Raw genomic sequence first — 230,686 nt, 5'->3', positions numbered from 1 at the left:
GGTCCTCGGTGTCGCGGATGTCGGAGGAGAGGGAGCGCGCGCGTGCGGCTCGTGCGTACGAGGCGGACGCACGGGTCCATGGCCGGGCCGGGCCGACCACGGCGGTGCGGTCGGTCAGCTGCCGCAAGAGATGTGGCCGGTCGGCATCGGGGACGAGCAGCACACCGAAGGCGTCCGGCAGATCGTCGAGGACGAGGGTGCTCGGGTCGAGCGCGCGGTAGGCAGGACGGGCCTGGGCGGCGGGCAGCAGGACGGCGGTCAGCGAAACCGGAGGCTGCCAACCGGCCCGTTGCACAGAGGCCAGCAGCACGTCCGGGCTCGCGCCGGCGAGGAGGTCGCGGGCCAGGTGTTCCAGGTGGCGCTCGTGCTCCCGGCCCCGGGCAGCCAGTTCGTCGGCGTGGCCCGCGGCGCTCGCGGCGGAGAGCTCGTCGATGTAGGCAAAGGTCAGCTCGGCGAACTTGGCGACCTCGGCAGCGGGCAGACCTGCCGGTACGGCACCCGCTGCCAGGCATCGCCAGGCCACGCGGGCGCCGACGCGGTAGGCGCTGAGCAGGGCGTCCATCGAACGCCCGTCGCGCACCTCGCCGCGGCCCAGCTCGTAGGCCGCGTCACCGGCGTCGCCGCCCGTGGCGGTCCCGCTCGCGAGGTCCAGATAGTGCCCCAGGGCGGTGCGGACCGCTCGGCGGATGGTGACGCCCATGCGGCCCGAAAGGGCGTTGGCGTAGGGAGGCACCTCGTCGATGATCGCCTGGACGACCTCGTCGGCGGTGGTCTTCAGCCCGGCCCGGATGGCGGTGACCGCCGCCTGATCCAGGGCCAGGTCGGTGACCCTCCGGATGGGGTAGCTCATGGTTTATTCCCTGCGAACAATTCAGCCGACCAGATTTACGTCTTGCGGTCAGGACTTTACGCCTTGCAGCGCATCAAGCTGGTGTCATGACGAGTGCAGCCCTCCGCAGTAGGGCGTGGAAACTGCTGGAGATGGTCACGACGCCGCTGCTGCCGTCCGACTACCTCGACCTGGTCAGCCCGCTGCGTGCGGGCGCCGACCTGCGTGGGCGCATCGAGGCCGTGCACCCCGAGACGGGTGACGCCGCGACCATCGTGATCAGGCCGGGCAGGGGCTGGCGCGGTCACACGGCCGGTCAGTACGTGCGGATCGGGGTCGACGTCGACGGGGTGCGCCTGTGGCGTGCCTACTCCATCACCTCGCCGACAAACCGCCAGGACGGCCGCGTCACGATCACCGTGAAGGCGATCCCGGACGGCAAGGTCAGCAACCACCTGGTCCGCAGGGCGAAAGCCGGCACGCTGATCCAGCTCGACCAGCCGACCGGCGACTTCGTGCTTCCGCAGGCCAAGCCCGCCAAGGTGCTCTACCTGACGGCCGGCAGCGGCATCACGCCCGTGATGGGCATGCTGCGCGACGGCGGGTTCGACGACGTCGTCATGGTCCACTGCGCGCCACAGCCGCAGGACGTGATCTTCCGCAGCGAACTGCACGACCTGGTCGCGGAGGGGAAGCTGCGGCTCACCGAGGTGCACACCGACACGGACGGCATGCTCGACATCGCCCGCCTCGACGAACTGGTGCCCGACTGGGCCGAGCGCGAGACATGGGCGTGCGGGCCCGCGGGCCTGCTCGACGCCGCCGAAGAGCACTGGACCGAGCACGGCGTCCACGAGCGCCTGCACACCGAACGCTTCCGCCCCGGCATCGTCGTCGCCGGCGACGGCGGCGAGGTCACGTTCAGCGCCACCGGCAAGACCGTCGACGCGGACGGCGCCACGCCGCTGCTGGACGTCGGCGAGGAGGCCGGCGTGCTGATGCCGTCCGGGTGCCGCATGGGCATCTGCTTCGGCTGCGTCACGCCGCTCAAGGCGGGCGCCGTCCGCGACCTGCGCACCGGCGAGATCACCGAGGCCGAGCCGGGCGTCCTCATCCAGACCTGCGTGTCCGCCGCGGCGGGCCCCTGCGACATCGAACGGTAGGAGCACCTTGACCGCCATCGACCCCACCGCCCACCTGACCGCGGAGCAGATCGAGGAGCTCGGCCGCGAGCTGGACGCGATCCGCGACGAGGTGATCGCCAGCCGCGGCGAAAAGGACGCCGCCTACATCCGCAAGGTCATCTCGGCGCAGCGCAAGCTCGAGCTGGTCAGCAGGGGCGTGCTGCTGTTCTCGATCTTCCCGCCCGCGTGGCTGCTCGGCACCGCCGGTCTGTCCGTGGCGAAGATCATGGACAACATGGAGATCGGTCACAACGTCCTGCACGGCCAGTGGGACTGGATGCGAGACCCGAAGATCCACTCCACCACCTGGGAGTGGGACCACGTCTCGCCCTCCGAGCAGTGGAAGCATTCGCACAACGAGCTGCACCACACGTACACCAACGTGATGGGCAAGGACAACGATCTCGGCTACGGCATCATGCGCGTCGACGAGGACCAGCGGTGGCACCCGATCCACCTCGGCCAGCCGCTGTGGAACTTCATCAACGCCTGCTTCTTCGAGTACGGCATCGCAGCGTACGACCTGGAGCTCGGCAGGAACCTGCACAAGAGCCGCCGCAAGCACCCGGAGTTCCGCGCGCGGGCCAGGGCCGTCGGCCGCAAGATCCGCAAGCAGGTGCTCAAGGACTACGTGATCCACCCGCTGCTGTCGGGCCCGTCGTTCCTCACCACGCTCGCCGCCACGTTCACCGCGAACCTGGTCCGCAACATCTGGTCCCACTCGGTGATCATGTGCGGGCACTTCCCCGAGGGAGTGCAGGTCTTCGAGCGCCGGTCGATCGAGGGCGAGACGCGCGGCCAGTGGTACCTGCGCCAGATGATGGGCTCGGCGAACATCAGCGGCAGCAAGGCCATGCATTTCATGACCGGCAACCTGTCGCACCAGATCGAGCACCACCTGTTCCCGGACCTGCCGAGCAACCGGTATGCCGAGGTCGCGGTGAAGGTGCGCGCGCTGTTCGAGAAGTACGAGCTGGAGTACGTCACCGGCCCGCTGCCCAAGCAGGTGTTCTCCGCCTGGCACAAGGTCTTCCGGCTCTCGCTGCCGAACAAGAAGCCCAAGGTCGAAACGCCGGACCTCGAGCAGGAGCTCGTCGCGGCCTGATTCCCGGTATCGGTTCAGATCTTCCGGCCCTACCGGCGGCACCGCCGGGTTCGGTGAGACGGCCGTTCTCGCTCCGCACGCCGACCCGCCCACCGGTCGCCGACCGGGGATTCTTCCTACGGTCGGCTTCCGTTGCCGCTTTGACCTCTGTCTCGGCGCACTCCTCGGGCGCGTGAAGCTCAGGGCAGACGTACCCGACCGAGCACCTCGCGAGTCGCCCGGTGCCGAAAGGCAGCCCTACCTCGCCGTGGCAGTCGCGGACGTGCCTGACTGGTCGGCGTCTCGGGCAAGTCGTGAGAGACCGGTCGTCTCTCGCACGGGGCCGGCCTCAGGTGCCCAGCGGAGGCCGGCGCGGTCACCTCGGCGTTGGCCCCGACGGCAAGTCCACGAGGACGGACAGCTACTTCGCAGCCTCAGCCCGAAGAGTGCCGGCGCTGATGGCGCCCCGGAGGACGTGGGCGATCCCCTCGGGCTTGAGGTCGATGCCGTCGAGGCCCTCGACGGTCAACGCGATCTCCTCCAGCGCGTACTCGCCGCGTCCCTCGGCGCTGAACTCGGGGCCGGTGCGGTCCTCGAAGGACCGCGTCGCGATGCGGGCGAGGTAGAAGAGCTGGCGTTCGCCGTCGGACTCCATCGTGTGGAGGTGCCGGACTATGTCGGCCTTCCCCGCGATCTCCTCGTGGATCTCCCGGTGGAGAGCGGCCTCCCGTGACACGTCGCTGGGCTCGACGCCGCCACCGGGCAATACCCAGTACACGGGGATGCCGGGCTTAGTTCGGCGGATGACCAGCATCGTGTCGTCAGCTGTGACGAGGACGCCGCGAACTCGTTCGATCATGCCGGTCTGTCTCCTTGCTTGTTGACGGTCTCAGTGCAGCAGCCGGCCACCGTCCACGTGGACGGATCAGCCAGTGATGAACGAGGGGGAAGCAGCGTGAAGCGAGCAGACGTGCTGAGGGATCTTGCGCAGCCGTGGAACGCGGCCGTTCACTCGACATCGGATCCGGCGGGCAGCTTTGCGAAAGCCGCGACCGCGGACGACAAGGCCAAGCGGGAGAAGGGCCAGGCTCCTCTCCGCCGCAAACCAGAACTCCGGCCCCTACTCATCAAACCACTCGGCATATCGCTCCAGCTCACCCCCTGGGACGTCCTGCACTCCCTGGGACGGGCCAACGTCCTCGCCCGCCAAGGAGCCGGGCGAGGACTCGCCAAGCACTGGGCCAGCCTGAAGTACTGCCAGGCCCTCGCCGGCAACGACGGCCGCTACATGGCGCTGTCCACCGCTCCCTTCGGTGGACTCCCGACCTCCTTGCCGCCAAGGAGCGCCACGTCGCAATGATCGACTGCAAGAGCAGCATGACCAGTCGGGCGACACATCGCCACGCGATCGAGAGCGCCGCCGTCCGCGCACACCTCCAGCTCGTCGCATGGACCGTGCTGCCCTTCTACTACGTGTTCGACAGCCTCGACTTCCCCACCCCGTACGACGCCCTCGCCGCCGGGCAGACCGGCCTCCACTCGATCGCAGGGTCAGGGGCGCCGTACCTGCTCGTGCCTACGACACGCTGTCGCACCTTCGACTCGACGTTCGGCTCGCGGAGGCGGCCGCCCGTCGCGAGGGCCGCGGCCTGAGCCCAACGCCCGTCAGTCCCGCTGCTCGGTACAACACGTTGCACCCCCGCCCTGTGGGCGGTCAGGAGCGGGTGGCGTCGGCAGGATGCTCGAGTCGGCAGTGGACGTCGACGACACCCTCGACAGAGTGGGCGAGGCGTTGGGCCAGGGGAATCAGGTTGCCGTCGCGGACCGCGCCGGCCAGGGTGGCAATTCCTTGGGCCACGGTGACCTTGACGGTTTCGTGGGAGAGGGGGAAGAGGCGTTCGACGACGGTGCGGCGGATCTCGGTGGCGAGTTCTTCGTCGGTCGGCGCGGCTGACGATGCCCTTGAGGGTGCCGTAGGCGTCGACGACCGGGAGGCGCTTGATGTGCCGGTCGGCCATGAGGCGGGCTGCCTGAGGCAGGGTGGCGTCGGGACGGATCGTGACAGCCGGGGTGGTCATCATGTTCTCGGCGCGGGTAGAGCCGGCCTTGGCGGTGTCACCGAGGCGGCGCATCTGTTCGATCAGGCCCGGGCGGTGCTCGTGGAACTCCTCCTTGGGTAGGAGATCGGCCTCGGAGACCACGCCGACGACACGGCCCTCGCCCTCGATGACGGGTAGGGCGGTCACCTTCCACCGTTCCATCGCGGTGGCGATGTCCTTGAAGCCGGTCGAGGGGGTGACGGCGATGACCTTGGTGGTCATGACGTCGGCGACGGTGTACGGGGTGGAAGTCATGGCGGGGTCCTCAGCGTGCGTAGGCGAGCGGGGTGCCGCGGCCGTGAGGGGCGAACAGGTCGAGGAGGCGGGTCCGGACGGAGTCGAGCCGGTCGGCTATGACGGCGGCCACCGCGGTGGAGACGGACCGGCCGACGGCCGAGTCCTCGTTGCACAGCTCCCGTACGGCCGCGGCGTCGAACTCCAGGGCGCGCACCTCGTGGGAGGCGGTGGCGCCGAGGTGCCAGCTGTAGGGCGGGAACATCCAGGACCAGCCGAGGAGCTCGCCGTAGCCGAGGGTGTCGACGACCACGTTCTTGTGGCCGGGGACGTGGGTGTCGAGGTCCACGGTGCCGCACTGAATGATCCAGAACTTCTCGGCCCGTCGACGTTCGTTGAAGATGCGGGTGCCGGCCGGGAATGTCACCTGGTGGGAGTGGGCGAGCAGGGCTTCGCGGGCTTCCGGTGCCATCGCTTCGAGGACGGTGTGCATGGTGCTCATGGAGTGCCTCCAACCCTTCGCATCCACCCTGCTCGGTGAGCCACCGTCTCCGGGAGGGCCGCACGGTGCACACCGCGGGGACCGTCCGGCCCCGGTCAGCGGACCAGGACGGCCTCCCCGGACTTGGGTACGACGGCCGTCCATCCCAGCTCGTCGTCGATGCGGTCCCGAAGGGTTTCGGCGGCGGTCTCCTCGCCGTGGACGAGGTAGGTGGTGTGCGGGGCGGGGGCGGTGCGCAGCCAGTCGATGATCTGGTCGGCGTCGGCGTGCGCGGAGAAGTGCGGGACGTCGGCGACCTCGGCGCGGACGGGGACGTATTCGCCGAACATCTTGAGCGTGCGGGCGCCGTCAACGAGGTCGCGGGAGCGGGTGCCGGCGGCGGCGAAGCCGACGATGACCACGGCGTTGCGCGGATCCGGCAGGAGCCGGTGGAGGTGGTGCAGCACGCGGCCGCCGGTGGCCATCCCGGCGGACGAGACGATGATCGCCGGTCCGGTGGTGTTGTTGATGTCGATCGACTCCTGGACGGTGCGGGCGGCCAGGAAGGGCTCCGGGCTGATCGCCGCCTCGCCGCGGGCGAGGATCTCGGGGCGCAGCTCGGGCGAGTGGGCTCGTACGGCGTCGCGGTAGACGTCCAGTGCCGCCAGGGCCATGGGGCTGTCGACGTAGACGGGTACGTGGAGGGGCAGGGTGCCATCGCTGCGCAGGGTGGCCAGCTCGTGCAGGACGACCTCGGTGCGGTCGATCGCGAAGGCCGGGATGACGACCGTCCCGCCACGGGACAGTGCGCGCGTGATCACCGAGGCGAATTCGCGCTTCGCGCTCTCCTGGTCGTGGTGACGGTTGCCGTACGTCGACTCCATCAGCAGGACGTCGGCGCCGGAGAACGGTTCGGGTGGCAGCAGGAGCGGGTGGCCGGGGCGGCCGAGGTCGCCGCTGAGGGCGAGGGTGTGGCCGTCCTCCAGCGTCAGGTGGGCCCAGGCGGAGCCGAGGATGTGGCCCCCGTGGTGCAGCATCAGCTTTGTGCCAGCCATGATCTCGATCTCGCTGCCCACCGGTACCGGGTCGAAGAACTTCACCGTTTGGTCGACGTCGTCATCGTCGTAGAGCGGTTTGGCAGGCCGATGCTTGGACCAACCGTGCTGGTTGGCGTGCTCGGCGGCCTCCATCTGGAGGCGGGCGCTGTCACGGAGCACGATCTCGGCGAGACGGGCCGTGGTGGCGCTGGTGAGGATCGGGCCGCGGAATCCGTGCCGGACCAGCCGCGGTAGGTAGCCGCAGTGGTCCAGGTGGGCGTGGGTCACGACGACGGCGTGGATGTCGGAGGCGTCGCAGGGCAGCTTGTCCCAGTTGCGGCGTCGTAGGTCCGCGACACCCTGGAAGAGTCCGCAGTCGACGAGGATCCGGGCGTGGTCGCTCTCGACAAGGAACTTGCTGCCGGTGACCGTCCGCACTCCGCCGAGGAACCTCAGTAGGGCCGGGCGGGCGGAAGCAGGAGACGGGGCTGACTGGGACATGGCAACAGCCCTCCTTTCTGTCTCCACCGTCGCACCGGAACGCCCTCTCCGCTGGGGACCTACGGGTCCCGGGTAGGGGCCGACCGGCCCAAGCGGGACAGAGGGGCACAGGCACAGCCTGACGGTGACCCCCTCCCGCACAGCACACAGAGAGAAGGCCGCGCCATGAAGGCACTCGTCTTCCACGGGCCCGGACAGACCTCCTGGCAGGATGTCCCGGACCCCTCCATCAAGGACGCTGCCGACGCGATCGTCCGGGTCGACGCCGTCACCATCTGCGGCACCGACCTGCACATCATCAAGGGCGACGTCCCCGAGGTGACACCCGGACGGATCCTGGGTCACGAGGCCGTGGGGACCGTCGTCGAAACCGGCGGCGATGTCCGCAGCGTCCGCCCCGGTGACCGCGTCCTGATCTCCTGCATCTCCGCGTGCGGCCGCTGCCGCTTCTGCCGTGAAGGACACTACGGCCAGTGCCGCGGAGGAGGCGGCTGGGTCCTGGGCCACACCATCGACGGCACCCAGGCCGAGTACGTCCGCGTTCCCTTCGCCGACCTCTCCGTCCATCCCCTTCCCAGCGCTCTGGCGAGCCACGAAGCGGTACTGCTCGCGGACATCTTCCCGACCTCGTACGAGGTGGGTGTCCTCAACGGCAACGTGCGCCCGGGCGACGCGGTCGTCGTGGTCGGCGCCGGACCCATCGGCCTGGCCGCCATCGCCACGGCACAGCTATACAGCCCGTCCCGGATCGTCGCCGTCGACCTCGCGGCTCCCCGCCTGGCAGCTGCGCGGGACCTCGGGGCCGATGCGACCGTCAGCGCGCAGGAGGAGCCGGAGCAGCTGGTGGGGGACCTCACGGACGGGCTCGGCGCGGATGTCGTCATCGAGGCCGTCGGCGTGCCCGAAGCCTTCGAGATGTGCACCCGCATGGTCCGCCCGGGCGGCCGGGTCGCCAACATCGGCGTGCACGGCAAGCCCGCCGTCCTCCACCTCGAAGACCTGTGGATCAAGGATGTCACCATCACCACCGGCCTCGTCGACACCCACTCGACTCCCATGCTGCTGCGCATGATGGCCGCCGGCCGCCTGCCCGGCGCCGCGATGGTCACGCACCGGTTCGAGCTGGACCAGATGGAAGAGGCGTACGACGTCTTCTCCCGCGCCGGCGAGACCGGCGCCCTCAAGGTCGTACTCGGCGGACCGCAGCACGACACCGTCGCCGTACCGCCCCAGGAGCAGTGAGTGCCGTGAAGAGCACACCGAGCACCCACCCGCAGCAGTCCGACGAGATGGCCGGACGCACCGACCTGGGCCGCCGCCTGGCGGCCCGCCGCGAAGCCCTCGGACTGAGCCGCGACGAACTGGGCCGGCGGTGCGGCGCTGACGGGACGTACATCGCCTACCTGGAGGAGCACGCCGCCAGTCCTGCCATCGGCACCCTCGTACGGGTGGCCGACGCCCTCGGCCTCACCGTCGACGACCTGACCGGCGCCAGCGCCCATCGCGTCGCCGGCCGATCCACCGCCCGGCGCGACAGTACCCTCGTGCCGCTGGACGAGCCCGAATGCCGGCGCCTGCTGAACACGCACGGCGTGGGCCGCATCGCCATCTTCACCCCCGACGGCCCCGCCGTCCTCCCCGTCAACTACCTGATCACAGGACCCGACATCGCCTTCCGCACCTCCGCGGAAGCCGTCACGGCCAGGGCCGCCGGAACCGAGGTCGCCTTCGAGATCGACAACATCGACGACGTGACCGCCACTGGTTGGAGCGTGCTGGCGGTGGGCGAACTGGCAGCCGTCACGGACCAGCACGAAATTCAACACCTCAACACCACGGCCCGCTCCCAGCCCTGGGCCGGCGGCCCGCGCACCCACTGGATGAAGCTCACCCCCGCCCGCATCACCGGCCGTCGCGTGGTGCACGACTCATGAACGACCTACGCGCGGTCGTCTTCGACACCGACGGAGTGCTCCTCGCTACGGCGGACCGCCACGCGGCTGCCTGGAAGGAGACCTTCGACGGCTGCCTCCCCGAGTGGCAGCCATCGCGCGCCGGTGCACGACCGCGCCCGTTCGACGCAGTCCGCGAGTACCGGGACCTGGTCGACGGCCGCTCCCGCCTCGATGGCGTACGCGCATTCCTGACTGCCCGGCACATCGACCTTCCGCCCGGAAGCTCGGAGGATCCGCCCGGGTGCGCCACTGTCCACGCGGTCGCCGCCCGCAAGGAGGAAGCCTTCTCCAGGATGCTGCGGACCGAAGGCGTCCGTGTCTTCGACGACGTGCGGCCCGCGCTCCGGGAACTGCGGGAGAAGGCGATCCTGTGCGCAGCCGTCTCGGCCTCCCGGCACGCCCGCTCGCTCCTGGAATCCGCAGATCTCCTCGCATACTTCGACGCCTTGGCGGACGGCCAGGACGCGGCCGCACTCGCCCTGCCGGGCAAACCCGACCCTGCCCTCTTCCTCGAAGCTGCCGGCCGCCTCGGCGTGACTCCCGCACACACCGCCGTGGTGGAGGATGCACTCGCCGGCGTCGAAGCCGGACACCGAGGCCGTTTCCGCCTCGTGGTGGGACTCAACCGCGAAGACGACCCGCACATGAGGGACGCCCTGCGCGCACATGGTGCTCACCTCGTCCTCCCGGACCTCGGCGGGCTGCCCGCCGCACTCGAAGGCGAACGCGCGTGACCACCGTCTGGCGCTGGGAGTACCCCCGCTACGACCCCAAAACCGAGCGGCTGGTCGAGTCCCTGTGCACCCTGGGCAACGGCCGCTTCGCCACCCGCGGTTCAGCCCCCGAAAGCGTCGCCGACGACGTCCACTACCCGGGCACCTACCTCGCCGGCTGTTACAACCGGCTCGCCTCCACCGTCGGCGGACGAACGGTCTCCAACGAGGACATGGTCCGGCTGCCGGACTGGACCGCCCTGAGATACCGCTGCCTGCCCGAGGGTGCGCCGCCCGGCGACTGGCTCACACCCGACCACCCGACCCTGCGCCACAGTCACGTGTCGCTGGACCTGCACGCCGGCACGCTCACCCGCCGCATGCTCTTCCACGACGCCGAAGGCCGCCGCTTGGGCGTCACCCACACCCGCCTCGTCCACATGGGCGACCCGAACCTGGCCGCGCAGAACACGGTGCTCAGAGCGTACGGCTGGAGCGGCAGGATCGAGATCGAGTCCGTGCTCGACGGAGACGTCACCAACGCGGGAGTCGAGCGCTACCGCGCCCTGGCCGGGCGGCATCTCGTCGAGCACCGGGCCGGAGTGGAGGCGGAGGGCACCGCCTGGTTGTCCTGCACCACAACCACCTCCCGAGTACGGATCGGGCTCGCAGTCCGGACATCAGCACGTCCCGTGGCACCGGTGGGCCGGGCATGCACGGCCACCACCGCCACGCAGACATTCGTCTTGCCGATCAAGCGGGCCGCCCCGGTCGTCGTCGCAAAGACCGCCGCCCTGTGCACGTCGCTCGACCGCCCTTCGGCCGATCCGCTGCTGCGGAGCATCGACTGCGCCACGCACGCCCCGGACTTCCCCTCCCTGCTGGCGTCCCACCGGGCCTCCTGGCAACGCCTGTGGAGCGAAGGAGAGTTGAAGGTACCCGGAGAGACGGGCAAGGTTCTGCGGCTGCACGCCTTCCACGTCCTGCAGACCCTCTCGCCGCACACCGCGGAGCTCGACGCCGGCGTCCCCGCCCGCGGCCTCCACGGCGAGGCGTACCGCGGCCACGTCTTCTGGGACGAGCTGTTCGTCCTGCCCTACCTCGCCCTCCACCTCCCCGAGACCGCGCGCGCCCTGTTGATGTACCGGCACCGCCGGCTCCCTGCGGCTCGGGAGGCTGCCCGCCGTGCTGGGGCGAAAGGGGCGATGTTTCCCTGGCAGAGCGGAAGTTCCGGCGCCGAGGAGACGCAGCGACTGCACCTCAATCCGCGCTCCGGCCGCTGGCTTCCGGACCACTCGCACCTCCAGCACCACGTGGGGTCGGCCATCGCCTGGAACGTGTGGCAGTACGGGCAGGCCACCGGTGACGCCGGTTTCATGCACGGCCCGGGCGCCGAACTCCTCCTGCACACAGCCCGCTTCTGGGCGGACGCGGCGGCGTGGGATACCCGCCTCGGCCGCTACCGGATCCGCGGCGTCGTCGGCCCGGACGAGTATCACGACGCCTACCCGGACGCCGCTGTTCCCGGCATCGACGACAACGCCTACACCAACGTCACCGCCGCGTGGGTACTGGCCCGCGCCCTCGACCTGTACGGGGAACTCCCGGCGGCCCGGAGGGCAGAGCTCCTCACGCATCTCGGCATCGGCCCCGACGACCTCACCGTCTGGGAGGACGTGTCCCGCCGCCTGTACGTGCCCTTCCATCGCGACGTGATCAGCCAGTTCCACGGCTACGGGGACCTCGCCGAGCTCGACTGGGACGGCTACCGCGCCCGCTACCACGACATCCGCCGCCTGGACCGCATCCTGGAAGCCGAAGGCGACACGCCAAACCGCTACCAGGCTTCCAAGCAGGCCGACACCCTCATGCTCGGCTACCTCTTCCGCCCCACAGAACTCGAACAGCTGTTGATTCGGCTCGGATACCGCCTTGACGACGACCTCTGGCGCAGAACGGTGACCTACTACCTGCGGCGCACCTGCCACGGCTCCACGCTCAGCAGCCTCGTCCACGGCTGGGTCCTCGCCCGGGAGCAGGGCCCGGACGCGTGGCGCTACTGCCAGGAAGCCCTGCTCAGTGACATCACCGACGTTCAGGGCGGCACCACTGGTGAGGGGATCCACCTCGGTGCCATGGGTGGCACCCTCGACCTCGTCGAGCGCGGCATCGTCGGACTCGAGCCCCACGACGACGGCCTGCACATCGACCCGGTGCCCTTCTCCGAAGTGCCTGGGTCCTCGTTCTCGATCTCCTACCTGGGGCACCGGGACATCCGTATCCGGTTCCGGCCCGGCCGGCTCGGCATCAGCGTCCCCTGGTCCCTGCTGGGCCCGGTGCCCTTGGTGCTGCCCGGAGACCGGAAGGAATGCATTGCCGCAGGCCAGGAGCGGTGGTTCCGGTTGCCGAAGGGCTGACAGGGCAACCACCGCATGCTCGCGTGGCGGTGCGTTCCCGATGCGCACACTGTGGATGTATCAGCCGTTGGAAGGGTGAACGGGATGGACAGGCAGCATGAGGCTCCGCGGATCGTGGCGGGCGTCGACGGATCGCCCTCGTCCCAGGCCGCGCTGCGCTGGGCAGTCCGATATGCAGGGCTGGTGGGCGGGCGAGTAGAGGCGGTCGCGGCGTGGGACGTGCCCGGTGCCGCGTCGTGGTCCGCCCCGGCGGTCGACGCCACGTTCGACGAGGAGGAGGCCGAACGGCGTCTGGTCGAGGAGGTTCGCACGGTTCTCGGTGAGGACGGCGCCGCCTCCGTGCACCAGCGCCTGGTGCGCGGCAATCCGGTCGACGTCCTGGTGGATGCGGCAGAGGGTGCGGCCATGCTGGTCGTGGGCAGCCGCGGCCGCGGCGGCTTCAGCCGAGCGCTGCTCGGTTCGGTGAGCCAGCAGGCGGCGCTCCACGCGCCGTGCCCGATCACCATCGTCCGGGCGGACACCCCCGCCGAGTGATCCCGCCTGGGTACGCCTGGGTACGCCTGGCGTACGGGTAGTGGGCCACGGCCTTCTGAGCCGCGGCGCAGCGGCCGCCCCGCTACCTCGCCGACGACATCGACGGCCGGGCCCCCTTCGACGCCGCCACCGCCCGCCCCCGAGCCCTCGACGCCGGGCCGCACCGACACCGGCGGGGTCGCCTCCCTCGGCGACATCGTCGCCGTACCCCCCCCCGTCCGCGCCACCCGCGACGCCGGACTCCTGCGCGCGACACCGATGTTGATACCCCTTAGCGGGTCGAACAGAGTCATGCCAGGTCCGGGCCCCTGCTCAGCGCCAGGCCCTGGGCCGATCGGCCCCGTACCGCAGCGGCCCACTCGGCCCCCTGTGAATGGCCCTCTCAGCACTGCGGCTCCGGTGGCCTGCCGCGTGAACGTGGAACCCGGACGCCAATCAGGCGCCGCCTTCCGAAGAGGGTGACCACGATGCAGCGCATTGGGATCCAGACCCGGCCCAAGCAGCCTCACAAGCCCGCCCCGCTGGATCTGCGCACGCCGTCCGGCCGCCCCCTGCCGTACTGATCCCTGCCGACACGCAGCCCCCGGAGGACGTCATGGGACACATGCGACGCGTCGTACCGTTCACCGAGCTCGGCCGGGGCGACGTCGGCCGGGTCGGCGGCAAGAACGCCTCCCTGGGGGAGCTGACCAGAGGGCTGACCGCTGCCGGCCTGCGTGTGCCGCCCGGCTTCGCCACGACCGCCGACGCTTACGAGGAACTGCTCGACGGACACGGCCTGCGCACCCGCATCCAAGAGCAGCTCGACCGCTTCCACGACGGTGCCGCCTTCCGCTGGTGGCGGCTGCCCGCGGACGGGGTGGGCCTGGCCCGCCTGGAATTCATCGTCGCGCACCAGGTCAAGGTCCACCCCATGGCCCTGCTGCATCCGGAGCGCCTGGGTGCCGCCGACCGCTGCGCCGTCGACCAGCTCAGGGCTACCTCGACCGGGGCCGGTACCTCACCGACCGGCTCGCGTACGGGATCGCCCGGATCGCCGCCTCCCGCTGGCCCGACCCCGTCATCGTCCGTACCAGCGACTTCAAGACCAACGAGTACGCCAAGCTCCTCGGGGGCCGCCCCTTCGAACCGGTGGAGGCCAATCCGATGATCGGATGGCGGGGTGCCAGCCGCTACTACAGCGACGGCTACCGGGAAGGCTTCGCCCTCGAATGCCAGGCTCTGCGCCGGGTACGCGAGGAGATGGGCCTGACCAACGTCATCGTCATGATCCCCTTCTGCCGCACCCTGCTGGAAGCCGACAAGGTCCTGGAGGTAATGGCGGCGGAAGGACTGCGGCGCGGCGAGAACGGTCTCAAGGTCTACGTGATGGCCGAGATCCCCTCCAACATCCTTCTCGCCCAGGACTTCGCCGAGCGCTTCGACGGCTTCTCCATCGGCAGCAACGACCTCACCCAGCTCACCCTCGGAGTCGACCGCGACTCCGAAGCCCTCGCCGACGTGTTCGACGAGAACGACCCTGCCGTCACCGACCTCATCCGGATCCTCCTCCCACGGGTCCAGACCCTGGGACGTCCGGTGGACCTGTGCGGCCAGCGGCCCAGCGACGACCCGGCCTACGCCGCCTTCCTCGTCCGGGCCGGGATCGACTCGATCTCCGTGGCCCCGGACAGCTTCGCCGCCGTCAAGCAGCACGTCGCCGTCGCCGAGGAGAGCCGCTACGGGGAGGACCGAATGGTCCCCGCAGGGATCCGTCCGGCCCAAGCGGAGCAGCCGTCGGCCGCGTGACAGTGGCAGCAGCCACGCACCATGGAACCAAGGAGTACCCGCCATGAGCACCAAGCGAGTCCTGGTCGCCTACGGCACCAAGCACGGCGCCACCGCCGGCATTGCCGAACAGATCGGCAAGACCCTCCGCGAGGACGGTCTCGACGCCGTCGTCCTCGGCGGCTCCCTATACGCCGGCCACTGGAGCAGCAAGGCCAAGCACTGCGCAGAACGCAACGCCGAATCCCTCCGGCACCGCCCGGTGTGGATGTTCAGCAGCGGCCCGCTCGACCGCTCCGCCGAAGAAGACGACATCCCCCCGGTCTCCGCCGTCGCCCGGGAGATGCAGCTGATCGGAGCACGCGAGCACATGACCTTCGGCGGCAGCATCACGGCCCACACCCCGGGATTCCTCGCCAAGGCGCTGCTCCACGAAGGCAAGGGCGGAGACTTCCGCAACCCCGAACGGATCCAGAACTGGGCCCACCACATCAGCGCCGAGCTCGTCGCCGCCTGAAGGGACGGCACCGCTCGGCACGCACCAGCACGGAGGCGTGCCATGCACCACCGGACGAAAGGGACGGGCGCCAACCCGCTCAGGCGTGACGCCGACCGCACCCGGACCCACATGCATGCCGCCTTCGCGCTGACCTGCCTCCTGGCCGTCATCGCCGGTTTCGCCCTCGGGCGCGCTGCCTGGACGGACGGCCACCGCACCGCCGAGAAGCTCTCGAGCCACCGGTACACCGTGACGGCCACCACGGTCGGCGAGACCACCTACCGGGCGGGAGACCAGCCGAGCAGCCGGCCGGTCACCGTGGCAGCCGCCACGTGGCACTACCCCTCGCAGCCCCCGCACCGCTGCTCCCTGATCTGACCGGAGGCACACCATGTCGCACACGAGCGAATGGAAGACCCACCTCTACCTCTTCGAGGAAGAGCACACGACCAAGGTCCGCGTCGAACTCGACACCGGCACCACGCGTCTCACGGGCCAAGGCACCGCACGCTGCAACCCGACGGACAAGGACGTGCCCGAGATCGGCGACGAACTCGCGGCCGCCCGAGCACTGGAAAACCTTGCGGAACAGCTCAAGCGCACCGCCTACGGCGACATGGCAGCAGCCGGGGCCGCACCGCAGCACGCCCCCCTCACGGCCTACGACATTGGATGAGCGGGCGGGTCTCCGGCAGCGGGCCCAGACTGGATCCATGAGCGACGGGCCGGCGATCGAGCTGACCGGACTGACCAAGAGGTACGGGCCGGTGACGGGAATCGACCGCCTGAACCTCACCGTGCGACCAGGCGAGGTGTTCGGCTTCCTCGGACCGAACGGTGCGGGGAAGACGACCACTCTGCGATGTCTCACCGGGCTGCTTCGTCCCACCGAAGGACGTGTTCGAGTGCTCGGGCGGGACCCGATCACCGATCACAGCAAGGTGGCCCCGCACCTGGGGTACCTGCCGGGCGAACTGCGCCTGTACCCGGAACTCTCCGGAGCGGAAACGCTCGATCTGCTGTCCGCGCTCCAGGGAGCACCCGTGCCCCGCCGCGGCGAGCTGTGCGACCGGCTGGGGCTGACGCCCGAGATCCTCGCCCGCCCCGTCGGAGGCTACTCGCGGGGCATGAAGCAGAAGCTCGGGCTGGTGCAGGCGATGCAGCACGACCCGCACCTGGTGGTGCTCGACGAACCGACCGAGGGGCTGGACCCCTTGGTGCAGGAGACGTTCTTCGCACTGCTGGGCGAGGCGGCCGCCGCCGGACGCACCGTCCTGCTCTCCAGCCACATCCTGCCGGAGGTGCAACGCACGTGCGGCCGGGTGGCGATCATCCGGGACGGACGACTGGTCACGGTCCAGAGCGTGGCCGGCCTGCGCGAGGCCCGTGCCCGCCGGATCAGGCTGTCCTTCGCGGACGACCGGGGGGCACGGCCCCTGGGCGATGCAGACCGCTGGGCCCCTCGCTGGCAGGGGGACCGGGTGGAGCTGCTCGTACCACCGAGCGAAGTGGTGGGCGCCCTGCGCACACTGCTCGGCCTGCCGGTAGCCGACATCACGGTGGAAGAAGCCGGGCTGGACGAGGCCTTCATGGACCTGTACCGCAACGGCGCCGTGCGGGAGGAGCCGTGAGACGGCAATCGCCGCTGTTGTGGCTCGCCCTGTACCGGCGGCGCCGGACGCTGGCCGCCCTGATCGTCGGGATGGTCGTCTTCGAGGCGCTCATCGTGATGGTCGCCAACGCGATTCCTCCCGGGCAGCTCTTCTCCGCGGGCGGGAAGGGACCGCCCTCCGCCTACCGGGCCTTCAGCGGATCCAGCGGCGACGTGTCGATCGCCAGCTACCCCGGGCTGCTGGGCGCCGGCCTCACCCACCCCTTCTGGATCGCCATGCAGCTCACCGCGATCGGCTCGCTCGCCGCGGCCGCCGTGGCCGCGGACGTGGAATCCGGAACGGTGGAACTCGTCATGGTGCGTCCCGTCAGCCGTACCCGGCTGCTGACCGAGCGGAGCGCCGCACTGGTGCTCGCGGCGCTGGCCCTGAACCTGGCAGCGACCCTCACTGTCGCGGTGGGGGTGGCGCTGTCACCGGACATCCACCGTGAGGTGCCGGTCGGCGGGGTGCTCGCCGCCGGGGTCATGGGTCTGGGCTTCGCCCTGTGCCTGATCGGTCCGGCGATGGCCGTATCGGCGGCGGGACGGCGGCGGGCCCAGGTGATCGGCGCGACCATCGCGATCGGAGCCGTGGGATTCGCCGTCAACTTCATCGCGCTGGCCTGGTCGCCGGCAGCATCGCTGAGGTTCCTCAGCCCGTTCCATTACTACGCCCCGGGCGACGCCCTGGCAGAAGGCGACGTGCTCTGGCCCCAGCTCGGGATCCTTGTCGGAACTGGAGTGGTGGGCGTCCTGCTGGCGCATGTGCTGCTCCAACGCCGAGACCTGGCGCCCTGAGCGGGTTCGCCATTCGAGCGTCTACGCGTCTTCCACCGCTTTCAACTCCCGGACTTCCAGGACCTCGGTCAACGGGCGACGGGGCGTGTCGGGGCCTGCGGGGCCGTAGCCGAGGCGGAAGACCATCTGCACGTGCCCCATGGCCGCGACCGGGTCTCGCACCGTCCACCGCAGCTCCGGCCATTCCAGGGGATGGGACGTCATCGACGTGGCAAGTCCGTCAGCGGTGGCCTGCAGAAGGACGCGCTCCATTGCCTGGCCGGCCCGCATCCAGTCAGCTTTCGTGTCCCCCTCGGTGCTCAGCAGAGCCAGCTGCGGCCGCTTCTCGAACACGGCCCAGCCGCGATCCGGTATCGGGTTGGCCCAACCGAAGTCGCGTACGGGGGTGGGACCGCCGGAGCCCTTGGGTCCGAATGCGGAGGCGGGAATGCCGTCCCGACGTGTGTCTGCAGCACTCTGGGTGTGGGAGGTCCAGGCCGCGGTTTCCGCCTGCGCGAGCGGATCGATCTCCTCGCGGTGTTCGGCGTCCCGGACCAGCCCGAGCACGGTGTCGACGTGCCACGTATCAGGGACGGTCAGCCGGCAGCCCTCCAAGTGGGCCGCAGCCCACAGCCCGTCCAGCAGTGCCGTCGGCACCGGCTCCTCGCTGAAGGGGTACCGGCTGGTGTGCCGACGCCGGATGGCGTCGTGCAGGGAGGCCAGCTCGCGGTCCACGCCCGTCGTTCCGTCGATGGTCACCATGGCGAGCAGCCATGGTTCGGCGTCGTCGGGCAAGAGCTGCACGCGAACCGGCAGACCGATCCAGGCCGCGGACACGCGCAGGTTGAACAGTGCTGCGGCGCAACCCAGGTGGAGGCCACGGTGGTTCGAGTCGGTTCGGGTCATGGCGCGTTCCGGGTCGCCGTAGAGAGCGAGGGCGCCGCTGCCGACATGGAACACGAACTTCCACGGCTGGGCGTTGTGCATGGACGGGGCAGTGACGGCGTCGCCGACGAGCCGGATGACGGTGTCGGGGTCGAGGTGTGTTGCGGTCATGGGACTGGTCCTGTCTATGTGGCCTCAGTCGTGCGCCACGACGGCGACCGGTGGGGCCCGATAGTCGGCTGCTTTCAGGCTCTGCCTCCTGCGAGGCCCTTGGAAAGGACCGAGCGGCCCAACCTGGGACCGACCGGCCCTCCTTGCCCGGTCAGCCCTGTTCGGCCTCCGTGCAGGTGAGTCTGTTGTCGACGTCGACGACCCCGTCGACGCTCTGGCAGAGGCGGATCACCACGGGCAGCAGTCCGGGCCGCGGCACGGTGCCGCTGAGGGTCACCAGGCCGTCGTCGACTTCGACGGTGATGGCCGAGGGAGGGAGGTGGAGTGTCCGGGTCAGGACGTCTTCGAGGATCTCTTCCTGTATCGCGTGGTCGCGGCGGAGGAAGAGCTGGATCAGATCGCTGCGGCTGAGTACGCCGACCACCCGGCCTTCCGCGTCGACGACCGGCAGCCGTTTGACCCGGTGCCGCTGCATGACGCGGGCCGCGCGGACCACGCTCCACTCGGGTCGGGCCGTGACGGCCGGGCTGGTCATCAACTCCTCGGCTGTTGCGGCGCCACCGGCGGGCCGCCGACGGAGAAGGTCGGCTTCGGAGACGACGCCGACCGGGTGCCCGGATTCGTCGATCACGGGCATGGCGGTGATGTCGAACTCCTTCAGGAGCCGGGCGATCTCCTTGAACGCGGTCGTACGCCGGACGGTGACGGCGGTGTGCGTCATCAGGTCCGAGACGCTGCGGTGTCGCATGACGATCGTGCCCTCATGCGGATACGGGGACGGTGAAATCCGCCTTGACGTCGACGACGCCCGGTACGGTGCCGGCGGCACGTACGACGACGTCTTCCATCGCGGGGTCCGCCAGCGACCCGTTGAGGTAGGCGATGCCGTTGGCGACGTGGACGTGAACCTCGGCGGAAGCGTGCGGGATCAGCTGGTAGGTGATCATCTCGCGGATCTCGGCGCCGATGTCCTCGTCGGGGCGCAGGAAGACCTTGAGCAGGTCGCCGCGGCTGACGACGCCGACGAGGCGGCCGTCGCCGTCGACCACGGGAAGGCGCTTGAGGTGCCCGCGGGCCATCAAACGCGCCGCGGTGGGGATGGTGGCGTCCTTCGTGACGGTCACGGCCGGGCGGGTCATCAGCTGCTCGGCGGTGGAGTCGTGGGGCGTGTCGGCGCCTTGGGCCTTGAGCAGCAGATCGGCTTCGGAGACGACGCCGACCACCTGTCCGTCCTGGGTCAGAACTGGGAGCGCGCTTACGTTCCACATCCGCAGCGCTTCCACGATGTCCTTGAACGCGGTTCCTCGGTCGATGGAGATCACGGCGTGTGTCATGACGTCATCGATGGTGCGCAGGTGCTTCATGGTCTTCCTCCTCGACGGGACGGCCGGTACCGGTAGCGCTCCTTCCGTCGTGGGCGATGACGGCCACGGGGGCTGCTGCGTGGTGAAGGACCGCGTGGGCGACCGAGCCCAGGTGCGCACCGAGGGCGGAGCGGCGCACATGGCGTCCTACGACGACGAGTTGCGCGCCCTGCGCGGCCCGGACGAGATGATCACCCGCGGATCCCATGAACACGCTGTGGCTGACGTTCACGTGGGGGAACTTGTGCCGCCAAGGCAACAGCATGTCGTCCACCATGTGTGTGACGCTCCTGCCGATGTCCCGTTCGTTGTCCGGGTCGAAGAAGGGGACGTAACTGTAGGCGGGCGGCATCTTCCAGCCGTGTACGGCCCGCAGTGGGCAGTCGCGCCGAGCCGCCTCTTCGAAGGCGAAGGTGAGTACCCGGTCGCACGCTTCGTGGATGTCAACGCCGACGACGACCTCGCCGCTGGAGCCGGTGCCCGGGCCGGCCGGGTCGTCGGCGACGCGAAGGAGGACAACCGGGGTGTCGGTCGCGACCACGGTGGACAACGCCACCGAGCCGACGATGAAACCGACCAGACCGCCCAGGCCGCGCGATCCCAGGACCAGCAGCCCGGCGTCGGCGGCCTCGGCCGCGAGGGCGGCGGCGGGCCGTGCTGTCAGGCAGCGGGTCGTGATCTCCAAGTTCGGGTGGCGCCCGTGCAGCTCTTGCGCGGCTTCGGTCAGGGCCTGGTCGGCCCAGCGGTCCACGTCCTGGCGGCCCAGTCCGGGGAACACCGGGTCCAGGGGCCAGTCGACGGCGTGCACGAGGCGCAGCGGCACCTGCCGCAGGACGGCCTCCTGTGCGGCCCAGCGTGCTGCTGCCCGGCTTTCCGGGGAGCCGTCGACTCCGACGGTCACGTGCTTCTGCATGGCTGCGATTCCCTTCGTGCGGTCCGGCGCTCATCACCACGGCATGGCGTGCCGGGCGTGGTCCGCGTGGGTTGCCGTGTCGTCGGTGCGGGCGGTGACGCGTGATGCCACGGCGACGACCCCGTCGAGCTGTTCGACGAGGCTGAGAAGTGCGGGGAGCTGACTGCGGCGCTCGACATGGCCGTCCAGGGTGACGATGCCGTCCACCACGTGGACGTCGATGTCACCGGGTGGCACACCGAGTACCTCGGTGAGGACCTCGTCGGTGACGCGTCGGCGTATCTCGGAGTCCGGGCGCAGGAACATGCGGAGCAGGTCCCGGCGGGTGACGATGCCGACGAGCCGGTCCTCCACGTCCACGACGGGGAGGCGTTCGATACCGCGTCTGGTCATCAGCCGGGCGGCGTCAGCCACTGTCTCTTCGGCATGGACGGCGACCGCGGGCGTGGACATGACGTCGCCCGCGGACGGCGGCCCAGCCACTGTGCTGCTCTGCTCGGCGGGATGGGAGCCGGACACTGTGTGGGCCAGCAGGTCGGTCTGCGAGACGACGCCCACCACGCGGTCCTCGTCGTCCAAGACGGGGACTCCGGAGATGTCGTACTGGGCGAGGAGCTTCGCGACGTCCTTGAAGGCGGTGCCCGGGACAACGGAGACGACCTCGTCAGTCATGAGGTCCGCCACCTTGAGGTGCTTCATGAGGCCCTCCTGTTCCGCCGTATCACGTGAGGCTGATGTTCGGAGTGGGTGTCCCTCCAACCATCCGCCGGTGACCGCTGGTGAGCGAGGGCCGAACGGTCCCGTCCAGGGGCCGTGGGGATCCGGGGTGCCGGGCCGTGACGGTGGGGACCTTTGGTCCCGCCTGGGGTCCCGGGCGGCCCTCTTCGCAGGGCGTCGACGGTGCCAGCGTGAGTGGTGTCCCTCATCGGCTTCTCGGTTGGGAGGAATCGTGGAAAGCATCTTCCACACCCCGGACACCAGCTCGGTCACGGTCGGCGTGGACGGCTCGGAGTCGGCACGCGTCGCCGCCCTATGGGCGGGCAAGGAGGCCGTGCGCCGTGACCGTCCCCTGCACATCGTTTACGGCGCCGACACCGACGGCAGGGCCTTGTACCTGTCGGCGGAGACCATCGAACGGGTCCGCGTCAACGGCCGGGCGCTCCTGGACCACACGGCGAAGGCTGTGTCGGCCGAGTACCCCGGGCTGACCGTGACCACTGAATTCAGCCGCGCCGGCGCCGTCGACACCCTGCACCGGGCCGGCGGGCTCCACGGCACGGTCGTGGTGGGCAATCGCGGCCTGGGCGGGTTCAACTCCCTCATGCTCGGCTCGGTCGGGCTGGGGACCGCGGCCATCGCCATGACGCCCGTCATCGTCGTCCGAGGCATCGACGGGGCCGAGGAGAGCGGCACGGTCCTCGCAGCGATCCGCGATGAGCACGACCTCCTGATCGCCCGGTACGCCGCCCGGGAAGCCGAGCTGCACAAGGCTTCCCTGCGGCTACTGCACGTGTGGAACGTGCTCCAGTCGGTCGGTGAAGTGGTCAGCATGCTCGACGGCGTGGACGAGATCGCCGGCGGGCACGCGGACACCCTTCGGGCCGTCACGGACGTGATCCGCGGCGAGTTCCCCGACCTGGAGGTGCAGGCCGATGCGGAGAAGAGCATCTCCGTGGCCGGCGTCCTGGTCGAGGCGTCCCGACACGCCGACCTCCTCGTCATGGGCGGCCGCCGGGTGCCCGGGCCCCTCGGACTCGCCCCCAGCCTGGGCAAGGCCACGCACAGCCTGCTGCACCACGCCCACTGCCCCGTCCTCCTCATCCCCCGGACCGGCAGCGACTTCGGGAGTCAGTCATGACCAGCCACCCGTCAGCAAGCCGCGACATCGTCGTGGGCATCGACCCGGACAGGGACTGGCACCTCGCCCTGGCCTGGGCCGCCGACGAGGCGCAACGGCGCCGGCTCCCGCTGCGCCTGGTGCTCGCCGTACCGCCCCAGCACGACACCCAACACGTCGACGACACGCCCCGCCAGACGGCCCTGAGGCAGGCCGGATCCGACCGGCTCGAACAAGCGTGCAACTGGGTACGTGACCGCCACCCCGAGGTGGCTGTCAACGGTGACCTGCTGAGCGGCTTCCCCGCCCCCGTACTGGGCGGCACGGCGCGAGAAGCCCGCATGATCGTCCTCGGCTCCCGGCACCTGAGCCGAACCGCCGAGTTCTTCAGCGCCGGCTCCCTCGTGGTCCCCGTCACCGCCCACGCCCGTTGCCCGGTCGTCGTCGTGGGCGACGCCGAGCACATCAGCCAGCAGCCGCCCTATGTCGTCGCCGGGATCGACGGCAGCGCGTCCGCCACGGCCGCGCTGACCTTCGCCTTCGACGAGGCCGACCTTCGAGGGGCGGCGCTGCGGGTCGTCTGCGTGTGGCAGCTGCCGCTCATCATGCTGGACGACGAGGAGGTGGCGCTGCACGCCCAGCGCACCCTGCTCTCCGAGGCCACCGCCGGCCTGGCCGAGAAGTACCCGGACGTGCACGTCACCCACGAGGTCCTCACCGGCCACCCCGTCGAGGAACTGGCCCGGGCCGCCGAGCACGCCCTGGCCGTCGTCGTGGGCCGCCGCGGCCGCGGCGGATACAGCGGCATGCGGATCGGATCCGTCGTCCACGGGCTCCTGCACCGCGCGCACTGCCCGGTGATCACCATCCCCACCGGATGAACCCGCCATGACCAGCCGCGCGATCGAAATGCCGTCCGCCGGCTCCTCCACTCCGGCGGGGCTGACGCAGGCCGAAGCCGAACGCCGACTGGCCCGGTACGGCCGCAACGAGGTGGCACCCCCGCGGCCTACGCCCCTCCACCGCCGGGTACTGGCCCAGCTGCGCGATCCGCTGATCATGGTGCTGCTCGGTGCCGCACTCCTGACCATCGCGATCGGCGACCACCCGGACGCCGTCGTCATCGGACTGGTGGTCGTCTTCAACACGACGGTGGGAGTAGCCCAGGAGGTCCGGGCGGACCGCGCGGTCGCCGCGCTCTCCGCTCTCTCGGTCCCCCACGCCCGGGTACGGCGTGACGGCGCGGCCTACGAGGTGTCGGCAGCGCTCGTGGTGCCGGGTGACAGCCTGCTGCTCGGGGAGGGAGACATCGTCGCCGCAGATGCCGATCTCGCCGAGGCGTCCGCCCTCCTGATGGACGAGTCCATGCTCACCGGCGAATCGGAACCCGTCGCCAAGGCCACGGGTGACACGGTCAGCGCCGGCACCGTCGTGGTGCGGGGGCGGGGTGTCGCGACCGCCACCGCCACAGGATCCGCCAGCGCCCTCGGCCGGATCGCAGTCCTCCTCGACGGGGGCCACGAGCCGACACCGCTCCAGCGCCGCCTCGCCTCCCTCGGCCGCGTTCTGGCCGCCGTCACCCTCGCCTTGTGCGTGCTGTTCTTCGCCCTGGGCCTCGTCCGCGGCCTCGGCGTGAGCACGATGGCGGTCACCGCCATCAGCCTGGCCGTCGCCGCGGTGCCCGAGTCCCTGCCCGCCGTGGTCACCCTCGCCCTCGCCCTCGGAGCCCGCCGCATGGCGGCCCGGGGCGCCCTGGTCCGACGCCTGCCGGCGGTAGAGACGCTCGGATCGGTGAGCGTGCTCGCCACCGACAAAACCGGAACCCTCACCGAGGGCCGCATGGTCGTCCAGCACGTGTGGACGCCGTCGGGAACCGCGGACGTATCCGGCAGCGGATACGAACCCCACGGAAACCTGACCCGCGCCGAACGCTCCCTGACACCCGAGCGGCTCCGCCCGCTCCAGGAATTGCTCACCACGGCAGCCCTGTGCAACGACGCGAGCCTGAAACCGCCCCAGAGCGGTTCCGGCGCGTGGACTGCCGTGGGCGATCCCATGGAGGCCGCACTGCTTGCAGCGGCTGCCAAGGCCGACTGCCCCGACCCCGCCGATCTGCACCAGGCCTGCCCTCGGATCGGAGAAGCCCCCTTCGACAGCCTGCGCAAACGGATGACCACCCTGCACCACCTGCCCGACGGCAACGTCCTGGTCTGCCTCAAGGGAGCGCCGGAGACCGTCCTGGCGCCCGCGGTGCTCGCCGAGCCGCCCGAGGTCTTGGACCAGGCCCGCCGACAGGCCGCCGAGCTGGCCGCGCACGGATTCAGGGTCCTGGCGGTGGCAGGCGCCGAACGGCTCCAGTGGAGCCTGCCCGCCGCCGAGGCGGAACACGGCCTGAGCCTTCTCGGCCTGATCGCCATCAGCGATCCGCCGAAAGAGGCAGCCGCGGCCACCTTGGCAGCCTGCCGCGCCGCCGGCATCACCCCGGTCATGATCACCGGCGACCACCCCGCGACGGCCCACGCCATAGCCGTACGCATCGGCCTCGTCGAGGACGGTCCAGCCGATGCGGTCGTCACCGGACCCGAGCTGGCCGCAGCACCGGACACCGACCTCACCGAGGTACGCGTCTTCGCCCGGACCGATCCACAGCAGAAGCTGGACATCGTCCACGCCTGGCGCGCCCGCGGCGCCGTGACCGCCATGACCGGGGACGGCGTCAACGACGGTCCCGCCCTCCGCCAGGCCGACATCGGCGTCGCCATGGGCGCGCGCGGTACCGAGGTGGCCCGCCAGGCCGCCGACCTCGTCCTCACGGACGACGAGCTCTCCACCGTGGTCACGGCCGTCGAGGAAGGCCGCCGCGTCTACGACAACATCCGGCGCTTCCTCGTCTACGCCATGGCCGGCGGAACCGCCGAGATCCTCGTGATGCTGGCCGGTCCCCTGCTCGGCCTCGCCCTCCCTCTTCGGGCGGGGCAGATCCTGTGGATCAACCTCCTCACCCACGGCCTGACCGGCGTGGCCATGGGCGCCGAACCGGCCGCGCCGGAGGTCATGCGGCGCCCGCCCAGGCCGCCCGGACAGCACATCCTGGCCGCAGGCGTGTGGCAACGCCTTCTCGTCCTCGCCATCGCCGTGACAGCGTTCAGCCTGATCGCCGGTATCGGCGCGCGCGCCATGGGCCTGCCCTGGCAGAGCGTGCTCTTCCTGTCTCTGCTCGGGGCTCAGCTGGGCGTGGCCCTGGGTCTGAGGGCCAGGCTGCTCACCACCCAGAACCTCTTCCTCCCCGCCTCCGTGGCGGCCTCCGCCCTCCTTGCGATGGCTGCCCTGCACGTTCCCGCTCTGCAGTCGCTGCTGGACACCCAGCCGGTGGGCTGGGCCGGCACCGGGCTCGCCGCCGCGGCAGCCCTCGCGGCATTCGTCGCTGCCCGGCTCCTGAGAGGCGCATTCCACAGAAAGGCATGAACATGAACGCGAATCCGCTGTCCCACGGACACGGGATCCACGCCGAGGTGGGCGACCAGATCGTCGTGGGCGGCCCCACCGTCGGAACGCCGGGCCGGGACGGAGAAGTCATCGCCCTGCACCACGAGGACGGCACCCCGCCGTACGACGTGCGCTGGTCGGACACAGGTCGTACCAGCGTGTTCTTCCCCGGCCCGGACGCCCACGTCCGGCATCTGCACGACGAAACCGGTACGCCCGGGCACGAGGAGAGCCCGAATGGTGCAATGACCTCCCCCTGAGTGGGAAGGCCGAGCCATCCGGCCGGAGATACCGTGGAAGCGATGGCCGTCTCGCCATCACTTCCGGCCGGAGGTGGGCATGAGCGCAGGGGAACAGCCCACCCGGAGCGGTGTTCCTCGACTGCGGCTCGACGAACTGCTGGATGAGCTGCAGGTACGGATCGACGAGGTCAGAGGCACGCGAGATCGGCTGAACGGTCTGCTTGAGGCCGTCATGTCCGTGGGCCGGGAGCTTGACCTGCCGCAGGTGCTGCGCGGGATCGTCGAGGCTGCCGTGGTGCTCGTGGACGCCGAATATGGGGCTCTCGGCGTCATCGGGAACGACAAAAAGCTGGCCGAGTTCCTTCCCGTCGGCATCAGCGACGACCTCCGCGCACAGATCGGAGACTTGCCCTCCGGCCACGGCATCCTCGGCGAGCTGATCCGCCATCCCGAGCCGCTGCGGCTGTCGGAGCTGTCCAAGCACCCGGCTTCGTACGGGTTCCCGGACCACCACCCGCCGATGCACTCCTTCCTCGGTGTCCCGATCCGGGTCCGCGAGGAGGTCTTCGGCAACCTCTATCTGACCGAGAAGCGCGGCGGAGCAGAGTTCGACGCCGAGGACGAGGCGGTCCTGTCCACCCTTGCCGTCGCGGCCGGCATCGCCATCGAGAACGCCCGGCTCTTCGAGGAGGTCCGGTTGCGTGAGCGCTGGCTGGAGGCGAGTTCCGACGTCACCAGCGCCCTGCTCTCCGGAGCGCCCGAGGAGGAGGTCCTCGAAGGCATGCTGGAGCGGGCCAAGGACATCGCCAGCGCCGATATGGGCGTCTTCTACCTGCTCGGGTCCTCCGGTGAACTGCGAGGCTCCCTCGCCTTCGGGGAGGGAGCAGAGGCACACTGCGGGATCGTCCTGCCCAGTACCCAGGGCACTCTCGCGGAGGCCGCCCTGGCCCGCGACGGCCTCATCACGGTCCCCGACGTGGCGACCGACGAGCGCGTCACCGTGCAACCGGAGAGGTGGACGGGCTTCGGCCCGGCGGCCGCCGTCACCGTCGGCACCAAGGAAAAACTGAGCGGCGTCCTGATTTTGGCTCGCAAGCACGGCCGCCCCGTGTTCGCCACCGCCGAAGTCGCCGCGCTTCCGGGGTTCGCAGGCCAGGCCGCCCTCGCGTTGGAGCTCGCCGACCGGCGCCACGACGCCGAGCAGATGAACCTGCTGGAGGACCACGACCGCATCGCCCGCGACCTGCACGACCTGGCCATCCAGCGCCTTTTCGCCACCGGCATGACCCTCCAGAGCGCGCAGCGCTTCGTCGACCACCCCCAGGCGTCCGAACGCCTCGCGCGGGCCGTTGACGACCTGGACGTCACCATCAAGATCATCCGATCGACCATCTTCGGCCTGCGCGAGCACGAGGCCCCGGGTGAGGCGAACAAGATGCGCTCCCGTCTGGTCAAGGCCCTGGATGAGGCCTCGGCGGCCCTTGGCTTCGCCCCGGCTCTGCGGGTGGAGGGGCTGATCGACACGGACGTACCGTCGACCGTCGCGGACGAGGCCCTCGCTGTGGTGGGGGAAGCTCTCAGCAACGTCGCCCGCCATGCCGAGGCGACGCGGGCGGAGGTCTCGATCGTTGCGGCCGACGGGAACCTGACGGTCACCGTGACCGATAACGGCGTCGGCCTGCCCGCAGGCGGTCGCCGCAGCGGACTTCGGAACCTGGCCGAGCGTGCCGAACGGCTCAGCGGCCAGATGGAGGCCGCGGCGCGGCGCGATGGGGAGCGGGGCACTCGCCTGGAGTGGCAGGTACCTCTGGTCCCGCCACCGCGCTGACCGTCGCCGGGTTCCTGCCTACTTCGCCGTCCCGGCATCGTGCTCGCGCACTTGGGCGGCGATCACGGCCGCCTGGACCCGCCGCTCCACTCCGAGCTTGCCCAGGAGCCGTGAGATGTGGTTCTTGACCGTCTTCTCGGACAGGTAGAGCTGCTTGGCGATCTGCCGATTCGTGAGGCCCTCGCCGATGAGCTCCAGGACGGCACGCTCCCGTTCGGACAGAGCGGCCAGGCGGGCGTCCTCCGGTGCCTTCGCCGTTAGCGGGTCGCGCAGGGAGTGCATCAGGCGGGCGGTGGTTGCAGGGTCCAGCATGGACTGTCCGGTGGCGACCGTGCGTACGGCCGAGACCAGATCGGAGCCCTTGATCTGCTTCAGGACGTAGCCGGAAGCCCCTGCCATGATCGCGTCCAAGAGGGCGTCCTCGTCGTCGAACGAGGTCAGCATCAAACAGGCCAGGCCCGGCATGCGTGAGCGCAGCTCGCGGCAGACGGTGATGCCGTCACTGTCGGGTAGCCGCACGTCGAGTACGGCGACGTCCGGACGGAGCGCCGGCCCGCGGGCGAGCGCCTGCTCGGCCGTTCCGGCTTCGCCTACGACCGTGATGTCCGGCTCTGCGTCCAGGAGGTCCCGCAGCCCGCGACGGACCACCTCGTGGTCATCGAGGAGGAACACCTTGATAGGCGCCCCCGCGGACGTGTTCGGATCCTCGGACATGATCGCCCCTGGCTCGGTCCGTGCTGTGCGTTTCCCTCCGAATTATCTCAGGAAGACGCACAATGCACCCGTGACCGACGAGCAGGCTCGCTAGGCAGTGATGGTGCTTTCCAGCTCCATCCGGACGTCCACGACGCCCTCGACCGCGCGGATCGCCCGTGCGAGCAGGGGGACCAAGGCCCGATCCCGCAGCGGGCCGCGAAGAGTGACGACGCCGTCTTGTACGACGAATTCCAAGGTCACACCGGGTGCCAGTTCGGTGAGCACGGTCTGGCGGATCTCCTCCTCGAGCTCCTCGTCGGGCCGCAGGAACACCTTCAAGAGGTCGCTGCGGCTGACCACACCCTCCAGCATCCCGAGCGCGTTCACCACGGGCAGGCGCTTGACGTGCTTGCGCGCCATGATCCTTGCAGCTTCGGCGACGGGCGCGTCGGGGTGCACGGTGATCGCCGGGCTCGACATGAGCTCCTCGGCCAGAACCGCTCCGGCCTTCGACGCTTCCTCCAGCTGCTCGGGCAGCGCGGGGTCCGTACGCCGGAACTCCTCCTTCGGCAGCAGGTCGGCCTCGGAGACGACTCCGACGACGCGGCCCTCGCCTTCCAGGACGGGAACCGCGCTGACCTTCCACTGGTTCATCAGCTCGACGATCTCCTTGTAGGACGCCTCGCGGCCGATGGCGACGGCCGTGTGCGTCATGACGTCACTGACGGTGTAGCGGGATGCGGGCATGGCCGGCTCCTTTGCGGTACGGACGATCAAAGGAAGCTGCCGCTGCCGTAGGGCGCGTACAGGTCGAGAAGGCGCACGCGGGCGGCCTGCAGCCGGTTGGCGAGGACCTGCCCGACCCAGTGGCCCAGGGCAGAGCCGAAGGCGGCGTCGGCGTCCATCAGCGTCCGTACGCGCTCCGCGTCGAACTCGTACGCACGGACGGGCGTCATCGCCTCGGCGCCCAGGCGCCAGGAGTAGGGCTTGAAGAGCCACGAGCAGCCGACCAGCTGGCCGGCGCCGAGGCTCTCGATGACGGCGGCGCGCCGCCCGGGCACGTGGACGTCCAAGGTCACGGTGCCGGACCTGACGATCCAGAACCGATCGGCGTGGCCACCCTCGCGAAAGAGTCGGGTCCCCTCGTCGAAGTTGACCTCCCGGGCCAGTTCCATCAGACGGGAACGGCAGTCGGCGGGCAAGGCCTCGGAGATACGGGTGGGTGAAGGGGTACTCATGAACGGCCTCCTGTTCGAGTCCGTCTTCAGTCTTGGTGTTCCCGCCGGCTCGGGCATGGGCCCTCCGGTCCCGTCTATGGGCCGACCGGCCCATGCCGGGGACGGCGCAGCCAGAGATCCTTGCATCAGATGGCCGGCTCGCGGCCGTCGACCCGTCCACCTGGCAGGTGCGCGATGTACTGGAACGGCCATGGCATGGGGGCTTGGGGCTGGTTCGCCATGTCCCTCACCACGCTGATCGTCTGGACTCTGATCGTCGCAGCAACCGTCCTCGTGGTCCGCGCTCTCAGGCGAGATGGTGCGGACGGGCGCACAACAGCCGCGCCGTACGCAGCCTCCGACAGGGGGGCCGAGAGGCTTCTCGCGGAACGATTCGCCAGAGGCGAGATCGACGACGAGGAGTACAGCCGGCGGCTTGCGGTGCTGCGAAGCCACGCCCCTGGGCCCGCGCCCCTTTGAGAAGCCGACAGCGGGCAAGGGCACCGGCGTCCCGCCCGCTTGACCGAGGATGCCCACGATGAAGAGCGACCCGGCCGGTACGATCACCAGCTCGCCTTCCGTCAGCATGCCGAGACGGCAGATGGAAGAGCTCAGCGCTGACGAGGCGCTGCGGCTGCTGGGCACGGTCGAATTGGGCCGGATCGTGTTCACCCGTCACGCGCTGCCCGCGGTGCGCCCCGTCAACCACCTTCTCGACGCAGGCGACATCATCGTCCGGGTCCAGGACGGCTCGACGCTGGGGGCCTTGCTCGCAGCTCAGGCAGATGCGGGTGTAGTCGTCGCGTACGAAGCCGACGTCTTCGATCAAGGCGCGCACTTGGGGTGGAGCGTGGTAGCCACCGGCTACGCCACCGCCGTCACCGCCTCCAGCGAGATCGAGCGCTACGCGCACCTCCTGCAGCCTTGGGTCGAGGGCACCGCATCGGGCGCCATCCGTATCAGGCCCGACCTGATCACCGGCTTCCGGCTGCGTGAGGGCAGCCCGTAGAGGTCGGCCCACTCGCGCGCTTCACCTCCTTGCAGCCCCCCGCCCGGCACCATGGTGAGGCACAGGCCCGCATGGAGTTCCGGAGGTGCCATGCCGAAGCACGAACGGATCGCTGCGATCCCGCCCGCCTTCCGTGGCTACCGGAGTAACTGGATACGCGGCGACGTCCTGGCCGGGATCACGGTCGCCGCCTACCTGGTCCCCCAGGTCATGGCCTACGCGGGCGTGGCAGGTCTTCCCCCGGTCGTCGGCCTGTGGGCCGTCCTGCCGGCCATGGTCCTGTATGCCGTGAGCGGCACCTCGCGCCTGCTGTCCGTCGGACCGGAGTCGACCACCGCCCTCATGACCGCCGTGGCCGTCGGGCCGCTCGCAGCCGGCGACCCCACGCGCTACGCGGCGCTCGCCGCAGCCCTGGCCCTCGCCGTCGGCCTGCTCTGTCTGGTCGCGTGGGCCGTCCGGCTCGGCTTCCTGGCCGACCTTCTCTCCAGGCCCGTGCTAGTCGGCTACCTGGCTGGAGTCGCCTTCATCATGATCGTGGATCAGCTGCCCCGCCTCACCGGGACCAGCGGCGGCGGATCGGGGTTCTTCCCCCAGCTCTTCTCGTTCCTCCGGCACATCGGCGACCTGCACTGGCCCACGACCGTCATGGCCGCGGGCTGCCTGCTCCTTCTGTTCACCCTGCCTCTGCTGTGGCGTGCTCTGCCGGGACCACTCGTTGTCCTCGTTCTCGCCACAGCGGTGGTGACGGTCTTCGCACTGGACGAGGACCAGGGGATCGACGTCATCGACGCGATCCCGACCGGCTTGCCGGGGTTCGCCCTGCCCCGGCTGGCTGACCTCACCGACCTGGTGCTCCCGGCTCTCGGCGTTCTGCTCGTCGGCTACACCGACGTGGTCCTGACCGCACGCGCCTTCGCCCGGCACGACGACCCACACCCCCTGGACGCCAACCGCGAGCTGCTGGCCCTCGGCACGGCGAACCTCGGCGCCGGAGTCCTGCACGGCTTCCCGGTCAGCAGCAGCGCCAGCCGCACCGCCCTCGCGGACTCCTCGGGAGCCCGTACCCAGGTGTACTCCCTCGTCGGCGCCGCCTGCGTGGCCGGCGTCCTCCTCTTCCTCGGCCCGGTGCTCGCCCACACCCCCTCCGCCGCCCTCGGCGCCATCGTCGTCTATGCCGCCCTGCGCCTCGTCGAGGTGAGCGAATTCCGCAGGCTGGCAGCCTTCCGACGCCGGGAGTTCCTGCTCGCCCTCGGCTGCGGACTCGGCGTCCTCGCCCTCGGCATCCTGTACGGCGTGCTCCTCGCCGTGGCGCTGTCCGTCGCCGAACTCCTCACGCGGGTCGCCCGACCCCACGACGCCGTCGAGGGAATCGTCCCGGGCCTGGCCGGCATGCACGACGTCGACGACTATCCGAGCGCGCGCACCATCCCCGGCCTCCTCATCTACCGCTACGACTCACCGTTGTTCTTCGCGAACGCCGAGGACTTCCGCCGCCGGGCGCTGGCCTCGGTGGCGGTCCAGGACGAACCTGTGCACTGGTTCGTCCTGAACACCGAGGCCAACGTCGAGGTCGACATCACCGCCCTCGACGCCGTCGAGGCCCTGCGCTCCGAACTCACCCACCGGGACATCGTCTTCGCCCTCGCCCGCGTCAAGCAGGACCTGCGCCGCCCCCTCGACGCCTACGGCATGACAGCGAAGATCGGCCCGGAGCGCATCTTCCCCACGCTCCCCACAGCCGTTGCCGCCTACCGGAGCTGGCAACGCGCCGCGGGCAGCAGCCATCCAGCCGAACCAGGAACCTGAGCGCAACTGTCGCGCCACGACCACCGTCAACCCACTGCGGTGCCGACACGTGGACGATGCTTCTGACGCTCGCCGGTCAGTGGTAGCTCCACACCGTTCCCTCCAAGCAGCCCGAGAAGCAGTACGGGCATGGACCAAGATCCGGGCCGTTCACGGGCTGGCGCGGTCTCCGGACCGCCCCAGCTACCAGCAGACCCTGGCCGTTGCGCCACCCCGACGGCACCTTGCCCGGACTCGCCCGTTGCCGCCCCGCCGTGCGGGCCGGGGCAGGGCTCATCGGCAAGCTCCCCCGCGTCCAGCGGCATCCTCCAGAAGTTGCGGCGATGCGCCGCCGCCTGCGAGCGCACGTCCAATTCTGGTGCGGCTGCGCATCGAGGAACATGCCCGCTGCTGCACAAGCCGCCTGCCGTTGAAGATCCGACATGCGGAACGCCGGGTCGCGATCCTGCGCGATGAAGGCGCGCCAGACAGCACGGAAGGTCGCGACGACGACAGGGCCATCGGCTCCCAATGAACCGGTGCACGCTCCATAAACGGGGCGAGCGGCGCAGCCTCCAGGGGTGAGGATTCGGGGGACGGGCGACGAACCACGAGCCTCTCCGACCCGCGGCTCCCGTTGCCCGGCGGCTCGATCCGGACATCTTTGGCCTTCACCTGTCGGGCGGTCGACATCGACGTTGTCGCCGTTGAGGCTCAAGACCGGCCTGTGGATTCCCCACGAGCCACCGAGCCAATCGTTTAGCTGCTCGCCCACCCACCGAGCACACCCAGCGCCGCTGCCCTCGGGTCAGCGCCGAACAACAGAGACCCTACGATCGACGACACGCCAGAGCGCCGACCAGGTGTCACGAGCTGGGGGATCACACTCTTGACGCTCAATCAGAAAAGTCAGCAAAGGGTCAGCATTCAAAGACAAACGGCCTCCCGCGGGCGCCCACAGACGGGACGGGCGCCCGCACCCCTCAAGGCCCGGCGGGAGTCGCGATCGACGCTCAGGCGACACCAACAAACGGAACGCTTAACCGCGATCACGACACCTCTGCACGGTTCAATATTTCCGCAGCTCAGCGTGCCCGACCACGCGGTTTCAGGTGTGTCGGAGGCAGCTCGGGGGCCGGAATCGGAGCGCCGTCGTAGCCCTTCACCTCACCGAACCTCGTCCCGTTCATCCAGTCTTCGCGGGCCTGCGCGATATCCTCGTGTGACCGCCCGATCCAGTTCCAGAACGTAACACGAGATATCCGTCTTCGTGCAGGTCAGGAACGTGGTGGACCCTCCGGCGTCAGCAAAAGGTCAGCATTGGCGCCCGAGGAGTCCCGCACCGCATGGCAACGAAGTCGCTCCCCCTCGGCATGGGCACCTTCTACAAGGACTGCTAGCACCCGCGGCCCCGCTGGTCGAAGTGCCCGCACGAGTACAAGATCCGCTACCGCAGCTCGGCCGGTAAGCAGACGGAGGAAGCCGGCTTCCCCACCCAGGACAAGGCGATCGCCCGCCTCACCAAGATCTACCAGGAGAAGCGGGCCGCAAAAGACGCCGAACGACAACAGGCAGCTCAGGTGGTCGAGCCCGTCCACGACCGGACCTGGTCGAGCGCATGCTCCAGGAAGCCGGGCACGTTCCTCCCTCCGAGGAGGAGCTGCCGGTCCAGCAGACGGTTTCCCGTCTCGCAGGACGTCTCGCTGACAAGGGCGCACCCGTGACAGGCCGACAGGTTGAGCTGCGAAGAGCCCTGCCGATCGCTCTCGATGCAGACCGGATCGTTGGAGCAGACGTCGCCGTCACTCAACGCGGCCAGCATCAGCGGCAGGACCTTGTCCGGCGCACCCAACCGGACGAGACCGCCGAGGGTCCCCTGCGCATCCCCCGCCGCCGTGTAGATGAGGATGCCGGCCGTACGGTCCGGCCTCCCCGAATTGGCGTAGATACGCTCCTGGAGAGCTGCCGACGAGTACCCGCTCGCGAAGGCGAGCCTGCGGATCAGCAGGTGGGAGAGCGTGTGGAGCGCGACGAAACGCGGCTCCGGGACGTCCAGGCGCTGCGCCCACGGAGTGGCGTCACGACGCCCTGCCAGGATCGCGGCTCGCTTGCGGACCTCGGGCAGGACTTCCCACTCGGAGATGCGTTCCTCGTCGAACCGGAAGAAGATCCCCTCGCCGTACAGCTCGACGGCCGGATAGACGGGTTTGCGCTTCTTGTCACGGCCGAGGTCGGCCCTCACTAGGTCCGCGTCGGCGTCGTGACGCCGGAAACCGAGAAGTGCCCTAACCTCGCGGACACGACGCACCTGCCCCACGGAAACGAGGCGGCTCGTGAGGGCCGAAGGCCGACCCTGTGCCTCGGACACCCGCCAGCCGTCGACGACGAAGTCACCGACACCAGGGTCCCTGCCACTGTCGAGTTTCGTGAGGAACGCTGCCCATTCCCCGTCCTTGAGGTCGAGGAACACAGCCTCCTCGTCAGGCTTGTCGCCACGGGCCGCAAGAGCCAGGACGTCGTCCGCCGAGACCCCTTCGATCTCGTCCGCGATCCATCCGGCGACCATCTCCGCCTGCGGACCACCGTTGTCGGCCACGACCTTCTCGAAATAGACATGGCCGCGGATCAGGTCCGTCGTCCGATCGGCCCTTGGGCGCTCCTCCGGAATGTCGAGGGCCGACTTGTGATCGGCCATGTAGTTGCCGGTCGCGCCTCGCTGCACGGCGACCAGGCGGTGCTCGCAGATCTGCCCTGGCTTCGGCTCCTCCCATGGCTGCGTGCCGTCGCACCGGATGCCATCCCGGTGCAGCGAGTCCTTCCCGACCAGCTCGGAGAGCGGGCGGGAGCGGTTGCATCCGGTGCAGTGGACGCTGAGCGCCCCCAGTCCCTCTCCGCGACGGGACGAGCGCTCGAAGTGCAGTTCCTTGTAGGCGCGGCAGAACCGCACGGCCTCGGTGACGCCCGCGTCGTTGCCGCGGTGGGCCCATTTGAACCAGGGGACGTCCTGGATGTGGCTGCCCTTCTGGCACACGGCAACGTAGCGCATGGGTACGAGGGCCCCGCCGCACCCACAGCTGTTCTTCCAACGCCCCTTGTCTCTGCCGGTCAGCTGCGAGAGCTTCGTGCACCGCTCGCAGAACCGCCAGGCGGGGAAGCGCCAGTACAGCAGGTGCGGGGTCTCCTTGGCGGCGTGCCCCGAATGAGCCGGCGCCTGTCGCAGGACGCCTGGGCCGAGCCGCGACAAGAGTCGCTCACAACTGATCTCGCGGGAGTACTTGTGGTCCCACCACGAGGTGTCGGGTGCGATCAGAGACTCCCCGAGCACGTCGACGATCGCCCCAACACCGAAGGGTGACAGGGTCTCCGACAGCCGCAGATCATGCAGAATCCGCTCCACGGTTGCCTCCTTCCATCGGCTCACGCACCTGTACGGCGACATTCGGCTCGACGGATCGCATCGAGTCGCCGACGAGCCATCCCTCCCCGGGCTGACCGAACCGCTTCAGCAGCGCCGCGTCGTCCGACTTCCTGCGGTCGTAGGACAGGACGGCCCCGGCCTCGCGTGCGAGACGGGCACGGCGGTCCCAGTCGTGCAGGAGCCGCCACACCTCCGTCTCGGTCTCCTCGGCCTCCACTTCCTCGGAGCGGGCCACCCGGCCGACGAAGCCGACGACCAGGCCGTCGAGTGCCCCGCGCAGCAAATCGTCGGACAGGTCCAGACGCGACGCGCTGTCGTTGTCCGCGAGGGAGGAGAAGGAGTGCCTTACCAGCGCCACCAGGGCGCCAGCCAACGATCGCTCCCGGGAAGCCACCGACCAGGGGGTGACGCTCGTCGGTTCGACGTTGCGGTAGAGCGTCTGGTGGTAGCCGCGGAAGGTCTCGAAGTGCGACCGGTCGCGGGCCCGGTTCGAACGGAACAGGGTCGTGACGATGCCGTTGTTCTTCCCGCGGCCGACGCGGCTTGTGGCCTGGATGTACTCGGAGGTCGTCTTCGGTTGCCCGACCATGAGCATCACCGCCAGTCGCGGCACGTCGATGCCGACGGACAGCATGTTGGAGGACAGGACGACATCGACGGCACGATCTCCGTCGTCCACGCTGCGGCCCAGCTCCCGCAGGTCGTTGGGGAGTTCCTCGGGGCCCCGGCGACTGGTCAGCTCCAGCACGCGGTCGGCCCTCACCCGACGCAGCGGAAGGCCCAAGCGCTCCGACCGGGGCTCCAGGCGCCCGTTCACGTCGTCGACCACGAGGGTTCCTGAGCGACCGAGCTCCCGCAGGCTGTTGTGGTACATCACGACCGTCCAGTACGGGTCGCGCTTCGCCTCCGTCCCGGGCTCGGGCTCGGCTTCGGCGACAAGCACCTCGGGGACCTCGACGAGGGGGGCGACCGCGGCAATCACCGCGGAGACCTGCGAGACGGACTGCGGCATCAGGCCGACGTACAGGCGGCCCTCGCCGCTATCCACGGCACGGGAGAAGAACGTACGGTCCCCTTCGAGCCCGGTCGGCGGGTACAGGGCGACGTCGCGCCCGTAGAGCCCTCGTACCTGCTCGTCCGACGCACGGATGGTGGCCGTCGAGGCGACGATCTTGGGTTGCGAACCGTGCTTGCCCAGCAGCATCTTGATCACGGCGTCGAACACGGCGACCGTGGTCCCGAGCGGTCCCGACAACAAGTGCAGCTCGTCCTGGATGATCAACGAGGGCTGCCGGAACATGGTGTCGAGGCCGAGCAGGCTTCCCGCCTCGGGCTTGAACTGCAGACGGGCGAACTTGTCCACCGTGGCCAGCAGGATGGTCGGGGGTTCCTCGTAGAGCACCTCGTCGACCACGCCCACGGGGAGTTCGTCGGCGAACGGGCACTCCGTGTTCGTGCAGTGGATGACTACGTCACGGCCGACGAGTCGGAAGCCATACCGGGCCCGGTCGTGGTCCTTGGTCTGGGGCAGGATCGGGGTGTCGCACCAGGGACAGCTCTCGACCTGGAACTCGTTCGCCTCCTTGGGCCGGGAGGCCTTGCACAGGCGGTCGAGTGCGTTCTTGGCGTCTCTCCTGGTCGCCGGGGTGACCTCGTTGCCGACCCACAGGCCGATGGAGAACCTGGCCATCCCCACAGCCCTGGGATCGCTGCGCCGCAGGACCTCCATCGCGCACACGAGCGAGGCGGCGCGTTGGAACTGCTGGGACGTCAGGAGGCGGAGCGTGTACCGGGTGATCACGGCGGTGCCGGCGCCCGCCGTGCCGTGCACGATCCGCCGGTGGAAGATCTCGATCGCCGCCAGCCCCAGATAGGCCTCCGTCTTACCGCCGCCGGTCGGGAACCAGATCAGGTCGACGAGCTCCCGGTCCTCGTGCGCGTCGTCGACGGTCGAGGCGAGTGCCACTAGCAGGAAGCCGAGCTGGAAGGGGCGCCAGCTCGGCTCCGTCACCCCGGCCGGGTCCTGACCGTGCTTCATCCCGGTCCGGCGCATCTGCAGCCGCATCGCGGCCATGGCGAGCGCGAAGGCCTTCCGCAAGGAGTCCTGCTCCGGTTCGCGCAGGAGGGCGACGCCCGCCTCCATGCGCCGCACGGCGGCACGCGCCCGGCCGGTGATCGCCCTGGCGATCGGGGTGTCGTCGCCGTGGCCCTCGGCCTGTGCCTCCTGTTCGGTGACCCAGTCCGCGAAGGCCGCCACGAACACGTCCAACGTGGCCAGGACCTCGTCCGGTTCCCGGTCGATCCGCTCGAGGAGGTCGAGGCGAAGTGCCTTGGCCGCCGCGGACCCGGGTGGGAAGCCGGTGGTCTCGACCGCGGGTACGACGAACGCCGGGACAGGGTCGAGGAAGACACGCGTGCACACGCCGTCCGACACATCCCACTCCGCCGCCATGCCGTGACCGACCGCGTACACCTTCTTGTCGCGGTAGCGCAGGCGCAGCTCGGCGGACTCCGGATCCGCGTCGAACGACCGCGTCACGTCGTACTCGCGGATCGTCCCCCCGGGCGCGGGCCTCACGCCGAGCGCTGTCTGGAAGAGCATCAGGGCGATGTCGGAGCGGTCGTCGCCGGTGGAGGGGGACTGGACGCGTACGTGCACCGTCACGAGGTGGGCGTTGCCGTAGGGCCGCCACCTCGATCCGAGCTCCAACGACACCTCACCCGCGCGGAACTCCCGCGGCGGTCGATCCGCCGACAGCTCGACCCCGGCGCACGCGAAGGGCACTCGTTGCCAACGCGGAGGCCCGTCCTCGGTGACCCGCCGATAGGTGCCGGCCGAGAAGTCGCACAGGACGGTTTCCCGGTCCGTGACGAACGAGATCGCGACCGAGGAGGGCCGCCAGTCCTCCGCGAGCGGCACCCCCGCGCCGGCTTCCTCGACCTCTCCCTCGGCCACGTCCGACGACACCTCCTCGTCACCAGGTGCCTCCCTCGTGGAAGGCAGCAATGACCCGGCGGGAAACAGCATCCCGACGCAGTACTGGCGGTCCGGCAGGTTGGTGACGACCTCGTCCTCGCCTCCCTCCGGCCCGAGGTAGGCCGCACGGAGGTGCTTCAACGCGAGATCCTGCGCCCTGGTCCTGTTCACGCGGTCACCGACCGCTGGGGCAGGAGCTGCTGCAGGCGCCGCCGGTCCTCTCTGGAGGCGACGATGTGCAGGGAGACGCGGGCGCGCGTCACCGCCACGTAGAACGCCGCGGTGCCGACGTTGTCGAAGGAACGGGGAAGGTCGCAGACGACGACGTGTTCCGCCTCCAGTCCCTTGGCATACCTGGGACTCGTCACCACGTACCCGCCCGGCAATTCGCGGGGTGCCTCGTCCGACGCCGTACTGATGATCCATATGTCCTGGCCACGGACTCCGTCGGCCACCAACCGTCGCGCCACCGCGTCAGCTGCGGCGAGGTCGGCGGTCCTGGCCGGCGTGTGCCACTGGACCCGCTCCCCGTGGACGATGCCCGGATCTCCGACGTCCGCTGCGAGGTACTCCTGCACCATGTGCACGATCGCCCGAGTGTTGCGGACGTTGAGGTCCAGGTCGACCGTCAGGGCCTCAGGGGTGATCAGTTCGAGGACGTCCTCGTCGAAGCCCCCGTCGACGTGTGCTTGGTTGTTCGTGTCGAGGAACATCCGCCAGCGGCCTCCGGCCCGCCCACCCGCGACGACCTCGTCGAGGGTGTCCATGGCCTCGGCCGTCATCAGGTCCTGGGCCTCGTCGAGGAACACCACGTCGTAGGCCCGGGTCGGCTCCAGCTTTCCGAAGGGCACCACGTCGATGTTCTCGCGACCGGCCAGGTGAGGGGTGAAGAACCGGACGAGTTCCGGCGAGCCGAAGGTGACCAGGACCGACCTGCCCCGAGCGGCCTCCTGCTTGGCCGCCTCGACCAGGACGAGAGACTTGCCCGTGCCCGCGCCGCCGAACACCATCACCCGCGGGTTGCGTGCCAGCGAGGCAAGGACCCTGGCCTGGCCGGCCGTCGCACGGTTCTGCTCCTCGATGACCGCACCACGCTGGGCGTCGATCACGGGCATCCGGGTGAACTCGCCGAACAGGCGCGCCCGCACGTCCTCCATCCGGGCCAGCCTCTGGCCGTGGGGAGCAGTCCGCGAGGCTGCCGCGATCGCGTCGAGCGCACCGGCCAAACCCTCCACGCTCATCGAGTCCTTGGCCAGCCAGTGAGTCGGCTTCCACTCGACCGAGTGCGGGAGCGGGTCGATGTCGGGCGTGACGACGACAGCCTCGTGGGCGAACCAGCCGATGCCCTCTTCCTTCAGGATGTCCCGCAGGGCGTACATGGCCGTGCGGGCCTGCTCCATGGGCGAGCGGGTCAGCTTGTGCCAGTCGTTGCGACGGTCGACGCTGTACCAGGCTCCGTCGTACTTCCGGACACCGCCGCCCTTCACCTCGACGACGATGACGACCTTATTCCACAGGATGACGAAGTCCGCCTCCGCCTGCTGCTTGTACTCGTGGGAGCGCAGCTTCACCGAGTGGAAGGCGACCGCGTCGGGGTCGCCCTCGATCCCTCGAAGCAGACGGGCGACCCGGCGCTCGGCGTCACTGGTCGCGGACTTCTCGATGTCCGCGAGATCGGGAACCAGGATCACGCGTGCTGTTCCTTCCAGAGGTCTTCGTACTCGCGGTAGCCGAGCAACTCGTTGACATCGCCGAAGTTGTCGGCCATGTCCACGATGAGGCACTCCGCCTTTCCGCCGTTGGCCGGACCGCGCAGCCCACGCCCAGCCATCTGGATGTAGGCGTTGGGGCTGAAGGTCGGTCGGGCGATGTAGAGGGCGCGGACGCCCGGGGCGTCGAACCCTTGGATCAGCAGGTCGCAGTTGGCGAGGACACGGATCTCGTTGTCCTTGAATTTCTTGATGATGTCGCGGCGTTCCTGCCTGCCGCTCTGTCCGCTCACCGATGCCGCCTCGACCCCGCGGTAGCGCAGTGTGGCGGCGAGCACTTGGGCCGAGAGCACGTTCGGGGTGAACACGAGCACGGGCCAGTCCTCGTCCAGCCCCATGATGTGGTCGACGAGCTTCGCCATGCGTGCCTGATCCCTACCGATGCGCTCCAGGACGGTGGGGCTGATCCTGCGCTGCCTGGTGACCTCGGCGATCTCCTGCGGCCCCAACTCGACCTCGATGCCGTCCAGCACCTGGTGCTCGACCCGTGCGAGCACACCGAGCTCCGCAAGCTTCCTGTACGCGTCGACGTCGGCGTCGAAGGCGTCCAGCTTACGGTTTCCGAACCGGTTGACCAGGGCCCTGGTCGCCTCTTCGGAGGTGCCCTTGAAAGGCGTCGCGGACAGCCCGACCAGAGGACGGTCCCACCCACGCCCGGCCACACCGAGCCATTCCAGAATGCGTGTGTACCGCTCGGAACCGCCGGCTCGGTGCCCCTCGTCGACGATGACCGCAGATGCCTCGGCGAGCCACTCGTATTCCGCACTGCCGAGGACGGCGTCGAGCTTGGCGTCCGTGGCGACGACGAGACTGAACTCCGTGTCCGGTTCGTGGACCGTGTTGCCTTCCCAGAGCCGCCCCACGGTCAGCGGGCGCTCGTCCCCGAGCCCCCTCCAGACGGTGGTCCAGGTCTGGACAGCCTGCTCGCACAGCTCGAGGGACTGCGCGATCCACAGGACCGGCCCTCGCAGCTCATCCTCGGTGAAGAGCCGCAGGACGGTCTCCGCAGCGACACGCGTCTTGCCCGCTCCCGTCGGCAGCTCCACCATCGCCTTGAGATGTCGGCCCCTGGCATCCCGCAGCACGAGGACGTCCTTGAGTTGACGACTGACCCGCTGCTGGAACGGGTGCAGGGGGTTGAGCTTCACTGCGCCGGGGACGACGAACTCCTGCTCCTGGTGCTCCCTGCGGCGGCCCGCGTACTGGGATCCGAAGCCCATCTTCCGCAACCAGGAGATAGTGGTGGCGCTGCCTGCCCACTGGGTCGGCACGTCGTTGAAGCCCACCTGCCGGAACTGCTCCGCGAGGGTGCTGATCGCGTCCGAGCCGTACACGGTGAGGAAGAGATCCGCGACGGACGACCGGTTGTCGATCAGTCCCTGCGCCTCCAGCGCCTGCCACAAGCCCTTGGGCAGAGCATCACGCAGGTCGTCCGGCCCGAAGTAGACGTCGAGCCGATCGGCGTCGTTGGCGGCGGCCTTGGCCTCCTGTCGAAGTTCCTGGAGATGGTGGTCGAGACCGGTCTTGAGTACGCCGTCGAGGTCGGCGTTGTTCAGACGCAGCTCAAAGGCCTCGTTGACGAAGCCGAGCAGCCGACGTTCGTCGGCGTCGCTACCCGCCACGACCAGAGCCGTCCCCTCGAGGTGCCACGGCAGCGGCTTGTCCTCGACCCCGTCCTCCGTGGTCGTCCGCTTGACCACCTGGATCGCCCGGGCGAGGGTGGCGTTGGCCAGCCTGCTGGCGGCGTGCGTGTTGCGCAGACCGGTGAAGAGGTCGACGATCCGCTCTCCCTGCTGATCGCCGTCGATCACCATCGAGAACGCGAAGCTGTCCTCGAACCGGCGGCACCCCACCGTCGCGACGAGGTCGGCCGCCTGGGCCTCCGTCACGCGCAGGTACGGCCGCTCCCGCGAGGAGAGGAACTGCTGCTGCTCGTCCGAGGTGGCGAGATACACAGAGACGGGTGCACGCGATTCGACGGCCCGCTTCACCCGGGCCGGGATGCTCGGCGGACGGCCGGCCGGGTAGGCGATCCGGCACGTCACGGTGATGAACTCGACCAACAGGGCGTCGTCGAGGCTCGACGGGAACAGTTCAGCCGCGAGTGCCTCCTCGAGAATCTGGGCCGGCACCGCTTCGATCTCGTCCGGAAGCTCCAGCGCCTCCGCCACCCGACGCGAGCCCTTCAACAGCGGCAGCAACTTCTCGTACCTGACGAGCGAGGGGGCGACCACCTCGGACGGTCGACGGTACCCCCGCGTCGTCTGGAGCAGACCCGCGCGGTCCACCGCCCAGCGGACGGGAGACGGCACCACGTGCGTGCGACCCGTGTCGAGGTCCTCACACGTCCACTCGCTGTCGCCTGCCTCGAGCAGGCCGACGGTCCAGGTCTCGCGCAACTTCTGCGACGCACCCGCTTCCAGCAGGATGGGCAGCACTGAGAACGGGCCCGGCCCCTCACCGGGGTAGAAATCGATGTTCCCTATCGGTCTCTCGCCCGGACCCTGCGCGGCGTTGAGCGTGGTGAGGATCCATTCCCGGTACTCCTCGATCGCCGGCTCGTCCTCCGCGGAATAGCGGCTCATTGGCACTCGTACCACGCCGAGCGCATGTGCCACCTCGGGCATGCAGCGTCCGCGGTCCAGGGTCCTCGGCGCGTGCTCCTCACCCAGCGGTTCGGGGAGGTCGAACACCGTGCGGGGCCAGGCCCACTCACCGTCACCGGTCGGGACCTTGATGGTGGTCGAGTGGGCGGCCAGGGCCTTGGCGGCCTCACCGGTGGACAGCCCTTCGACGGCGTCCCACAGCTTGGTGAGCTCGTCCTCGCCCGCAGTGGCCGAGAGGGCCGCGAGCCGTGCGTTGAGGATGGCCCGCGGGTCCAGATCCCGGAACCCCGCCTTGCGGAGCTCTTGCTCGACACCCGGCTGACTCAGGAAGGCCGGGGAGACGAAGATCGCGCCCTCGATCTCGACGCCTTCCTCCTGGTGCAGGAAGACGATGTTCCTGTCGGCCAGTGCCCGCATGTCGTCGAGAGTGGGGATGACCTTGGCCAGGTCGCTGCCAGGCAGGGACGACTTCTTGCCGACCACGAACCTGAAGGCGTTGGCGGCGGACACCGGATCCGGCCCCTCGGCCCACTCGCGCAGCCAGGAGAGGAGCCCTCGCTTGGGGATCCCTTCGAGGGCGCGCTTCATGTCCCTGTCGGTGGCATCGATGCCGCCGTGCGGACTCGAGGTGATGAACAGCTGCCGCAGGCGGGTGATGCGCTGCGGCGAGGTGTAACACCGCCAGTGCGGTACGTCGGTGGCGGTGTGCGGGGAGATGCCCCACGCCTGGTGGATGTCCGGGGCGACCTCGACGGCGAAGTCCAGGGGGCGCAGATCGGCGGCGCTCACGAGGGTCCCCGTGGTGTCGGGGACCAGCTCGCGACCGCCCGCGATCGCCGGAACGTGGGCGCAGAGCAGCTTGTCGCCGAACGACAGCGGCTCCCGTCCTCGCGCGGGCATGTAGTCGAGGTGTGCGGCCGGGTCGTCCGGCTGGGTCACCCGCGGCAGCAGGCCGACGAACATGCCCGAGAGCGTCTTGAGGATCTCCCGGTTGTAGTCGTTCTCGAGCAGCGTGGTCCGGTCGTCGTTCACGCTCCACGGAGCGTTGAACAGCGCGGACGCGGACGTCTGGTCCTGGAGCGGGAAGTAGGACCAGAACCGTCCGACGCGCTGCTGGGCCCGCCGCCTCGGGACGGCGACGGTGACCTTGACCTCGTTGCGGGAAACGGCCTCCCCGACCTCCTTGCGGGCCACTGCGGACGGCATGTGCATGCGGTCCTCGACGATCCACTCCTCCCCGGACCCGTCCGGGGTCTCGATCTTGAAGACACCCCCGCCGAAGTCACGGGACGTGTGGCTCGTCTCGAACGCGGCCGCCCCGAGCACCCGCAGTCTGACCTGCCGGACGGCGCCGACGAAGAGAAGGAACTCCGACGGGAACGACTCGATCTCCTGGCGCAGACGGCCGAGGTTCGCCGCGTGCGGGAGCTTCACCACGGTGGAGGCCCAGCCGGCGAGCTCGTCGAGGATCGGATCCGAAGCGAACGCAGCGAACGGATCGACGACGGTGGGGGTGCGCAGCACCGGATGCCGCCTCGCGGAGGGCGCGATTCGACCGATCTCCTCTCGAGCCGTACGCGAGTTGAACTCGAACGACACCGAACGGCTGAAGACCTGCGGAGCCGGCGAGACGGCCAGGACGGACTTGAAACCCAGGCCGAAGCGCCCGATCTCGTCGCCCCGCTTGCCGCTGAGATGCGCGTGCGTGATCGTGGTCAGTCCGTCCTTGGAGAACGGACGTCCTGCGTTGGCGCAGTACAGCGTCTCGTTCTCCGTGTCGAGGACGATCTCGACACGGCCACCGAGCTCCCCGGCGTTCTCGCCACTTCCCGACATCGCGTCGGCGGCGTTCTGGACCAGCTCCAGGAGAGTCCGATGTGCATATCCGCCGACCCTGATGGACTCCTCGTGATTGGCGTGCTCGGTGACGAGGTGGGCGTTGGCACGGTACGAGTCGAGGGCTTTGTCGAACTGCTGCCGGACTTGCCGCACGAGATCTGCGTCCGGGGTCCAGGCCTGCATGATGGTCACGCGCGACCGCCCTCGAGGTAGCCGCCCCAGCGACCAACGGACGTCCGCACACTCGTGGCGGCCCGGAGTCCACTCAGGCCGATTACGGCCGGGCGAGGTGTCACCTCACGTGCGACTCGGGCCACCCCACCCTCCGGGCGGACGCACGGACGAGTGTCGATCCGCTCGGCAGCGCCACGGGCCTCGCGCGCCCCGGCCCCATCCCCATGTCGCAACATTGACCCCTACGTTGTGATCGTTCGAAGGTCGGACGTACGCAACCAGCCATATCCCGACTGCACACGAATCTAGACGATGTGATCGACAACAGACCCATGAATCCGGATGCAGAGACAAGTTGCATCCCTGGAAGCGCGTGTGGGGTCCCAACCTTCCCAGTGGCATGTCCACCAACGGGTGGGTACCGGCACCGGAGGCGGCAACGGCGGCTCGGTACCACTCGCTTGGCACCGTCGTGCTGGCTTACGCCTCGAGCACATGGGGTCGGCAGCTCATCAGCCCTGTCGGGCTTGCATTGCCCCGCTGGGACGGATGGTCGCAGCGGGCGACCGGCCAGCACCGTCCGCGTGTGGGCAGAGGTTGGGCAGGTTGACAGACATCCGACAGAACCCCGCCGTTCAGTGCACTCCTCGACCCGGACCAGGGGTCCTTGCAAGGCGTCGACTGCAGTGACCACGGTCCCGAGAGATGCCGACCGGGCGCCCTGGGTGCGCGATCCCGTGGTGGAGGTGCTGCTCAGCCGTTTGGGATGGGGAGCGATGCGTGTCATCGGCCTGCCCAGGCGTGATGGCGAATGCCGTCGGCCGCGAGATGGAATTTGGTCGTCAGCCCGCCGCAGGAGCATCGGAAGGCATGCTCCTGCGGCGGGCCGGTCACAGCCGCTTCGGCGTCCGGCCCGGCAGCAACGGCTCGATCCGCCCCCGCTGAGCACCAGTCGACGAAACACATCGACCGACGATCCGATGCCCCTCGGGAAACGGCCTCGATGCCTGGCCCGGATCCGCACATAAGGGCAGTTCAGCGGACCCTTCCCCTGGGCTTCAGGTGGGTCGGGGGGAGTTCGGGGGCCGGGATCGGGGGGCCGTCGTAGCCCTTGACCTCGCCGAAGCGGGTGCCTGTCATCCAGTCTTCGCGAGCCTGCGCGATATCATCGTGTGACCGGCCGATCCAGTTCCAGAACATGACGATCTCCTCCTCGAAGGGTTCGCCGCCCAGGAGCATCAGGCCTGCGTCGGAGAGGGCGTGCAGGGGGAGTTCGGTGCGGCCGCAGCCGAGGTAGAGCATGGAGCCGGGTGTCACCGGGACGCCGTCGACGCGGGCTTCGCCGGACATGGTGAGGACGGCGTACTCGAAGTCCGGGTCGAGCGGGAGGTTCGCCTCCGCGCCCGCGGCGAGCGTGAGGTCGGCGCCGACCAGTGGGGTGTACGTGGTTCCCGGGGAGGTGGCGCCGTCCAGGGTGCCCATGAGCACGGTCGCGGTCAGGCCCGGCGCCGTGACCTGCGGCAGGTCGGCGTGGTGCTGGAAGTGCGGCTCCACGTTGCGGTGGGCGTCCGGGAGGGCGACCCACAGCTGCGCGCCGTGCAGCATGCGGGCGTGCTGCTTCGGGCTCTCCTCGGAGTGGCTGATGGCCCGGCCGGAGGTCATCAGGCCCAGTTCGCGGGGCCGGATGGTTTCGAGGCTGCCCGTGCTGTCGCGGTGCAGCACCTCGCCCTCGTGCAGCCAGCTGACCGTCTGGAGGCCCATGTGCGGGTGCGGCGGGACCTGCATGCCGGGCTCGTCGGCGATGTCGTCGGGACCGTAGTGGTCGACGAAGCACCAGGCGCCCACCATCCGGCGGCCGAGGTTCGGCAGGAGCCGGCGGACCTCGGTGGACTCGCCCAGTTGGACACGGCGCGGGGTGAGGAGTTCCCGTACGGGTTCGGCGACGACGAAGCCGCGGCCGCCGCACACCGAAAGGGCGGCCTGGCGATCGAGATTGCTCATGGACGACAACCTAGTCCCGCGGGCGGCGCGGCGGACGGTGTGCACGCCAGCGGAGTTTGTGGAATTTTCAACCTACCGGTGTGGTTTACCGACCGAACGGCGCGCGAGAGGCGGGCCGGCCACCGGAAAGGGCGTCATGAGCGACCGTACGACGTACTACGAGCACGGGACGGCAGCCGAGCGCTGGGAGCGGGCCCAGCTCTTCTTCGAAGCGAAGGAGTACGCGACGGCCGCACAGGTGCTCGACGGACTGGCCGCACAGGCCCCGGAGCAGCTGGCGCCCCGCCTGCTGCTGGCCCGCGCCTACTACCACTCGGCGCAGCTGCGGCGGGCGGAGACGGAGCTGCGGGGCATCCTGGAGCGCTGGCCGGTCGAGGACTACGCACAGCTGATGCTGGGGCGGACCCTGGAGCGGCAGGGCCGGGCGGCCGAGGCCGCCCCGCACCTGAGGATCGCCGCGGCGATGGCCGGCGAGTTCCCCGCCGAGTGACGGCGCGGCAGGAGTCCGCCGCACAACAGCACGGCACGAGCGTCCGCCCGGACCGGTCCCCGCCCTCCCGCGGGGGCCGGCCGCGGTGCGGTGGGCGGCGGGGCGCGCGGGCTCGGCTAGCCTGGGCAGCACGATGACTGGCACCACTGAGAACCGTTTCACGACGTCATGGGGCGAATTCGACCTCACCCGATTCCCCGAGGACCCGCGCGAGCAGCTGCGCGCCTGGGACGCCGCCGACGAGTACCTGCTCCGGTACCTCGCCGGCGAGGTGGGTGACGACGGCCCGGTGGCACTGGACGGCCGTCACCTCACCGTCTTCGGCGACCGCTGGGGCACGCTCACCACGGCCCTCGCCGCCCGCGGCGAGGCCGCCACCCTCACCCAGATCTCCGACTCCTACCTCGCCCAGCAGGCCACCCGGGCCAATCTGGAGCGGGCCGGGGTGCCGCCGGAGGCGGTCCGGCTGCTCAGCACCCAGGACGCGCCGCCGGAGCGCGTCGACGTCCTGGTGATCCGGGTACCGAAGAGCCTCGCGCTGCTGGAGGACCTGCTGTACCGGGTCGCGCCGCACGTGCACGCGGACACGGTGGTGGTCGGCACCGGCATGGTCAAGGAGATCCACACCTCGACCCTGAAGCTCTTCGAGAAGATCCTGGGCCACACCCGGACCTCGCTCGCCGTGAAGAAGGCCCGGCTGATCTTCTGCACGCCGAAGCCCGCCGAGAAGCCGCCGGCCGGCCCGTGGCCGATCTCGTACGTCCTCGACGAGGACGAGGGCGCCGCGGCCGGACTGGCCGTCACCAGTCACGCGGGCGTGTTCTGCGCGGACCGCCTCGACATCGGGACCCGGTTCTTCCTGGCCCACCTGCCCCGTGACCGCGGAGCCGACCGGATCGCGGACCTCGGCTGCGGCAACGGCGTGCTCGGCACGGCGGCCGCCCGCGCCAACCCGGCGGCCTCGCTCGTCTTCACGGACGAGTCGTACCAGGCGGTGGCCTCGGCCCGGGCCACCTTCCAGGCGAACCTGCCGGTCGGAGCCGCGGAGTTCCTGGTCGGCGACGGGCTCGCGGGGCTGCCCGAGGGCTCGCTGGACCTGGTGCTGAACAACCCGCCGTTCCACTCCCACCAGGCCACCACCGACACCACCGCCTGGCGGATGTTCACGCAGGCCCGCCGGGCGCTGCGCCCCGGTGGCGAGCTGTGGGTGGTCGGCAACCGGCACCTCGCCTACCACCTCAAGCTCCGGCGCCTGTTCGGGAACTGCGAAACCGTCGCGGGCGACCCGAAGTTCGTGGTCCTGCGGGCGGTCAAGAACCGCTGAGACCGGCCCCCGCCCCGACCGCCAAGGAACCTCCCGCAGCCGCGGGAGGTTTTTTGCGACCCCTTTTTAGGTCGATCAACCTATATTTTTGGGTCAGGCGACCTATAGTGGAGTCATGACCTCCTCCGCCACGCCTTCCCCGCACCACCGCGGCCCGCACGACACCCTGCGCCACGACCCCTCGGGCCCGGTGCTGGTCACCGGCGGCTACGGCACGGTCGGCGCCGAGATCGCCCGGCTCGCCGCCGCCGACGGCCTGCCCGTCCTGCTCACCGGGCGCACCCCCGCGCGCGGCGCCGCACTGGCCGGGGAGCTGGGCGGCGAGGTGCGCCGCTGGGACCTCGGCGACCCCGCCCCCTTCCACGCGGCCGTACGGGCCGTCGTCGGCTCGGTCAACGACCCCGAGGACCGGGTACTGCGCGCGGCCGTCGCCGCCGGCGTCCCGTACGTCGACATCACGCGCTGGACGGCCCGGCTGCAGCGCGCCGCCGCGCTCGCGGCGACGCTGCGCCCGACCGCGCCCGTCCTGCTGTCGTCCGCCTGGATGGGCGGCGTGAGCAGCCTGGTCGCCGCCGCGCTGGCGGCCCGGCTGGGCGGTGCGGACACCGTCGAGACGGCGATCCGCTGGGACACCGCCGACCGCGCGGGCACCGACTCGGTCGAGTTCATGGACCGCCTCGGCATCCCGTTCGAGGTGGTGGACGCCGGTCGGCGGCGCCTCGCGGTCCCGCTGAGCGACACCCGTACGGTGCTCGTCGGCGCCGACCGGACCCGGGTCGCCCGGATCGACACCCCGGAGCAGTTCACCCTGCCGCTCACGCTCGGCACGGCCACGGCCGCCACCCGGATCGGGTTCAGTTCCGCGGCCGCCACCTCCGCGCTGCTGGCGGCCCGGCGTGCAGGCTTCTTCCGCTGGGGCGGCGGGGAACGGTGGGCGCCGGCCCGCCGCTCGCTGCTCCACTCCCCCGGCGAAGGCGGTGTCGCCCGGCTCCGGATCGACGTCGCGCACGCCGGCCGCACGCTGACCGCGACCGTCGCCGACCCGCGGGGGCAGAGCCATCTGACGGCCGTGGGGGCGATGCTGGGGCTGCGGCGGGTGCTCGGCACGGACGGCGCGCCCGCGCAGGACGGCGTCGGCTTCCCCGAACTCACGCCGCTGCCCGAGGCGGTGCCGGGGGCGCTGGCCGCGCTGGGGGTGGACCTGTCCGTGGCGGCGGCCGCCGAGGGCGTGGCCGCGTGACGCCGCCCGCGTCGCCCGCGCCCACCCCCAAGGGACACCGCCGCCGGACCGCGCTGCTCGACGCGGCGGAACGCATCCTGGCGACGGGCGGCGGCGCCGAACTGACCATGCGGGCCGTCGCGGCCGAGGCGGGGGTACGGCTGGGCCACCTCCAGTACTACTTCCCCTCGCGCGCCGACCTGCTGGCCGCCCTGCTCGACGGGGTCCTCGCCACCGCCCTGGAACGGGTCGCCGCCCTGTCCGCGGACGGGCCGGACGCCGGGCCGTGCCCCGACGCCGCGGCGGTGCTGGACACGGTGCTGCTCGCCGACCACGACGACCCGCACCTGGTACGGCTGTTCACCGAGATCTGGGCGCTGGCGGCCCGCGACGAGACGGCCGCGGCCGCCGTACGCGCCTTCTACGCCGGGTACGCGGGCCACGTCGCCGGGTTCGTCGCACGGCGCGATCCGGGGCGGCCGGCGGCGGACTGCCGGGCGCGGGCCGAGACGTTCGTGATGCTGATGGAGGGCGCGGCCCTGTTCCGCACCGGGATCGCCGCACACCGGTCGGCGGCGACGGACGCCGAGCTGCGCCGGGTGGCGCTGGGACTCCTCGGCCCCGACGCGTAGCGCGTGCCCGCGAGGCGTAGCCCGTGCCCCCAGCGCGGGCGCGTCAGCGGCGCGGGCCCCCACCGCCTGGCAGCGCAGCGGCCCCCGGCAGCGGAAATTCCGTTGCCGGGGGCCGTTCGGCGGGAGAGGCTTCCCGCATGTCAGAGACCGTTTCCCCGCAGTCCCGAGGCGTCGCCGACCTGTTCCGGCAGGGTCGCCTCCAGTCGATCCCCCGCCGTCCGGCCCGCCGCGAGCAGTTGCTCGCCCATCTGGCGGACACCCTCTTCGAGCCGGAACGCGTCTACTCCGAGCCTGAGGTGAACGAGGCGCTGCGCACGGTCCACGAGGACTGCTCGGCGCTGCGCCGCTATCTGGTCATCGGCGGTCACCTGGCCCGGACGCGGGACGGCAGCGCGTACCGGCGCGCCGGCCGGGCGGCCGGCTGAACCGGCCGCCCGGCGGAGGGCGTTCCTCTCCCTGTTTCCCCTTGCTCCCGGCGCTCCCGGTGGTCCCGGGCCCGCCGGTCCTACGGAGCGCTGCCCGGTATTACGGGGCGCTCAGACCCAGGGTGTAGGTGCCGGAGCCGCTGTAGGCGTCCACCACGTAGCGGTAGTAGCCGGCGGTGCCGTTGTAGCGGATGTCCTCGTTCTCGCCCGCGCTGCCGGAGACGGCCACGTCCACCCAGCCCGAGCCGTTCCACTTCTGCAGGTAGAGGTCGAAGTCGGTGCCGGCCGGGCCGCGCAGGCAGCCCACGTGGGCGCCGGAGGTCGCCGAGTAGTAGTACGAGCCGTTCGGCTGGACCGCGGCCTGGCCGGAGCTCAGGGTGCCCTGGTAGGTGTTCTCGGGGTTGTCACAGCCGGTCGGCGGGGTGGTCGTGCCCACCGTCAGGTTGTAGGTGACCGAGTGGGTGGCGGTGCCGGTGCCCTTGACGGTGATCGGGTACGTGCCGTTCGCCGTGCCCGCGGCCACCGAGACCGTCATGGTGGAGGAGCCGCCGGAGGTCACCGAGGACGGGCTGAAGCCGACCGTGACGCCACCGGGCTGTCCGGTCGCGGAGAGCTGGACGGTCTGCGCGCTGCCGCCGGTGGTGCTCGTGTTGACGGTGGAGGTCACCGAGCCGCCGGCCTGGACCGAGCCGGCGGCCGGGTTCAGGGCGAGCGAGAAGTCCGGGGTGGTGGTGCCGCCGCAGTCGGTCTCGCCGGACTGGGCGGGGACCCGGATGGCGTCCCAGGCGGTCTTGACCGCGAGGCACTCGGCGCTTCCGTACGTGTTCTTGGCGCTCGCCAGGGTGGCCCTGCGGGCGGCCGCGTGGTTCCAGGACGAGGTCTTGGCGAGCAGGGCGCCCATGAAGATCTTGCCGGCCTTCTGGATGCCGATGCCCGTCACGGACGAGGGACCGCCGCTGCATATGGGGCTGTTCGGCTTGCCGCCGCCCGGGCTGGAGCCCTCGGCCAGCAGGTAGAACCAGTGGTTCTGCGGTCCGGCCGCGGCGTGCACCTCGGTGCCGGAGGTCAACTGGTTGTAACAGTTGGGGTCGTTGTTGGCGAGCGACGGGTTGTACATGTACCGGATGGGCTTGTTGTCGCCGAGGAAGTTCAGCTTCTCGCCGACGGTGTAGTCCGGGGTGTCGTTCGGGTTGTTCGCGTAGTGCTCGGTCAGCGCGCCGAAGATGTCACCGGTGGATTCGTTCATCCCACCGTTCTCGTTGCTCGAACCCGAGCTGCCCGGCGTCTTGTCGAAGATCTCGTGGCCGTACTCGTGTGCCACGACGTCGATGCCGGTGAGCTGGTTGGTCTGGTTCTGGTTGCGGCCGTACGTGGTCTTGGTGCCGTCGTAGTAGGCGTTGACCTCGCTGAGGCCGGCGCGGGCGGGGACCATGCCGCCCTGGCCGTTGATCCCGTTGTACCCGAACCAGTTCTTGAGCATGTCGGACTCGCGCTGGGCCGCGTACATGATGTCGACGCAGGCGGTCACGAGGTCGTTGGCGCCGCCGTTGCCCCAGGGCGAGGATCCGGTGTACGCGCTGCCGTTCTGGCCGCCGCACTTGAAGCCGCCGCGGCTGGTGTCGGTCATCGAGGACGCGGCGGTGTCGATGGTGACGTTGCCGTTGTGGTAGCCGCGGCCGTCCGCGTGCAGGATCTTGTCGGTGGACCGGGTGACGGCGCCGGTGCGGGCGTCCACGAAGGTGTCGAGGACGCTCGGCGCGTTCTTGGCGGTGCGGCCGCTGACCGTGGTGCGCCAGGCGAGTACGGCCTTGCCGCCCTTGATGAGGACCGTCAGCCGGGGCGCGCTCGCGCTCTCGACCTTGGCGAGCTGCTTGCGGGCGGTGGCGAGGGCGGCGGCCTTGGTGACCTTGGCCGTGGTGCCGACGCGGATGGCGGGCGCGGCGGCCGCGGCGATGTCGCGGACCTTGCCCCGGCTGTCGGTGAGGACGACAGCGTCGCCGCCCACCACGGGCAGGCCGCGGTAGGTGCGCTCGTAGGCGGCGTAGTAGAGGCCGTTCGCCCAGGGGGTCACCGCGGTGCGGACGAGGTCCTCGTCGGCGCCGTGCCGCAGGCCGTCGAGGCCGCTCGCGGCGGCCCGGTCGGCGGCGGCGAGCGCCAGGGACTTGCCCTGCTGGGGAGGCACGGGCTGCTGGCGGGGGGCGGCCGAGGCGGTGCCGGCGATCGCGCCGGCGAGGCTCGCGGTCAACGCCAGGGCCGCCACGGTGGCGGTCAGTCTGGTGGACTGCACGTCTGCTCCGTTCGTGGGGGGAGACGGGGTGGGGACGCGCCGAGTATGGGTGTGAACGGCACATGTCAGGGACATCTCATCGGGCATAAGACGCGGGTTATGGTGCCGTCGCCGCGCGGACCGTACGCTGCTGAAATGCAGCTGGAGTTGAGGCATCTGGAAGCGGTCTGCCGGATAGCGGAAGCGGGAAGTCTGGGACGCGCGGCCCACCGCCTCGGGGTGTCGCAGCCTGCCCTGTCCGCCCAGCTCCGCCGCATCGAACGGGTCGCGGGCGGCGAGCTCTTCGTCCGCGGCCGCAACGGCGTCGAGCCCACCCCGCTGGGCGAGTTCGTGCTCTCCAAGGCCCGCCGGGTGCTCGGCGAGATGGACGAACTGGTCGCCGGAGCCCGGGCCGTCGCCACCGACACACCGCTGCGGCTCGGCTGCATCCTGCTGGTACTGCTCGACGAACTGCTGGTCCAGATCGATGACGTGATGGAGGGTCAGGACATCGCGGTGAGCCTGGAGGACTCGGCGACCGCGCTGACCCGGATGCTGGGCGCCGGCCAGTACGACGTCATCGCGTACGGCGAGGTCAACGACCACGAAGTGCCGCTGCCGGCGGGCACGGCGGCCCGTACGCTCATCCAGAAGGAGCCGTTCTGCGTGCGCATGTCGGCGGCGCACCCGCTGGCCGGCCGCGGCCGGGTGGAACTGGCCGACCTGGCGGGCGAGTCGTGGATGACGATGGTCGAGGACGACGACGGCGGCCCCGAGGCGCTCGCCGACGCCTGCGCGAAGGCCGGGTTCACCCCGTCACTGCGCTACCGCATCACCGACCGCAAGATGCACTACGACCTGATCGCCGCGGGCCGCGCGGTCTCCCTCAGCCAGCCGACGGCCGCGCCCGCCGAGGGCACGGTCATGGTGCCGATCGCCGGCGACCCGGTCACCGGGCGCATCCGGCTGGCCTGGAACCGCTCGGCGGTCTCCGCCCGCCAGGCCGACCTGCTCTACCGCGCGGCCGGCCGGGCCTACCTCGCGAACGTCCCCAACAACCCCTTCCACCAGGCCTGGTGGGAGGCCCGCCCGGAGCTGCACCCGGTGCTGGACTGACCGGCCGCACACCTCTCGCCCGCCGCGTCCCAGCGGGCAAGCGGAACCGGAGCGGAGCCGCCCGGCCCGCACAGCGGCCCAACACGCGGCCCGGCACGCGGCTCGGCACTGCTGCCCGGCACTGCTGCCCGGCACGGCGGGCCGGCCCGCGAAGGCCCCGGCCCGCCGGCCGACCGATCCCTAGAAGTTGCCGTAGTTGACCTGCCAGGTGGGCAGGCCCATCCGGCGCCACACCGCGACCACCCGGTCCCGGTCGTCCAGCGACACCCGGACCGCGAACCGGTGCCGGACGTGCCGGTCGAACAGTTCCGCCTTCACGATGTCGTCGCTGCGCCCGTCGCTCTCCGCGCGCATCCACAGCTCGTCGTACGGCACGTCGTACCGCCGCAGCCAGGCCTCCGTCTGCGTCCGGTACTCCTCGCTGCGCCCCGAGAGCAGCACGATCGTGTCGCCGTCGGCCCGCCGGAACGCGGCCAGCGCCCGGCGGACCGGCACGTTCAGCAGGTCGAGTTCGCAGCGCGTGAAGTCGTACGGGCCGCGGTCCCCGCGCAGCGCGAGGGTGCCGTCGATGTCGCACAGCACCGCCGCGGGCAGCGCCGGGTCGGCCACGTACGGCTCGACGCCCGGCCGCTGGTTGAGCCAGTCCGCGGTGAGCCGCCAGCCGCCCCGGGTGGCCTTCGTGTGCTTGTCGGCGAGGATCCTGATGATCTCCTCGCCGACGCCGCGCTCCCGGGCGGCGTCGCGCCGCACGCACTCCTCGACGGGCACGTCCGTGAAGTCGTGCACGACGAAGGTGGCGGCCAGGCCCGTGACGGCGGCCTTCAGGCGCTTGGGGATGTGCGGGGTCAGGTGCGTGTTGTCGACGACCACGTCGAAGCCGTCCTCGACGGCCGCGCGCACCGCGGCGTCCTGCACCGCCAGCACGGTCTGCTCGTGCCCGTGCGAGCGGCCCCGGTCCTCGGCGGGCACGTCGAGCATGGCCCGCAGGTCGTCGAGGTTGACCCGGCGCATCCGGCCCCCGGCCTCCTCCTGGAGCCGGCGGGCGGCCGTCGTCTTCCCCGAGGCGGGCAGCCCCGTCATGACGTGTACGAAGGGCACGGGTCAGTTCTCCTCATCGGTCGTGAACGGGTCGGCGGCCTCCGGCCGTACGGAGCGCCATCCGACCAGGTCGGTGCGGCGCCCGTCGAGGCGCAGGAAGACGGCGGCCCGGATGCCGCGGTCCGGCAGTGCCTTGGCGGCGCGTGCGAAGGCGGCCCGGTCGGCGGCGAACGGCGACAGCGCGTCGAACGCCTCGTCGACGGCCGCCTCGCGGCGCGCGGCCGCGGTCTCCATGCCCTCGATCCGCTCGCGCACCCAGGCGTCGAACTCGTCGGGCACCTGCTCCAGCAGCGCGTCGAGGGGCTTGTCGCCGGAGGCCTCGACGTCCGCGACGGAGCAGCCGAGGGCCTGCGCGACCTGCCCGGCGGGCAGTCCGGCGAACCGCTGGATGCCGTGGCTGCGCCAGATGTCCCGCTCGGTCACCCCGGTCAGCACCTTGTGCAGGCGCACGTACTCGGAGAACTTGGCCTTGGCCCGTACCCCGGAGGCGAAGCGGAGCACGAAGCCCTCGGCGTCGGTCCCGGTGGCCCCGGCGCCGTCGGGCCGCGTGTTCGAGGTCGTCAGCGCGATCAGCTCGGGCAGCGGCATCGCCGGCCAGACCGTGACGACGGAGCCGATGCCCGCCCAGGCGGGTGCGGCGTCGGCCAGCGGGACTTCCGCGCCGGCCGCGTCGAAGGCGGCGAGGAGCACCAGGTCGCGGCGGTCGCCGTAGTCGACGACGATGCGGTTCTGCGGGTAGAGGATCTCGGCGAGGTAGGTCACGCCCGGGGTCAGCGCGGTGGTGTCCGCGGTGTCCAGGCGGCGCTGGGCCCAGGTCGCCTGTTCGCTGGTGAAGGATCCCCGGGAGGCGACCTGCCAGCGGTCCGCGTAGTGGAAGACCACGGCGAGGCTGCCGTCGACCTTGTCGTACACCTCGAACGGCTCGTCGGGCAGGGCGGGCGCGTACGGCCGGCCTGCCTCGTGCTCGCCGACGTTGAAGAACTTCGGCAGCGGCAGTGCCACGACCGTGCCGGTGACGTCGTCGGCGACGAGTCCGCGGCAGCGGGTGGTGGCGGTGTTCCAGACCTGCTCGTACTGGCACGCGCGCGTGTACGTGTAGAGCGACAGCGGCAGTCGGGGGTGCCGCTTGCGGATGACGTGCCCGGCGTCGAGGGCCTGCGCCAGTTCCTGCGGCGGCAGCAGGTCGTGCAGAGTCAGGTGGACCTGGCTCATGGGGTTCCTCCCGTTGGTGATGCGTCATTCTCACGCGTGGGAGGTGCCGGCCGGTAATCATTTAGGTTCCCGGCCGGCCGGGAGCGTCGCAGGTCACCGCGGGTGCGGGCCGCGGGCCGGGCGGCGTCGGCGGCGCCCGGCGGGGCAGCGGCTCAGGCCGGCCCGTCGCGGTAGGCCTCCAGGAGCCGCAGCCAGACCTCGCTGACGGTCGGGAAGGCGGGGACGGCGTGCCACAGCCGGGCGAGTGGGACCTCGCCCGCGACGGCGATCGTGGCGGAGTGCAGGAGTTCGCTCACGCCCGGGCCGACGAAGGTGGCGCCGAGCACGACCTCGCGGTCCAGGTCGACGACCATCCGGGCGCGGCCGCGGTAGCCGTGTGCGTAGAGCCCGGCGCCCGTGACGGCGCCGAGGTCGTGGTCGACGGCGCGGACCCGGTGCCCGGCCCGCTCGGCTTCGGCGAGGCTCAGTCCGACGGCGGCGGCCTCCGGGTCGGTGAAGACCACCTGGGGGAGGGCCGCGGTGTCGGCGGTCGCCGCGTGGGCGCCCCAGGGGGCGGTGTCCAGCGGGGGTGTGCCGGCGGCCCGTGCGGCGATGGCCGCGCCCGCGACGCGGGCCTGGTACTTGCCCTGATGGGTCATCAGGGCGCGGTGGTTGACGTCCCCGACGGCGTACAGCCAGTCGCTGCCGTGCACCCGGCAGCTGTCGTCGACGGAGAGCCAGCCGCCGGCTTCGAGGCCGACGGTGTCGAGCCCGATGTCCTCGGTGCGCGGGGAGCGTCCGGTCGCGAAGAGCACCTCGTCGGCCTCGACGGTCTCGCCGCCGGCCAGGACGACGGTGACGGGTCCGGTGGTGCCGTCGCGGACCAATGCCTCCACCGTGACGCCGGTACGGACGTCCGCGCCGGCCTCGCGCAGGCTCTCGGCGACCAGTTCGCCCGCGAAGGGCTCCATCCGAGGCAGCAGGCCGGCGCCGCGGACCAGCACGGTCACGCGGGAGCCGAGGGCCTGGTACGCGGTGGCCATCTCCACGGCGACGACGGAGCCGCCGACGACGGCGAGGCGGTCCGGCACGTGCTGGGAGCCGGTGGCCTCACGGCTGGTCCAGGGCCGGGCTCCGGCGACGCCGGGCAGATCGGGGACGACGGCGCGGGTGCCGGTGGCGAGGACCACGGCGTGCCGGGCGACCAGGATGTGGTGGTCGCCCTCGGGGCTGGTGACGGCGACCTTCCTCTCCCCGTAGAGCCGGCCGTGGCCGCGGTAGAGGTGCGCGCCGATGGAGCCGAGCCAGTCCACCTGGCCGTCGTCCTTCCAGTGCCCGGTCCACCAGTCGCGGTGGGCGAGCACGGCGGGCGCGTCCAGCGGCCCCCGCACGGCGGCGGCGAGGCCCGGTACCCGGCGCGCGTCGGCGCGGGCGAGAGCCGGGCGCAGCAGGGCCTTGCTGGGCACGCAGGCCCAGTACGAGCATTCGCCGCCGACCAGCTCGGATTCCACCACGGCGGTGGTGAGTCCCGCGGCGCGGGTCCGGTCCACGACGTTCTCGCCGGCCGGTCCCCCGCCGAGGACCACGACGTCGTACTCCACGGCTTCCGTCATGGGGACAGTCTCGGGGAACCGGCGCGGACGCGCACGCGGTTCAGGCGTCCGCCGCGCCGTTTCCCGCCGCTTCCGCGATCTTCGCCCGCACCTCGTCCATGTCGAGGGCGCGGGCCTGGCCGATGACGTCCTCCAGGAGGTTCTCGGGCAGGGCGCCGGGCTGGGCGAACACCGCGACCTGGTCCCGGATGATCATCAGGGTGGGGATGGAGCGGATCTCGAAGGCGGCGGCGAGCTCCTGCTGGGCCTCGGTGTCGACCTTGGCGAAGACGAGGTCGGGGTGGGCCTCGGAGGCCTTCTCGAAGACCGGGGCGAACTGCCGGCACGGACCGCACCAGGACGCCCAGAAGTCGATGAGCACGAATCCGTTCGTGCTGACCGTCTCGTCGAAGTTGTCCTTGGTGAGTTCTACGGTGGCCATTGCGTCGTCCCTCTTTCCTCGTGTGCGGGCGCAGCCGTCGGGGACAACCGCGGCCCGGTCCCGGCTATTCCGGGTGCCTCGGAGCGGGTGCCCGGCGGGGTGTCTCAGAACGGGTGCCCGGCGGGCTCGCGGCGGACCGTGGTCCAGCGCAGTTCGGTGAAGGCGTCGAGGTTGGCCTCGCCGCCGAACCGGGCGCCGGTGCCGGAGGCCCCGACTCCGCCGAAGGGGGCGACGGCCTCGTCGTTGACGGTCTGGTCGTTGATGTGGGCGATGCCGGTGGGGATGCGGTCGGCGAGGTCGAGGCCGCGGGCGGTGTCGCGGGTGACGATGCCCAGGGAGAGCCCGTAGGGGCCGGCCGCGGCGAGCTCGGCGGCCTCCTCCAGGGTGCGGAAGGAACGGACGGGGGCGACCGGGCCGAAGACCTCCTGCGCGTAGGCCGGGGTGTCGTCGTCGGCGCCCGCGAGGACGGTGGGCCGGTAGTAGAGGTCCGTGTGGGTGCCGCCGGCGACGAGCTTGGCGCCCGCGGCGGTGCTGGCCTCGACGAGGGCGTGCACCCGGTCGCGCTGGCCCGCGTCGATGAGCGGGCCGAGGTGCACCTGCGCGCGGTACGGGTCGCCGACGGCGAGGGCCTCGGCGCGGGTCGCGAGCAGCTCCACGTAGGCGTCGTACAGGGAGGCGTGCACGAGGTGGCGGCCCGCGGTCATGCAGATCTGGCCCTGGTGGAAGAAGGAGCCCCAGGTGGCCTGGCCGACGGCGGCCTCGACGTCGGCGTCTTCGAGCACGATCAGCGCCGAGTTGCCGCCGAGCTCCAGGTGGGCGCGCTTGAGGGCGCGTCCGGCGGCTTCGCCGACGGCCCGGCCGGTGGCGGTGGAGCCGGTGAACGACAGGACCCGCACCCGGGGTTCGTCGACGAGGGCGCGGCCGGTGGCGGCCCCGCCGGGCAGCACGTGCAGCAGCCCGTCGGGCAGTCCGGCGGCCTCGAACACCGCGGCCAGGGCCAGCCCGCCGCACACGGCGGTGCGTACGTCCGGCTTGAGCAGGGCCGCGTTGCCGAGCGCGAGGGCGGGGGCCACCGAGCGGATCGACAGGATCAGCGGGGCGTTGAACGGCGCGATGACGCCGACCACGCCGGCCGGCACCCGGCGGGTGTACGAGAGCCTGGGAGCCTCGCTCGGCAGGACCTGGCCGGCGGGGCGGGAGGCCAGGGCGGCGGCCTCGTAGCACTCCTGGGCGGCGACGTGCAGCTCGAAGGCGGCCTTGCCGGGGATCGAGCCGGATTCGCGGACCAGCCAGGTGGTGAGTTCCCCGGCGTGCTCGGTGAACAGGTCGCCGGCCCGGCGCAGGACGGCGGCCCGTTCGGTGTGCGGGGTGCGGGCCCAGTCGCGCTGGGCGCTCTCGGCGCGGGCGGCCGCGGCGGCCACGTCGGCGGGGGCGGCGAGCCGGACGGTGGCGAGGGTGTCGCCGGTGGCCGGTTCGGTGACCGGGGCGGTGCCGCCGGTGCGGTCGTGGCCGTCCTGCCAGGTCGTCGGGTCGAGCAGCGGCATGGTGCGGGCCTCCGGTCGTCGCGGGCCCGGCGGGGGTTCGGGCACGCGCGCCATGGTAGCCAGCGGGCGTTGCCAAAACCGTTCACTTATAAGGCAGTTGGTGACCTGAAATGATCCACGGCGGCCGGCGGCCGCGACCGGGGCGGGCGGGTCGCCCCGGTCGCGGACGGGCGGGGCCGGGCCGCGGTCAGCGCTCCAGGACGAGGGCGATGCCCTGGCCGACGCCGATGCACAGCGCGGCCAGGCCGGTGCCCGATCCGGCGGCGGCGAGCTGGTGGGCCACGGAACCGGCGAGCCGGGCGCCCGAGGCGCCGAGCGGGTGCCCGAGCGCGATGGCGCCGCCGCGCTGGTTGACCACGGCCGGGTCCAGGTCGGGCCACTCGGCGAGGCAGCCCAGCGCCTGGGCCGCGAAGGCCTCGTTCAGTTCGAAGACGGTGAGGTCGGAGAAGCCGCGGCCGGCCTTGGTCAAGGCCCGCTGGACGGCGTCGACCGGGCCGAGGCCGAAGAGCTGCGGCTCGATGCCGGTGACGGCGGAGGTGCGGATCCGGGCGAGCGGCTCCCGGCCGGTGGCGCGCAGCCCCTCCTCGTCGGTGAGCAGCAGGGCCGCGGCGCCGTCGTTGAGCGGGGAGGCGTTCCCCGCGGTGACCGTGCCGTCGGGCCGGAAGGCCGGCTTCAGCCTGGCCAGCGCCTCCGGGGTGGAGGATTCCCGGATGCATTCGTCGCGCAGCAGGTCCACGCCCGGGTAGGGGGCGACCTCGCCGTCGTAGAGCCCGGCGGCCCAGGCGGCGGCCGCCTTGCGGTGGCTGTCGAGGGCGAAGGCGTCCTGCGCCTCGCGGCCGATGCCGTGCTTGTCGGCGACGAGTTCGGCGCCCTCGCCGAGGGAGACGGTCCACTCCTCGGGCATCCGCGGGTTCGTCATGCGCCAGCCCAGCGTGGTGGACCACATCTGCTGGTGTCCGGCGGGGAAGGCGCGTTCGGGCTTCGGCACCACGAAGGGCGCGCGGGTCATGGACTCGACGCCGCCCGCGATGGCGACGGACGCGTCACCGAGGGCGATGGCGCGGGCGGCCTGGATCACGGCCTCCAGGCCGGAGCCGCACAGCCGGTTGACGGTCACGCCGGGGACGCTGACGGGCAGTCCGGCGAGCAGCACGGCCATGCGGGCCACGTCGCGGTTGTCCTCGCCCGCGCCGTTCGCGTCGCCGAAGACGACGTCGTCGATCCGGGACGGGTCGAGCTCGGGCGTGCGGTCCACCAGCGCGCGCACGACGTGCGCGGCCAGGTCGTCGGGCCGGACCCCGGCGTACGCGCCGCCGAACTTGCCGATCGGGGTGCGTACGGCGTCGACGATGTACACGTCGCGGATGCTCATCGGGGTCTCCTGGGCGGATCCGTGCGGGTCGGGCGCGTCCTGGTCGACGCGCCCGCAGTCTCCGTCCGGCCGGCGTGCCGTGTCAACGCCCGACCGGACATTCGGTCGCCTCGCGGCGGGCCCGGCGCCGCGCGGCGCAACCCCCAGCCTCGCCGGCGCCTCGGGTGCGACTTCCCGCCTCGCCGGCGCCCTGCTGCGCAACCCCCGGCCTCGCCGATGCCCTGGGGCGCAACTTCCAGCCTCGCCGGCGTTTGAGGCCCGGGGCCTGGGCAGCGCCCACCCAGCCTCTCCGGCGTTTGAGGCGCGGGCCTGGGCAGCGCCCAATCCAGCCTCGCCGGCGTTTGAGGCGCGGGCCTGGGCAGCGCCCAATCCAGCCTCGCCGGCGTTTGAGGCGCGGGGTTTGGGGCGGAGCCCCAACGGACAACCCGGCTGACGCCGGGCACCGGGCTCCGCCCGGACCCGCTCCTCAAGCGCCGGAGGGGCTGAAGGGTGCGCGGGGTCAGCCGGGCTCCGCCCGGACACGCGCCTCAAACGCCGGCGACGCTGGGATTTGCCCCACGGGTGCCGGCGAAGCCGGAGGGCGCCACGGGCAGCCGGCGAGGCTGGAGGTGCCCCTCAGGGTCTCGGCGAAGCCGGGGGTGCGCCACGGTCGGCCGGCAGGGCCGAGGGTTGCGTCCTCGGGCACGGGCGGCGGCCCCGCGTCAGGTGGACTCGCGGGCCACCGCGTGGGCGGCCATCAGGTCGTGCCGCTCGGTGGCCCCGGCGGATTCCCGCACCAGCCGGTCGACGAGGCCGGCGAGCCGGTCCCCGCCGGGCAGGTCGATCCGTACGGTGCTCAGGCGCGGGCGCAGCAGGCGGCCGAGGAGCAGGTCGTCGGCGCCCATGACGGCCACCTCGTCGGGGATGGCGGTGCCGGCGTCCTGGAGGGCCCGCATCAGCAGCATCGCGTACTCGTCGTTGTACGCGAACACGGCGTCCAGGCCCAGCTCCGCGCGGCGCGCGGCGAGGCGGGCCGCGGACTCCTCGGTGTAGGCCATGGGCAGCGCCGTGACCTCGGCGCCGGCCTCCGCGGCGGCCGCGCGTACGCCTTCGAGGCGGGGGGCGGAGAACATGTCGAAGCCCTCCTCCTCGGGGACGACCACGCCGATGCGGCGGCGGCCGCGCTCCAGGAGGTGGGCGGCGGCGCGGGCGCCGACCTCGCGCTGGTCGATGACGAGCGCGTGCGCCCCGGCCACCCGCTCGGGTCCGAGGGTGATCACGGCCCGGGCGCCGGCCCGCTTGAGGGTGTCGACGTTGCGGGGCGAGAGGGCGATCTCGCCGAGGGAGATCACCGCGACCGGGCGCAGTTCCGCCCAGGCGCGGGCGGCCTGGTCGCCGGTCAGGCCGAGGCTGCCGTACTGGACGACGGTGTAGTCGAGGCGGCGCAGCGCCCACTGGAGTTCGCTGAGGAAGCGGCTGTAGAGCGGGCCGACGGGCACGTGGGCGGTGGGCAGCAGCACGATCCGGGTGTGCCCTGCGCGCAGGCTGCGGGCCGCGGCGTGCGGGACGTAGCCGAGCTCTTCGGCGGCCTCGCGGACCTTGCGGCGAGTGGGCTCGCTGATCCGGACGGCCTCGGCGTTGTTGAGCACGTACGAGACGGTCGCGCGCGAGACGCCGGCCAGCCGGGCCACGTCGGCGCTGGTCGGCGCGGACGCGGCGGACGCGGCGGACGCGGATCCGGCGGGCGCGCTCCCCACGGTCCGGGACGGGGCGGGCGGGGCGGCGGAGGTTGCCGGTGCGGCCGGTGCGGCTGCCTGCGGTTTCGGTTGCTGTGACATTGCCGTCGCATCTTTCCAGACCGGCCGGTGCCGAGGTCTGGCGGATGGCCAGAAACGAATGCTACACAGTGGTTACACGATTCATTGACACGTGTAATCACGTCGGTCACCGCCGTCACCACCATCCCTGCCCTGACGGCTCCGCGAGCGCGGCCACCCCGCACCGCGCGCTTCCCCTCGTATCCGAACCCCCTGCCCTGGAGGGCATCGTGGCCCTTTCCTCCCCCGGCACCGGCACCGCCCCGGCCGCCTCCCCACCCCCGGACGCCAAGCCCGCGCGCGGCCTCCTGCCCCTGCTGCTCCTCGGCAACACCGCGATGTACGCGCTCTACATCGGCGTCGCGGGCGTCCTGCTGGCCCTCCAGGTCGAGGAGATCGACCCGGCGCACAAGGTCGCGAACTTCGGCCTGATCGCGGGGGTCTCCGCTATCTTCGCGACCGTGTTCAACCCGGTGGCGGGCGCCCTCTCCGACCGCACCGGACGGCGCAATCCGTGGATCCTGGGCGCCGGCCTGCTCGCCGTGCCCGCGATGCTGCTGCTCGGCCTCGCCGACACCATCCTGCTGATCACCATCGCCTGGTGCCTCGGCCAGGCCGTCATGAACACCTACCAGGCCGCGATCACCTCCGTGGTCCCCGACCGGGTGCCGGTGGCCGCGCGCGGCAGGGCCTCGGCGGCGGTGGGCCTCGGACTGCCCTTCGGCTCCACGGTCGGCGCGCTGCTCGGCGCGGCGTTCTCGGACCACTACCGCACCGGCTACCTGCTGTTCGGCGCGATCGTGGCGGTCTCCGCGGTGCTGTTCACCACCTGCACCGCGGAGCGGCGGATGCCCGCCCGGGCGCCGCTGCCGGTCCGGGCGCAGCTCGCCGCCTTCACGGACGCGCTGCGCGAGCACGACTTCCGCTGGGCGTTCATCGGACGGGCCCTGCTGGTGCTCGGCTACTTCTCGGTCAGCGCGTACCAGCTGTACGTCCTCCAGGACCACACCCGGCTGCCGCAGGGCATGGAGCCCGAGCGGGCGGTGGCCGTGATGATGCCGCTGACCAGCGTCGCCATGGTGGTCTCGACGGTGCTCGGCGGCTGGCTCTCGGACCGATACGACCGGCGCAAGCTGTTGGTCGGGGCCTCGGCGCTGCTCTCGGCGCTGGGTCTGCTGATCCCCGCGCTCTCCGCCGGCTGGACCGCGATGCTCGCGTTCGCTGTGGTCAACGGTCTGGGCTTCGGTTGCTACATGGCCGTGGACACGGCCCTGGTGACGATGGTCCTGCCGCGGGCCGAGGACGCCGCCCGCGACATGGGAGTGCTCAACATCGCCAATGCCGGGCCGCAGATCGTCGCGCCGTTCATCGCGTCCTTGATCGTCTCCGTGAGCGGCGGCTACACCGCGCTGTTCGTGGTGGCCGCCGTGCTGTCCGTGGCGGGCGCGCTCGCCGTCAAGCCGATCCGCTCGGTGCGCTGAGGGGGCGGGGGCGGGCCGCGCTCCTCAACGACCGCGGATTCGAGGTCCGTTCGGTCTTGGGCGCCGGGCGCACCCTTCACCGGGACGACCGCGAAGGGTTCACGACCTCGTTGGACGGATGGGCCTGACGCCCGGCGCGCTCCCCCGTTACTGTCGGCCCTACCGATCGGTAACGGGGGAGGTCCGATGGCGGATTCGAGTGCCGCGGCTCACGCGGCAGGCCTGCTGGAGACGGTACGGGCGCTGGACCGGGGAGAGGTGTCCGCCACCGAGCTGACCCGGCAGGCGCTGGCGCGGATCGACGCCGCGCAGCCCGTGCTGAACGCGTTCCGGATCGTGCGCCGGGAGGCCGCGCTCGCCGAGGCCGCCGAGCGGGACCGGCAGCGCGCGGCCGGGGAGCGGCTGCCGCTGCTCGGGGTGCCGCTCGCCGTGAAGGACGACATGGACGTGGCCGGGGAGCCGACCGCCTTCGGCTGCCCCGGCGCGTTCCCGCCCAAGGCCGCCGACAGCGAGGCGGTACGGCGGCTGCGCGCGGCCGGGGCCGTGATCGTGGGGAAGACCAACACCCCGGAGCTGGGCCAGTGGCCGGTGACGGAGGGCCCGGCCTTCGGTGACACCCGCAACCCGTGGCATCCAGGGCACACCCCCGGCGGCTCCTCGGGGGGTTCCGCGGCGGCGGTGGCGGCCGGTCTGGTGCCGGCGGCGCTGGGCTCCGACGGCGCGGGCTCGGTACGGATCCCCGCGGCGTGGACGCATCTGGTGGGGATCAAACCGCAGCGCGGGCGGATCTCGACCTGGCCGGAGCCGGAGGCCTTCCAGGGCATCACGGTCAACGGGGTGCTGGCGCGCACGGTCGCGGACGCGGCGCTGCTGCTGGACGCTGCGAGCGGGCAGCACCCCGGCGAGCTGCACCGGCCGCCGCCGGTGGAGGCCCTCGCCGCGGCCCGCCGGGAGCCGCGGCGGCTGCGGATCGCGCTGTCCTTCCGGATGCCGTTCACGGCGACGCCCAAGGCGCTGGATCCGGTGGTGCGCGCGGCGGTGGAGCGGCTGGCCGGGCGGCTGGAGGCGCTGGGGCACGAGGTGGTGCCCGCCGACCCGAGGTACGGGCAGATCGGGCTGACCTTCGTGCCGCGGGCCACGGGCGGGGTGCGGGAGTGGGCGGAGCGGGTGCCGGATCCCGCGCTGCTGGATCCGCGGACCCGGGAGGCCGCCCGTACGGGCCGGCTGCTGGGCGGGGCGCCGCTGCGGCTGGCGCGGCGCTCGGAGGCGCTGCTGCACCGGCGGATCGGGGAGATCTTCGGACGCTTCGACGTGGTCCTCACCCCGACGACGGCCACCGCCGCGCCCCGGATCGGCTCGCTGTCGGGGCTGAGCGCGCTGGAGACGGACCGGGCGATGATCGCGGCCTGCCCGTACGCGTGGACGTGGAACGTGCTGGGCTGGCCCGCGGTGAACGTGCCGGCCGGCTTCTCCCCCGACGGCCTGCCGCTCGGCGCGCAGTTGCTGGGGCCCGCGCACGGTGAGCCGCTGCTGATCTCGCTCGCCGCCCAACTGGAGGCGGACCTGCGATGGTTCGCCCACCGGCCGCCGGACCTCGCGGCGATCGCGGCCGTCGGCGGGGCCGACACGGGCCGCGCGGCCACTCCTGCGGGACGCCTGGAGCCACTAACCTCGCCCGAATGACGGCACTTTCACACCACGGCAACGGTTCCATCGAGCAGCCCGGCCGGGACGGGCCGACCGCGACCGCCGAGGCGGACCCGCGCGCCATCGGCCCGGTGCGGATGTCGTACGCGCCCGTCCGCGACGGCGACCCCGACCCGGGCGAGATCGTGTGGACGTTCGTCCCGTACGAGGAGAACGACGGGCGGGGCAAGGACCGCCCGGTGCTGGTGGTGGCGCGGGAGGCGGCGGGCACGCTGCTGGCGGTGCAGCTGTCCAGCAAGCGCCACGACCGGGACCGGGAGTGGGTCCCGATCGGCACCGGCCCGTGGGACGGCGCGGGCCGGGAGTCGTGGGTGGACCTGGACCGGGTGCTGCGCGTGCACGAGGACGGCATGCGCCGGGAGGCGTGCGCGCTGGACCGGGGGCGGTTCGACCTCGTGGCGGACCGGCTGCGGGAGCGCTACGGCTGGAGCTGACCGCCCCGCACGGCCCCGGGCGCCCCGGCCGTCACCCGTACGGCCCCGTCTGGCCCCGTACGCACCGGGGCCCGCACGGGCGCGCCGCGTGACATCGGCCGGGGTGCGCGCGGACGCCGGTCCGGGTCCGGTATCCGGGCCGGCACCGGCCCGGCCGCCTCCCGTCCGGAGGCGGGTTCGCCCCCGCCGGGCGTATTCAGCGGAAAATGTTTCACGTGGAACGACCGAGTTGTCCCCATATAGTCTATTTCTGTCGTGGCACCCGCCCCGACAGAAGCCTCCGGCACGCCCCCGTGCCGGCACCCGGATCCGGTCGCCCACCTGCAGACTCCCCCACCCCGTCCCGCCCCCTCCTCCCGCTATTCCCGGGTGACCGGCCCCGTATCGACAACTGACGCAGCCCCCGGGCGCGTTGGCGCAAAGGGATCTTGCCGTGGATCCCTTGCACCGGATTGGGTAGGTCGGTCACGGCATCGACAGGAGGATCCGGCCATGCCACAGGAGTTGCCCGGCGGCCGCGACCGAGCGGTCACCGAGCCCGAGGTCGAGGCGCTGGTCCACGGCATCTGTTTCAAAACAGGACCACCCCGATGTACCGGCGCCGAGCTCGAATGGCTCGTGCTCGACAGCGCCCACCCCGACCACCCCGTATCCCCCGAACGCCTGGAAGCCGCACACGCCGCGGTGGGGGCCCTGCCCCTGCAGTCCAGGCTCACCGTCGAACCCGGCGGCCAGCTGGAGCTCAGCTCGCTTCCCGCCGCCTCGCTCATGGAGTGCATCGACGGTCTCGACTCCGACCTCACCGCCGTCCGCGCCGCACTCGGCGCGCTCGGACTGACCCTGCACGGCCTCGGCCACGACACCCGGCAGCCGGTCGGGCCCCGCATCCTGCGGCATCCGCGGTACGAGGCCATGGAGACCTTCTTCGACCGCACCGGCCCCGCCGGCCGGCAGATGATGCGCGCGACCGCCTCCGTCCAGGTCTGCCTGGACGCCGGGTACGAGGAGCCGGGCCCGCTCGGCCACGGTCGGCGCTGGCGCCTGTCCCACCTGCTGGGCGCCGTGTTCGTCTCGGCGTTCGCCAACTCGCCCGCCCCGGCCGGCCCGTACGCCGGCTGGCGGTCCGCCCGGCAGGGGGTCTGGACCGACCTCGACGGCCGCCGGACCCTCGCCCCGCCGCTGGACGGGGACCCCAGGACCGTATGGACCCGGCACGCCCTGGACACGGACGTGATGTGCGTCCGGGCCCGCGACGGGCAGCCCTGGGACGTGCCCGAGGGGCTGACCTTCCGGGAGTGGGTCCGCGCCGGCGGCCCGCGGCCGCCCACCGCGGCGGACCTGGACTACCACCTGACCACGCTGTTCCCGCCGGTGCGCCCGCGCGGCCATCTGGAGTTGCGGATGATCGACGCGCAGCCCGGCGAGGACGGCTGGATGGTGCCGGTGGCGGTGGCCGCGGCGCTCTTCGACGACCTGGAGGCCTCGGAGACCGCGTACCGCGCGGTCAAGGGCCTCGGCGACCGCGCCGGTCCCCGGCCGGCGCCGCGCAACCCGCTGTGGCTGGCGGCGGCGCGGCACGGGCCGGCCGATCCCGACCTGCGGGCCGTCGCCGTGACCTGCTTCCGGGCCGCGGTCCAGGCGCTGCCGCGGATGGGCGCCTCCGGGCGGGTCCGGGACGCGGTCGCCGCCTTCGAGGACCGTTACGTGTCCCGCGGCCGCTGCCCCGCCGACGAGCTGTACGACCGATACCAGCACGGAGAGGGACCGAGAACGTGAACGACGCACCCGAGGCCCTGCGCGAGCGCGCGCTGGCGGCCCTGTCTGCGGCCCGTGCCCGTACCGCCGCCCTGACCGACTGCGTCGGCGAGCGGGACCTGACCGCCCAGCACTCGCCCCTGATGTCCCCGCTGGTCTGGGACCTGGCGCACATCGGGAACATGGAAGAGCTCTGGCTGCTGCGGAACGTCGCCGGCCGCGAGCCCATGCACCCGGAGATCGACCCGCTGTACGACGCCTTCGAGCACCCGCGGGCCGAGCGGCCCAAGCTGCCGCTGCTGTCTCCCGCGGAGGCCCGCCGGTACGCCGCCGAGGTCCGCGGCCGGGTCTTCGACGTACTGGAGACAACCCCGTTCGAGGGCAGTGCGCTCCTCGACGGCGGCTACGCCTTCGGCATGATCGCCCAGCACGAACAGCAGCACGACGAAACCATGCTGATCACCCATCAGCTGCGGCAGGGGGCGCCCGTACTGGCGGCGCCGGACCCGGATCCGCCGCGCGGCCCGGCGGTGACGGCGCACGAAGTCCTGGTGCCCGGCGGTCCGTTCACCATGGGCACCTCCACCGAGCCGTGGTCGCTGGACAACGAACGGCCCGCGCACGTCCGGGAAGTGGCACCGTTCTGGATCGACACGGTGCCGGTGACCAACGCCGACTTCCAGGTGTTCATCGACGAGGACGGCTACCGTGACCGGCGGCTGTGGGACCCGGCCGGCTGGGAGCAGATCCAGCGCCACGGCATCGGGGCGCCCCTGTTCTGGCGGCGGGAGCCGGGCGGCGGCGGCTGGGTGCGCCGGCGGTTCGGCGCCACCGAGGCGGTACCGCCGGACGAGCCCGTCGTGCACGTCAGCTGGTACGAGGCGGACGCCTTCGCCCGCTGGGACGGCCGACGGCTGCCCACCGAGGCGGAATGGGAGAAGGCGGCCCGGTACGACCCGGCGTCCGGCCGCTCCACCCGCTACCCGTGGGGCGACGAGGACCCCACTCCCGCGCACGCCAACCTCGGTCAGCGCCACCTGCGCCCGGCCCGGGCCGGCAGCTACCCGCAGGGGCAGTCGGCGCTGGGCGTGCGGCAGTTGATCGGTGACGTGTGGGAGTGGACGGCGAGCGACTTCGAGCCGTACCCGGGCTTCACCGCCTTCCCGTACAAGGAGTACTCGCAGGTGTTCTTCGGTCCGGAGCACAAGGTGCTGCGCGGCGGCTCGTTCGCCGTGGACGCGGTGGCCTGCCGGGGCACCTTCCGCAACTGGGACCTTCCGGTGCGCCGGCAGATCTTCGCCGGCTTCCGCACCGCGAGGGACGCCTGATGTGCCGTCACCTTGCCTATCTGGGCCCGCCGGTGGCGCTGGCGCGGCTGCTGACCGAGCCGGTGCACGGCCTGATGCGGCAGTCCTGGGCGCCCCGGATGCAGAAGTACGGCACGGTCAACGCCGACGGCTTCGGCGTCGGCTGGTACGCGCCGGGCGATCCGGTGCCCGGCCGCTACCGGCGGGCCGCCCCGGTCTGGGGCGACCTGTCCTTCGGCGACCTGGCCCGGGTGGTGCGCAGCGAGGCGGTGCTGGCCGCCGTCCGGGACGCGACGGTGCCGGGCGCGGACGGGGAGGCCGCGGCCGCCCCGTTCGCGGACGGCACCTGGCTGTTCAGCCACAACGGTTCGGTGCGGGGCTGGCCCGAGTCCGCGGCCCCGCTCGCCGCGGGTCTGCCGGCGGCCGAGCTGCTGCGGCTGGCCGCCCGTACCGACTCCGCCTTCGTGTGGGCCCTGGTCTCACGAAGGCTGCGGGCAGGCGAGGACCCGGGGACCGCGCTCGCCGAGCCGGTGCGGGAGCTGGCCGAGGCGGCACCCGGATCCCGGCTGAACCTGCTGCTCACCGACGGCCACACGATCGCCGCGACCGCCTGGGGCGACTCGCTCTGGTACCTGGCCGACCCGCAGGCCCGCCGCACGGTGGTCGCCTCCGAGCCCTACGACGACGACGCCCGCTGGTCCGAGGTGCCGGACCGGACCCTGCTCACCGCTTCCCGTACCTCCGTCCAGCTGACCCCGCTCAAGGAGCCCACACCGTGAGCCGTTTCCTGATGACCCGGACCCTCGACGAGCACTCCGCCGACGCCGCGCTGCGCGCCGACGTGCTGCACGGCCTGACGACGCACCCGAAGGTGCTGCCGCCGAAATGGTTCTACGACAGCCGCGGCAGCGAGCTCTTCGAGGACATCACCCGGCTGCCCGAGTACTACCCGACCCGCGCCGAGCGGGAGATCCTGCTGGCGCGGGCGTCCGAGATCGCCGCGGTGAGCGGCGCCCGGACCCTGGTCGAGCTGGGGTCGGGGTCCTCGGAGAAGACCCGGCACCTGATCGAGGCGATGCCGGGCCTGGAGCTGTACGTGCCGGTGGACGTCAGCGAGAGCGCGCTGGAGGGCGCCGCGAAGACGCTCCTGGACGAGCACCCGGCGCTGCGGGTGCACGCCCTGATGGCCGACTTCACCCGGCCGCTGACCCTGCCCCCGTCGTCGGGGCCGCGGCTGGTGCTGTTCCTCGGCGGGACCATCGGCAATCTGCTGCCGGCCGAGCGCGCCGCCTTCCTGAGGGCGGTACGGGCGATGCTGTCGCCCGGCGACGCCCTGCTGCTGGGCACCGACCTGGTGAAGGACGAGGCCACGCTGGTGGCCGCGTACGACGACGCGCAGGGGGTGACGGCCGAGTTCAACAAGAACGTGCTCGCCGTCATCGACCGGGAGCTCGGCGCGGACTTCCACGCCGCCGACTTCGAGCACGTGGCGGTGTGGAACCGGGAGCGGGAGTGGATCGAGATGCGGCTGCGGGCCCGCCAGGAGGTCAGCGTGAAGGTGCGCGCGCTGGACCTGGTGGTGCCGTTCGCGGCCGGTGAGGAGATCCGGACCGAGGTGTCCGCGAAGTTCCGTCAGGAGGGCGTACGGGCGGAGCTGGCGGCGGCCGGCATGGAGCTGACGCAGTGGTGGACCGATGCGGCGGGGCGGTTCGCGCTGTCGCTGGCGACGGCCGCCTGAGCGGCCCTGGCGAGGGAGCGCCGGTCGGGGTGACGGCCCGCCGGGATCCGGGGCAGCAGCCGGATCTCGGCGGTCACCCCGCGGGCGCGGGCGATCCGCCACAGCGAGGAAGTGAGCCGGTCGTCCCCGACGAACGCGGGCGCGGTGGCGGTGGACCCGTCGGGCAGCCGGTAGCCCAGGCTCACCGGCTGTACGGGCACCCCGGCGTCCAGGGCGGCCTGGAAGGCGGCGTGCCGGAACGGGCCCCGGCCGCGCCCGCACCAGGTGCTGCCCTCCGGGTAGACCGTCACGCGTGACCCGGCGCGCAGGATGTCGGCGAGGGTGGCGACCGTGCCGGGCAGGGCCCTGATCCGGTCCCGGTCGATGAACAGGGTTCCCGCCGACGCGGCCAGCGGACCGACCACCGGCCAGCGGCCGACCTCGGCCTTGGCCAGCATCCGGCTCGGCAGCGCGGCGGCGACCAGCGGGACGTCGAGCCACGAGATGTGGTTGGCGACGACCAGCCGGCCGCCGGCCGGTCCGGGCCCGCCTGAGATCCGGATCCGGACGCCGAGGGCCCGGACCAGCAGCCGGCACCAGGTGCGGACCGCCCGCTCCCGGTGGCCGGGGGCGAGCAGCCGCACCGGCGGCGCGGCCACCACCCCCAGCAGCAGGAGCAGCGTCGCGGCGGCGAGCCGCAGGACGGCGTGCGGTACGGAAGCGGCGCGCCCCGCGTGGCGGGCGCAGGCGCCCGGGGTGCAGGGCGCGACGGGCAGCCAGACGCTCATGCCGACGGGACGAGCGAGAGGAAGTGCCGCAGGTAGCGGGGGTTGGTGCGGCGCAGCGAGAGCAGGACGTACAGGTCGGCGACGCCGAACTCCCCGTCGTGGGCGGGCTCGCCGCAGACCCAGGCGCCCAGGCGCAGGTAGCCGCGCAGCAGCGGGGGCAGCTCGGCGCGGTCGGGGCGGGGCACGCCGTCGGACCGCCAGGGCCGGCGGGGCGTGACCCGGTGCTCCGCGGGGGCGAGGTTGCGGGACAGGACGGTGTCCCGGGTGGCGGCCGCGAGGCCGCCGCCGTCGGCGAGCGGTATCGAGCAGCAGCCGGCCAGCCAGTTGTGGCCGCTCTGCTCCATGTACCGGGCGAGGCCGGCCCAGATCAGCGCGATGACGGCGCCGTTGCGGTGGTCGGGGTGGACGCAGGAGCGGCCGACCTCGACGAGGTCGGGGCGGATCGGGTCGAGGTTGCGGAGGTCGAACTCTCCGTCGGAGTAGAGCCGGCCGGCGACGGCGGCGCGCTCGGGGGGCAGCAGCCGGTAGGTGCCGACGACCTCGCCGCTGTCCTCCTCGACGACGAGCAGGTGGTCGCAGTACGCGTCGAAGGCGTCGGAGTCGATGCCGGGCTCGGGGCCCTCCAGGCGGGCGCCCAGCTCGCCGGCGAACACCCGGTGGCGCAGCCGCTGGGCGGCGCGCACCTCGCTCTCGTCGCGGGCCAGGCGGACGGCGTAGCGGCCGGCGGGGACCGGCTCGGCGTGGGCCGCGGACGGGCCCGGCACGGTGGGGACGGGAGTGACGAGGGGGGCCGCGGGGGAAACGAGGGGGGCCGCGGGGGTGGGGGTGGCGAGGGGTGCGGGCGTGACGGGCGCGATGCTCATGACGGCTCCAGGTCCGGGCTGAGGGGCCAGGTCCGCTGGTGTGCGGCCTGGCTCCCTCACTTCTTCCGTGACCGGCTGGATTCGACATGACGGCTCAGGGGCCCGTACATGTGCGGATGCTGAATGCCGGGTACGCGCCGTCCGGGGGCGGTGCCGGTGGGGTCAGCGGTCGGAGCTGAGCACCTTGGTGATGACCGCGGAGGCCTGCTTGGCGGCCTGCTTGGGGTCCGCGCCGAGCAGGACGGAGGTCATGTACGGCTTGATCGGGTTCTTGGCCTCGATCTCGGCCCAGCGGGCGGACTTGGGGGTGGCCCGGCCCTGGGTGGCGCCGATCGCCATGGTGGCGGCGCCCTCGTCGCCCTCGACCACGTGCGCGAGGGTGGTCTTGTTGGGTACGTAGCTCATCTCGCGGGCCAGCTCGGTCTGCCACTTCTCGCTGAGCAGGGCGGTGATCACCTCGATGGCGGCGCGCCGGTCGCCGGTGGACTCGGGGATGATCAGGTCCGAGCCGCCGGTGAACACCGCGCCGGGCTTGTCGGCGGTCTTGCCCGGGACGGGGAAGAAGCCGAGCTTGCCGCGCAGTCCGGGGTTGGCCTGCTCGATCTGGGCGACCTGGCCGGGCGTGCCGATGATCTGGGCGACCTTGCCCTGTGCGAAGACCTCGGCCTGCGGGGGCGTCTCCTCGTCGGCGTCCTTGGGGCCGTCGCCGAGGGCCTGGAGCTCCTTGTAGAACGCCATGCCCTTGAGGGCCTGCGGGGTGTCGAGGGTGCCGTTCCACTGGCCGGCGCCCTCGACGGCCAGTTCGCCGCCCTCGTCCCAGATGAAGCCGGCCAGCACGTACCAGTTCTGTCCGGCCAGGTAGATGCCCTGGCGGCCGTCCTCGTCCAGCTTCTCCGTGGTGTCGAGCCATTCCCGGCGGGTCTTGGGGGTGTCCTTGACGCCCGCGGCGCGGAAGAGGTCCTTGTTGTAGATGACCACGCGGTTGGCGGCGTACCAGGGCGCGCCGTACTGGGCGCCGTTGATGCTGCCGGGCTCGGCGAGGCCGGTGAGCCAGTCCTTGCCGCCCCAGTCGCGCAGGCCTTCGAGGGTGAGCTCGCTCAGGCCGTTGGACTCGGCGTACTGCGCCACCTGGGTGTTGCCGACCTCGATGACGTCGGCGGATTCCTTGCCGTCGAGCACGCCGTTCACCTTGTCGACGATGCCGGTCCACTCCTGGATCCTTATGTCCAGGTCGACGTCGTGCTCCTGCTCGAAGCTCTCGGTGAACCGCTCGAGGAAGCCGTCGGAGGCGCTGCCCTTCATCAGCCAGACGGTGACCGTCTTGGTCCCGCCGCCCGATCCGGGGAGCAGGCCGCAGGCCGTCAGGACCGTGGCCGCCACGATGGCTGTGGGCACGGCAAGGTAGCGCATCTTCACGAATGTCACCTTCGGGGTTGATCGCAGATGGCTTGAAATTGGCATGGACCAATGCCTCGGTCAAGGGGGTTCGCGGCACTTTCCTTCACAGAAACCCCACGTGGCACCCACATAAAAGGGAGCAAGGGGGAACGTTCCGCCCGCCGGACGCTCCATGGCCGAAGGTGATTTCTGTCGCGCGACAGGAAGGCGCGCGGCGGCCGGGTGTGCGGGAGCGAGCACTCGCCCGTCCGGCGGACACCGGCGCCGCCACGCGCGGGACGCCGCGCGGAGCCGGGCCCGGTGGGGCACCGTGGAAGGGCAGACGGCAGCCCACCGACCGGGGAGTTCACATGTCCGACCACACGTACCGCGTGACCGAGATCGTCGGCACGTCCCACGAGAGCACCGACCAGGCGATCCGCAACGGGATCGAGCGGGCCGCGCAGACGCTGCGCAACCTGGACTGGTTCGAGGTCACGCAGGTGCGCGGCCACATCGAGAACGGGCAGATCGCGCACTTCCAGGTCGGCCTGAAGGTGGGCTTCCGCCTCGACGACGAGGGCTGACCGCCGCCGCGACGGGGACCGGCCGCAGCCACGGAGCGGCCGGCCTCGGGTCGCGCCCCCGGTAACTCAGGCCCACGGCCGCGGCTCGGTCGCGGCCCGACGTCCCGCGTGCGGCCCGACGTCCCGGGTGCGGCTCGATGCCTGAGGTGCCCGCGTCAGGTCCGGCCCCGGCGTGTGCCCGAGGTGCGCGCCTCAGGTCCGGCCCCGGCGTGTGCCCGAGGTACGCGCCTCAGGTCCGGCCCTGGCGTTCCTGGGCGTCCTTCAGTGCGGCCGAGGCGGCCGCCCAGTCGGCGCGCACCACCCGGAACCCGGCCGCGCGGGCGGCCTCGCAGACCAGTTCGTCGTCGTCCACCAGCATCCGTACCTCGCGCCCGCGCGCGATCCGCCGGAGCACCTCCAGCTTCGTGAGCCGGGCCGGCCGACGGTCCTGGTTGCCGCGCATCCACACCCGGCCCTCCGGCAGGCCCTGCGCCGCCAGCCAGTCCAGGGTGTCCCGGCGGCAGCGCTCGGGCCGCCCCGTCAGGTACACGACCTCGCAGTCCGCGGCGCTCGCCACGGCCAGCTCGACGCCGCGGGCCAGCGGCGGATCGGCCGGCGCGGCGCCGAAGAACCCGTCCCAGTCCCGCGGCCGGCCCTCCAGGAAGTGCTGCCGGTGCGCGGTGTCCGCGAGGGTCCCGTCGAGATCGAACACGGCCAGCGGCCGCCTGCTGTCATCACTCATGGCGGCCAGCGTAGGCGGCGGGTCCGACACCCGGCCCGCGCCCGGGTCGGCGCGTGGCGCGCGGTCGGCGGCTGGCGCCGGGTCAGTGCGTGGCGGGAGTCAGCGCGTGGCGCGGGTCAGGCCCTGGGCGGCCGCGCCGCGGGAGAGCACCGCCTCGGTCACCTGCCGCTCCACGGCCGCGTATTCCTCGCCGCGCCTCGCCGGCGCCGGGGCGCAGGAGACGCACACCACGCGGAACGGCGGCCCCATGTCCGAGTACTGGACGAAGTATTCGGCCTTGGCCACCTGCCAGCGGCCGGGGTGCCCGGCCAGTGGGGCGAAGGTGAAGCGCGGCACCGAGGACATGTTGCCGCGCTTCTTGTCCGCGGGCACGAAGCTGGCCACCTGGTCGCCCATCCCGTAGACCACCCACACCCCGTTGACCTTCTCGTAGGGCTGCGGCACGTGGTTGTGGGTGCCGATGACCAGGTCGATGTCGGGGAGGCCGCCGGTGCGGGAGGCGGTGAGCGCCTGCGCGAGTTCGCGCTGCTGCTCGTCGGGCGCGGTCTGCCACTCGGTGCCCCAGTGGACGCTGACCAGCACCACCTCGGCGCCCGCCCGGCGGGCCGCGCGGGCGTCCGCGGTGATCTTCTTCGGGTCGATCAGGTTCACGGCCCACGGCTTGCCCTCGGGCAGCGGGATGCCGTTCGTGCCGTACGTGTAAGAGAGTTGGGCGACCTTGGCGCCGCCCGCCGTGTACCAGGCCGGGGTGCGGGCCTCCTCGGGGGTGCGGGCGGATCCCACGTGCCGCAGGCCCGCCGCGTCCAGCCCGTCGAGGGTGCGGGTCAGGCCTTCCCAGCCGGCGTCGAGGGTGTGGTTGGAGGCGGTGGAACAGCCTTCGTAGCCGGTGTCCTTGAGGGAGCGGGCCAGCTGGTGCGGCGCCTGGAAGGTCGGGTAGCCGGTGTACGGGCCGCCCGGCCGCCCGTACGGTATCTCGTGGTGGCACAGGGCCAGGTCGGCGGCGGCGACGAGCGGCTTGACGCCCGCGAGGATCCGGCGGAAGTCGTGGCTCTCGCCGCCCCCGCCGGCGTCGTCGGCGGCCCGCGCGATGATCGACGGGTACGGGATGATGTCGCCGGTCGCGACCAGGGTGAACGGCCGCCGGTCCACGGCGGGTGCGGCCGGCTCCTTCGCGGCCGCGCCGCCGCCCGCGCGCATCTGCTGCCTGCCGTCCGCGGCTCCCGTGCCGCTCTCCGACCAGTCGGGCACCAGCCACACCGCGGCGGCCACGGCGACGAGTCCCGCCACCGCGGCCACCCGCAGCCTCTTGGCTCCCCGGCCGGACGCCGCCTGCTGCGGCCCGTCCCCCCTGCTGTCCTGCACCATGCGCGCTTCCTCCCGATTTCCCCCCGCCCACCGCACCCGGCGCGCGACAGCGGCGCCGCGCACAGGAGCACGTCCACGCAGTCAGATGGAATTACTTTCGCATGGGTTGCCTGACGGGGTCCCGCGCCTGCCGACCGGACGGACCGGGCCGGACGGCCGGGCAGAGGGGGGCCGGCCGGGAGCGGGCCGGCCCCCTCGGGTCAGGGCCGGTGGGCCACGTTGAGTTCGGCCACCGACGTCCACGGGTTGCCGCCGACCTCGCTCGTGGCGCGCAGCCGCAGGTAGCGGGCCTGCCGCGGGGTGAACGCGGCCTCCTGCTGGGCGGTCGTGCCGGCGAAGGTGCCGGTGGCCGCGGGCGTCGACCAGGTGACCCCGTCGGTCGAGGTGGACACCTCGTAGCCGGCGATCCGGCCGTTGCTCTGGCTCTGCCGGGGCAGGTAGAGCAGCTTAGAGACGTTGTACGAGGCGCCGAGGTCGAGGGTGATCTGGTGCGGCATCGGCGCGGTGGCCGCGGACCACTGGGTGTGCCAGATGGTGGCGCTGTCCCCGTCGAGCACGTTCACGGCCCGGCCGTCCTCGGCCGCGGTCTCCTGGCTGTCGACCGACGCGACGCTCATCTGCGCCTGCGGGACCAGGCTCTCGCCGGTGCCGCCGTCGCCGAGGTCGTCCACGGCCAGGTCGTCGAGGATCAGGTCGGCCTCGTTGTGCGAGCCCTCGGCGGTCGCCTTGCGGATCCCGATCCAGGCGTCCGCGCCGGCCGTGAACGTCTTGGTGAAGACCGTGGGCGTGCGGGCCTGGCCCAGGTCGGTGACGCTCTCCGCGCTGCCGGAGCCCACCACGAAGCGGTAGTCGTCGCCGAAGGCCGCCTCGTACGTGAACTGCACCCGGTAGGTGCGCCCCTGAGTGAACCTCAGGGTCTGCGGCAGGGTGCGGTAGACGAGGCCCTGGCGCTCCTCGTGGGACTTCAGCGAGTTGTTGCCGCCGATGACGTCGTCGACGAGCTTGCCGTTCCAACCCGCCTGCGTGTACGGGGCGTTGCGTTGCGCGACGTGGGTGCGCGGGTCGGTGGCCGAGCCGCCGGCGCCGCCGAACGCGAAGGGGCCCCACCCGGCGTCGAGGTTCTCGAAGTCCTCGGCGTACCAGTGGCCGCCGGCCGGGGTGCGGGCCGAGCGCGCCACCCGTACGTCGTCGAGGTACACGGTGCCGGCACCGGTCGCGGCGGACAGTTCCAGGGTGGCGGTCGAGGAGCCGGCGGGGACGTCGAAGAGGACCTTCATCCGCTGCATCCTGGTGCCGTTCTTCTCGCTGCCGCCGAGACTGTTCGTCAGCGTCGAGGAGTCGGCGTGCACGGACACCGGGGCGCCGCCGGCCGGGGTGACGGCGAGGGTGGCCTTGCGGCCGGCCGGGGTGGTGACCCACACGGAGGCCGCGTAGGTGCCGGGGGCCAGACCGGTCATGGTCTGGGCGGCCTTCGGTGCGGAGCCCGCGGCGAAGGTGAGTTCGCTCTGGCCCTGTGCGTTGCGGGCGACGGCGGCGCCGCTGCCGGTGACCGTCCAGGCGTCGAGGTTGCCGGCGTAGAAGCCGGGGTCGCGCAGCGGGGTGCCCTCGCCCCAGGCCGGGTCGGGGGTGGCGGGCGCGGCGCCGTCGTAGAGCACGTACGCGGTCTCGGCTGTGGCGTTGACGGTGACCCGGCCGCCGGTGACGGTGAGGTCGGAGACGAACCGGCGGCCGGTGTCGGTCAGCCGGTACAGCTTGGGGGCGGTCCAGCCGGCCGGCAGCGTCCAGGTGGTGGCCCCGCCCGCGGTGTTCCAGTGGTAGAGCTTGCCGGCCCGGGGCAGCAGGAACGCGCCGCCGTCGAGCACGGTACGGCCGCCGCTGGTGATCCGGCGGGAGTTGCCGGACTTGGTGACGGTGGTGCCGTTCGCGAGGGTGACCGTGTCGGCGGTCCACTTCACGATCGGCGATTCCTGGAGGAACTTGGTCGGCAGGTTGGTGGCGAAGGTGGTCTTGAGGAAGGCCGTGAAGTCCTTCTTGCCCTGCCAGCCCTCGTACGCGGTGACCTCGGCGCCGCCGAGCAGCGGGTGGCGGGCTATCCAGTCGTCCTTGGTGTGGTTGCCGATGAACCGGGCGATGGTGGAGTTGATGCCCTTGTAGTCGCTGCCGCCGTAGTCGACGTCGGCCGACCAGTGGTGCCACAGCGACTGGTCGGTGAGGGAGTCCGGGAATTCGGTGGCGACCTGGAGGCCCGTGCCGGTGATCTCGCGGGCCAGCTTCCGCGAGACGTAGCCGTCCCCGTACCAGACGTCCACGTAGAGGAAGTCGAGGTCGGGGGCGGCCGTCTTGAGGTCCTGCAGGCGCCGCAGCCGGTCGCCGGACTGGCCGTCCTTGCGGGTGTCCACGTAGTACGACTGGTCCAGCCAGTCCCAGCCGAGCCCGCCGGTCTGCTTCGACGGGTCGAAGGTGGCCGACACCGGGTACTCCTCGGTGGCGTTGACGTGCACGCCGAAGTCGGCGTTGTAGGCGTGCCCGGCGGAGGTCAGGGTGCGCAGGCCCGCGGCGCCGCCCAGCTTGGCGCCGATGTTCTTGTAGTCCATGTGCGCCGAGTCGTGGCCCTCGGACGCGTAGCCCTTGAGGAGGACGAACTGGCCGAGCCCGTCGGTGGCCAGGCCGACCCGCTTGGTCTCGTCGAGGGTCTGGGCGAAGGGATGGGTGGCCTGCGAGGCGAAGTTGAAGGGGATGCGCTGCACCACCCGGTCGGCGGTCTGCTGCCAGCCGGTGGGCGCGGACCAGATGTCGCGGTGGGCGACGGCGGCGTCCTGCCAGTCCACGACGGCGTCGCCGTTGCGGTCGCCGGTGATCGCGACCCGGGCGTACGGCAGCGGCTCGGTGTCGGTGTCGGCGGCGCCCTCCGCCCGGTAGACCCAGCCGCCGCTCCACAGGCCGGCGCGGCGGTAGGTCCCCTTGTCCACGACCTGCTTGGCGATCCGGCCGTTCTCGCGGACGGTGCCGCCGGAGGGCTTGTCGTAGTACGAGTTGGAGTCGACGGCGGCGGCCAGCCGTCCGGTGTTGAGCAGCCCGTACATGACCGTGCCGGCGGTGGCGTCGACGGGCGTGGATCCGGTGACGGACGTGAAGGTGTCCCCGGTGCCGGTGGTCGCCGTGTGCATCTTCGCGGTGGCGAGGGCCGCGCCGCTCTGGGTGCTGCGCACGCTGACCAGGTTGTGGTCGGGGACGGACAGGGTGCGCACCCGCAGGGCCGCGGTGTCCTCGATGGCGGTCACCCGGAATTCGAGGACGGATCCGGTGACCGCGAGCCGGGCCCGGACGGTGACCCCGGAGAAGGCCAGCGTGTAGTCGACCCGGTCGGCGGCGGCGGCGGAGCTGACCGAAGGGGTGTAGGCGGTGCCGTTCACGACGATCGTGCCGAGCGTGTCCTCGTTGCCTTCGAGTACGTCGCCGGTGGCGCGCCGGGTGTAGCCGATCACCCGGGGGAAGCCGGGGTCCACGCGGACGGACAGCTCGGGCGAGGTGATGGTGACGGGGGCCGCCGCCGGGGACGCGGCGGCGGGCACGGCGGCGAGCAGCGGAGCCGTCAGGCCGGCCGCCGCTGCCGCCGCGACCCACTGGGGGATGCGCATGGGGGGTTCTCCCTCGGTTCGTCTCGGTTCGACTCGGTTCTTCGTCGGTTCTTCGTCGGTTCTTTGGCCGTTCGCCGGCCGTTGGCGCGGCCGGTCGTCGACGGGTCAGCTTGGCGCGCGGCGGGAACGGCAGCCCATGGACAAACCGGCGGGCGGTCATGGACTTCTCTCCTCCGCTCGCGCGGGGTGTCCCTCTGCCGGGGTACCGCGGACGCGGTACGGCGGCCGCCGGCCGTACGCCGCAGGGAGGGGAGGCAACTACCTCTGGAGGCCACCACCCCCACGGCGGGGGCCGTTTAGTGTTCGAGCATGCAGATCAGACTGCCCGGGCGCCGCGGGCGCCTCTTCGCCGGTGCGGCGGCCCTCCTGCTGGCGGCGGGCGCCGGCACCTGGAGCGCCACCGCGTCCGGCGGGCCACCGGACGTGCACCGCACGGACCGGATGCTGCGGATGCCGGGCGCCGCGATCGACACCTCGTACTTCACGGCGGGCGGGGCGGGCCGGCGGCCCGCGGTCCTGCTCGGCCACGGCTTCGGCGGCAGCAAGGACGACGTGCGCGCGCAGGCCGAACGGCTGGCGCGCGACGGGTACGCCGTCCTGACCTGGTCGGCGCGCGGCTTCGGCGGCTCCGGCGGCCGGATCGGGCTCAACGACCCGGACCACGAGGTCAAGGACGTGTCCCGACTGGTCGACTGGCTGGCGGCGCGGCCCGAGGTACGGCTCGACGCGGCCGGGGACCCCCGCGTGGGCGTCGCGGGTGCCTCGTACGGGGGCGCCGTCGCGCTGCTCGCCGCCGGGCACGACCGGCGGGTGGACGCGATCGCCCCGCAGATCACCTACTGGAACCTGGCCGATTCCCTGTTCCCCCAGGGCGTGTTCAAGAAGCTGTGGGCGGGCGTGTTCTTCGGCACCGGCTCGGCGACCCCGGTGTTCGGCCCGGCCCGGGAAGCCCCGGCGCCCGCACAGCCGGACCAGCAGCCGCAGGGACAGGCGCGGGGGCGAGAACAGGAGCAGGCTGGGGGCGCGGCGCGGCCGGGGCCCGGCGAGCCGACCCGGCCGGCCGGCCCGGTGGGTCCGGTGGGCTGCGGACGGTTCCAGCCGGAACTGTGCGCGATGTACGAGCGGGTGGCCGTGGCCGGCCGGCCGGACGCGGCCGCCCGCGCGCTGCTCGAAGCACGCAGCCCGTCCGCGGTCGCCTCCCGGATCCGGGTCCCGGCCCTGATCGTGCAGGGCCAGGCGGACTCCCTCTTCCCACTCGACCAGGCCGACGCGATGGCCCGGGCGATCACCGCGAACGGCGCGCCGGTCGCGGTCGACTGGGCGGCCGGCGGCCACGACGGCGGGCTCCGCGAAGCGGACCGCGTCGAGGCCCGGGTGGCGGCCTGGTTCGACCGCCACCTCAAGGACGACCGGGGCGCGGACACCGGCCCCGCCTTCCGGGTCTCGCGGACCGGCGGCATCGACAGCACCGACGGCGAGGTGCGGCTGCGCGGCGCGAGCGGCGCCCGCTACCCCGGGCTCGGAGGCAGCCGCCGGGACACCGTCGCGGTCACCGGCCGCGAGCAGAGCTTCGCCAACCCGGCGGGCGGCGCGCCGCCCGCCCTGTCCTCGCTGCCCGGCATCGGCGGGCAGCTCGCCGCCTTCGGCACCGGTCTGGCACTCGACTTCCCCGGCCAGCACGCCCGGTTCGACTCGGCGCCGCTCGGCTCCGGGCTGCGGATCACCGGCTCCCCCACCGTCGCCGTGCACGTGCGCTCGACGGCCGCGGACGGCTCGGCGGTGCTGTTCGGGAAGGTCTACGACGTGGCTCCGGACGGGCGCCGGCAGGTGCTGCCCGGCCAGCTCGTCGCCCCGGTCCGGGTGACGGGCGCCGCCGCCGGCCGTACCGTCACCCTGACCCTGCCGCCCGTGGACCACGCCGTGCAGGCCGGGCACCGGCTGCGGCTCGTCCTCGCGGCCACCGACCTCGGCTACGCCACCCCCGCCGCGCCCGCCACGTACACGGTGGCCGTCCGCGGCCCCCTGTCCGTGCCGGTCGCCCCCGAGGTCGCCACGGGCTCCGCGGGGCTGCCGTGGTGGACGTGGGGGCTGCCGCTCGGCGCCGCCGCCCTCGCCGCGCTGCTCCTGGCCGGTGTCCGGCGGCGCGGCACGGTGCCCGCTCCGGACCCGGAGCTCGCCGGGGTGCCGCTGCGGATCACGGGGCTGACCAAGCGGTACGCGAAGGCCGCCGACCGGTACGCGGTCCGTGACCTGTCGTTCGAGGTCGGGCAGGGTCAGGTGCTGGGCCTGCTCGGGCCCAACGGCGCCGGCAAGACGACCACGCTGCGGATGCTGATGGGGCTGATCCGGCCGGACGACGGCGAGATCCGGGTGTTCGGGCACGCGATCCGGCCGGGCGCGCCGGTGCTGTCGCGGGTGGGCGCGTTCGTCGAGGGCGCGGGCTTCCTCCCGCACCTGTCCGGGCGGGCCAACCTGGACCTGTACTGGCGCTCCACCGGGCGGCCCGCCGAGGACGCGCACCTGGCGGAGGCCCTGGAGATCGCCGGGCTCGGCGACGCCCTGGAGCGGGCCGTACGGACGTACTCGCAGGGCATGCGGCAGCGCCTGGCCCTCGCGCAGGCGATGCTGGGGCTGCCGGACCTGCTGATCCTCGACGAGCCGACGAACGGTCTGGACCCGCCGCAGATCCGCGAGATGCGCGAGGTGATGATCCGGTACGCGGCCGCGGGCCGGACGGTCATCGTCTCCAGCCACCTGCTCTCGGAGGTCGAGCAGTCCTGCACGCACCTGGTGGTCATGGACCGCGGCCGGCTGGTGCAGGCGGGCCCGGTCGCCGAGATCACCGGCGGCGGCGACACCCTGCTGGTGACCCTGGAGGACCCGGCGGGCGAGACCGTCGTCGGAAAGGTGGCCGCGCTGGAGGGGGTGGGGTCGGTGACCCGCTCCGAGGACGGGCTGCTCGTCCGCCTGGACGGCGCGACCCCGGCCGAGCTGATCGGCGAACTCGTACGGATGGACCTGCCGGTGACCGGTGTCGGTCCGCACCGGCGCCTGGAGGACGCGTTCCTCACCCTGATCGGAGGACCGTCATGAGCGTGCGGAGCGAGCCTGCGGCACAGAGCGCGCCCGGCTACCGGGCGCGGCACACGCTGCCGCTGCGGGTGGAGGCGCTGCGCCAGTGGCGGCGGCGCCGGACCCTGGTCATGGGCGGGGTGCTGGCGGCGCTGCCGTTCGTGCTGATCGCGGCGTTCGCGGTGGGGGGCGGTCCCTCCGGCGGCGGGGACGGCGGGGAGCGGATCACGCTCATCGACCGGGCCACGGTGTCGGGCGTGAACTTCACCGTGACCTGCCTGTTCGTGTCGGCGGGCTTCCTGCTGGTGGTGCCGGTGGCGCTGTTCTGCGGGGACACGGTGGCGTCCGAGGCGAGCTGGTCCTCGCTGCGCTACCTGCTGGCGGCTCCCGTCCCGCGGGTGCGGCTGCTGTGGAGCAAGATGGTCGTCGCGCTCGGCTTCAGTCTGGCGGCGATGGTGCTGCTGCCGGTGGTGGCGCTGGCCGCGGGTACGGTCGCGTACGGCTGGGGGCCGCTGCAACTGCCCACCGGCGGTGCGTTGCCGGCGGGCCAGGCGGTGCCTCGGCTGGCCCTCGTGGTCGGCTTCGTCTTCGTGTCCCAACTGGTCACGGCGGGACTGGCGTTCTGGCTGTCGACCCGTACCGACGCGCCGCTGGGCGCGGTCGGCGGGGCCGTCGGGCTGACCATCGTTGGCAACGTCCTGGACGCGGTGACCGCGCTCGGGTCGTGGCGTGAATTCCTGCCCGCGCACTGGCAGTTCGCGTGGGCGGACGCGCTCCAGCCGCATCTGGAGTGGGGCGGGATGGTGAAGGGCGCGGCGGTGTCGACGGCGTACGCGCTGGTCCTGTTCGCCCTCGCGTTCCGGGGGTTCGCCCGCAAGGACATCACCTCGTAGGCCGTCCGCCCCCGCCTTGTGCCTGCGCCTTTCACGGTGCGAGGCGGACGGCGGGGGCGGCCGGGGCCTGTTCGAGTTCGAGCACCCGGACGTCGTTGCCGCCGGTACGGAGCACCGGGCCGGGGACGTACAGCTCGTGCTGGGGGCCGGCGGACCAGTAGCGGCCCAGGTTGAAGCCGTTCACCCAGACGAATCCGCGGGTCCAGCCGGGCAGGGTGAGGCGGGCGTCGCCGGGGCCGGCGACCTCGACGGTGCCGCGGTACAGGCCGGGGGCGCCGGCGGGCGGCGGGTCCGCGGGCAGGGCGCGCAGCCGGGCCTCGTCTTCGAAGGCGTCCAGGCGCAGCCCGCGGGCCCGCACCCCGTGCAGGTACTGGCGTTCGTGCCGGATGCCGCCGGTGATGCCCTTGGGTTCGCCGAGCCGGGGGCCGTAGTTGACCCGGCCCAGGGACTCCACCCACAGGTCGATCCGGGCGGGGCCCGGCACGGGTTCGGGCAGGGTGTGGTCCTCCTCGGTGAGGATGCCGGCGCGGACCCCGTCGACGAGGACCACGGCGCGGTCGCGCAGGCCCGGCACGCTCAGCGGGTAGGGCTGCCGGGGGCCGGGCACGGTGGTGCGGTAGCGCACCAGCCCGCGGTCCACGCCGAGTTCCTCGAAGGTGGGCGGCGCGCCGAAGGTCCGCTCGGGTCCGCCGAGGGCGGCGATGACCTCGTCCAGAGAGGTCCAGGCGGTGAGTTCGGCGGTGGCGGGCCCGTCGAGGACCGGCGGGGCGGGCGGCAGGGCCGGCAGCGGGCCGTCGGCGTAGTCCCGCAGTACTTCGCGGAACGCCTCGAACTTCGCGGTGGGCCGGCCGCGTTCGTCCACGGGCGCGTCGTAGTCGTAGGACGTGACGTCCGCCCGGAGCGGCCCGTCGTGGAGTTCACCGGCCCGGTTGGCGCCGGCCCAGCCGCCGAAGCTGGTGCCGCCGTGCGCCATGTACAGGTTGACGGAGGCGCCCTGTTCGAGGATCTCGCGCAGGGTGGCGGCGGCGTCGGCGGCGGCGCGCCCGATGTGCCCGGCGCCCCAGTGGTTGAACCAGCCGCACCAGAACTCCATGCACATCAGGGGGCCCTTGGGCTGGTGGCGGCGCAGGGTGTCGAAGGCGGCGGCGGCCTGGGAGCCGAAGTTGGCGGTGGCGAGGATCCCGGGCAGGGAGCCGCCGGTGAGCATGTGGTCCTCGGGCCCGTCGGACGTGAACAGCGGTACGGTCACCCCGCCGGCCCGCAGCGTGTCGGCGAGGTGGCGCAGGTAGCGGCGGTCCGAGCCGTAGGAGCCGTATTCGTTCTCGACCTGCACCATCAGCACGGGGCCGCCGCCGGGTGCGGTGATCTGGTGCGGCACGATCAGCGGCAGCAGTTCCGCGAACCAGGCGTCCACGCAGGCCAGGTACTCGGCGTCGCGGGTGCGCACGCGCGGCCCGAACGGCCCGGTGACCCAGTGCGGCAGGCCGCCGTTCTCCCATTCCGCGCAGATGTACGGGCCGGGCCGCACGATCGCCCACAGGCCTGCCTCGCGCACCGCGGTCAGGAAGCGGCTGACCGCGGCCACGTCCCGGTACTCGCCGGGGACGGGCTCGTGGAGGTTCCACGGCACGTACGTCTCGACGCAGTTGAGGCCCATCGCGCGCAGCATGGCGAGCCGGTGCCGCCACTGCCCTTCGTGCACCCGGAAGTAGTGCAGCGCGCCGGAGAGCAGCCGCACCGGCCTGCCGTCCAGCTCGAAGTGTTCCTCGCCCACTCGGAAATCGCTCACGGCCCCACCCTCGCCCTCTGGCGGGCGGCCCGTCCATGGACAAAGATCGGCAGTTCATGGACGAAGGAACGGACGCACGGCATCCGGACCGGTGTACGAGGAGCGCCGTCGGCGCGCGGCCGGTCCGGTGGGTGCGGCAGCGGGAGGGGCGGGCCGGTGTATCACACGTGGATGCGGTACTTCACGCCCGGACCGGTGCACCACCGGCTCGGGCTGGTCTGCCTCGGGGTGGGCCTCCAGTACGGGACGCTGCCGCCGGTCGGCCCGCGCACCCTCGACCACCACGTGGCCGTCGTGGTGTCGGCGGGCGGCGGCTGGTTCCGGGCGCCGGACGGCAGCCGGGTCCGGGTCGTCGCACCCGCGCTGATCTGGCTGGTCCCGGGCCGGGAGCACGCGTACGGGGCCGATCCGGTGACCGGCTGGGACGAGTGCTTCGTCGACTTCACGGGCACGGCGACGGCCACGTACACCGAGCTCGGGTACATCGAACCGGACCGGCCCGTGGTGCCGTTGGGGGACGCGGCGGGCGCCCGGGCGGTGGTGGGGCGGATCGCCCGGGCCGCGCACCGGGGCAACCCGCTGCTGGAGGTGGAGTCGTCGGCCGCCGTGCACGAACTCCTGGTGGCGCTGCGGCGGGCCCGCGCGGACACCGCGCCGGACGGCCATCCGGTGCTGCGGGCGCTGGCCCGGGACGCGTTCCTGCCGCTGTCGGTGGCCGAGCACGCGGCCCGGCACGGGATGAGCCCGGCCGAGCTGCGCACGGCGGTCCGCCGGGGCTCGGGGTGCAGCCCGAAGGACTTCCTGCTCGGCATCCGGCTGGGCCGAGCGAAGGAACTGCTGGCCGCGACGGACCTGCCGGTGGCGGCGGTGGCCCGCCGGGTGGGCTACCACGACCCGGGCTACTTCTCCCGGCTGTTCACGCGCCGGGTGGGGGTGGCCCCCGTACGGTTCCGCGAGCAGCAGGGCCGCACGGTGCCGGGCGGCTGGTCCCGGCAGGTCCCGGACCCGGCCCGGCCGCCGACCCTGTACCCGGCCGGCGCCGGCGACCCGGCGGCGTGAGAAGCACCGTGACGGCCGCCGGCGCGCCCGCTGTTGCCGCGTCCCCTGTTCTCGTGGCCGCTGTTGCCGTGTCCCCTGTTGTCGTGCCCGCTGTTGCCGTGACGGCCGTACGGGCGGCCGTGGCCACGGCCGGCGCGTCAGTGCGTGCCGGCAGCCCACGCCAGGATCGCGGGGGCGGCCTCGTGGAGCGTGCCGAAGCTCCGGTGCGCCCCGGGGGCTCGGTCGGGCTCCGCCCTGCCGCCCGAGCCGCCGTCCGGACCGGCCTGCGGCACCGGCGTGTTGACCGACCAGACGGTCATGCCCGCGCGCAGCCCCGCCTCGATGCCGGACGGGGCGTCCTCGACGACCAGGCAGTCCGCGGGGTCGGCGCCCAGCAGCTCGGCCGCCCGCAGGTACGGGACCGGCGACGGCTTGCCCTCGGCGACCGCCGCCGCGTCGACGACCAGACCGGGCGCGGGCAGTCCGGTGCGCGCGAACCGGCCGCGCACCCGGTGCTCGTAGTTCGACGTCACCAGCGCCCAGGTGCCGGCCGGCAGCCCGCCGAGCAGCTCGGCCGCCCCGGGGAACGCCCCGTAGCGGCCCGTACGGACGTCCTCGTCCTCCAGCGCGTGGAACTCGGCGAGGCAGGCGGCCGGGTCGGCGTCCGGAGCGACGAGGGCGAAGGTGTCCGCCGGCCGGGTGCGCTGCGCCACCGCGTGCACCTCGGCGGGGTCGAGGCCGTGCCCCCGGGCCCAGCTGTGCCAGATCCGGCGCTGGTTCGCCACGGCGTCGATCAGGGTCCCGTCGACATCGAACAACACACGTCTCCCGTTCATCCGATGATCATGCCAGGGGGCCTCTGACCTGCCCGCAGCGGAGTCCGGAACCGTCACCCTCACGGTTTCGCGCGGCCGGTGCACCAGAATGGGACCGGGAGGCGTCCACGGCGAAGGCAGAGCAGAGATGGCACGGATGGACTTGCGGCCGCATCAGCGGGAGGCAGTCGACGCCGTGCTGCGCGCGCTGGAGCTGCCCCCGGGCCCCCGCCCGGCCGGCCGCGGCCTGCGCGCCCAGGTGATCATGGCGACCGGTTCCGGCAAGACCCTGGTCGCGGCCCGCGCCTCCGAGGAACTGCGGGCGTCGCGCGTCCTGGTGCTCGTGCCGTCGCTCGACCTCCTCACCCAGTCGGTCGCCGCCTGGCGGCAGGCGGGCCGGCACGGACCCGTGGTCGGGGTGTCCTCGCTGCGCGAGAACGAGGTCGGATTCCGCAACACCACGGATGCCGGGCAACTGGCCGCGTGGTGCCGGGGGCCGGAGCGGGTCACCGTGTTCGCCACGTACGCCTCGCTGGGCCTGGGCATCGTCGAGCGGGCGCACCGGGCCGGGCTGGCGGCCTGGGACCTGGTCGTGGTCGACGAGGCGCACCGCACGTCGGGGCGGATCGGCAAGGCGTGGGCCGTGGTGCACGACAACGCGCGGGTCCCGGCGGCCCGGCGCCTCTACATGACGGCGACCCCGCGGCTGTGGCAGGCGGGCGAGGAGGAGGCCGGGGCGCGGACCGGCGGAGCGGGCGGGCAGGGGCGACAGGGTGAGCTGGTCGCGTCCATGGAGGACGACCCGGACGGCCCGTTCGGGAGCGTCTGCCACCAGCTGACCCTGTCGGAGGCGATCGACCGGGGGATCGTCGCGCCGTACCAGGTGGTGTGCGTGGACGTGACCGACCCCGGTTTCCAGGCGGCCGTGCTGCTCGGCGCGGACGCCCGGTCCGACGCGGTCCGCGGAGCCCGGCTGGCGGCGCTGCAGACGGCCGCGGTGAAGGCCGCCGCGGAGGAGGGCCTCCAGCGGACCCTCGTCTTCCACCAGCTGACCAAGGAGGCGGAGGCGTTCGCCGCGGGCCTGCCGGAGGTCGCCAAGCGGCTGCACCGTGCGGACCGGCTGCGGTTCCCCCGCGAGGTGTGGGCGGACTGGCTGTGCGGCGAGCACCGGCCGGCCCACCGGCGGCAGGTGCTGGAGCAGTTCGCGGCCGCCCGGCACGGCTTCCTGAGTTCGGTGCGCGTCCTGGGCGAGGGCGTGGACACGCGGGCGTGCGACTCGGTCCTGTGGGCGGACGTGCGCGGCTCGATGCCGGATCTGGTCCAGGCGGTGGGCCGGGCGCTGCGGGTCCGGCCCGGCGAGGGCAAGGTGGCCTCGCTGGTGGTGCCCGTGCTCCTCGGCCCCGGCGAGACCCCGGACGCCATGCTGACCTCGCGGGCGTACGGGGACCTGGCCCGGCTGCTGGAGGCGCTGCGGGCCCATGACGCGCGCGTGGTGGAGGCGCTCGCGCAGCCGCAGGCCCCGGGCTCCTACCAGCCGACCGGCCGCGGGCGGGGCGAGGCGGCGGGCCGCGGGCTGAGCGGCCCGGCGCGCGAGCTGCTGAAGTTCTCGGTGCCGCGGGACCCGGCGGTCTTGGCCGCCTTCATCAGCATGCGCATCCTCAGCCCCGAGAGCACGCACTGGAACCGCGGGCTGGCGGCGGCCGCCGCGTACGCGCGCCGGAACGGCGACCTGCGGGTGCCGTTCGGCTTCCGCGCGCCGGAGGCGGGCGTGGCAGCGGAGGCGGCAGGGGAGGTGCCCGCCGGTACGGCCCCGGAGTCGGGCACGGTGGCGGAGGCGGGCGTGGCAGCGGAGGCGGGTGCGGCCCTGGAGGCGGGTACGGAGGAAACGGCGGGTACGCAGGAGGCGACGGCGGGCTGGCCGGCGCCGCTGGCCGGGTTCCCGCTGGGCCAGTGGATCGCCGACGCCCGCCGCGCGCACAAGCAGGGCCGGCTGTCGAAGGAGCGGATCGCCCGGCTCGACGCGCTGGGGATGGTCTGGTCGCACTTCGACGTGGCGTTCGAAGAGGGACTCGCCGCCGCGCGGGGCTGGGCGGCGGAGCACGGGCACCTGCTGGCCCCGCTGGACGCCACCTGGCACGGCTACCCGCTGGGCGTGTGGCTGAAGAACAACCGGGCGGCGGCCCGCCGGGACCCGCAGGCCACGGGCGCCCTGTCCGAGGACCGGCGCCGGGCCCTGGAGGAGATCGACGCGGCCTGGTGCCCGGACTGGCCGATCTCCTGGCAGCGCTGCTTCCGGCTGGTACGGGCGCACGCGCAGGCGGGCGAGCCGGTACCGCACGCCCCCGGCGAGCGCGTGGTGCAGGGCGAGGACCTCGGGGCATGGGTGCAGGCGCAGCGGCTCGGCTGGGACGGGCTGGCGATGGCCCAGCAGTGGATGCTCCGGCACGTGCTGGACATCGGCCCCGCGAGCGCCGAGGAGCGGCCGCGCCGGCGGGTCCCGCACCCGGACAAGTGGGCGGCGAACCTGACCGCCGCGCGCCGCTTCCACGCGCGCGAGGGGCACCTGCGGGTGCCGCGTACGCACGTGGAGACGGTCGACGGGGTCGCGTACGGGCTCGGCGCCTGGATCGCCAACGCCCGCAGCCGGGCCGACCGGCTCACCCCGGAGCGGGTGGCGGAGCTGGACGCGCTCGGCATGCGCTGGGCGGAGCCGGTCCCGGCCCGGGGCCGGCGGCGCGGCACGCAGCGCACCGGCCGGGCGGGCCGGGTGGGACACCCGTCGGCCTGATCTCCGGGCCGGCGGGACCGGGCGCGTGTGGGTGGTCGGCGGCCTTGACGGGGGCGCCGGGGGCGATCAGATCGGCGACCGGGACCCCACCCCTCCCTCTGGGGCCCCACCCTCGATTCCGGGCGGGGTCCTCGGGGCGGGCGGCGGCCGCTCCGTACGGCTCTCGGACTCGACTTAGGACTCGGCTTCGGCTTCGGACTCGGCTTCAGACCCGGCTTCGGACTCGGCTCAGGAGGCGAGCGGTAGCCCCTCGGCGAGGACGAACGCGCCGTCCTCGCGCCGGACGTATCCCTCGTGGCTGAGGGTGCGCAACAGGTGGTAGGTGGTGGGCAGCGGGATCCCGGTGAGCCGGGACAGCCGCTTGGCGGTGGTGGCGCCTTCGGCGTGCAGTGCCTCCACGAGGCGCAGGGCGCGCTGCACGGAACCGATGAGGGTGGGAGCGGGGTCCTTCGCGTTGCGGTCGGTGTCCATCTGTACTCCCCCTGATCTCGAACGAGTCAGATCTGCCGGACCGGGAACGACCCGACGTCACATGCCATCAAAGTCCTTCTCCCGCGGGCAGACCAGCGGACTCGCGTGCACCCGACGTTAAGATCATCTAATGCTCGACGCCCGGAAGCTGAAGTTCCGCGTCCGCATGCTGTGTCGGAGAACCGTCCCGCGGGCCGAGCGACCGCACGTAGCGGGTGCCCGGCAGCCCTCCCAGGTCGACCGGACCGACCGGCCGGAAGCCGGTGCGCCGCAGGACGGCATCGGAGGCGCGGTTGTCGGTGGTGGTGACCGCCGTCAGCTCGGACAGCCCGTACGCGGTGCGGGCGAGGCGGCTGACGGCCTCCACGGCGGCGGTCGCCAGGCCGCGGCCGGTGGCGCGTTCGGCGATGCGGTAACCGAGTTCGGCACTGCCGGCCTCGGCGTCCACGAGGTTCACCCGGCCCAGCACCGCGCCGTCGCGGGCGAGCAGCAGGTGGAAGTGGCAGAGCCCGGCGGCCTGTTCGGCGAGGAGCGCCCGGTGGCGGTCCGTGAACTCCGTGAAGTAGGCGTCGCCGCGGTCCGGTACGGACGCGGCGAAGTAGGTCCGGTTCTCCCGCTCGAAGGCGAGCAGGGCCTCGGCGTGCCCGGCGGTCAGCCGTACCAGCACCGCGCCCGTGCCGCCCACGCGCACCCCGTCCTCCGCGGCCACGCCCCCGGCGTCGCCCGCCGAAGCGTCCGCGCCGCCGCGCCCGTCCTGTACCGCCGCCATGCCCGTACCCCCGTACCGCCGCTCGGCCGGGTCCGTGCGTACGCGAAGGCCGCCGCGGCCCCGGCGCCGCGCCACGGCCCGGGCCAGCCTAGCCGGGCCGGTCGGCGGCAGCGTCCCGGGCCACCCCCCGGGCCGGAACGGACGACCTAACCCTCGGCCGGCTCCGGCGCGCCCGCTCCCGCTCCTGCCGCCGGTGCGGCCGGTACGAGCAGCCGGGCCACCAGCGCGTCGATCACCTCGTCCGACGGGTACGGCTCCAGGATCCCGGGCGCCGTCAGGTCGTCGACGATCAGGCCCAGCATCGCGAGGTAGAGCAGCACCACGCCGGTACGGTCGCCGGGCAGCCCGCTGTCGAGGTGGAAGCGGATGTTCGCCTCCAGCTCCAGGCCGAGGAAGCGGGTGAGTTCCGCGTGGAGTTCGGGCCGGCGGGTGGCCTCCAGACGCAGTTCGAGCATGGCGATGTGCACGCTGCGTTCGCGCCGCATCCGCTGGAGGAGCGCCCGCAGCAGCGTCGCGGCGTCGAGCGGGCCGGCAAGCTCCGCCGGGTCGGGCACCAGGCGCTCACGGGTGCGGTGCAGCACCTGGGCGAGCATCTGGGCGCGGTTGGCGAAGTAGTTCGAGGCCGTGCCGGTGGGTACGCCGGCCTCGGCGTCCACCGCGCGCAGGGTGAGGCCCCGGGAGCCCTCGCGGGCGAGGACCTCGATGGCCGCGTCGAGGAGGGCGGCGCGGCGGGCCGGGTTGTGGCGCATGGGCGGCCTCTCGTGGTGAGGGAGGGAGCAAGCCACTGCAAGTGCAGTGGCAGCATGCACGGTAGCCCATCCCGCCCTTCGGGCGTCCGCGCCGGTCCGTCCGGGCAGGTGGTTGACTGGCCTCATGAGTGAGCTGTTCGTCAAGATCTGCGGTCTGCGGACCGAGCGGGACGTGGACACGGCCGTCGAGGCAGGTGCCGACGCCGTCGGCTTCGTGTTCGCCGCCAGCCCCCGACTGGTCGACGCCGAGACCGCGCGGCGGCTCGCGGAACGGGTGCCGGAGCACGTCCTGACCGTCGGGGTGTTCCGCGGGCAGCCCCTGGACGAGGTCCGCGCCCTCACCGAGGCGAGCGGAGTACGGGGCGTACAGCTGCACGGGGACGAGGGGCCCGAGTACTACACCGCCCTGCGGCAGCCAGGCCGGACCCTGCTGCGGGCCACGGCCACCACCGGACTTCCGCTGCGCTGCGGGGAGTTCGGCGAGGACCTGCTGCTCCTCGACGCGCCGGACCCGGGCTCGGGCAAGCCGTGGAACTGGGCGTCGCCCGATTTCACGGCCCCGGCGGGGCGCTGGCTGCTGGCGGGTGGGCTCCACGCCGGGAACGTCGGGGAGGCGGTGCGGGTGGTCGCGCCGTGGGGTGTCGACGTCTCCAGCGGCGTCGAAAGCGCCCGCGGCGTGAAGGACCCGGCCCTCATCAAGTCCTTCCTCACCGCCGCCCACACCGCCTGACACTGCCGCACCCCAACCCCGCCCGGCCTCGCCGACGCCCTGGGGCGCAATTCCCGGCCCCGCCGGTGCCCTGGGGCGCAACTCCCGGGCTTGTCGGCGCTGCGTGCGGCAAATCCAGCCTCGCCGACGTTTGAGGCGCGGCCCAGGGCAGAGCCCACCCCAGCCTCGCCGGCGTTTGAGGCGCAACCCCCAGCCTCGCCGGCGTTTGAGGCGCGGGGTTTGGGGCGGAGCCCCAAGACAACCCGGCTGACGCCGGGCACCAGGCTCCGCCCGGACCCGCTCCTCAAACGCCGGAGGGGCTGAAAGGTGCGCGGGGTCACCGGGCTCCGCCCGGACCCACGCCTCAAACGCCGGCAAGGCTCAAGGGCTGAGCCCGTTCCGGCGGAGCGCAGCGTTACCGGCGGGCCGAGGGCAGGCGGTAGGGGACGTCGATGACGGCGACGCCCGGCATGAAGAGGAGCCGCGCCTTCAACCGCAACGCGTTCTGGTTGTGCAGCGGCTGCTCCCACCAGTGCCCGACGATGTACTCGGGGATGACCACGGACACCACCCCGTCCGGATCCCGCCCGGCGAGTTCCTGGACGTACCCGAGGACCGGCCCGACCACCTCCCGGTACGGCGAGTGCAGGATCGTCAGCGGTACGTCGATCCCGCGAGCGGCCCAGTCGGCCCGCAACCGCTCCGCATCGTCGTCGGCCGCCACCGTCAGGGCCGTCAGGGTCGCCGGCCGCAGCAGCTGCGCGAAGCCGAGCGCCTTGAGCGTGGGCGCGTGGACGGCCGCGACCAGCACGACGACATGGTGCCGGGCCGGCCTCTTCGGCACGGCGTCCGGCACCAGCGCCACCTGCCGCGCCACCTGGTCGTAGTGCCGGCGCACCCCCTTCATCCCGAGGAAGAGCACCGGCATCGCGATGACGACGAGCCACGCGCCGTGCGTGAACTTGGTGATCAGGACGATGACCAGCACCAGCGCGGTCAGCACGGCGCCGACGGCGTTGATGGCCAGCGACCGGTGGATCCGGTGCCGGGCGGCCTTCGCGGCTCCCGGCCCGACGGTTCCCACGGAACCGGCCGGCCCGACGGCCCGCCCGGAACCGCCCGGCACGGCGCCCGGCCCGCCCCCCGGCGCGGCCAGCTCCTTCCGCCAGTGCCGCACCATCCCGGCCTGGGAGAGCGTGAAGGAGACGAAGACGCCGATGATGTAGAGCTGGATCAGCCGGGTCAGCTCGGCGTCGAAGGCGACGATCAGACCGACGGCGGCCAGTGCCAGCAACACCACGCCGTTGGAGTACACGAGCCGGTCGCCGCGGTTGTAGAGCTGGCGGGGCGCGTACTTGTCGCGGGCCAGGATCGAGGCGAGCATCGGGAACCCGTTGAAGGCGGTGTTCGCGGCGAGGATCAGCACGCCCGCGGTGACGGCCTGGAGCAGGTAGAAGAGGAAGTGCCAGCTGCCGAACGTGGCGCGGCCGATCTGGGCGAGCGCGGTGGAAGTGGCCGCGTCGGGCGCGAGGCCCAGCTCGGTGGGGCTCTCGGCGACGTGCACCTCGTAGACCATGGCGAGGACCGTGATCCCGACGAACATGGTGACCGAGAGCAGCCCCATCACCGCGAGGGTGTTCGCCGCGTTGCGGCTCTTGGGCTTCCGGAAGGCGGGTACGCCGTTGCTGATCGCCTCGACGCCGGTGAGGGCGGTACAGCCGGAGGCGAAGGCCCGCATGGCGAGCAGGACCAGGGCCACGCCGGTGTAATCGCTCACCGCGTGGAGGGGCAGGTCGGCGGACTCGGCGCGGATCGTGTCGCCGGTGGCCATCCGCACGGCCGCCCACGCGAACATCAGGTAGACCACGAGGACGAACCCGTAGGTGGGGATGGCGAAGACCCGCCCGGACTCGCGTACGCCCCGCAGGTTCATGACGGTGAGCAGCACCACGAAACCGACGGACAGGGCGACTTGGTGGTCGTGCAGGGAGGGGACGGCCGAGGTGATGGCCGACACCCCGGACACCACGGAGACGGCGACGGTCAGCACGTAGTCGACGAGGAGGGCGCTGGCCGCGGTGAGCGCGGCGGTGGGCCCTAGGTTCTCGGAGCTGACGACGTACGCGCCGCCGCCGCCCGGGTAGGCGTGGCAGGTCTGCCGGTAGGAGGCGATCACCACGACCAGCAGGAAGACGATCGCGGCCGCGGCGTACCAGGTCAGGTGCAGCAGCGCGACCCCGCCGAGGGCCAGGATGAGCAGGATCTCCTCGGTCGCGTAGGCGACGGAGGAGAGCGGGTCGCTGCAGAAGATCGGCAGCGCGAGCCGTTTGGGGAGCAGGGTCTCGCCCAGGCGTGCGGTGTCGAGCGGCTCACCGACCAGGACGCGTTTCAGATTGATACGCCTCATTCGGGCATGATCCGCGTCTTGCACCGGTTTGTTCCGCCGTGACACTCGAAACGGCCACGGGCAGCGCCCTCGGCTCGGCGGGCGGGCCCCGCTCGGGCCGGGCGCCCGCCTGCGCGGCGGCGTCGGTCTGCGGGCGCAGGCGGCGGCCCGTCCGGGTCAGCGCATCTTCGCGGCCGCGCTGCGGATCGCCTCGCGGATCCGGAAGTAGGTGCCGCAGCGGCAAATGTTGGCGATGGCGTCGAGGTCGGCGTCCGTCGGCTCGCTGGTGCGCTTCAGCAGGGCGACGGCGGCCATGATCTGGCCGGGCTGGCAGAAGCCGCACTGCGCGACGTCCTGTTCGAGCCAGGCCTCCTGCACCGGGTGCAGGGTGTCGCCGTCCGCGAGGCCCTCGATGGTGGTGACCTCACGGCCCGCGGCCTGCGCGACCGGCACCACGCAGGGCCGGATGTCCGCACCGTCGAGGTGGCTGGTGCAGGCCTTGCAGACGTCGACGCCGCAGCCGTACTTGGGGCCGCGGATCCCCAGCAGGTCGCGCAGCACCCACAGCAGGGGCAGGTCGTCGGGAGCGTCCACGGTGACACTGCGCCCGTTGACGGTGAAGGTGTGCGAGGGCACGGCGGAACTCCTGGCTCAGCGGGGATAGGGGGTGAAGTCGACGTCGAAGTCGAGGGGGAAGCTGCGCGGCCGGGTGCCGGTCGCGCGGGCGTAGGCGTTGGCGATGGCCCCGACGGCGGCGGGCACGCCGAGTTCGCCGGCCCCGCCCGGCTCACCCGTCGCCGGCATCACGAAGATCCGCACGTCGGTCGGGGTGTCGCGCTGGCGGGCGTAGTGGAACTGGCTGTAACTGCCTTCCAGTGGCAGCCCCTTGTCGATGTGCAGCCCGGCCCGCAGGGTGGTGGAGATCGCGTCGGTGAGACCGCCGAGCAGCTGGGCCTCCAGGCCCCGCGGGTTGACGGGCCGGCCGACGTCCGCGGCGATGACGGCCTTGGTGACCCGTACGTGGTCCGGGTCGCGGGTGTCGATCTCGACGAGGCAGGCGGTGCGGGACTCGTACTCCTCGTGGAAGCCGACGCCCTGGGCGCAGCCGGCGGGCAGCTCGCGGCCCCAGTCGCCCTCGGCGGCCACCTTGTCGAGGACCGCGCGCTGGGCCGCGGTCTTGAGGAACTCGCGCCGGAAGGCGACCGGGTCCTTGCCCATCCGCTGGGCGAGTTCGTCGACGACGATCTCCTCGGCGCCCCGGGTGTTGGCGGAGTACACCGACCGCCAGGAGCCGGTGGGGATGCCGGTCGGGACCTCGGTGAGGGTCTGGGTGGTGAGGCCGAAGTGGTAGGGCGACTTCACCGTGGTGAGGAACAGGGTCTGGGCGAACGTCGCGTTGCCGATGCCCGCGGGCAGGCTGGCGGCGGTGGCGGTCAGGATCTCGCCGAGGCCGTGCCGGAAGTCGGTCTCCGCGGCGGCCACCCGGTGTTCGAAGGTGAGCACCTGCCCCAGCGCGTAGGTCGCGCGGATGCGGTGGTGGCTGGCGGGGCGCATCCGGCCGTGCCGGGTGTCGTCCACGCGGGTCCACATCAGGCGGACCGGACGGCCGCAGGCCTTGGAGACCAGGGCGGCCTCCAGCGCGGCGTCGAAGAACAGCCGCCGGCCGAACGAGCCGCCCGCCTGCACCACGTGCACGGTGACCTTGTCGACGGGCAGGCCGAGGGCCGCGGCGATGGTCTGCTGGGCGACGATCGGCGACTTGAGCCCGGACCAGATCTCGGCCCGGTCCGCCCGCACGTCGGCCACCGCGGAGTTGGTCTCCATCGGGGCGTGGCTGACGAACGCGAAGTCGAAGTCGGCGTCGATGTACGGGGTCAGCAGCGGCGGGACCAGCGGGGGCGGTGCGGCGGACCGCAGCCTGGTGCGGATGTTCGCGTCGGAGAGCGCGTCGGCGGGGCCGGGTCCCCAGGTCACGTCCAGGGCGGCGCGGGCGTCGATGGCCTGGCCGAACGTCTCGGCGACGACGGCCACCCCGGTGGGGACGGTCACCACGTGCAGGACGCCGGGCATGGCGCGGACGGCGGCCGCGTTGGCGACGGAGCGCACGGTGCCGCCGAGCGTCGGCGGGCGGCGCAGTACGCACGGCTTGGCGCCGGGCACGTCCAGGTCGAGGGTGTACTCCTGGCGCCCGGTGACCATGGCGCGGGCGTCGATGCGGTTCACCGGCCGGCCGACGAGGGTGTGCCGGGAGGCGGGCTTGGGGGCGGCCGGCGCGATGAGGAGCCCCGGGTCCGCGGCGGCTTCGGCGAGGCTGCCGTAGCTCGCGCTGCGCCCGTCGGGGGCGTGGACGGCGCCGTCCCGCGTGGTGAGGGAGCCGGCCGGCAGCGACCAGCGGCGGGCGGCGGCCGCGACCAGCCGGGCCCTGGCCGTGGCGGCGGTCTGGCGGACCGGGCCGTAGAGCGAACGGATGGAGTTGGAGCTGCCGGTGAGCTGGTTGAAGAGGAGCTCGGGCCGGGCGTTCTCCAGCGCGATGTGCACGTCCGCGAGGGGGGCGTCGAGCTCCTCGGCGACGAGCATCGCCACGGCCGTGGTCAGGCCCTGGCCGACTTCGGTGCGGGGCAGCCGGAAGTGGATGCCGCCGTCCGTCTCGACCCGCAGCACCAGCAGGTGGGCGGTGGGCGCGCCGGCCAGGATGAACACGTCGCCCAGGTCGACGAGGTCCGCGATGGCTGGCAGCGACGGTATGACGGCGTGCGCGGTCTGGGGCGCGAGCGCGTCGGCGCCGAACCGGGTGGCGAGGGCCAGCGTGGGCGCGGCGATCAGCCCGGTGAGGAAGCGCCGGCGACCGGTGCCGCGGTCCGCGGGAAGGCCGGTGTCCGGGCCCTGTGCTGCCATGGTCTGTGCCCCACCCCGCCTGACGTACCGGGGCCCTCCCCGGTCGGTTACCGGCACGTAGAGTAGCGAGCGTCGCCGTGTGGCGGAAGTCGTCGGTCCGAGACGGTCCGGAACGCGCCGTCCGGCCGTCGCGCCGGCCCCGGCCGAGCGGGGGCCGCGTATTCGGACAGACGGGGGTCGTTCGACCGGATGACCGGGCGCCACCCCCGGCGCCCGGGGGCGGTTTCCGGCCGCTCGTGCGCGCCCCCGGGCGCACGATGCGCCCCCACGGGCGCATGATGGGGAGAGAGCGAGCACGTGAGGAGGTGTGCGGGCCATGACCACCTACATGGACGTCCACACCGGCATGAAGGGCATCACCGCGGAGCAGCTCGCCGCGGCCCACCGGGCGGACCTCGCCATCGAGAAGGACGAGGGAGTGCACTTCCAACGAGCCTGGGCGGACCCGGCGTCCGGCACGGTGTACTGCCTGTCCGAGGCCCCCTCGGCGGAGGCGGTCCAGCGCATCCACGAGCGGACGGGCCACCCCGCGGCGGAGATCCACCCGGTGCCCCTGAGCGTGTCCTGAGCAGGGCTCTCACGCCGTGATCTGAACATGCCGTTCCGCCCGTGACCGGAAACGTTCGCACAGCGTACGAGGACAGGGAGGCCTTTGGCATATGCCAGAAGCACCACCGTAACGGATGTTGCCAAACACCTTACGGGGCATGGCGCCCTGTGCCACAGTCGTACCCGGCCTTCCATCAGACCTGGCCGTGCCGCGCCTGTATCGGAGTTCCCCATGCCGTCCCCCCTGTTCGCGGACCGCCCCGCGCAGCCGCCCGAGCCCGGGTCGGTGGACGCGCTCATCACGCAGACCCGCCGGCTCCGCGGCGAGGTGGACGCGGTCCGCCGGGACACGGTCGTGGACGACGACGATCCGCACGGCCGCTGGCAGCGCGCCCTGTGCGACCTGGCCGTGCACCATCTCGACGACCTGGGCGAGCACTTGGGGCAGCTGAAGGACGGTCTGCCGTTCGTGCCCGAGCAGCCGGCACCCGCCGAGCCGCCCGCCCCGGAGACCGAGGCCCAGCAGGGCCGGGTCGGCAGCGCCGACTGGAACCTGCTCACCGACGAGGTGACCTGGTCGGACGAGCTGTACCAGATCTTCGGGCGCGCACCGGAGAACGGCCCGCTCACCCTCGACGAGTTCTGGTCCACCCTGTTCGCGGAGGACCAGCCGCAGCTGACCGCCATGGTGACGGACTGCCTGGTCGACGGGAAGCCCATCGACGGCGAATTCCGCATCGTCCGCACCGACGGCTGCGTCCGCACGCTGCACATGCGCGGCGAACCCGCCCTCGACGCCGACGGCTGCACGGCCTCCATGTGGGCCGTGGTGCGCGATGTGAGCGAACTCCGGCGCAGCGAACGGGCGGTGCGCGAAACCCGCGACTCGCTCCAGCGGCAGCGGCAGATCGCACAGACCGAGCACCGGCTCGCGGTCGAACTCCAGGAAGCGGTCCTGCCCTCCTGGCGGGGCACCCTGCGCTTCCCGTACGGCAGCACCGGCGCGCTCGACCTCGCCGCGCACTACATGCCCGCCGCCACCAGCTCACTCATCGGCGGCAACTGGTACGACGCGCTCGAACTCCCGGACGGCACCTCGATGCTGACGGTCGGTGACCTCACCGGCCACGGCGTGACCGCCACCTCCGGCATGGCCATGATGCTCGGCGCGCTGCGCGGCATGGCGATGGCCGGCATCGAGCCCGGCCCGCTGATGGGCTGGCTCAACCAGCTCCTGGAAACCTCCGTACAGCCCGCACTGGGCAGCGCGGTGTGCTGCCGCTTCGACCCGGCCACCCGGACCCTGTCGTGGGCCCAGGCGGGCCACCCCGCACCGCTGCTGTTCCGCGGGGGCGCGGGGCGGGCCCTGGTACCGCCGGAGGGCGTCCTGCTCGGCGCCACCACGGGTGCCGTGTACGGGCAGGCCGAGGAACGCCTCGAAGTCGGCGACGTACTGGTGCTGCACACGGACGGACTGACCGCGAGCGGCGTGGAGTTCGGACGCGCCGACGGAACGGCGCGCCTGCTGGCCCTCGCGCCCCGGTTCGCCGGGGCGCGGTCGGCTCAGGACAGTGTGAGGATCATGGTCGAGGAATTCGGCGGGACCGGGCGCGAGGACGACGCCTGCGTACTGGTCGCCCGGGTCGGCGGCTGAACCGGCAACACCGGCTCCCGCAGCACCGGTTGAACCACCGGCCGGTTGAACCGCCGGCCGCCCCCGGCACCCGCGTTTCCCGTGGCCGTCACGTGTGGCCGCCTACGTGTGGGGCTGTCCACGTGCGGCTGTCACGTGTGCCCGTTCGGTCTGCTGTCTGCTTCTTTCTTGTGCCCGTCAGGTCTCCTCGGCCGCGCCCCGGGCGCGGCCGTCCCCTCCGGTCGGACCTGTGCTGCCGGATCCTCTCCGGCCCGTTCTCCTCCGGTCAGATCTCCGAGTCCCGCGACCTGCGCGACGGCCCCTTCGGCAGCGTCAGCTTGATCTCTTCACGGAGATCGTCGATCTTCGCGTAGCCGGCGTACTGGCCGGTCAGCCGGTACATCTCGCGCAGCCGGTCCCAGGTGCGGTGCGAGGAGGTCTCCCCCATCGACATCAGGGCCAGGCGCGCGTACCGGTCCGCCTGCTCGGGGTCGTCGGCGATGAAGCAGGCCGAGGCCATCGAGATGTAGTCGAAGATCTGCGAGCGCTGGTGCCCGGCGGCCCGCAGCCGCAGCGCCTCGCGGGCGTGCCGCTGCGCGATCGGGGCGGCGGAGGGGTCGTGGTCCGCCAGGGTGCGGAACGCCAGGGCCTGCATGCCGTGCATGTCGGCCTCGTCGAAGTTCTGCATCCAACTGGGCGGCGGAACATCGGACTTGTCGGACACGAACAGGTCCTCGGCCTCCCCGAGGGTGCGCCGCATCGCCTGCCCCTTGCCCATCGCCGCCTGCGCCCAGGCCTCGATGGTGTGCAGCATGGCGCGGGTGCGCGGCAGGGTCTCGTCCCCGGACCCGGACTGGGCGAGCTGCATCAGGTCCAGGGCCTCGTGCGGCTTGCCCAGGTGCACCATCTGGCGGGCCGCCCGGGACAGCGCCTCGCCGGCCCGCGGGCGGTCGCCGCCCTCCCGGGCCGCGTGCGCGGCGATCACGAAGTACTTCTGCGCGGTCGGTTCGAGGCCGACGTCGTGGGACATCCAGCCAGCGAGGACGGCGAGGTTGGCGGCCACGCCCCACAACCGCCGGTGCAGGTGGTCGGGGTGGCGGTAGGCGAGCATGCCGCCCACCTCGTTGAGCTGGCCCACGACCGCCTTGCGCTGGAGTCCGCCGCCCCGGGAGGCGTCCCAGGCGCGGAAGACCTCCACGGACCGTTCCAGTGCCTCGATCTCCTGGGAGCCGATGGGCGCCGCTTCGTAGCGGTCGTAGCTCGCGGGGTCGGCGTGCAGGGGGTTGTCGTAGCGAGAGGTGTCCATCGAGCGAGCCGGATCGGTGTGCAGCCAGTCGTGCATCGCACTGCTGAGCGCCGATCCGGCGGTGAGCGCGGCGCCCGCGCCCATCAGTCCGCGTCGGTTGAGCATGAGGTCCATTCCCGTGAATTCGGTGAGGACCGCTGCCGTGCGTTCAGGCGCCCAGGGCAGGCCGTCGGGGTTCTCCTTCACCCCCGCCGACTGCTTTCTGGTGGCGCGCCGTTGCCGTACGAACCCGAGGTCCTCAATGGTCACGACACGGCCGAGCCGCTCGGTGAACAGGGCGGCCAGTACCGTCGGCACCGGCTCGCGCGGGGTCTCCCCCAGGTCGATCCAGCGCCGCACTCGCGAGGTGTCGGTGGCCAGCTGGTGGTGGCCCATGGCCGCCGCCTGCCGGTTCACCAGCCGCGCGAGTTCGCCCTTCGACCAGCCGGCCAGGCCGAACAGGTCGTTGAGGCGGGTGTTGGGTCCTCTGCTCACGTCAAGCCCCCAGGTTCTCGGCTGTGTTGACAGTAACCCGGCGTCAGATGCCGAGCGACTATTCGCCAGGCTTCGCCAGGGGGTGCCATGTGGTCCGCCACCCGTGCGCGGGTGTCAGGTAGGAATGCGCCTCCCCGACCCGGTGGCCGACCGGCCGGAGTGGTCCGGTTGAACGGCAGCCGCGTGGCACTCCCCAGGGTGTCGGCGGTCCGGGACGGGAAGGCGTACGCAACTCGTCGGCGCACGAAGGGATCCGAACCGTCATGTACGCAGCATCGTCCTCCGTGTCCGCCCCCGTACGGCCCTACCGCACCTTCCAGGCGGGTGGCGGCCCCTACCTGGAGCCCACCCGCGGTCCGGTACCGGCGCAAGGCGCCGCCCGGATCCGGCGGGCCGCGGGGACCGGGACCCAGCCGCTCAGCGGAAGACTCGACCTGTCCGGCCCGCAGGGAGCGCAGCTGCGGACGGCACTCGCCTCGGTGCACCGGATCTGTCCGGAGTTCGCACCCGTCCAGGTACTGCGACGCAGCGGGCGATCGGTTCTACTGGTGGGCACCACCGGGCGGACGACCGCGGTAGCCAAGGTTTTACTGGACGTCTCGCCCGCCTGGGCCGAGCGGTACCGGCACGAAATAGCGGCATACCGGGCGTTCGTCCGGCACCGGCCTCCGGTCCGGGTTCCGCGGCTCATCGCCGCCGACCCCGAGAACTGCACGCTGGTGGTCGAGCGGATGCCCGGACGGGTGGCGGCGCTCCAGCGGCATCCGGTGGAGGCGCCGCCACGGGCGGACGTACGGGCCGCCCTGGGGGCGATCTGCCGGGTGAACGAGTGGCGCCCGCCGGCCGAGCTGTTCGGCCGGCCCCTCGACTACGCCTCCCGCATCTCCCGGTACCACGAGCTCGGCCTGCTCACCGACCGGGACCTGGGCGACCTGCAGAAGCTGCTGCACGGTGTGGCCATGGCGGGAAGCAGGCAGCCGGGCAGTCAATGGCAGTTCAACCACGGCGACGCGCTGCTGTCGAACCTGCTGCTCTCCCCCACCGGACCGGTGCTGCTCGACTGGGAGCACACCGGGTGGTACCTGCCCGGGTACGACCTCGCCACCCTGTGGACGGTGCTCGGTGACGCGCCGGCCGCGCGGCGCCAGATCAGCCAGCTCGCCCAGAGCAAGGGCCCGGTGGCCCGGGACGCGTTCCTGCTCAACCTGATGCTGGTGCTCACCCGGGAGATCCGGACGTACGAGCTGGCGGTGCAGCGCTCGATCAACGCGGCGGCCCCGGTCCTCCCGGGGGCGCCCGGCGCGGGCGGGCCGGTGCACTCGGGCGAGGAGCAGCGGCTGCTGCTGCGCAGGCTGCACGACGACTGCGGAATGGCGCGGCGGGCGGTCCGGGCGGCGGTGGGCACGCGCTGACCCCAGCCCCGGAGCGGACCGCTCCGCCGGACAACTGAAGACGGGCACGGTGACCGGAATCCCGTGGTGCGCGCACACGTTGCCCGCGCCACGGGATTTCGCATGGTCAGGGCAGGGGTCGCGGCCACCGCACGTGCCTTGACATCACATGATCCCCCGAACACCTTGCTGACACCGCATCAGCCGTGTTCGGGTACCGCCGCCGTTTCCTCCCCACCCCGCTGGAGCCTGCCCATGTCCCCTCTCCCCCTGCCCGCTCCCCTCCCCACGCCCGCGCCGCCGTCCGGGCCCGCGCCCGCGCGCCCGCCGCTGCCCTCCCGCCGGACGGTCCTCGCCGGGGCCGGGGCGGGGGCGCTCGCCGCCGGGCTGCCGGCCGTCGCCGCGCGGGCCGCCGAGGGCCCGGTGCTCGGCGAGTACGACGTCGTCGTGGTCGGCTCCGGCGCGGCCGGGATGACGGCCGCGCTGACCGCCGCACGGCGCGGGCTGAGCTGCGTGGTGGTCGAGAAGGCGCCGACGTTCGGCGGCTCCGCCGCCCGGTCGGGCGCCGGCATCTGGCTGCCCAACAACAGCGTGATCCTGGCCGCGGGCGTGCCGGACACCCCGGCGAAGGCCGCGCAGTACCTGGCGGCGGTGGTCGGGCCGGAGGTGCCGGCGGCCCGCCGGGAGGCGTTCCTCGCCCAGGGGCCCCGGATGCTGGACTTCGTGATGGCGAACAGCCCGCTGCGGTTCCGGTTCATGGACGGGTACAGCGACTACTACCCGAACCTGCCGGGCGGGCTGCCCGGCGGCCGTTCCATCGAGCCGGACCAGCTCGACGGCAACGTCCTGGGCGCCGAACTGGCCCGCCTCAACCCGGCGTACATGCCGGTCCCGGCCGGGATGGTGGTGTTCAGCCAGGACTACAAGTGGCTGACCCTGGCGGCCGTGAGCGCCAAGGGGCTGGCGGTGTCGACGGAATGCCTGGCGCGCGGCACGAAGGCGGCGCTGTGCGGGCAGAAGCCCCTGACGATGGGACAGGCCCTGGCCGCGGGGCTGCGGGCCGGGCTGTTGCAGGCGGGGGTGCCGGTCTGGCTGAACACCCCGCTGGTGGACCTGGTGCAGGAGGGCGGGACGGTCACCGGCGTGGTGGTGGAGCAGTCCGGCGTGCGGGGCGTCGTACGGGCCCGCAAGGGTGTCGTGGTCGGCTCGGGCGGCTTCGAGCACAACGCGCAGATGCGGGCCGAGTACCAGCAGCAGCCCGTCGGCACGCAGTGGACGGTCGGCGCGAAGGAGAACACCGGGGACGGCATCCGGGCCGGCCGGCGGGTCGGGGCGGCGCTCGCTCTGATGGAGGACGCCTGGTGGGGCCCGTCGATCCCGCTGCCCGGCGAGCCGTACTTCTGCCTGGCCGAACGCACCCTGCCGGGCGGGCTGGTGGTGAACGCGGCGGGCGCGCGGTTCGTCAACGAGGCCGCCCCGTACAGCGATGTGGTGCACGTGATGTACGAGAAGGACCGGGGCGCGCCGGGCTCGCACATCCCGGCCTGGCTGATCGTGGACCAGAACTACCGCAACAAGTACCTGTTCAAGGACGTGCTGCCGACGATCGTCTTCCCGGACGCCTGGTACCAGTCGGGGGCGGTGCGCAAGGCGTGGACGTGGGACGCGCTGGCGGGGCAGATCGGGGTGCCGGCGGGCGCGCTGCGCGCCACCCTCAACCGGTTCAACGCGCAGGCCTGGAACGGGAGTGACCCGGACTTCCACCGCGGGGACACCGCGTACGACCACTACTACACGGACCCGGGGGTGTCCCCGAACTCGTGTCTGGCACCCGTCTGGGCGCCGCCGTTCTACGCGTTCAAGATCGTGCCGGGCGATCTGGGCACCAAGGGCGGTATCGTCACCGACGCCCGGGCCCGGGCGCTGCGCGAGGACGGCTCGGTGATCCCGGGCCTGTACGCGGCCGGGAACGCGAGCGCGGCCGTGATGGGCCACAGCTATGCGGGCGCGGGGTCCACCATCGGGCCCGCGATGACGTTCGGCTACATCGCGGCGAACGACATCGCGAACGGCTGACCGGCCTGGGCGGCGGCTTGCGTCGGCGGGGTGGCCTGCGCGGGCGGCTCGGGCTGCACCGGGGGCCTGCGCGTGCGGCTCGGCCTGCGCGGGCGGCTCGGCCTGCACCCGGGGCCTGCGCGGGCCGCGGGGTGGCCCGTGCCGGGCCGACCCGGTCAGCCCTGCTGGAAGAGCTCGGCGGGGAGCGGCTTGAGCAGCGCGTACAGGTCGTCGCTGATCGGCCGGTCCCAGCTGGCGATGGTGACGAGCACGTTGTCGCTGCGGTCGAACTGGACGCAGGAGATGCGGGTCTCCGACAGTTTGACCTTGCGGACGATGAGGAGGTTGTCGCCCTGCATGACGGGGCAGTCCTCGACGCCGGTGACCTCGACCTCTTCGTCGTTCTCCAGCGCGGCGAGCAGCTGGGCGACCTCGAAGGGCACCTGCTTGTCGACGAGGTCCCGGGCCGGGGAGCCCTCGGGGAGATTGCCGATGATCATCGCGGGGCCGCGGCCGCCGAAGAGGTCGTAGCGGAGGAAGACGCCCTGGCAGCTGCCGTCGGGGGCGGGGAGCAGGCCGGCCCCGAGATTCCCAGGCCAGTCACCCGGGTCCATGGCCAGGACGTCGAAGTCCGGGCCGGCGGGTGTGGCGGCGCTGCGGCGGCGGAGGAAGGACATGCGGCCATGGTACGTGTCCGCCCCCCAATCCCGACCCCCGGGGCCGTCCGCGCCGTCCCCCTGGGGGCACGCCCCAGCCCCGCCGACTGCCCGAGGAGCAACCCCCACCCTCGCCGGCTGCCCGAGGAGCAACCCCAGCCCTCGCCGGCTGCCTGAGGGGCATTCCCAGCCTCGCCGGCGTTTGAGGCGCGGGTCCGGGCGGAGCCCGGTGCCCGGCGGAGCCGGGTTGCAGTCTTGGGGCTCCGCCCCAAACCCCGCGCCTCAAACGCCGGCGAGGCTGGATGTTGCCGCCCAGGCAGCCCACACCCCGGGAGCGGGGCGGGGGCGCGGCCCCCGGGAAAGAGGCCACGGTGCGGCCCCGGGAGGGAGGCCGGGGTGCGGCCCCGGGAGGGGGCGGGGTGCGGCCCCCGGGTGGGGGGCCGCGGGTCGGGTGTTAGGGCTGGATTTCCGGGAGGGCGTCCTTCAGGCCACCCACGTCGGTGCCGAGCTTGCGGCAAACGGCGGACAGCAGCCGCGCCACCTCCCCCTCGTCGGTGGCGAGCGCGGCAGCCACCTTGACCGCCGGTTCGCCACCCGCGATGAGCCGCGCGGCCTGCTCCTCGCGGGCGGTGAGCACGCCCTCGCCGGTCAGCGGCGGGCGCGGCCGGGCTCCTGCCGCGGTGAGGGCCTCACGGGCCGTGACGGCCAGCGAGTCGGCGCCGCAGGCCACGGCCGTCTCCAGGGCCTCGTGGAGCAGGTCGGTGCGGCGCTGCTCGGTTCCCAGGGCCACCTGGGCGCAGGCGAGCTCGTACCCGGCCGGTGAGGCGGACAGCCACTCGACGGCCTCCTCCAGCCCGGTGCCGGTGACGGGCGCGGCCAGCCGCAGGGCCTGGCCGATGGCGGAGGGCGCGCCGAAGGCCCGGGCCCGGCGGACCGCCTCCTCGGCGAGCGCGCGGGCCTTCTCGGGGTTGTCGGGGGCCTCGGCGCGGGCGAGGTGCAGCTGCCAGGGACACCACGACGGGTTGGTGATGCCGCGCGGGGTGAGTCTGCGGCCGACTTCTTCCAGCTCGGCGATGGCGCCCTTGCGGTCGCCGCGGGCCAGGAGCAGCTCCGCGTACACCGTCTGGGAGTCCGGGAAGACCACGGCCTCGGGGTAGGTCTGGCCGAGGTCGTGCCGGCCGGCCAGGGTCCAGGCCTCCTCGACGCGGCCACGGGCGAGCAGCACCTCGATGAGGATGGTCACGGCGTACCAGTGCACGGGCGTGCGGCGCCCGACGCGTTCGGCCAGGCGGAGTCCGGCGCGGGCGTAGTCCTCGGCCTCGCTCAGCCGGCCGCGCCGGTAGCGGATGTAGCCGAGCAGGCTGTACGCGAACGACAGGTGGGCGCCGCGCCAGCCCTGGCGCTCCAGTTCGGCGGTGCCCTGGGCGAAGAGTTCCTCGGCGCGGCCGGGCCGGTCGGCGTACATGTAGGTGAGGGCGACGACGACCGGGAGTTCGAAGCCGCGGTCCTCGTACGTCCAGCTGAGTTCCTCGCCGAGGGCGCGGCGGGTGTGGTGCAGGACGGTGTCGACGTGTTCGCCGCGCATGGTGGCGTCCCAGGCCCGCATGCCGATGATGTAGCGCTCGGTGAGGTCGCGGCCGGTGAGCCGGTCGGCGAGTTTCGTGAGGCGCCGGGACCGGGCGGGCGAGTCGGGTTCGTCGGCGCGGAAGGCGTCCCACATGAACTGGTCGGCCTGCAGGCGCAGTCGGGTCCGGGCGTCCGGTGCCACCGCGATCTCGGCGGCGAGGACCGCGGAGGCGTCGCCGTGCCGGTTGCTGTGGGCGAGCACCTGCGCGAGGCGGACCACGATGCGCTGGCGCAGTTGCGAGTCCTCGGCCTCGTCGAGGGCGTCGCGCAGGTGGTTGACGGTGTTGGCGGGTTCGGTGAGCAGCGAGGCGCAGCCCAGCTCGTAGAGGACGTCGGCCCGCTCCTCGAAGGCGGGCGGCTCCTGCAGGGCCCGGGCGAGTTGGCGGCGGGCGGCGTCCGGGGCGCCGGAGCGCAGGTGCTGCGCGGCGGACTCGCGGAGCAGTTTCACCACCCAGTCGTCGCCTTCGGGGTGGGTTTCCAGCAGGTGGCGGGCGGCAGCGGAGGCGCCGAAGCCGCCGTCGACGAGGGCCGCCGCGGCCGCTCCGTGCATGCCGCGACGCGCATCGCGTCGGGAATGGCCCGGTAGACGGCGGTGGCGATGAGCGGGTGCTCGAATTCGAGGGTGCCGTCGGGCGTGACGTTGCCGGAGAGGATGCGGGCTTCCCGGAGCCGGTCGGTGGCGTCGACGGCCTCCTCGGCGCCGAGGGCGGCGACCCGGGCGGCCAGTGCCTGCGGCACGGCGATGCCGAGGACCGCGCAGGCCCAGGCGAACCGGACGGTGGAGGGGCCGAGGCGTTCGAGGCGGGAGAGGAAGCCGCTGCCGCGCTGGGCGGCGGCGAGGTCGCGCAGCAGGTGTGCGCCGGACTCGTCGGGGGTGAGGGCGCGGTCGCGCACCTTGGCGGCGAGTTCGACGGCCTGGAAGGGGTTGCCCGCGGTGACGGCCCAGTACTCGCGGCAGAACGCGTCGTCGGCCTGGTCGCCGAGGGCCTCCCGGACCAGGCGTCCGACGGCGTCGGGCGTGAGCGGGTCGAGGGCGATGGGCCGCTGTCCCGCCCGGCCGGGCAGCACCCGGAACGACTCGGCGTACTGAGGGAGTTCGTCGGGCCGGTAGGCCACGACGAGGAGCAGCGGGAGCTGTTCGGTGCGCGGGGCGAAGGAGGCGAGCCAGCTGAGGGACTCGGGGTCGGCCCAGTGGGCGTCGTCGAGGATCAGGACCATCGGGGCGCGCTGCACCGCGAGGTCGGTGAGCAGCCAGTCGAGGCCGTCGCGCAGACCCTGCGGGTCGGGCGGCGGGCCGTCGCCGGCGGCGCACAGGCCGAGGGCGGGGCCGATGATGGAGTACCAGCTGCCGAGGGCGGCGTTGAGTTCGGCCGTGGAGGCACCGGCCAGCTGGGGCTGTATGAGCTGCCGGGCCACGTGGAAGGCGACGCCTTGTTCCTGCTCGCCGCCACGCGCGCTGAGCACGGTGCAGCCGAGGCCGTACGCGCGGCGCCGCACTTCGGCGAGGAGCGTGGTCTTGCCGAGGCCGGCCGGGCCGGCGAAGGCGAGCAGACCGCCGCCGGGACCTGACCCGGCTTCGGTGAGTTCACCCAGGGCTTCGTCCACGGCCGCGAGTTCGGCCTCGCGTTCGAACAGCGTGCGCCGCTTCCGGAGCTGGCGTTCCGTCATGGCTGGTACCCCCCAGGGCGGTTCGGGGGCATCAGCGTACGCCCGCGTACGCGCGGGTGTGGCCGAGTGTCACGGACTGATCGGATCTTTTCGGGTGGCCGAAAGCCCCTGCCTGCACGGCATGCGGCCGGGCGCCGGCCACGGTGTGAGACGTTCGGGTGTGCGGTCCGCGAGAGCCGCGGATTCACCCCTTCGGGTGTACGTGCGTGTCGGAGCGGCGTTCCGGCCCCGGGACGTGCCTGTCCGGACGGCCGGGCACGGCGGGGGTGCGGCGGGGGTGCCACCGGGCAGCGGCTCTGCCCGGTGGCCGGCCGTCGGGACGGCTCCCCCGGCGGGGTCCGCCGTCGGGTACGGCCCGCTCGTCAGGCCGGGTCGAAACGGCCGACGCGGGCGCCCCGGACGAAGGCGCGCCACTCGCGGGGGGCGAGGACCAGCGGCGGGCGGCCCGGCCGCACGCTGGTGCGCAGCGCGATGAACCCTTCCACGAAGGCGATCTGGACCTCGCCCGCGCCCCGGCCGCCGGGCTGCCACTGCGCGGTGCTGAGGTCGAGCTGCCGCTTGCCCCGCCCTGTGGATCTCTGTCCTGTGGAGCTCCGCCCTGTGAAGGTCTGCCGTGTGAAGCCCTGCCCTGTGGGGCTCTGCCCTGCGAAGGTCTGCGCGATCGTGCTCTCGGCCATGTACGTGCTCCTCCCGGGTCCGTCGTCCGGGGGCCAGGGTAGCGACGGACCCGGGTGCCGGACAGGCCGCGTCCGCGCCACCGCCGCGCCCGTGTCCGGCCGGCGCGGCACCCGGCCGGGCCGTCCGCGGGGCGGTGGTGCGTACGGGTCGCGCCGGTGACACGTACGGGGCGGGCCGGTGGCGCGTACGGGTCAGCTCGTCGGCGGGCGGTCTCCGACGAGCCACATGGCGAAGAACTGGGCGCCGCCGCCGTACGCGTGTCCCAGGGCCCGGCGGGCTCCGGGGACCTGGTGCTCGCCGGCCTGGCCGCGTACCTGGAGGGCGGCCTCGGCGAAGCGGATCATGCCGGAGGCGCCGATGGGGTTGGTGGACAGGACCCCGCCGGAGGGGTTGACGGGCAGGTCCCCGTCGAGTTCGGTGACCCCGGCCTCGGTGAGCTTCCAGCCCTCGCCCTCCGCCGCGAAGCCGAGGTTCTCCAGCCACATCGGCTCGTACCAGGAGAACGGCACGTACATCTCCACGGCGTCGATCTCCCGGCGCGGGTCGGTGATCCCGGCCTGCCGGTAGACGTCGGCGGCGCAGTCCTTGCCGGCCTGCGGGGAGACGAAGTCCTTGCCGGCGAAGAGGGTGGGTTCGCTGCGCATCGCGCCGCCGTGCACCCAGGCCGGCGGCCGGGGCGAACGGGCCGCGCCCGCCCGGTCGGTGAGGACCATCGCGCAGGCCCCGTCCGAGGACGGACAGGTCTCCGAGTACCGGATCGGGTCCCAGAGCATCGGCGCGGCCTGGACCTTCTCCAGGGTGATGTCGTGCTCGTGCAGGTGGGCGTACGGGTTCTTGAGCGCGTTGCGGCGGTCCTTGTACGCGACGAGGGAGCCGACGGTGTCGGGGGCGCCGGTGCGGCGCATGTAGGCGCGGACGTGCGGGGCGAAGAAGCCGCCGGCGCCGGCGAGCAGCGGCTGCTGGAAGGGGACCGGCAGGGACAGGCCCCACATGGCGTTGGATTCGGACTGCTTCTCGAAGGCGAGGGTGAGGACGGTCCGGTGGACGCGGGCGGCCACCAGGTTGGCGGCGACCAGCGCGGTGGACCCGCCGACCGAGCCGGCGGTGTGCACCCGCAGCATGGGCTTGCCGACCGCGCCGAGGGCGTCCGCCAGGTACAGCTCCGGCATCATCACGCCCTCGAAGAAGTCGGGGGCCTTGCCGATGACCACGGCGTCGATGTCGGCCCAGTCCAGGCCGGCGTCGTCGAGGGCCCGGCGGGCGGCCTCGCGGACCAGTCCGGCGAGGGAGACGTCGTGGCGGGCGGCGACGTGTTTGGTCTGGCCGATCCCGACGACGGCCACGGGCTCCTTGCCCGGCGTGCCGGTGGTGGTCATGCTCGGTCCCCTTCCAGGACGGCGACCAGGTTCTGCTGGAGGCAGGGGCCGGAGGTGGCGTGGGCGACGGCGCGGTCGGATGCGCCGCGGTGGATGCGGGCGGCGGCCTCGCCGATCCGGATCAGGCCCGCGGCCATCATCGGGTTGGCGGCGAGCGCGCCGCCGGACGGGTTGACGGCGACCTGGTCGCCGAGCCGCAGGGCCTTGCGGAGCACGACCTCCTGGGAGGTGAAGGGGGCGTGGAGTTCGGCCGTGTCCACGGGCCGGTCGAAGAGTCCGGCGCGTTCGGCGGCGAGCCGGGTGGAGGGCGAGTCGGTGAGGTCGCGCAGGCCCAGGCCGTGGGCTTCGATGCGGTGGTCGATGCCGGTGATCCAGGCGGGCCGGGCGCACAGTCTGCGGGCGGTGTCGCCGGCGGCGAGGATGACGGCGGCGGCGCCGTCGCCGACGGGCGGGCAGTCGCCGGTGCGCAGCGGGGCGACCTGGTGGTCGCCGTGCGGGACGGCGCCGCTCAGTTGGGCGTGCGGGTTGGTTTCGGCGGCGGCCCGGCTGCGGCGGGCGATCCCGGCGAGCGCCTCCTCGTCGGTGTCTCCGGCGTCGATGAGCGCCCGGGCCTGGAGGGCGGCGAGCGCCACCGAGTCGGGCCACAGGGGGGCGAGGTAGTACGGGTCGAGCTGGCGGGTGAGGACGTCGCGCACCGAGCCGGGCGAGGACTTGCCGTAGGAGTAGACGAGGGCGGTGTCGGCCTCGCCGGTCTGGATCTTGACCCAGGCTTCGTAGAGCGCCCAGGCGCCGTCCATTTCGACGTGCGATTCGGAGATGGGCGGCCAGGCGCCGACGCCGTCGAGGGTCATGGTGAAGGAGAAGGCGCGGCCGGCCAGGTAGTCGCTGGAGCCGGAGCAGGTGAAGCCGATCTCGCCGGCTTTGAGGCCGGTCCGGGCGAGCACCTCGTGGAGGACCGGCATGACCATCTCGACTTCGCTGAGCTCGTCGGTGCGCCGCAGGTGGTCGCTCTGGGCGAAGGCGACGACCGCGACCTCGCGTGCGGGGCCGCGCCCGGGTGCTGTTCCGGCTCCGGCTCCGGGTGCGGTTCCGGGTGCGGTCATCAGATGAGCTCCTTGTACGCGTCGTAGTCCGCGTCCGGCTCGCCGGTCGGGCGGTAGTGGTCGGGGTAGCGGCCGCCGTCGGTCCACACGGGTTCCACCCGCAGGCCCATCCGGACCTGGTCGTACGGGATGCCGCCGATCCGCCCGTGCAAGGCGAGGTCGGCGCCGTCGAGGGCGATGTGGGCGTAGACGTAGGGGACTTCGATGTCGAGGTTGCGGGCCTTGATGTTGACGATGCAGAAGGTGGTGACGGTGCCGGCGGGGCCGACCTCGACCCGGTCGGTTGTGGCGATCCCGCAGGTGGGGCAGGCGCCGCGGGGCGGCACGTACACCTTGTGGCAGGACGGGCAGCGCTCGCCGACGGTGCGGCGCTCGGCGAGGGCGTCCAGGTAGCCGGTCTGGGCGCGGCCGGGGCTGTAGGTGTAGTCGAGGCGGGCCTCGGCGACGATGCCGGTGACGGGGTGTTCGAAGATCCCGTCGTGCGGGCGGGTCCCGGCGGTGGCGTCCTGCTCCTCGTACGGCTCGAAGCAGGCGATGTCGGTGATGGCGCCGGTGCGCTGCGCGGCCCAGCGGACGCGGACCCGCATGCCGGTGGTGACGGCGTCCGGCCCGGGTGCGTCGAGGGCGTGCAGCAGGGCGGTGTCGGCGCCGTCGAGCCGTACGAGGACCCAGGCGAAAGGGGTGTCGAGCGGCTGGTGGGGGCGGGGGTGCCCGTTCCAGGCCCAGGTGGTGACGGTGCCGGTGGCGGCGACCTCGACCAGGTCGCGGAGCTCCTCGGCGGTCACCGGGTCGTATTCGGCGGGGGGTACCTGCACGGTGCCGGCGGAGGTGCGCACGCCGAGGACGACGCGTTCGCGCAGTCCGGTGAGGAAGGCGCTCTGCACGGGCCCGAGGGAGCGGGTGAAGGGGAATTCGACGACGAGGGGAGCACGGAGGACTTCGGACACTGCGCTCGCTCCTTCTCAGGCTCGGCGGTAGACGGGCGGGCGCTTCTCGGCGAAGGCGCGGGCGCCTTCCTTCGCGTCGGCGGTGTCGAAGACGGGCCAGCCGCGGGTGAGTTCGGCGGCGAGCGCCTCGGTCTCGGTGAGGTCGGCGCCCTCGTAGACGGAGGCCTTGACGGCCTCGACGGCGAGCGGCCCGCAGGCGTTGATCTGCTCGGCGATCTCCAGGGCCTTGTCGAGGGCGGTGCCGTCGGGGACGACGTGGCCGACGAGCCCGATGCCGGCGGCTTCCGCGGCGGAGTAGGGGCGGCCGGTGAGGAGCATCTCCAGGGCGTGGGTGCGCGGGATCTGGCGCGGGAGGCGGACGGTGGAGCCGCCGATGGGGAAGAGGCCGCGCTTGACCTCGAAGAGGCCGAAGACGGCTCCTTCGGCGGCGACGCGGATGTCGGTGCCCTGGAGGATCTCGGTGCCGCCGGCGACACAGTAGCCCTCGACGGCCGCGATGACGGGCTTGCGCGGGCGGTGGTGGCGGAGCATCGCCTTCCAGTGCAGGTCGGGGTCGGCTTTGAGGCGGTCCCGGTAGTGGTCGCCGGCCATCCCCTTGCCGGCGAGGGCCTTCAGGTCCATGCCCGCGCAGAAGTCGCCGCCGGCGCCGGTGAGCACCACCGAGCGGACCGTGTCGTCCGCGTCGGCTTCGAGCCAGCCGTCGTAGAGCCCGACCAGCAGCGGCAGCGAGAGCGCGTTCTTCGCCTCGGGCCTGTTCATGGTGAGCACCAGGGTGGCGCCATGACGCGCCACGGTGAGGTGTTCGGTCCCACCCATTGCCGTCCTCCCGTCTCAAGACCTAGAACAGGTTGCAGGAGGGGCCGTTCCAGTTCAATAGCTTTCTGACAGTCAGTCAGATTTCTTGGGCGGCGCCCTTCCGCATTGGGGTGCCTGGCGCTCTAATGACCGCGAATCGGAACCCGGGGTCAGGAGGAACGGTGGAGTACAACCTTGCCGACCTGTTCGAGTCGGTCGTCGACGTGGTCCCGGACCGCGAGGCCCTCGTCTACGTGGACCACCCGGGCAGCGGCGCCGAGCGGAGGCTGACGTACGCGCAGCTGGACGCGGCGGCGAACCGGCTCGCGCACCACCTGCTGGACAGCGGGCTCACGGCCGGCGAGCACCTGGGACTGCACCTGTACAACGGCACCGAGTACCTGCAGACGGTGCTGGCCTGCCTGAAGGCCCGGCTGGTGCCGGTGAACGTCAACTACCGGTACGTGGAGGAGGAGCTGGTCTACCTCTACCGGGACGCGGACCTCGCGGCGCTGGTCTTCGACGGGGAGTTCACGCCGCGGGTGGCGGCCGCCCTGCCGAAGACCGGGAAGCTCCGGCACCTGGTGCGGGTGGGGGCGGCCCCGGCGGGCGCCCCGGAGCTCCCGGGTGCGGTGGCCTTCGAGGACGCGGAGGCGTCCGGTTCGCCCGAGCGGGGCTTCGCGCCGCGCTCGGCCGACGACCTCTTCATCATCTACACCGGCGGCACCACGGGCATGCCCAAGGGGGTGATGTGGCGGCAGGAGGACCTCTTCTTCGCCGGGCTGTTCGGCGGCGCGCCGTCGGGCGAGCCGGTCAAGCGCCCCGAGGAGCTGGCCGAGCGGGTCGCCGCGGGCGGCTCCGGGCTCACTTTCTTCCCCACTCCCCCGCTGATGCACGGCACCTCGACGCTGACGTCGTTCGTGGCCTTCAACTACGGGCAGCGGATCGTCATCCACCGCAAGTTCGCGCCCGAGGAGGTGCTCCGCACGATCGAGAAGGAGCGGGTCTCCAGCGTGTCGCTGGTCGGCGACGCGATGCTGCGGCCGCTCGTCGACGCGCTGCGCGGTCCGCTGCGGGGCACCGACATGTCCTCGCTGTTCAGCCTCTCCTCGTCGGGCGCGATCATGTCGGACACGGTGCGCGCGCAGTTCCAGGAACTCGCGCCGCACGTGCTGCTCCTCAACAACTTCGGTTCCTCCGAGTCCGGTTCGAACGGCAAGGCCACCGCCGACTCGGGCCCGGAGAAGGGGTTCCGGCTGGAGGTCAACGAGCGGACGCAGGTCATCGACCCCGTCACCCACGAGCCGGTGCCGGTGGGCGTGCCCGGGCGGCTCGCACAGCGCGGCCACGTACCGCTGGGCTACTACAACGACCCGGCGAAGACCGCCGAGACGTTCTTCCAGCGGGGCGAAGAGCGGTGGGTGCTGCTCGGGGACATGGCCACGGTGGACGAGGACGGGATCGTCACCGTCCTGGGACGCGGCTCCCAGTGCATCAACACCGGTGGCGAGAAGGTCTATCCGGAGGAGGTCGAGCAGGCGCTCAAATCCCATCCGGACGTGTACGACGCACTGGTCGCGGGGGTCCCGGACGCGAAGTGGGGCAGCCATGTGGCGGCGGTGGTGCAGGTGCGCGCAGGCGCCGCCGCACCCACCCTCGACGAGATCCAGACCCACTGCCGCACCCGCCTCGCCGGCTACAAGATCCCCCGCCAGCTGGTCATCACCCCGGGCATCCAGCGCTCCCCCAGCGGCAAGGCGGACTACCGCTGGGCGAAGGCGGTGGCCACCGAGGCCGATGCGGGCTGAGCACGCGTCGGGCGGTGCGCCGCGCCGGCGGGGAGCCGGCGCGTGCACACCGCCTGCGCGGTCAGTTCGCCTCCTCCTGGAACCAGCGGTTGTTGGTCGTGTCGACGCAGTCCCACTGGATGATCCGGGCGAGGTTGTCCTGACTCGCTCCCTCGACGTTCAGGCACCTGCCACTATGCCTGGCCTGCAGCATGTAGCTGCCGTCCTCGGCCCTGTTGATGATCTTCCAGCTCTGGTTGGTGCTCTTCTTGCAGTCCCACTGGATCACGGGGGCCCCATTGCCCCACACCGCGCCCTCGACGTCCAGGCACTTGCCGCTGTGCTGCGCGCGGATCTGGTACCAACCGGACGGCAGCTTCTCGAAGCTCCAGTTGTTGTTCGGGGTGTCCCCACAGTCCCACTGGATCACCTGCGCACCGTTGTCCCAGGAGGCCCCCGTGACGTTGAGGCACTTGCCACTGCTGACGGATTCCAGCCTCAAGTAGGTGGCCTTCGCCTCGACAGCCGCCCCGGCAGGGCCCGAGGCCCACAGGAGATTCCCCAGCACCGCACCCGAGATCGCCGCGGCCAGACCCACGCGGCGCATGAACACGCCCGTCATCTTCAACCTCCTTCATGAGAGCCCCACCCGTCCCCGCCCCTCACCTCCTGTGTACGCCGTCCGGGGGATCGCCGCATCCGGAGCCCTGGCGCGCCGCCGGGCCTCCGTCTTCTTGACGCCGCCGCCCCCGCTTTGATTGCCTGTCCGAAAATCGGCCGGCCGACCGACCGGTCGATCGGGTGGAGAGGGGCGACGGTGGCGGATCTCCTGGACGCGGCGGAACGGCTCGATCGGGCCGGACTGCAAGCCTTGCAACTGGAGCGCTTGCGCGCCACGCTCCACTACGTGTACGAGCGGGTTCCCTTCCACCGGGCCGCCTTCGACAAGGCCGGCGTGCGCCCAGAGGACTGCCGCGGCCTCGCCGACCTCGCCCGCTTCCCGTTCACCACCAAGGCCGACCTGCGGGACACGTACCCGTTCGGCATGTTCGCCGTACCCCGGGACCAGGTGCGCCGCATCCACGCCTCCAGCGGCACCACCGGACGGCCCACCGTGGTCGGCTACACCGAGGGCGACCTGGAGATGTGGGCCGAGGTCGTCGCCCGCTCGCTGCGCGCGGCCGGCGCCCGCCCCGGCCACAAGGTCCACGTCGCGTACGGGTACGGGCTGTTCACCGGCGGCCTCGGCGCCCACTACGGGGCCGAACGCCTCGGCTGTACGGTCATCCCCGCGTCCGGCGGCATGACGGAGCGCCAGGTGCGCCTGATCCTGGACTTCGAACCCGAGGTCATCATGGTGACGCCCTCCTACATGCTGACGCTGCTCGACGAGATGGAGCGCCAGGGCGTCGACCCGCGCTCCACCTCGCTGCGCACCGGCGTCTTCGGCGCCGAGCCGTGGACCGAGGAGATGCGGCGGGAGATCGAGCAGCGGCTCGGCATCGACGCCGTCGACATCTACGGCCTGTCGGAGGTGATCGGACCCGGCGTGGCGCAGGAGTTCGTCGAGGTCAAGGACGGGCTCCATATCTGGGAGGACCACTTCCTGCCGGAGGTGGTGGACCCGGTGACCGGTGAGGTGCTGCCCGACGGGGAACACGGCGAACTCGTGTTCACCTCGCTCACCAAGGAGGCGATGCCGGTGGTCCGGTACCGCACCCGGGACCTGACGCGGCTGCTGCCCGGCACCGCGCGCCCCGCGTTCCGCCGGATGGAGAAGGTGACGGGCCGCTCCGACGACATGATCATCCTGCGCGGGGTGAACCTCTTCCCGGCCCAGGTCGAGGAGATCCTGCTGCGCACCCCCGGCGTGGCCCCGCACTTCCAGCTGCGGCTGACCCGGGAAGGCCGGCTCGACGCGCTGACCGTACGGGCGGAGGCCCGGCGGGACGCGTCGCCGGCCGACCGGGAGGCGGCGGCCGCGGCGGTGGCGCGGGCGGTCAAGGAAGGCATCGGGGTGAGCGCGGCCGTGGAGATCGTGGACCCGGAGACGCTGGAGCGCTCGGTGGGCAAGATCCGGCGGATCGTGGACCTCCGCGAGGACCGGGTGCGGGGGTAGAGGGCGGGGCGGCACCGGGGCGGGGACGGTAGCGCAGGAGCGAAACCACCCGTTCGGGCCCATAATGACCGGGTCTGGGGCAGTTCGGGGTAGTCGACCTGTGTGACGCACCCGCAGGATCAGCACCGGCTCCGGCACGTGCACGACCGCATCCAGGCCTCCTCCGCGGGGCTGGCCTGGAGCCGCGGCCGTGAGATGGAGCTGATGCACCGGGCCATGGGCTTCGCGGCGCTCGGGTTCCTGACCCTGGTGCCGCTGCTGATCGTGGTCGCGGCCGCCGCGCCCGCCAGCGGCGAGGGCTTCGGGCGCTGGCTGGGTCAGGCGCTCGGGGTCTCGGCGGGCTCCCGCCGGCAGGTGGAGATCCTGTTCGGCATGCCCGGGGAAGCCCTGGAGCGGACAACCGCCTTCGGCCTCGCCGCCCTCTGCGTCTTCGGCCTGACGTTCGGGTCCGTCGTACAGACCGGGTACGAGAAGGTCTGGGACCTGCCGGCGGCCCGCTGGCACACCATGTGGCGGCACGTGGTGTGGCTGGCCCTGCTGATCTTCTACCTGGGGGTGCTGGTCGCCGTGTCGGCGCCCGGCGACAGCGTCCTGAGCACACTGCTGGGCGGTGCCGCCGACCTGATCAGCACCGGCCTGTTCTTCTGGGTCTCGCAGCGGCTGCTGCTGGGCGGCCGGGTGCGCTGGCGGGCCCTGCTGCCGGGAGCGGTGGCCACCAGCCTCGGCCTGCTCGGACTGCGGCTCTTCTCCCAGCTGGTGTTCTCCCCGCTGATCGCCTCGAACGCCGTGACGTACGGGCCGTTCGGGACGCTGCTGGTCGCCCAGTCGTGGCTGGTCGGAGTGGGCTTCGTGGTCTACGGCGGGGCCCTGGTCGGGCGCCTGGTCCACGAGCACCTGACCCTGCGCCGCCTCCGCACGTCCGGACTGCTGCCCCCCACACCACACGAACCCTGAGCCGCACGGGCCCTGAGTCGTGCGAGCCCTGAGCCGCGCGGGACACCCTCGCGCGTACGGGCCCCCAGCCGCCGCATGGCCGTCGGCCCGTGATCTTGACAGCGGGTCAACCCTTCTGATGGGTTCGGCGTCATCTACCGATGAGTCAATCGGCAGGTTTTTGACGCCACTTGGGGGAAAATTGCACCTCCGTAACCACATCCGGCGGCTCGCGCTGCTCAGTGCCGCCGTGCTCGCCGCGGGCGCCGCGGTCGCGCCGGCGGCCGCAGCGCCACCCGGCTCCGGCGCCGGGGCCGCGGCCGCGGTTTCCGGACGCGGGCTGTCCGCGGTCATCCGCTACACCGAGTACGGCATCCCGCACATCCTCGCGAAGGACTACGCGGACCTGGGCTTCGGCACCGGGTGGGCACAGGCCGCCGACCAGGTCTGTGTGCTGGCCGACGGGTTCGTGACGCTCAGGGGTGAGCGTTCGCGCTGGTTCGGGCCCGACGCGGCGCCCGACAGTTCCCTGTCGTCCGCCCGCCGCAACCTCTCCAGCGACCTGTACTTCCGCGGCGTACGCGACTCGGGCACCATCGAGCGGCTGCTGGCCCAGCCCGCTCCGGCCGGCCCCAGCGGGCAGCTCAAGGAGCTGATGCGGGGCTGGGCCGCCGGCTACAACGCCTGGCTGGCACAGCACCGGGACCGGATAACCGACCCGGCCTGCAAGGACGCCGCCTGGGTGGGCCCGGTGACCACCGCCGACGTGGCGGCGCGCGGGTACGCGGTGGCGGTGCTCGGCGGCCAGGGCCGCGGGATCGACGGCATCACCGCCGCGGAACCGCCCGCCGTGGGCGCGGCGGCGCGGCGTCCTTCGGCCGCGGGTACCGGCAGCCGTGGCCCGACCGCTCCGGCCGTGGACCCCGCGGAGGCCGCCCGTGAACTGTTCGACAACGGGCGGGCCGACATGGGCTCCAATGCGGTCGCGTTCGGCGGCGGAGTGACGGCGAACGGCCGCGGCCTGCTGCTCGGCAATCCGCACTACCCCTGGCAGGGCGGCCGGCGGTTCTGGCAGTCGCAGCAGACCATCCCCGGCGAGCTCGACGTCTCCGGCGCCTCGCTGCTCGGCACTCCCGTCGTCAACATCGGCTTCAACGCCAAGGTGGCGTGGAGCCACACCGTGGCCACCGGCGTGCCGGTCAACCTGCACCAGCTGGCGCTGGACCCCGCCGACCCCACGGCGTACCTCGTGGACGGCCGGGCCGAGCCGATGGTCCGTCGGACGGTGACCGTGCCCGTGCAGGGCGGCGGCGAGGTGACGCGCACCCAGTGGTGGACCCGGTACGGGCCGGTGCTGAACTCCCTCGGCGGATCGCTGCCGCTGCCCTGGACCCGTACGACGGCGTACGCGATGGGCGACCCGAACGCGGTCAACCTGCGCGGCTCCGACACCGCCCTGGCGCTCGGCAAGGCCCGCTCGGTGGCGGGCGCCGAGGCCGCGCTGCGGCGCACGCAGGGGCTGCCGTGGGTGAACACGGTCGCGGCCGACTCGGCCGGCGGCACCCTCTTCACGCAGGCACAGGTACTGCCCCGGATCACCGACGAGCTGGCCGCACGCTGCTCGACCCCGCTCGGGCGGGCCACGTACCCGTCCTCCGGGCTGGCCGTGCTCGACGGCTCCCGCACGGACTGCGCGCCGGGCTCGGACCCGGACTCGGTCCAGCCGGGGATCTTCGGGCCCTCCCGGGCGCCCGTGCTGCGCGGTGCGCCGTACGCGGAGAACTCCAACGACAGCGCCTGGCTCGCCCACGCGGACCGGCCGCTGACCGGGTACGAGCGGATCTGGGGCACCGTCGGCACGCCACGCTCGCTGCGCACCCGCGGGGCACTGGAGGACGTGTCGGCCATGGCGGCGCGGGGCCGGCTGACCGTCGGCGACCTCCAGCGGCAGCAGTACGCGAACCGGGCGCCGGCCGGCGACCTGGCCGCGGCCGACGCGGCGAAGGCGTGCGCGGCGCTGCCGGGCGGCACGGCCACGGCCGGCGACGGCACCGTGGTGGACGTGTCCGCTGCCTGCGGGGTGCTGGAGCGGTGGGACCGGACGACCGACAGCGGGAGCCGGGGAGCGCTGCTCTTCGACCGGTTCTGGCGGCGGCTCACGGCCTCGACGGGCCCGGCGGACCTGTGGGTGGTGCCGTTCTCGGCCGCCGACCCGGTACGGACCCCCCACACGCTGAACCGGTCGGCGCCGGGGCTGCCCCGCGCGCTGGCGGAGACCGTACGGGAGCTGCGGGCGGCGGGCATCGCGCTGGACGCGCCGCTGGGCGAGCGCCAGTTCGTGGTGCGCGGCGGGCAGCGGCTCCCGGTGGGCGGCGGCACGGAGGCGCTGGGCGTCTGGAACAAGATCGAGGCGCCGTGGGACCCGGCCGCCGGGGCCTACCCGGACGTGGTCCACGGGTCCAGCCACATCCAGGCGGTGGGCTGGGACGGCAGCCGCTGCCCGGTGGCCCGGACCCTGCTGACGTACGGCCAGTCCTCCGACCCGGGCTCGCCGTCGTCCGCCGACCAGACCCGACTGTTCTCGTCGGAACGGTGGGTACGGGCCCGGTTCTGCGAACGCGACATCCTCGCGTCGCCGGCCCTACGCGTACTGCGGGTGCGCGAACCCCGCTGAGTACCGGGCGGGTCCCCTCGCCCTGAGCACGGGCGGGTCCCCCTCCCCCTGACTGCGGGAGGGGGACCCGTCCCCGCCTGCGACGGGGCCCACCTGACGGACGACCTCCAACGGCGCCGACGCCCTGGGGCGCTACCCCCAAGCCTCGCCGACACCCTGCGGGCGCGAATTCCAGCCTCGCCGGCGTTTGAGGCGCGGGGTTTGGGGCGGAGCCCCAAGCAACCCGGCTCCGCCGGGCACCGGGCTCCGCCCGGACCCGCGCCTCAAACGCCGGCGAGACTGGGGATCGCCCATCGGCGCGGCAGAAGGTTGCGCCGGGTCCAGCCGCGGGGCCGGCCGGGTAGCGGGTGGTCAGGGGCTGATTGCCAGGAAGAGGTACGCGGCGAGCACGACCAGATGGACCCCGCCCTGCAGGAGCGTCGCCCGCCCCGGCACGACCGTCAGCGCTCCGACGACCACCGTGAGCGCCAGCAGCACCATGTGCGTCGGCCCAAGCCCCAGAAGCAGCGGCCCCGACAGCCATACCGTGGCAAGGGCGATGACCGGGATGGTCAGGCCGATGCTCGCGATGGCCGAGCCGTACGCCAGGTTGAGGCTGGTCTGTACCCGGTCGCGCCGCGCCGCGCGAACCGCTGCGAGCGTCTCGGGCAGCAGCACCAGCAGCGCGATGATCACGCCGACCACCGCGTGCGGCAGACCGGCGTCGGCGACGGCCGACTCGATGGTGGGCGAGACGGCCTTGGCGTTGCCGACGACCGCGACGAGGGCCACCATCAGCAGCCCGAGGCTGATCAGCGCTGCCCGGGCGGTGGGCGGCTCGGCATGGTCCTCACCGGATGCCGGGTCCGCCTCGGCCACGGCGGCGACGGCGGGCGCGGCGGGTACGGAAGGCCCGGCCGGGCGCGGGGCCGACGGATCGCCTCTGCCGGTGCCACCGCCCGTGCCTCCGCCCGAGCGGCCGTCCGTGCCTCCGCCGGCGCCGGTGCCACCGCCCGAGCGGCCGTCCGTTCCGGAGCCCGCGTGGCCGGTCACCGGGAGGAAGTAGTCACGGTGGCGGACCGTCTGTACGGCGACGAACAGCCCGTACAGCGCGAGCGAGGCGACCGCGGCGAAGGCGAGTTGGGCGGTGGAGAACTCGGGGCCCGGTTTGGTCGTGGTGAAGGTCGGCAGCACGAGGCTGAGCGTGGCCAGGGTGGCGACGGTGGCCAGCGCGGCGCCGGAGCCCTCGGCGTTGAAGACGGCGACCCGGTTGCGCAGGGCGCCCACCAGCAGGGAGAGTCCGACGATGCCGTTGCAGGTGATCATCACGGCGGCGAAGACGGTGTCCCGGGCCAGCGAGGAGGTCTTGTCGCCGCCATCGGCCATGAGGGTGACGATCAGGGCCACCTCGATGACGGTGACCGCGACGGCGAGGACCAGCGAACCGAACGGCTCGCCCACCCGGTGGGCGACCACCTCGGCGTGGTGGACGGCCGCGAGGACGGCGCCCGCCAGGCACAGGGCGACCAGGGCCACGGCGTATCCGGGCAGGTCCCGCCCCCAGCTGAAGACGAGTGCGACGAGCGCCACGGTGGGGACCAGGACGGTCCAGTCGGTGAGGGGTGAGGTCCGTGTCGCCGTCATGGCGTCCACGCTGCCAGAAGACCCCCGACCCCGCGCCACGGCCTCCCGCCCCCGCCCTTCCCCCAACCTGTCCCGTGCCCTGGGGCACGACGCCCAGCCTGCCCGGTGCCCTGGGGGCACAACGCCCAGCCTGCCCAGTGCCCTGGGGCGCAACACCAACCTGTCCGGTGTCCTGGGGTGAACCACCAACCTGTCCCGTGCTCAGGGGCGCGACACCCGACCTCGCCGACGCCTTGGAGCGCAACCCCCCAGCTTCGAGGGTGCCCTGCGGCGCAACCTCCAGCCTCGCCGGCGTTTGAGGCGCGGGGTTTGGGGCGGAGCCCCAAGACAACCCGGCTGACGCCGGGCACCGGGCCCTGCCCGGACCCGCTCCTCAAACGCCGGAGGGGCTGGATACCGCGCCCCGGACACCGGCGAAGCTGGAGGTTGCGCGCCGGACACCGGTGGGGTCGGGGGGCGTGGCCGGAGGGCGTCAGGTGTAGTCGGACGTGTTGCGGACCGCGCCGAAGCGCGGAAAGACGCGCTGCACCGCGAACGCGTGCTCGTCCGCCGCGAACCCGGACATCGCGTCTTCGACGAACTCCACCTCGTACCCGTGGTCGGAGGCCACCCGCGCGGTGGACTCGACGCCCATATTGGTGACCAGGCCCGCCATGACCACCGTGTCCACGCCCCGGCTGCGCAGCGCCTCGTCCAGGCCGGTGGCCTGGAAGGCGCCGATGGTCCGCTTGACGATCACGACGTCACCCGGCCGGGCGAGCCCGTCCGCGAGGTCGCTGCCGGGCGGCTGCTCGGCCACGTTCGGCCGTTCGACCCGGACCAGGACGACGGGCAGGCCCTTGGCCCGGAAGGCGTCCGCCAGCCTGCGGCAGCGCTCCTCGACCTCGGTCCCCGAGTGCGGCGCGAGCGGCATGGCGATGATGCGGGGCATCAGGTCGATGAGGATCAGCGCAGGGGTCATGCGGCGATCCTAGGACCGGGCCGCCGGAACTCCCCGCTCCGTCACATCGCGCGTTCACGGCCCTCCCAGTAGGGGTCGCGCAGCCGCCGCTTGTACAGCTTGCCGTTGGGGTCGCGGGGCATCGCGGTGATGAAGTCGACCGTCTTGGGGCGCTTGAATCCGGCGAGTTGGCGCTCGCAGTGGACAAGGATGTCGGCGGCCAGCTCGTCCCCCGCAGTGTGGCCCTCGGCCGGCTCGACGACGGCCTTGACCTCCTCGCCCCAGTCGGCGTTCGGGATGCCGAAGGCGGCCGCGTCGGCGACGGCGGGGTGGGTGAGGAGCGCGGACTCGATCTCGGCCGGGTAGATGTTGACCCCGCCCGAGATGATCATGTCGATCTTGCGGTCGCGGAGGAAGAGGTACCCCTCCTCGTCGAGCAGGCCGAGGTCCCCGACGGTGAAGAAGTCGCCGATGCGGTTCTTGCGGGTTTTGCCCTCGTCCTTGTGGTAGCTGAAGCCGCCGGTGCTCATCTTCATGTAGACGGTGCCGAGTTCGCCGGCCGGGAGCCGGTTGCCGTCGTCGTCGAAGACGGCGAGCTCGCTGATCGGCCAGGCCCTGCCGACGGTGCCGGGCTTCTTCAGCCAGTCCTCGGCGGTGGCGAACGCGCCGCCGCCCTCGCTGGCCGCGTAGTACTCCTCCACGCAGCTGCCCCACCAGTCGATCATGGCGCGCTTGACGTGGTCGGGGCAGGGCGCGGCGCCGTGGATGGCGTGCCGCATCGAGGACACGTCGTACGCGTTCCGGGTCGCTTCGGGCAGCGCGAGGAGGCGGTGGAACTGGGTGGGGACCATGTGGGTGTGCGTGCACCGGTGGGTGTCGATGAGGCGGAGCATGTCCTCGGGCGTCCACTTGTCCATGAGGACCAGCGGGTGCCCGATGTGCAGGGAGGCGCCGGCGAACTGGAGCACGGCCGTGTGGTAGAGCGGCGAGCAGACCAGGTGGACGTTGCCGTCGAAGGGGCGGATCCCGAAGATGCCGAGGAAACCGCCGAGATGGGCCTCCTCCGGGGCCTTGCCCTGGAGCGGGCGGCGGATGCCGCGGGGGCGGCCGGTGGTGCCGGAGGTGTAGTTCATCACCCAGCCGAGGGTGCGGTCGACGGGCGCGGTCGCGGGCTGCCCGTCGAGCAGCTCGGCGTACGGACGGAAACCCGCGAGGGGACCGGCGGTACGGCCGTCCGCTCCCGGGGCGACCGCGCCCCGGGCGACCGCGTCCGGGACGACCGCGTCCGGGACGACCGCGTCCGGGACGACCGTTTCCGTGGCCGTAGCGTCGTCCCCGCCGGTCCCGGCGGCCGCGACGCCGAAGCGGTGGGTTGTCGGGAGGCCCGCCTCGTCGGCGGCGGCCGTCGCGGTGGCGGCGAAGCGCTCGTGGGCGATGAGCACCTTGGCGCCGGAGTCGGCGACGATCCAGGCGATCTCCGGTCCCACCAGGTGGTGGTTGACGGGGACCAGGTAGAAGCCCGCCTGGGAGGCGGCGAGGTAGGCGGTGAAGAACTCGACGCCGTTGGGCAGGACCACCGCGAAGGCGTCACCGCGCTCCAGGCCCGCGGCGCGCAGTCCGTGGACCATGCGGTTGACGTCGGCGAGCAGGCGGCCCGCCGTCCACGGCTCGCCGTCCGGGGCGGTGAGCACGATCCGGTCGGGGTCGGCGGCCGCCTGGGCCCAGAAGCCGTTGGGGGGCTGCGGGTCGGTCACGCTCATGCGGGGCTCCTCGGGCTCTCAGGCTCGGCCGGCGATGCGGCTGATCCGGTCGACGGCCTTCTCGAAGTCCCGGGTCAGGTCGTCGAAGATGGCCTGGACGCTGCGTTCGGAGTTCATGCGGCCGACGATCTGGCCGACGGGGGTGCCCAGCAGCGGCTGGACCTCGTACTTCTGGATCCGGGACACGGCCTCGGCGACGAGCAGCCCCTGGAGGGGCATGGGGAGCGGGCCGGGGCCCGCCGGGTCCTCCCACGCGTCGGTCCACTCGGTACGCAGCTGGCGGGCGGGCTTGCCGGTGAGGGCGCGGGAGCGCACGGTGTCGCCGGAGCCGGCCGCGAGGAGTTTCTCCGTCAGGGCGCGTGAGTGCAGGTCGGCTTCGGTGGCGGTGAGCCACAGCGAGCCGAGCCAGGCGCCCTGTGCGCCGAGGGCGAGGCCTGCGGCGATCTGGGCCCCGCTGCCGATGCCGCCGGCGGCGAGCACGGGCAGCGGGGCCACCGCCTCGACGACCTCGGGGACCAGGACCATGGAGGCGATCTCGCCGGTGTGGCCGCCCGCCTCGTACCCCTGGGCCACGACGATGTCGATGCCGGCCTCGGCGTGGCGGCGGGCGTGCTTGGCGCTGCCGGCGAGCGCGGCGACGAGGACCCCGTGGTCGTGGGCGCGCTCGATCACGTCGGCGGGCGGCGAACCGAGGGCGTTGGCGAGGAGTTTTATGGGGTAGTCGAAGGCGACGTCGAGCTGGTTGCGGGCGACCTGCTCCATCCAGCCGGTGATCCGCCAGCCGGAGGCCTCGCCCTCGGCGAGCTCGGGAACGCCGTGCTTGGCGAGGGTTTCGCGGACGAACTCCCGGTGCCCTTCCGGGATCATCGCCTCGACGTCCGCCTCGGTGACCCCCTCGACCTTCTTGGCGGGCATCACGACGTCGAGGCCGTACGGCTTGCCGTCGGTGTGCTCCTGCATCCAGTCGAGGTCGCGCGCGAGGTCGTCGGGGGCGGTGTAGCGGACCGCTCCGAGCACGCCGAAGCCGCCGGCCCGGGTGATGGCGGCGGCCACCGCCGGGAAGGGCGTGAAGCCGAAGATGGCGTGCTCGACTCCCAGTTTCTTGCTCAGCTCCGTCTCCATGGGCGGCAGGATGCCGCAGCGCGGCGACCGAGGGAAGAGATTTTCTGATGCTGTGTCAGATTCTTTGCGGGCCGGTCGGAGCGGCGAGTGCCGGACGGGCGGGCAGACATTCGTTAGCGTGCGCGGGTCGGAAGAGGAGGGCCGGTCATGGACGAGCTCACGGGAACACCACAGCCGCCGCGAACGGACGGCACACCACCCCCAGGCACCCTGCCGGTCCTACGTGTCCCTCCCGTCTCACCCGCCCCATCCGTCGCACCTGCACCATCTGTCTCTCCTTCACCACCCGTTTCACCTGCCCTGTCCGTCATGACTGCGCTGCCCGTCAGGACTGCCCCACCTGTCCCGCCCGGCGCGCCCGTCCCGCCCTGCGGCCGGTTGAGCCGGCGGCGGCTGGGGGCGCGGCTGCTCGCGCTCGGCGGGGTGCTGGCACTCCAGGCGCTGCCCGGGGCGGCGGGGGCGGCCGGGCAGAACCCGGTGGAGCGCCGCGCCCTGCAAGGGCTCCGGCTGCGGTACGGGTCCGCCCGTCAGGCGGGTCTGCTGGACCGGCACCTCGAGGGGGTGGTGTCGGAGGTCCGGCGGTTCCTCGGGCCGTCCCCCGAATACCCTTACTTCGCCGGTGCGGTGGTGCTCGCCGGACGGGGCAGGACGGTCGCGCTGCACCGGGCCCTCGGGGACGCCGTCCGGTACGCGGACTACGACGGGCGGACCGACCGCGCCGTGGAGCTCCCGGCGGCCGAGCGGATCGCGATGACCGAGGACACGGTCTTCGACCTGGCCTCGCTCACCAAGCTGTTCACGTCACTGCTCGCGGTGCAGCAGATCGAGCGGAACCGGCTCACGCTGGAAGCCCCGGTCGCCCGCTACCTGCCGGAGTTCACCGGCGGCGGCAAGGAGCTCATCACGGTCCGCCAGCTGCTCACCCACACGTCGGGGCTGCGCTCGTGGGCGCCCTTCTACCAGGAGGCGACCCGCGAGGGGCAGTTGCGGCTGCTGTGGTCGGTGCGTCCGCAGGACACTCCCGGCAGCGTGTACCGCTACTCCGACCTCAACCTCATCGCGCTCCAGCTGCTCTTGGAACGGATCACCGGTCACACACTGGATGTCCTGCTCCACGACGAGATCACTGCTCCACTCGGCATGCACCGCACTCGTTTCAATCCCCCGCTCTCGTGGCGCCGGACGATCGCGGCCACCGAGGTGCAGCGCCCGCCCTGGTCCGGCCTGGACCGCGGCCTGGTCTGGGGCGAGGTGCACGACGAGAACGCGTACGCGCTCGGCGGGGTCGCGGGGCACGCCGGGGTCTTCGGCACCGCCTGGGACCTCGCGGTGCTCGCCCGCGCCCTCCTCGACGGCGGGGTCTACGCCGGCAAGCGCATCCTGCGCCCCGCCTCCGTCGAACTCCTCTTCACCGACTTCAACACCGCCTTCCCCGGCGACGACCACGGGCTCGGCTTCGAGCTCTACCAGCACTGGTACATGGGCGCCATGGCCACCCCCGGCGCGGCCGGCCACACCGGCTTCACCGGCACCTCCATGGTCCTGGACCCGGTCGGCGACTCGTACCTCATCCTGCTCGGCAACTCCGTGCACCCGGTGCGGACCTGGCGGGCCGGCAGCGCGCCTCGGGTCGCGGCCGGCAACCGATTCGCCCGCGCCGTGCCCGTCCGCACCCGGCACGGCGGGCCCGCCTGGTTCTCCGGCATGGACACCGGCGGCTCGGGCACCCTCACCCTGCCGCCGCTCACCCCGACCGGGGCCGCGGCCAAGCTGCGCTGCGCGGTGTGGTGGGACACGGTGCCGGGGGCGGGCGCGTTCTACCTGGAGGCCTCGACGGACCCGGACGGCGCCGTGTGGGCGCCGGTCCCCTTCATCACCGTCCGTACCACCGGCGGCAGTCCGGAGCACTGGCCCGCGGGCACGGCGGGCGGCTGGTCGCAGCGGATCTGGCACCGGTTGGAGGCCGGGCTCGGCGACTGGGCCGGACGGGCGGTGCGGCTGCGGTTCCGGTACGAGGCGGGTGGGCGGTACGTGGGCCGTGGCGTGTACGTGGACGTCCTGCGGGTCGCCGAGCCGGGCGGTCTCCTCTTCGCCGAGGACCGCCCCGCCGACGCCGCCCGCATCCACCCCGTCGGCTGGACCCGCTCCCCCGACTGACCCCCGCCAGAACGCCCCCTTCCCGCCTCGCCGGAACCCGCGCGGCACACCACCCCCTGGACGACAACGGGCAACTTCCAGCCTCGCCGGCGTTTGAGGCGCGGGTCCGGGCGGGGCCCGGTGCCCGGCGGAGCCGGGTTGTTCGTTGGGGCTCCGCCCCAAACCCCGCGCCTCAAACGCCGGCGAGGCTGGAATTGCCCGCAGGACACCGGCGAGGCTGAGGTGTTGCGCCCCAGGGCATTGGCGAGGCTGGGAATTGCCCGCCAGGACACCGGCGAGGCTGAGGTGTTGCGCCCCAGGGCACCGCAAGGCAGGGGCTTGTGCCCGGGCACGTCGGCACGCCCGGGGCTACCGGCCAGGCGGGGCGGGGGTGGGCGGGGGTTATTGGTTGAGGGCTGACATGGCCGCGTTGTGGCCGGGGATGCCGCTGACGCCGCCGCCGCGCACCGCACCGGCCCCGCACAGCAGCACGTTCGCGTACCGGGTCCCGACCCCCCAGCGTCCCGCGCCCCCGGCGGCCTCCGCGTACGGGAACGCGAGGTCGCGGTGGAAGATGTGCCCGCCGGGCAGCCGCAACTCGCGTTCCAGGTCCAGCGGGGTCTTCGCCTCGATGCAGGGGCGACCGTCCGCGTCCACGGCGAGGCAGTCGGCGAGCGGCTCCGCGAGGTGCGCGTCGAGCTGCGCCAGCGTCGCGGCGAGCAGCCGCTCCCGCGCCCCGTCGTTGTCCTTCTCGAACAGCCGGGCGGGCGCGTGCAGTCCGAAGAGCGTGAGCGTCTGGTAGCCGCGGGCGGCGAGTTCGGGGCCGAGGATGCTCGGGTCCGTCAGCGAGTGGCAGTAGATCTCCGACGGCGGCGCGGCGGGCAGTTCGCCGGCCGCCGCCTGCGCGTGGGCGCGCGCCAGTTCCCCGTACCCCTCGGCGATGTGGAAGGTGCCGGCGAAGGCTTCGCGCGGGTCCACGGCGGTGTCGCGCAGCCGGGGCAGCCTGGTCAGCAGCATGTTGACCTTGAGCTGGGCGCCCTCCGCCGGGGCCGGCGGTTCGTCGCCGAGGAGCGCGGCCAGCGCCTGCGGGGACGCGTTCACCAGCACCTGCCGGGCGGCGACCCGGCCCTCCCCGTGGGCGGTGCGGAAGGTGACGGCCGCGTCCGCGGCGCCGTCCGTCTCGATGCGCAGCACCTCGTGGCCCGTACGGATCTCCGCGCCGGCCGACCGGGCGGCGCGGGCGAGCGCCGCGGTGAGCGCTCCCATGCCGCCGACCGGCACGTCCCAGTCGCCGGTGCCGCCGCCGATGACGTGGTAGAGGAAGCAGCGGTTCTGCACGAGGGACGGGTCGTGGGCGTCCGCGAAGGTGCCGATCAGGGCGTCCGTCAGCACCACGCCGCGTACCAGGTCGTCGGTGAAGTGCGCCTCCACGGCCCGGCCGATGGGCTCCTCGAAGAGCATCCGCCAGGCCGCCTCGTCGTCGATCCGGCCGCGCAGCTCCGACCGGGTGGGCAGCGGCTCGGTGAGCGTGGGGAAGACCCGTTCGGCGACGCGCGCGGTGGTGGCGTAGAAGGCGCGCCAGCGCTCGTACTCGCGGGCCCCGGGGTCGCCGGTGAGACGGGCGAAGGAGGCACGGGTGCGGTCCTCGCCACCGCCCACCAGCAGGCCGGTGGCCCGTCCGTCGCGGACCGCGGGCGTGTACGAGGACACGGTCCGCTTGCGCACCGCGAACTCCAGCCCCAGATCGGTGACGATCTTCCGGGGCAGCAGCGATACCAGGTACGAGTAGCGGGACAGGCGGGCGTCGACGCCAGCGAAGGGGCGGGTGGAGACGGCTGCGCCGCCGGTGCGGTCGAGCCGCTCCAGGACGAGTACGGTGCGTCCGGCCCGGGCCAGGTAGGCGGCGGCGACCAGGCCGTTGTGGCCGCCGCCGACGATGACGGCGTCGTACGCGTCCGCGGTCGGTGCGCCGGCCTGCGGCCCGTCGGCCGTCACGGGCTCGGGGACGGCCTCGCGTACGGCCTCTCGTACGGCCTGGGTGGCGTCGTTCGGGAACGTTGCTCGGCTCATGGCCCTTCGTAACACGCACCGCCCCACCACGACCAGAGGGCCCCACCCCGGCCCCGTCCCCACCCGCGCGAGGTGTGCGCCGGTGGAACCTCCGGCCTCGCCGACGCCCTGAGCCGGATCCCAGCCGCGCCGACGCCTTGCGGTGCGACGCCCAGCCTTGTCGGTGGGCTGGGCATCACCAGCCTCGCCGGCGTTTGAGGCGCGGGGTTTGGGGCGGAGCCCCAAGAGCAACCGGGCTCCGCCGGGTACCGGGCTCCGCCCGGACCCGCTCCTCAAACGCCGGAGAGGCTGGAGGCGGCGCGGGGTCGGCCGGCCTCCGCCCGGACCCGCGCCTCAAACGCCGGCGAGGCTGGAGGCGGCGCGGGGTCGGCCGGTGTCGCGGGTCAGGCGACGACCGGGGGGAGGGGGCTGCCGAAGGCCGGGCGCTGGCCGCGCAGGGCCGCCACCCTCCGGTGCAGTTCCTCGGCCTCCGCCGCCCGCCCCAACCGCTCCAGGCAGTGCGCCTCGTCGCTCCGCGCAGCCAACGTGTCCGGATGCCCGGCACCCAGCGCCTGCTCACGGCCCTGGGCCACCTCGCCGTACACCGACAGCGCTTCCGCCCAGCGGCCCAGCCAGCCCAGCCCGACGGCCACCTCGCGGCGGCTGACCAGGGTGTCCGGGTGGTGCGCGCCGAGCACCCGCGCGCGGAGTTCGCCGACCTCGCGGGCCTCGGCCAGCGCCTCGTTCCAGCGGGCCAGCCGTCCGAGGTTCACACCGAGTCCGTGCCGGGCCCGCAGCGTCTCCGGGTCGGCCGCCCCGTACGCGCGGGTGCGGTCGCGGACCAGGCTGCGGTACAGGTCGAGCGCCTCGGCGCTGCGCCCGAGCCGGCCGAGGCCGATGCCGATCTCGTACCGGGCGGCCAGGGTGTCGGGGTGGTCGCGGCCCAGCGTCCGGGCGCGGGCGTCCGCGACCTCGCGGTAGACCTCCAGCGCCTCGGCCCAGCGGCCCAGCTGGCCGAGCGCGTACGCGACCTCGTACCGGCTGAGGAGCGTGTCCGCGTGCTCCGCACCCAGGATCCGGGCGCGGGCCTCGGCCACTTCGGCGGCCGTCCGGTGCGAGTCGTCGAGGCGGCCGAGGCGGCTGAGGTTGAAGGCGAGGTTGTGGCGGCAGCGCAGGGTGTCCGGGTGGTCGGGTCCGGCCGTGCGTTCGCGGGCGGCGAGGACCTCCTCGTACACGTCGTGGGCCTCCTGGTGACGGCCGAGCTCCCCCAGCACGTACGCGGTCTCCTGGCGGGTCGCGAGGGTGTCGGTGTGGTCGGGCCCCAGGACGCGAGCGCGCGCGGTCGCCACCCGGCCGTATTCGAGCAGCGCGTCACCGGCCCGGCCGGTGCGGCTGAGCGTGAAGGCGACCTCGTAACGGCTGGCCAGGGTGTCGGGGTGGCCTGCGCCGAGCACCTCGGCGCGGGCCGCGGCGACCTCGCGGTGCAGCCGCCCGGCCTCCTCCCAGCGGCCGAGCCGGCCCAGGCCGAGGGCGGCGCCGTGCCGGGCCGCCAGGTCGTCGGCCGGGCACGGCTCCGGCCCGGGCCGCAGCGGCGGGATCCGCGGGTCGTCCTCACGGCGGCCGCCGCGCGTCCCGTCGACGCGCGTCCCGTGCAGGTGCGTCCCGTCCGCGCGCGTCGCGTGCACGTGCGTCCCGTGCATCCCGTCGGTACGCGTCCCATCGGTACGCGTCCCATCGGCGCGCGTCCCGCCAGTGCCGGTCCCGTCGCCGGGGGCCACGGCGGCGTGCGCCTTGGTCGTGCGCGTCCCTCCAGCGCGCGTCCCATCGGCGTGGGTCCCGCCGACGCCCGTCCCGTCTGCGTGCGCCCCCTCCGCGTGGGTCCCGCCGGCGTGGGTCCCGCCGAGGCCAGTCCCGTCGGGGCCAGTCCCGTCGGGGCGCGTCCCGCCGGCGTGCTCCTCGGACCGGGCGCCGTTCGCGGAATGCCCGGGCCGAGCAGGGTCCACGAGGGCGGCCGGCGCGGCGGTGGCTCGTACGGCGATGGCTGACCCGGCGGGCCCGTCCGGGTGCACGGGGGCACGACGTACGGCCTTGGGGCGCGCGGAAGCCGGATCCACCGACCCGGGGCCCACGTGCGCAGAATCTACGGACTCAGGGCCGACGAACTCGGGATGTACGGGCTCCGGGCGAACGGGCCCGGGGCGAGAGGGCCCGGGATGTACGGACCCCGGATGGAGGGGCCCGGGCCCCGGGGTGGACGTCGTCGGGGCAGAAGTCGGGGCCGACCCCGGGGCGGGTGTAGGCGTCGGGGTGGCGTTCCGTACGGCGGTCCATACACCGGTGAGGGCCTGCGCCCAGGCCCCGCTGTCGGTGGCGCGGGCCACGGCCGGCCGCGGACCGCCCGTGATCCCCCGGGCCCAACCGGGCAGCGGCGCCTGTACCTCGCCGACGACCGCGGACCCGGAGGCGAAGGACCCGGAGCCCGGAGCCACGGGCCCGGTGGGCATGGACCCAGCAGGCATCGGCCCGGTGGCCATGGGCTCGGACACGGCGGGCTCGGACGACGGAACACGCGGTGCTCCCCCCACCCGAGCAGCCCCAGCAGCCCCAGCAGCCCCAGCGGTCCCGGGTACTACGGGTACCCCAGTCCCCCCAGGCACCCCGGGTACTACGGGTAGCACCCCAGGCGCCACAGGTACTACGGGTACTACGGGCGCCCCCGGCACCGGCAGCCCCGGCACGGCCCCGGTGCCGGCCGGGCCCGGTGTCCGGGTGCGGTCGGCGGAGCGGGCGGTGACGAGTCTGCGGTAGAGGGCGGCGGCGTCGGCGGGGCGTTCCTCCGGGCACTTGGCGAGCAGGTCGAGCACCGCCTCCTCGAAGAAGGCGGGCAGTTCGCCGCGGTGGGTGCGCAGCGGTTCCGGGGCGGTGTCGCGGTGGCCGACCAGCACCGACCACGAATCCCCGAGGTCGAACGGCGGGACGCCGGTGGCGATCTCGTAGAGCACACACCCCAGCGAGTAGAGGTCGCTGCGGTGGTCGACCTCGGTGCCCGCGATCTGTTCGGGGGACATGTAGTGCGGGGTGCCCATGGCCATGCCGCCGCCGGTGAGCTTGGCGGTGAACCCGATGTCGTGGGCGAGGCGGGCGATGCCGAAGTCGCAGATCTTCACCGTGCCGTCGGTGAGCCGCATGATGTTGGCGGGCTTGAGGTCGCGGTGGACGATGCCCTGCTCGTGCGTGTACGCGAGCGCCGCGGCGACCTGTTCCGCGATGTCGAGGACCTCGTCGACGGGGAGGGGGCGCTGATCGTTCTCGTCGAGGAGCTGGCTGAGGTTGCGGCCGTGGAGCAGTTCCATGACGAGGAAGAGCATGCCGCCGGCGGCGCTGTCGTCGCCGAAGTCGTGGACCACGGTGACCCCGCGGTGCTGGAGGGAGGCCGCGACGCGGGCCTCGCGGCGGAAGCGCTCGCGCAGTACCTGGGTGAATTGGGGGTCGTGGCCGGGGCCGAGCGGCTTCAGGCATTTGACCGCGACGTGGCGGCCGAGCGACTCGTCGCGGGCACGCCAGACCTCGCCCATACCGCCGCGCCCGATGAGATCGAGCGGCCGGTACCGTCCCTGGATCAGTCTGGTTTCCGCCAACTCCGCCATGTCGTGCTGCCGCCCCCGTTGTCGTGCTGTGCCCTCCCCGGCCCGACCAGTATGGCCGTCCCTCGTCGCACTGTGTACGGCGAGGGACGGCTGCCGGGCCCCATCCGGGCCATTGCTCTCAAGATGTGACCTGGGGGCAGTTGCCAGCGCAGCCTGGCGGGGATCAGGCGCAGGACGAGTCCGGTGAGGCGCAGGCGACGGGTGACGCTGCGCGGGGCGGGCGCGGGACGGCCGTACAGGTGGTGCGCCTCAGCGGGCAGCGAGCCGTAGGCGAGGGCGGCGACCGGCCGCCACATCAGGGCGCGGACAGGCCGCAGCGGCCAGGGGACGGGCGGGCGGCGCAGGAAGGCGTCGACGACGCGCGTGTCGGCCCCGGCGGCCAGTTGCGGGCGAACCGTTTCGAAGTACGCGGCGAGCTCGGCGGTGCTGCCCGGCACGGTGGCCGGATCCAGTCCGACCAGGCGGGCGCTGGTGCGGTTTTCGGCCACGTAACGGTCGGCCTGTTCGTCGGAGAGGGGGACGCCCGAGCGGCGCAGGACGTGGAGGAACGAGTCGATCTGCCCGCAGTGGACCCACAGCAGGAGCTCGGGGTCGTCGATCCGAAACGTTTCGCCGGTGGCGGGGTCGGCGGCGGTGAGGCTCCGGTGGATGCGCCGCACCCGGGCGCCGGCCCGCTCGGCGGCCTCGGCGGTGCCGTAGGTGACGGTGCCGACGAAGTCGGCGGTGCGCAGCAGCCGCCCCCAGGCGTCCTGCCGGAAGTCGCTGTTGGCCATCACGCCGCGGACCGCGCGCGGGTGAAGGGCCTGGAGGTAGAGCGCTCGGACGCCGGCGATCCACATCATCGGGTCGCCGTGGCAGTTCCAGGTGACCGAGTCGGGCCCGTAGAGCCCGGGGTCGGATCCGCTCATCGGCACAGGATAGTGGGGGCGGCCACCGGAGTGAAGGCGAGCGGCGGCTGCCCGGCGGTCTCGAAGACGACCACCTTCTCGGACTCCAGCACGATGTAGCCGGGGGTGTAGCCGTCGCTCCACTCGATGCGGGGACCGGCGACCTCGGCCTCCAGGTCGGTGCGCATCTGCCGCAGCCCCCAGTACTTGCCGGCGAAGGTGAGGGTGCCGATCCCGCAGTGGGTGTACAGGTCGTACGGGTACCAGGTGCCGGGCTTCGGAGCGGCGGGACCGGTGCGCGGGGCGTCGAGGTCCGCCGGGGCGGGGGCGGGCCGGTCGCCCGTGGTGGCGGTGACGGCCGCGGTCGGGGCCTTCGCCGTCGTGGCAGTGGTCGCGTCGGCGGCGGTGTCGGCGGCGCCCGCGGACGTGGCGCATCCGGTGAGGGCGAGGAGGAGTGCGGCGAGCGGGGCGAGGGGGGCGAGCTGACGCGGCCTGTACATGGCGGCACCTTTCCTTCCGGTTTCCGTTCGCCGCTGTGACGTGCGAGCGTCCGGGCCGGTTCCCCCGCCTCCCCCTGCTCCCCCTGATCCCCTTGCGTCTCCCGCCTCCCTGCCTCCCCGCCCCCGCGGCGTCGTGGTTCAGGCGGTGGGCGTTCCCGTGCAGCGGTCGCCCGCCGGTGCCAGGGGTCCGGCGAGGTCGCGCAGGATGTCGGGGGCGTGGTTGCTGACCACGCGCCCGCTCCAGGTGTCGCAGAGTGCGGGGACGGTCAGGGCTCCCCCGTAGTGGTGGCCGGTCGCCTCGTACGCACGGCGAAGCGCCCCGTAGCCCCCGTACCCCCCGAGGCCCTCTGATGCGGCGCGCGGGCCGTCGTCCGCACCGAGCACGGTGACGGGGACGGCCTCGCCGAGGCCGAGCCGGGTGTGCAGGTCGAGGAGGTCGCGGGAGGCGGGGCAGTCGGCCGCGAGGTAGAGGCGGTAGCGGCGCGGGGCGGGCGAGAAGCCGGCTCCGATGCGGCCGCGGACGGCGACGGGAGGGCAGGCGGCGGGCAGCACGATCGTGGACATGGCTCTCCTGGAGACCGGCGGATCTGCGGATCGGCGGATGCGTGGGTGCTGTGACGCGGTGGGGCCGGGTCAGCAGAAGCGGCCGAACGCGCTGCACACGCGCAGGAGATCGATGTGGAGCCGGCGGGTCAGGCACCAGCGGCGGGGGGTCCCCGCCACTTCACGCACCGCCTCGGCTCTGTCCACGGGCCGAGTCTCGCCGCGCCGGCCGGACCCGTCAAGACGGCCCGCGCCACCCCGTTCAGAAGCCTCCCCCTCGCACGGAGCCACCAAGGGGCCACCTCGGCGGCCGAGTTGTGCTTGTGACCCACCCCCTACAGTACGGAGGGTGTACTCCTCTCGCCCCGCTCCGTGGACGGCGCCGGTCCTGTACGGCGCGGTGCTGACCGCCGGCTGGTACGCCGCCGCCTCGGGCCTCGGTGACGGCGAACTGCCGCTGTTCACGGTCGGTTTGGCACTGCTCGTCGGGATCGACGCGGCCGAGTGCCGCCGCTATCCGGCGCGCACCCCTTTGCGTCCCGCCCTCGCCCTGCTGTGCGTGCGCGCCGCGCTGTTCACGCTGGTCGCCGCGACCGACGGCTCGGGACTGTCCCGCGCGCTGTTCGTCCTGCTGCCGTTCACGGCGTACTTCGCGTTCGGCCGGGCGGCGGCCTGTGCGATCGCCGTCGGCTGCCTGGGCCTGGCCGTCCTGACGACGCCCCGCTGGTACGCGGACCCGGAGCGGGTGTCCGACCTGCTGATGTTCGCCGTCGGGCTGGTGTTGACCGTGACCATGGCCGGCGTGGCGGTCGACGAACGGCGCCTGCGGGCACGGCTGGAGGAGTCGCGGGAGGAGGTGGCGCTGCTGTCGGCGGCGGCCGAGCGCAATCGGGTGGCCCGGGACATCCACGACGGTCTCGGCCACCATCTCACCGCCGTCGTCGTGCAGTTGGAGAAGGCCTCCGCCTTCCGGGAGCTGGACCCCGCGGCGGCCGACCGGGCGGTCGGCGATGCCCGGCGGTCGGCGCGGCAGGCGCTGGCCGACGTACGGACTTCCGTGGGAGCGCTGCGCGCCGAGCCGTTCCGCCTGCGGCCGGCCCTGGACGAGCTGATCGCCGGCCACGAGGACGTCACCCTGCGGGTGGCCGGCGAGGAGGGCGGGTACGGCACGTCCGCGCTCACCGCCCTCTACAGGGCGGCCCAGGAGGGCATCACCAACGCCCGCCGGCACGCCGCCGCCACCCGTATCGAGGTGACCGTGGTGCTCGACCGGGCGCAGGCCAGGCTCACCGTGTCCGACGACGGCCGCGGATTCGCCCACCGCGCCGAGGGGTTCGGGCTGCGCGGGATGCGGGAGCGGGTGGAGGCTGCGGGCGGCCGCCTCGACATCGACTCCGGCCGGGGCGACGGCACCCGGCTGACCGTGACGCTCCCCCAGCGGGCCGCGGCATGACGGATACGACGCCCGCGCCCGTGCGGGTCCTCGTCGTCGACGACCAGCAGCTGATCCGGGAGGGCATCGCCTCGCTGCTGGGCATCCAGCCGGGGATCGAAGTGGTCGGCACGGCCTCGGACGGTCACGAGGCGGTGGCCCGGGCCCGGGAACTCGCCCCCGACGTGGTGCTGATGGACGTACGGATGCCCGGCATGGACGGCGTCCAGGCGGTCGCCGCCCTGCGCCACATCGCCCACGCCGGCACCGCCCCCGGTGACACCGCCACCGCCGCCGCCACGACCACGGACGGCCCCACCACGCCCGCCGCCGCCACGACCACGGACGGCCCCACCACGCCCGCCGCCGCCACGACCGCGGACGGCGCCACCACGCCCGCCCCCGCCATCAGCACCCACACCGCCACCACCCCCGGCGCGGCCGCCGCCTGCCGGGTCGTGATGCTCACGACCTTCGACGACGAGGAGTACGTCGTCCAGGCGCTGCGCGCGGGCGCGGACGGCTACCTCCTCAAGGACCTGCCACCGGCCGAACTCGCCGCCGCCGTACGCCTCGTGCACCGCGGCGTCACCCAGCTCGCCCCGGCCGCGGCCGCCCGCCTGGTAGCGGCGATCGGCCCGGGCGCCCCGCGGCCCGCCGACGTACTCACCGCCCGGGAGGCGGACGTGCTGCGGCTGATCGCGGACGGGGCCACCAACCGCGAGATCGCCGCCGGCCTCTTCCTCAGCGAGGGCACCGTGAAGAACCACATCTCACGGATCCTGCACCGCCTGGGCCTGCGCGACCGGACCCAGGCCGCCCTCTACGCCCGCGACCACGGCCTGCTCTGACACGCCGGGCGGGCGGCAACCATGCTTCGAGCGCGCCCCGTTGCCGCATCCTGGCTCCTGCCAGGGAGATCGAACCGGGGGTGCGGAATGTGGGCAACGGTTTCGTCGGACGAGCTGCCGGCCGGGGACCGCTTCGACTGGTTCTCCGACATGGTCGCGCGCGAGGTGGTGCCCACCGCCATCAGCAGTGAGCGGCCCGCCGAATTCCGGGCCGAGGCCGCGGTGCTGGACCTGGGCGAACTCCGCGTGTCCAGGCTCGCCTACGCGCCCCTGCGGTCACGGCGCACCCCCGCGCTGATCCGGCGCGGCGACCCGGAGCAGTACCAGCTGGCGATGGTGAGCAAGGGCTCCATGGTGATGTCCCAGCACGGCAACGAGTGCCACGCGCATGCCGGGGACCTGGTGTTCTGGGACACCTCGCGGCCCTCCGACGCCCGCGCCCCCGCCCCGGACGCCCCCGACCACCAGCTGGTGATCCTGCAACTCCCGCGCAACGCCCTGCCGTTACAGGCGCACCGACTCGACCGGCTCCTGGCCCGCCGCATTCCGGGAGGCAGCGGCACGGCGGCGATGCTGGCCTCGTTCATGAGCAACCTGGTCGACCACGGCGACCAGTGCGCGCCGGCGGAACTGGGCCGTCTCGGCGCTGTCGCCGCCGACCTCGCCGCCACCTGCCTGGCCCAGCACCTCGGTGCCGGGGAACTCCTGCCCGCCGAGGTCCGCGCACGGGCGCAGTTGCGGCGGATCCACGCCTTCATCGAACACCACCTCGGCGACCCGGACCTCAGCCCTTCCGTCATCGCGGCCCGCCACAGCATGTCGGTGCGCAGCCTCCACCAGCTCTTCCGGAACCACGGCCACAGCCAGGACCGGCCGGAGAAGGAGAAGCCGAACGAGAGGGAGACGGAGAAGGAGAGGGAAAGGGAGAGGGAGAGCGTCCACGCCCTGATCCGTCGCCGTCGCCTGGAGCGGTGCCGCGCCGACCTCGCCCGTACCGGCCCGCGGGCGCATCCGGTGGGCGTGATCGCCGCCCGCTGGGGCTTCAGCGGGCCGGCGGTCTTCAGCCGTTCCTTCCGCGAGGCGTACGGGCTGAGTCCCAGCGAGTTCCGTGCGCTGAGCGTCAAGGAAGCCCGCGCCGAGCGCACAACGAGACGAACGCCCCCTTCCTAGGCTCGGTCACCGAACAGCACCGCATCGCGTTCGAGGGGAAAGCTCATGACTCGTCTTCTTGGAAAGACCGCCGCAGTGGCCGGCGGGCTCGCGCTCCTGACCGGCGTGGGCCTCGCCGGCGCTCCGGCCGCGGGCGCGGCCCCGGCACGGGCCTCGGCCACCAACCAGATCCTCAACTGGAACTCCGACCTGTGCCTGGGCATCAACGGTGGCGGCGGCGAGTGGGGCCGTACCGCCATCCAGTGGGACTGCAACGGAAACGCCGACCAGCAGTGGAACTTCTGGGGCTCGGCCGGTTCGTACAGCACGGTGAAGAACGAGAACGGGCTGTGCCTCGGTATCCGGGGAGCCTCGACGGACCTCGGCGCCGAGGCCATCCAGTGGCAGTGCAACGGGAACGACGACCAGAAGTGGAGCATCACTCCGGCTTCCGGCGGCGGCTACCGCTTCGTGAACAAGCACTCCGGGTTCTGCCTCGGCATCTGGGGCGCGAATCCGAACCGGGGCGAGCGCGCCGTCCAGTGGTCGTGCAACGGGAACGACGACCAGAAGTGGTACTTCGGCTAGACACTCCGCCGATGGGCTCCCTGCCGGATTCCGGCAGGGAGCGCGTCGTGGTCGTCGGCCGGGGTACGCGGCCGCTGTACGGGGGTCAGCGGCGGACCCTGGGCATGCCGAGGCCTATCCAGGAGATGATTTCGCGCTGGATCTCGTTGTTGCCGCCGCCGAAGGTGAAGATGACGGCGCTGCGGTAGCCGCGTTCCAGTTCGCCGTGGAGGACCGCGCCCGCGGAGCCGTCCTTGAGGGGGCCGGCGGCGGCGGCGATCTCCATCAGCCAGGCGTAGGCGTCGCGGCGGGCCTCGGAGCCGTAGACCTTGACGGCGGAGGCGTCCTGCGGGGTGAGGGTGCCGGCCTGGACGGCGTTCACCATCTGCCAGTTGAGGAGCTTCATCGCGTCGAGGCGGGCGTGGGTGCGGGCGAGGCGGCCGCGGACCCAGCCGAGGTCGATGACGCGGCGGCCGTCGGCGAGTTTGGTGGCGGCGGCCCAGCGCTGTACGTCGTGCAGGGCGCGGATGGCCATGGTGCCGTGGGCGGCGAGGGTGACGCGCTCGTGGTTGAGCTGGTTGGTGATCAGGCGCCAGCCCTTGTTCTCCTGGCCGACCCGGCGGGAGGCCGGGACGCGGATGTCCTCGTAGTAGCTGGCGGTGGTGTCGTGCGAGGCCAGGGTGTTGATGAGGGTGCAGCTGTAGCCGGGGTCGGTGGTGGGGACCAGGAGCATGGTGATGCCCTTGTGGGCGGGCGCGTCCGGGTCGGTGCGGACCGCGAGCCAGACCCAGTCGGCGGTGTCGCCGTTGGTGGTCCAGATCTTCTGGCCGTTGACGACGTACGTGCCGGTCTCCTCGTCGCCCTCGCGCACGGCCTTGCACTTGAGGGCGGCGAGGTCGGTGCCGGCGTCGGGCTCGCTGTAGCCGATCGCGAAGTCGATCTCGCCGGCGAGGATCTTCGGGAGGAAGTACGCCTTCTGCTCCTCGGTGCCGAACTGCATGATCGTGGGCCCGACGGTGTTGAGCGCCATCAGCGGCAGCGGGACCACGGCCTGTGCGGCCTCGTCGAAGAAGATGAACTGGTCCATGGGCGACATGCCGCGGCCACCGTACTCCGTGGGCCAGCCGACCCCGAGCCAGCCGTCCGCGCCCAGTCGGCGGATGGTCTCGCGGTAGTAGCGCTTCTGCGCGGCCGAGTCCTCGTAGCGGGCGTACACGTCCTCCGGGACCAGCTCCGCGAAGTAGGCGCGCAGCTCCGCGCGCAACTGCTGCTGTTCAGGCGTGTATTCGAGGTGCACGGCCCCTCCAGGAGTCTGGCTGCTGCTCTGTGCTCGGCATCGTCCCTGCTCGACGGCGCACAGAGTAGAACCTGTTCCAGGAATCCGGAAGGGGCGTGACGGCCGTACCCGTACGACCCGTGGCACGGGGGTGCGGGTCGTACGGGTACCCGTACGGCCTGAGACGTACGGGTGGTCAGGCGTACGGGTGCGGACCCTTCCGGGCCCCGCCGCACCCCCGCCGGGTCAGACCCGTACGGATTCCGTCAGGGGCAGTCCCGCGCCGAGGGCCGTGATCAGCTCGGAGGTCGTACGGGCCATGGCCGCGCGGCCCACCGACAGGTAGGTACGGGTGTCGGCGGCGCTGGGGTGGGCGTCGAGGTAGGCGCGGATCGCGTCGGTCATGGCCACGTTGAGCGCCGTGCCGATGTTGACCTTGGTGATGCCGCCGGCGACGGCCGCGGCGAGTTCCCCGTCCGGCAGCCCGGAGGAGCCGTGCAGCACCAGCGGTACGTCCACGGCCGCGGCGAGCCGGGCCAGCAGGCCGTGGTCGAGGACGCCGGTACGGGTGGTCATGGCGTGCGTGGAGCCGATGGCGACGGCGAGCGCGTCGACCCCGGACGCGGCGACGAACTCCCGGGCCTCCTCGGGGTCGGTACGGGCGCCGGGCGCGTGCGCGTCGAGCGGCGCCGCGCCGCCCTTGCCGCCGACCTCGCCGAGTTCGGCCTCGATCCACAGGCCGTTGGCGTGGGCCCATTCCGCGGCGCTGCGGGTGGCCGCCAGGTTCTGCGCGTACGTCAGGTGGGCGGCGTCGAACATGACCGAGGTGAAACCCGCCGAGGCGGCCTGGCGCAGCAGTTCGGCGCTCTTGACGTGGTCGAGGTGGAGGGCGACGGGCACCTCGGCGGCCTCGGCCGCGGCGGCGGCCGCGCGGGCCAGCGGAAGCACCTGGCCCTGCCGGTACTTGACGGCGTTCTCGCTGACCTGGAGGACCACCGGGGCGCGGACGGCCTCGGCGCCGGCGATCACGGCCTCGGCGTGTTCGAGGGTGATGATGTTGAAGGCGGCGACGGCGCGGCGCCCGGCGGCGGCTTCGGCCACGAGGGTGCCGGTGGCGGCGAGGGTCATCGGACCTCCCCGGCCAGGATCACGGAGCGGGTCAGGTGGCGGGGGCTGTCCGGGTCGAGGTCGCGGCGCGCGGCGACGGCCAGCGCGAGGCTCTGCGCCCGGACCAGTTCGGCGAGCGGATCCAGGACGCCCTGGATCCAGCGGCCCTCGGTGGCGGCCACCTGTTGGGGAAGGCCCACGGGGGCCTCGCCGAACATCCAGGTGGCGCTGTCCTCACCGGTGACGCTGATCGGCCCGTGGCGGTACTCCATCGCCGGGTACGCCTCGGCCCAGGACAGGGACGCCTCGCGCATCTTGAGGGCGGCCTCCTCGGCAAGGCCCACCGTCCAGCCGCGGCCGAGGAAGGTGAACTGGCGGCACTCGGCGAGCCCCTCGGGCAGCGGCTGGGCGAGCGCGGTGCGGGCGTCGGCGACGGCCTCGGCCCGGTGCTCCCCGAAGTGGGCGCGCAGCAGGGTGAAGGCGGTGGTGGCGAAGCGGGTCTGGACCACGGACCGCTCGTCGGCGAAGGCGAGCACGGCGAGGTCGTCGGCGAGGGCGGCGACCGGCGTGTCGGGGTCGCCGATGACGGCGGTGGTACGGGTGCGGCCGCGCAGGCCGGCCAGCAGGTCGAGCACCTCCGTGGTGGTGCCGGAGCGGGTGAGGGCGATCACCCGGTCGTAGCGGCGGCCGGTGGGGAACTCCGAGGCGGGGAAGGCGTCGGTCTCGCCGAGCCCGGCGGCTTCGCGCAGCGCGGCCGCGGCCCGGGCCATGAAGTATGAGGTGCCGCAGCCGGTGATGGCGACGCGCTCGCCCGGGGCGGGGAGCATGTCCCGGTGGGCGGGGGCTAGTTCGGCGGCGCGCTGCCAGCAGTCGGGCTGCGTGCTCAGTTCGTCGGCGGCATGACTCATGGCGGGTGACTCCCTCTCGGGCTGCAATGCTTGTTCTTGCAAGTTAGCGCTTGGTTTCGAGCAACTTCAAGCATCTCAGGGAGGAATTGCCTGAGCTAGGGTCGGCAGGTACGACGCGCCGGCGATCACAGACGAGGAACACGGAGGTCCGGATGTCCCGCGACGCCCGCTGGAAGACCCTGATGGACCTGCTCGTGGAGCGCGGGCGCCTCGACGTGGACGCCACCGCCACTGAGCTCGGCGTGTCCGCCGCCACGGTCCGTCGCGACTTCGACCAGCTGGCCGAGCAGCAGCTCCTGGTGCGTACCCGGGGCGGCGCCGTCGTACACGGCGTGTCGTACGAACTCCCGCTGCGCTACCGCAGCTCGCGGCGCGCGGCCGAGAAGCAGCGCATCAGCGCCGCGGTGGCGGAACTGATCGCACCCGGCGAGGTGGTGGGCCTGACCGGCGGCACCACCACCACCGAGGTGGCGCGGGCGCTGGCGGCCCGCCCGGACCTGGCGGGCGGGGCGGCCGGCACCGTCACCCTCACGGTGGTGACCAACGCCCTGAACATCGCCGCCGAGCTGGCCATCCGGCCGCAGTTCAAGGTGGTGGTGACGGGTGGCGTGGCGCGGCCCCAGACGTACGAGCTGACCGGGCCGCTCGCCGACGGGGTGCTGGGGCAGATCACCCTGGACACCGCGGTGCTGGGCGTCGACGCCTTCGACCCGCGGGACGGGGCGTACGCGCACGACCAGGACGAAGCGGCGATCAACCGGCTGCTGTGCGAGCGGGCCCGGCGGGTGGTGGTGGCCACGGACTCCAGCAAGCTGGGGCGCCGCGCCTTCGCCCGGATCTGCCCGGCGGCCCGGGTCGACGTACTGGTCACGGACGCGTCGGTGGCGCCGGCGACGGTGGACGGGTTCCGCGACGCGGGCGTCGAGGTGCAGGTCGTCTGAACCCCCGTTCCCGACGACCCGCCCGGTCCCCCGTACGCCCGCGCCACGCGTCGGGGCGCCGCGGGTGCGAGAGGACAGCACGCGCGGCGGGGGCGGAGCGGCACAAAGCCGTGGGTAACCCATCGGTCAGGACAGCGTCGGCGCTCCGCGTACAGCCTCCCTCAAGCCGCTCACCAGGAACAACGCCGAAAGCTGCAACAATCGATCACTCTGGATTACCGATGCGGCGCCTGATGGGAGTGCGTGATGCTTGAGCGGCACGAACTGGACGGGTTCCTGGTCCTCGCCGAGGAGCTGCACTTCGGACGCGCCGCCGAGCGGCTGACGGTCTCCCGCGCGCACATCAGCCAGACCATCAAGAAGCTGGAGCGCCGGATCGGCGCTCCGCTGTTCATCCGCACGAGCCGCCAGGTGGCGCTGACCCCGCTCGGCGAGCAGCTGCGCGACGACCTCGCCCCGCACCACCACGCCATCGCGGAGGCGTTCCGGCGGGCCGTGGCGACCGCGCACGGCACCACCGGGACGCTGCGGGTCGGATTCGTCGGCGCGCTCTGGGGCCAGCTCTTCGTCCTCGCAGCGGACGCCTTCCGCGCGACGCACCCGGAATGCGAGATCCAGCTGCGCGAGTACGCCTTCGGGGTGGCGCAGCAGCCGGTGCGGGCGGGCGAGCTGGATCTGATGAACGCGAGCTTCCCGGTCCTGGAGGAGGACCTGACGGCGGGCCCGCCGGTGGTGCGCGAGCCCCGGGTGCTGGCGATCTCCTCCGGTCACCCGCTGGCCGCGCGCAGCACGCTGACCCTCGCCGACCTGGCCGGCCTCACCATGATCCAGACCCCGACCATGCCGGAGTACTGGTCCCGGTCGCGGTCGCTGCGGGAGGGCGCCGCGCCGGAGCCACCCCGCAAGGGCCCGCAGGCCAGCTCGCTCCAGGAGGGGCTCGCCCTGATCGCCGCCGGCAAGGGCGCGTACCCGGTGGGCGCCCAGGTGATGCGCTTCTACCTGCGGCCGGACCTCTCGTACATCCCGATCACGGACGCGCCGCCGCTGGACTGGGGGCTGGTCTGGAAGCGCGGCAACGAGACGCCGTTGCTGTGCGCCTTCGCCGAGGCGGTCCACGACGTCGCCCGCACCTCGGGGCATCCGGGCACCTCGCCCGAGGAGGTCGCGGGCCGCGGCCCGCAGGACTGACCGCCGCGCCGACCGGACCGTCGGGCGGCCGTGCCGCAACCGCCGCGCCGCAACCGCCCTGCCACAACCGCCCTGCCGCGACCGCCGTGCCGCCGCACGGCCGGTTCGCGCGTACCGGGGTCGCGTCCGTCCGGTCCGCCGGGGTCAGCCCGTCGACAGGCTCGCGGCCTCGTGCCGCAGCGCGTCGAGGACCGGGCGCAGGAGCGGGTGGCTCTGGGCGCCGCGGCGGACGGCGGCGAAGACCCGCCGGGTGGCCGCCTGCCCGGTGACGGGCCGCACGACGGTCTCCTTGAGTTCCATGCCGCGCAGTGCCGAGCGCGGGACGAGGGCGACGCCGGCGCCCGCGCCCGCCAGGGCCACGACGGCCCGGAAGTCGTCGGAGGAGTGCACCAGCCGGGGCTGGAAGCCGGCCAGTTCGCAGGCGAGTACGACCACGTCGTGGCAGGGGTTGCCGGGGCTCTGGCCGATCCAGTCGCTGTCGGCGAGCTCGGCCAGCGAGACGGCGGGGTGCATGGCCAGGGGGTGCGAGCCGGGCAGGACGACGTCGAAGGGTTCGGCGTACAGGGGGACGAGGGAGAGCCGGCCGTCGTCGGCGCCGGGGCCGCCGCGGTATTCGACGGCGAGCGCGAGGTCGGCCTCGCCGTCGAGCAGCAGGGGCAGGCTCTGGTCGCCCTCGGCGTCGCGGACCCGGACCCGGATGCCGGGGTGCTCGTGCCCGAGCCGGGCGAGTACGGGTGCCAGGACCTCGGCGATGCCGGTGGCGAAGGCCGCCACGGTCACCTCGCCCGCGGCGCCGCCCGCGTACGCGGCGAGCTCGGCCTCGGCCCGTTCCAGTTGGGCCAGCACCTCGTGGGTGTGGCCGAGCAGGATCTCGCCGGCGGCGGTCAGGCGGACCCCGCGGCCGCTGCGGGAGAAGAGGGCGTGCCCGGTCTCCTGCTCCAGCGCGGCGAGCTGCTGGGAGACGGCCGAGGGGGTCAGGTACAGCGCGGCGGCCGCGGCGGTCACCGTACGGTGGTCCGCCACGGCCCGCAGGATGCGCAGCCGGCGGGGGTCGATCACCCTGCCATTGTGTCAGGCCTCCAGGGCGGCCTTCGCGTCGACGAACGCGGCGACGGCCCGCTCGACGTCCTGGGTGGAGTGCGCGGCCGAGAGCTGGACCCGGATGCGGGCCTGGCCCATCGGGACCACCGGGTAGGAGAAGCCGATCACGTAGACGCCGCGCTCCAGGAGCAGCTCGGCCATCCGGGCGGCCACGGCGGCGTCGCCGATCATGACGGGGGCGATGGCGTGGTCGCCGGGCAGGATCTCGAACCCGGCCTCGGTCATCCTGGTGCGGAACAGCTTGGTGTTCTCGGCGAGCCGGTCGCGCAGGTCGCCCGCGGACTCCAGCAGGTCGAGGACCTTGAGGGAGGCGGCGGCGATCACCGGGGCGAGGGAGTTGGAGAACAGGTACGGGCGCGAGCGCTGGCGCAGCAGGGCGACGATCTCGGCGCGGGCGGCGACGTAGCCGCCGGAGGCGCCGCCGAGGGCCTTGCCGAGGGTGCCGGTGATGATGTCGACGCGGTCCATGACGCCGTGCAGCTCGGGGGTGCCGCGGCCGCCGGGGCCGACGAAGCCGACGGCGTGCGAGTCGTCGACCATGACCATGGCGTCGTAGCGGTCCGCGAGGTCGCAGATCTCCCGGAGGGGGGCCACGTAGCCGTCCATGGAGAACACGCCGTCGGTGACGATCAGCTTGCGGCGGGCGCCGCCCTCGGTGGCGTCCTTGAGCTGCTGCTCCAGGTCGGCGAGGTCGCGGTTGGCGTAGCGGAAGCGGCGGGCCTTGCTCAGCCGGATGCCGTCGATGATGCTCGCGTGGTTGAGGGCGTCGGAGATGACCGCGTCCTCGGCGCCGAGCAGGGTCTCGAAGACGCCGCCGTTGGCGTCGAAGCAGGAGGAGTAGAGGATCGTGTCCTCCTGGCCGAGGAAGGCCGACAGGCGTGCCTCGAGCTCCTTGTGGACCTCCTGGGTGCCGCAGATGAAGCGGACGGAGGCCATGCCGTAGCCCCAGCGGTCGAGGGCGTCCTTCGCGGCGGCGACGACCTCGGGGTGGTCGGCGAGGCCGAGGTAGTTGTTGGCGCAGAAGTTGAGGACCTCGCCGGGGGCGCCGCCGGCGGTGACGGCGACGGCGGCGTTCTGCGGGGTGCCGATGACGCGCTCGGGCTTGTGCAGGCCGGCGGCGCGGATCTCGTCGAGGGTGGCGCGGAGGTCGTCGCGTACGGACTCGAACATGTGCTGCTCCTTGTGCGGCGGGGCGACGGAAGAGACGTCAGGAGACGGGGAGGCGAGATGGGGGGCCGGGCCCCGCGGAGGGGGGGAGGGTTGCGGGGCCCGGCCGGGGAAGGGGGCGTGTCGGCCCCGTGGCAGGGTCAGGCGGTCCAGTCGAGGATGATCTTGCCGCTGCGGGCGGTGGCAGCCTCGTCGAACGCGGCCTCGAAGTCCCGGAAGCCGTACTTGCCGGTGATGACGGGGCTGAGGTCGAGCCCGCCCTCCAGCAGCACGGTCATCGCGTACCAGGTCTCGAACATCTCGCGGCCGTAGATCCCCTTGATCGTGATCATGGACGTGACGATCTTCGCCCAGTCCACGGGGAACTCCTGCGCCGGCAGGCCCAGCATGGCGATCTTGCCGCCGTGCGTCATGTTGTCGATCATGTCGCGCATCGCCTCGGCGCGGCCGGACATCTCCAGGCCGACGTCGAAGCCCTCGCGCAGGCCCAGCGTGCGCTGGGCGTCGGCGATGGAGGACTCGGCGACGTTGACGGCGAGCGTCGCGCCGGCCTTGCGGGCCAGCTCCAGGCGCTCCGGGCTGACGTCGGTGATCACGACGTTGCGGGCGCCGGCGTGCCGTGCCACGGCCGCGGCCATGATGCCGATCGGGCCCGCGCCGGTGATCAGGACGTCCTCGCCGACGAGCGGGAAGGACAGCGCGGTGTGCACGGCGTTGCCGAACGGGTCGAAGATCGCGGCGACGTCGAGGTCCACCTGCGTGCGGTGCACCCAGACGTTGGCGGCGGGCAGGACCACGTACTCGGCGAACGCGCCGTCGCGGCCGACGCCGAGGCCGACCGTGCTCCGGCACAGGTGGCGGCGGCCGGCCTGGCAGTTGCGGCACTTGCCGCAGACCAGGTGGCCCTCGCCGCTGACCAGGTCGCCCACGGCGATGTCCAGGACGCCCGCGCCGGTCGCGGCGACCTCGCCGACGAACTCGTGGCCGAGGATCAGCGGGGTCTTCACCGCGCCCTGCGCCCAGCCGTCCCACGACCGGATGTGCAGGTCGGTCCCGCAGATGCCGGTCCGCAGCACCTTGATCAGCACCTCGCCGGGGCCGTACTCGGGCTCCGGCACGTCCATGAGCCAGAGTCCGGGCTCGGCCGTGTGCTTGACGAGTGCCTTCATGGTGCGGCTCCAGGCAGGGGGTAGGCATGCGTGATTCCCGGGAGCCACACAGGCCCCGGGTTCCTCTCGGATGCGCACCAATGTGCCGAGAAGACCGGCCATCAGTCCATCGAGGATTTCTTAAGCGGGTCGACAGCTGAACTTCACGCCTATGCTCCTCACGTGCCGCGAACGAGCACGCTGCGGGACGGGCACCGCAGGGATGGGGGTGTGGGGTGACGGTCGTACCGAGTCTGCGCAGTCGAGCGCTGTCCGCCGCATGGGCCGTGTCGGGCCGCCGGCGGCGCTGGGCCAGCGCCGAGGCCGTACGGGCACGGGTGGCGGAGACCACCCGGCGGCCCTCGTCGCACCTTCCGCCGCGCAGCCTGGGGCGGGTCGCGGAGGTGTCCCGCACCATCGTCGGCGCCTGGCCGGTGTACGAGGTGTCGCCGCGGGACCGCGAGCCGACCGCCCGGGTGCTTTACCTGCACGGCGGCGGCTTCATCAACGAGCTGGTCCGCCCGCACTGGGCGCTGATCCGGACGCTGGTCACCGAGGCGGGGGCGCAGTGCGTGGTGCCGGCGTACACGCTGGCGCCCCGCGGGACCGCGGACCGGACGGTTCCGGTGGCGGCGGACCTGCTCAGCGGGCTGATCGCGAGCGGCGGACCCGGCCCGACGGTGCTGATGGGCGACTCGGCGGGAGCCGGCCTGGCGCTGGCCGCCGCACAGCGGCTGCGCGACCGCAGCGGGGCGCAGCCGTCCCGCATCGTGCTGCTCTCCCCCTGGCTGGACCTGTCGATGAGCCACCCGGAGCAGCCCGCGATCGAGGCGCACGACCCGGTGCTGGCGCGGGCCGGACTGCGCGAGGCCGGACGGCTGTACGCGGGCACCCTGGCGGCCGACGATCCGCGGGTCAGCCCCCTGTTCGGGTCGACGGCGGGGCTCGCGCCGCTGACGGTGTTCAGCGGCACCCGGGACGTGCTGGCGCCCGACAGCCGCGAGCTGCTGACGCGGGCCCGGCTGGCGGGCACCCCGGCGGAGCTGGTCGAGGCGGACGGGCAGCAGCACTGCTATCCGCTGCTGCCGGTGCCGGAGGGGCGGGCCGCCCGGGCGCGGATCGTCGCGCTGGTGTCGGGCGGGTAGTCCGCCGTTCCCGGGCCGGCCGACGGCCCTCGCCCCGGGCCCGCCGGCGGACGGTCGGCCGGGGGCTCGCGGAGGCTCGCGCACGCCCTGTTCAGGAGCCGGGTACCGGCCCATGATGGGCGGTGGCGTGGTGACCCGGGGGACATCGAGGAGGCCCACCGTGGGAAGGCGTGCGGACGAGGGGGCCGGGGCGGGCAGCGGCCAGCGGCGGGTCGGCCGGAACATGGTGCTCTTCACGATCCCGCTGATCCTGCTCACGTTGCTGTCGGCGCTGCTGGTCTGGGAGGTCGTACGGCTCAACCTGTCGGCGTCGGACCGGCGGGACTGGCCGTGGCGGCTGTCGCTGCTGGATCTGCAGTCGGTGTCCAACATGCTGGCGCTGACGGCGGGCGTGGCCTTCGCCCGCGCCCAGTACGCGCGTTCGGCGCGGCCGCAGATCGGCTGGTCGGGGGCCCCGGACGACAACACGTACGGGATGGCGGGCAGCAAGGTGTGGGTGGTGCAGGCGCTCAACGGCGGCACGCACAGCGCCACGGTGGAGAGCGTCGCCTACCGGATCGAGTGGATGACCACCGACTCCACCGGGCGGCGGCTGCAGACCGACTGGATCACCGGCGAGGCGGCGATCTCCGAGCTGATGCGCGGACACCCCTCGGACCCGGCCGGGGAGCAACTGGCCAACGGCCGGGACTTCTACCTCAACACCATCGGGTACGGCGGCCAGTTGGGCACGATCGACGTGGGCCGGTTCTCGATGCGGCTGGTGGACCGGCTGCACGACATCGAGCTGCGGCTGCGGGTGGCCGACGCCGCCGGCGACCGGCACGAGCGGGTGCTGTGCTGCCTCAAGGGCGCGAAGGGCGAGATGCGCAGCGCGCTGGTGGCGGAGGCGGCGGCCGGACGGGGCGCGGGCCTGGAGGCGGTGGGCGGGGGCGCGGCCGGGGGCGCGGCCGGGGGCGGGGGCGCAACCGCGGGGGCGGGCCCGGCGGAAGGGACGGCCGAAGGGGCAGCGGAGGGGGCGGCCTGATGACGGGCGCGACCCCGGCGCCGGGGGCTCCGGCCGGCCGGCCCCCTCGCCCGTTCGGGTGGCCCGGGGCGAGTGCCGCTCCCGCGTGCGGCGGGCGCCCTACGATGGGCGGCGCTCCTCCGCATCACAGGAATGAGACGGGTTTGAACACCCAGCACACCACCGCGCAGAGCGCCTTGCGCAGCGCCGTGCACACCGAGGGCCAACTGGCGGGACAGCTTTCCGCGTTGGGCGTGGAAGCGGGCGGCGTCCTGATGGTGCACGCCTCGATGCGGTCGGTCGGTCCGGCCGGTCCGGAACCCGGCCGCGGCTCGGAATCGGTGCTGCGGGCCCTGCGCACCGCGCTCGGTCCGGCCGGGACGCTGGTCGTCCCCACCTTCACGCCGGAGAACTCCGACACCTCGCCGTACTACCGGGACGCGATCCGGGGGCTCGGGCCGGAGGCGGTGGCCGCGCTCCGCGACCGGATGCCCCCCTTCGACCCGGCGCTCACGCCCGCCCCGACGATGGGGATCCTTGCCGAAACGACACGGCGGGCGCCGGGCGCGCTGCGGAGCGGGCATCCGCAGACCTCGTTCGCCGCGCTCGGCCCGGAGGCGGGCAAGGTCGTCGCCGGTCACCGCCCGGACTGCCACCTCGGCGAGGACTCCCCGCTGGCGCGGCTGTACGACATGCGGGCCCAGGTGCTGCTGCTGGGGGTCGGCTTCGACCGCTGCACCGCCTTCCACCTGGCCGAATACCGGGTCCCCGGGCCGCCGCGCCGCGACTACCGCTGTGTGGTCGCCCACGACGGGGTGCGCCGGTGGTGGCGGTACGAGGACGTGGACCTCGACGACGGCGACTTCGCGGCGCTCGGCGCCGATTTCGCGGACTCCGGGGCGCCCGGCCCGGTCCGTTCGGGCCCGGTCGGGTCGGCCACGGCCCGCCTCTTCCGCTTCCGCGACGCGGTCGACTTCGCACGGAACTGGCTGCCGGCACACCGCTCTTGACCCCGGCCCGGGCGGGGCGGCGCCGGGGCCGAGCCGGTCGCACCTCCCGCACCGGCCGGTCCACCGCCCGGCCCGCGGGTCCCGCCGGGCCGCCCGCGGCAGCGCTGGGCAGGACAGCGCGAGCCGCCGGGCGTTGAATGGGCTGTATGCATGCCATACGGAGCGTGCGGCCCCGCCGGCGCGGGCGCCGACTGCTCGCCGCGAGCGCGATGGCCGTACTGCTGGCCGCGGGCACGCTGCCGGGCGCCGCGGTGGCCGCGGATCCCACGCCGCCGCCGGAACCGGGGCCGCTGCTCAACGAGGAGAAGGTGCAGGAGGCGCTCCGGCGCCTGGACGGTTTCGTCGCCGGCACGATGCGCGACACCGGGGTGCCGGGGGCCGCGGTGGCGGTGGTGTACCGGGACCAGGTGGTGTACCTGAAGGGCTTCGGGGTGCGCCGGGCCGGCGAGAGCGCGCGGGTCGGGCCGGACACCGTGTTCCAGCTGGCCTCGCTGTCCAAGCCGCTCGCCTCGACGGTGGTCGCGTCGGCGGTCGGGGGCGGCGGGGTGCGCTGGGAGGACCCGGTGTCGAAACTGCTGCCGGGCTTCGCGCTCAAGGATCCGTGGGTGAGCGGGCACGCCGACGTCGCGGACCTGTTCGCGCACCGCAGCGGGCTGCCGGACCACGCCGGCGACCTGCTGGAGGACCTCGGCTTCGACCAGTCGTACATCGTGCGGCACCTGAAGTACGAGCCGCTGGCGCCGTTCCGGGCGAGTTACGCCTACACCAACTTCGGCCTGACGGCGGCGGCCGAGGGGGTGGCCCGGGCCAAGGGCGTCAGCTGGCAGAAGCTGAGCAGCGACCTGCTCTTCAACCCGGCCGGGATGACCGCCACCAGCACCCTGTTCGCGGACTACACGAAGGCCGCGAACCGGGCCTCGGGCCACCAGAAGAGCGCGGACGGCGACTGGCTGCCGCAGCACGTCCGGGACGCCGACGCACAGGCCCCGGCGGGCGGCGCCAGCTCCACCGCACGCGACATGGCGCGCTGGCTGCGCCTCCAGCTCTCCGCGGGCACCCTGGACGGCGAGCGGATCGTCGACGCCGACCAGCTCCTGCGCACCCACCAGCCGCAGAGCGTCCTGCACCCCTCCACCACGCCCGCCGGCCGCACCGGCTTCTACGGCCTCGGCTGGAACGTGTCGTACGACGAACTCGGCCGGCTGCGGCTCAGCCACTCCGGCGCGTTCGCGCTGGGCGCCAACACCAGCGTGACCATGCTGCCGGTGGAGAAGCTCGGCATCGTCGTCCTCACCAACGCGGCGCCCACGGGCCTGCCGGACGCGGTGGCACTCGACTTCTTCGACACCGCGCAGTACGGCAAGCCGCGGGCCGACTGGATGGCCCTCAGCGCCGCGGTCTACGCGCAGCAGCTGGATGGCGGCCGCTCCCCCACCGACTACGCCCGCCCACCGGCCGATGCCGCGCCGGCCCGCGAGGACGCCGCGTACACGGGCGCGTACGAGAACCCGTACTACGGCCGGCTGACCGTCACCCGGAGCCCGGACGGGCTGGTGCTGCTGCTGGGGCCGAAGCCGATGCGCTTCCCGCTCACGCACTACGACGGCGACACCTTCAGCTTCGTGACGACGGGCGAGAACGCGGTGGGGCGGACCGGGGTCACGTTCAAGGACGACACCGTACGGGTCGAATACCTCGACGCGAACGAGCTCGGCACCTTCACACGGGTCGCCGGGCCGTCGACGCCCAGGTAACGGGGATGTTGCAACTTCCTCCCATAGGTGCCGTTTTCGACGGAAGGGACGCTTCCTCTATCCCCCGGTGCCAGGTGGCGCATAATTGGTTGAAATGCGGCCGGAATGACGCTTCCGGTCGTGCCGTGACACGCATGCAACGGGGGCATCGTGCCGATCGACGACAGGGGAATTCCGGGAGCGTTGCGCGATGACGCCGCCCGGACCGGCGGACCACCGACCACGACGACGACCACCGCGACGACCACGAGAACGAGAACGAGAACGACGGCACCGGCGGGAGCCACGGCGCTCGCGACGGTGCCGGACAGCGCGGACGAGCTGTCCCGGCTGATGACCGCGGTACGTCGCGGGCGGGTCCTGACCGTGACGGGCAGGCGCCGGGAGCCCGCCGGGCGGCTGGTGCGCGAGCTCGCGCACCGGCTGGCCTCCAACTTCTTCGACGGCACGGCCGTCGTGAGCATGGACCGCAGCTTCGGCCCCGCCGACCTGGCGGCCTCACTCGGCTGCCTGGAGGGCATGCCGTTCCTGCCCTGCGGCACGATGGACGCGACGTCGTGGCTGGCCGAGCGGGACATGCTACTCGTCCTGGAAGGCACCGAGCAGCTCGACGCCGAGGCCCTGGGCTGGCTGCGCAGGCTGCTCGCGTCGGCGCCCGGGGTCCGGATCCTCGCCGCGGGACCGGCGCCGCTCGGCCTGGAACGGGAGCTGGTGTACCGGCTGTAGACCGGCCGCGCGCCCCGTCCCGGCGAGCGGCGCCGGGCAGGCTGCGGCCACCACTCGCGACCGCCGAGGTGTGGTGGCCGCAGCCATGGGCAGGGCGGGCGCGGGTGCCTAACGTTCCCGCCATGACGAGTGAAAGTCTCCCGGCCCTCAGCGGCCGTACCGCCCTGGTCACCGGGGGCGGCAGCGGGATCGGGCTGGCCTGCGCCCGGGCCCTGGCCGAGGCCGGGGCCGCCGTGCACATCGTGGACGTCAACGCCGAGTCGGCGAAGGCGGCCGCGGCGGCCGTCGGCGGCGAGGCGCACGTGGCGGACCTGGCCGACGCCGCGGCCGTCGAGGGCCTGCCGGCCGCCGTGGACATCCTGGTCAACAGCGCCGGGCTGCAGCACGTCGCCCCGGTCGAGGAGTTCCCGCCGGACCGCTTCGAGCTCATCCAGCGGGTCATGGTGACGGCGCCGTTCCTGCTCGTGCGGCGCTGCCTGCCGCACATGTACGCCGGCGGCTGGGGCCGGATCGTGAACATCTCCAGCGTGCACGGGCTGCGGGCCAGCCCCTTCAAGGCGGCGTACGTGGCCGCCAAGCACGGGCTCGAAGGCCTCAGCAAGGTCGTCGCACTGGAAGGCGCCTCGCACGGCGTCACCAGCAACTGCGTCAACCCCGGCTACGTACGGACTCCGCTGGTGGAGGGTCAGATCGCGGCGCAGGCCGCCCTGCACGGCATCCCGCCGGAGCAGGTGGCCGCCGACGTGCTGCTCCATCGGGCCGCCATCAAACGGCTGATCGAGCCGGAGGAGGTCGCCGCGGTCGCCGTCTGGCTCTGCGGCCCGCTCACCGGGTACATCTCGGGCACCTCCGTCCCCGTGGACGGCGGCTGGGGCGCCCACTGAGGGGCGACACGAGGTGTCCCCTTCCCCGCCGTCGCGCCGGTCTGCCTCTTTAATCACTGGTGTCACCGCCATCACTGGTGTCACCCGCGACGTCACGAGGAACGGACCCACATGACGATCCCGACGGCACCCTCCGGGCCCGGCCGCCGCACCGTCCTGGCCGGCGCGCTGTCCCTGGGAACCGCCCTGGGCGCGCTCGGGAGCACCGGACAGGCCCTGGCCGCGGCCCGGACCCCGGGCGGCGCGCCGGTCCCCGGCGTCATCCACGACTGCGAGGAGTGGGGCGCCCGGCCGCCCAGGAGGCCGGTCAGCGTGCTCGACGCCCGGGCGCAGAAGATCATCGTCCACCACACCGCGACGGCCAACGTGACCGACCTCAGCAGCGCCCGCGCGATCACGCTGGCCCGCGCCATGCAGCGGTACCAGATGGACACGGGGGGCTGGATCGACACCGGCCAGCACTTCACCATCAGCCGGGGCGCGTACGTCATGGAGGGCCGGCACGAGAGCCTGGCCGCACTGCGCAGCGGCACGGAGATCGTCGAGGGCGCGCACTGCGCCGGCCAGAACACGGTCGCCATCGGCATCGAGAACGAGGGCACCTACGTCACCGTGGAGCCGCCCGCCGAGCAGTTCGCGGCGCTGACCGACCTGTGTGCCGAGGTGTGCCGGCAGTACGGGATCCAGCCTTACCGGATCTACGGGCACCGTGACTTCAACAACACGCAGTGCCCCGGCGACCGCCTCTACGCCCTCCTGCCGCAGCTGCGCGCGGACGTGGCCACCCGGCTCGGCGAGGACCCGGTCCTGGCCTGGGCGGGGAGCGTCCTGCCGGAGTGACACCGCGGGACACGCCGGCGCGGCGGCCGTCCGGGCGCCCGCCGGCTCAGTGGCCACGGGGTGCGTACATGATCACGGCCATGCCGGCCAGGCAGACCAGGGCGCCGATGACGTCGTAGCGGTCCGGCCGGTAGCCGTCGGCGACCATGCCCCAGGCGATGGACCCGGCGACGAAGACGCCGCCGTACGCCGCGAGGATGCGACCGAAGTCCTCGTCGTGCTGGAAGGTGGCGACGACCCCGTACAAGCCGAGGGCGACGACGCCGGCTCCGATCCAGATCCAGCCCTTGTGCTCGCGGATGCCCTGCCAGACCAGCCAGGCGCCCCCGATCTCGAAGAGGGCGGCCACGGCGAACAGGGCGACGGAACGGGCTACGGTCACGGCTCCGACTGTATGCGCAGGTCACAGCCACCGGCCCCCGCCACCCGTCGCAGCCGCCGATCACATCCGCCGGTCCCGTCCGCGGATCACGTCGGCCGATGAGCAGGTGCGGGCGCGGGCGTCGGCGCGGGTCCGCGTCCGCGTATCGAAGGCGTCAAGACTTCCGGGGCGCCCGTATGGAGCCCGTCAAAGAGTCTTAGCACCCCGCTGACCTTGCGCTTTGCTCGTCTCAGGCCGCTTTGGCCTCATCCACTCCATCTCTTCATCCAGGAGCTCACGATGGCCGATCTGGCCTTCGTCGTCACCACGCTCGCGGTGTTCGCGCTGGTGGCCCTCGTCGCCCGGGGGGTGACCAAGCTGTGAACGCCGAAAGCGTCGTCGGCCTGCTGGTCGCCGTGTCCCTGCTCGGATACCTCGTCCTCGCCCTCGTGTACCCGGAGAGGTTCTGAGCACTGCCATGAGTCCCGCATTCGCTGGTGCGCTCCAGCTGCTCGCGCTGATCGCCGCGCTCGCGCTGGCATACCGACCCCTGGGCGACTACATGGCCCGCGTCTACTCCTCCGAGCGCCACTACGCGCCGGAGAAGTGGATGTACAAGGCCATCGGCGCGAACCCGAACGCCGAGATGCGCTGGCCCGCCTACCTGCGCGCCGTCCTCGCGTTCTCGGCCGCGAGCGTCCTGTTCCTGTACGTGCTCCAGCGCGCCCAGGGGGTCCTGCCCGGCTCGCTCGGCTTCGTGTCGATCGACCCGGACCAGGCCTTCAACACCGCCGCCTCGTTCGTCGCGAACACCAACTGGCAGTCGTACGCGGGCGAGCAGGCCATGGGCCACGTCGTGCAGACGGGCGGTCTGGCCGTCCAGAACTTCGTGTCCGCCGCGGTCGGCATGGCCGTCGCGGTGGCCCTCGTACGCGGCTTCGCCCGCTCGCGGACCGGTGAGCTGGGCAACTTCTGGGCCGACCTGGTGCGCGGCACCGTCCGGATCCTGCTGCCGCTGTCCGTGGTCGGCGCCCTGGTGCTGGTCGCGTGCGGTGTGATCCAGAACTTCGCCGGGATCCACGAGGTCGGGCAGTTCCTGGGCGGCACCCAGCAGTGGAACGGCGGGGCGGTCGCCTCGCAGGAGGTGATCAAGGAGCTGGGCACCAACGGCGGCGGTTACTTCAACGCCAACTCCGCCCACCCCTTCGAGAACCCCACCCCGTTCTCGAACCTGTTCGAGATCTTCCTGATCCTGCTGATCCCGTTCGCGCTGACCCGCACGTTCGGCCGGATGGTCGGCAACCTGCGCCAGGGCTACGCGATCCTCGCGACGATGGCGACGATCTGGATCGGCTTCACCGCTCTGATGATGTGGACCGAGTTCGCCCACCACGGCCCGGCCCTCGACGTCGCCGGCGGTGCGATGGAGGGCAAGGAGACCCGCTTCGGCATCGGCGCGTCCGCTATCTTCTCCGTCGCCACGACGCTGACCTCCACCGGTGCGGTCAACTCGTTCCACTCCTCCTACACCGGCCTCGGCGGAGGGATCCAGCTGCTGGGCATGCAGCTCGGTGAGATCGCGCCCGGCGGTGTCGGCTCCGGCCTCTACGGCATGCTGATCATGGCGGTCATCGCGGTGTTCATCGCCGGTCTGATGGTCGGCCGCACCCCCGAGTACCTGGGCAAGAAGATCGGCACCCGCGAGATCAAGTTCGCGGCCTGCTACATCCTCGTCACCCCCGCCCTGGTCCTGTGCTTCACCGCGGCGGCCATGGCCCTGGACACCCCCGCGCACTCGATGACCAACACGGGCGCGCACGGCTTCTCCGAGATCCTGTACGCCTACACCTCCGGGGCCAACAACAACGGCTCCGCGTTCGCCGGCCTCAACGCCGACACCCAGTGGTTCAACAGCACCATCGGCATCGCCATGCTGCTGGGCCGCTTCCTGCCCATGGTGTTCGTCCTCGCGCTGGCCGGCTCGCTCGCAGAGCAGAAGCCGGTCCCCGAGACCGCGGGCACCCTGCGCACCGACAAGCCGCTCTACTCGGGCCTCCTCGTCGGCACCATCCTCATCGTCACCGGTCTGACCTACTTCCCCGCGCTCGCGCTGGGACCGCTCGCCGAAGGGCTCGCATCATGAGCACCATCACCCCGACCCGTGCTCCCCACGAGGACCTTCCCACCGGCCACGAGCCGGGCGCCGGACGCGTCGGCGGCGGCCTGTTCGACCCGAAGGCACTGCTGAAGTCCTTCCCGGACGCGGTGCGGAAGCTCGACCCGCGCGTGATGGTCACGTCGCCGGTCATGTTCGTGGTGCTGATCGGTTCGGTCGTCACCACCGTGCTGGCGCTGAAGGACCCGTCGGACTGGTTCGGCTGGGCGATCACCGCGTGGCTGTGGCTGACCACGATCTTCGCCAACCTCGCGGAGGCCGTCGCCGAAGGCCGCGGCAAGGCGCAGGCCGACACCCTGCGCAAGGCCAAGACCGACACCGTCGCCCGCCGCCTGCCCACGGACGGCGGCGGCGAGGAGCAGGTCCCCGGCACCGAGCTGAAGGTCGGCGACCTGGTCGTCTGCGAGGCCGGCGACATCATCCCCGGTGACGGCGACGTCGTCGAGGGCGTCGCCTCGGTAGACGAGTCCGCCATCACCGGCGAGTCCGCGCCCGTCATACGCGAGTCCGGCGGCGACCGCTCGGCCGTCACCGGCGGGACCAAGGTGCTCTCCGACCGCATCGTCGTCAAGATCACGACGAAGCCCGGAGAGACCTTCATCGACCGGATGATCGCGCTGGTCGAGGGCGCGTCCCGGCAGAAGACGCCCAACGAGATCGCGCTGAACATCCTGCTCGCCTCGCTGACGATCGTCTTCCTGCTGGCCGTGGTCACGCTCCAGCCCTTCGCGATCTACGCCGGCGCCGAGCAGTCGCTGATCGTGCTGACCGCTCTGCTGGTCTGCCTGATCCCGACCACCATCGGCGCACTGCTGTCCGCGATCGGCATCGCGGGCATGGACCGCCTGGTGCAGCGCAATGTCCTCGCCATGTCCGGCCGTGCGGTCGAGGCCGCCGGCGACGTCTCCACCCTGCTGCTCGACAAGACCGGCACCATCACCCTCGGCAACCGCCAGGCCTGCGAGTTCGTACCCGTCAAGGGAACGACGGAAGCCGAGCTGGCGAACGCCGCCCAGCTGTCGTCCCTCGCGGACGAGACCCCCGAGGGCCGCTCCGTCGTGGTCCTCGCGAAGGAGAGGTACGGTCTGCGCGAGCGCCGGCAGGGCGAGCTCGCGCACGCCGAGTGGATCGCGTTCACCGCCCAGACCCGCATGTCGGGTGTGGACGTGGACGGCATGCAGACCCGCAAGGGTGCGGCCGGCTCGGTCGCCGCCTGGGTCGAGGAGCAGGGCGGCCGGGTCGCCGAGGACGCGCAGGCGCTCACGGACCGGATCTCCCAGGCCGGCGGCACCCCGCTGCTCGTCGCGGTCAACGGCGGCGAGGGCGCCCGCGTGCTCGGTGTCATCCACCTCAAGGACGTGGTCAAGGAGGGCATGCGGGAGCGGTTCGACGAGCTGCGGCGCATGGGCATCAAGACCGTCATGATCACCGGGGACAACCCGCTGACCGCGAAGGCCATCGCCGAGGAGGCGGGTGTCGACGACTTCCTCGCCGAGGCCACCCCCGAGGACAAGATGGCCCTCATCAAGCGGGAGCAGGCCGGCGGCAAGCTCGTCGCGATGACCGGTGACGGTACGAACGACGCCCCGGCGCTGGCGCAGGCCGATGTCGGCGTGGCCATGAACACCGGCACCTCGGCCGCCAAGGAGGCCGGGAACATGGTCGACCTGGACTCCAACCCCACCAAGCTCATCGAGATCGTGGAGATCGGCAAGCAACTCCTGATCACCCGCGGAGCCCTGACGACGTTCTCCATCGCCAACGACGTCGCAAAGTACTTCGCGATCATCCCGGCCATGTTCGCGGTGGTCTACCCCGGCCTCGACAAGCTGAACATCATGGGCCTGGCCTCCCCCGAGTCCGCGATCCTCTCCGCCGTCGTCTTCAACGCGCTGATCATCATCGCGCTCGTGCCGCTCGCCCTCAAGGGCGTCCGGTACCGGCCCACCAGCGCCGACAGGATGCTCCGCCGCAACATCGGGATCTACGGACTCGGCGGCCTCGTCGCCCCGTTCCTCGGCATCAAGCTCATCGACATGCTCATCACCCTCATCCCCGGAATCGGCTGAGACGACCATGAACAACTCTGTAGGCAACACCGCGCGCCTGATCGGTGCGGGCCTCCGAGCCCTCCTCGTCCTGACCGTGATCTGCGGGGTCCTCTACCCGCTCGCCGTCACCGGGATCGCCCAGGCCCTCTTCAACGACAAGGCCGACGGCTCCGAGATCAAGGACCACAGCGGCCGGGTCGTCGGCTCCGCCCTCATCGGCCAGAGCTACAACCTGCCGAAGCACGACCCGAACGACGCGGAGGAGGCGGCCGAGCCGGACCTCAAGTGGTTCCAGCCGCGCCCCTCCAACGGCCTCGGCAGCAACAGCGTCAACACCCGGTACTCGCTGATCCTGTCCGGCGCCACCAACCGGTCCGCCGACAACGGCGCGATCGACGGCACGTGCACGAAGGACGCGGCAGAAGGCACCCTCTGCGCCCAGGTCCTCGCCGCCAAGGAAGCCGTCATCGCGGACAACTCCACGGCCTCGTACCAGGTCAAGGCGGAGGACGTGCCGGCCGACGCCGTCACCTCCTCCGGCTCCGGCCTCGACCCGGACATCTCCCCCGCGTACGCCGAGCTCCAGGTCCACCGGGTCGCCGAGCGCAACAAACTCGACGTCAAGCAGGTCGAAAGGCTCGTCTCCGACCACACCACCGGCCGCACCCTCGGCTTCATGGGCGAGCCCCGCGTCAACGTCCTCGAACTCAACACCGCCCTCAAAGCCCTGACCACGAGCTGACCGCCCCGTACCCAGGGACCGGGAACCGGTGGGACGCGGAGGTCGCGCGCTCACCGGTTCCCCCGACCGCCCGCGACGAAGGAAAGGCTGTACCCCCATGACCCGGGTGCTGGTGGTGGAGGACGATCCGCAGCTGGTGCGCGCCCTGAAGATCAACCTTCAGGCGCGGAAGTTCGAGGTCGACGAGGCCGACGGCGGCGCGGCGGCGCTCCGGCTCGCCGCCGACCGGAAGCCGGACGTCATCCTGCTGGACCTCGGCCTGCCGGACATGGACGGCGTCGACGTGATCAGGGGTGTGCGCGGGTGGAGCAGGGTGCCGATCCTGGTGCTGTCCGCCCGGCACACCTCCGAGGAGAAGATCCGGGCGCTGGACGCCGGCGCCGACGACTACGTGACGAAGCCGTTCAGCATGGACGAGCTGCTGGCCCGCCTGCGCGCGGCCACCCGGCGGCACGGGGAACCGGCCTCCGCCGCCGGGACCTCCCGGGTGACCACCGGCGACTTCACCGTCGACGTGGCCGCCCGGAAGGTGGTGCGGGGCGACCGCGCCGTCCGCCTGACACCCACCGAGTGGCACCTGCTGGAGCTGCTCATCGCCCGCCCCGGCCACCTCGTCTCCCAGCGCAAGCTGCTGCTGGAGGTGTGGGGTCCCACCTCCGCGGAGCACACCAACTACCTCCGGGTGTACATGGCGCAGCTGCGGCGCAAGCTCGAAGCGGACCCTTCGCACCCGCGGTACCTGATCACCGAGCCGGGCATGGGCTACCGCTTCGAACCCTGACCGTCGGGCCACCCCCGGCGGCGGACTGGGCACGGTCCTCACCCTCCCCACCGCCGGCGCGCCCCGCCCGTGCCTCCGGAACTCCCGGCCTCGGCCGTGACCTGAGCCCGCCCGGGCGGCGGGCCGCCGAACGTCCGGCATGACGGAGCCCGCCCACCCGCCCCGGGACGGGGACGGATGGGCGGGCGCGGCGAGCGGCTCGGGATCAGAGCGTGCCGGCGAGGGCGATGCTGCCGAGCGGGGTGGCCGCGATGCCCTGGATCGTGGGCACGGTGACCGGGGTGGTGAAGATGCGTCCGGCGGTGTTCCGGGAGGTCTCCACGACGCGGTTGTCGCTGGTGGTGAAGGCGAAGTGCGGGTCGTGCTCCTTGGTGGACGCGCCCACCGACTTGGTGGTGATGTTGCCGAGGTGCGCGGTCAGCTCCGTGAGCGGGGTCCAGACGCCCGTGTCCTGGCGGGCGACGTGGTACTGGCGGGTGCCGTTGTCGGTGGCGAAGACGACGTGGGCGACGGTGCCCTGGCCGGCCATGGCCACGGACGTGATCGGGCCGGTGGCGCCGATGGCACCGGCGACGTCGCCCCAGACGGTCCAGTGACCGGCGGTGGTGCGCAGCGTGTGGAAGGCCTTGCCGCCGGTGACGGCGATGACCTGGAGCTTGCCGCCGGTGTTGGCGGTGGCGATGGAGGTCACGCCGCTCATGGGGCTGCTCACGGCGGCGACGTCACCGAAGGGGGCCCAGTTGCCGGCCGCCGTGCGGACGGTGTGGAAGACCTTGCCGTTGGCGACCGCGACCAGCTGCATCTCGCTGCCGGTGGAGACGGCCGACAGCTGGGTGACGTTGGTGAGCACGCCGGCCTCGCCGAAGACGTCACCGAAGGCGCCCCAGGTGCCGTCCAGCTTGCGGATGGTGTGGTAGATGCGGCCGTTGGTGCCGAGCGCCACCACGTGGGTGTCGCCGTTGATCCCGGCGACGGTGGCCGTGCGGATGCCGCCGATGTTCCCGGCCTTGGACTGGACGTCGGTGAAGCCGGTCCAGGAATTGTCGGCCAGGCGGATGCCCTGGTAGAGGGAGTTGCCCGCCTGGACGACGGCCTCGGTCTTCCAGCCGAGGGTCGTCGAGCGCACCTCGGCGGCCCACACCCGCAGGTTGTCGGCGCGCGCGGAGATGGCGCCGGTGCGGGTCTCCGTGGCGGGGGCGGCGAAGCAACCACCCTGCCAGGAGCGGCTGTTGATGCCGACGAGCTGACCGGCCGCGTTGAAGAGCGGGCCGCCGGTGTCGCCCTTGCAGATGGCGTCGGCGCCCTTGCCGGTGATGGTGAGGGTGCTGGTGTCGGACGCGTTGAGCGTGAAGGTGCCGGTGTGGAGCTTGCCCGGCACCCACTCGGTCTTCGTACGTCCGAACCCGGCCGCGGTGAGGTCGAGGCCGGTCGCGGGAGCGTCCTGGGCGATCCGGGCCCACGGCAGACCGACGGCCGGGCTGGCCAGGCGGCCCAGGACGAGGTCGCGGTCGGTGCGGGGCACGAGGTCGACGACCTCGACGGCCTTGCCGTCGGCCAGCGTGGCGACGGACTTCAGCGCCGGCTTGCCGGCCGGGACCGAGGTGCCGGGGGTGGCGGCGAAGCAACTGGCGGCCGTGATGATCCAGTTGTCGTCGAGCAGGGCGGCCGTGCAGCCGCGGGAGTTGGTCTCGTCGCCCACGGTCAGCTGCACGACGGCCTTGTTCGTGAACAGGTCCGGGGCTTCGGGGCCGGTGAGGGCGAAGGCGGGGGCGGCGGAGATCAGGCCGGCGGCGACCGCGGTGGCGGAGAGCAGGACGGTCATCCGCGCCGGGCGCAGACGGGGTGCGAGCATGGTTCTTCCTTCGGTGAACGGGTGCGCGGGGAAGTGAACGGGTGCCGTACGGCGGCCGCTTGGGCGCCGTGCGGGTGCTACTTGGAGGTGCGGATCTCCATGAGCATGAACTCGCGGCCCTGCTCGTCGGCGCTCTCGCCGACCGCGGTCCAGGAGTTCTTGTTGACGTCCCACGTCTTCTCTTCCGCGCCGACCTTCATGTCGACCTGGGCGGCGTAGTCGTTGCCCTTGACGGCGAAGACCGAGGGGATCTCCAGGGTCAGGTAGCCGGTGGTGCCGGTGACCTTGAAGCAGATCTTCTCCTTGGCGCGGGACCAGACCTCCAGGAGGTTCGTCGCGCTCGCGCAGTCGGCGAGGAGGATGTGGCCGTCACCGCGCTTGAGGGTGATGTTCTGCTCGGCGAGGATCTTGTCCGCGTTCGGGTAGCCGAAGTCCTCGATCGCGTACCCGGGACCCTCCTCGGCGATGCCCTTCATCGCGGTGACGTCCGCAGCGCCGCCCCCGGTGGCGCCACCCGCCCCGGCGATCGCCAGCCACGCCAGCGCGCCGGCGGCCGTGGCCGCGGCCACCGTACGGACGACATTCTTCCGTGCCTTCATCCCTACCCCAGTCTTCAGTTCCGGTTCACTGACCGGAAAGCTCCATACGGATGCGAAGGCTCAAGCCCAACCAAGCGAGAGACACGTCAAAGGACGGGTGTTCTCTCCTTGGAAGCCCCCAACTTCCTCCGGGATCTTAGACCCACACCCGGAGCGGAAATCAAGTCGGAAAAATGAAAGCGAGAGGCCCTCGGTCAGCTTTTTCGCATTGACGGCAAGCGCCGGAACAGGCCGTCCACCAGGTGTCCCACGGCCCCGATCCACAACGAACGGTTCGGCCGGGCACCAGGGTTGAGTGATCTGACTCACATCACCACTCGGCGCCTGACCAGGGAATATGCGTCACTCAGGGAGCTTGTGCCCGATTTGGGGGGCCGCCCGCCGCCTTCATGAGGCCCCGTCAGCCCGCGTCTCATAAACGACCGTTGATTCGCCATCATCTACCGTCTAGCCAAAGTGGCGTGTTCCGCGTAGGGTCATGCTGCGCGCCTCTCGGACCTCGCAATGCGTTCCATGGTCCGGCGATTGAAACGCGACTCACACCTTGCCGCCCTGGCCTCGCCACATCTATTTGTGGCGCGCCATGCGCCGATAGCGAAGGACCGTTTTGGACACCATTTATTGGAGTAGGCGGCGCATTCTCGGCGCCCTCGCGGCCACCACGGCCGTCGTCACCACCTCCAGCCTCGTTCTCAACCCGACGGCAGCATGGGCGGACACTCCGCCGGTCGGCGACGACGGTGACCCGTTCCGCCTGCCGGACACCGACCGGGCGAAGGTCGTCAGGGAGTGGATCCTGGGCGGCAAGGCCGTTCGTGCCGCCGCCGCGATCGCGCTGACCGGTTCCGACGCCGACGTCCAGAACTTCCTGAACGTCCGGCTCGCCGCCGAAACGGCGGAGGACAACCGCGCCGCGCTCCTGAGCAGCCTCTCGGAGGCCGGCAAGGGAACCCGCCGCGAGGCCACCGCCGCGATCAACGGTGGAGACTCGGCCATCGCCGCGTACCTCGCGGGCGGCTTCAAGCCCGCCATCGTGGAAGACCTCCGCGTGGCCACCGCCACGGTGATCGCCACCGGCGGCAAGTCGGTGATCCGCGCCGGCAACACCGCCCTGACCGACGGCACCCAGCCCGCGCTGGAGAAGTTCCTCCTCGAAGGCCAGCACACCGCCCGGCTCGAGGACATGCGCTTCGAGGCCTCCAAGCTGACGATGCTGGCGGGCCCGGAGGTGCAGAAGTACGCCAACCGAGCCCTGTCCGGCACGGAATCCGACGTCACGTGGTTCCTCGACACGGGCCAGCACATCGCCCGCGCCCGCGATCAGGAGCGCGCGAAGATCGAGGAACTCGTCGCCGTCGTCGAGCGCGAGGGCAAGAAGGCCGACGCGAAGACGAAGCAGGCCGAAGAGGCCTCCGCCCGCGCCGTGGAAGCAGCTTCCAAGGCCAAGGAGGCCGCGGAGAAGGCCGCCGCCGAGGCCCAGCAGGCACAGAACGACGTGGCGAAGGCCGGCAGGGCCGCCCGCAAGGCCGGAGAGGCCGCGAAGGGAGCGGCCGACGCGGCGCGGGTGGCCACCAACGCATCGCATGCCGCCATTCAGGCGTCCCGCCGCGCCGCGTACGCCGCCGCGGGGGCGAGCCAGGCTGCGGCCATGGCCGGCAACGCCGCCGCAGCGGCGTACGGCGCTGCCATCGCGGCTTCCAAGGACGCCAACCAGGCGGAGTTCGCCAAGAACGCCGCCGTGGCCGCCCGTAACGCCGCGTCCAAGGCTCGTACCTCGGCATTGGCCGCCGACGCCGCCGCCGTGGCGTCGGTGAAGGCTGCCGGCGCCGGAAGCGCCGCCGCCTCCGCGGCGCGCAACGCCGCCGCGGCCGCGGGCTACTCGGCAGACGCTGCCGCTGCGTCCGGTGTGGCCCAGGCGGAGGCCGCGGAAGCCAAGCGCCAGGCCCAGATCGCCAGTGCGAACGCACAGATCGCAACCAACGCCGCCGGGACGGCGCAGGCTCTGGCGAACGCGTCCGCGGTGGCCGCACGCACCGCACGGGACGCCGCGAACAGCGCGGCCAACCACGCGGACAAGGCCGCGGCCGCGGCCGAGTGGGCCGTCAAGTACGCGGGACAGGCGGTGGAATACGCCAACAAGTCCACGGAGTTCGCCAACGAGGCCACCGCGGCTGCGAACGCGGCCGTCGAAGCGGTCGTCCAGGCGGTCGCGGTCGAGAAGAGCGCGCGCGAGGCCGAATGGCAGCGCCTGGACCAGGACACGCAGCGTGCGGTGGAAGAGATGCGTCTGATCGCGCAGCTCGAGACCAAGGAACGCGCGGCGACCGAACGCAAGCGCACCCAGGACGATCAGACCTCCCAGGCCACGAAGGACCTGATCTCCCAGGCCGAGTCGGCGCTCCGGGCGGGGGACAGCGCGAAGGCCACCGCCTTCGGGCGCAAGGCGGCGCTCGCCCTGATGGAGTCCAAGGGATCCTGGTCCCAGGAGGCCGCGCGGTACGCCTTGGCCGGCAAGGACTCGGACATCCATGCCTGGATCGACACCGACCGGCAGATCGCGCAGCGTCAGGACGACCGGGAAACCGTCCTGTACATCGCGCGGATCACCTCACCGGACGTCGCCTTCGCAGCGGCCGCGGCGTTGAAGAGCACCGATCCGGACGCCCCCTCGAAGTTCCTCACCACCGGCGCGGTCCAGGCCGCCCAGATGGACAACCGCGTCGCGGTCGCCCGCGTCCTGGCCGAGAACCCCGGCAATGCGGTGAAGAAGGCGGCGAACGACGCACTGAACGTCGGTACCGCCCAGGCGCTGTACGAGTTCCTCACCGTCACGTTCGAGAACGCACTGCGGGAGGACGACGCGGTGGCCACCGCGGCCCTTCTCGCCAGCGGAGGCCCGTACACGAAGGCCCACGCCCAGGCCGCGCTCGAGGGCCCGTCGTGGATGCGCCGCAACTTCGTCGCCTCGGTCCAGCACAAGGCAGCGCAGCTCGACCACGACTCCGCGACCCACATCGCCGCCATGCAGGGTGCGATCGCCGCGGCCACGAAGATCGCGCACAAGGCGCAGGAGGACGCCGCACGCGCCCAGGAAGCGGCGGCCAAGGCCCGCAATGCCGCTGCCGAAGCGCTGGTGTGGGCGGACAAGGCGAACGCGTCGGCCGCCAAGGCCGCCACCTCGGCACAGCAGGCGAACACCCTGGCGAACAACGCCGAGCAGTCTGCCGCGAACGCTCAGGCCTCGGCGGACAAGGCGAAGAAGGCCGCCGAGAACGCTCGCTTCGCCGAGAAGTCGGCGCAGTACTCCGCTTCCCAGGCCATCGCGTCCGCACGCGAAGCGGTTGCCTCCGCCAACGCGGCCCAGGGGTATGCCGCTGACGCCCGCGCCGCCGAGCTCCGGGCGGGCAAGAGCGCGGAAGAGGCGGACATCGCCCAGCGCGACGCTCACCGGATCGCCGAGGCGATGCACACGGCCGAGGTCACGGCCGCGGCCACGAAGGCCGCTCAGGACGCGCAGACCGCCAAGCAGGCCGGACTCAACCCGTGCCTGGTGGCCGACTATCCCGTCGAGGAGCCCCCTGCTCCGGGCAGCGCGAAGTGGCTGGCCGACTACTTCCACACGACCGGCATGATCGCCGGGTTCGCGGGTGCCGGAGTCGGCCTCGTGGGCATCGGCGTCGGCATCTGGTTCCCGCCTGCCGGTGCGGTCATCATGGCCGTGGGCTTCGGGATGGGCGTCGGTGCCGCTGTCCTCGACGTGACCAGCGCGGTCTTCTACGGATTCGGCTACGGATGGACGAGCAAGGAGTTCAAGAAGCAGGCCGGAATCGCGGCCCTGAGCGTGGTGACCCTCGGGCAGTCGAAGGCCATCAGCGCCGCCGGCAAGGAGATCGCGAAGCGGGCGCCGCACGTCATCAAGGAGGTCTCCGAGGTGGTCCACGAGACCATCTCGCCGATCGTGAGCTGGCTGAGCTCGGGGCACTGAGCCGGTAGCCGACTGAAACACCTTCGGGGGCCGGCGGCAGCGATGCCGCCGGCCCTTCAGGGCGTCGGAGCCGTCGGAACCGGGGTGCTCTCGTCGGTGCCGCGTGCGCGTCCGCGCCGGTACGGCCCGCGCCGACGCCCGCCGTCAGGACCGGATGTCGCCGCCAGGGCGCGGGAGATGGTCACCAGCAGGTCCCGGTCCGCCGCCTCCGCCGCGCGCAGGGCGGCCACCGCGAGCTCGCTCTGCCCGGTGTCGGGCGGCGCGTTGCGCGCGCGGGCCTCGGCCGCCGCCTCGAACATGGCGGCGAGGCCGGCGGCCACGGCCTCGCGCTCCGGGGCGCCGCTCGCCCTCGCCCTCCGGTAGGCCGGTTCCCGCACCTCGTCCGTGCAGTAGGGGCACAGTTCGCGCATCCAGTCGTGGATGGCGGTCATCCGGAACAGCAGGACCTGCTCGGCCCCGGCGTACCAGGGCGGCGGAAGGAACACCGCGGTCGTGGGGGTGGGCTCGGTCCGGCCGACCAGCCGCCACAGGGGCCGCAGGGCGGTGATGCCGAGCACCGGGTTCCACACCCGGTCGATCAGACCGGGGCCGTACGCCGGTACCAGGAGCCCGACGCCGATCATCATCCCGCTGAGCGACATGAAGGGCGCCAGGCTGTCGTTCAGCACGTCCCAGTCCCGGCCCGCCCAGCGGGCGGCGATCGCGGTCAGTTTGAACGAGCCGAAGATGGTGTTGACCAGGGCCGCGGTCACCAGGACGAGGAGACCGACCCGCAGGGACCGGTCGACGGCCGTCTTCGGCCCGGGCGCCGTCCTGCGGTCGATGTCGAGCAGCCAGTTCCAGCACACGACGGTCGTCGCCACGCCCGCGGCGACGTACGCGAGCAGGTAGAGCACGAGCATCTCGCAGATGAACGGGGTGGCGGCGTAGTACGTGTCGAAGTCCCGCGGACGCTCCACCGGGACGTCGCCGAGGGCGAAGAGCCCCGCCAGTGCCACGATCACGGCGCAGCAGCCGATCTTCCACACCCGCACGCGCCGGCCCGTACGGGCGTCCTCCCCCGATCCGCCCCTCCAGTAGTCCAGCAGCACCAGTGACGCGCACGAATAGGCGGTCATGATGCAGTGGACGAGGAGGGCCGAGAGGTTGCTGATGCCGGTGAGCCGGTTGACGGCGGTGACGGTCGGCGCCGAGGAGAAGACGAAGGCCACGCAGGGCAGGAACAGCAGCAGGTTCACGGTCCGGACCGTCGGGCTGCGCCAACCCCGTACGAGCCCGGGCAGCTTCGCCAGCAGAGCGGTGCCCAGTACCGCGGCGGGAAGGTAGTAGTCGGCGCCCTCGTGCATCATCAGCCGCCCAGCGATGCCCAGATGCGGCCGGTCAGATCGTCGGGGGGTTCGGTGCCGCGCTCGCCGAGCAGGACGGGACGGAACTTCGCGGCGAGGAGCCGGCCGAACCGCTCGGCGCGCCGTTCCTCGGCCAGCCCGTAGTCGGTGCGCGCCGCGGCGTGGGTGACCGGGTCACCACCCGTCCACCGGTTCCCGAGCCCGTCGAAGGCGTCGGCCGCGCCGTCGGCCCGACCGGTCCGGCGCTCCTGGCGGTGCCACAGTTCGTGACCCAGTATCACCAGCTGGTGCATGGGAAGGGTGTTCTTCTCCACCACGACCACTTCGTAGTCGCCCATGTCCAGCCAGAGCCCGCTGAACGTGCGGGCGGGGAACGTCTCCATCATGAACCGGATCTCGCGGCCGCTGCTCTCCGTCAGATAGGCGCATATCGCCCGGAACAGGTCGTGCGGATCCTGCCCGGCCGGGCGGGGCACCCTCGCGAACAGTTCGTCCCGATGGCGTTTCATTGCGCGCGAAACACCCACCGTGTCCCACATGTCTTCCCCACCCGGACGCGTCCCTTGCCGGACACCGTTCTTGAAGCATGCGAACGCTGCGCGGCACTCGATCAGTTCATACCACGGCGGTGCCGGCGTACCGGGACCCAGGCTCCGGAGCGGCCCGGTCACGGGCACACGCTCCCGCGGACCGAGGCCCGTACGTCCACTCCCGCGTCGGTGACAGTAGCCATTGCGCAGGATGCAGGCAAACCCGTCCCGACCCGTATCACCGCTGGCCAGAGGCACTTTCATCGGACATATGGGTGGGCTGTCGGGCTGTCGGTGCCGCGTCGTCGGGCCGTCGCGGGTCCCGGTCCGGGGCGCTGCGGACGGCGGGCGGCGGGCCCGGCGGGCTAGCCGTCCGCGCTCGTTCGCAGCTCGCGGTCGCGTTCCTCGCGCGCGCGCCTGGCGACCGATTCGATGAGGGCGATGAGGGGCTGCGCGGTGTCGTCCGGCACGTCGGCGAGCGCTCGTGCGGCGTAGTCGACGACGCCGAGCGGGGAGCCGGGGCGGCCGAAGCCGGCGGAATCGGCCTTCTTCAGGCGCTGGATGTCCTGTTCCTGGCGGGCGACGATCCGCTCCAGGAGGTCCTTGCGGATCAGCTGGAGCACCCGGTCCAGCGCCTGGGCCGGCGCGGCGACGAGGAATTCGATGCTCTCCCCGAAGAAGCCGGCGATCCCGGCCGCGTGATCGAGGTTCGGGGCCTTGCCCGTCCTGATCATCCGGTCGAGCCACTGGGTGCTCGTGCCCGCGCCCGCCGCGACTTCCGCCAGCGAGTACGTACGCCGCAGGCCGTCGGGGGACGTGTGCAGCCGGGTCGAGCGCAGGAAGACGATCCGGGCGACCACCCTGCGGTGACGTTCCTCCACCGGATCCACCGGGTCGCCGTCGCCCTGCGGAAGGGGCTCGCCGCTCAGCAGCGCGCGCACGTCTTCCACGGGCAGTCCCGAGGCGTACGAGAGGCCCCCCTCGCCCTCCACGCGGAGCACGTCCGCGCGTTCGAGCCCGGCACGCTCCAGCAGGGAGGCGATGTCCCGGGCCGTCCGGGCGGGATCCGCGCCGTACCCCTCGCTCATGTCCGTTCCCCAGGTTTGTGCCTGCCGGCAGCCGATCACCCAATTGAATTGCGAACAGTAGCGATTTCAACTGGGCAGGAGCAACCGAACGCTACCAGCGCCGGCGCGCGGTGACGGCCGGGCTCGAGCGGGATTCGAGCGGCCCCGCGCGGGCCCGGGGTGCGCGGCACCGCGCACCGCCGCCATGGCGGCGGGTCACACAGAGGGGCGGCTGATTGTGGGTGTCGGGCACATAGGCCGTCGACCCGGCGACTCCTACGTTGTGGCGACACCAACCCGTCCCCGCACCCATCCGGAAGTGGTACCCATGGCCGCCCCCGCAACCGCTCCGCCCGCCGCAGCCAACCTCAAGCGCGTCGTCGCCGCCAGCCTGATCGGCACCACCGTGGAGTGGTACGACTTCTTCCTGTACGGCTCGGCGGCCGCACTCGTCTTCAACAAGCTGTTCTTTCCGGCCAGCGACCCGCTCACCGGCACGCTCCTGAGCTTCCTCACCTACGCCGTCGGGTTCGCCGCCCGCCCCCTGGGCGGGGTGGTGTTCGGGCACTTCGGCGACCGGATCGGCCGCAAGAAGCTGCTGGTCCTCAGCCTGCTGCTGATGGGCGGGGCGACCTTCGCCATGGGGCTGCTGCCCACCCACGCGACCGTCGGGGCGGCCGCTCCCGTGCTGCTGACGGTGCTGCGGCTGGTGCAGGGCTTCGCGCTCGGCGGCGAGTGGGGCGGGGCCGTACTGCTGGTCTCCGAGCACGGCGACGACCGCAGGCGGGGCTTCTGGGCCTCGTGGCCGCAGGCCGGGGCGCCCGGCGGGAACCTCCTCGCGACCGGTGTGCTGGCGATCCTGGCCGCCGTCCAGTCCGACGCGACCTTCCTGGCCTGGGGCTGGCGGATCCCGTTCCTGCTCTCCGGTGTCCTCGTCGTGATCGGCCTGTGGATACGGATCTCCGTCTCCGAATCGCCGGTGTTCCTCGCCGCGCAGGAGAAGGCCGCGGAGCGCGCCGCCACGGGTGCCGAGGCCAAGCCGCCGGTGGTCGAGGTCTTCCGCACCAGCTGGCGCCAGGTGCTGACGGCCATCGGAACCCGGCTCGGCGAGAACATCTCGTACTACATCCTCACGGCGTTCCTCCTCGTGTACGTGACGGCCCACCTGCACCTGCCCAAGAGCGACGCGCTGAACGCGGTGCTCATCGGCTCGGCGGTGCACTTCGTCACCATCCCGATGTGGGGCGCCCTCTCCGACCGCGTCGGCCGCAGACCCGTCACCCTGATCGGCGCGGTGGGCATGGCCGGCTGGGCCTTCGCCTTCTTCGCCCTGCTGGACACCCGCTCCTTCCCGGTGATCGCCCTGGCCGTCACGGTGGGCCTGTTCCTGCACGGCGCGATGTACGGGCCGCAGGCCGCCTTCATCTCGGAGATGTTCGACACCGAGGTCCGCTACTCGGGGGCGTCGATGGGCTCCCAGCTCGCGTCGATCGTCGGCGGCGCGCTCGCCCCGATCGTCGCCGTGGAACTCCTGAAGGAGTACGACTCGTCGCTGCCCGTCTCCGTCTACCTGTGCGCGGCCGCGCTGGTCACCGTCGTCACGGTGGCCGTGGCCAAGGAGACCCGCGGGCGCAGCCTGGCCGCGAAGACCCCGGCCGCCGGCACGGACGGCGGTGCACGCCGGCCGCAGGACCAGATCAGCGCCTGACCACCCCCGGACCGCCCGGCCCGCACCCCGGGCGGCCCGCGACCCACCCGGGGCGGGCCGCAGCGCACTGCGGGCGGGCCGCGGCGCACTGCGGCCGCCGTACGAGTCGGCCCGCGCCGAACTCCGGCCCGCCGTACGGCCGCTCCGGCGCCGTACGCGCGGGCTGCGCCCACCGACCCAGGGAGACGGGAACGTATGCTCCCCACCGTGACAGCCTCCGCCGACACGCAGCCCGATGAGCACGCCGGTACGGACGCCGGTACGCGTGCCGGTGCGGCCGACGGCACGACCGGCCACGCGACGGGCCGTACGGCCGTCCGCACGACGGGGGACGCGACGGGCGCGACCGTGGGCGCGCCGGGTGACGCGACGGGCCGTACGACGGGGGACGCGGTCGGCCGAACGGCGGGGGACCTGGACCTGGTCGGTGACGCGCACGGGGCCGCGGCCGGGCTGCGCCGGCTGCTGGACCTGCTGGCCGAGGGCGCGCCCGCCGAGGACTTCGCGCGCCCGGCCGCCGAGGCGCGGACGGCGGGCCTGCCCGCCGATGCGCTCGCCGCGCTGGCGGACGCCACCGAGGTGGCCCTGCGGATCAGGCGGACCATCGGCCAGCACCGGCGCCGGGAGGCCGAGCTGACCGCGCTGTTCGACACGGCCAGCGACCTGGCCGGGCTGCGGGACCTGGACGCGGTGCTGCGGGCCATCGTGCACCGGGCGAAGCTGCTGCTCGGCACGGACGTCACGTACCTCTCGCTCAACGACGAGGCGGCCGGGGACACGTACATGCGGGTCACCGACGGTTCGGTGGCGGCCGCCTTCCAACAGGTGCGGCTCGGGCTCGGCGAGGGGCTCGGCGGGCTGGTCGCGCAGACCGCGCGGCCGTACGTCACCGGCGACTACCAGGCGGACACCCGCTTCCGGCACACCGACGCCATCGACGGCGCGGTCGCCGAGGAGGGGCTGCGGGCCATCCTCGGCGTGCCGCTGCGGGTGGGCGCGCGGATCATCGGGGTGCTGTACGCGGCGGACCGGGCGCCGCGCGGGTTCACCGCCGACGAGGTGGCGCTGCTGTCCTCGCTCGCGGACCACGCGGCCATCGCGATCGACGGCGCCCGGCTGCTGGAGGAGACCCGGGCGGCCCTGGACGAACTCAACGCTGCCTCAGGGACGATCAGGGCGCACAGCGAGGCGATGAGCCGGGCCGAGCGGGCCCACGACCAGCTCACCGATCTGGTGCTGCGGCGCGGCGACGTCACCGATGTGGCGGTGGCCCTCGCGGGGCTGCTCGACGGCGGGATCGTCGTCCACGACAGCGACGGCACGGAGTTGGCCCGGGCCGGGGTGGGGCCCGCGGCCCCGCCCGCGACCGCCGTGGCCGCGTCCCGGGCGAGCGGGCGGGCGGTGCGGGCCGGCGGCAGCTGGCTGTGCGCCGTGATGGCCGGCCCGGAGCCGCTGGGCAGCATCGCGCTCACCCGGCGGGCCGCGCTCGGCGACGCGGACCGGCTGCTGTTCGAGCGGGCGAGCGTGGTGACCGCGCTGCTGCTGGTGCTCGGGCGGTCGGTCGCGGAGGCCGAGGACCGGATCCGCGGGGAGCTGCTGAACGATCTGCTGTCCGGCACCGCCGACCCGGCCGGGCTGTCCCGGCGGGCCCGCCGGCTGGGCGTCAACCTGGCCCGCGGGCACGCGGTGTTCACGGTGTCGGCGCAGGGGGTGCCCGGGCCGCGGCTGCTGACCGCGGCGGCCCGGATCGCGCAGGCCCGGCGGGGGCTGGCGGGCCTGTACCGCGAGGAGGTGGCGTTCCTGGCGCCGGCCGAGGAGCCGGGCCCGCTGGCGCGGGCGCTCGCGGAGGAGCTGGGCGGGCTGCTGGACGCGGTGGTGACGGTCGGTTCGGCGGGCCCGGCGGCCGGGCCCGCCGAACTGCCGGCCGCGTACGCCGAGGCCCGGCGCTGCCTGTCGGCGCTGCACGCGCTCGGGCGGACCGGGCAGGGCGCGGCCCTGGCCGACCTCGGGTTCGTCGGCCTGCTGATCGGCGAACGGTCGGACCTGTCGGCGTACGTGCGGGGCGAGCTCGGGCCGGTGCTCGACTACGACGCGGAGCGCGGTACGGACCTGGTGCACACGCTGGGCACGTACTTCGCCGAGGGGAGCAGTCTGACGCGGACGAAGGCGGTGCTGCACGTGCACGTGAACACGGTCGTGCAGCGGCTGGAGCGGGTCCGTAGCCTGCTCGGCCCGGACTGGAACACGCCGGCCCGCACCCTGGAACTCCAACTCGCCCTACGCCTCCACCAGTTGACCACCCCCAACACCCCCTGACCCGCCCTCGCCAGCGCCCTGGGGCCCAAACCCCGCGCCTCAAACGCCGGCGAGGCTGGATTTCACGCCCCAGGGCGTTGGCGGGGCTCGGGGTTGCACCCCTAGGCGTCGGCGAGGCTGGAGTTGAGCCGGCCGTCACGATGGGTACGCGCACCCGCTCACTCCGTCAGGTCGTGCCGTACGTGCGCGAGGACCTGGCGGAGCAGTTCGGCGACGTGCTCGTCGCGCAGCGCGTAGACGACGGTGCGTCCGGAGCGGTGGCCGGCGGCGAGGCCGAGGTGGCGCAGCAGCCGCAGGTGGTTGGAGACGGTGGGCTGGCCCAGCCCCAGGTCGTCGGCGAGTTCGCCGACGGAGCAGGGGGTGCGCAGCAGCCGGTCGAGGATGCGGATGCGGGCGGGTGCGGCGAGTCCCTGCATGACTTCGGCGACCGCCGCCGCGGCGGACTCGGAGATGAGCGGGCCGGTGCCGGGTGTCAGTTCCACGGTCGCACTCTACGCCGTGGGATCACCATATACACACCTTCAGATCTTCACATATTTAAATGTGCTGATACATTGATTCCATGAGTACCGACACGCACCGCCACGGCTTCCTCGGCGAGCGGGCGGAACCGGCCGCCGCCCTCCTCGCCCTCGCGACCTGGACCGGCGGCCTCTTCGCACCCACCGCGGCGACGTCCACCGCGCTGTACGCCGCCGCCTACGCCTTCGGCGGCTTCTTCACCCTCCGCGAGGCACTGGGCAGCATCCGCCGGGGCCGGTTCCAGGTCGACTTCCTGATGCTGGTCGCAGCGGCCGGCGCCGCCGCCATCGGGCGCTGGGAGGAGGGCGCGGTCCTGCTCGTGCTGTTCAGCCTGGGCCACGCCCTGGAGGGGTACGCGATGGGCCGGGCCCGGCGCTCCATCGAGGCCCTGGGCGCGCTCGCGCCGCGCACCGCGCTGCGGCTGCGGTCCGGCGCCGCCACCGAGGTCCCCGTGACCGAGCTGGCGGTCGGCGACCGGGTCGCGGTCCGGCCGCACACCCGCATCCCCGCGGACGGGTTCGTCGCCGCCGGCACCGGCAGCGTGGACCAGTCCCCCATCACCGGCGAGAGCGTCCCCGCCGACAAGGAGCCGGTGGCCGACCCGGCCGCCGCGCTCGCACTGCCCGGGGCCGTCGCCGCCGAGAGCCGGGTGTTCGCCGGCACCGTCAACGGCGCGGGCTCGCTGGAGCTGGTCGTCACCCGGCTCGCCGCGGACACCACGCTCAGCCGGGTGGTCCGTATGGTCCAGGAGGCGGAGGAGCGCAAGTCGCCCACCCAGCGCTTCACCGACCGCTTCCAGAAGATCTTCGTACCGTCCGTGCTCGCCCTCGTGGCGGCCCTGCTGCTGTACGGGCAGCTGACCGGCGAGCCGTTCACCGACACCTTCTACCGGGCCATGGCCGTCCTCGTGGCCGCCAGCCCCTGCGTGCTGGCCATCGCGACCCCCGCCGCCGTGCTCAGCGCGGTCGGCCGGGCCGCCCGCGGCGGCGTGCTCGTCAAGGGCGGCGCCCCGCTGGAGGAGTTCGGCCGGCTGCACACCGTCGCCTTCGACAAGACCGGCACCCTCACCGAGGGCCGCCCCAAGCTGACCGACATCCTGCCCGCGGAGGGCGCCTGCCGCGACGAACTGCTGCGCACCGCCGTGGCCGTGCAGCGGCTCAGCGACCACCCGCTGGCCCAGGCCGTGGTCCGCGACGCCCCGCAGCACCTGGACGGCGACGGGCCGCACGGGCCGCTGCCCGAGGCCCGGGACGTACGGGCCCTCGTCGGCCGCGGGGTCGCCGGGCGGATCGGAGGCACGGAGGTGCACATCGGCAGCCTCGCCGGTTTCGACGCGGCGGGCACCCCGGTCCCGCCGGCGATGCGGGCACGCGCCGAGGAGCTCGCCGCGGCCGGGCGCACCACGATGGCCGTCCGGTACGGGGAGCGGCACCTGGGCCTGCTCGGCCTGATGGACACCCCGCGCCCCGGCGCCGCCGCGGCCGTCGCCCGGCTGCGGGCCCTCGGGGTGACCCGTACGGTGATGCTCTCCGGCGACGACCAGCGGGTGGCGGACTCGGTGGCCGCCCAGGTCGGCATCGACGAGGCCCGCGGCGGCCTGCTGCCCGAGGACAAGGCGGGGGCCGTCGCCCGGCTGCGCGCCTCCGGCCGTACGGCGATGATCGGCGACGGGGTCAACGACGCCCCGGCGATGGCCGGCGCCACCGTGGGCGTGGCGATGGGCGCGGCGGGCTCGGCGGTCGCCCTGGAGACGGCGGACATCGCGCTGATGTCGGACGACCTGGACCGGCTGCCCTTCATCACCGGCCTCAGCCGCCGCGCCTCCCGGGTCATCCGGCAGAACCTGTGGCTGAGCCTGGGCATCGTCGCCGTCCTGGTCCCGGCCACCGTGCTGGGCCTGGGCATCGGCCCCGCCGTACTGGTCCACGAGGGCTCCACGCTGCTCGTGGTCGGCAACGCGCTGCGGCTCCTGCGCCACCCCGACCCGCGCTGACCTGAGGCCGGCCCGGGCCCGGGCCGGTCTCCGCGGCCGCCGACCGTGGCCCGGCCGGCCCGCGCCCACCGCGCCCACCGCGGCCGCCGCGGCCGCCGCCGGCCCGGCCGTGGGGCCGATGAGATGCGCCCCGGCACCGCCGGGGCGCATCCTGGCAGTGTGACCTGGTACGGCGTGGCCGGGCATCCGGCAGCGGAGGGGGATGCGCACGGGGAGCGGGCGCCGGCCGGCGGTCCCGATGCGCTGACCCTCGCGCTCGCCCAGGCCACCGTCAGCACGACCGAGGCCGTCGGCGGGTACGCCGGCGGCGTCTACCTGCGGGCCGGCGCCGGCGGCCTGCTCCGGCTCGCGGTCCTCGCGGGCCTGCCCGGGACGCTGTTCAGCCCGTGGTGGCGGATGCACGTGAACCGCCCGTTCCCGGTGGCGCAGGCCCACCGGTCCGGGCAACCGGTGTACCTCGCCGACGCCGAGGAGGCCATGCGGCGCTTCCCCCAGCTGATGGCCGGGCTGCCGTTCCCCTTCGGATCGCTGTACGAGCCGGTGACCGCCGGGGCGGAACGGTACGGGGTGCTGATGGTGCTGCGGCCGGCCACGGCCGGGGCGCCCGTCGGCGAGGCCGACCGGCAGGCCATGCGGGAGGGCGCGGCCCGGCTCGGCGAGGCACTCGACGCCCTCCGGGCCGCCGACGTCACCGTGGCGTGGGAGACGGAGCCGGTGTGCTTGCAGCTGCCCGGGCCCGCCGCGCCGCCGGTGCGCACCGGGCACTTCGAGTGGGACATCGACGCCGGCACCATGGCCGCCGACCCGGAGCTGTGCGCGATGGCCGGGGTGGACCCGGCGGAGTTCCGCGGGACGGTGGCGGAGCTGATCGCGCACTGGGCGCCCGAGGACCGGCACGGAGTGTGGGCCGCCGCCCACGCGCTGACCGGGCCGGACGGTCCCACGACCCGCCGGATGCCGGTGCGGGGCGCGGACGGACGGATCCTGCTGCTGGAGATGACCGCCCTGCCGGGCCGCCGGCTGACCGGCTTCGTCCTCGACCCCGGCGAGGGCACGGTGCCCGACGAGGCCGCCGACCGACTCCCGCAGGCCATCGTGTCGATCGACCGGCTCGGCCGGATCACGTACGCCAACGGCGCCACCGGCACGCTGCTCGGCCTCGAGCAGGGCGAGCTGACCGGCAGGGTGCTGTGGGAGGCGCTGCCGTGGCTCGGCCACCCCGCCCACGCCGACTACTTCCGTTCGGTGCTGCTCTCCGGCGACCGCGTCAGCTTCGCGGCCCGCCGCTCCCCCCGCCGCTGGCTGACCGTGTGCCTGTACCCGGGCCGCAACGCGGTCACCGTCACCTTCGGCTCCACCGAGCACCCGGCGTACGCGCCCGGCTCGGTGGCCCGGCCGGGTGCCGAGCCGGGCTCCCCCGCCGACCGGGCCGCCGCCCTCTACCGGCCGGTAGCGCTCGCCATCGCGCTGACCGAGGCGGTCACCGCCCGCCAGGTGTCCGCGGTGGTCACCGAGGAGCTGCTGCCCGCCTTCGGGGGCCGCCAGCTGGCCATCTACCTGCTCAACGAGCGGCACCTGTACCTCGCCTGGGAGACCGGCTTCCCGCAGGGCTTCCTGGACCGCTTCGACGGGGTCTCCCTGGACGAGGCGCTGCCCGGCGTCGAGACCCTCACCACCGGCCGCCCCATCTTCTTCGAGTCGATGCAGCACCTGGCCGCCGCCTACCCCGGGGTGCCCCTGGACGCGAGCGTCGGCGCCCGCGCCTTCCTGCCGCTGATCGCCTCCGGCCGCCCGGTCGGCTCGTGCATCCTCGGCTTCGACGCGCCGCGCGGCTTCAGCCCCGAGGACCGTACGGTGCTCACCGCGCTCGCCGGGCTGATCGCGCAGGCCCTGGAGCGCGCCCAGCGCTACGACACCGAGGCCGCGCTCGCCCGCGGCCTCCAGGACGCCCTGCTCCCGCACCGGCTGCCGCTCAACGACCACGTGGAGACGGTCGGCCGGTACCTGGCCGGCACCCAGGGCATGGACGTGGGCGGCGACTGGTACGACGTCATCGAGACCGGTGGCGGGCTGCTGGCCCTGGTCATCGGGGACGTCCAGGGGCACGGCGTGGCCGCGGCCGCGACCATGGGCCAACTGCGCAGCGCGGTACGGGCTTTTGCGCTGAGCGGCAACACGCCCCAGGACGTCCTCGGCGGCACCAATCGGCTGCTGATCGACCTGGACCCCGGCCAGTTCGCGAGCTGCTGCTACATCCTGCTCGACCCCGCGCGGGGCGCCGCGCAGGCGGTGCGGGCCGGGCATCCGCAGCCGCTGCTGCGCCGGCCCGGCGGCCGCACCGAGGTGCTCGACCTGCCCGGCGGGGTGGTGCTGGGCGTGGACGCCGACGCCGTGTACCCGGTGGCCGACCTGCGGCTGGACCAGGGCGCGGTGCTCGCCATGTACACGGACGGGCTGGTGGAGATACCGGGCTCGGACATCGACCTCGGTGTGGAGCGGCTGCGCAGCGCGCTGGCCACGGCCGGCCGGGCACCCCTCGGAGTGATGGCCGACCGGCTGATCGACGAGGCCCTCCAAGCCGACCACCGCCCGGACGACATCGCACTGCTGCTGGCCGCGCGCGGGCCGGGCGCCCGCACTAGAAGAGCAGCCGGTACTTCTGCCAGCCGCTCCCCAGCAGCACCCGGGGCGTGAAGGTGGCGGCGCCGCCCCGGCCGGTGGCCGCGTACCGGTACAGCCGGCCGGGGGCGTCGCGGGCCACCAGGTCGGCTTTCCCGTCGCCGTCGAGGTCGCCGGGCGCCACCAGCCGGTCGTACGCGTTCCAGCCCGCGCCGATCAGGACCCGCGGCCGGAAGGGAGCGGTGGCGCTGCCCGTGCCGGCGTACAGGTGGAGGCGGCCGGCGGTGTCGCGCGCGAGCAGGTCGGCGCGGCCGTCGTTGGTGTAATCACCGCCGCCGGCAAGGGCGTTGTAGACCTTCCAGCCCGCGCCGACCTTCACCCGGGCGCCGAGCGAGGATTGGAAGGCGCCGTCGCCTGGGTGCAGCCACAGCGTGCCGCCGGCGTCCCGGGAGAGCAGGTCGCCCCGGCCGTCGCCGGTGAGGTCGCCGGGCCCCACGGTCATGTCGTACGTCCAACCGCTCGCTGCCTGGCGTCCGTTGAGGTACAGCTTGGCGCGGTCCAGCTGGACGAAGGTGGCGTGGTTGCGCGTGTGCATCGCCGCCGCGTAGTCGAACTTCATCGTGGCCGGCACGCCGGGACCGGCGGGGTCGGTGATGTCGTACGGCGCGTCGTACGCGCCGTCGGCCAGCGCGTCGTACTTCCACCACGTGCCGGCGGCGGTGACGCCGACGCTCTGCGCCTTGCCGTACAGGGCGGTGGTGCCGCCGCCGGCCAGCATCCTCGTGTACTCCCAGCCGGCCCCGTGCCGGGTGGCGTCGCCGAACTTCCCGCCGCCGGTGGCGATATGGCGGTAGAGGGTGCCGGAGCGGCTGCGGCCGAGCAGGTCTCCGAGGCCGTCGCCGTCGAGGTCGTCGGCGCCGGTGACCGTGTTGTAGCGGTTCCAGCCGGTGCCGGTCTTCACGCGGGGGCGCAGCGGGGCGGCGGCGCTGCCCGAGCCCCGGTAGAACCAGAGGTCGCCGGTGAGCGAGCGCGCGAAGAGGTCGCCGACGCCGTCGCCGTCGACGTCGTTGGCGCCGATCAGCTGGTCGTAGCCGCCCCACCCGCCGCCGATCCGCACCCGGGCGGTGAACGGGCTGCCGGTGACCCGCCCGGTCCCCCGGTACAGGTACAGGCCGCCGTCCTTGTCGCGGGCCAGCAGGTCGGGCCGCCCGTCGCGGGTCAGGTCCCCGGCGGCCACCACCCGGTCGTAGACCTGCCAGCCGCGGCCCGTCCAGGTCGGCGGCCGGGTGCCGTCGGGAGTGGTCTCGTACAGGGTCAGCCGGCCGTCGGCCGACAGCGTCAACAACTCCGGTCGCGCGTCGCCGTTCAGGTCCCCGACCGGCACGAAGTCCTTGAACACCTCGCCCGGATCCGGCGCGTCCACCGTGAACGGCGTATACGCCTCACCGCCGTTGCCGGTGAGGAAGGTGTACGCACTGGTGTCGTACTCCTGCCCGATCAGATCACTGAGCCCGTCCCCGTCGAGGTCGTGACGGGGCCGTGCGGGGGCCGTCCGGGGGACGGCGGTCCGGGAGGCGGCGGCCCGCGGGGGCGGGGTCACGGTGGGGCGGGGCGGGTCGGCCGTGGTGCGGGTGCCGGTGCCGGTGCCGGTCCCGGCTGGGGTGCGAGGGGCGGTGGCCTCCGCCGCCGTGATGCGGGTGCCGGTGCCGGCCGCGGGGCCCGTTGCGTTGGCGGCCGTGACCGAGGCCGTGGCCGTCGACCGGTGGGCTGCCGGGGCGGGCGTCGCGGCCGCGCCCGGGGCGCCCGCCGGGAGCCCAGCGGCCAGCCCGAGCGCGGCTGCCGCCGCGACGAGACCGAGCCGGTTACGCGGGCGGGTGCGTGTGTGCGTACGTGTGGTGCGCGTGCTGCGCGTCAAGGACACGGTCCCCCCTGAGGACGGCAGTCCGGGGGCGGAACCCTGCGGGCACCCCCGAGTGGCCCGTGCAGCGTACCTGCGCGCCCCGGCGGGGGACGTACGTTCCCGGCCAACCCGCTGCGCGGTGAAGCGGGTTGGACCAACGCCCTCGGGGCTCCGCCCCGAACCCGGCGCCTCAAACGCCGGCGGGGCTGGAATTCCAGCCCCGCCGGCGTTTGAGGGGCGGGGTCTGGGGCGGAGTCCCGGCGGGCGGTGGCGGGTGTCAGACCTGGTAGCGGGTCGGGGCGAAGAGGTGGAGGTTGGCGGCGATCCAGTCGGACGTGCGGCGCAGCCCCTCCGGCAAGGACACCACCGGCTCCCACCCCGCCCACGAACGGGCCCGCGTGTTGTCCGACAGCAGCCGCTCGACCTCACTGCCCGCCGGCCGCAGCCGGCCCGGGTCGACGACCACCCGCGCGTCCCGCCCCGACGCCGCGACGAGCGCCTCGGCGAGGTCTCCGATGGAGATCTCCCGCCCGGTGCCGAGGTTCACCACCTCGCCGAGCGCCCGGTCGCACTCGGCGACCGCGAGGAACCCCTCGGCGGTGTCGGTGACGTACGTGAAGTCCCGCGTCGGGGTGAGCGAGCCGAGCCGTATCTCCGTTGCGCCGGCGTGCAGTTGGGCGAGGATCGTGGGGATCACGGCACGGGCCGACTGCCGCGGACCGTACGTGTTGAAGGGCCGCACCACCGTGACGGGCAGCTCGAAGGCGTGGTGGAAGGAGAGCGCCATCATGTCCGCGCCGATCTTCGAGGCGGAGTACGGGGACTGCGGCTGCAGCGGGTGGCTCTCGGAGATCGGCGCCGTCAGGGCGGTCCCGTACACCTCGCTGGTGGAGGTGTGGACGAGGCGGCGCACCGCGTGCCGGCGGCAGGCCTCGGCGATGTTCTCGGTGCCGGTCACGTTGGTCTGCACGTACGCGCCGGGCGACTCGTAGCTGTACGGGATGCCGATCAGCGCGGCGAGATGGAAGACGGTGTCGCAGCCCTGCACCGCGTCCGAGACCCGACCGGCGTCGCGGATGTCGCCCGCGAGCATCTCGACGGGGCTGTCGGGGCTGTCGGGGCTGTCGGGGCCGAGGTAGCGCGCCAGGTGCCCCTTCTCGGCGTACGGCTTGTAGTGCACGAAGGCACGCACGTTCGCGCCGCGCGCCACCAGCAGGTCCACCAGCGTGGATCCGATGAACCCCTCGGCCCCGGTGACGAGGACGGTCCGCCCCCGCCAGGACCCCCCGGCGGCGGGCCCGGCGTCGGTCACGTTGGCGGGCGTGGCCGCGGTCGCGGTGGCGGGCCCGGCGTCGGTCGCGGTGGCGGGCGTGGTGTGGCGGATCTCGGTCTCGGGGTTCATGCTCGCTCCAGTGCGTCGGGGGTACGGGGGGACGGGGTGCCGGCGGACGGGCCGCTGGCGCCGGACGGTCCGGCGGGGTACGGGTACGGGTACGGGCCGGTGCCGGCGGACGGTCCGGCGGGGTACGGGTACGGGTACGGGCCGGTGCCGGCGGACGGGCGGGTGTCCGCAGTCGCGCCGCCATCCGCGTACGGGCCGGCGGCGGCGGTGGCGGCCGGGTGGGCGGCCAGGCGGAGGACTTCCGCGGCGAGCAGTTCGGCGGCGTGCGCGTGCGGGCCGGGGTCCGCGGCGCCGCTCATGGCGGCGAGCCGGGCCGGGTCGGCCAGCAGCGGTCCGATCAGGGCGGCCAGCCGCTCCGCGGTGGCCTCGCCGTCCGGCAGCAGCAGCCCGGCTCCCGCGTCGACGAGCACCCGGGCGTTGTGGGTCTGGTGGTCGCCCGGGGCGTAGGGGTAGGGGACGAGTACGGCCGGCACGCCGGTGCTGGCGAGTTCGGCGACGGTCGCCGAACCGGCCCGGCACACGATCAGGTCGGCCGCCGCGTACACGAGGTCCATCCGGTCCAGGTACGGGACGGCCCGCGCGACCCGGTCGCCGCCGCTGCCGGCGAGCGCCCGCACGGCACCGTCCAGCGCCGCCGGACCGGTCTTGACCAGCAGGTGCACGTCGTCGCGGTGCTGCCACTCGCGGGCCAGCCCGGTGGCCGCCTCGGTGAGCCGGGCTGCGCCCAGGCTGCCGCCGTTGAACACCACCAGCCGGGCGCCGGGCCGCACGCCCAGCGCCCGCCGGGCCTCGTCGCGCAGCCCGGCGCGGTCCAGCCCGGCCAGGGCCGACGCGATCGGCATCCCGGTGGTCAGCGCCCGCTCGCCGCCGGTGAGGTGGGCACGGCTGCGGTCGAAGGCGACGGCCAGGTGCGGGGTGAGGCGGGCCGCGAACTGGTTGGCCCGGCCCGGCACCGCGTTGGACTCGTGGATCATGGCCGGCAGCCCGGCGAACCGGGCCCCGAGCACCGCCGGCGCGCTCGGGTAGCCGCCCATGCCGACCACCACCTGGGCGCGCTGTCTGCGCAACACGGCGCGCGCCTGCCCGGCCGAGCGCAGCAGGGCCGCGGGCAGCAGGTAGCGCTTCGCGCCGAGCGCGGGATCGAAGGGGATCATGTCGACGGTGTGCAGCCGGTAGCCGGCGGCGGGGATCAGCTCGGTCTCCAGGCCCCGCTCGGTCCCGATGAACGAGATCACGGCTCCGGGCACGGCCCGGCGCAGCGCCTCGGCGAGCGCCAGACCGGGATAGATGTGACCGCCGGTGCCGCCGGCACCGATCACGACGGAGAGTGGTGTGCTCATGCCGGCACACTCCCGGAGCGCTCTAAGAACGTTCTAAGAGGAAGGTTTGGCAGTCTTTGTCCATGCGCAATCGAATCCTGGTGGTCGACGACGAGCCTGAGGTGCGGGCGGCTGTCGAGGACGGGCTCGCGGTGGAAGGGTATGAGGTGCGGGGCGTCGGGGACGGGCTGGCCGCCCTGTCCGAGGTGGCGGTGTGGCAGCCTGACGCGCTGGTGCTGGACGTGATGATGCCGGTGCTCGACGGGCTCGGCGTGTGTCGGCAGCTGCGGGCGATGGGCGACCGGACGCCGGTGCTGGTGCTGACCGCGCTGGACTCCGTGAGCGAGCGGGTGGACGGGCTGGAGGCGGGCGCGGACGACTACCTCGTCAAGCCGTTCGCCCTGGACGAGCTGGTGGCGCGGGTCCGGGCGCTGCTGCGGCGGGCCGCGCCCGGGCCCGCGGACGCGGCCGCCCCGCCGGCCTTCGGCGACCTGGTGCTGGACCCGGATACGCGGACCGGGTGGCGCGGCGGGCGGCACCTGGAGTTCAGCCGGACCGAGGCGGCCCTGCTGGAGCTGCTGCTGCGGCACCCGGGGCAGGTGCTGCCGCGGGAACTGATCCTGGAGCTGGTCTGGGGCCGTGACTTCGGCCCGGACTCGAACTCGCTCGCCGTGTACGTGGGTTATCTGCGGCGCAAACTCGAAGCGGGCGGCGAGCCCCGGCTGGTCCACACCGTCCACGGCGTCGGCTACCGACTGGACAGCGCGTGACCGGCGGGGCGGCCGGACGGGGAGACGGGACGGGGTCCGGGTCCAGCTCTGGGTCCGGGTCCAGCTCCAGCTCCAGCTCTGGGTCGGGCTCCAGCTCCGGGTCAGGCCCCGGGTCCGGCCCCGGGTCCGGCCCCGGGTCCGGCTCTGGGTCGGGGTCGGGGTCCGGCTCCAGCTCCGGGTCAGGCTCCGGGTCCGGCCCCGGGTCCGGGTCCGGCCGGAACGACCGGCCCGGCCGGCGGCGGCTCGGTGGGGTGTGGCGGCGGAGGCGGCCGCTGCGGACCCGGCTGGCGCTGGCCGCCGCCGCCGCGGTGGCCTTCGTCGTGGTGTGCGTGTGCACGGCCGCGTTCTTCATCGTCCGCTACGAGCTGTACCGGCAGCTCGATCTGAACCTCACGCAGTCGGCGCGGCTCGTCGCGCAGCAGAACCGCGACGCGCATCCGGGCGTGATCGCGGGCGAGTGCCGCTTCCTGGCCGCGCCGGCCTGCGCGCAGGTGGTGCCGGCCGACCCGGCCGACGACCCCGCCGGCGCCGGCGACCCTCCTGCCGACCCCGCCGCTCCCGGCGAGCGGTACACGCTCCCGGTGTCCGACGCGGTCCGGCGGGTGGCCGCGGGTGGCAGCGACGGGTTCTCCGCCGACTTCAGGCTCGCCGGCCACCCCGCCCGGATGCTCGCCACCCCGTACGGCAAGGGCCTGGCGCTCCAGGTCGCGCTGCGTGCCGACACCGTGGAGGAGGGCGTCCGGCAGGCCGCCTGGCTGCTGTCCGCGGTGGGGGCGGCGGGGGTGCTGCTGGCGGCCGGGCTCGGCTACGCGGTGGCCCGTACCGGGCTGGCGCCGGTGGCCCGGCTCACGGCCACCGCCGAGTGGATCGCGGCCACCCGGGACCCGCGCCACCGGATCGAACTCCCGCCGCCCGGGCGGGAGGACGAGGTGACCCGGCTCGCGGGCAGCTTCAACACGATGCTGGGCGAGCTGGAGCAGTCCGTCACCGCGCAGCGCCGGCTGGTCGCGGATGCCTCGCACGAGCTGCGCACCCCACTGACGGCGCTCCGTACCAATGCCGAACTCCTGGGCCGCGCCGAGCAGTTGACGCCCCATCAGCGGGAGCGTGCTGCGTCCGCGCTGGGCCGGCAGCTGCGCGAGGTGACCGGGCTGGTCAACGACCTGATCGAGCTCGCCCGGGACGAGGAGCCGCAGCCGCTGGTCGAACAGGTGCGGCTGGCGGGGCTGGTGGAGCACGCCGCGGCGACGGCCCGTACGCACTGGCCGGCCGTCCCCTTCACGGTGCAGGCGGCGGACCCGGAAGGGGCAGTGGTGGCGGGGGTGCCTGCGCGCCTGAGCCGACTGCTGTCCAACCTGCTGGACAACGCGGCCAAGTTCAGCCCGCCGGGGCTGCCGGTGGAGGTGGAGCTGGGCGGGCCGTACGGGGCTCCCGAGCTGACCGTACGCGACCACGGCCCGGGGATCGCGGCCGAGGACCTGCCGTACGTCTTCGACCGCTTCTACCGGGCCGACGCGGCCCGGGCGCTGCCCGGTTCGGGTCTGGGCCTGGCGATGGCCCGGCAGATCGCGCACGCGCACGGGGCGACCCTGACCGCCGAGGCCGCGCCCGGCGGCGGCGCGCTCTTCCGGCTCCGCTTCACGCCGGGACAGCAGCCGCCCTGACCGTACGGCGCCCCTGACCGTACGGTGCCCTGACCTCATCGCGCCCTGACTGCATCACGCCCTGACCGCATCGCGCGCGGCCCGTACGACGAGCAGGCCGTACGACGAGCAGGCCACGACGTACGACGCCCGACCCGTACGACGCCATCGCCGCAGGACGCCCGACCCGTACGACGCCCCGCCCGGAACGCGGCCGCCCCGGCCGGGCGGGTGCCGGGCCGGGGCGGAAGCGGTGCTGCGAAGGTGCTGAGGACGGTCAGGCCAGGGTGGCCAGCGCCCGGTTCAGCGTCGCCGACGGGCGCATGACGGCCGAGGCCTTCGCCACGTCGGGCTGGTAGTAGCCGCCGATGTCGACCGGCGAGCCCTGCACGGCGATCAGCTCGTCGACGATGACCTGCTCCTGGTCGGAGAGGGTCTTCGCGAGGCTGCCGAAGGCCTCGGCGAGCTGCGCGTCGTCGGTCTGCTGCGCCAGCTCCTGGGCCCAGTACAGGGCCAGGTAGAAGTGGCTGCCGCGGTTGTCGATGCCGCCGAGGCGACGGCTCGGCGACTTGTCCTCGTTGAGGAAGGTGCCGGTCGCGCGGTCGAGGGTGTCGGCCAGGACCTGGGCGCGGGCGTTGCCCGTGGTGGTCGCGAGGTGCTCGAAGCTGACCGCGAGGGCCAGGAACTCGCCCAGGCTGTCCCAGCGGAGGTAGTTCTCCTTGACCAGCTGCTGGACGTGCTTCGGGGCGGAGCCGCCGGCGCCGGTCTCGAACAGGCCGCCGCCGTTCATCAGCGGGACGACCGAGAGCATCTTGGCGCTGGTGCCGAGCTCCAGGATCGGGAACAGGTCGGTCAGGTAGTCGCGCAGCACGTTGCCGGTGACGGAGATGGTGTCCTCGCCGCGGCGGATGCGCTCCAGGGAGAACGCGGTCGCCTTGACCGGGGAGAGGATCTCGATCTGCAGGCCCTCGGTGTCGTGGTCGGCGAGGTACTGCTTGACCTTGCCGATGAGCACGGCGTCGTGGGCGCGGTCCTCGTCCAGCCAGAACACGGCCGGGACGCCGGTGGCGCGGGCGCGGGTGACGGCGAGCTTGACCCAGTCCTGGATCGGCAGGTCCTTGGTCTGGCAGGCGCGGAAGATGTCGCCCTCGGCGACCTCCTGCTCCAGGACCACGTTGCCCGCGGCGTCGACGAGGCGGACGGTGCCCGCAGCGGCGATCTCGAAGGTCTTGTCGTGGCTGCCGTACTCCTCGGCCTTCTGCGCCATCAGGCCGACGTTCGGGACGGAGCCCATGGTCGACGGGTCGAAGGCGCCGTGCGCGCGGCAGTCGTCGATGACGACCTGGTACACGCCGGAGTAACTGCTGTCCGGGAGGACGGCGAGGGTGTCGGCCTCCTGGCCGTCCGGGCCCCACATGTGGCCGGAGGTGCGGATCATGGCCGGCATCGAGGCGTCGACGATGACGTCGGACGGCACGTGCAGGTTGGTGATGCCCTTGTCGGAGTCGACCATCGCGAGGGCCGGGCCCTCGGCGATCTCGGCCTCGAAGGACGCCTTGATCTCGTCGCCGTTCGCCAGGCCGCCGAGGCCGTTCAGGATGGTGCCGAGGCCGTCGTTCGGGGACAGGCCGGCGGCGACCAGGGCCTCGCCGTACTTCGCGAAGGTGTTCGGGAAGAAGGCGCGGACCACGTGGCCGAAGACGATCGGGTCGGAGACCTTCATCATCGTGGCCTTGAGGTGCACGGAGAACAGCACGCCCTCGGCCTTGGCGCGGGCGACCTGCTCGGAGAGGAAGGTGCGCAGGGCGGCGGCGCGCATGACGGACGCGTCGACGACCTCGCCGGCCAGTACCGGTACGGACTCGCGCAGCACGGTGGTGGCGCCGTCGGCGGCCACGTGCTCGATGCGCAGCGTGCCGGCCTCGGCGATGACCGCGGACTTCTCGGTGGAACGGAAGTCGTCGGCGCCCATGGTGGCGACGGCGGTCTTGGAGTCGGAGCTCCAGGCGCCCATGCGGTGGGGGTGCGCCTTGGCGTAGTTCTTCACCGAGGCGGGGGCGCGGCGGTCCGAGTTGCCCTCGCGGAGCACCGGGTTGACGGCGCTGCCCTTGATCTTGTCGTAGCGGGCGCGGACGTCCTTGTCCTCGTCGGACTGCGGGTCGTCCGGGTAGTCCGGAAGCGCGTAGCCCTGCGACTGCAGCTCGGCGATCGCGGCCTTCAGCTGCGGGATCGAGGCCGAGATGTTCGGCAGCTTGATGATGTTGGCGCCGGGCGTCTTGGCGAGCTCGCCGAGCTCGGCGAGGGCGTCCGCGATCCGCTGGCTCTCCTGGAGACGCTCCGGGAAGCTGGCGATGATCCGGCCGGCCAGGGAGATGTCACGGGTCTCCACCCGCACCCCGGCCGTCGAGGCGTACGCCTGGACGACGGGCAGGAAGGAATGGGTCGCCAGGGCCGGGGCCTCGTCAGTGTGGGTATAGATGATGGTCGAGTCAGTCACCGGGTGCTCCGCTCCACGTCACGTCTGCAACATTGCTCGACATCAAGATATCTCGTGATCGCGGTGTTCCGGACAGGGGTACGGGTGCGGTCGCGTCCGCGGCGCCCCGGAGCCCCCCGCAACGGCCCGGAACAGGCCGGAACGGGCCCCGGTCGGCCGGATCACGCCGGTCGCCGCGATCTACGCTGGCGATCATGGACGATGAGCAGCAGCACAGGATCACGGTGGTCACCGGCGCGAGTCGCGGCATCGGCGCGGCGGTCTGCCGGCGGCTGGCGGCCGACGGGCACGACCTGGTGATCGGGTACCGGTCGGACGCCGCGGCGGCGGAGTCGGTGGCCTCGCAGGTACGGGAGGCCGGCCGGCGCGCACTGACGGTGGCGGTGGACACGGCGGACGAAGCGCAGGTCGACGCCCTCTTCGACCGTGCGGCCGACGGGCTCGGGCCGGTCACCGGCCTGGTGAACAACGCGGGGGTCAGCGGCCCGAACGGCCGGCTCGCCGATGCCGACCCGGCGGGCATGCGGGCCGCCCTGGAGGTCAACCTGCTGGGCTACCTGCTGTGCGCGCGGCGCGCGGTCCGCGACATGGCGGGCACCGGCGGCGGGGCTGTCGTGAACATCTCCTCGGCCGCCGCCACGCTCGGCAGTCCCGGCCAGTACGTCCACTACGCGGCGGCGAAGGCGGGCATCGACGCCCTGACGGTGGGCCTCGCCAAGGAGGTCGCGGCCGACGGGATCCGGGTGAACTGCGTCGCGCCGGGCGTGATCTGGACCGAGTTCCACGAGGACCCGCAGCGCCCGGCGTGGATCACGCCGAACATCCCGATGGGCCGGTCCGGGCAGCCCGAGGAGATCGCCGGGGCGGTGTCCTGGCTGTTGTCCGGCGACGCCTCGTACGCGACGGGCGCGATCCTGCGCGTGTCCGGCGGAATGTGACGAAGGGGGGCGGTGGCTTGCGTGAAGGCGGGCGGGGCTGGCGTAAAGGCGGGCGGGGGCTCACCCAAGGACGGGCGAGGACTTGCCCGAGAACGGGCGGGGCTTGCGTAAATCCGACGGGCCATCAGGTCAAGCGTCCCGGACTCTTGACTCTGTTACCGGCGGTAGCCATTCTCGTGTGGCCGTTTGTGTCAGACATGACAATCGCGCCACGCCGGGTGCGGGTCATGACGCCGGACGGTCCGGTTTGCCCCGACCCGCGCCATCCCGCCTCCCGAAGACGTGAGTGATGACCATGACCTCATCCCCGCACCCACCCCCGCGCCGGCGCAGCAGGCGCAGGCCCTTCGCGCTGCTCACCCTGCTCCTCGCCCTGGTGGCCATGGCGCTCGGCCCGGTGCCGGGCGCCGCGGCCGACCCGGGCTGGTGGACGCCCACCGCGCGGCCCGCACCCGACTCCGAGGTCAACGTCACCGGCGAGCCGTTCAAGGGGACCGACGCCCAGGGCCGCGTCCGGGGCTTCGTCGACGCCCACGACCACATCATGTCCAACGAGGGCTTCGGCGGGCGCCTGATCTGCGGCAAGGCCTTCTCCGACCAGGGCATCGCCGACGCCCTCAAGGACTGTCCCGAGCACTACCCGGACGGCTCGCTCGCCGTGTTCGACTTCATCACCAAGGGCGGCGACGGCAAGCACGACCCCGACGGCTGGCCGACGTTCAAGGACTGGCCCGCCCACGACTCGCTGACCCACCAGCAGAACTACTACGCCTGGATCGAGCGGGCCTGGCGCGGCGGCCAGCGGGTCCTCGTCAACGACCTCGTCACCAACGGCGTGATCTGCTCGGTGTACTTCTTCAAGGACCGCAGCTGCGACGAGATGACCGCGATCCGGCTGGAGGCGCAGAAGACGTACGACATGCAGGCGTTCGTCGACAAGATGTACGGCGGCCCCGGCAAGGGCTGGTTCCGCATCGTCACCGACTCCGACCAGGCCCGTGAGGTCATCAAGCAGGGCAAGCTGGCCGTGGTGCTGGGGGTCGAGACCTCCGAACCGTTCGGCTGCAAGATGATCCTGGACGTCTCGCAGTGCAGCCGCGCCGACATCGACCGCGGCCTCGACGAGCTGCACCGGCTCGGCGTGCGCAGCATGTTCCTGTGCCACAAGTTCGACAACGCGCTGTGCGGGGTGCGCTTCGACTCCGGCGCGCTCGGCACGGCGATCAACGTGGGCCAGTTCCTGTCGACCGGCACCTTCTGGAAGACCGAGAAGTGCGCGGGCCCGCAGCACGACAACCCGATCGGCCTGGCGGCGGCGCCGTCGGCGGAGAAGGAACTCCCGGAGGGGGTGGACGTCCCCTCGTACGCGGCGGACGCCCAGTGCAACACCCGTGGCCTCACCGAGCTCGGCGAGTACGCGGTGCGCGGCATGATGAAACGCAAGATGATGCTCGAGATCGACCACATGAGCGTCAAGGCGGCCGGCCGGGCCTTCGACATCCTGGAGTCCGAGTCGTACCCGGGCGTGATCTCCTCGCACAGCTGGATGGACCTGGGCTGGACCGAGCGGCTCTACAAGCTCGGCGGCTTCGCCGCCCAGTACATGAGCGGTTCGGAGGCGTTCAGCTCGGAGGCCAAGCGCACGGACGCGCTGCGCGACAAGTACAACGTGGGCTACGGCTACGGCACCGACATGAACGGCGTCGGCGGCTGGCCCGGCCCGCGCGGGGCGAACACCCCGAACCCGGTGACGTACCCGTTCCGCAGTGCCGACGGCGGCTCCGTCATCGACAAGCAGACCACCGGGTTGCGCACCTGGGACCTCAACACCGACGGCGCCTCGCACTACGGTCTGGTGCCCGACTGGATCGAGGACATCCGGCTGGTCGGCGGCCAGGGCGTGGTCGACGACCTGATGCGCGGCGCCGAGTCGTACCTCGGCACGTGGGCGGGGTCCGAGCGGCACAAGTCCGGGGTGAACCTCGCCTCCGGCTCGTCCGCCTCGGCCTCGACGTCGGAGTGGTGGAACCCGTTCGTGAGCTACTCGCCCGGCCGGGCCGTCGACGGCGACACCGGGACCCGCTGGGCGAGCGAGTGGAACGACAACCAGTGGCTCCAGATCGACCTGGGGTCCGCGAGCCTGGTCAAGCGCGTCACCCTCGACTGGGAGGCGGCGTACGCCCGCGGCTACCGCATCGAGGTGTCCGCCAACGGCACGGACTGGCAGACGGCGTGGTCCACGGCCTCCGGTGACGGCGGTCTCGACACGGCCCGCTTCTCCGGCGTCTCGGCGCGCTACGTCCGAATCCAGGGGCTCCAGCGCGGCACCCAGTGGGGCTACTCCCTGCACGAGGTCGGCGTCTACAGCAGCTGACCGCGGCGGGCGTCCAGGGCCGGGGCCGGCCGGATCGCACCACGGATCCGGCCGGTCCCGGCCGCTGCGCCACGGGAACGAAAGGAACGCGCATGGCACGGATGCCCTCGGCGGACCGGCGCCGCCAGCTGACGGAGGCCGCGATCCGGGCGATGACCCGCGACGGCGTCGCCGCGACCACCACCCGGTCCATCGCCGCCGAGGCAGGCCTGTCCCTGAGCGTCTTCCACTACTGCTTCGACTCCAAGGAAGCGCTCCTCGAATCGGTGATCACCACGATCACCGACCACTACGTCGGCGTGGTGAAAGAAGCCATCCGGCCGCGCGCCACCCTGCGCGAGACCGTGCGGGCCGGCTTCCAGGCGTACTGGGACCACGTGGCCGCACACCCCGGCGAGCACATGCTGACGTACGAACTCACGCAGTACGCCCTGCGCCGGCCGGGGCTGGAACACCTCGCGCGACGGCAGTACGAGATGTACACCGACACGTACACCGCGCTCATCGAACAGCTCGGCGACAGCGAGGACTTCGATCTGAGCGTGCCCGTGCCCGTACTGGCCCGCTACCTCGCCGCCATGACGGACGGCCTGACGCTGAACCTCCTCGTCCTCGGGAACGACGCCGCCGCGGCGGCCGTCCTCGACATGATCAACGACCACGTCGCCGGGCTGGTCCGCGACGGGACGCCGCACTCCCCCGCGGCCGCGCACGCCCGCTGAGCGGCTACGGCCGGCTCTTCCTGCCACCGCCCTTCCGGAAACTCCGCCCTCCCGGGCCTCCGCCCGTCCGGACCTCCTGCCGGCCGCGCTACCCGACGGCCGGCCGGTGCGGGGCGTGGTGGTGGGCTTCGACGGTCTCGACGGAGCCTCCGAGCGTGGTGCGCAAGGCGTCCAGGGCGGCCGGCCGCTGGGCGATCACCACCCAGCGGTCCCCCACCAGGTAGCGGCCGCCGTAGGCCTGCGCCTCCGTGAGCCAGGCCCGCTCGCCGGCCGCGGTGGCGAAGGTGAGCAGCCGGTACGCGCCCTGCCCGGTACGGCAGGCCCCCTCGCTCAACTCCGCTGCCCGGGTGACGATTTCGGCCCGGCAGCCGGCCGACCGGGCGAGGGTCTCCAGAGACGGCGGGCCCGGCTCCCGCTCGGCGGCGGGGCGCTGGACGCACGCGGTGAGGAGGACGGCGGCCGTCGCGGCCGCGGCCAGCGCCACCACGGCAGTCGCAGCCGTCGCCGCCCTCGCGGCGGGGGCGCGCACGACGGGCGCCGCGGCCGCCGCCTCCGCCGCCGCTACTTGCCCGCCTTCTTCCCGGTCTCCTTCACCGCCCACCACACACCGCCCTTGCCCTGCCCGTTGACGTCACCGGGCTTGGTGTCGCCGGTGTACGTGTAGAGGATCCAGCAGTCGACGGCGAGCTGTCGCGAACCGTCGGGCCGGGTGAAGGTGTTGACCAGCCGGGGGTCGACGCCTCGGACCCGGGTCCGGTCGACCGGCTTGGCGGGCTTCCACATGTCCAGGCAGGCGCCGGTGCACCGGGTCTTCATGGGCCAGGCGCTGTCCTTGTCGAAGCGGTAGAGCGTACGGCCCGCCCCGTCGACGAGGACCGTACCGAGCGCGGGGTCCTGACGGGCTGCCAACTGATCGTTGGACACGGGAGGTTGGGAACTTCCGGCGGTGGCACTGCCCGCTCCTGCCCCCGGGGTGGCGTCCGGAGCCGGGGCGGGTTTCGCGGCGGCCGCCGCGGGCTTGCCGTCGGGTCCGAGCGCGTGCCAGGTGCCGCCCACGCCCTCACCGTTCGCCTGCCCCGGCCGGACGTCCATGCGGTAGCGGTAGACGGGCCACCCGGCGAGCGTCAGCTGCCTGGTGCCGTCCCCGCGCACCACCTCGCCGAGCAGCTGCGGATCGATGAGCGCACCGGCCGTGGCGTCGTCGGCGGGGACCGGCGGCCAGGTCGTGGCACACGCCCCCTCACAGGTGGCGGCCGACGGAACGGCCGTGTCCTTGTCGAAGCGGTAGAGGGTGAAACCCCGGCTGTCGGTGACCGCCGGGCCGACCCCGGCCACATCGCGAACTCCCAGCTGCTGCGCCGGAGTTCGCCGTGCTGCGGCATCCTGCGAGTCGGCGGAATCCGCGGCGCCCGACCCGTATCCGGAGCCGGAGCCGGACCCGGGCCCGGACCCGTAGCCGTCGGATCCCGGATCGCCGGAGCCGTACTCCCCGCCCGCTTCCCCGTCACCCGCCGCGGCGCTGCCGCCGGCGGGCTGCACCAGGGTCTTGCCCCCGTCGCTGCCCGTGCCGCACCCGGCTGCCGCCAGCAGAGCGACCGATACCGCGGCCGTGCACAGGGCGAGCCGACGTCGGTGTTCCATGACCACCACTCCTTGGTTCCATCAGACTTGGTTCGATCGGGAGTCGGACTTGCCGCTCCTGGGCGTGGACGCTCGGTCGTCGCGGCCGGTGCCGCCGTCAGCCCTGCATGCGCAGGGCGAGTGCGGGGCAGCGCCGCACGGCGCGTACGGCCTGTCCGCGCAGGCGGCGCGGGACCGGCATCGCGGCCTGCGCCGGGTAGCCGTCGGCGCCCAGCTCGACCACCTCGGGGACTATGTCGGCGCACAGCCCGTGCCCCTGGCACAGCGTCCAGTCGACGGTCAGGGCCTCCGTGCGCGGGCCGGGCGGGCCGTCCGGGCCACTGTCCGCCGCGAGCGGCGGGGCCGCCACTGGTCCGCGGCCCGCGGGCACCGGCAGCGCCCCGAGGACCGGGAGCCCGCAGCCGGCGCCGACGGCATGGGCGGCGAACTCGTCGGGGAACGCGGCCGCCGCCGAGGCCGCGAACCGGGCGGTGCCGTCGGGGTGGCTGCACGCGCCCCTGCCGCGTACGGAGCCCAGGGCGGTGTGCAGCGCGTCCAGCGCCGCCGGTCCGGCTCCGCGCTCGACGGCCGCGAGGACGTCCGCGAGTGCGGGCAGCCCCAGGACGCACGGGCCGCACTGGCCCGCCGACTCGGCCGCCAGCCAGCGCACCACCCGGAGGGTCTCGCCGACCGGGCAGGTGTCGTGGGGCAGCGGCAGTACCGCGCCCGCGCCGAGCACCGCGCCGAACCCGGCGAGGGACTCCCGGGAGACGACGGCCCGCGCGGCGTCCCGCGGGCCGAGCCAGCCGCCGTGGTATCCGCCGACCAGGACGCCCCGGCCGGGTTCCAGTCCGCACACCCGCAGCACGTACGGCAGCGGCACGCCGGTCGGCGCCTCCACCACCCAGGTGCCGGCGACGGTCAGCAGGACCGTGCCGGGCTCGGCGGGGTCGCCGGTCTCCCGGTACGGCAGCGCGCCGAGGCGGGCGGCGACGGCGAGCTGGGCGAAGGTCTCGGTGTTCGACAGCAGGGTCGGCAGCCCGCCGAGGCCGCTCTCGCTGGTGCGGACCCGGCGCCCCGACGGCAGTGCGGCGCCGCCGCCCAGGCCGGCCACGAGCGCCGACGACTCGCCCGCGACGAACCGGTCCGGCAGCCGCTCGACACGGACCCGGCGCGCGTCGGGGCCGCGTTCGGCGACGGCGCCGCGCACCGAGCGCTCGACGTCCGCGCGGTGCACCCCGACGGCCACCTCCCCGGCGCCGAGGGCCGCCGCGGCGAGCAGCGCCCCGTCGAGCACCAGGTGCGGTGCGTACAGGAGCAGCGCCGTGTCCTTGAGGCAACCGGGCTCGCCCTCGCTGCCGTTGACGACGACCGCGGTACGGGGCGCCCGGCCGCCGGCGGCCGCCAGCACGGCGCGCAGCTTGCGGGCGAACGGGAAGCCCGCACCGCCCCGGCCGCGCAGTCCGGTGTCCTCCGCCAGCGCCACCAGCTCCTCGGGCCGCAGCCGCGGCAGCGAGCCGTGGACGGCGAGGTGGGCGACCCGGTCCAGGCGGCCGGCCCGGTCGAGCCCCGCGAGGAGCCGGGGCGGCCCGACGGCGGTCAGGGCCGGCAGGGTCGCACTCACCGGCCCCCTCCACGGACCGCCCCGAGCGGTTCGCCGTACAACTCGCCGTGCGGGTGGGGCCGTTCATGCGGCTGCGGGTACGCACGCCCGTGCGGCCGCGGATCTGCGGCCGGGTACGGATCCGGGTCTCCGGCGGGATGCGGATCCGGGTCTCCGGCCGGGTACGGCTCCGGGTCTGCGGCCGGGTACGACTCCGGGTGCGGGTGTGCCGGCTGTGCGTACGGATGCGGGTCGGACCGCGGGTCCGACCCGGCGTGCGCGTGTGTGGGCGGGTCGGGCTGTGGGGCGGGCCGCCCGGGCGCGTGGCGCCGCGGGGCGGGGATCGTGATGCGGGCGGTGGCTGCGGGCGGCGCGGCGCGTCCGGGCAGCAGCCGCAGAGCGAGGGCCACGGCGACGCCCACGAGGGCCAGTGCGTACGCGGCGGTCACCCAACCGGCTGCCGGGCGGCCGGACTTGAGGCCGTGCACGAGGGCCGAGCCCCACGCCGGGTACGCGGCCATGTGCAGGGCCCGCCAGTACCGGGACCGCCAGCGCGAGCGGCGCGAGGTGCCGCCGCCCGAGGCGAACCTGCTGCGGACCGCGCCGGTCACCGCCACCACGAGGAAGAGGTATCCGGCGAGGGTGCCGAGCCCCAGGAGTACCGGCCGGACCGGATCGGTGAACGGGACGGCGGCCGCGGCCGCGGTCGTGCGGCCCTCGGCGACCTGCACCGCGACGTGCAGGACGAGGAAGCCGAGGCCCGCGACCGCGAGACCGCGGTGCACGCCTTGGGCGACGAGCCGGTGGTCGGAGCGGAGCAGCCGCCGGTCGGTCGCGGCGAGGCCCCACAGCACGGTCGCCGTCAGGGAGACCAGGGCCAGCACGCCGGCGCCGTAGTCGAGGAAGGCCCGGATCCGGCCGTACGCGCCGGCGTCGGCCGCCACCAGGAGGAAGAGGAGCAGCGAGGCCGCGAGGGCCTTCAGCCGCAGGTGCCCGGGTCTGCGCGGGCGGGGCCGGGATCGGGCCGCGGTGGTGCGGTGTCCTTGTCCTTCGGTCGGGGCCGGTCCGGCGTGACGCCCCTTGCGGCGTGATCCCCTTAAGCGGGGCACCTGCGGAGGGGTGATGGGCATCGGATGCCTCCAGTTCACGCGAACGCGCGGGTGTCGGGCCGCCGCGTCGAGTCGCGTCAGGTCGCTCTGGACTCAGCAGCCTCGCGGAACTTCACCCGACCCCCCGGTGATTTATCGAAACATGACAAGTTCTCGCGAGGTCGGGTCGAACGGGGTTCGAGCCCCGGCATGATCCCCTGCAAACATCCCGGAGGCAAAGAGACCACAAAGCTCCGGTGGGCGGGGGCAACCTCGACCAGGCTGCGGAGACCGGGGGAAGGTCTCGACCCAGCAAGAACTAGGTGAGATGTACGAACTGGTGAACCGCATCAGGTCACGCCAGCAAGGCGAGGCGGCACGCGTTCCGCGGCACGTCCTCGACTCCCTGGCGGAGACGATCATGGCGGAACTCGAGCGTGACATTCCCGGATTTGCAAACCTTATGGAGGTTTCCGACCGCAATAAGGCTATGCAGTGCATCGAACGGTCACTGAGGGACGCACTCGGTCACACAGAGGCCCGATCCGAGCCGACCAACGGGGCCGAAACCGCCACGAAGTCGACCTGGAAGAACACTTCGAAGAACGCCGCGAAGGCCGCCGCCAAGAACGCCGCCAAAGCCGCTGCGAAGAACTCCGCGGCACCGGCCGGGGCCGAGATCCCTGCGCGCACCCCCGCGCGGACGCCGGCCGACACCTCGACCGACACCCCGGTCGGCACCCCGGTCGGCACCCCGGCCGAGGAGGCCGCCGTCACCCCGGCGGAGGCTGCGGCGGCAGCCGCGGCGGCGACGGCCGGGCGGGCCCGGCGGGAGCTGTTCGACGCGCTGGCCACCGGCGCCGAGGGGTCCGGCACTCCCCTCGCGGAGCTGTCCCGGCTGGCCGGCTGGCCGCTGCCGGAGACCGTGCAGGCCGTGGCGCTGGTGACCCCCGGCGAGGCCCCGGCGCTCGCCGCCCTCGGCGACACGCTGATCGGCGCGGTGGGCGAGGAACTGTGCCTGCTGGTCCCCGACCCCGACCGGCTGGCCCCGGCGGACCGGGAGCCGGACTCCTGCGACGAGACGGAGAGCCGGGCCGTGCTCAGCGCCGCGCTGCGCGGCCGCACCGCGGCCGTCGGCCACGCCGTGCCGCTGCACGACGCCGCCTCGTCCGTGCACTGGGCCCGGCGGCTGCTCTCGATGACCCCCGCCCGCGGCGGCCCCGACAGCCGCCCGGTGTTCGTCGACGACCACCTGTCGGGCCTGCTGCTCATGCAGGACGAGTCGCTGACCCGGGCGTTGGCCGCCCGCCGGCTGCGGCCACTCGCCGACCTCACCCCGCGCCAGAGCGAGCGGCTGGAGATGACACTGCTCGCCTGGCTCGAAGGCGGCGGCGCCCCGGAAGCCGCCAAGGCCCTCAAAGTGCACCCGCAGACCGTGCGTTACCGGTTGCGGCAGATCGAGCGGCTCTTCGGCCCCGGGCTGCGCGATCCGGGCATCCGCTTCGAACTGGAGATGGCGCTGCGCAGCCGTCGGCTGGCGGCGCAGGTGGAGCGGGCCCGGCGGCAGTACTCCAGGATGCTCCGCGGGCCGCGCGGCCTGCGGGCCGGACTGCGCCCGCCGGGCATCGTCCGCGAGGCCCGCGTCAACGGCCTGTGAGCCCGATCCCGTGAGCCCCCGCCCGTGCACCCCGTGGCCGTGGGGTCCACGGGCGGCGGGCGGGTCCGGAGCCGCCCGCGCGGCAGCCGCCGGACGCCTTCCCGCCCGGCGGCTGCCGCGTACGCTCCCCTTCCCGCTCTCCTCGGCGCTCTGCGTCCCGCTCGCCGTCAGCGGCAGGCGCGGCCGCTGTTGATGCAGGTCACGGCCCGGTTCATCAGCCCGTCGCGCATCACGTTGATGAAGTCGCCGTGGTCGGTGACGGGTTTGTGGAGCTGCTCGGGGAAGCTGTCCACGGCGAACAGCGCGGACCGGCCGCCGCCGGGGACGGCGTACACGATCCGCTGGACGAGTTGCGGGATCGCCCGGAAGCCGCGCGGGCAGCGTCCGTCCGCCTGGGCGAAGGCCACGTGCGTACGGTGGTTGGCGCTGTCGGTGTCGCGGCCGTTCCAGCAGCTCTGGAACGAGAAGGTGCGCACCACGTCGCTGCCGCGCGGGCACAGCGGGTACCGGTCCCGCAGCTGCCGGTTCTCGAATCCGGTGCAGCTCCACGAGGCGTTCGCGTTGGCGGTGCCGTTGGTGAAGGCCTTGGCGTCACCGGTGATGATCCGCAGGAAGCGCGGCATCGCCGTCACCTTGCCCACCGGGCTGCCGCCGAAGGTGATGGAGACCTCCTTCGGGGTGAGGATGGTGCCCGCGTTGCCTTCGGTGCCGCCGCCCGGCGCGCCCGCGTCCCGCTCCTGCCGACCGTCCTGGAGCCGCAGCACCGGCCAGTAGTAGGTGGACTGGTCGCCGTTGGTGCAGGTGGTGCCGGCGGCGGCGAGGCTGTCGTTGGTGGCGAAGGCGTCGTTGGCGCGGTTGCCGACGTAGTCGTGCATGTGGTGGGCGCCGTTGGAGACGCCGGGGGCGACGATCACGTTGTCGGAGTTGAACCGGCCCTCGCGGTTCGTGCCGCAGCGCGAACGGAAGCTGCCGTTGGAGGAGTTGCGCTGGCGGGCGGGCTTGTTCACGTTCGGACGCACCCTGGTGATGTCGACGAAGTCCGCGCGGGCGGGGCCGTTCCCGGACGGCCGGCTCCGGCCGTCCGCAGTGACGGGCGACTGCGGCTGCGGGCCCGGGGTGATCCGGCAGCCGCTGAGCGCGTCGAGGCCCTCGGGGCGTTCGGCACCCGTACGGCCGATCGCGTCCGCGACGCCGTCCACGGCCTCGGCGCGCTGTCCCTCCAGCCCGTCGAGCACGACCCGTCCGTCCGCCCGACGCTGCGCCAACTGCTGGTAGGCGTCGGCGACTTGGGCGTCCATCCGGGCGAGTAGCCGGTCGACTTCGGCGCGCGCCGGGGCGGGGACCTCCCGCAGCCGGTCGCCGACGTCCGGGCAGTCGACCGTGCCCGTCCACGCCGCCGCGGCGGCCGAGCCCCGGGCCCCCGACCCGGACTGCTCCGGATCGGAGCGGTCCGATCCGGAGGGTTCGCCTGCGGACCGTTCGGCGCCGGGCGCGAGGGACGCGCCCGAGGCGTTCGCGGCGACGATCGCCGTGCCCGCGCAGCCGAGGACCAGTACGGCGGCCAGGGCGAGGGTCTTGTTCGTGAGGCGGCCGCGTTTGTGGCGCTGTGGCTGTGGCCTCATGGGATCACCTGCCTTCGTTGAGGGCGTCGAAATCGACCAGCCCGGTGTCCTCCAGGACCGTGATGTGGTCGAGCACGACGGAGTTGGTGACGGTGGCCAGCGATCTGACCATCGCGTTGCGGCTGTTCGCCCGGATCTGGGCGACGAGGGCGAACACCTTGCCGTGCGCGGCGCGCAGCAGGTTCGCGAACAGCTGCTCGTACCGCTCGCCCCGGGCCACGCGCAGCTGGTCGAGCCAGCCCTGCTGCTCGGCGCTGGGCCGGTCCGGGAGGGGGATGCCCAGCGCCTCGCCGGTCTTGAGGGCCCGCCGGTCCAGCTCGGTGTGGCCCATCACCAGGTGCTCGCCGGCGGTCCGTACGGATTCCCGCCCGCCGCGCCGCTGGGCGTCGCGCCCGGCGGGCAGCTCCCACAGCCCGGCCAGCCGCACCCGCCGGACGAAGTCCCGGTCCTGCGGGGTGAGCGGGCCGTACGGAGTGCTGACCGTGCCGCGGCCGTCGTCGGTGAAAGGGGAGCCGGAGGCGGCCGCGGCACGGTCCTCCCCGAAGGAGCGGACCGGGATCAGCAGGGCGGCGAGGGTCACGGCAAGGGCGCCGACGACCAGTGCCGTGCCGATCAGGCGGCTCGACGCGAGCGTGCTGCGGACGGATGAGCGCACCGGGTCCTCCTGGCTTCGGGGGTGACACCGGACGCTAGTGCCGGGTTCCCCGGCTGCGGCCCTCCTCATCACCACCCGACAAACACCGGCTCGCCGTCCCCGCCGGCTGCTACTCTGCGCGGTTCGCCGTCAGCGGCCGCGCAGCTGCTGGAGGTCGCGGCGTTCGCGCTTGGTGGGGCGGCCGGCGCCGCGGTCGCGGAGCCCGGCGGCCGCGGCCTCCACCTTGGTGGGCGGCGGCGGGCTGTTGTCGGTCAGGCACTCGGCCGCGACGGGTGCGCCGACCCGCTTGGAGACGGCCTTGCGGACGATCACGATCCGCTCCCGGTTCTCGTGGAAGAGGCGCACCTCGTCGCCCTCCTTCACGCTCTGCGCGGGCTTGGCGCGGTCGCCGTTGACCCGGACGTGTCCCGCGCGGCAAGCCGCGGCGGCGAGCGCCCGGGTCTTGGTGAGCCGGACCGACCAGATCCAGACGTCGACGCGCGCGGAGGTTCCCTCGTCAGCCATACGACGCACTGTAGCGAAGCGGGCGGGAGCGAGGTTCGTCGGATACGACAAGGCGACTGGCAGCTGCCAGGTAGATGACCCTAAGCGGATTGCAAATGCCGCAACAGTGCCCCTACCGTGTCGCATATGCAGTCGACATGCAGGCCACAGCCCGCGTGAAGTCCGCCGGCGTGTCCATCGACCGCGTCCGAGGCGACCCCCGCGTACCCGCGGCCCGTCCGGCGCAGCGCACCGCACCCGGCCCCGCTCGAAGCCACCACCCGTTCGCCGTCCGAGTCCGCTCCGCCCGTCACCGGCGCCGCCCGTCCACCGCGCGGTCCGCACCAGCGGCCCGCCACACCGAGGAGACCTCGCCTCATGTCCTCTGCCCTGAACCACCGCCGCGCCGCTGCCGCCGTCCTCACCGCCGCCCTGCTCGTCCCTCTGTCCGCCTGCGGCAGCAGCGACAGCGACGGCAGGAAGGACGCCACCGCCGGCTCGTCGTCCGCGCCGTCCGCCGACGCGCCCGAGGACGCCAAGCTGACCGTGCTCGCCGCCTCTTCGCTCACCGACGTCTTCAAGACGGCGGGCGCCGCGTACGAGAAGGCCCACCCGGGCACCGAGGTCACGTTCTCCTTCGCCGGCTCCCAGGAGCTGGCCGCCCAGGTCAAGCAGGGCGCCCCGGCCGACGCGCTGGTCACCGCCGACACCAAGACCATGGACGGTCTGACCTCCGAGGTCGCCGGCACGCCCGCCGTCATCGCGAAGAACCGCCTGGTCATCGCCACGACCAAGGGCAACCCGCACAAGATCGGCGCGCTCAAGGACCTCGCGGACACCAAGCTGAAGGTCGTCCTCGCCGCCCCCGAGGTGCCGGTGGGCCGCTACAGCAAGAAGATCCTCGACGCCCAGAAGGTCGTCGTGAAGCCGGTCTCGCTGGAGCCGAACGTCCGTGCGGTGCTCTCCAAGGTCGAACTGGGCGAGGCCGACGCCGGCCTGGTCTACAAGACCGACGCGGCCAAGGCCGCCGACAAGGTCGAGGCCGTCGTCATCCCCGACGCGCAGAACGCCGTCGCCTCCTACCCGGCGGCGGCCCTCAAGACGTCCGAGAACGCCGGGGCCGCTGCCGCGTTCGTGGCGTGGCTGAGCACCCCTGAGGCGCAGCGGATCCTCAGGGACGCGGGCTTCCAGCAGCCGTAGGGCCGCGCACCCTTCAACAACCCCGCGCACCCTTCAGCCCCTCCGGCGCTTGAGGAGCGAGTCCGGGCGGAGCCCGGTGCCCGGCGCCAGCCGGGTTGCACTCCTGGGGCTCCGCCCCAAACCCCGCGCCTCAAACGCCGGCGAGGCTGGGAACTGCCCGCCAGGCGGGATGTGCCGCCAGGGCACCGGCGAGGCTGGGGGTCGCACCCCGCCAGGGCGTCGCGCAAGGGCGCGGGCCCGCGCCGGGCCGGTCCGCAGGGTGCGGGCCCGCGCCGGGTCGGTCCGTATTCTCGGGTTCGGCCGCCGCCCCGCACCCCGTACGCAGAACGCAGGAACCGCATGAGCCGACCCCGCCCCACCCGCACGCCGTTCGCGCTGGCCCTGCCGGCCCTGTTGGGCGTCGCGTTCCTGCTGCTGCCGCTGATCGGCATCCTGGTCCGCACCTCCTGGGAGGACCTCGGCACGCACCTCACCACGCCCGGGGTGATCGAGGCGCTCAAGCTGTCCCTCCTCGTCTCGTTCTGGGCCCTCGGCCTGTCCCTGGTGCTGGGCGTGCCGCTGGCCTGGCTGCTGGCGCGGGTCGAGTTCCCCGGCAAGGCGGTGGTGCGCTCGCTGGTGCTGCTGCCGATGGTGCTGCCGCCCACGGTCGGCGGCGTCGCGCTGCTGCTCGGCTTCGGGCGGCGCGGCCTGCTCGGGCCGTGGCTCGAGGACTCGTTCGGCATCACCCTGCCCTTCCACACCTCGGGCGCCGTGATCGCGGCGACCTTCGTGGCGATGCCGTTCCTCGTCATCAGCCTGGAGGGCGCGCTCGGCGGCCTCAAGACCAGTTACGAGGAGACGGCCGCCTCGCTGGGCGCGGCTCCCGTACGGGTGTTCTTCACCGTCACCCTGCCCATGGTGGCGCCCGGCCTGATCGCCGGGGCCGCGCTCACCTGGGCCCGGGCACTCGGCGAGTTCGGCGCCACCATCACCTTCGCCGGGAACCTGCCCGGCACCACCCAGACCCTGCCCCTCCAGGTGTACCTGCTGCTCCAGGACCAGCCCGAGGCCGCCACCTCGCTCTCCCTGCTGCTGCTCGCCATCGCCATGGCCGTGCTGATCGCGCTGCGCGGCCGCTGGACCGGCACACCCGTCGACCGCCGTACCAAGGGCCCGGCCGCCGGGCCCGCCGAGGAGTCCGCGGCCGGCACCGGTCCGACCGGGGACCGTCCCGCGGACGCGGCCACCGGACCGGGCACCGGACCGGGCACGGGAGCGGGCACGGGAGCGGGCACGGGGCCGGAATCGGGGCCGGGATCGGGACCGGACGCGCGCGCGGTCGCCGGGCCGGGCGGCCGGGGTACGGCTGCCCCGGCCCACACACCCCCCAACGCCAACGCCCACGCCGACGCCCACTCCCACGCCCCCGAGTCCTGGCCCCTGCACGCCGAGGTGACCGGTTTCAACGAGCTCACCCTCGACGCCGCACCCGGCACCACCATCGCCGTCGTCGGCGAGAACGGCGCCGGCAAGACCACCCTGCTGCGCGCCCTGCTCGGCCTGACCCCGCGGGCGCACGCCCGGCTGCGCCTCGGTGACACCGACGCGACCGGCCTGCCCCCGCACAAGCGGCAGGTGGCGTGGGTGCCGCAGGACGGCGCCCTGTTCCCGCACCTCACCGCGCTCGCGAACACCGCGTACGGGCTGCGCGCCCGCGGGGTGCCGCGCGCGCAGGCCCGCCGCGAGGCGCAGGAGTGGCTGGACCGGCTCGGCGTCGGCCCGCTCGGCCGCCGCAAGCCCGGCCAGCTCTCAGGCGGCCAGGCCCAGCGGGTCGCGCTGGCCCGGGCGCTCGCCGCCCGCCCCCGGCTGCTGCTCCTCGACGAGCCGCTGGCCGCACTCGACCAGACCACCCGGGCGCGGGTACGGCACACCCTGCGCGCGCACCTGGCCGGGTTCGGCGGGGTCTGCCTGATCGTCACGCACGACCCGGTGGAGGCCGTGTCGCTGGCCGACCGGGTGCTCGTACTCGAAGGCGGCCGCACCCTGCAGGACGCGCCGCCCGCCGAGGTCACCCGGCATCCGCGGTCGCCGTGGGTGGCGCGGATGCTCGGCCGCAACGCGTGGCCCGGCACGGTCACCGCGGGCGGCCTCGTCACCGCGGGCGGCGGCCGGCTGGTCCTCGCCGACGCGGCCCCCGAGGGCACGTCCGCGCTGGCGATCATCGCGCCGGAGGCGGTCGCGGTGCACCGCGACCGGCCGGGCGGCAGCCCGCGCAACGTCTGGCCGGGCACGGTCCGGGAGATCACCTCGGTCGGCAGCAGGCTGCGCGTCCTCATCACCTCGCCGGAGGCGCCCGACCTGGTCGCGGAGATCACCCCCGAGGCCGCCGCCGAACTGCGGCTGGCCGAGGGTGCCGCGGTGTGGACCAGCGTGAAGGCCACCGAGGTCACCCTCGTCTCCCTCTGACCGGCGCAGGTTCGCCGAGAACCGTCGGGGCCGCCCGCCCACGGGGTGAGCCACCGCCCCGCGGACAGCAGGAGGGCCCCGCGGCCGAAGCCGCGGGGCCCTCCTTTCATGTGCTGCTCGTGTCCGTCGGCGTTACGGCGAGACCGGGAGGTCGGCCGTGGTCACCGTCGGGATGCTCCAGCGCTGGGCCGCGGTGCCGTTGCAGCCGAAGAGCTGGAGCTGGGTGCCCCAGTTGCGGTTGCCCCAGGGAAGGTCCAGGCACATGCCCGACTGGGGGTTGTAGATGCTGCCGTCGGCGCGCGGCAGCCACTGCTGGCCGCCCTCGTTGAGGCAGCCCCAGAAGATGATGGCGGTGCCCGACGTCGTCTGGTTGCCGCTGGCGGCGGTGCACTGGCCGTTGTGGGTCAGCGTGCCGTTGGCGTTGACGTCGAACTGCTGGGCCGGCGTGCCGTTGCACCCGTACATCTGGTGGTGCATGCCGTTGCCGGAGTTGTTGCCCGGCGCGTCCACGCAGGTGTCCGGGGACGGGGCGTAGCGGACCGGGACCTTGGAGGCCGTGACCGACGGGACGTGGTTCTGGTAGACGGACAGGCTCGCGACGCCGCCCTTCATCCAGCCGGTCGGCTTGGCCTCGTTCTTGTACCGGCCCAGGACCAGCGAGCCGTTCGGCACCGGGCTGCTGCCCGCCGCGTGGTGGCCGCTGGCCGACAGGGTGCCGTTGACGTAGAGGCTCATCGCCCCGGTCGTGGCGTTGTAGGTGGCCGTGAGCTGGGTCCACACGCCCGGCTTGAAGAGGTTCGCCGGGTTGACGGTGTTGGTGTAGTCGTACGGCCAGCCGGTGCTGTCGCCGCGCGCGAGCGCGAAGCGCCAGTTGCCGGTCTCGCCGTAGATCAGGAAGGAGCTCGTCTGCGCGCCGTCCTGGCTGACGACGACGCCGCCGGACTTGTCGACCTTCGCCCAGGTGCTGATGGTGAAGGACTGCCGGGTGTCGACCACCTTGGACGGGCCGGTGACGACCGACGTCAGCGCGTCGTCGAAGACGCCGACCTGGCGGGCGTGGCCGCCCACGGTCTCGACGGGGTAGGAGACGGCCGTCGCGGAGCTGGTGTTGTCGGCGCCGGCCGCGTTCTTCGCCGGGATGGCCTTGGCGTTGCCCTCCAGGCGGAGTTCCACCGTGGGGGTGAGGCCGTTGGCCCGGACGTGGTAGCCCTCGTAGCCGACCACCGTGCGGATGCCCGCGACGGGGGCGGACGGCGTGCCGGCCCAGGCGTGCAGCACGCCGCTGGTGTCCTGCGCCCAGAAGTCCGGGACGTCGTCGCCGGTGACGTCACCGTCGGAGCCGACCCGCGGGTAGCCGGCGCCGGTGATGCCGTAGCCGATCCGGGTGGACGGCTGCGCGGTCAGGCCCGTCACCACGACGAACCCGTCGGCGGCACGGACCGTGGTGGTCAGCTCGTACTGGAAGATGTCGCCGTTGGTCCGGTTGCGCACCCACAGGGCGGGGGCGGTGTCGGTGGTGGCGCCGATGTGCAGGGTGTTGCCGGGGACCATCAGGTCCTTGTCGTCCCAGCTGCCGCTGCCGTCCACCAGGGTGGGCTGGGCGAGCATCTGGTTGGTGCGGACCGGGTAGAACCACAGGTTGCCGGACTCGACGGCGAGCAGTCCGGTCGCGTCACTGACGGCGCGGCCGGGCGTACGGGTCGTCTTGGCGGGGCCGGTCGCGGTGATCTGGCTGGAGTACTGCCAGGCGGTGCCGTTGTGGTAGCCGGCGCACGAGGAGCTGTACTCGGTGTCGCAGTCCGGCTTCTCGACGGAGGTCTTCGTGCCGAGGCCGAACCAGCCCGGGTTCGACAGGGTGTTGTCGTACACGAAGAGGTCCGAGCCGCCCTGGCCGCCGATCGCGGTGGGCTCGCGGTGGACGAAGAGGTCGTCCACGTTGCGGCCCGGGTCGAGGGATCCGCGGTGCGAGACCCGGTAGTCCTTCCACGTGCGGGTGGACGTCGGCTCCGGCACCTGGAGGGCGCTGGCGGCCGTGCCGCTGGGGATCATGCTGGCGGCGGTGCCGTCGCTGGCGCGGCCGTGCGCGATCAGGTTGCCCGCGCTGTCCGGGAGCAGGATGTCGGGGCGGGCGTCGCCGCTGGTGTCACCGAAGGCGACGGGGCCCGGCTTCCACGGCACGTAGAAGGAGTACGAGAGGGTCTGCGAGGCGTTGCCGGCCTCGTCGAGGACCCGCGCGTACACGATGTTGGTGCCCCAGTGGGTGGGCTTGACGCTGATGCCGGTGAGGCTGAGCGGGCTGCCGCACTGCTGGGTGGCTCCGACGAGCTGCGGGTCGAAGCCGAACTGGATGCAGGCCAGGCCGGAGTTGCGCAGGTTCGCGCCGGGGCTCGGGTCGGAGGCCGTGACCGGGATGGTGCCGGTGTCACCGAGGCCGAGCTTGGTGATCTGGCCGGCGCCGGACGGCGGGAACTGGGTCGCCGGGTCGGTGACCGCGCCGAACTGCATGACCGGCGGGGTCAGGTCCACCGCGAAGTGGCAGGTGGTGCTGGAGGGTCCGCGCAGCAGGCCGTCGTCGCCGTGGGTGGCCCAGGCGTAGTTGTGTCCGTCGGCGAGCGTGCCGATGGGCAGGTCGTAGCGGGCCTCGGTGCCGGTGCCGACGAAGCCGGACCAGTTCTGGTGCGTGGTGGAGGAGGAGGTCTCGTCCCAGATGTTCACCCACTCGGTGAGCTGGCCCTGGTTGGGGCTGCTGACCGTGGAGGCGAAGCTGGCGTTGCTGTTGGTGAGCCAGCCGTACTGGGCGGCGGCGACGGTGCCGCAGGCCTGGGTGTCACCGGCGACGACCCGGCGCGGGGCCGGGATGGTGTGCGGGTTCGTGGGGACACGCGGCGGGAAGTCGTACTCCGTGCTCAGCGTCGCGTTGTACGAGAACCGCTTGAAGCCCATCTTGTTGCCGGTGCCCTCCTGACCGCGGACGGCGAAGGCGAGGGGCTTGCTGGTGTCGAGGATCGCGTCGCGCATCGCACCGGTGACGTTGAAGTCGATGGGGATGTCGTTGTAGCAGGCGGAGTTGGTGCCGTTGCCGGGCACGTCCTTGCCGTCCAGCCACTCGCGGACCACGTGGTTGCCCCAGTTGATGGAGCCGTCGAACGCGTTGGCGCGGTAGACGTTCACGGGGTACTTCGTGGTGCACGACCAGTCGGAGGAGATGTACTGGCTGATGCGCAGGTTGGCGTAGTTGATGTGCGCGCCGTAGTACCCGTTGGTGTCGAACTCGAACATCGCGCGCTCGATGCCGGTCGCGGTCTCCCAGCCCTGGTAGCCGGAGCCCGGGCGGTCGCGGTCGGCGGAGCCGGTGCGGTCGTAGTTGCCGGTGGTGGTGTGCGCCGACATGACCCAGGCGTGGTGCTGCTTGCCGCGGGCGTCCGGCGACCACGAGGGGTCCACGTAGACGGGGTAGCTGGTGTCCTTGCCGTCGAGCAGGTCCAGGCTCGGCGCGAGCGCGATGGCGCCGGTGGCGCGGGCCGCGGTGCCGTCGACCTTGGCGCGGGTGACCGGGATCTTCGCGACGGTGGCCGAGGAGCCGGGGCCGTCGACGCTGCTCAGGCCGGCGCGGGTGCCGCTGCCCTTGACGGTCTCGACGCCCGTGTCGAGGTCGGCGTACTTGGAGCCGCGGGCGGCGGGCCTGCGGGCTTCCTTCGCGGACCACATGAGCGGGGCGGGAGCCCGGAACACGGTCTCCTTGCCGTTGGCCGCGGTGAGGCCGCCGTCCTTGCCCTGGGCGAGCTTCAGCCCCTTGGTGACGGTGGGGAAGACGAGGTTGCGCACGGCCGGGTTGGCGGCGGCGACCGGGCTGCGCAGCACCACGACGGTGGTGTAGCCGCCCCACTTGGTGGCGGTCACCTGGAGGTCGGTGTCCGGGGCCACGTCCTGGAAGAGCGCGCCGTTGCCGTCGAGCACGGGCTTGGGCAGGGCGCCCGGGAAGGGCGAGGAGACGGCGAGCTGCTTGCCGTCCGCGGTGGTCATGGTGGCCAGCGGGCCGGTGCCGCCGCCGGAGATGACCAGGCCCGAGCTGGACGCCTTGGGCGCGACGGTGCCGTCCGCGCGGGCGGTCAGCGTGTCGTCCAGGGCCACCCACTTGCCCTGCTTGCCCTTGGTCCGCGCGGCCATCAGGGTGCGCTCGGTGCGGAGCTTGCCCTTGGGCGTCACCACGGTGGTGCTGTACTCGGTGGTGAGCTCGGGCACCGGCACGTCCCGGCCGGTCTTCGCGGCTTCCGTGCGCGCCTTCTCGGCGGGAGTACGGGACTCCGGCGCGGCGGGCTTGGCGGCCTCGTGCCCGGCGCCGGGCGCGGCTGCCGGTGCGCTGGGCGGCGCGGTCGCCGCCTGTGCGGCGTACGGCGCGGCCAGCAGCAGCGCCGTGGCGAGCGCGAGTGCCGTGGTGGCCGAAACCCGCCGGTGGGACGTCCCAGGGATCAGGTCCGTGTTGCTCCGGTCCGCCCGGTTACGCGGTCCTGGTCTTGGTGCATTGGTCACGCTTGTGCACTCCCCCATGCCTGTGCGTCTCCGCGCCATCGCGCGCAGAGATCCGGGGCACTCTGACAGGAACACGATCATCGAGCAACGCCCGACCCGCGGCTTGTGTCCTCGTTGTCGGGAGTAACAACCAAATATGTACGCAGTGACCTTGGACACGTTTCTCGCCAACACGGATCAATTGGCCGGAACTTGTCTGTCCGTGTTCTCCCGCGCGGCACCCGCGCGACGCACATGGGCCGGACACCGCGGGCTCGGCGGACGCCGTGGACTAGGAGTTCCCGGCCAGCTCGGCGGGCTCGGCGGGCTCGGCGGCCGGTGCGGCGAACTCGCACCAGACGCACTTGCCGCCGCCCCGGGGCTCCACTCCCCACGCGTCCGCGAGCCCGTCGATCAGCTGCAGGCCGCGGCCCGACACCGCCCAGTCGCCCGCCTCCCGGCGGCGCGGCAGCGCGCTGGAGCCGTCCTCGACCTCGACGCGGATCCGGCCCTCGGCCGTGCGCCGCAGTGTCACCTCGCCGCCGCCGTCGGTGTGTACGAGCGCGTTCGTCATCAGCTCGTCGGCGGCCAGCTCGATCTCGTCGGACCGGTCCCGCGCGCCCCAGGCCGCCGCGGCGGCGCGGACCAGGTGGCGGACCGTGGCCGGGCCCGACGGGTCGCCCGGCCTGAGGTGGTGGCGCAACGGGCCGCCGCCGCGCGGTACGGGGGAACCGTGACGGCGCAACAGGAGCAGGGCCATGTCGTCGCCGCCGCCCGCGTCGCCCACCAGGTCACACAGCACGTCGGCGAGCTGCTCCAGATCGGTCGGGCCACGCCGTACGGCGGCCATGAACTCCCGCATGCCGAGGTCGGGATCGGCGCCGGGCCGCTCGATCAGGCCGTCGGTGCACAGCAACAACGTCTCGCCGGGGTGCAGTTCGAGCGCGGTGACGGGATAGCCGGTACCCAGGCCCGCGACCGCACCGCCCCCCGCGGGTACCTCCGCCGCCTCCCGGGCCGCCGTCTCCCCGGCCGCGCGGGCGGCCTTCTCCGCCGGAGGCGTGGCGGGCAGGCCGAGCGGGAGGCCGCCCGCGACCGCGACCCGGTGGCAGCTGCCGTCGCCGCGGCGCACCACCGGGTCCAGGTGCCCGGCCCGCACCAGTTGCAGCAGGCCGGTGTTCAGGTCGGCCTCGACGTACGTACAGGTGGCGAAGCGGTCGGTCTCCAGGTCGCGGAGGAAGGCGCCGGCCCGGGCCATCGCCGCGCCGGGGGTGTGCCCCTCGGTGACGTAGGCGCGCAGCACGATCCGCAGTTGGCCCATGACGGCGGCGGCGTCGGTGTCGTGGCCCTCGACGTCGCCGATCATCACGCCGATCCGGCCGTCGCCCAGCGGGACCACGTCGTACCAGTCCCCGCCGATGTCCCGGCCCATCCGGGCGGCGCGGTAGCGCACGGCGATCTGCGCACCCGGCACCTCCGGGATCCGACGCGGCAGCATCGCCCGCTGGAGGCCTTCGGCGAGGTCGTGTTCCTGCTCGTACAGCATCGCCCGCTGGAGGCTCTGCGCGATGCCGCTGCCGAGTGCGACCAGCAGGTTGCGCTCCTCGGCGGAGAACCCGCCGTCCCGCGCGTACAGCAGGCCGATGGCGCCGATCGGGCGCCCCTGGGCGATCAGCGGCAGGTACGCGCCACTGCGCACGGAGAGCGGTTCGATGTACGGCCACAGCAGCGGGAAGCGCTCCTGGAACTCCTCCCGCGACGTGAGGAACACGGGCTGGAGGGTGCGGACCGCCTCGCTCATCGGGAACGCCGCGTCGATCCGGGTGTACTCGATCTCGGGGACGTACGAGCCGAGCTGCCCCTCGGCGACGAGGTGTACGCGCCCGCCGTCGACCACCCCGAGCATCACGCTGACCGCGCCGAGGTGCCCGAGGGACTCGGGGTCCTTGAGGATGTCGGTGACGTCGTTGACGGTGCGGGCGTGCGCGAGGATCGCGGTGGTGCGGTCCACCACCCCGGTCATCCGGCGCCGGGCCGCGTCCCGGCCGGCCTCGTCCCGGCCGTCCGGGGCGGCGGGCGCGCCGGGGTCGTCGGGGTCCGGGGACGCGTCCCGGACGATCCCGATGATCCGGTACGGGCGGCCCGTGTCGTCACGCAGGATGTGGCCCTGGGTGTGGGTCCAGCGGGGGGTGCCGTCGCGGAGCCGGATCCGGAAGTAGGCCCCGTACTCGGTGCGACCGTTCTTCAGGGCCTGGGAGACCCGGGCGTCGAGGCGGGCCTCCTCGCCGGGCGGGATGCGCACGCGCAGCGAGGCGGCCGTACCGGCGTATTCGTCCGGCCACAGCTCGAAGACCTCGAGAGCGGTCGCGTCGAGGTGCATCTGCCCGCTGTCGAGGTTCCAGTCGAAGGTACCCATCCGGTTGAGCGCGAGGCTCAGGTCCGGCCGGGCCGGCCATGCGTCGGGGTGCGGCACGGCGGCCCGGGGTACTCCCCTGTGGCCCATGGTCCCACTGTCTCACCGATCCGGCCGTCCCACCGGCCGGGGTGCGAGGCCCCGGTGGGAGGGGATGCGCGGACGGGCCGCACCCGTGGCGGCAGCGGCCCGGCCGGCGGTGGCCGGGGCTGCGCGCGGGTGCGGCCCGTGGGGCACGCGGGGGGCTACCAGATCTGGTTGACCCACTCCGGGTGGTCGATGAACGGGTTGCGGTTGTGCTGGTAGGTGTCGTAGATCACCTGGTTGCGGCGCTGTTCGAAGGCGTCCGGCGGGTCCTGCTGGTTCCACTGCTTCAGCAGGCTGATCCGGCCGAAGAGGGGCGCGGAGCCGTTGAGCACTCTGTCGTTCATCTCGAGGTCGGCGAAGCCGTCGCCGCCGTCGTAGCGCACGGCCATGTAGAGCAGCATGCGCGCGACGTCGCCCTTGACCGCGTTGCGCGGCTCGAAGGAATCGGCGTCGGTGTAGCTGCCGGGGGCCTCGGAGACGGGGCTGCCGCCGAGGTCGAAGTCCTTGTTGCCGCGGGTGCTGTTGACCGTGACGTCCTCCGGGCGGAGGTGGTGCAGGTCGGTGCCCGGGCCGGTGACCTCGCCGAAGTCTCCGTGGCTCTTGGCCCAGACGTGCTCGCGGTTCCAGTCGTTGACGCCGCCGCCGTTGGTCGCCTTGGACTGCGAACGGCCGGAGTAGACGAGGATGACGTTGTTGGGGTTGGCCGGGTCCTGGTCGGTGACCTTGAGGGCGTTCCAGACAGCCGAGTAGCTGATCTTCGATTGGGTCTTGATGATGTCGTGCAGAGCGGTCTTGAGAGCCGCTCCGGTCTTGCCCGCGGCCGGGGCGTAGTACTCGTCGGGCGTCACGGTGGCGGCGACCGGGGCGATCGCGACCTGCGACGGACCGGCGGACGCCGGGGCCGGTATCAGGAACAGGGCTGCTGCGGCCGTCGCCGCGAGCCCGGCGGCCCAGGGGGTCAGACGGGAGATCCTCTTCACGTGGGGGATACCTCTTCAACACGCACCGCTCCCGCCGGTCGGGTTGGCGGGATGTCAGGTGGCAGAGCGAGGCTCACATTGTCATGTGCCGAACAGATGAAGAAAACATGTCCGTCGCGCGGATCTTTCCCGGTGGACGCGCGTAGCGGGACGTAAGTGACGTCCGTTGCAGTACGGGCGAGCGCCCCATTTCAACGCGCGTAGCTACCGGGCCGGCCGCCGACCCGGGACCCGACGCCTGGTCAGCACGCCACCGCGCACCGGTACCTGGGGTACCGGTGCGCGGTGGCGCTGCGGGGCGGGCGGGCGGGCGGTCAGTCGCCGTAGCCCGGGAGCGGGGAGGAAGGCGGCGGGGAGGAGGGCGGCGGGGCCGCCGGAGAGGACGTGGTCAGGGAGGTGAGGGGCTGCGGGGCCGGCTCTTCCTGGGAGGTGGCCGGTGCGGCCTGGCTCTCCGGCGAGACGTCGGCGGGCGACGGGGGCGTGGCCGGTTCGGAGGCGGGCGAGGCGGCGGACGGCGGGCCGCTGGGCGGGTAGACGACGGGCGGGCACGGAGTCGGCGGGCTGACACCGGGCGCGGGCGGCGGGGTCACGATGACCGTCCCGGACAGCACCGGGCAGGGGGTTCCCAGGGGCGCCACGGAGCCGGCGATCCGCGCGGGCGACGACGAGCTGCCGGAGTCGGACGGGGTCACCTCGTCCGATGCCGGTGACGATGACGACGCGGAGTCGGAAGAGGAACCGGAATCCGAGGGGGTCCCGGTGTCGGAGGAGTACGACTCCTCGTCCGAAGGCGTACCCGAGTCGGACGGCGTGCCCGAGTCCGAAGGCGTACCCGAGTCGGACGGCGTGATCTCGGACGGTGTCACCGGCGGACTCACCGGCGGGGTCACCGGTACCCAGGGGGACGGGTCCGGCGGCGGCGGTACGGGCTTGTCGGGGCGGTCGTGGTGGCCGCGGGGCCGCTCGTACCAGCGGCGGTCCTCGTGGTCGTAGATCACGAACTTGTTGATGACCGTCACCGACGGCGCGATCACCACCACGTTCGCCTGCCGGTACGTGGGCCAGGCCCGGCCGTGCCGCACCGGGTCGGCCGGGAGCGCCACCGGCGGTCCGAGGGGGTTCCCGCAGGCGCACCGCACCCGCGGCACGCCGTGGCTGTCGACGAGCACGGCCGTGCCGGCCTGGAGCACCGCCTGGTAGCTGGTCGGACGGCCGTCCCGGTAGCCGTGGTTGGTGACCCGGGTGTCCGACCGCAGCTGCACGGCGGTGAGGGAGCGCAGGTAGCCGGGGACGGTGGACGGCTGGATGCCGAGGGCGGAGGCGAAGGCGCCGTTCTTCGCGGGCTGCGCGGTCAGCACCTTGACCTGCTTCTCCACGTCACAGCTCGCGACGTTCTTGGTGCCCCCGTAGAGGCCGGGGGCCGAGCCGGGCACGCTGTGCGTCACGGTCTGCCCGCCGGGCGGCGGCGGGGTCGCGGGCGGTGGCGGGGACTGCGGCTGCCGCGTCGCGGGGGCCGGGGTGGTCGCGGTGGACTCCGTGTACGGGTCCGGCCCCTCCGCCGACGCGGCCTGCAGGAACACCTCGCCACCACTCTTGGGGGCATTGCCTGGCCGGGTCAGGACGACCGTCAGCACCACCGCCGCGACGAGCGCGAGCGCGGCCGTGGCGATCCTCGGAACGGACCGCCACCACGGCTTGCCGCCGCCTCCCGCGCCTCCGTCCTGACCACCGCCAGCCCCTGCGGAACCGCCGCCGGAACCACCTCCGGGCGGCTCCGGCGGCACACCGGGCGGCGGCGCCGACGGGCCCTGTTCCTGCCCGGACGAGCCGGACAGCGGGCCCGACGGGGGGCCCGTGGGGCGGCCGGACGGGGGACCTGTGGGGCGGCCGTTCGGCGGCCGGCCGGAGGGCTGTGTGGTCACGGGCGGCTTCTTCCCAGGCGGAGGACTCCGGCCCCCAGCGGGAGGAACCGGACTTGCGACACTCCTGCCGACCATTGTGTGCGCCATCCGGGTGGCGCCCGCAACCCGGCGGCCGCCCGCCCCCGGCCGTCCGCCGCGCGGGCCGTGCGCGGCCTGCTTACGGTGTCAGGGTGAGCCCAACGGCAGGAAAGGCAGCAGCGGCCCGGACCCCCTCGGCGGCGGCGGGCTGGCGGGACGCGCTGATCGCGGCGCTCGCCGGATTCGCGGCGATGACGGCCGTGGCCGCGGCAGGACTGGGCGCCGCGGGCGCCGGATCGCTGCCCGGCGGCGCGTTCCCCCACGTACTGGCGGCCGTGGTCGTGATGGCCGCGGGCGGCTCCGTCGAGGTGTCCGGCGGCGCCGGGTTCCTCGCCGGGGCCGACGCCGGGATCTCGGTGCTCCCGCTGTCGGTCAGCCTGGCCGGCGCGCTCACCGCCGGCTACTGCTGGCTGCGCCCGATGCGCCACCGGGCCGTCATCGGCGAGGGCGAACTCCTCGCCCGGGCCGGACAGTTGGTCCTGTTGTGGCTGGCCCTGCTGACCTGCTTCGCACTCTTCGCCCGGCACACCTTCGGGATCAGCGTGGGCGACAACCCGCTCGGCGAACTCGGCGAGCTGCTGGACGCCTCGCCCACCGTGGGCTTCCGGGCGGAGCTGCCCGCGACGCTCGGTTTCGGCCTGCTCTGGATCCTGGGCCTGGTCGTGCTCGCCCTGCTCGTGTCCCGGCGGACCCCGCTCCCCGCCCGCCTGGTCCGCTTCCACGCCGCCGTCCGACCCGCCGCGTCCGCGACCGTGCTGCTGCTCCTCGCGTACGTCGTGCTCGGCGTCGGCGTCGGCGTCGTGGTCGCCGCCACCCGCGGCCACCCGTCGGAGACCTTCGCCGTGGTGCTGCTGGGCCTGCCCAACCTGGTGTGGCCCGCCCTCACGCTGGGGCTCGGCGGATCGTGGGAGGGCAAGGTCGAGGGGCCGTTCGGGCTTCCGATGCCCCAGCTCCTGGACGAGGTCCTGCGGACCCCCGACCTGTCCCGCATCGACGTCGGATCGCTCGCCGAGCACGACGGCCGCGCCTGGTGGCTGGTCGTGGTGGCCGCCGTGCTGGTGCTCGGCGCCGGCTTCGTCGCCGCCATGCGCTCCCCCGGCGCGATGAAGCCCTGGCAGCACGCCCTGCACCTGGCGGTCGCGCTCGCCCTGGCCGTCCTGGCGATCTGTCTCCTCGGCGACGTACAGGCCCGGTACGGGCTGTCCCTGCTGGGCATCGGCGAGGTCGACGGGCTCGGCGGGCAGGTGGAGCTGCGGCCGGTGCTGTGGCGGACGGTGGGCCTCGGCCTGCTCTGGGGCGCGGTCGCCGGATTCCTCGGTGGACTGCTCGCCGGCCGCGTCCGGCGCGGCGCGGCAGCCGACCGGGCCCGCTGACCACGGCCCTCACGGCTTCACCGGGAAGCGGAACCGGGACCGGGACCCGTGAAGGCACCGCCGGCGGCGGCTCAGCGACGGCGGCCGGCCCGGAAGACGGGCAGCGCCCAGCCGGGCGGTGGGGGCGGCGGCCCCGCGGGGACCGGCACCGGCTCCGTGCGGGGCCGTCCGGGTTCCGGGTCCGGGGGCGGCAGCGGCTTTACGGGTGCCCCGCGCGCGGCCCGACGCAGCGCGCCGGTGAACTGGAGGCAGGTGTCGTAGCGGTCGCCGGGCGCCTTGGCCAGGGCTTTGGCCAGGACGTCGTCCAAGGCGAGCGGCAGCCCGGGGCGCAGCGAGGACAGCGGTGGCGGCGGGTCGTTCTTCTGGGCGAGCAGCACGGACACGTCGTTGGTGCGGCGGAAGGGCGGCGCCCCGGTGAGGGCGGCGTGCACGACGCAGGCGAGGCTGTAGAGGTCGCACCGGCCGTCGACGGCGATGCCCTCGACCTGCTCGGGGGCCATGTAGTCGACGGTGCCGACGATGTCGCCGAAGCTGGTGACCCCGCTCAGCGACAGGGACTTCTTCGTCAGGCCGAAGTCGGCGAGGTACACGTGCTCCGGGTGGTCCTCGTCGACGCCGGCCGCCACCAGGATGTTGGCGGGTTTCACGTCCCGGTGGACGAGGTCGTGGTCGTGGGCCGCGTCGAGCGCCGAGGCCACCTGAGTGGCGATCCGCACGGCCGCCTCGGCGTCCAGCGGCCCGCCGCGGTCCAGGACGGTCTGGAGGTCGTGTCCGTTCACGTAGCGCATGGCGATGAAGAGCAGCCCGTCGGCCTCGTCGGCCTCGAACACGGGCACGATGTGCGGGTGGTCGATCGCGGCGGCGGCCCGGGACTCGTGCATGAACCGCTGCCGGAAGGAGTCGTTGCGTGCCAGTTCGGGCGCCAGCACCTTCAGCGCGACCCGGCGGCCCAGCCGCACGTCGCGGGCGAGGTAGACCACGGCCATGCCGCCACGGCCGAGCTCGCTCTCCACGCGGTAGCCGGCGACCTGCCGCCCGGTCAGGTCGTAGGGCAGACCGCTGTCGCCGTACCGGGTCCCGGCCATCACCGCTCACCGGAGCCGGAGCCGGAGCCGGAGCCGGAACCGGAACCGGAACCGGAACTTGATCCCGGGCCCGGGCCCGACCCGGTGTCCGGCGGGGCGACCACCCGGGTCGGCGCGTGGCCGCCCGTACCGGCGCCGGGCTCGTACGGCGGCGGTTCGGGCCGCCCGGGGAGCCGAGGCGGCTCGGGCGGTACGTCGAACTGCACGGCGACCGGGTCCGTCCCGTCGGCCACCCCTCCGGCAGCCACCCCGTCCGCGGCGTCCGCCCCGTCCGCCGCGTTCCCCGGGGCCGTCCCCACCGTGTGCTGCGCCCCGGGCGGGGCGGCGGAGCCGCGGGCGCCCGGGCCGGACACCGCCGCGTACGTGGTGAGCCGGGTGCCGTCCCCGTACATCCAGCGGCCGGCCTCCTCGTCGTAGAGCCAGACCGACTCCCCGTCGACGACGATCCCGGCGCGCAGTCCGGCGGTGGCGCCGCGGAAGCCCGCGGCGTCGGTGCGGCCCCGGGCCAGGTCCTCTGCGGCGCCCCGGTAGCGTTCCAGGATCTCGGCGGAGCGGGCGAGGAGGGGGGCCGGGTCCTCGGTGCGGGTGAGCGGGCGGCCGGTCGTCGGGGGCGGGCCGGGCACGGACACCAGCAGCCGCCCGTCCACCCACGCCGACCAGCCGTTCGCGCACAGGACCTCGCCCCAGGCGCCGCGCCGTTCCAGCAGTTGCACGGGCAGGAACGGGTCGAGGGGCTCGGTGGGCCGGGACACGTCGGGGGCCTCCCAGGCGGGCATGCCCTCCTGGGGCACCACGTGGGTGGGGCGGAACTCCGGGCCGGGGGCGCTGGTCACGGGGCCTACTTCCGCATGATGGCGGGTTCGTGGCGGCGCAGCAGCCGCGCCACGGCCAGGGCGAACACCAGGGAGAGGACGACGAGCATGCCCATGTCGAGCAGCCAGACGGCGGCGCTGTGTTCGAACAGCGGGTCCGATGTGATCTTGCCGGGGACGATGTCGGCGAGGCCGATGGTGGCGGCCATGGCGCCGAGCGCCCAGCGGGAGGGGACCAGCCAGGACAGCTGCCCGATCACCGCGACGCCGTCCAGCTGGAGCAGGGCGCCGCAGAAGACCACCTGCACGATGGCCAGCAGCACCAGCAGCGGCATGGTGACCTCTTCCTTGCGGACGAGTGCGGACACCAGCAGGCCGAGCATCATCGCGGTGAAGGAGAGCAGGGCCACGGCGAGGGTGATCTCGACGAGCGGCGGCAGCAGGACTCCCTCCCCGCCGGGGGCGCCCAGGTCCACCCCGGCGAGGCCGACGAGGGTGAGGACGACGGCCTGGACCACGGTGACGGCGCCCAGCACGACCACCTTCGACATCAGGTAGGCCGAGCGGGACAGGCCGACGGCTCTCTCGCGCTGGTAGATGACCCGTTCCTTGACGAGTTCGCGCACCGCGTTGGCGGCGCCGGTGAGCACACCGCCGACGCACAGGATGAGCAGGGCGTTCATGGCGGTCTCGGCGGTGAGCCGGCTGCCGGCGAGGGCCCGGGCCATGGCGCCCATGACGAACGGCAGGGCGATCATGATGGCGAGGAAGGTGCGGTCGGCGGACAGCGCGGCGGCGTACCGCCGGACCAGGGTGCGCAGCTGGGCTCCCCAGCTCTGCGGTTTGGGCGGCGGGGCGACGGCCCGGGCCGGCAGGTCGCCGTCGCCGGTCCAGGGCCGGGAGGTGGCGTCGGCGACGTACCGGCGGTGGAAGGACGAGGTGCGGTACTCCCCCGCCCAGTCGCGGCCCTTCGCCGTCTCGAACGCCTCGAAGGCCTCCGGCCACTGCTCGAACCCGAAGAAGTCCAGGGTGTCGCCGGGCGGCCCGTAGTAGGCGATCCGGCCGCCGGGGGCCAGCACCAGGAGCCGGTCGCAGACGTCGAGGGAGAGCACGCTGTGCGTGACGACGATGACGGTGCGGCCGTCGTCGGCGAGGCGGCGCAGCATGTGCATGACGGAGCGGTCCATGCCGGGGTCGAGGCCCGAGGTCGGCTCGTCGAGGAAGAGCAGTGACGGCTTGGTGAGGAGTTCGAGGGCGACGGAGACGCGCTTGCGCTGGCCGCCGGAGAGGCTGTGGATGGGCTGGCCGGCCCGCTCCTGGAGGCCGAGTTCGCGGATCACCTCGTCGACGCGCGCTTCGCGTTCGGCCTTGGCGGTGTCCTGCGGGAAGCGGAGTTCGGCCGCGTACGCGAGGGCCCGGCGGACGGTGAGCTGCGCGTGCAGGATGTCGTCCTGCGGTACGAGGCCGATGCGGCTGCGGAGTTCGGCGTAGTCGCGGTAGAGGTCGCGGCCGTCGTACAGGACGGTGCCGCCGTCGGCGGGGCGCAATCCGGTGAGGGCGCCGAGCAGGGTGGACTTCCCGGCCCCGCTGGGGCCCACGACGCCGAGCAGGCACTTCTCGCCGACGGGGAAGGACACGTGGTCGAGGAGGACCTTGCGGCCGCGGTCGACGGCGACGGCGAGGTCCCGCACGTCGAGGGAGACGGTGCCGGTGTCGACGTACTCCTGGAGGTGGTCGCCGACGAGGCAGAACGCGCTGTGGCCGATGCCGACGATGTCGCCCTCGTGGACGCGGGCCCGGCCGACGGGGGCGCCGTTGAGGAAGGTGCCGTTGTGGCTGCCGAGGTCGACGATCTCGTATGTGCCGTCGGGGTGGGCGCGGAGTTCGGCGTGCCGGCGGGAGACCACCAGGTCGTCGACGACGAGGTCGTTGTCGGGGGCGCGGCCGATCCGGAAGGGGGCCTGGGCGGGCAGCGCGCGGACCGACGTCGGCTGCCGGAAGGTGCCGGTGAGGGCGGGGCTGTGGACGCCGGAGGGGCGTGAGGTGCGGAAACCCGGGGCGGCGGGGGCGGGGGCGGGCGGGTCGCGGCCGAGGAGGACGGCGCGTGGTCCGTCGGCGACGCTGCCGAAGCGGATCTCGGTGCCGGGGCCGACACCCCACTCGTGGATGCGGCGGCCGTCGGCGTAGGTGCCGTTGGTGCTGTCCTCGTCGGCGAGGGTCCAGTGGTCGCCGTCGGGGCGCAGCACGGCGTGGTGCCACGAGACCCGGGCGTCGTCGAGGAAGACCTCGCTCATCGGGTCCCGTCCGACGTGGTAGACCCGGCCCGGGCTGATCACCGTGGTGGTGCCCGCATCGGTCTCGAGGACGAGCTCGGGCGCGGCTCGCGCGCCGGTCGACTGGGCCATGAGCAGATTTTCCCACGATCCTTCCGGCCGGGCATAACCGCAGGTCAGAGCGGCCTTAATCGTAATGACAACGGTCACCGGTGCAGCCTTTGCCGATCCCGCCGGGGTGCGCTTCACTTCACGCGTCGGACGGATCGCATCGAACGCACATCGGGGGACCTCATGGGCGCACACGGGCACGCACACGGCGACGACGGGCATCCGCACGGCCCGGACAGGGCCGGCGGCTCCGCCCACGACGCGCACTCCGCCGCCGGACACGCGCACGAACACGGGCACGGGCACGGGCACGGCGGCCATTCGCACGGTGTCGCCGAGGACGCGGACCGCCGCTGGCTGGGCATGGCGCTGGGCCTGATCGCCGCCTTCATGGCCGTCGAGGTCGTGATCGGCATCGCCGCCCAGTCGCTGGCCCTGCTGTCGGACGCGGCGCACATGCTGACCGACGCGGCCTCGATCGTGCTGGCGCTCATCGCGATGCGGCTGTCGGCGCGGCCCGCGAAGGGCGGTTTCACGTACGGGCTCAAGCGCGCGGAGATACTTTCCGCGCAGGCCAACGGGTTGACGCTGCTGCTGCTCGCGGTGTGGCTGGCGTACGAGGCGGTGCGGCGGCTGCTCGATCCGCCGCAGGTCGAGGGCGGCCTGGTGCTGGTGACGGCGCTGGCCGGCATCGTCGTGAACCTGGTGGCCGCCTGGTGCATCTCGAAGGCCAACCGGACCTCGCTGAACGTCGAGGGCGCCTACCAGCACATCCTCAACGACCTGTTCGCCTTCATCGGGACCGCGGTCGCCGGTCTGATCGTGCTCACCACCGGCTTCGTGCAGGCCGACGCGATCGCCACGCTCGTGGTGGTCGTGCTGATGGTCAAGGCGGGCTACGGGCTGGTCCGCGAGTCGGGCCGGATCTTCCTGGAGGCGGCGCCCGCGCACCTGGACCCGGACGCGGTCGGGGACCGGCTGGTCGGCCACAAGCCGGTGGCGGAGGTCCACGACCTGCACATATGGACGATCACCTCGGGTGAGGCCGCGCTCTCCGCCCACGTGCTGGTGGATCCGGCGGGCGACTGCCACGCGGTGCGCCGCGATCTGGAGCAGCTGCTGCGCGAGACGTACGGGATCGGCCACACCACCTTGCAGGTCGACCACGTGCAGGAGGAGCTGCTGAGCGTCGGCCGGTCCGCGGCGGACCTGTCGGACCCGCACTGCGCGGCCCCGCACGGCCCGGTCCACCGCGAGGGCCCGCACGACCACTAGGGCCCGCACGCCCGCACGACCACCGGGGCCCGCCCGATCGCGTGCGGCGGCGCGACCGTCGGCGGCGCGACCGCGGACGGTGGGGCGGCTGCCGGGCGGGGCATGTATCGGGACATGACACAAAAACGCAGCGCCGGGCTCCTGTTGTACCGCATCGGCCCGGACGGCGGCCCCGAGGTGCTGCTCGGGCACATGGGCGGCCCGTTCTGGGAACACCGCGACGCGGGCGCCTGGTCGATCCCCAAGGGCGAGTACGGGCCGGACGAGGCTCCGCAGGACGCGGCGCGGCGGGAGTTCGAGGAGGAGCTCGGCCTGCCGGCGCCGGGCGGCCCGTACCTGCCGCTGGGCGAGGTACGGCAGACCAACGGGAAGCTGGTGACCGCCTGGGCGGTGGCCGCGGACCTGGACCCGGCCCGCATGCGGCCCGGCACCTTCACGATGGAGTGGCCGCCCGGCTCGGGCCTGACCGGGGAGTTCCCGGAGCTGGACCGGGCCGCCTGGTTCACCCCGGAAGCCGCGCGCGGCGTACTGGTGAAGGCGCAGACGGTGTTCCTGGACCGGCTCGCGGAGCACCTGGCCGGCTGACGGGAGCGCCGGGCCGCCCGGCCGGCCGTCCCCCGTCCGCGGGAACCGGCCGGAGGGTGGGAACCGGCCGTGGCGGGAATCGTGTCTCGTGAGGTGTCGAAGGCACAGCAGGAGCACCGCGGCGGCCGGCCCGCCCAGGGGGGCGAAATGAACGCGTGGACGGTCCCCGGCTACCGGGAGACCAGGGAACTCGGATCCGGCGGCAGCGGACGCGTGGTCCTCGCCGTGCACGAGGCGACGGACACCCCGGTCGCCGTCAAGTACCTGTCCGAACGCCTGCGCCGGGACCCGGACTTCGTCCGCGAGTTCCGCAAGGAGGCGCGGCTGCTCGGCGGTCTCCACTCGCCGTACGTGGTGGGGCTGTACGAGTACGTGGAGGCGCCCGGCGGCGCGGCGATCGTGATGGAACTCGTGGACGGGATCGCCCTGCGCGCCCTGCTCGCCCAGGAGGGCCGCACGGACCCGGAGCCCGCGCTGGTGGTCCTCAAGGGGTCGCTCCTGGGGCTGGCCGCGGCGCACCGGGCCGGTGTCGTGCACCGGGACTACAAACCGGAGAACGTGCTGGTCGCGGCGGACGGTTCGTCGAAGCTGGTCGACTTCGGGATCGCGGCGGGCCGCGGCAGCACCCCGGGCGTGGCCGGCACCCCGGCGTACATGGCCCCCGAGCAGTGGCAGGGCCGGCCCGCGTCCCCCGCGGCGGACGTGTACGCGGCGACGGCCACCTTCTTCGAGTGCCTGACCGGCCGCAAGCCGTACGCCGGGGAGAACTTCGCGGAGCTGGCCCTCCAGCACGTCGAGGCGCCGGTGCCCGAGGACGCGGCGCCCGAGCCGGTCCGCCCGCTGATCCGGCGGGGCCTGGCGAAGAGCCCGCGGGACCGGCCGCAGGACGCCGAAGCCTTCGTGGCCGAGCTGGAGGGGCTGGCCGCGGCCGCGTACGGGCCGGACTGGGAGGAGCGCGGGCAGCGCAAACTCGCCGCGCTGGCCGCGCTGTTGCCGCTGCTGTTCCCGTCCGCGGGCGGTGCGGCCGCCGGCACGACGGCGCTGGCGAGCACCTCGATCGGCGGCGGTGGCGGGCCGGGCGGCTGGTGGCCCGGGCGGGGCGGCTGGCTGGCGGCGGCGATCGCGGCGGTGACCGGCGCGGTGCTGGTCCTCGCGACGCAGGCGGCCGGCGGGGAGCCGGGCGGGCGCTCCGCGGTGAGCGCCTTCGCGACGACCGAGGCCGGCCCGGGAGCCGCCACGAGCGCCCCGCCGACGACGGGCACGCCGTCGGACCCTCCGTCCGCGGCGCCGTCCTGGTCGGCGACGCCCTCCCCCGGCGACAGCGCCGGCACGTCAGGTCCGACGCCGTACCCGACGCTCACGCCCACCCCGACCTCGCACCCGACGACCACGCCGACCTGGTCGTACGAGCCGACGCCGACCGTCACGCCGACGACCTCCGCTCCGACGACCACGCCGCCGGTGACGACCGCCCCGCCGACGCCTTCCGCCCGGGTGCGTTCGGTGGACGTCGGCTCGTTCCGGCAGACCGGCGCGAGCACCGGCGAGGCCACCGTGTCGGTGGCCGCCGAGGGGTCGGGTCCGGTGACGGTGACCCTCGAATGGTTCACCTCCGATACGCCGGAGCAGCTCGGCGCGTCCGACGGCACGGACGAATTCCCTTCCAGAGGCGGGCAGTTCACCGCCTTCCACACGTTCACCGGGACCGGCTGCCACTGGGGCGTGCGGGCCACCACCCGGCCGGCCGCGGGCAACGGCTCCTCCGTCCGGCAGGTCTTCATCAGGCGGTGCACCCTGACATGAGCGACCCACGCATCCCCTTCGCCCAGGACCCGCCACCCGGTCCCGACCGGCGGGCGCACGGCGATCCGTACGCCGCCGACGACGGCGGCGCCGACTACAGCGCGACCGTGCTCGGCAGCCACTGGTTCGACCGGCCGCAGGGCGCGCCCGCGGAGCCCGACACCGTACGGGTGGTGCAGCCGCGGCCCGCCCCGGATGCGGTGCCGGACCGGGTCGAGGGTTCGGTGCTGCGGTTCGGGCCCGGGGTGACGGCGTCGGCGCGCCGCCCGCCGGGCATCGACACCACGGCCGTCTGGCACGGGGCGGGCCCGCCGGCCCCGGCCCCGCCCCGCCCCTCGCGCCGGTCGGGCCTGCGCCGGTACGCGCTGGCCGCCGTGGTCCTGCTCGCGGTGGTCTGCTACCTGGGCTGGCAGCGGTACGGGCCGGCGCTGGAGGTGCGCGGGCTGCGGGTGGAGGCCCCGGCCGGCGGCCCGGCCTGCGACTCGGCGGCCGACATCGTGGCCGTCGTACGGACCAACGGTCGTGCGGGCACGCTCGGTTACCGGTGGGTGCGCAGCGACGGGACCCGGTCCGAGCCGTTGACGGAGCGGATGGCGCAGGGCCGGCGGGAGGCGCGGCTGCACCTGCTGTGGACGTTCCGCGGCCGGGGCGAGTACCGGGCGCGGGCCCGGGTGGAGCTGCTCTCGCCCGCGCACCGGTCGGCGGCGGTCGAGTTCACGTACCGCTGCGGACCTACGGGCACCAGTCGTACGGGGCCGACCTGACAGCGCCCGATCCAGCCTCGGATGCCGTCCGTCGCCCGGCCCCCGCTCAGGCCCGGGCGTGCGCGGTGATGTCCGCCTCGAACTCCCCCAGCATCGCGGGCGTCACCGTCGGCCGGCTGCGGGCGACGGCCGCGAGGTAGTCCTCGGTGCCTGCGCCGAGCGGGGTCTGGGCGGCGGTGCGGACCCCGACCGCCTCCAGGTCGCGTTCGAAGGACACCTGCGCCGCGATCCGGGCCGCGTGCTCGATGTCGGC

At 73.1% G+C, this 230,686-nt stretch carries 172 protein-coding genes and 9 pseudogenes (2 of these 181 cut by a window edge); 90 read left to right on the top strand and 91 right to left on the bottom strand.

Annotation, left to right across the window (positions count from 1 at the left end; genetic code table 11):
* Positions 1–850: the 5' portion of a helix-turn-helix domain-containing protein gene (locus OG764_RS33185; RefSeq protein WP_328972026.1), read on the bottom strand. It extends 290 nt beyond the left edge of the window; 850 of the gene's 1,140 nt are visible here — the first part of the coding sequence; its start codon is at positions 848–850; its stop codon lies beyond the left edge, outside the window.
* A 131-nt stretch (positions 851–981) separates the two neighbouring features.
* Between OG764_RS33185 and OG764_RS33180 the strand changes: the two genes are divergently transcribed.
* Both OG764_RS33180 and OG764_RS33175 read left to right on the top strand, forming a co-directional pair.
* Positions 982–1,992: a ferredoxin reductase gene (locus OG764_RS33180; RefSeq protein WP_328973254.1), complete on the top strand. Its 1,011-nt coding sequence runs from the start codon at positions 982–984 to the stop codon at positions 1,990–1,992.
* A 7-nt stretch (positions 1,993–1,999) separates the two neighbouring features.
* Positions 2,000–3,118 (top strand): fatty acid desaturase family protein, encoded by a 1,119-nt coding sequence (locus OG764_RS33175; RefSeq protein WP_328972025.1) that lies wholly within the window; start codon positions 2,000–2,002, stop codon positions 3,116–3,118.
* 400 nt (positions 3,119–3,518) lie between these two features.
* Here the strand turns inward: OG764_RS33175 and OG764_RS33170 are convergent, their stop codons facing one another.
* Positions 3,519–3,956, bottom strand: a complete 438-nt coding sequence (locus OG764_RS33170; RefSeq protein WP_328972024.1) for an NUDIX hydrolase — start codon at positions 3,954–3,956, stop codon at positions 3,519–3,521.
* 96 nt (positions 3,957–4,052) lie between these two features.
* On the opposite strand from OG764_RS33170, the gene OG764_RS33165 reads away from it, so the two are divergent.
* Entirely contained in the window at positions 4,053–4,457 is a 405-nt protein-coding gene (locus tag OG764_RS33165; RefSeq protein ID WP_328972023.1) for a hypothetical protein, read from the top strand.
* Complete coding sequence (locus tag OG764_RS33160) at positions 4,454–4,750, top strand: hypothetical protein (RefSeq protein ID WP_328972022.1); 297 nt, start codon at positions 4,454–4,456, stop codon at positions 4,748–4,750. The genes OG764_RS33165 and OG764_RS33160 overlap by 4 nt, the downstream gene beginning before the upstream one ends.
* 61 nt (positions 4,751–4,811) lie before the next feature.
* Here OG764_RS33160 and OG764_RS33155 read toward each other — a convergent pair.
* The 3 genes and pseudogenes from OG764_RS33155 to OG764_RS33145 form a co-directional block, all read right to left on the bottom strand.
* A pseudogene (locus OG764_RS33155) lies at positions 4,812–5,451 on the bottom strand (CBS domain-containing protein).
* 10 nt (positions 5,452–5,461) lie between these two features.
* Positions 5,462–5,932 (bottom strand): cyclic nucleotide-binding domain-containing protein, encoded by a 471-nt coding sequence (locus OG764_RS33150; RefSeq protein ID WP_328972021.1) that lies wholly within the window; start codon positions 5,930–5,932, stop codon positions 5,462–5,464.
* A 95-nt stretch (positions 5,933–6,027) separates the two neighbouring features.
* A complete protein-coding gene (locus OG764_RS33145) occupies positions 6,028–7,449 on the bottom strand; it encodes an MBL fold metallo-hydrolase (RefSeq protein WP_328972020.1) in 1,422 nt (473 codons plus the stop codon).
* A gap of 165 nt (positions 7,450–7,614) precedes the next feature.
* Between OG764_RS33145 and OG764_RS33140 the strand changes: the two genes are divergently transcribed.
* The 13 genes and pseudogenes from OG764_RS33140 (at position 7,615) to OG764_RS33080 (ending at position 17,783) form a co-directional block, all read left to right on the top strand.
* Entirely contained in the window at positions 7,615–8,691 is a 1,077-nt protein-coding gene (locus tag OG764_RS33140) for a zinc-dependent alcohol dehydrogenase family protein (RefSeq protein ID WP_328972019.1), read from the top strand.
* 5 nt (positions 8,692–8,696) lie between these two features.
* Positions 8,697–9,383 carry a helix-turn-helix domain-containing protein gene (locus tag OG764_RS33135; RefSeq protein ID WP_328972018.1) on the top strand — a complete coding sequence of 229 codons (687 nt, stop codon included), beginning with the start codon at positions 8,697–8,699 and terminating at the stop codon, positions 9,381–9,383.
* On the top strand, positions 9,380–10,138 hold the full coding sequence (locus tag OG764_RS33130) for an HAD family hydrolase (RefSeq protein ID WP_328972017.1): 759 nt from the start codon (positions 9,380–9,382) through the stop codon (positions 10,136–10,138). The genes OG764_RS33135 and OG764_RS33130 overlap by 4 nt, the downstream gene beginning before the upstream one ends.
* Positions 10,135–12,534 carry a glycoside hydrolase family 65 protein gene (locus OG764_RS33125; protein WP_328972016.1) on the top strand — a complete coding sequence of 800 codons (2,400 nt, stop codon included), beginning with the start codon at positions 10,135–10,137 and terminating at the stop codon, positions 12,532–12,534. Before OG764_RS33130 ends, OG764_RS33125 begins: the two co-directional genes overlap by 4 nt.
* A gap of 84 nt (positions 12,535–12,618) precedes the next feature.
* Positions 12,619–13,068 carry a universal stress protein gene (locus OG764_RS33120; RefSeq protein WP_328972015.1) on the top strand — a complete coding sequence of 150 codons (450 nt, stop codon included), beginning with the start codon at positions 12,619–12,621 and terminating at the stop codon, positions 13,066–13,068.
* 68 nt (positions 13,069–13,136) lie between these two features.
* Positions 13,137–13,344 (top strand): annotated as a pseudogene (locus OG764_RS33115) (pyridine nucleotide-disulfide oxidoreductase); the annotation flags it as partial.
* A 319-nt stretch (positions 13,345–13,663) separates the two neighbouring features.
* The gene (locus OG764_RS33110) at positions 13,664–14,218 is read left to right on the top strand and encodes a PEP/pyruvate-binding domain-containing protein (protein ID WP_328972014.1); all 555 of its coding nucleotides are present in this window, start codon (positions 13,664–13,666) and stop codon (positions 14,216–14,218) included.
* On the top strand, positions 14,101–14,856 hold the full coding sequence (locus tag OG764_RS33105) for a putative PEP-binding protein (RefSeq protein WP_328973253.1): 756 nt from the start codon (positions 14,101–14,103) through the stop codon (positions 14,854–14,856). The genes OG764_RS33110 and OG764_RS33105 overlap by 118 nt, the downstream gene beginning before the upstream one ends.
* 43 nt (positions 14,857–14,899) lie before the next feature.
* Positions 14,900–15,352: a flavodoxin domain-containing protein gene (locus tag OG764_RS33100; RefSeq protein WP_328972013.1), complete on the top strand. Its 453-nt coding sequence runs from the start codon at positions 14,900–14,902 to the stop codon at positions 15,350–15,352.
* Between the two features lie 42 nt (positions 15,353–15,394).
* Positions 15,395–15,712 (top strand): hypothetical protein, encoded by a 318-nt coding sequence (locus OG764_RS33095; protein ID WP_328972012.1) that lies wholly within the window; start codon positions 15,395–15,397, stop codon positions 15,710–15,712.
* A gap of 13 nt (positions 15,713–15,725) precedes the next feature.
* Complete coding sequence (locus tag OG764_RS33090) at positions 15,726–16,010, top strand: dsRBD fold-containing protein (protein WP_328972011.1); 285 nt, start codon at positions 15,726–15,728, stop codon at positions 16,008–16,010.
* 112 nt (positions 16,011–16,122) lie between these two features.
* A pseudogene (locus OG764_RS33085) lies at positions 16,123–16,965 on the top strand (ABC transporter ATP-binding protein); the annotation flags it as partial.
* Positions 16,962–17,783 (top strand): ABC transporter permease subunit, encoded by an 822-nt coding sequence (locus tag OG764_RS33080; protein ID WP_328972009.1) that lies wholly within the window; start codon positions 16,962–16,964, stop codon positions 17,781–17,783. The pseudogene OG764_RS33085 and the gene OG764_RS33080, both read left to right, overlap by 4 nt.
* A gap of 21 nt (positions 17,784–17,804) precedes the next feature.
* Here the strand turns inward: OG764_RS33080 and OG764_RS33075 are convergent, their stop codons facing one another.
* The 5 genes from OG764_RS33075 to OG764_RS33055 all read right to left on the bottom strand — a co-directional run bounded on the left by OG764_RS33075 (position 17,805) and on the right by OG764_RS33055 (position 21,794).
* Complete coding sequence (locus OG764_RS33075; RefSeq protein ID WP_328972008.1) at positions 17,805–18,818, bottom strand: Acg family FMN-binding oxidoreductase; 1,014 nt, start codon at positions 18,816–18,818, stop codon at positions 17,805–17,807.
* A gap of 151 nt (positions 18,819–18,969) precedes the next feature.
* Entirely contained in the window at positions 18,970–19,566 is a 597-nt protein-coding gene (locus tag OG764_RS33070; RefSeq protein ID WP_328972007.1) for a CBS domain-containing protein, read from the bottom strand.
* Between the two features lie 13 nt (positions 19,567–19,579).
* Positions 19,580–20,182 (bottom strand): CBS domain-containing protein, encoded by a 603-nt coding sequence (locus OG764_RS33065; protein WP_328972006.1) that lies wholly within the window; start codon positions 20,180–20,182, stop codon positions 19,580–19,582.
* Positions 20,157–21,095: a universal stress protein gene (locus tag OG764_RS33060; protein WP_328972005.1), complete on the bottom strand. Its 939-nt coding sequence runs from the start codon at positions 21,093–21,095 to the stop codon at positions 20,157–20,159. The genes OG764_RS33065 and OG764_RS33060 overlap by 26 nt, the downstream gene beginning before the upstream one ends.
* 33 nt (positions 21,096–21,128) lie before the next feature.
* Complete coding sequence (locus tag OG764_RS33055; RefSeq protein ID WP_328972004.1) at positions 21,129–21,794, bottom strand: CBS domain-containing protein; 666 nt, start codon at positions 21,792–21,794, stop codon at positions 21,129–21,131.
* Positions 21,795–22,044: 250 nt separating this feature from the next.
* Between OG764_RS33055 and OG764_RS33050 the strand changes: the two genes are divergently transcribed.
* The 5 genes from OG764_RS33050 to OG764_RS33030 all read left to right on the top strand — a co-directional run bounded on the left by OG764_RS33050 (position 22,045) and on the right by OG764_RS33030 (position 28,488).
* Entirely contained in the window at positions 22,045–22,953 is a 909-nt protein-coding gene (locus tag OG764_RS33050; RefSeq protein ID WP_328972003.1) for a universal stress protein, read from the top strand.
* Positions 22,950–23,813 (top strand): universal stress protein, encoded by an 864-nt coding sequence (locus OG764_RS33045; protein WP_328972002.1) that lies wholly within the window; start codon positions 22,950–22,952, stop codon positions 23,811–23,813. Before OG764_RS33050 ends, OG764_RS33045 begins: the two co-directional genes overlap by 4 nt.
* 7 nt (positions 23,814–23,820) lie before the next feature.
* The gene (locus OG764_RS33040) at positions 23,821–26,397 is read left to right on the top strand and encodes a cation-translocating P-type ATPase (protein WP_328972001.1); all 2,577 of its coding nucleotides are present in this window, start codon (positions 23,821–23,823) and stop codon (positions 26,395–26,397) included.
* Positions 26,398–26,399: 2 nt separating this feature from the next.
* Positions 26,400–26,678: a DUF1918 domain-containing protein gene (locus OG764_RS33035; protein WP_443056120.1), complete on the top strand. Its 279-nt coding sequence runs from the start codon at positions 26,400–26,402 to the stop codon at positions 26,676–26,678.
* A gap of 79 nt (positions 26,679–26,757) precedes the next feature.
* A complete protein-coding gene (locus OG764_RS33030) occupies positions 26,758–28,488 on the top strand; it encodes a sensor histidine kinase (RefSeq protein ID WP_328972000.1) in 1,731 nt (576 codons plus the stop codon).
* Positions 28,489–28,506: 18 nt separating this feature from the next.
* Here OG764_RS33030 and OG764_RS33025 read toward each other — a convergent pair whose 3' ends face one another.
* The 3 genes from OG764_RS33025 to OG764_RS33015 all read right to left on the bottom strand — a co-directional run bounded on the left by OG764_RS33025 (position 28,507) and on the right by OG764_RS33015 (position 30,422).
* Positions 28,507–29,202: a response regulator transcription factor gene (locus tag OG764_RS33025; protein ID WP_328971999.1), complete on the bottom strand. Its 696-nt coding sequence runs from the start codon at positions 29,200–29,202 to the stop codon at positions 28,507–28,509.
* Between the two features lie 90 nt (positions 29,203–29,292).
* Positions 29,293–29,931 carry a CBS domain-containing protein gene (locus OG764_RS33020; RefSeq protein WP_328971998.1) on the bottom strand — a complete coding sequence of 213 codons (639 nt, stop codon included), beginning with the start codon at positions 29,929–29,931 and terminating at the stop codon, positions 29,293–29,295.
* Positions 29,932–29,957: 26 nt separating this feature from the next.
* The gene (locus OG764_RS33015; RefSeq protein ID WP_328971997.1) at positions 29,958–30,422 is read right to left on the bottom strand and encodes a Crp/Fnr family transcriptional regulator; all 465 of its coding nucleotides are present in this window, start codon (positions 30,420–30,422) and stop codon (positions 29,958–29,960) included.
* 129 nt (positions 30,423–30,551) lie between these two features.
* On the opposite strand from OG764_RS33015, the gene OG764_RS41810 reads away from it, so the two are divergent.
* The 3 genes from OG764_RS41810 to OG764_RS33005 all read left to right on the top strand — a co-directional run bounded on the left by OG764_RS41810 (position 30,552) and on the right by OG764_RS33005 (position 33,216).
* Complete coding sequence (locus OG764_RS41810) at positions 30,552–30,881, top strand: SHOCT domain-containing protein (RefSeq protein ID WP_443056258.1); 330 nt, start codon at positions 30,552–30,554, stop codon at positions 30,879–30,881.
* A gap of 58 nt (positions 30,882–30,939) precedes the next feature.
* Positions 30,940–31,410 carry a pyridoxamine 5'-phosphate oxidase family protein gene (locus tag OG764_RS33010; RefSeq protein ID WP_328971996.1) on the top strand — a complete coding sequence of 157 codons (471 nt, stop codon included), beginning with the start codon at positions 30,940–30,942 and terminating at the stop codon, positions 31,408–31,410.
* Between the two features lie 90 nt (positions 31,411–31,500).
* A complete protein-coding gene (locus OG764_RS33005) occupies positions 31,501–33,216 on the top strand; it encodes a SulP family inorganic anion transporter (RefSeq protein WP_328971995.1) in 1,716 nt (571 codons plus the stop codon).
* Positions 33,217–34,280: 1,064 nt separating this feature from the next.
* Here the strand turns inward: OG764_RS33005 and OG764_RS33000 are convergent.
* The 6 genes and pseudogenes from OG764_RS33000 to OG764_RS32975 all read right to left on the bottom strand — a co-directional run.
* Positions 34,281–34,448: pseudogene (locus tag OG764_RS33000) on the bottom strand (pirin family protein); the annotation flags it as partial.
* A 323-nt stretch (positions 34,449–34,771) separates the two neighbouring features.
* Complete coding sequence (locus tag OG764_RS32995; RefSeq protein ID WP_328971994.1) at positions 34,772–36,592, bottom strand: DUF1998 domain-containing protein; 1,821 nt, start codon at positions 36,590–36,592, stop codon at positions 34,772–34,774.
* On the bottom strand, positions 36,573–39,731 hold the full coding sequence (locus tag OG764_RS32990) for a helicase-related protein (RefSeq protein ID WP_328971993.1): 3,159 nt from the start codon (positions 39,729–39,731) through the stop codon (positions 36,573–36,575). Before OG764_RS32990 ends, OG764_RS32995 begins: the two co-directional genes overlap by 20 nt.
* A 26-nt stretch (positions 39,732–39,757) precedes the next feature.
* The gene (locus tag OG764_RS32985; protein ID WP_328971992.1) at positions 39,758–41,281 is read right to left on the bottom strand and encodes a nuclease-related domain-containing DEAD/DEAH box helicase; all 1,524 of its coding nucleotides are present in this window, start codon (positions 41,279–41,281) and stop codon (positions 39,758–39,760) included.
* Positions 41,278–45,987: a sacsin N-terminal ATP-binding-like domain-containing protein gene (locus OG764_RS32980; RefSeq protein WP_328973252.1), complete on the bottom strand. Its 4,710-nt coding sequence runs from the start codon at positions 45,985–45,987 to the stop codon at positions 41,278–41,280. Before OG764_RS32980 ends, OG764_RS32985 begins: the two co-directional genes overlap by 4 nt.
* A gap of 1,026 nt (positions 45,988–47,013) precedes the next feature.
* Positions 47,014–47,979, bottom strand: coding sequence for a pirin family protein (locus tag OG764_RS32975; protein WP_328971991.1), 966 nt, complete (start codon positions 47,977–47,979; stop codon positions 47,014–47,016).
* Positions 47,980–48,115: 136 nt separating this feature from the next.
* Between OG764_RS32975 and OG764_RS32970 the strand changes: the two genes are divergently transcribed.
* The 5 genes from OG764_RS32970 to OG764_RS32950 all read left to right on the top strand — a co-directional run bounded on the left by OG764_RS32970 (position 48,116) and on the right by OG764_RS32950 (position 52,069).
* A complete protein-coding gene (locus tag OG764_RS32970) occupies positions 48,116–48,469 on the top strand; it encodes a tetratricopeptide repeat protein (protein ID WP_328971990.1) in 354 nt (117 codons plus the stop codon).
* 133 nt (positions 48,470–48,602) lie between these two features.
* Positions 48,603–49,793: a methyltransferase gene (locus tag OG764_RS32965; protein WP_328971989.1), complete on the top strand. Its 1,191-nt coding sequence runs from the start codon at positions 48,603–48,605 to the stop codon at positions 49,791–49,793.
* 115 nt (positions 49,794–49,908) lie between these two features.
* On the top strand, positions 49,909–51,033 hold the full coding sequence (locus OG764_RS32960) for a saccharopine dehydrogenase (protein WP_328971988.1): 1,125 nt from the start codon (positions 49,909–49,911) through the stop codon (positions 51,031–51,033).
* Positions 51,030–51,644 (top strand): TetR/AcrR family transcriptional regulator, encoded by a 615-nt coding sequence (locus tag OG764_RS32955; RefSeq protein WP_328971987.1) that lies wholly within the window; start codon positions 51,030–51,032, stop codon positions 51,642–51,644. Before OG764_RS32960 ends, OG764_RS32955 begins: the two co-directional genes overlap by 4 nt.
* A 137-nt stretch (positions 51,645–51,781) precedes the next feature.
* A complete protein-coding gene (locus OG764_RS32950; protein ID WP_328971986.1) occupies positions 51,782–52,069 on the top strand; it encodes a DUF2087 domain-containing protein in 288 nt (95 codons plus the stop codon).
* Positions 52,070–52,169: 100 nt separating this feature from the next.
* On the opposite strand, the gene OG764_RS32945 is transcribed toward OG764_RS32950, so the two are convergent.
* Positions 52,170–54,356 (bottom strand): M4 family metallopeptidase, encoded by a 2,187-nt coding sequence (locus OG764_RS32945; RefSeq protein WP_328971985.1) that lies wholly within the window; start codon positions 54,354–54,356, stop codon positions 52,170–52,172.
* A 135-nt stretch (positions 54,357–54,491) separates the two neighbouring features.
* Between OG764_RS32945 and OG764_RS32940 the strand changes: the two genes are divergently transcribed.
* Positions 54,492–55,451, top strand: coding sequence for a LysR family transcriptional regulator (locus tag OG764_RS32940; RefSeq protein ID WP_328971984.1), 960 nt, complete (start codon positions 54,492–54,494; stop codon positions 55,449–55,451).
* Positions 55,452–55,631: 180 nt separating this feature from the next.
* On the opposite strand, the gene OG764_RS32935 is transcribed toward OG764_RS32940, so the two are convergent.
* The 7 genes from OG764_RS32935 to OG764_RS32905 all read right to left on the bottom strand — a co-directional run bounded on the left by OG764_RS32935 (position 55,632) and on the right by OG764_RS32905 (position 64,507).
* Positions 55,632–56,549 (bottom strand): phosphatase domain-containing protein, encoded by a 918-nt coding sequence (locus OG764_RS32935; protein WP_328971983.1) that lies wholly within the window; start codon positions 56,547–56,549, stop codon positions 55,632–55,634.
* A gap of 3 nt (positions 56,550–56,552) precedes the next feature.
* Complete coding sequence (locus OG764_RS32930; protein ID WP_328971982.1) at positions 56,553–57,761, bottom strand: RNA ligase; 1,209 nt, start codon at positions 57,759–57,761, stop codon at positions 56,553–56,555.
* Positions 57,762–57,913: 152 nt separating this feature from the next.
* Entirely contained in the window at positions 57,914–59,353 is a 1,440-nt protein-coding gene (locus tag OG764_RS32925; RefSeq protein ID WP_328971981.1) for a dihydrolipoyl dehydrogenase family protein, read from the bottom strand.
* Positions 59,354–59,393: 40 nt separating this feature from the next.
* Positions 59,394–59,774, bottom strand: a complete 381-nt coding sequence (gene trxA, locus OG764_RS32920; protein ID WP_328971980.1) for a thioredoxin — start codon at positions 59,772–59,774, stop codon at positions 59,394–59,396.
* Positions 59,775–59,878: 104 nt separating this feature from the next.
* On the bottom strand, positions 59,879–61,318 hold the full coding sequence (locus tag OG764_RS32915; RefSeq protein WP_328973251.1) for an aldehyde dehydrogenase family protein: 1,440 nt from the start codon (positions 61,316–61,318) through the stop codon (positions 59,879–59,881).
* A 187-nt stretch (positions 61,319–61,505) separates the two neighbouring features.
* Entirely contained in the window at positions 61,506–62,690 is a 1,185-nt protein-coding gene (locus OG764_RS32910) for a thiolase family protein (protein WP_328971979.1), read from the bottom strand.
* Positions 62,691–63,391: 701 nt separating this feature from the next.
* On the bottom strand, positions 63,392–64,507 hold the full coding sequence (locus OG764_RS32905; RefSeq protein WP_328971978.1) for a LacI family DNA-binding transcriptional regulator: 1,116 nt from the start codon (positions 64,505–64,507) through the stop codon (positions 63,392–63,394).
* A 209-nt stretch (positions 64,508–64,716) separates the two neighbouring features.
* Between OG764_RS32905 and OG764_RS32900 the strand changes: the two genes are divergently transcribed.
* From OG764_RS32900 to egtD, 7 genes are all read left to right on the top strand, one after another.
* Positions 64,717–65,967: an MFS transporter gene (locus OG764_RS32900; protein WP_328971977.1), complete on the top strand. Its 1,251-nt coding sequence runs from the start codon at positions 64,717–64,719 to the stop codon at positions 65,965–65,967.
* Between the two features lie 186 nt (positions 65,968–66,153).
* Positions 66,154–67,650 (top strand): amidase, encoded by a 1,497-nt coding sequence (locus OG764_RS32895; protein WP_328971976.1) that lies wholly within the window; start codon positions 66,154–66,156, stop codon positions 67,648–67,650.
* On the top strand, positions 67,647–68,108 hold the full coding sequence (locus OG764_RS32890) for a type II toxin-antitoxin system PemK/MazF family toxin (RefSeq protein ID WP_328971975.1): 462 nt from the start codon (positions 67,647–67,649) through the stop codon (positions 68,106–68,108). Before OG764_RS32895 ends, OG764_RS32890 begins: the two co-directional genes overlap by 4 nt.
* A gap of 492 nt (positions 68,109–68,600) precedes the next feature.
* A complete protein-coding gene (gene egtA / locus OG764_RS32885; RefSeq protein ID WP_328971974.1) occupies positions 68,601–69,884 on the top strand; it encodes an ergothioneine biosynthesis glutamate--cysteine ligase EgtA in 1,284 nt (427 codons plus the stop codon).
* A complete protein-coding gene (gene egtB, locus OG764_RS32880) occupies positions 69,881–71,191 on the top strand; it encodes an ergothioneine biosynthesis protein EgtB (RefSeq protein ID WP_328971973.1) in 1,311 nt (436 codons plus the stop codon). The genes egtA and egtB overlap by 4 nt, the downstream gene beginning before the upstream one ends.
* Positions 71,191–71,949 carry an ergothioneine biosynthesis protein EgtC gene (gene egtC, locus OG764_RS32875; RefSeq protein ID WP_328971972.1) on the top strand — a complete coding sequence of 253 codons (759 nt, stop codon included), beginning with the start codon at positions 71,191–71,193 and terminating at the stop codon, positions 71,947–71,949. The genes egtB and egtC overlap by 1 nt, the downstream gene beginning before the upstream one ends.
* Entirely contained in the window at positions 71,946–72,908 is a 963-nt protein-coding gene (gene egtD / locus OG764_RS32870) for an L-histidine N(alpha)-methyltransferase (protein ID WP_328971971.1), read from the top strand. The genes egtC and egtD overlap by 4 nt, the downstream gene beginning before the upstream one ends.
* Here egtD and OG764_RS32865 read toward each other — a convergent pair.
* The 3 genes from OG764_RS32865 to OG764_RS32855 form a co-directional block, all read right to left on the bottom strand.
* A complete protein-coding gene (locus OG764_RS32865; protein ID WP_328971970.1) occupies positions 72,803–73,675 on the bottom strand; it encodes a lysophospholipid acyltransferase family protein in 873 nt (290 codons plus the stop codon). The two genes, egtD and OG764_RS32865, sit on opposite strands and share 106 nt — an antisense overlap.
* A complete protein-coding gene (locus OG764_RS32860) occupies positions 73,672–74,538 on the bottom strand; it encodes a GNAT family N-acyltransferase (protein WP_328971969.1) in 867 nt (288 codons plus the stop codon). The genes OG764_RS32865 and OG764_RS32860 overlap by 4 nt, the downstream gene beginning before the upstream one ends.
* Before the next feature lie 162 nt (positions 74,539–74,700).
* Positions 74,701–75,954, bottom strand: coding sequence for an extracellular solute-binding protein (locus OG764_RS32855; RefSeq protein ID WP_443056118.1), 1,254 nt, complete (start codon positions 75,952–75,954; stop codon positions 74,701–74,703).
* A gap of 332 nt (positions 75,955–76,286) precedes the next feature.
* On the opposite strand from OG764_RS32855, the gene OG764_RS32850 reads away from it, so the two are divergent.
* Entirely contained in the window at positions 76,287–76,502 is a 216-nt protein-coding gene (locus OG764_RS32850) for a dodecin (RefSeq protein ID WP_328971968.1), read from the top strand.
* 229 nt (positions 76,503–76,731) lie between these two features.
* On the opposite strand, the gene OG764_RS32845 is transcribed toward OG764_RS32850, so the two are convergent.
* From OG764_RS32845 to OG764_RS32835, 3 genes are all read right to left on the bottom strand, one after another.
* Positions 76,732–77,223, bottom strand: coding sequence for a phosphatase domain-containing protein (locus tag OG764_RS32845; protein WP_328971967.1), 492 nt, complete (start codon positions 77,221–77,223; stop codon positions 76,732–76,734).
* Between the two features lie 99 nt (positions 77,224–77,322).
* Positions 77,323–78,588, bottom strand: a complete 1,266-nt coding sequence (locus OG764_RS32840) for a CapA family protein (RefSeq protein WP_443056117.1) — start codon at positions 78,586–78,588, stop codon at positions 77,323–77,325.
* A gap of 200 nt (positions 78,589–78,788) precedes the next feature.
* Positions 78,789–82,226, bottom strand: a complete 3,438-nt coding sequence (locus tag OG764_RS32835; protein WP_328971966.1) for an endo-alpha-N-acetylgalactosaminidase family protein — start codon at positions 82,224–82,226, stop codon at positions 78,789–78,791.
* A 309-nt stretch (positions 82,227–82,535) separates the two neighbouring features.
* Here OG764_RS32835 and OG764_RS32830 point away from each other — a divergent pair, with 309 nt between their 5' ends.
* Together OG764_RS32830 and OG764_RS32825 are read left to right on the top strand one after the other, a co-directional pair.
* Positions 82,536–85,319, top strand: a complete 2,784-nt coding sequence (locus OG764_RS32830) for an alpha/beta fold hydrolase (RefSeq protein WP_328971965.1) — start codon at positions 82,536–82,538, stop codon at positions 85,317–85,319.
* A complete protein-coding gene (locus OG764_RS32825) occupies positions 85,316–86,191 on the top strand; it encodes an ABC transporter permease (RefSeq protein ID WP_328971964.1) in 876 nt (291 codons plus the stop codon). Before OG764_RS32830 ends, OG764_RS32825 begins: the two co-directional genes overlap by 4 nt.
* Positions 86,192–86,222: 31 nt before the next feature.
* On the opposite strand, the gene OG764_RS32820 is transcribed toward OG764_RS32825, so the two are convergent.
* Positions 86,223–87,980, bottom strand: a complete 1,758-nt coding sequence (locus tag OG764_RS32820) for a glycoside hydrolase family 35 protein (RefSeq protein WP_328971963.1) — start codon at positions 87,978–87,980, stop codon at positions 86,223–86,225.
* Between the two features lie 156 nt (positions 87,981–88,136).
* Between OG764_RS32820 and OG764_RS32815 the strand changes: the two genes are divergently transcribed.
* A complete protein-coding gene (locus OG764_RS32815) occupies positions 88,137–89,039 on the top strand; it encodes a helix-turn-helix domain-containing protein (RefSeq protein ID WP_328971962.1) in 903 nt (300 codons plus the stop codon).
* 137 nt (positions 89,040–89,176) lie between these two features.
* Here the strand turns inward: OG764_RS32815 and OG764_RS32810 are convergent, their stop codons facing one another.
* Positions 89,177–89,854, bottom strand: a complete 678-nt coding sequence (locus OG764_RS32810; protein ID WP_328971961.1) for an HAD-IA family hydrolase — start codon at positions 89,852–89,854, stop codon at positions 89,177–89,179.
* A gap of 127 nt (positions 89,855–89,981) precedes the next feature.
* Between OG764_RS32810 and OG764_RS32805 the strand changes: the two genes are divergently transcribed.
* The gene (locus tag OG764_RS32805) at positions 89,982–92,621 is read left to right on the top strand and encodes a DEAD/DEAH box helicase (RefSeq protein ID WP_328971960.1); all 2,640 of its coding nucleotides are present in this window, start codon (positions 89,982–89,984) and stop codon (positions 92,619–92,621) included.
* A 249-nt stretch (positions 92,622–92,870) separates the two neighbouring features.
* On the opposite strand, the pseudogene OG764_RS32800 reads toward OG764_RS32805, so the two are convergent.
* From OG764_RS32800 to OG764_RS32790, 3 genes and pseudogenes are all read right to left on the bottom strand, one after another.
* Positions 92,871–93,092 (bottom strand): annotated as a pseudogene (locus OG764_RS32800) (helix-turn-helix domain-containing protein); the annotation flags it as partial.
* A 127-nt stretch (positions 93,093–93,219) separates the two neighbouring features.
* Positions 93,220–93,861, bottom strand: coding sequence for a GNAT family N-acetyltransferase (locus tag OG764_RS32795; protein ID WP_328971959.1), 642 nt, complete (start codon positions 93,859–93,861; stop codon positions 93,220–93,222).
* 146 nt (positions 93,862–94,007) lie between these two features.
* Positions 94,008–94,610 carry a TetR/AcrR family transcriptional regulator gene (locus OG764_RS32790; RefSeq protein ID WP_328971958.1) on the bottom strand — a complete coding sequence of 201 codons (603 nt, stop codon included), beginning with the start codon at positions 94,608–94,610 and terminating at the stop codon, positions 94,008–94,010.
* 124 nt (positions 94,611–94,734) lie between these two features.
* Here OG764_RS32790 and OG764_RS32785 point away from each other — a divergent pair, with 124 nt between their 5' ends.
* Entirely contained in the window at positions 94,735–95,340 is a 606-nt protein-coding gene (locus OG764_RS32785) for a phosphoribosylanthranilate isomerase (protein WP_328971957.1), read from the top strand.
* 394 nt (positions 95,341–95,734) lie between these two features.
* On the opposite strand, the gene OG764_RS32780 is transcribed toward OG764_RS32785, so the two are convergent.
* From OG764_RS32780 to OG764_RS32770, 3 genes are all read right to left on the bottom strand, one after another.
* Complete coding sequence (locus OG764_RS32780) at positions 95,735–97,726, bottom strand: APC family permease (protein WP_328971956.1); 1,992 nt, start codon at positions 97,724–97,726, stop codon at positions 95,735–95,737.
* Between the two features lie 156 nt (positions 97,727–97,882).
* On the bottom strand, positions 97,883–98,341 hold the full coding sequence (locus OG764_RS32775) for a (2Fe-2S)-binding protein (RefSeq protein WP_328971955.1): 459 nt from the start codon (positions 98,339–98,341) through the stop codon (positions 97,883–97,885).
* A 15-nt stretch (positions 98,342–98,356) separates the two neighbouring features.
* A complete protein-coding gene (locus OG764_RS32770; protein WP_328971954.1) occupies positions 98,357–100,600 on the bottom strand; it encodes a xanthine dehydrogenase family protein molybdopterin-binding subunit in 2,244 nt (747 codons plus the stop codon).
* 316 nt (positions 100,601–100,916) lie between these two features.
* Here OG764_RS32770 and OG764_RS32765 point away from each other — a divergent pair, with 316 nt between their 5' ends.
* Together OG764_RS32765 and OG764_RS32760 are read left to right on the top strand one after the other, a co-directional pair.
* Positions 100,917–101,168 carry an SCO4226 family nickel-binding protein gene (locus OG764_RS32765; protein WP_328971953.1) on the top strand — a complete coding sequence of 84 codons (252 nt, stop codon included), beginning with the start codon at positions 100,917–100,919 and terminating at the stop codon, positions 101,166–101,168.
* A 213-nt stretch (positions 101,169–101,381) separates the two neighbouring features.
* Positions 101,382–102,803: a SpoIIE family protein phosphatase gene (locus OG764_RS32760; protein WP_328971952.1), complete on the top strand. Its 1,422-nt coding sequence runs from the start codon at positions 101,382–101,384 to the stop codon at positions 102,801–102,803.
* Between the two features lie 265 nt (positions 102,804–103,068).
* On the opposite strand, the gene OG764_RS32755 is transcribed toward OG764_RS32760, so the two are convergent.
* Positions 103,069–104,562 (bottom strand): DNA-binding protein NsdB, encoded by a 1,494-nt coding sequence (locus tag OG764_RS32755; RefSeq protein WP_328971951.1) that lies wholly within the window; start codon positions 104,560–104,562, stop codon positions 103,069–103,071.
* Between the two features lie 263 nt (positions 104,563–104,825).
* On the opposite strand from OG764_RS32755, the gene OG764_RS32750 reads away from it, so the two are divergent.
* Positions 104,826–105,974 (top strand): aminoglycoside phosphotransferase family protein, encoded by a 1,149-nt coding sequence (locus OG764_RS32750; protein WP_328971950.1) that lies wholly within the window; start codon positions 104,826–104,828, stop codon positions 105,972–105,974.
* 234 nt (positions 105,975–106,208) lie between these two features.
* Positions 106,209–108,029, top strand: a complete 1,821-nt coding sequence (kstD, locus tag OG764_RS32745; protein WP_328971949.1) for a 3-oxosteroid 1-dehydrogenase — start codon at positions 106,209–106,211, stop codon at positions 108,027–108,029.
* Positions 108,030–108,184: 155 nt separating this feature from the next.
* On the opposite strand, the gene OG764_RS32740 is transcribed toward kstD, so the two are convergent.
* From OG764_RS32740 to OG764_RS32710, 7 genes and pseudogenes are all read right to left on the bottom strand, one after another.
* On the bottom strand, positions 108,185–108,685 hold the full coding sequence (locus OG764_RS32740) for a hypothetical protein (protein ID WP_328971948.1): 501 nt from the start codon (positions 108,683–108,685) through the stop codon (positions 108,185–108,187).
* Positions 108,686–109,118: 433 nt separating this feature from the next.
* A pseudogene (locus OG764_RS32735) lies at positions 109,119–111,958 on the bottom strand (ATP-binding protein).
* A 362-nt stretch (positions 111,959–112,320) separates the two neighbouring features.
* Positions 112,321–112,530, bottom strand: a pseudogene (locus OG764_RS32730) (DUF397 domain-containing protein); the annotation flags it as partial.
* Between the two features lie 297 nt (positions 112,531–112,827).
* The gene (locus tag OG764_RS32725; protein ID WP_328971946.1) at positions 112,828–114,012 is read right to left on the bottom strand and encodes a thiolase domain-containing protein; all 1,185 of its coding nucleotides are present in this window, start codon (positions 114,010–114,012) and stop codon (positions 112,828–112,830) included.
* Positions 114,009–115,115, bottom strand: coding sequence for a thiolase domain-containing protein (locus OG764_RS32720; RefSeq protein WP_328971945.1), 1,107 nt, complete (start codon positions 115,113–115,115; stop codon positions 114,009–114,011). The genes OG764_RS32725 and OG764_RS32720 overlap by 4 nt, the downstream gene beginning before the upstream one ends.
* Positions 115,115–116,062: a Zn-ribbon domain-containing OB-fold protein gene (locus OG764_RS32715; protein WP_328971944.1), complete on the bottom strand. Its 948-nt coding sequence runs from the start codon at positions 116,060–116,062 to the stop codon at positions 115,115–115,117. Before OG764_RS32715 ends, OG764_RS32720 begins: the two co-directional genes overlap by 1 nt.
* Positions 116,063–116,077: 15 nt before the next feature.
* Positions 116,078–116,878, bottom strand: coding sequence for a crotonase/enoyl-CoA hydratase family protein (locus OG764_RS32710; RefSeq protein ID WP_328971943.1), 801 nt, complete (start codon positions 116,876–116,878; stop codon positions 116,078–116,080).
* A gap of 161 nt (positions 116,879–117,039) precedes the next feature.
* On the opposite strand from OG764_RS32710, the gene OG764_RS32705 reads away from it, so the two are divergent.
* On the top strand, positions 117,040–118,665 hold the full coding sequence (locus tag OG764_RS32705; RefSeq protein WP_328971942.1) for an acyl-CoA synthetase: 1,626 nt from the start codon (positions 117,040–117,042) through the stop codon (positions 118,663–118,665).
* A 61-nt stretch (positions 118,666–118,726) separates the two neighbouring features.
* Here the strand turns inward: OG764_RS32705 and OG764_RS32700 are convergent, their stop codons facing one another.
* Entirely contained in the window at positions 118,727–119,266 is a 540-nt protein-coding gene (locus OG764_RS32700; RefSeq protein WP_328971941.1) for an RICIN domain-containing protein, read from the bottom strand.
* A 195-nt stretch (positions 119,267–119,461) separates the two neighbouring features.
* On the opposite strand from OG764_RS32700, the gene paaK reads away from it, so the two are divergent.
* The 3 genes from paaK to OG764_RS32685 all read left to right on the top strand — a co-directional run bounded on the left by paaK (position 119,462) and on the right by OG764_RS32685 (position 124,370).
* Positions 119,462–120,763 (top strand): phenylacetate--CoA ligase PaaK, encoded by a 1,302-nt coding sequence (paaK, locus tag OG764_RS32695; RefSeq protein WP_328971940.1) that lies wholly within the window; start codon positions 119,462–119,464, stop codon positions 120,761–120,763.
* Between the two features lie 195 nt (positions 120,764–120,958).
* Positions 120,959–121,717, top strand: a complete 759-nt coding sequence (locus tag OG764_RS32690) for a YhjD/YihY/BrkB family envelope integrity protein (RefSeq protein ID WP_328973248.1) — start codon at positions 120,959–120,961, stop codon at positions 121,715–121,717.
* Positions 121,718–121,898: 181 nt separating this feature from the next.
* Positions 121,899–124,370 carry a penicillin acylase family protein gene (locus OG764_RS32685; RefSeq protein WP_443056115.1) on the top strand — a complete coding sequence of 824 codons (2,472 nt, stop codon included), beginning with the start codon at positions 121,899–121,901 and terminating at the stop codon, positions 124,368–124,370.
* A 351-nt stretch (positions 124,371–124,721) separates the two neighbouring features.
* On the opposite strand, the gene OG764_RS32680 is transcribed toward OG764_RS32685, so the two are convergent.
* The 4 genes from OG764_RS32680 to OG764_RS32665 all read right to left on the bottom strand — a co-directional run bounded on the left by OG764_RS32680 (position 124,722) and on the right by OG764_RS32665 (position 129,815).
* A complete protein-coding gene (locus tag OG764_RS32680) occupies positions 124,722–125,993 on the bottom strand; it encodes a calcium:proton antiporter (protein WP_328971939.1) in 1,272 nt (423 codons plus the stop codon).
* 472 nt (positions 125,994–126,465) lie between these two features.
* Positions 126,466–126,954: a cysteine hydrolase family protein gene (locus OG764_RS32675; RefSeq protein ID WP_328971938.1), complete on the bottom strand. Its 489-nt coding sequence runs from the start codon at positions 126,952–126,954 to the stop codon at positions 126,466–126,468.
* A 41-nt stretch (positions 126,955–126,995) separates the two neighbouring features.
* Entirely contained in the window at positions 126,996–128,693 is a 1,698-nt protein-coding gene (locus OG764_RS32670; RefSeq protein WP_328971937.1) for an acyl-CoA synthetase, read from the bottom strand.
* Between the two features lie 18 nt (positions 128,694–128,711).
* A complete protein-coding gene (locus OG764_RS32665; RefSeq protein WP_328971936.1) occupies positions 128,712–129,815 on the bottom strand; it encodes an NAD(P)H-dependent flavin oxidoreductase in 1,104 nt (367 codons plus the stop codon).
* 309 nt (positions 129,816–130,124) lie between these two features.
* On the opposite strand from OG764_RS32665, the gene OG764_RS32660 reads away from it, so the two are divergent.
* Positions 130,125–131,972, top strand: coding sequence for a serine hydrolase (locus OG764_RS32660; protein ID WP_328971935.1), 1,848 nt, complete (start codon positions 130,125–130,127; stop codon positions 131,970–131,972).
* A gap of 381 nt (positions 131,973–132,353) precedes the next feature.
* Here the strand turns inward: OG764_RS32660 and OG764_RS32655 are convergent, their stop codons facing one another.
* The 5 genes from OG764_RS32655 to OG764_RS32635 all read right to left on the bottom strand — a co-directional run bounded on the left by OG764_RS32655 (position 132,354) and on the right by OG764_RS32635 (position 139,598).
* The gene (locus OG764_RS32655) at positions 132,354–134,021 is read right to left on the bottom strand and encodes a phytoene desaturase family protein (RefSeq protein WP_328971934.1); all 1,668 of its coding nucleotides are present in this window, start codon (positions 134,019–134,021) and stop codon (positions 132,354–132,356) included.
* A 383-nt stretch (positions 134,022–134,404) separates the two neighbouring features.
* On the bottom strand, positions 134,405–137,638 hold the full coding sequence (locus OG764_RS32650; RefSeq protein WP_328971933.1) for a serine/threonine-protein kinase: 3,234 nt from the start codon (positions 137,636–137,638) through the stop codon (positions 134,405–134,407).
* Positions 137,620–138,555 (bottom strand): oxygenase MpaB family protein, encoded by a 936-nt coding sequence (locus OG764_RS32645; protein WP_328971932.1) that lies wholly within the window; start codon positions 138,553–138,555, stop codon positions 137,620–137,622. The genes OG764_RS32650 and OG764_RS32645 overlap by 19 nt, the downstream gene beginning before the upstream one ends.
* On the bottom strand, positions 138,552–139,034 hold the full coding sequence (locus tag OG764_RS32640) for a hypothetical protein (protein WP_328971931.1): 483 nt from the start codon (positions 139,032–139,034) through the stop codon (positions 138,552–138,554). Before OG764_RS32640 ends, OG764_RS32645 begins: the two co-directional genes overlap by 4 nt.
* 138 nt (positions 139,035–139,172) lie before the next feature.
* Complete coding sequence (locus OG764_RS32635) at positions 139,173–139,598, bottom strand: hypothetical protein (protein WP_328971930.1); 426 nt, start codon at positions 139,596–139,598, stop codon at positions 139,173–139,175.
* Positions 139,599–139,926: 328 nt separating this feature from the next.
* On the opposite strand from OG764_RS32635, the gene OG764_RS32630 reads away from it, so the two are divergent.
* The 4 genes from OG764_RS32630 (at position 139,927) to OG764_RS32615 (ending at position 143,597) form a co-directional block, all read left to right on the top strand.
* Complete coding sequence (locus OG764_RS32630; protein WP_328971929.1) at positions 139,927–141,030, top strand: sensor histidine kinase; 1,104 nt, start codon at positions 139,927–139,929, stop codon at positions 141,028–141,030.
* Positions 141,027–141,860 carry a response regulator transcription factor gene (locus OG764_RS32625; protein WP_328971928.1) on the top strand — a complete coding sequence of 278 codons (834 nt, stop codon included), beginning with the start codon at positions 141,027–141,029 and terminating at the stop codon, positions 141,858–141,860. Before OG764_RS32630 ends, OG764_RS32625 begins: the two co-directional genes overlap by 4 nt.
* Before the next feature lie 87 nt (positions 141,861–141,947).
* Positions 141,948–143,030 carry an AraC family transcriptional regulator gene (locus tag OG764_RS32620; protein ID WP_328971927.1) on the top strand — a complete coding sequence of 361 codons (1,083 nt, stop codon included), beginning with the start codon at positions 141,948–141,950 and terminating at the stop codon, positions 143,028–143,030.
* 45 nt (positions 143,031–143,075) lie between these two features.
* Positions 143,076–143,597 carry an RICIN domain-containing protein gene (locus OG764_RS32615; RefSeq protein ID WP_328971926.1) on the top strand — a complete coding sequence of 174 codons (522 nt, stop codon included), beginning with the start codon at positions 143,076–143,078 and terminating at the stop codon, positions 143,595–143,597.
* A gap of 85 nt (positions 143,598–143,682) precedes the next feature.
* Here OG764_RS32615 and OG764_RS32610 read toward each other — a convergent pair whose 3' ends face one another.
* From OG764_RS32610 to OG764_RS32600, 3 genes are all read right to left on the bottom strand, one after another.
* On the bottom strand, positions 143,683–144,873 hold the full coding sequence (locus OG764_RS32610; RefSeq protein WP_328971925.1) for an acyl-CoA dehydrogenase family protein: 1,191 nt from the start codon (positions 144,871–144,873) through the stop codon (positions 143,683–143,685).
* 225 nt (positions 144,874–145,098) lie between these two features.
* Positions 145,099–145,980: a class II fructose-bisphosphate aldolase gene (locus tag OG764_RS32605; protein WP_328971924.1), complete on the bottom strand. Its 882-nt coding sequence runs from the start codon at positions 145,978–145,980 to the stop codon at positions 145,099–145,101.
* On the bottom strand, positions 145,977–146,867 hold the full coding sequence (locus OG764_RS32600; RefSeq protein ID WP_328971923.1) for an SIS domain-containing protein: 891 nt from the start codon (positions 146,865–146,867) through the stop codon (positions 145,977–145,979). The genes OG764_RS32605 and OG764_RS32600 overlap by 4 nt, the downstream gene beginning before the upstream one ends.
* 152 nt (positions 146,868–147,019) lie before the next feature.
* Between OG764_RS32600 and OG764_RS32595 the strand changes: the two genes are divergently transcribed.
* Positions 147,020–147,808 carry a DeoR/GlpR family DNA-binding transcription regulator gene (locus tag OG764_RS32595; protein ID WP_328971922.1) on the top strand — a complete coding sequence of 263 codons (789 nt, stop codon included), beginning with the start codon at positions 147,020–147,022 and terminating at the stop codon, positions 147,806–147,808.
* 246 nt (positions 147,809–148,054) lie between these two features.
* Complete coding sequence (locus OG764_RS32590; protein ID WP_328971921.1) at positions 148,055–148,996, top strand: LysR substrate-binding domain-containing protein; 942 nt, start codon at positions 148,055–148,057, stop codon at positions 148,994–148,996.
* Between the two features lie 144 nt (positions 148,997–149,140).
* Here OG764_RS32590 and OG764_RS32585 read toward each other — a convergent pair whose 3' ends face one another.
* The 3 genes from OG764_RS32585 to tdh form a co-directional block, all read right to left on the bottom strand.
* Positions 149,141–150,055, bottom strand: coding sequence for a LysR family transcriptional regulator (locus OG764_RS32585; protein WP_328971920.1), 915 nt, complete (start codon positions 150,053–150,055; stop codon positions 149,141–149,143).
* A 12-nt stretch (positions 150,056–150,067) separates the two neighbouring features.
* A complete protein-coding gene (locus OG764_RS32580; RefSeq protein WP_328971919.1) occupies positions 150,068–151,267 on the bottom strand; it encodes a glycine C-acetyltransferase in 1,200 nt (399 codons plus the stop codon).
* 137 nt (positions 151,268–151,404) lie between these two features.
* Positions 151,405–152,433, bottom strand: a complete 1,029-nt coding sequence (tdh, locus tag OG764_RS32575) for an L-threonine 3-dehydrogenase (protein WP_328971918.1) — start codon at positions 152,431–152,433, stop codon at positions 151,405–151,407.
* A gap of 215 nt (positions 152,434–152,648) precedes the next feature.
* Between tdh and OG764_RS32570 the strand changes: the two genes are divergently transcribed.
* The 7 genes from OG764_RS32570 (at position 152,649) to OG764_RS32540 (ending at position 159,777) form a co-directional block, all read left to right on the top strand.
* A complete protein-coding gene (locus tag OG764_RS32570; protein WP_328971917.1) occupies positions 152,649–153,557 on the top strand; it encodes an alpha/beta hydrolase fold domain-containing protein in 909 nt (302 codons plus the stop codon).
* A gap of 160 nt (positions 153,558–153,717) precedes the next feature.
* The gene (locus tag OG764_RS32565) at positions 153,718–154,584 is read left to right on the top strand and encodes a hypothetical protein (RefSeq protein WP_328971916.1); all 867 of its coding nucleotides are present in this window, start codon (positions 153,718–153,720) and stop codon (positions 154,582–154,584) included.
* A gap of 143 nt (positions 154,585–154,727) precedes the next feature.
* Positions 154,728–155,573: an aminoglycoside N(3)-acetyltransferase gene (locus tag OG764_RS32560; protein ID WP_328971915.1), complete on the top strand. Its 846-nt coding sequence runs from the start codon at positions 154,728–154,730 to the stop codon at positions 155,571–155,573.
* Between the two features lie 146 nt (positions 155,574–155,719).
* Entirely contained in the window at positions 155,720–157,327 is a 1,608-nt protein-coding gene (locus OG764_RS32555; RefSeq protein WP_328971914.1) for a serine hydrolase, read from the top strand.
* A 300-nt stretch (positions 157,328–157,627) separates the two neighbouring features.
* Entirely contained in the window at positions 157,628–158,053 is a 426-nt protein-coding gene (locus OG764_RS32550) for a hypothetical protein (RefSeq protein WP_328971913.1), read from the top strand.
* 122 nt (positions 158,054–158,175) lie between these two features.
* On the top strand, positions 158,176–158,937 hold the full coding sequence (locus OG764_RS32545) for a 3-hydroxybutyrate dehydrogenase (protein ID WP_328971912.1): 762 nt from the start codon (positions 158,176–158,178) through the stop codon (positions 158,935–158,937).
* Positions 158,938–159,048: 111 nt separating this feature from the next.
* Positions 159,049–159,777, top strand: a complete 729-nt coding sequence (locus tag OG764_RS32540) for a peptidoglycan recognition protein family protein (protein WP_328971911.1) — start codon at positions 159,049–159,051, stop codon at positions 159,775–159,777.
* 46 nt (positions 159,778–159,823) lie between these two features.
* Here the strand turns inward: OG764_RS32540 and OG764_RS32535 are convergent, their stop codons facing one another.
* On the bottom strand, positions 159,824–160,159 hold the full coding sequence (locus tag OG764_RS32535) for a YnfA family protein (RefSeq protein ID WP_328971910.1): 336 nt from the start codon (positions 160,157–160,159) through the stop codon (positions 159,824–159,826).
* Between the two features lie 213 nt (positions 160,160–160,372).
* Here OG764_RS32535 and OG764_RS32530 point away from each other — a divergent pair, with 213 nt between their 5' ends.
* The 6 genes from OG764_RS32530 (at position 160,373) to OG764_RS32505 (ending at position 165,888) form a co-directional block, all read left to right on the top strand.
* Complete coding sequence (locus tag OG764_RS32530) at positions 160,373–160,522, top strand: hypothetical protein (RefSeq protein WP_328971909.1); 150 nt, start codon at positions 160,373–160,375, stop codon at positions 160,520–160,522.
* Positions 160,519–160,608, top strand: coding sequence for a K(+)-transporting ATPase subunit F (gene kdpF / locus OG764_RS32525; RefSeq protein WP_328971908.1), 90 nt, complete (start codon positions 160,519–160,521; stop codon positions 160,606–160,608). Before OG764_RS32530 ends, kdpF begins: the two co-directional genes overlap by 4 nt.
* A gap of 8 nt (positions 160,609–160,616) precedes the next feature.
* Complete coding sequence (gene kdpA, locus OG764_RS32520; RefSeq protein ID WP_328971907.1) at positions 160,617–162,281, top strand: potassium-transporting ATPase subunit KdpA; 1,665 nt, start codon at positions 160,617–160,619, stop codon at positions 162,279–162,281.
* Positions 162,278–164,383, top strand: coding sequence for a potassium-transporting ATPase subunit KdpB (gene kdpB / locus OG764_RS32515; protein WP_328971906.1), 2,106 nt, complete (start codon positions 162,278–162,280; stop codon positions 164,381–164,383). Before kdpA ends, kdpB begins: the two co-directional genes overlap by 4 nt.
* A 7-nt stretch (positions 164,384–164,390) precedes the next feature.
* Complete coding sequence (locus OG764_RS32510) at positions 164,391–165,107, top strand: potassium-transporting ATPase subunit C (protein ID WP_328971905.1); 717 nt, start codon at positions 164,391–164,393, stop codon at positions 165,105–165,107.
* A gap of 97 nt (positions 165,108–165,204) precedes the next feature.
* On the top strand, positions 165,205–165,888 hold the full coding sequence (locus tag OG764_RS32505; RefSeq protein ID WP_328971904.1) for a response regulator: 684 nt from the start codon (positions 165,205–165,207) through the stop codon (positions 165,886–165,888).
* A 205-nt stretch (positions 165,889–166,093) separates the two neighbouring features.
* Here the strand turns inward: OG764_RS32505 and OG764_RS32500 are convergent, their stop codons facing one another.
* On the bottom strand, positions 166,094–167,740 hold the full coding sequence (locus tag OG764_RS32500; protein ID WP_328971903.1) for a trypsin-like serine protease: 1,647 nt from the start codon (positions 167,738–167,740) through the stop codon (positions 166,094–166,096).
* 77 nt (positions 167,741–167,817) lie between these two features.
* Positions 167,818–168,339 carry a hypothetical protein gene (locus OG764_RS32495; RefSeq protein WP_328971902.1) on the bottom strand — a complete coding sequence of 174 codons (522 nt, stop codon included), beginning with the start codon at positions 168,337–168,339 and terminating at the stop codon, positions 167,818–167,820.
* Positions 168,340–168,946: 607 nt separating this feature from the next.
* Here OG764_RS32495 and OG764_RS32490 point away from each other — a divergent pair.
* Positions 168,947–172,324, top strand: coding sequence for an ALF repeat-containing protein (locus OG764_RS32490; RefSeq protein ID WP_328971901.1), 3,378 nt, complete (start codon positions 168,947–168,949; stop codon positions 172,322–172,324).
* Positions 172,325–172,380: 56 nt separating this feature from the next.
* Here OG764_RS32490 and OG764_RS32485 read toward each other — a convergent pair whose 3' ends face one another.
* From OG764_RS32485 to OG764_RS32475, 3 genes are all read right to left on the bottom strand, one after another.
* Positions 172,381–173,673 (bottom strand): DUF6545 domain-containing protein, encoded by a 1,293-nt coding sequence (locus OG764_RS32485; RefSeq protein WP_328971900.1) that lies wholly within the window; start codon positions 173,671–173,673, stop codon positions 172,381–172,383.
* Entirely contained in the window at positions 173,673–174,179 is a 507-nt protein-coding gene (locus OG764_RS32480; RefSeq protein WP_328971899.1) for a toxin-antitoxin system, toxin component, read from the bottom strand. Before OG764_RS32480 ends, OG764_RS32485 begins: the two co-directional genes overlap by 1 nt.
* A gap of 386 nt (positions 174,180–174,565) precedes the next feature.
* Positions 174,566–175,288 carry a hypothetical protein gene (locus tag OG764_RS32475; protein WP_328971898.1) on the bottom strand — a complete coding sequence of 241 codons (723 nt, stop codon included), beginning with the start codon at positions 175,286–175,288 and terminating at the stop codon, positions 174,566–174,568.
* A gap of 307 nt (positions 175,289–175,595) precedes the next feature.
* On the opposite strand from OG764_RS32475, the gene OG764_RS32470 reads away from it, so the two are divergent.
* Positions 175,596–176,975 (top strand): MFS transporter, encoded by a 1,380-nt coding sequence (locus tag OG764_RS32470; RefSeq protein WP_328971897.1) that lies wholly within the window; start codon positions 175,596–175,598, stop codon positions 176,973–176,975.
* Between the two features lie 414 nt (positions 176,976–177,389).
* Complete coding sequence (locus OG764_RS32465) at positions 177,390–179,291, top strand: helix-turn-helix domain-containing protein (protein WP_328973246.1); 1,902 nt, start codon at positions 177,390–177,392, stop codon at positions 179,289–179,291.
* Positions 179,292–179,449: 158 nt separating this feature from the next.
* On the opposite strand, the gene OG764_RS32460 is transcribed toward OG764_RS32465, so the two are convergent.
* Positions 179,450–179,773 (bottom strand): ArsR/SmtB family transcription factor, encoded by a 324-nt coding sequence (locus tag OG764_RS32460; RefSeq protein WP_328971896.1) that lies wholly within the window; start codon positions 179,771–179,773, stop codon positions 179,450–179,452.
* Between the two features lie 80 nt (positions 179,774–179,853).
* On the opposite strand from OG764_RS32460, the gene OG764_RS32455 reads away from it, so the two are divergent.
* A complete protein-coding gene (locus OG764_RS32455) occupies positions 179,854–181,806 on the top strand; it encodes a heavy metal translocating P-type ATPase (protein ID WP_328971895.1) in 1,953 nt (650 codons plus the stop codon).
* 123 nt (positions 181,807–181,929) lie between these two features.
* Positions 181,930–184,500: a SpoIIE family protein phosphatase gene (locus OG764_RS32450; RefSeq protein WP_328971894.1), complete on the top strand. Its 2,571-nt coding sequence runs from the start codon at positions 181,930–181,932 to the stop codon at positions 184,498–184,500.
* On the opposite strand, the gene OG764_RS32445 is transcribed toward OG764_RS32450, so the two are convergent.
* The 3 genes and pseudogenes from OG764_RS32445 to OG764_RS32435 form a co-directional block, all read right to left on the bottom strand.
* Positions 184,445–186,340 carry an FG-GAP repeat domain-containing protein gene (locus OG764_RS32445; RefSeq protein ID WP_328971893.1) on the bottom strand — a complete coding sequence of 632 codons (1,896 nt, stop codon included), beginning with the start codon at positions 186,338–186,340 and terminating at the stop codon, positions 184,445–184,447. The two genes, OG764_RS32450 and OG764_RS32445, sit on opposite strands and share 56 nt — an antisense overlap.
* 262 nt (positions 186,341–186,602) lie before the next feature.
* Positions 186,603–187,727: a GDP-mannose 4,6-dehydratase gene (locus tag OG764_RS32440; RefSeq protein ID WP_328971892.1), complete on the bottom strand. Its 1,125-nt coding sequence runs from the start codon at positions 187,725–187,727 to the stop codon at positions 186,603–186,605.
* Between the two features lie 215 nt (positions 187,728–187,942).
* Positions 187,943–189,067: pseudogene (locus OG764_RS32435) on the bottom strand (UDP-N-acetylglucosamine--N-acetylmuramyl-(pentapeptide) pyrophosphoryl-undecaprenol N-acetylglucosamine transferase); the annotation flags it as partial.
* Between the two features lie 62 nt (positions 189,068–189,129).
* Between OG764_RS32435 and OG764_RS32430 the strand changes: the two are divergent.
* Positions 189,130–189,816: a response regulator transcription factor gene (locus OG764_RS32430; protein WP_328971891.1), complete on the top strand. Its 687-nt coding sequence runs from the start codon at positions 189,130–189,132 to the stop codon at positions 189,814–189,816.
* Positions 189,817–190,067: 251 nt separating this feature from the next.
* Entirely contained in the window at positions 190,068–191,480 is a 1,413-nt protein-coding gene (locus tag OG764_RS32425; RefSeq protein WP_328971890.1) for a sensor histidine kinase, read from the top strand.
* A 256-nt stretch (positions 191,481–191,736) separates the two neighbouring features.
* Here OG764_RS32425 and OG764_RS32420 read toward each other — a convergent pair whose 3' ends face one another.
* Positions 191,737–193,956, bottom strand: coding sequence for an NADP-dependent isocitrate dehydrogenase (locus OG764_RS32420; RefSeq protein WP_328971889.1), 2,220 nt, complete (start codon positions 193,954–193,956; stop codon positions 191,737–191,739).
* A gap of 194 nt (positions 193,957–194,150) precedes the next feature.
* Here OG764_RS32420 and OG764_RS32415 point away from each other — a divergent pair, with 194 nt between their 5' ends.
* The 3 genes from OG764_RS32415 to OG764_RS32405 all read left to right on the top strand — a co-directional run bounded on the left by OG764_RS32415 (position 194,151) and on the right by OG764_RS32405 (position 197,990).
* On the top strand, positions 194,151–194,894 hold the full coding sequence (locus tag OG764_RS32415) for an SDR family NAD(P)-dependent oxidoreductase (protein ID WP_328971888.1): 744 nt from the start codon (positions 194,151–194,153) through the stop codon (positions 194,892–194,894).
* A gap of 295 nt (positions 194,895–195,189) precedes the next feature.
* Positions 195,190–197,268, top strand: coding sequence for a galactose-binding domain-containing protein (locus OG764_RS32410; protein ID WP_328973245.1), 2,079 nt, complete (start codon positions 195,190–195,192; stop codon positions 197,266–197,268).
* A 92-nt stretch (positions 197,269–197,360) separates the two neighbouring features.
* The gene (locus tag OG764_RS32405; protein WP_328971887.1) at positions 197,361–197,990 is read left to right on the top strand and encodes a TetR/AcrR family transcriptional regulator; all 630 of its coding nucleotides are present in this window, start codon (positions 197,361–197,363) and stop codon (positions 197,988–197,990) included.
* Positions 197,991–198,078: 88 nt separating this feature from the next.
* Here the strand turns inward: OG764_RS32405 and OG764_RS32400 are convergent, their stop codons facing one another.
* The 4 genes from OG764_RS32400 to OG764_RS32385 form a co-directional block, all read right to left on the bottom strand.
* Complete coding sequence (locus OG764_RS32400) at positions 198,079–198,591, bottom strand: hypothetical protein (RefSeq protein WP_328971886.1); 513 nt, start codon at positions 198,589–198,591, stop codon at positions 198,079–198,081.
* Positions 198,552–199,631, bottom strand: a complete 1,080-nt coding sequence (locus OG764_RS32395) for an SCO0930 family lipoprotein (protein ID WP_328971885.1) — start codon at positions 199,629–199,631, stop codon at positions 198,552–198,554. The genes OG764_RS32400 and OG764_RS32395 overlap by 40 nt, the downstream gene beginning before the upstream one ends.
* A gap of 97 nt (positions 199,632–199,728) precedes the next feature.
* Entirely contained in the window at positions 199,729–201,234 is a 1,506-nt protein-coding gene (locus OG764_RS32390) for an NADH-ubiquinone oxidoreductase-F iron-sulfur binding region domain-containing protein (RefSeq protein WP_328971884.1), read from the bottom strand.
* The gene (locus tag OG764_RS32385) at positions 201,231–202,343 is read right to left on the bottom strand and encodes a hypothetical protein (protein WP_328971883.1); all 1,113 of its coding nucleotides are present in this window, start codon (positions 202,341–202,343) and stop codon (positions 201,231–201,233) included. The genes OG764_RS32390 and OG764_RS32385 overlap by 4 nt, the downstream gene beginning before the upstream one ends.
* A gap of 448 nt (positions 202,344–202,791) precedes the next feature.
* Here OG764_RS32385 and OG764_RS32380 point away from each other — a divergent pair, with 448 nt between their 5' ends.
* Entirely contained in the window at positions 202,792–203,958 is a 1,167-nt protein-coding gene (locus tag OG764_RS32380; RefSeq protein ID WP_328971882.1) for a PucR family transcriptional regulator, read from the top strand.
* Positions 203,959–204,125: 167 nt separating this feature from the next.
* On the opposite strand, the gene OG764_RS32375 is transcribed toward OG764_RS32380, so the two are convergent.
* The 3 genes from OG764_RS32375 to OG764_RS32365 form a co-directional block, all read right to left on the bottom strand.
* Positions 204,126–205,580, bottom strand: a complete 1,455-nt coding sequence (locus OG764_RS32375; protein WP_328971881.1) for a DUF1996 domain-containing protein — start codon at positions 205,578–205,580, stop codon at positions 204,126–204,128.
* A 4-nt stretch (positions 205,581–205,584) separates the two neighbouring features.
* Positions 205,585–206,235 (bottom strand): DUF4142 domain-containing protein, encoded by a 651-nt coding sequence (locus OG764_RS32370; protein WP_328971880.1) that lies wholly within the window; start codon positions 206,233–206,235, stop codon positions 205,585–205,587.
* Positions 206,236–206,364: 129 nt separating this feature from the next.
* A complete protein-coding gene (locus tag OG764_RS32365; RefSeq protein WP_328971879.1) occupies positions 206,365–206,739 on the bottom strand; it encodes an RNA-binding S4 domain-containing protein in 375 nt (124 codons plus the stop codon).
* A 357-nt stretch (positions 206,740–207,096) separates the two neighbouring features.
* Between OG764_RS32365 and modA the strand changes: the two genes are divergently transcribed.
* Complete coding sequence (modA, locus tag OG764_RS32360) at positions 207,097–207,918, top strand: molybdate ABC transporter substrate-binding protein (protein WP_328971878.1); 822 nt, start codon at positions 207,097–207,099, stop codon at positions 207,916–207,918.
* Positions 207,919–208,257: 339 nt separating this feature from the next.
* A complete protein-coding gene (locus OG764_RS32355) occupies positions 208,258–210,363 on the top strand; it encodes an ABC transporter permease (protein WP_328971877.1) in 2,106 nt (701 codons plus the stop codon).
* A 132-nt stretch (positions 210,364–210,495) separates the two neighbouring features.
* Here the strand turns inward: OG764_RS32355 and OG764_RS32350 are convergent, their stop codons facing one another.
* From OG764_RS32350 to OG764_RS32335, 4 genes and pseudogenes are all read right to left on the bottom strand, one after another.
* Positions 210,496–214,893, bottom strand: coding sequence for a ricin-type beta-trefoil lectin domain protein (locus tag OG764_RS32350; protein ID WP_328971876.1), 4,398 nt, complete (start codon positions 214,891–214,893; stop codon positions 210,496–210,498).
* Between the two features lie 271 nt (positions 214,894–215,164).
* Positions 215,165–217,375: a SpoIIE family protein phosphatase gene (locus OG764_RS32345; RefSeq protein WP_328971875.1), complete on the bottom strand. Its 2,211-nt coding sequence runs from the start codon at positions 217,373–217,375 to the stop codon at positions 215,165–215,167.
* 155 nt (positions 217,376–217,530) lie between these two features.
* Positions 217,531–218,352 (bottom strand): endonuclease I family protein, encoded by an 822-nt coding sequence (locus tag OG764_RS32340; RefSeq protein ID WP_443056112.1) that lies wholly within the window; start codon positions 218,350–218,352, stop codon positions 217,531–217,533.
* A gap of 614 nt (positions 218,353–218,966) precedes the next feature.
* Positions 218,967–220,274, bottom strand: a pseudogene (locus OG764_RS32335) (DUF6777 domain-containing protein); the annotation flags it as partial.
* 170 nt (positions 220,275–220,444) lie between these two features.
* Between OG764_RS32335 and OG764_RS32330 the strand changes: the two are divergent.
* Positions 220,445–221,725 (top strand): streptophobe family protein, encoded by a 1,281-nt coding sequence (locus OG764_RS32330; RefSeq protein ID WP_328971874.1) that lies wholly within the window; start codon positions 220,445–220,447, stop codon positions 221,723–221,725.
* 71 nt (positions 221,726–221,796) lie between these two features.
* Here OG764_RS32330 and OG764_RS32325 read toward each other — a convergent pair whose 3' ends face one another.
* Genes OG764_RS32325 through OG764_RS32315 form a run of 3 tightly spaced genes read right to left on the bottom strand, consistent with a single transcriptional unit; the run spans position 221,797 to position 226,027 of the window.
* Positions 221,797–222,810 carry a serine/threonine-protein kinase gene (locus OG764_RS32325; protein WP_328971873.1) on the bottom strand — a complete coding sequence of 338 codons (1,014 nt, stop codon included), beginning with the start codon at positions 222,808–222,810 and terminating at the stop codon, positions 221,797–221,799.
* On the bottom strand, positions 222,810–223,643 hold the full coding sequence (locus tag OG764_RS32320) for a hypothetical protein (protein WP_328971872.1): 834 nt from the start codon (positions 223,641–223,643) through the stop codon (positions 222,810–222,812). Before OG764_RS32320 ends, OG764_RS32325 begins: the two co-directional genes overlap by 1 nt.
* Before the next feature lie 5 nt (positions 223,644–223,648).
* The gene (locus OG764_RS32315) at positions 223,649–226,027 is read right to left on the bottom strand and encodes an ABC transporter ATP-binding protein/permease (RefSeq protein WP_328971871.1); all 2,379 of its coding nucleotides are present in this window, start codon (positions 226,025–226,027) and stop codon (positions 223,649–223,651) included.
* A 162-nt stretch (positions 226,028–226,189) separates the two neighbouring features.
* Between OG764_RS32315 and OG764_RS32310 the strand changes: the two genes are divergently transcribed.
* The 4 genes from OG764_RS32310 to OG764_RS32295 all read left to right on the top strand — a co-directional run bounded on the left by OG764_RS32310 (position 226,190) and on the right by OG764_RS32295 (position 230,433).
* Complete coding sequence (locus tag OG764_RS32310) at positions 226,190–227,281, top strand: cation diffusion facilitator family transporter (protein ID WP_328971870.1); 1,092 nt, start codon at positions 226,190–226,192, stop codon at positions 227,279–227,281.
* A 114-nt stretch (positions 227,282–227,395) separates the two neighbouring features.
* Positions 227,396–227,866, top strand: coding sequence for an NUDIX domain-containing protein (locus OG764_RS32305; protein WP_328971869.1), 471 nt, complete (start codon positions 227,396–227,398; stop codon positions 227,864–227,866).
* A gap of 147 nt (positions 227,867–228,013) precedes the next feature.
* Entirely contained in the window at positions 228,014–229,669 is a 1,656-nt protein-coding gene (locus OG764_RS32300) for a serine/threonine-protein kinase (RefSeq protein WP_328971868.1), read from the top strand.
* Positions 229,666–230,433, top strand: coding sequence for a hypothetical protein (locus OG764_RS32295; protein WP_328971867.1), 768 nt, complete (start codon positions 229,666–229,668; stop codon positions 230,431–230,433). The genes OG764_RS32300 and OG764_RS32295 overlap by 4 nt, the downstream gene beginning before the upstream one ends.
* A 46-nt stretch (positions 230,434–230,479) precedes the next feature.
* Here the strand turns inward: OG764_RS32295 and OG764_RS32290 are convergent, their stop codons facing one another.
* Positions 230,480–230,686 carry the 3' portion of an ATP-binding protein gene (locus tag OG764_RS32290; protein ID WP_328971866.1) on the bottom strand. The gene runs 1,083 nt beyond the window's last position, so 207 of the gene's 1,290 nt are visible here — the last part of the coding sequence; its start codon lies off the right edge, out of view — the gene reads right to left on this strand; it ends in the stop codon at positions 230,480–230,482.

The sequence above is a fragment of the Streptomyces sp. NBC_00239 genome, assembly GCF_036194065.1.
Classification (GTDB): Bacteria; Actinomycetota; Actinomycetes; order Streptomycetales; family Streptomycetaceae; genus Streptomyces.
This window is presented reverse-complemented; position numbering and strand designations above follow the sequence as displayed.

Coding starts and splice junctions, on each gene's coding strand:
- OG764_RS32645 (WP_328971932.1), bottom strand. CDS start 138,555: ATGAGCGGATCCGACCCCGGGCTCTACGGGCCCGACTCGGTCACCTGG.
- OG764_RS33180 (WP_328973254.1), top strand. CDS start 982: ATGGTCACGACGCCGCTGCTGCCGTCCGACTACCTCGACCTGGTCAGC.
- OG764_RS33090 (WP_328972011.1), top strand. CDS start 15,726: ATGTCGCACACGAGCGAATGGAAGACCCACCTCTACCTCTTCGAGGAA.
- OG764_RS32605 (WP_328971924.1), bottom strand. CDS start 145,980: ATGACCCTCGCCGCCACCGGCACCCTCGTGGCCGAAGCCGCCGCCGGG.
- OG764_RS32675 (WP_328971938.1), bottom strand. CDS start 126,954: ATGACCCCTGCGCTGATCCTCATCGACCTGATGCCCCGCATCATCGCC.
- OG764_RS32310 (WP_328971870.1), top strand. CDS start 226,190: ATGGGCGCACACGGGCACGCACACGGCGACGACGGGCATCCGCACGGC.
- OG764_RS32395 (WP_328971885.1), bottom strand. CDS start 199,631: ATGGAACACCGACGTCGGCTCGCCCTGTGCACGGCCGCGGTATCGGTC.
- OG764_RS32680 (WP_328971939.1), bottom strand. CDS start 125,993: ATGACGGCGACACGGACCTCACCCCTCACCGACTGGACCGTCCTGGTC.
- OG764_RS32510 (WP_328971905.1), top strand. CDS start 164,391: ATGAACAACTCTGTAGGCAACACCGCGCGCCTGATCGGTGCGGGCCTC.
- OG764_RS33140 (WP_328972019.1), top strand. CDS start 7,615: ATGAAGGCACTCGTCTTCCACGGGCCCGGACAGACCTCCTGGCAGGAT.
- OG764_RS32440 (WP_328971892.1), bottom strand. CDS start 187,727: ATGAACCCCGAGACCGAGATCCGCCACACCACGCCCGCCACCGCGACC.
- OG764_RS32305 (WP_328971869.1), top strand. CDS start 227,396: ATGACACAAAAACGCAGCGCCGGGCTCCTGTTGTACCGCATCGGCCCG.
- OG764_RS33070 (WP_328972007.1), bottom strand. CDS start 19,566: ATGCGACACCGCAGCGTCTCGGACCTGATGACGCACACCGCCGTCACC.
- OG764_RS32840 (WP_443056117.1), bottom strand. CDS start 78,588: ATGGTGCAGGACAGCAGGGGGGACGGGCCGCAGCAGGCGGCGTCCGGC.
- OG764_RS32790 (WP_328971958.1), bottom strand. CDS start 94,610: ATGCGCCACAACCCGGCCCGCCGCGCCGCCCTCCTCGACGCGGCCATC.
- OG764_RS32910 (WP_328971979.1), bottom strand. CDS start 62,690: ATGAGCATCCGCGACGTGTACATCGTCGACGCCGTACGCACCCCGATC.
- OG764_RS32890 (WP_328971975.1), top strand. CDS start 67,647: ATGACGGCACTTTCACACCACGGCAACGGTTCCATCGAGCAGCCCGGC.
- OG764_RS32720 (WP_328971945.1), bottom strand. CDS start 115,115: ATGACCGCACCCGGAACCGCACCCGGAGCCGGAGCCGGAACAGCACCC.
- OG764_RS33145 (WP_328972020.1), bottom strand. CDS start 7,449: ATGTCCCAGTCAGCCCCGTCTCCTGCTTCCGCCCGCCCGGCCCTACTG.
- OG764_RS33170 (WP_328972024.1), bottom strand. CDS start 3,956: ATGATCGAACGAGTTCGCGGCGTCCTCGTCACAGCTGACGACACGATG.
- OG764_RS32805 (WP_328971960.1), top strand. CDS start 89,982: ATGGCACGGATGGACTTGCGGCCGCATCAGCGGGAGGCAGTCGACGCC.
- OG764_RS32965 (WP_328971989.1), top strand. CDS start 48,603: ATGACTGGCACCACTGAGAACCGTTTCACGACGTCATGGGGCGAATTC.
- OG764_RS33055 (WP_328972004.1), bottom strand. CDS start 21,794: ATGAAGCACCTCAAGGTGGCGGACCTCATGACTGACGAGGTCGTCTCC.
- OG764_RS32795 (WP_328971959.1), bottom strand. CDS start 93,861: ATGGCGGCGGTACAGGACGGGCGCGGCGGCGCGGACGCTTCGGCGGGC.
- egtC (WP_328971972.1), top strand. CDS start 71,191: ATGTGCCGTCACCTTGCCTATCTGGGCCCGCCGGTGGCGCTGGCGCGG.
- OG764_RS32670 (WP_328971937.1), bottom strand. CDS start 128,693: ATGAGCGTGACCGACCCGCAGCCCCCCAACGGCTTCTGGGCCCAGGCG.
- OG764_RS33045 (WP_328972002.1), top strand. CDS start 22,950: ATGACCAGCCACCCGTCAGCAAGCCGCGACATCGTCGTGGGCATCGAC.
- OG764_RS32450 (WP_328971894.1), top strand. CDS start 181,930: ATGCGCCCCGGCACCGCCGGGGCGCATCCTGGCAGTGTGACCTGGTAC.
- OG764_RS32915 (WP_328973251.1), bottom strand. CDS start 61,318: ATGCCGCTGCTCGACCCGACGACCTGGCAGGACGGCCACGACCGCACC.
- OG764_RS32475 (WP_328971898.1), bottom strand. CDS start 175,288: ATGAGCGAGGGGTACGGCGCGGATCCCGCCCGGACGGCCCGGGACATC.
- OG764_RS32595 (WP_328971922.1), top strand. CDS start 147,020: ATGTCCCGCGACGCCCGCTGGAAGACCCTGATGGACCTGCTCGTGGAG.
- OG764_RS32500 (WP_328971903.1), bottom strand. CDS start 167,740: ATGCTCGCACCCCGTCTGCGCCCGGCGCGGATGACCGTCCTGCTCTCC.
- OG764_RS32635 (WP_328971930.1), bottom strand. CDS start 139,598: ATGTCCACGATCGTGCTGCCCGCCGCCTGCCCTCCCGTCGCCGTCCGC.
- OG764_RS32785 (WP_328971957.1), top strand. CDS start 94,735: ATGAGTGAGCTGTTCGTCAAGATCTGCGGTCTGCGGACCGAGCGGGAC.
- OG764_RS32430 (WP_328971891.1), top strand. CDS start 189,130: ATGCGCAATCGAATCCTGGTGGTCGACGACGAGCCTGAGGTGCGGGCG.
- OG764_RS32315 (WP_328971871.1), bottom strand. CDS start 226,027: ATGGCCCAGTCGACCGGCGCGCGAGCCGCGCCCGAGCTCGTCCTCGAG.
- OG764_RS32825 (WP_328971964.1), top strand. CDS start 85,316: ATGAGCGTGCGGAGCGAGCCTGCGGCACAGAGCGCGCCCGGCTACCGG.
- OG764_RS32540 (WP_328971911.1), top strand. CDS start 159,049: ATGACGATCCCGACGGCACCCTCCGGGCCCGGCCGCCGCACCGTCCTG.
- OG764_RS33100 (WP_328972013.1), top strand. CDS start 14,900: ATGAGCACCAAGCGAGTCCTGGTCGCCTACGGCACCAAGCACGGCGCC.
- OG764_RS32850 (WP_328971968.1), top strand. CDS start 76,287: ATGTCCGACCACACGTACCGCGTGACCGAGATCGTCGGCACGTCCCAC.
- OG764_RS32415 (WP_328971888.1), top strand. CDS start 194,151: ATGGACGATGAGCAGCAGCACAGGATCACGGTGGTCACCGGCGCGAGT.
- OG764_RS32660 (WP_328971935.1), top strand. CDS start 130,125: ATGACTGCGCTGCCCGTCAGGACTGCCCCACCTGTCCCGCCCGGCGCG.
- OG764_RS33150 (WP_328972021.1), bottom strand. CDS start 5,932: ATGAGCACCATGCACACCGTCCTCGAAGCGATGGCACCGGAAGCCCGC.
- OG764_RS32980 (WP_328973252.1), bottom strand. CDS start 45,987: ATGCAGGCCTGGACCCCGGACGCAGATCTCGTGCGGCAAGTCCGGCAG.
- OG764_RS32960 (WP_328971988.1), top strand. CDS start 49,909: ATGACCTCCTCCGCCACGCCTTCCCCGCACCACCGCGGCCCGCACGAC.
- OG764_RS33025 (WP_328971999.1), bottom strand. CDS start 29,202: ATGTCCGAGGATCCGAACACGTCCGCGGGGGCGCCTATCAAGGTGTTC.
- OG764_RS32640 (WP_328971931.1), bottom strand. CDS start 139,034: ATGTACAGGCCGCGTCAGCTCGCCCCCCTCGCCCCGCTCGCCGCACTC.
- OG764_RS32325 (WP_328971873.1), bottom strand. CDS start 222,810: ATGGCCGGGACCCGGTACGGCGACAGCGGTCTGCCCTACGACCTGACC.
- OG764_RS33160 (WP_328972022.1), top strand. CDS start 4,454: ATGATCGACTGCAAGAGCAGCATGACCAGTCGGGCGACACATCGCCAC.
- OG764_RS32930 (WP_328971982.1), bottom strand. CDS start 57,761: ATGAGCCAGGTCCACCTGACTCTGCACGACCTGCTGCCGCCGCAGGAA.
- OG764_RS32495 (WP_328971902.1), bottom strand. CDS start 168,339: ATGAAGGCACGGAAGAATGTCGTCCGTACGGTGGCCGCGGCCACGGCC.
- OG764_RS33120 (WP_328972015.1), top strand. CDS start 12,619: ATGGACAGGCAGCATGAGGCTCCGCGGATCGTGGCGGGCGTCGACGGA.
- modA (WP_328971878.1), top strand. CDS start 207,097: ATGTCCTCTGCCCTGAACCACCGCCGCGCCGCTGCCGCCGTCCTCACC.
- OG764_RS33020 (WP_328971998.1), bottom strand. CDS start 29,931: ATGCCCGCATCCCGCTACACCGTCAGTGACGTCATGACGCACACGGCC.
- OG764_RS32665 (WP_328971936.1), bottom strand. CDS start 129,815: ATGGAGACGGAGCTGAGCAAGAAACTGGGAGTCGAGCACGCCATCTTC.
- OG764_RS32625 (WP_328971928.1), top strand. CDS start 141,027: ATGACGGATACGACGCCCGCGCCCGTGCGGGTCCTCGTCGTCGACGAC.
- OG764_RS32750 (WP_328971950.1), top strand. CDS start 104,826: ATGTACGCAGCATCGTCCTCCGTGTCCGCCCCCGTACGGCCCTACCGC.
- OG764_RS32865 (WP_328971970.1), bottom strand. CDS start 73,675: ATGAGCGTCTGGCTGCCCGTCGCGCCCTGCACCCCGGGCGCCTGCGCC.
- OG764_RS32835 (WP_328971966.1), bottom strand. CDS start 82,226: ATGCGCATCCCCCAGTGGGTCGCGGCGGCAGCGGCGGCCGGCCTGACG.
- OG764_RS32410 (WP_328973245.1), top strand. CDS start 195,190: ATGACCTCATCCCCGCACCCACCCCCGCGCCGGCGCAGCAGGCGCAGG.
- OG764_RS33035 (WP_443056120.1), top strand. CDS start 26,400: ATGAACGCGAATCCGCTGTCCCACGGACACGGGATCCACGCCGAGGTG.
- OG764_RS32760 (WP_328971952.1), top strand. CDS start 101,382: ATGCCGTCCCCCCTGTTCGCGGACCGCCCCGCGCAGCCGCCCGAGCCC.
- OG764_RS33130 (WP_328972017.1), top strand. CDS start 9,380: ATGAACGACCTACGCGCGGTCGTCTTCGACACCGACGGAGTGCTCCTC.
- OG764_RS33015 (WP_328971997.1), bottom strand. CDS start 30,422: ATGAGTACCCCTTCACCCACCCGTATCTCCGAGGCCTTGCCCGCCGAC.
- OG764_RS32725 (WP_328971946.1), bottom strand. CDS start 114,012: ATGACCACCACCGGCACGCCGGGCAAGGAGCCCGTGGCCGTCGTCGGG.
- OG764_RS32925 (WP_328971981.1), bottom strand. CDS start 59,353: ATGACGGAAGCCGTGGAGTACGACGTCGTGGTCCTCGGCGGGGGACCG.
- OG764_RS32455 (WP_328971895.1), top strand. CDS start 179,854: ATGAGTACCGACACGCACCGCCACGGCTTCCTCGGCGAGCGGGCGGAA.
- OG764_RS32710 (WP_328971943.1), bottom strand. CDS start 116,878: ATGGGTGGGACCGAACACCTCACCGTGGCGCGTCATGGCGCCACCCTG.
- OG764_RS33075 (WP_328972008.1), bottom strand. CDS start 18,818: ATGACCGCAACACACCTCGACCCCGACACCGTCATCCGGCTCGTCGGC.
- OG764_RS32895 (WP_328971976.1), top strand. CDS start 66,154: ATGGCGGATTCGAGTGCCGCGGCTCACGCGGCAGGCCTGCTGGAGACG.
- OG764_RS32860 (WP_328971969.1), bottom strand. CDS start 74,538: ATGAGCATCGCGCCCGTCACGCCCGCACCCCTCGCCACCCCCACCCCC.
- OG764_RS33110 (WP_328972014.1), top strand. CDS start 13,664: ATGGGACACATGCGACGCGTCGTACCGTTCACCGAGCTCGGCCGGGGC.
- OG764_RS32655 (WP_328971934.1), bottom strand. CDS start 134,021: ATGAGCCGAGCAACGTTCCCGAACGACGCCACCCAGGCCGTACGAGAG.
- kstD (WP_328971949.1), top strand. CDS start 106,209: ATGTCCCCTCTCCCCCTGCCCGCTCCCCTCCCCACGCCCGCGCCGCCG.
- OG764_RS32690 (WP_328973248.1), top strand. CDS start 120,959: ATGGAGCTGATGCACCGGGCCATGGGCTTCGCGGCGCTCGGGTTCCTG.
- OG764_RS32940 (WP_328971984.1), top strand. CDS start 54,492: ATGCAGCTGGAGTTGAGGCATCTGGAAGCGGTCTGCCGGATAGCGGAA.
- OG764_RS32845 (WP_328971967.1), bottom strand. CDS start 77,223: ATGAGTGATGACAGCAGGCGGCCGCTGGCCGTGTTCGATCTCGACGGG.
- OG764_RS32905 (WP_328971978.1), bottom strand. CDS start 64,507: ATGTCACAGCAACCGAAACCGCAGGCAGCCGCACCGGCCGCACCGGCA.
- OG764_RS32545 (WP_328971912.1), top strand. CDS start 158,176: ATGACGAGTGAAAGTCTCCCGGCCCTCAGCGGCCGTACCGCCCTGGTC.
- kdpA (WP_328971907.1), top strand. CDS start 160,617: ATGAGTCCCGCATTCGCTGGTGCGCTCCAGCTGCTCGCGCTGATCGCC.
- OG764_RS32295 (WP_328971867.1), top strand. CDS start 229,666: ATGAGCGACCCACGCATCCCCTTCGCCCAGGACCCGCCACCCGGTCCC.
- OG764_RS32970 (WP_328971990.1), top strand. CDS start 48,116: ATGAGCGACCGTACGACGTACTACGAGCACGGGACGGCAGCCGAGCGC.
- OG764_RS32600 (WP_328971923.1), bottom strand. CDS start 146,867: ATGAGTCATGCCGCCGACGAACTGAGCACGCAGCCCGACTGCTGGCAG.
- egtA (WP_328971974.1), top strand. CDS start 68,601: ATGCCACAGGAGTTGCCCGGCGGCCGCGACCGAGCGGTCACCGAGCCC.
- OG764_RS33065 (WP_328972006.1), bottom strand. CDS start 20,182: ATGAAGCACCTGCGCACCATCGATGACGTCATGACACACGCCGTGATC.
- OG764_RS32950 (WP_328971986.1), top strand. CDS start 51,782: ATGTCAGAGACCGTTTCCCCGCAGTCCCGAGGCGTCGCCGACCTGTTC.
- OG764_RS32615 (WP_328971926.1), top strand. CDS start 143,076: ATGACTCGTCTTCTTGGAAAGACCGCCGCAGTGGCCGGCGGGCTCGCG.
- OG764_RS32740 (WP_328971948.1), bottom strand. CDS start 108,685: ATGTCCTTCCTCCGCCGCCGCAGCGCCGCCACACCCGCCGGCCCGGAC.
- OG764_RS32830 (WP_328971965.1), top strand. CDS start 82,536: ATGCAGATCAGACTGCCCGGGCGCCGCGGGCGCCTCTTCGCCGGTGCG.
- OG764_RS33095 (WP_328972012.1), top strand. CDS start 15,395: ATGCACCACCGGACGAAAGGGACGGGCGCCAACCCGCTCAGGCGTGAC.
- kdpB (WP_328971906.1), top strand. CDS start 162,278: ATGAGCACCATCACCCCGACCCGTGCTCCCCACGAGGACCTTCCCACC.
- OG764_RS32580 (WP_328971919.1), bottom strand. CDS start 151,267: ATGTTCGAGTCCGTACGCGACGACCTCCGCGCCACCCTCGACGAGATC.
- OG764_RS33030 (WP_328972000.1), top strand. CDS start 26,758: ATGAGCGCAGGGGAACAGCCCACCCGGAGCGGTGTTCCTCGACTGCGG.
- OG764_RS32700 (WP_328971941.1), bottom strand. CDS start 119,266: ATGACGGGCGTGTTCATGCGCCGCGTGGGTCTGGCCGCGGCGATCTCG.
- tdh (WP_328971918.1), bottom strand. CDS start 152,433: ATGAAGGCACTCGTCAAGCACACGGCCGAGCCCGGACTCTGGCTCATG.
- OG764_RS32365 (WP_328971879.1), bottom strand. CDS start 206,739: ATGGCTGACGAGGGAACCTCCGCGCGCGTCGACGTCTGGATCTGGTCG.
- OG764_RS32620 (WP_328971927.1), top strand. CDS start 141,948: ATGTGGGCAACGGTTTCGTCGGACGAGCTGCCGGCCGGGGACCGCTTC.
- OG764_RS32375 (WP_328971881.1), bottom strand. CDS start 205,580: ATGAGGCCACAGCCACAGCGCCACAAACGCGGCCGCCTCACGAACAAG.
- OG764_RS32555 (WP_328971914.1), top strand. CDS start 155,720: ATGCATGCCATACGGAGCGTGCGGCCCCGCCGGCGCGGGCGCCGACTG.
- OG764_RS32470 (WP_328971897.1), top strand. CDS start 175,596: ATGGCCGCCCCCGCAACCGCTCCGCCCGCCGCAGCCAACCTCAAGCGC.
- OG764_RS32590 (WP_328971921.1), top strand. CDS start 148,055: ATGCTTGAGCGGCACGAACTGGACGGGTTCCTGGTCCTCGCCGAGGAG.
- OG764_RS33010 (WP_328971996.1), top strand. CDS start 30,940: ATGAAGAGCGACCCGGCCGGTACGATCACCAGCTCGCCTTCCGTCAGC.
- OG764_RS32355 (WP_328971877.1), top strand. CDS start 208,258: ATGAGCCGACCCCGCCCCACCCGCACGCCGTTCGCGCTGGCCCTGCCG.
- OG764_RS32810 (WP_328971961.1), bottom strand. CDS start 89,854: ATGAACGGGAGACGTGTGTTGTTCGATGTCGACGGGACCCTGATCGAC.
- OG764_RS32770 (WP_328971954.1), bottom strand. CDS start 100,600: ATGGCAGCACAGGGCCCGGACACCGGCCTTCCCGCGGACCGCGGCACC.
- OG764_RS32780 (WP_328971956.1), bottom strand. CDS start 97,726: ATGAGGCGTATCAATCTGAAACGCGTCCTGGTCGGTGAGCCGCTCGAC.
- OG764_RS32765 (WP_328971953.1), top strand. CDS start 100,917: ATGACCACCTACATGGACGTCCACACCGGCATGAAGGGCATCACCGCG.
- OG764_RS32300 (WP_328971868.1), top strand. CDS start 228,014: ATGAACGCGTGGACGGTCCCCGGCTACCGGGAGACCAGGGAACTCGGA.
- OG764_RS32385 (WP_328971883.1), bottom strand. CDS start 202,343: ATGCCCATCACCCCTCCGCAGGTGCCCCGCTTAAGGGGATCACGCCGC.
- OG764_RS32975 (WP_328971991.1), bottom strand. CDS start 47,979: ATGAGCAATCTCGATCGCCAGGCCGCCCTTTCGGTGTGCGGCGGCCGC.
- OG764_RS32480 (WP_328971899.1), bottom strand. CDS start 174,179: ATGAAACGCCATCGGGACGAACTGTTCGCGAGGGTGCCCCGCCCGGCC.
- OG764_RS41810 (WP_443056258.1), top strand. CDS start 30,552: ATGGCCGGCTCGCGGCCGTCGACCCGTCCACCTGGCAGGTGCGCGATG.
- trxA (WP_328971980.1), bottom strand. CDS start 59,774: ATGGCCACCGTAGAACTCACCAAGGACAACTTCGACGAGACGGTCAGC.
- OG764_RS32380 (WP_328971882.1), top strand. CDS start 202,792: ATGCAGTGCATCGAACGGTCACTGAGGGACGCACTCGGTCACACAGAG.
- OG764_RS32485 (WP_328971900.1), bottom strand. CDS start 173,673: ATGATGCACGAGGGCGCCGACTACTACCTTCCCGCCGCGGTACTGGGC.
- OG764_RS33060 (WP_328972005.1), bottom strand. CDS start 21,095: ATGCAGAAGCACGTGACCGTCGGAGTCGACGGCTCCCCGGAAAGCCGG.
- OG764_RS32405 (WP_328971887.1), top strand. CDS start 197,361: ATGGCACGGATGCCCTCGGCGGACCGGCGCCGCCAGCTGACGGAGGCC.
- OG764_RS32345 (WP_328971875.1), bottom strand. CDS start 217,375: ATGGGCCACAGGGGAGTACCCCGGGCCGCCGTGCCGCACCCCGACGCA.
- OG764_RS32505 (WP_328971904.1), top strand. CDS start 165,205: ATGACCCGGGTGCTGGTGGTGGAGGACGATCCGCAGCTGGTGCGCGCC.
- OG764_RS33005 (WP_328971995.1), top strand. CDS start 31,501: ATGCCGAAGCACGAACGGATCGCTGCGATCCCGCCCGCCTTCCGTGGC.
- OG764_RS33040 (WP_328972001.1), top strand. CDS start 23,821: ATGACCAGCCGCGCGATCGAAATGCCGTCCGCCGGCTCCTCCACTCCG.